The organism is Rhizobium sp. CF122 (assembly GCF_000282035.1).
Lineage (GTDB): Bacteria > Pseudomonadota > Alphaproteobacteria > Rhizobiales > Rhizobiaceae > Rhizobium.
Genome location: NZ_AKKA01000008.1, coordinates 1 through 225,884, shown reverse-complemented (window position 1 = coordinate 225,884; position 225,884 = coordinate 1). Strand labels below are relative to the sequence as shown.

Here is a 225,884-nt window from a genome sequence, read left to right as displayed (position 1 = left end):
GGGTGTCGCCCGCCGAAGTCGGTACCACGACATTCCGGCCCTTCTATACGCCGGTCTCCTTCGGCGCGCTTGCCGGTTCATCGCGCGGCAAGCACTTTCAGCCCGCGCGCAAATCACCTTTGCACGACTGGGCGAAGAAGAACGGCGCGGTCTTCGTCGAGACCGGGCTCTGGTATCGTTCCTCCTGGTTCCCGCGCGAGGGTGAAAAGAGCTGGCGCGAGAGCGTCGACCGCGAAGTGCTGAACATCCGCAAGAATGCCGGCATCTGCGATGTCTCGACGCTCGGCAAGATCGAGATTTTCGGCAAGGACGCGGCGACCTTCCTCGACCGCATCTATTGCAACGGCTTCGCCAAGCTTTCCGTCGGCAAGGCGCGCTACGGCATCATGCTGCGTGAAGACGGCATGATCTATGATGACGGAACCACCAGTCGTCTCGGCGAAGAACATTTCTTCATGACGACGACGACAGCCCTTGCGGCCGGCGTGCTGACCCACCTCGAATTCTGCGCTCAGACGCTCTGGCCTGAGCTTGAGGTCTACTTTGCCTCCTCCACCGACCAATGGGCGCAGATGGCGGTCGCGGGGCCGAAATCCCGGGCGATCCTCTCCGAGATCGTCGATGAGGACATATCCGATGCCACCTTCCCATTCATGGGCGCACGCGCGGTGACGCTGTTCGGCGGCAAGCTCGAGGGCCGGCTCTTTCGCATCTCGTTTTCCGGCGAACTCGCCTATGAGCTCGGCGTAGCCGCTGCCTATGGCGAGTCCGTCGCCGATGCCATCATGCAGGCGGGGCAGAAGTACGAGATCTGCCCCTATGGTGCCGAGGCGCTCGGCGTCATGCGTATCGAGAAGGGCCATGTCACCCATGCCGAAATCAATGGCACCGTGACGCCGGGTGATCTCGGCTTCGCCCGTATGGTCTCCGCGACGAAGGCAGATTTCATCGGCAAGGCGATGCTTGCCCGCGAGGGTCTTCAGGCCACCGACCGCCCACACCTCGTCGGCGTCAAGCCACTGGATCCGGCGACAAGCTTCCGCACAGGCGCCCATATCCTCGCGGACGGTGCGCCAGCAACGCTGGAAAACGATCAGGGCTATGTGACGTCGAGTGCCTTTTCGCCGAGCCTTGGGCATACGATCGGTCTAGCGCTGGTCAAGAACGGGCCGGAGCGGATCGGCGAGAAAGTCTTGATCTGGAACGGCCTTCGAAGCGAATTCACCGAAGGGCAGCTCTGCAGCCCGGTCTTCATCGACCCTGAAAATGAGAAGCTCCATGCCTGATCTTCCTGAAAAAAGGTCGGTCCTTGCCGACAAAGCCATTTCGCAAGGTCCGGGCATCCGGCTCGAGGCCCTGCCCGAGGGCCATCTGCTGCAGGTGATGGGAGCGACAACGACCGAAGGCCTCGAGGCACATCTTTCAGCGGCTGGCATCAAGGACAGCGCCGTGCGGCCGGCCGGATACCGGCAATGGTTCATCGCCGGCAACGATATGCTCTCCAAGGCCCTTATTCAGGATTTCTCCAACGCTCTTGCCGGTAGCGCCTTCGTCTCTGACCAGAGCCATGGCCGCGTCCGCATCGGCGTCTCTGGCCCGCTTGCCGCCCAATTGCTGAGCAAGGGCACGGCGGTCGACCTTCATCCGTCAGCCTTCCCTGAGGGACACGCCGCGGTGACGCTCTTCGGCCACATATCAGTGCAGGTCGCACGCACCGGTGCCTGCGACTTCGAGCTGATGGTGCTGCGCAGCTTTGCGGAATCTCTGTACGAGGAGCTCGAGGTGCTTGCTGCTATCGCTGGGTGGGGTACGGGTCAGTCCGACGTCACGCTTGTTGAAAAAGGAAGATGAAGTTGGAAATCAACTTTCATAAGTTCCGAAATAACGCTTACGCCATCTGCAATCCATGATTGTAGTTGTTGCGCAAATGCGTCTCATAAGGAAAGAAAAAGCAACCTAGCACGGCATTGATCGGCAATGCTATGCGCCGCCATTGGTAGCAACCACTCGTGTGTTTCCGTGCTGCAGCACCAGCAACACATTCCAGGCGTCGAGCGCAACAAGACAGCCCGCAGCACTGGCAGCAGACCTTCCCTTTCAGTCAGCCACCGTGCGCCATTCCTCCAGCAGCGGGTTCTTGTCCTGCCCGGCGCGCCGCCGGGGCTTTTTTCCTCCATGATTGCCTCTTGGGAGTGCGCAAGCACGGCGTCGAGGCGGCCCTTCTACCCGCCGCCTTCGATCAGGGTCAACCGCCGCTCACACGGCGAGCGACAGCAGCAGCACGAAGCCGAGACCGATCACGGAGATGATCGTCTCCATGACGCTCCAGGTCTTGAAGGTTTCGCCCACCGTCATGTTGAAGTACTGCTTTACCAGCCAGAAGCCCGCATCGTTGACATGCGAGAGTATGACCGACCCGGCGCCGGTTGCGAGCACGAGCAGCTCGCGGTTAACGCCCGGCACCAACGCGACGACCGGAGCGACGATCCCAGCACCGGTGATCGTGGCAACCGTCGCCGAGCCCGTCGCAATGCGGATCACGGCGGCGACGAGCCAGGCCAGAAGGATTGGCGATACGTCGGCCTGGACGGCCATTTTTCCGATGACATCGCCGACGCCGCTGGCAACGAGCATCTGTTTGAAGCCGCCACCGGCACCGACGATGAGCACAATGGAGGCCACCGGCGCAAGGCTCTCGTTCAGCAGTTTGGTGATCGTGTCGCGCGAGAAGCCGCAATAGGATCCGAAGGTATAAAAGCTGATGAGCAGCGCCACGAGCAGTGCGGTGATCGGGTGGCCGATCAGGTCCATCCAGACTCGCACGGCGTGGTGCTCGGGAAGAGAGATATCGGCGAGTGCCTTGAGAAGCATCAGGAACACAGGCATCAGGATGGTAATCAGCGTCACAGAGAAGCTTGGCAGCTTGGCTGTATCCACATCCTCGCGCACGAACTGCTCCATTAGCTCCGGCGACGCTTCACCCGGGATTCTCTTGGCGATGAAGGCGCCGAAGATCGGCCCTGCAATCGCAGCAGTCGGTAAGCCGACGATGAGACCGTAGAAGATCGTCTTGCCGATATCCGCGCCGAAGACGCTGATGGCGAGAAGCGGGCCCGGATGGGGTGGCACCAAGCCATGGACGACCGATAGACCAGCTAGAAGCGGTATACCGATCTTAACGATCGACACGCCCGACCGGCGCGCGACGATGTAGACCAGCGGTACGAGAAGCACGAAGCCGATTTCGAAGAAGAGCGGAAGCCCGACGAGGAAAGCAGCGAGCATCATCGCCCAATGTACCCGTTCCTTGCCGAAAGTGCGGATCAGGGTCTGGGCAATCTGGTCCGCGCCGCCGGATTCAGCCATCAGTTTGCCGAGCATGGTTCCAAGGCCAAGCACAATGCCTACAAATCCGAGAACCCCACCGAAGCCCTCCTGAAAGGACTTCATCACCAGCTCCGTCGGCATGCCGGAGGTGAGGCCAAGGAAACCCGCGGCGATGGTGAGCGCGATGAAGGGGTGTATCTTGAAGCGCGTGATGAGGAGCACGAGGCCAACAATGGTCACGCCAGCATCCAGCAGAAGATAGGTCTCCCGCGTCAGTCCAAACATTGAAATTTCTCCATGAAAGCTTCTTGTTGAGGCAGGCGCCTGTGCGGCCCGCCGTCCGATTTACGTTTTGAGCGAGCCGCTTAGGCGCTTGTCGGCTGCATTGGCTGGCCGTCAGCAAGGGACGTGTGTTCCCACCATGCAACCGCCCCGCGCGCGATCTCCGCGATCGGCAAGGTCGCGTCTACAGCATAAACGTTCGCCTCGCCGTGGGGTGGCTCGAGGGTCGCAAACTGGCTGTCGATAAGGCTTGCGGGCATGAAATGATCCGGCCGATGGCTAACGCGCTCGCCCGCCACCTCTCTCGTCAGCTCCAGAAACACAAACCCGAGGCCGGGCGTCTTGCTGCGCAGAATGTCGCGGTAGCTTTTCTTCAGCGCCGAGCATGCGAGCACCGGCCGCTCGCCGTTCTTGACCGCGTCCGACAAGATTGTCGCGAGGCGAGCCAGCCAGCCAGCCCGGTCCTCGTCGGTGAGCGGGTGGCCCGCGCTCATCTTCTTGATATTTTCTTCCGGATGAAAGGCATCGCCTTCGATCATCGTGCCGTTGACGGCATCCGAAATGGCCCGGCCGACGCTGCTTTTGCCGCAGCCGGAAACGCCCATGACCACAACGGCTGGCATTTTTCCCATTCTACCCTCCTCGAGATAGCGCTATCTCGCTTCTTTGAAAATAGATTGCCGGTAGAACCCTGGCCGATTCAAAACTCGCAAATCGACGCTGTTTTCTCCCGCAAAGACGCCAAAACGACTTTGAGATAGCGCTGTCTTACTAATCGTTGTAGTAGGATTTGGCAAGTTGGAGGAAACTATCATGAAACACACCCCGTCGCGAGCCACGGGCCGACCCACACTTGCGCAGGTTGCAGCACGGGCAGGCGTGTCGCAGATAACGGCCTCACGCGCACTGCGCTCAATTGCAACGGTCGACCCGCAGCTTGCAATCAGGGTGCACGACGCCGCCAAGGCGCTCGCCTATGTGCCCAACCCGGCGGCGCGCACACTTGCTTCGGCGCGCAGCCACTCGATCCTTGTGCTTGTTCCCGCCTTGTCGAACCATCTGTTTATCGAGACCCTGGAGGCGGTGCAGGATGTGCTGCGCCCACGCGGATTTGAGGTCCTGATCGGCAACTATCACTACCGACAGGATGAGGAAGAAGAGCTGATTCGGAACTATCTCTCGTTTCAGCCGTGCGGCATTCTGCTTACCGGCTTCAATCGTAGCGAAACCGCAGCACAGCTTTTGACAAATGCTGGGGTGCCTTGCGTATACATGATGGAACTGCGGCAGGAAGAGGGCATCGTCTGTGTCGGCTTTTCGCAAGAAGCGGCCGGGGCCAAGGTTGCGGACCACCTTCTATCGCGCGGACGGCGAAAGCTGGTCTTTGTCGGGGCCCAGCTTGATGCGCGCGTCCTTCAGCGTCGCGACGGCTACCAGCAAGCGATTGCCAGGGCTGGTCTTTCTCCGGCGATCGAGATCATGACGCCGGAACCGTCCTCGGTGGAACTTGGCGGCGATCTCTTCAATCAGCTTTTGGCCGCGCATCCCGACACAGACGGGATCTTCTTTTGCAACGACGATCTTGCCTTCGGAGCGTCATTCGAGGCTCTGCGGAAAGGGGTAGCAATCCCCGAGCGGATTTCGGTGGTCGGATTTAACGATCTACCGGGGGCGGGCCAAATGGTTCCGCGACTGACCTCTGTTCGTACGCCCCGTGCCACCATTGGCCAGCAAGCCGCAGCCAGCCTTCTCAAGCTTCTCGATGGCGAAACGCCCGAGATCCCGGCGCTGGATTTGGGTTTCGAACTGATGATCAGGGAAAGCAGTTAGCGCCGTCCAGACATTGAGGCTAAGGGCCGCGCAAGCCGTTCGAGCCGGCGAGTATCCCATTCGCCGGTCGCGTGGCTGAAAGAAGACGTGACGCGACGGCGGTGGAATCTCTCGGTGCAGCATAAGTTGCCCGCCGAGACGATGCAGGAAGAGCTTGCCGCACCAGGCAGGTGCCAAAGGGCTCACCTGCCTTCGCACTCTAAGTTCTGTCGGACTGCTCTTCGCCCAATTCCCTTGAGAACCGGGCCGCGAAGTAATACCTTCTAAAAATCATTCCTTACAATGGTTCGACAATGGCGACGACGGTTACAGCCAAGGGGCAGGTTACGATCCCCAAACCAGTACGCGACCTCTTGGGTATAGTGCCTGGGAGCAAGGTTGATTTCCGTCGCGCGCCGGATGGAAGCATAGTGCTCGTCCATGCCGCCAAAAAACAGCAACCCAGCCGCTTCGCAAATCTGCGAGGGCACGCCGGCAAAGGGCTGGATACTGACGCGATCATGGCCCTCACGCGTGGCGAACCGTGATATTCGTAGACACGAATGTTCTTCTCGACGTCGTAACCGATGATCCGACATGGGCCGATTGGTCCACAGCGTAACTCGAAGACGCAAGTCTTGGGGGGACACTGTGGATCAACGACATCGTCTATGTGGAACTGGCCGTTCGCTACGATCGGATCGAAGAAGTCGACGCGTTCCTTGATCAAGCCGAGTTAGAACTGGCGCCAGTGCCGCGGGAGGCTCTCTTTCTGGCGAGCAAGGTCTTCACACAATATCGCAAAGCAGGGGCAACGAGAACCGGCGTTCTCCCAGACTTCTTCATCGGTGCGCATGCGGCCGTCAGCGGGTTGCCGTTACTCCACGCGTGATGTTGGTCGCTATCGAACCTATTTCCCGACATTGACATTGATTGTCCCGGATTTGCCGACCTAATGGCGACTGGCGGACCGTGATCGAGGCAACGGTCTCACCGGGCAACCCGCTCCGCTTGCTCTTGTGTTCGACGAAGCTGGCACGCGTTGGCGTGCGCCCGGCGCGGGTTCCACCAGATACATTGCGATCCTAGAATGTAACCAAGAACTTCCCAGAATCAAAAAGGAACAGAGGCTACAGCTCCAAAATCGATTATTTGCGATCGCAACTATAGGGGTCATGGGCTATGTCGAGATTATCGGACAGGTTGATGCTTCCAATATTGGCCGCATGCCGCGTCCGATGTCGGCACACTAAAATTCATCCCGGACCTGACCACCGCGACCTATTTTTCAGACGGAGCGCCGGTGAAGGTTGGCGCGTTCTTCGAGCGCGACCGCACCTTCCAGCCGGATGACAACAACCCGGGCGAAGAGCGGTTCTGGTCGATCCTGCGCCGGAGCGGGGCTTGCTTTTGCGCGCGCCTGCAGGGTATCGATGCACCGGAGACCCACTATTTGCCGAACGACCGCGAAGGTATCTTCGACGGCTGCTACGGCAACTGGATTGCCAAGCACGTGACGCGGCAAACGTCGGCGACCGCGATATCGAAGCCTTCCTGTGCGAGACGGATGGCATAGGCCTGGCCGATGCCTGCTGCTCCGCCTGTAACGACGGCTGTTCTTTTGGACATGCTGAACTCCTCACTTGTGATCCGCTGGTCTTACAAGAGATGTCCGCTTGTGATCGTGGAATTAAGCGGTCGCATTTGGAAATGACTGCTCCATTTCTGGAGCAGTCAAAGTCAGCCGCTCATTGTCCCGGAGCGGGAGAACTTGTTCTTCCGGCAGACGAGAAAGACGACGACATCCAAGTCCTGAACGGCCGTGACCGAGGTTACGGCCTGATCTGGGATCATGAGCGCGTCATACTTCCGAAGCATCTGGCCGCCGACCGTTGCTTCCCCGGCGAACACGTAGAACCAACGGTCAAACCCGTTCTTGAGCGGGAGATCGATGCTCGACCCTGCTGAAAGGTGCGCGTCGTAAAGGAAGACCGCCTGGCGAACCGACGTGGGAGTGGCCGATCCAACCGGGCCCGTGAGAATCCGCCACTGGTTCTCGCGTCCTGAAGCGTCGAGGTCGACGAACTGGACGTCCGGGTCAAGTTCGGCGACATCGGGCCGAACGAAGATTTGTAGCATTTCGATCTGCTGGTTTCCCACGGTCTCCTCCTCGTGAGAGAATCCGTGGCCCGCGTTCATCACCATCAGACGGTCGGAGGAAATCACTTCGCTCCGCCCTGCCGAGTCGGTGTGCTTCATGTTGCCTGCGCGCATGTAGCTGATGATCTCGTCGTTGCAATGCTCATGCATCCGGACGACGACGCCGGGCTGCAGTGTCGCGTGGTCGATGGTCCCAAGTCCGCCGAAGCCGGGATCGTTTGGCTGACCCAGTGCTACGCCCGGGCGGATGCGGCGCACCTGGAAGGAGCCGTGTGATCGCAGCATGTGGGTGCTGGCAGGCACCGCGACGTTGCCTTCGATGGGTCTGACTTCGGCGGACATTTTCCGTTCCTTTCTTGCGTGTTTTCCTTAGGCCGAGATCGGCGGCAGGACTTCGGTGAACAGCAGCTGGATGAGCTTCTGGCCGTTCTCCGTGCCCCAATTCTGGGCGAGTTCGGCGATTACGGTATTGGTCGCCGTGAGCACGACACCTGCGTCCTGCATGCGGCGGCGCGACATGTCTTCGGACAGTTCGTAGGGAGAACCGGAAGCATCCATGACGGCCTGGACGTTGTAGCCTTCGCCGACGGCGTCGATGGCCGGGAACACGAGGCATACGTCGGTCGTGACGCCCGCCATTATCAGGTTCTTGCGGCCGGTTGCTTCGACGGCTTTCTTGAAGTTGGCGTCGGTCCACGCATTGACGATGCCTTCGCGCTTGACGCGCCTTTCGAATGCGTCCGGCAGGATTTCCTGCAGCTCGGGCAGAAGCGGACCCTGCAGGCGTTCTTCCTGGCTGGACGTGAGCACGGTGGGGATGCCGAGGATGCTTGCAGCCTTGGCGAGAGCCAGCGACATGCGCTTGGCCTGTGCGACGTCGATGTTCTTGATCAACTGCATGGTGCCGACCTGATGGTCGATCAGGAGCAGTGCGGAATTCTCGGGTGTGAACAGCTTGGACATGATGTGATCTCCTTCAGTAAAAGAGCGTCATCGCTCGACAGTGAAGATAATCTTGGAACGATAGGCAGGGGAGACTTGAAAAATGCCGAGGTTATGTTCCATTTATGAAACATGACCACATTCGGAGATTTCGACGGCCTTGCGCTGTTTATTCGCATCGCGGAAGCAGGCGGTTTGGCCGCCGCCGAACGCTCGACGGGCATTTCCAAGGCGACGCTGTCGCGTCGGCTGACGGCGCTGGAAGACGCATTGAACATCCGCCTCGTACGTCGGACGAAGAAGGGCATCGTGCTGACCGACCAAGGTCAGCAGCTCTTCGACAGCAGCCGGGACGCGCTCCTGATTGCCGAGCAAGCGGTATCGACCATCCAGGACGAGAAGGTCGCCCTGTCGGGAACGGTCAGGCTTTCGCTGCCGCCGGATCTGGCGACCGAAGTGCTGGCTCCGATCCTGATCGGATTCAAGCAACGGTATCCGGACGTCGTCATCGACATGACGCTCGGGGATCGCCGGGTATCGCTGATCGAGGAGGGCTATGACCTTGTTGTCCGGATGGGGGCCGTGGCGGATTCCGGTCTGATGTTCAAGAAGATCGCTTCATTGCCGCGAACGCTCGTCGCCAGTCCGGCGTTCGTGGCCGCGCATCCCGAGGTGAAGGCGCCGTCGGATATCAATGGTGTCTCAGCATTGGCGATCCGGCGCGATCTGGTTGAGTGGGATCTGAGAAGCGATGATGGGCAGATGGCGAAGGTGCATCCGAAGATCGGCTTTGCCGCCAATCGCCAGACCATTCTGATCGAGGCCGCGATCTCCGGACTGGGGGTCGCCAACCTTCCGGATTTCCTGATCGATCGCGCACTCGCCGCGGGCGATCTGGTCCGCGTCCTGCCGGAATGGCGGCCCTCGCCTGTCGAGATGACCGCGCTATGGCAGAAGGACAGGATTACGGGTCGTCTGATCAAGGCAATCGTCGCCGAATTCACCGAGGCCTTCACCGACAAAGGATGAGAAGCTAAAGCTTGAGGGTGTCCCTCACCCGCCCCGATCTGATCTTGCAACCGGATCAGCCGGTCAGATCGGGGCTGGTCGTCGTGCCGCGTGGCAGCCCAAAGTGACATTTCTACTTTGCACAAAAGCGGACATTCCAACTCCTCCGCCACAATGGATGGATTGTAGCCGCAAAGTTGAAGTGTCCTGTTGTGAAATGTAATTTGAATTGCTGAAAACGCCCATTCGGAAACCCTTCCCACGCCAAAAAGTAGCGCAAAAACACTAACTCACAACAGCTGGCCCAAGTAGCCGAGAAGGCGCCCGGTCCTCGCGTAAACCGAATTCAATCCGTGTAAGCGGTTTCCAGGCTGGCTGTCGGGACGGATTTCCGGCCGAAACCGTTCAGGGTTTCAGAGCACCCCTGCGACGGGTAAGCGGGCGCTCCAACTCCAACTGTTGCGTGAGTTCCGCACGATGGCTAATGGGCCATCGCTCCGATCTCGCCTCATCGTTACCACATTGCTCGTAAGGCTTGCGGTCGCCCGTCGTGATCAGTCAAGGCGCCTAAGCTGTCCAGTCCTCGACACGTAGGCCAGGCACGCGATCAAACTCACGCCGATTATTCGTGACCAATATCAGCCCCCGCGAGCGCGCGTGACCGGCAATTAACTGGTCGTAAGGTCCGATCGGGGTACCGCTGCGTGCAAGTTCGGCGCGCAATTGACCTGTATGGCTTGCTGCCATCTCGTCGTATGCAAGTACCTCGAGCCGTGCGGCAAAGCCTTCGACGACCGACAGATTCCGCTCTGGAATCGCTGACTTTTCCGCCCCATAGATTAGTTCCATCAAACTGACAGAGCTAATGCAGAGTTGACCATGGTGGCGGTTGAACGCCTCGCGCACCTGCTGCGGCCGGTTCTTCACCGTAAAAATACAGATGTTGGTATCCAGCATGTACTTCAGCATTAAAATGCATCACGCTCCTGCAAGGCCGGCTGATCACGTTCGGTCATAAAATCCGAGGTAGCCGCTTCGCCTTCGAACCAGCTGTCCCAAACTTCTCCGGCAGGGGCAATAATCCTCGTGCGTCCGACTGCAACGATGTCGACGCGTTTTACATCATCAGGCAGAGCGACGGCCTTCGGCAGCCGAACAGCCTGGCTACGATTGCTTTGAAACACCGCACCTTGCTCCATCTCTTATCCTCCGCTGTATACGAATGCCATATCCCATTTAGTTCCGCAAATGGGATATGTCAACGGGATATACTTCCGGTGCGCTAGGCGAGATTTGACGACTCGGCCTACCGAGTTTGTTAACTGCTCAGCCGAGAGGATCGTCCGATAAGGCGTTTGACAGTCGACAAAACTTCCTGGCTTCGCCGGTATTGTTGCCATCAGAATGCGCTTGAAGAAAGCGCTGTATGCCGTTGAGATTACAGTTATACAGCTCGACCGCGTGGCTGAACCGCGAACATTTGAATTCCTTTGATTGAAACGCGAGTGCCAACGTGAGCGGCGCCACCGTTCCCGACACCCGAGCCGTCATTTCCCATAAAGTGCACGAGACCGCTCAAGGTGCTTTAGAATCGCCGTCTCAGAACCGTCGACATCGTGTTCCTCGAGCCGGGTGAGGATCTCTTCGTGTTCGACCAAAGTGAATTTCTCTTTGCCAGTCCAGATCAGCATGTCGGTGTGGTATTCCTTCAGCCAAGCAAGCATGGCTTCGCTGACGGCGACAAAGATCGGATTTCCAGAGATCTGGGCGATCCGGGTATGGAACTCCATGTCGGCGTTGATGAACCGATCGGCATCGCCAAGCGAATTTCGCTGACGCTGAATTATGCTCTTCAGATCAACGATGTCCGCCTTCGATGCGCGCTGTGCGGCTTCGCGGGCCATGCCGCGCTCGAAGAAGATGCGGGCGTTCTTCAAGTGCTCCAGCGTATCATTTGACTGAGCCAGCATGATCTTTGCCGTCAGGTCGACCTGGCGGAGGATCGACTGTGCCGTCAACTTTAGGACTCTCGCGCGTTCGCCGTGTGAAATGCTGACGAGGCCCTTGCTCGCAAGCGACTGCATCGCCTCGCGGATGGCCGGTCGGCCGACGCCAAATCTCTCCATTAAGACGCGCTCGGAGGGCATCTCGTCGCCGGGCTGCAACTCGCCCGACGTGATCAACCGTTCTAGTCGATCAAATACCTCGTCTGACAGTTTCCGACGGACGATTTGTTCGATGGGCTGGGTCATGAGGTCTCGCTGGCTCAATTATCACCTCCTCCTACTACTTTCCGCGCTTTGCGCAAAGCGTCCCCCAATTTGCAGGTCCGCAAAATTTCGCTTCCAATCAATTGGAATACTCATTATACCACATCATGAGTTGACGCCACGACAATTTGATCTGGCGAGAGGAGCAACTGCTATTTCATGATGATTACGCTGACCTACCGCATCGAGACGCCGAGCAGTATCGAGGCTATGGCGGACAAGATCGCAAGCGACCAGTCGACTGGAACCTTTGTGCCTATTCCTGGTGAGACAGAGGAGCTGAAGTCACGTGTCGCAGCGCGTGTCCTGGCGATCCATCCGCTTGACGATGCGAACTATCCTACCTGGCCCGAGGTGGCTCCTGGTACGCGCCTTAGCCGCGCCGACGTCGAAATCGCCTTTCCTCTGGACGCGATCGGAACCGATCTCTCGGCGCTGATGACAATCGCGATCGGCGGTGTCTTTTCCATCAAGGGCATGACCGGCATCCGCGTCGTTGACATGAAGCTGCCTGGCGCCTTCAAGGACGCGCATCCCGGACCGCAGTTCGGCATTGCTGGCAGCCGCCGTCTGAGCGGCGTCGAAGGACGCCCGATCATCGGGACGATCGTGAAGCCGGCACTGGGGCTTCGTCCACACGAAACGGCGGAACTGGTTGGCGAGCTGATCGAATCCGGCGTGGATTTCATCAAGGATGACGAGAAGCTGATGAGCCCGGCCTATTCGCCGCTCAAGGAGCGCGTCGCAGCGATCATGCCGCGTATTCTGGACCACGAGCAGAAGACCGGCAAGAAGGTCATGTATGCGTTCGGCATCTCGCATGCCGACCCCGATGAGATGATGCGCAACCACGACATCGTCGCCAAGGCCGGCGGCAACTGCGCCGTCGTCAACATCAACTCGATTGGCTTCGGTGGCATGAGTTTTCTCCGCAAGCGCTCCAGCTTGGTGCTGCATGCGCATCGAAATGGCTGGGACCTACTGACGCGCGCGCCCGGCGCTGGGATGGATTTCCGGGTCTATCAGCAGTTCTGGCGCCTGTTGGGAGTCGACCAGTTTCAGATCAACGGCATCCGCGTGAAGTATTGGGAACCAGACGAAAGCTTCGTCTCGTCCTTCAAGGCCGTCAGTACGCCGCTCTTCAATGACTCAGACTGCCCGTTGCCCGTCGCCGGCTCCGGCCAGTGGGGAGGTCAAGCCCCCGAGACGTATCGGCGAACCGGCTGCACGACCGATCTTCTCTACCTTTGTGGAGGCGGCATTGTAAGCCATCCGGGTGGCCCGGCAGCCGGCGTTCGTGCCGTGCAGCAGGCATGGCAGGCCGCCATCGCCGACATCCCGCTCGACGTTTACGCAAGGAATCATCCGGAACTGGCCGCCTCAATCGCCAAGTTCAGCGATGGCAAAGGCGCATGAGCGCTATGGAAAGGCTTCTCGTTAGCTACTACGGCGATGACTTCACCGGTTCAACCGACGTCATGGAGGCCATGGCATCACACGGCGTTGCGACCGCCCTCTTTCTCGACATCCCCTCGCCCGAGACACTCGATCGCTTCAAGGATTGCCAGGCCATCGGGATTGCCGGCACAAGCCGGAGCGAAACACCTGCGTGGATGCAACAGCATCTGACGCCAGTCTTCGAATGGCTAAGGTCGCTTAACGCGGATGTTTGCCATTACAAGGTCTGCTCGACGTTCGACTCCAGTCCTAAGACTGGAAGTATCGGAAAGGCGATCGAGATCGGGCGCGCGATTTTCGACCAATCCGTGGTGCCAGTCGTCGTCGGCGCGCCGCAACTGAAGCGCTACACGGCGTTCGGCAATCTTTTTGCCGCTTATCAGGGCAGCGTTTATCGCATCGACCGTCATCCGGTGATGAGCCGCCATCCGGTCACTCCTATGGGCGAGGCCGATCTGGCTGTTCACTTGTCGAAGCAGACGCAATTGCCTGTTGCCGTGGCTGATCTTGCAATGATCACCATGGGCGACGCCGACCTGCGGGTCGACCAATTGGCGTCGTACTCGGGCGGGATTCTGCTCATAGATGTAGATTCGGAGGCAACACAGGCGGCCGCGGGCCGCCATCTCATACGCCTTGCACGTCAGTTCGGAGGTTTCGTCGCTGGCTCGTCTGGAATCGAGTACGCGCTCCTAAATGCCTGGCGCCAGAGCGGCGTGGTCACAGGGAATGCTGACTTCCCTGACGTAGGCCCGGTCGACCGACTTGCCGTCGTCTCGGGCAGCGTATCGCCAACGACTGAACGCCAAATTCGCAAAGCCGTAGACGACGGTTTCGAGAGCATACCACTCGATCCTCTTTCCTTGGTGTCGGGCGATAGCGACGGAGCCGTTGATGCAGCCGTTCGGGACGGTATCCAAAGGCTCAGGGACGGCAAGAGCGTTATCCTCCACACGGCGCTTGGACCGTCGGCGGACGTCGGCGCCGACATGGATGAGGTTCCAGGCGCCCGTCACGAGCTTGGACGAGCGCTCGGTACTGTGCTTCGCCGCCTGATTGAAAGCGAGGGACTTTCCCGTGCGGTTATTGCCGGCGGCGATACGTCCAGCCACGCCCTCAGGCAGTTGAAGATCGAGGCATTGACGACGCTTCTCCCGCTCCCACAGACGCCTGGCTCTCCGCTCTGCCTTGCCCATGGAATCCATCCTCCGACCAACGGCCTGCAGATCGCTTTGAAGGGCGGTCAGGTCGGAACGGACGGATACTTCGCTCAGATACGCGACGGAAGGAAGAACTGAGATGGTTCTGTGGGTCGGCACTAGCTTCAAGATGAACAAGACTCTCGAGGAGGCGGTCGCTTTCGCGAACCGCCTAGCGGAGACCGACCGAGACCGCGATACACGCATACAGCGGTTCGTCATCCCGTCCTTTACCGCTGTGCGCGAGGTGCAACGCGTGCTTGCGGCGACGTCGGTCAAAGTAGGCGCTCAAAACATGCACTGGGAAGATTCCGGCGCGTGGACTGGCGAGGTCTCCGCGCCGATGCTGAAGGATTGCCAGCTCGACATTGTGGAACTCGGCCACTCGGAACGCCGTGAACACTTCGGAGAAACCGACGAAACCGTCGGCCTGAAGGTCGCGGCCGCCGTTCGACACCGTCTGACGCCATTGATTTGCATCGGAGAAACCTTGCAGGAACGCCAAGCCGGCCAAGCCGACGACGTCCTAAGGCGGCAAGTCGAGAAAGCTTTGGAGCTTGTCGCAGGCGACGTTGAACCCGCTCCTATCCTTCTCGCCTACGAACCCGTCTGGGCGATTGGCGTCAATGGCATTCCGGCGACCGCCGACTACGCCTGCGAGCGGCACGGCAAAATCGCCGAAGTCGCGACAGGCGTTCTCGGTCGGTCTGTGCCGGTTCTCTACGGGGGGAGCGTGAGCCCTCAAAACTGCGAAGAACTCGTTTCCCAAGCACACATCGATGGCTTGTTTATCGGTCGGTCGGCTTGGTCCGTCGATGGTTACCTCGACATTCTCCGCCGCGCTTCCGCGGCGGTCGAACGCTGATTCATGTGCCCGAAGGCCAGTGAAAGGAAGCTGCCATGAAGATTGCAATAGGCGCGGACAGCGCCGGAAAACCGCTACTCGATGTGATTGCTGCCCACCTCGCCGGCAAAGCGGATTTGGAAATCCATGATCTCAGCCAATCCGGCTTCTACGCCGACCTGTCGCAGAAACTCGCGCAGACAATTGTCGACGGTGAACATCAGCGCGGCATCCTGATTTGTGGCACGGGAATAGGAGTTTGCATCTCGGCAAACAAGGTTCCGGGAATCCGCGCCGCGCTGACGCATGACACCTACTCGGCGGAACGCGCGGCTAAATCGAACAACGCTCAGATCATTACTATGGGCGCGCGCGTCATCGGACCCGAACTGGCCAAGTCCATTGTGGATGTCTGGCTTTCGTCCGAGTTCGACCCCCAAGGTCCTTCGGCGGGAAACGTCGAAGCGATCGATCGGCTCGACGCTGAAAAACAGCCCTCTTAACAATTAAGTGGTGATATGGTGATTGACTCATCATACCAGTATATGATCCTATCCAAAACTCAAAAGGTGAGGAAACATGACTAAGATTGCCCTCTTCGGCGCCGGCGGAAAAATGGGATACCGGCTTGCGAAAAATCTTAAGGGCTCGCGTTTCGACGTGCGCCACGTTGAGGTTAGTGACGCAGGTAAGACCCGTTTGAAGAATGATCTTGGCCTCGATTGCCTACCAGTCGATGCTGCCCTCGATGGCGCGGAAGTGGTTATCCTTGCTGTGCCAGACACCGTGATCGGGAAAGTCGCGGCAAGCGTCGTCGACAAGCTGAAACCCGGCGCCATGGTGGTCGCGCTTGATGCTGCGGCTCCCTTTGCCGGTCACCTGCCGAAGCGCGACGATCTCACCTATTTCGTCACCCATCCATGTCATCCGCCAATCTTCAACGACGAGACGGACATACAGGCAAAGAAGGACCACTTCGGCGGCCTGTTCGCCAAGCAGCACATTGTCTCGGCGCTGATGCAAGGACCAGAAAGCGCCTACGCGCTGGGCGAGGAAATCGCCAAAGTCATCTGGGCTCCGGTCATGCGCTCGCACCGGGTCACGGTCGACCAGCTTGCCATGCTCGAACCTGGCCTGTCGGAAACGGTGTGCGCATCGCTGCTCGTCGTCATGCGACAGGCCATGGACGAATGCGTTGCACGCGGCGTGCCGGAAGAAGCTGCCCGCGACTTCCTGCTCGGCCATATGAACGTGCTCGGCGCGGTCATCTTTAAGGAAGTCGACGGCGTCTTTTCGGATGCCTGCAACAAGGCGATCGAGTTCGGCATTCCAGCCCTGATGCGCGACGACTGGAAAAAGGTATTCGAACCACAGGAGATCGCCGAAAGCATCCGGCGCATCACCTGAACCGGCTTGGGGGAGGCAAGACCTTCCCCTCAACCGCCCCAAGGGAGACGGGGCTTTGTTCACACTCGGGAGGAAGAAATGAAATTAACACGTAGACTGACACTTGCAGCCTTTGCCGGCGCACTGGCGCTCGGAACGGCCATTCCGGCATATTCGGCAGATCTCATCGCCATCATCACGCCGGCACATGACAATCCCTTCTTTAAGGCCGAAGCGGTCGGCGCCGAAGCAAAGGCGAAGGAGCTTGGCTACGAAGCTCTTGTCATGACGCATGACGACGACGCCAACAAACAGTCCGAAATGATCGACACCGCGATCGGCCGCGGCGCCAAGGCGATCATTCTCGACAACGCTGGAGCGGACGCGTCCGTCGCAGCTGTCAAGAAGGCAAAGGATGCGGGCATTCCCTCCTTCCTGATCGATCGCGAAATCAACGCAACGGGCATTGCCGTGGCCCAGATCGTCTCGAACAATTACCAGGGCGCCCAGCTCGGCGCGCAGGAATTCGTCAAGCTGATGGGCGAGAAAGGCAATTACGTCGAGCTGGTCGGCAAGGAGTCCGATACCAATGCCGGCATCCGCTCGCAAGGCTATCACGACGTCATTGACGATTATCCGGACCTGAAGTCTGTCGCCAAGCAGTCGGCGAACTGGAGCCAGACGGAAGCCTATTCGAAGATGGAAACCATCCTGCAGGCAAATCCCGACATCAAGGGCGTCATTTCAGGCAACGACACGATGGCCATGGGCGCGATCGCAGCACTGCAGGCCGCCGGGCGCAAGGACGTGATCGTCGTCGGCTTCGACGGCTCCAACGACGTGCGCGACTCCATCAAGTCTGGCGGCATCAAGGCGACCGTTCTGCAGCCGGCCTATGCACAGGCTCAGTTGGCCGTCGAGCAGGCAGACGCCTACATCAAGAACAAGACCACGCCCAAGGAAGAGAAGCAGTTGATGGACTGCGTTTTGATCAACGCGGACAATTTTGAGAAGCTCGAGACCTTCGCTCTGACGAACTAACAGCAACCGGGTACTGCAAAGGGCGCAGCACTGCGCCCTTTGCAATTCACAGTGTATGACGTCGAGGTTCACGGCATGTTGAGAATGAAGGGCGCACTGCTCGCTGCTGTCGTGGCAGCGGCCTTGCCCGGTTGCAAGATCATCAGGACCCCGACCGCTGAGGAAAGGGCGGCGGCAGCGGCCAAGACCGCCTTCGACCCGAATGCGAAGGTCGAAGCGATTTGGCAGCCCCAGGTCGTACCCTATTTTGAGAAACGCGCGGGCGAGCTGAAGGAAGTGGCACAGCTTGCTGCCTCCAGCCCGGATCAAGCGGGGGAAAAATACGGCAACCCGCGCAAGCAAAGCAGTTCACCTTGGACCTATGCCGTCAAATTCACCGGCAAGGTGATCGCGGCCGATACGGCCTCGCGGGCGTCGACGCTCGACGTTGATACCGATGGCGACGGGAAGGTTGACGCGAGGGTACAAATCGGCCCGGCGCTCCGCGGCACGGCCCTGCGCGATACGCTGGACTTCGTCAACTTCAACGAATTCAAGAACCAGATTGAATGGGCCCAGTTCGGAAAGGCATTCAACGAGAAGGCCAACACGGCCTTCCTCGCCGCCGTACCGCGTGACGGGCTGGTCAGCAAGACCGTGACCGTGATCGGTGCCTTTCCATTGCCGAATGGGGGGCAGCTTCCGCTAGTCACACCTTCGGAACTCACGGTGGGATCATGAGCGTCAGCGAGACACCCAAGGAAGACATCATCTTGCGTCTCGAAGACGTGTCGAAGGTCTATTCGGGCATCGTCGCCGTCAAGCGCGCCAATCTCGAGCTTCGCCGTGGTGCGGTGAACGTTCTGGTCGGTGAGAACGGCGCCGGCAAGTCGACGCTGATGAAGATCATCGCCGGCGTCGAGCGCCCGACGCTCGGCCGCATAGTCTTGGATGGACAGTCCGTATCGTTCGACAGCCCTGCCGATGCCCAAGCAAATGGCATCGGGATGATCTTTCAGGAACTCAATCTCTTTGCCAACATGTCAATCGCCGAAAACATCTTCGCCACACGCGAGATCACCCGTGGCCTGCGCGGCATCGACCATAAGGCGCAGGTCAAGAAAGCAAACTCCTTTCTGAAACGCCTGGATGCAGGCATCGATGCGGAAACGATGGTCGAGGATCTGCCGATCGGCCAGCAGCAGCTCGTCGAAATTGCCAAGGCGATGTCACTGAATGCGCGCATCCTCATCATGGACGAGCCGACCTCGGCGCTTTCGGCGGCGGAGGTCGAGATCCTCTTCAAGGTGATCGCTGAGCTGAAGGCTCAAGGGGTCGCGATCGTCTACATCTCGCATCGACTGGATGAACTGATGCGCATTGGTGACTACATCACCGTGCTGCGCGACGGCCAGATCACCGGCCAGGCGATGATGCGCGATATCGATACGCGCTGGATCGTGCGCTCCATGATTGGTTCGGACGCCAAGGACTTTGCAAAATCGGTCGACCACCTGGCCGGCAGGGAAATGTTCCGCGCCGAGGATATCAGCCTTCCGCGGCCGACCGGAGGGCTTGCGGTCGACCACGTTTCTCTGTCCGTGAAGGCTGGCGAAATCCTCGGCATCTATGGCCTCATGGGCGCGGGACGTAGCGAATTCTTCGAGTGCGTGATCGGGCGTCACATGCATTCGACGGGCAAGATTTACATCGATGGCAAGGAGATACGCGCCCGCGATACCACGCGGCGAATACGCCGCGGCCTTGCGCTGATCCCGGAAGACCGGCAACGCGAGGGATTGGTCCAGGTGCTTTCCATCGCCTCCAACCTGACGCTGGCGAGCCTTGGCCGCTTCACCCGCCTCTTCCATATCGACAGCGGCGCCGAGAAGAATGCCATTCGCGATGCGATCAGGGACCTTTCGATCAAGGCGCCGAACCCGGACTTCGAGGTAACGTCTATGTCGGGCGGCAACCAGCAGAAGGTGGTGATCGGCAAGGCGCTGATGACCAACCCGAAAGTGCTTCTGATGGACGAGCCGAGCCGCGGGATCGATGTGGGTGCCAAAGCGGATGTGTTCCGCACCATGCGCCGGCTCGCAGCAAACGGGCTCGCCATTCTGTTTTCGACGTCTGACCTCGAGGAGGTCATGGCGCTTTCCGATCGCATCGCGGTCTTAAGCAACGGCCAACTGGTCGCCGTTTTCACGAGAAACGAGGCGACGCAAGACGCAATCATCGCGGCCTCGGCCAAGGGACATGGACATCAAGGGAAACTCGCGTCATGACGGCGGCCACCTCATCCACTTCTTCGCCGACGAGCGCGAACGGTTCTTTGCTCCTGACACTGATGAAGCTCAGGACATTCATCGCCCTTTTCGCCGTTATCATTTTCTTCGCGATCTTCGCTCCGAACTTCACCTCGACAGCGAACATGATCCTGATGTCGAAGCACGTTGCGCTCAATGCCTTCCTCGCCATGGGCATGACCTTCGTCATCATCACCGGCGGCATCGATTTGTCCGTGGGATCGATCGTCGGGCTTTGCGGCATGGTCGCCGGCGGGTTGATCCTTTACGGCATCGAGCTGCCAATCGGCTATACGATCTACTTCAACCTCTTCGAGATTGTGTTGATCACGCTATCGATCGGGTTGCTGATCGGCCTGATCAACGGCCTGCTGATCACCAAGCTCAATGTCGCCCCCTTCATCGCGACGCTCGGCACGCTGTATATCGCGCGCGGCTTGGCTCTGCTTTCCTCGGATGGCCAGACCTTTCCAAACCTTGTCGGGCGACCCGAGTATGCAACGACCGGCTTCGACTTCTTCGGTGCGGGGCGCATTCTCGGCCTGCCGGTGTCGATCTGGCTTCTGATCGTCGTCGCGCTCCTTGCCGCCTATGTCGCGCGCTCGACGCCAATTGGCAGGCATATCTTCGCCGTCGGCGGCAATGAACGCGCGGCACGCATGTCCGGTATCCGCGTCGATGTCGTGAAGATTTTCGTCTACATGTTCTCCGGCCTCTGCGCCGCGATCGTTGGTGTCATCATTTCCTCGGAGCTGATGGCTTCCCATCCGGCGACGGGCGAGAGCTTCGAGCTCAACGCGATCGCCGCTGCCGTCCTCGGCGGCACCTCAATGTCAGGCGGACGCGGGACAATCGGCGGCACGATCATCGGCGCCTTCGTCATCGGCATCCTGTCGGATGGATTGGTGATGATGGGCGTCTCCTCCTTCTGGCAGATGGTCATCAAGGGGTTGGTGATTATCATCGCTGTCGTTGTGGATCAGGCGCAACGCCGTCTGCAGCAGCGGGTTACTCTGATGCAAATGGCAAAGGCAGGTTGAAATGACGGGATTGAAAGGTGCATTGATCGGTTGCGGGTTCTTTGCGATCAATCAGATGCACGCCTGGAACGATGTCGACGGCGCCAAGATCGTTGCGATCTGTGACCGCGATCCGGATAGGCTGAAGACAGTCGGTGATCAGTTTGGCATTGAGCGGCGCTACCATGACGCGAATGCCCTGTTCGCGGACGGCGGGTTCGATTTCGTTGATATTGCCACGACGGTTCAAAGCCACCGGGTCCTTGTTGAAATGGCCGCGCACCACAAGGTGCCTACGATTTGCCAGAAGCCATTCGCCAAAACCCTGACCGATGCAAGGGCAATGGTCGCAGCGTGCCGTGCTGCAGGTATTCCGCTGATGGTACACGAGAACTTTCGCTGGCAGACACCAATCCAGGCTGTGCATAAGGTTCTGGACGCCGGATCGATCGGCACGCCGTTCTGGGGGCGCTTCTCTTTCCGTTCCGGTTACGATGTCTTCTCGGGCCAACCGTATCTAGCGGAGGGTGATCGATTCATTATCGAGGATCTTGGGATACACACGCTAGATATCGCTCGCTACATCCTTGGTGACGTCCTCACTGTCACTGCGCGTACCAAGCGCGTTAACCCAAGCATCAAGGGCGAGGACGTAGCGACAATTCTGCTCGACCATGAAAGCGGTGCGACGTCGATTGTCGACGTCAGCTATGCCACGAGACTTTCGAGAGAACCCTTCCCTGAGACATTGATCGAGCTCGATGGTTCCGAAGGAACGATCCGCCTGACACAAGGTTACCAACTTGAGGTAACCAACGCCAACGGAACCACGACCACCGACGTATCTCCGAAGCTCCTGTCGTGGGCGTCGCGCCCTTGGCACAACATCCAGGAGAGCGTCTACGCCATCCAGCAACACTGGGTCGATCAGTTGAAACTTGGCGTCGAGCACTCGACATCTGGGACCGACAATCTGAAGACGTTTGCACTCGTCGAAGGAGCCTATGAAAGCGCAGCCAGTGGGCAGGCGATCGACGTTAGAGCGATGCTGCGATGACGGTCGACCCTTTCCTGCTCTACGGCACCCGTGCCGTCGAAACGCCAGCGGTTCTGCTTCGCGCCGGAAAGCTTGAGGTCGACCTCGTCAATGGCAACCTGCGCACGATCCGCTACGATGGAACCGAGGTGCTGCGGGCGATTTCCTATCTTGTTCGCGACCGGGACTGGGGCACCTACAGCGCCGAGATCGCAGATCTAAAGATCGCGGAAAATGGCGATCTTTTCGAGGTGACCTATCGGGCCCGATGCAATGGACCGGCCGACACCAGTCTCGTTATCGACGTCCGCATCCTTGGACGCAGCGGCCACCTCGACTTCGAGGCCGAAGCTGTCTCGGAAACAGGATTCGAGACCAATCGCTGCGGCTTCTGCATTCTCCATCCGATCGTTGGAGTGGCCGGCGCCCAGGCTAGCGTCGAGCACGTCGACGGCGTGACAGAAGCAACACTGTTTCCTGATTTCATCGAGCCCTGGCAGCCGTTCAAGGACATGCGCGCCCTCACCCATGAGGTGATGCCTGATGTCACCGCAGAATGTCGCATGGAGGGAGACACATTCGAAATGGAGGATCAGCGAAACTGGTCGGACGCGTCTTATAAGACCTACACCAGGCCCCTCGCCTTGCCTTGGCCCTACCAGATAGGTCCAAACGCACCGGTCCGGCAAAAGGTATCGCTGATCATCAGGGATGATCGCACCGACATCTTTCACCCCACAGCAGAAACCTCCGGCGACCCCATCCGACTTGCGCTTGGAAAACGGTCCGGTACGATGCCGGCGATCGGCCTGGTAGTAACTCCAGAGGAAGCCAACACCACGCTTTCAGCGATCGCTGTCCTTTCGGAAGTCGCTCCGCAGGAGCTTCTCTTTCATTTCGATCCAGAGGCTGGCCACGGTGTCGACGATATGAAACGGCTTGCCGCAGTGGCCGCCAAACACACTGGCCGTGCGACCCTGGAGATTGCGCTTCCATGCAAGGCGTCTCCGGCGCAAGAAACGGCGGAGATCGCGCGATACCTGCGGGCCGCGGCATTCAAGCCGGATGCGATTATGATCTCACCTTCCGTGGATCGCCAGTCCACTCCGCCCGGCAGCGAATGGCCTGACTGCCCGCCCCTCGAAGAGATCTATCAGGCAGCCCATTGCGCCTTTGCGGGCATGCGCATCGGCGGCGGTATGCTGAGTTACTTTACCGAACTCAACCGCAAGCGTGTGCCGGACGGGCAACTCGGCTTCATCAGCCACTGTACCAACCCGATCGTCCATGCGGCCGACGATCTCAGCGTCATGCAGACATTGGAAGCCCTGCCCTTCATTACCCGCTCCGTGCGCGCCATTTACGGCGAAATGCCATATCGGATCGGTCCATCGACCATACCGATGCGACAAAACCCGTATGGGAGCCGGACGATGGAGAATCCGTCGGGCGGGCGCATCCCAATGGCCAACCGCGACCCTCGCCACAACGGTCGCTTCGCAGAGGCCTTCGCGCTCGGTTATGCGATACGCGTCCTCGATGCGAACCTCGAATGCTTGACGCTCTCGGCGCTGACCGGGCCGTTCGGGTTGATCGCGGGTCCTGGAGAACCAAGCAAGGAAGGCGATCGGCGCCCGTTGTTCGGCACCGTTCGCATACTCGCCGCATTGGCGGGAGCAGGTTGGCAAGAGTGCATCTCATCCTCGCCGTCGAAGATTCTCGCGTTCGCCACCACGGGTGCGGCGGGTTCGCAGCTCCACGTCGTCAACCTGACAAGCGAAAAGCAAGAAGTTGATTGCGGCGGGTTCAGGATTGCGGCAACCCACCCAGGGGTTAGCCTCGCCCTTCCCCCGTTCGGCACCGCTCTTCTCCCGCTCTTGGATTGACCTCAAGCACCTCAATTGCATCTATCGTATCGGAGTTCGATCTGGGGAGGTCGGTGTGAAAACCAAGAAGCTAATAAATTCCGGCGCGCATGCCGTCGATGAAATGCTGGAGGGCGTGCTGGCGGCACATCCGGACCACTTGTACGCTGTAGACGGTATGCCTCGCGCAATCGTCGCCAGGAACGGCCCTCGCAAGGGAAAGGTCGGATTTGTCATAGGCGGTGGTTCCGGCCACGAGCCGACCTTTCTCGGTTTCGTCGGCAAGGGACTTGCCGACGCTGCCGCCATAGGGAATGTCTTCGCGTCGCCGCCGCCCGATCCCATCGTCGCATGCGCAAGGGCCGCTGACGGTGGCGCAGGCGTCCTTTTCATGTATGGAAACTACGCTGGCGACGTCATGAATTTCGACATGGCGGCCGAGCTGCTCGCATTGGACGATATCGAGGCGCGGACTGTCTTGACGACGGATGACGTGGCTTCGGCTCCTCCCGACCAGAGCGACAAGCGGCGCGGCGTGGCCGGTAACGTCTTCATCTTCAAGGCGGCCGGGGCCGCATGTGATCTCATGTATTCCTTTGATGAGGTGGAGCGCGCCGCTCGCTATGCGAATTCACGAACATATTCGATGGGTGTTGCCCTCTCCCCTTGTTCGCTTCCGCAAACGCTTAAACCCAACTTCCTGATCGGCGAAGACGAGATGGAGATCGGCATGGGCATCCACGGGGAGCCCGGTGTAGCTCGCGGTTCGCTGAGATCGGCCGACGAGGTCACCGATCAGTTGATGGACGGCATTCTCCGGGAGATGAGCGCGCCTGCTGGCGATCGCGTCGCGGTACTGGTTAACTCGCTTGGTTCGACGCCCATGATGGAACTCTACATCATGATGCGGCGCGTGAAGTCGCGACTTGATGGCGCCGGGCTGGTGATCCACACGTCACTTGTCGGAAACTACTGTACGTCGCTTGAAATGGCCGGGGCATCGATCACCGTGATGCATCTCGATGATGAGCTGCAGAGATTGATCGATCATCCATGCGATTGCGCAATGTTCAAGAGGTGAGCCGATGGCGATCGCGACCAGGGACCTGCAACAGATGTTTTCGCTGATCGCAGAGGAAATCGGGAAGAACCGCGACCGCCTGTGCGAACTGGACGGGGTGATCGGCGACGGCGATCATGGTCTTGCCATGGACGCAGGTTGGCAAGCGGCGGCGAAGGCCATTGGCGAACTCGACCAGTCACAAGTTGTGCCGACACCTGCGTTTAACGCTGCTGCCAAGGCGTTCTTGAATGCGGTCGGCGCGTCATCTGGTCCGTTGTACGCGACTGCATTCATGCGTGCGGGAACTGCCGCCAAGGACAAGTCGGATCTATCGGACGATGACTTCCTTTGCGTGTTTAGCGCGATGGCACAGGGAATTCAGGACCGGGGCAAGGCCGAGCTTGGCGAGAAGACTATGATCGATGCCTGGAAGCCGGCGGCCGACGCTGCGTTGGAAGTAAGGCGGCTGGGAACCAATCTCTCCGGGTGCCTTGCGGCGGCGGTTGAGGCGGCGCGCAACGGCTGCGAGGCGACGCGTGGCATGATCGCGGCCAAAGGACGCTCCTCCCGGCTAGGGGATCGGGCAATAGGTCATGTTGACCCTGGCGCCGCTTCTGCAGTCATCGTCATCGAAGCGATATCGTCTTTTCTAGCGCGACACGATGATTAGCTCGTCATACCAGTTGACATGTCAATAACCATCTGTAAAAAGGGGGCGGCTTTACAAGAGGAGGACGGTAATGCTGACCCTATCTGCGAAATTGAAGTCCGCGAGCATTGCAATGGCCGTGGCGGCACTGTCTGCAACGCCGGTGCTGGCTGAGGATATCACGCTCTGGACCCTCAATTTCGACAACAACGCTGCGAATGTCGCTTTGAAAAAAGTCGCAACGGACTTCGAGGCTGCGAACCCCGGCACGCACGTTGAAATCGTCCAACGCGCCGTGGATGAGCATAAAACCGCGTTGCGCGTAGCTGCGGGATCCGACAAGGGCCCGGACATCTATTTCAGTTGGGCCGGACTTGGGCTCGGCGGTGAATACGTGAAGGCCGGCCTGTCGCTGCCGCTCGACAAGTACTATTCCGAGTACAAGTGGACCGACGAACTCCTCCCCTCTGCCGCTGCATTCGCTGATCTTTATCCTGGCGGCAAGCACGGCACGCCGTTCACCTTCAAGGGCGAGGCGGTGTACTACAACAAGAAGCTGTTTGAGCAGGCCGGCATCAAGGACGAGCCGAAGACCTACGAAGAGCTCCTGACCGCTGCAGAGAAACTGAAGGCCGCGGGCATCCCTGCCTTCACCTTCGGCGGAACCGTCAACTGGCACGTCATGCGCCTGATGGACGTCATCCTCGAAACGAAGTGCGGCGCCGAGAAGCATGACGCGCTAAAGGCGATGAAGGTCGACTGGACGAAGGAACCGTGCGCAACCGAGGCATTTGCTGAATTCGCGAAGTGGACGAAGGACTATACGCTGCAACCGTTCATGGGCATCGACAATAAGCAGTCCTACAGCCTGTTCACGGCCGGCCGTGCGGCCATGATGCTGGAAGGCGACTGGCTGGTCAGCCAGCTCGACGGCAGCGGCGCAAACCTCGACGACTATGGGATCTTCCCTTTCCCGACGAACACTGACCGTCTCTATGGGTTTGCCGAGTACAACTATGTCAGCACGAAGAGCAAGGCCCCTGACATTGCGGCCAAGTTCCTCGACTACTTCCTGTCCAACAAGGTTCAGCAGGATCTAGTCGGTCAGATCAGCTCGATCTCGGTCAACAAGAACGTTCAGTACACGAACCAGAAGCCTCTTGAAGCCGAGTGGCTCGACATCTTCAAGAAGTACGGCAAGGTGTACATGAACGGCGACCAGGCTTTCCCGCTTGATGTCACAACGGAGTATTTCCGCATCATCAACGAAGTCGCTTCCGGCAGCGTTGAGCCCGCGGACGCGGCAAAGCAGCTCCAGAGCTTCATCGCGAGCCGGACCTAATTCCTCCCAGAGCGCCAGCCGGTCGACGTCAATGTCGGTCGGCTGGTGCACCGTTCAAATGAGCTGGCAGGGTCCCGTCACTGCCAGGAGGAGAGCATGTCACTACGTCAAACGACACATGATCCGCGCATCCAGGCGCTCATTCTGCTCGTTCCAGCGTTGGCAATCTACGCTGTATTCGCCCTTTACCCGATGCTGAACGTCGTGGTTCTGAGCTTCCAGAAATGGAACGGATTGGACGCGAACCGCCAGTTCGTGGGACTTGCGAACTACACGGCAATCTTTACACGCGACCCCGTCTTTTGGGTGGCCTTCCGCAATACGGTCATCTGGACTCTGATGAGCGTGGTCTTTCCGCCGATGGTCGGCCTACTGTTGGCGCTTAGCCTCAATCAGAAGATCTTCGCACGCAACAGCCTGAGAGCCATCTTCTACTTGCCAGTTATCATCGCGCCGATCGCCGTCGCGACCATGTGGAAATGGATGTACGACCCCTTTTTCGGGCTCTTCAGCCAGATGCTGACTTCATGGGGCATGCAGGCGTGGATCAAGGACTGGCTTGGTAACAAGGACATCGCCCTCTATTCCGTCTTCGTCGCTTACATCTGGCAGACGGTCGGCTTTTCGATGGTCCTGTTCCTGGCTGGCCTGCAAAACGTTTCCCAGACGCTCGTCGAGGCCGCGCGCATCGATGGCGCCGGGCGCTGGGCGGTGTTCAAGCACGTGACGCTGCCGGCCTTGCGTCCGACGATCACAATCGTACTGGTGCTTTCCATCATCTCGTCCCTCAAGGCGTTTGATATCGTCTACGGCCTTACGGGTGGCGGCCCGGCTCAATCCACGCAGATGCTGGCCCTTTGGGCGTTCACGCAGGCGATGCAGATCTTCGATTTTGGTCGCGGCGCCGCGATCTCGGTCGTCCTGCTGCTGATCACGATGGCGGTTGTCATCCCCTACCTCAGATGGACGCAGAAGCACGAGGAGGTTGACGCGTGACAGCAATCCCGACCGATCCCACCGTTGTGCATCTCGAGGCGCAACCGTCCTCGATGAAGCGTGATCCCATCTTGATTGGCCTGTGGATCGCACTGGTTATCGTGGCGCTGATCTGGGTCGCCCCGTTCGTCTTCATCGTGTTCACGTCCCTGAAGACGCCGGCTGCGGTGACGAGTACCGGCGCCTTCATACCGCCGACCGAACTTGCCTTCGACAACTACAGCGGGGCTTGGAGCCGGGGCAACTTCGCGAATTCGTTTTTCAACAGCGTTATCATCACGGTCATCAAGGTGCCGCTCGGCCTGATGCTGTCTGCGATGGCGGCCTACGCGCTGGCCAAAATCAAGCTCAAGTTCACCAAGGTCCTTCTCCTGCTCGTCGTCTTCGGCACGATGATCCCCTTTCAGGTCATGCTCGCACCTCTGTTCACTTTGGTGAATTCGTTCGGGCTCATTGACACCTATCCGGGCGTCATCCTTCCCTACATCGCCTTCGGCGTTCCCTACCAGGTCTTCATCCTGCACGGCTTCTTCAAGGGGATTCCGAAGGAGCTGTCGGAAGCCGCGCTCATCGACGGTGCGACCCACTTCACGATCTTCAGGCGGATATTCCTTCCCGTATGCCTGCCCGTTCTCGCGGCGCTGCTCATTCTCGACTTTGTCTCGACCTGGAATGAATTCGCCATGGCGCTGGTGCTTCTGCAAGACCAGCACATGTGGACACTGCCGCTGGGCCTAATGTCGTTCCAGGGGCAGTTCTCAAGCAACTACGGACAGCTCAACGCCGCCATCGTCATGACAGTTCTGCCGGCGACGATCGTCTACCTGATGTTCCAACGCTATTTCGTGTCCGGCCTCACGTCCGGTGCGGTCAAGGGCTGAGGCAACAATATTATTCTACGAGGAGAGAATTCAATGTCCAATGCAACGGTCGAAAAATGGGGCGTGTTCGAGGCCTCCTTCCAAGGGCCCTCCAACGGCAATCCCTATATCGACGTGGCATTCGATGCCATCTTTACGCACAAGAGCCGCGAGGTACGGGTTCCGGGCTTTTACGATGGCAACGGAACCTACCGTGTGCGCTTCATGCCTGATGTCGAGGGCGAATGGTCTTTCCGCACCCGCTCCAAGACCGCAGCACTTGACGGAAAGACAGGAGCCTTGATCGCCACCACGCCGTCCTCTGCCAACCACGGCCCGGTGCGAGTGCGCAACAAGTTCCATTTCGCCTACGCCGACGGCACACCGTTCTTCTCATTCGGTACAACTTGCTATGCCTGGACGCATCAGCCGCTTGAAATGCAGCAGCAGACGCTTGAGACGTTGAAGAAGACGAAGTTCAACAAAATCCGCATGGGTGTCTTCCCGAAGGACTACCCCTACAACGTCAATGAGCCGCTCTATGCCTGCTTCGAAAAGGGCGCTGACGGCAAGGAAGACTTCGACCGTCCAAATCCGGTGCTCTTCCAGCACTTCGACAGCCGAGTTGCAGCATTGTGCGAGCTTGGCATCGAAGCCGACATCATCATCTTCCACCCCTACGACCGCTGGGGCTACGCAGATATGTCAGCGGAGCAGGACTACCGCTACGTCGCCTATCTCGCGGCACGTCTGTCGGCATATCGGAATGTCTGGTGGTCGCTTGCCAATGAGTATGACTTCTTGATCGACACCAAACCGATGGAGCAGTGGGATCGCTACTTCCACATTCTGGAAGAAAACGATCCGTACCAGCATTTGCGCTCAATCCACAACGGCGACGTGACCGCGAATTTCGACCATCGCAAGCCTTGGGTCACGCATACCTGCATCCAAAACCCCGACGTCAAGCGCACCCAGGAATGGCGCAACGCCTATGGCAAGCCTGTCGTCAACGACGAGCCGGAATATGAAGGCGACATCCTGCAGTCCTGGGGCAATCTCTCCGCCCAGGAACTGGTGCACCGCTACTGGATCACACTGACGCGCGGCGGCTATGTCGGCCATGGCGAGACCTATTCGCATGCTGAGGATCTAATCTGGTGGGCAAAGGGCGGCGAGCTTCGCGGCGAGGCCTGGAAGCGCATCGGCTTCCTGCGGGACCTGCTCGAGGCCGACGTGAAGCACGGACTGGAGCCGCTCGGCACCATCGGTGAGTGGCCCTGGTCGCGCGTCTCGGGCGCACTGGACGGCGACGGCGATTTCCGCCTGATCTATCTGGGTGAGCATCAGCCGGTCATCTGGTCCTCGGGCTTGCCGCTCGACGGCACCGACTACGATGTCGATATCATCGACACCTGGGAGATGACGATCACGCCGGCCGAGAAGGTTGCAGCACCGGTGCCGCACCCCACCCGTCATGGCGCAATCGTGCGGGGTGGAAAGCCGGATGCCGCCTTTGGCGTCGTGATTCCGCGCAAGCCGTATCAGGCGCTACGCGTTCGTAGAATGCGCTAGTTTAGGGGTTTCAAATGTCTGGATTGAACATCAAGAACGTCAAGAAGTCCTTCGGCGCCGTCGACATCATCCATGGCGTCGATGTCGATATTGCCGATGGCGAATTCGTCATTCTTGTCGGCCCCTCCGGCTGCGGCAAGTCCACGCTGTTGCGAATGATCGCCGGGCTCGAGGAGATCTCGGCTGGCCAGATCAGCATCGACGGCAGGGTCGTCAACAATCTGCAGCCGAAGGACCGCAATATCGCAATGGTCTTCCAGAACTACGCGCTTTATCCGCAGATGACGGTTGCCCAGAACATGGGCTTTGCGCTTGAACTTGCTGGCGTGAAGCGGCCGGAAATCGACAAGAAGGTCAGCGAGGCCGCGGCCATCCTTGGACTGCAGCCTCTGCTCGAGCGCAAACCCGCGCAGTTGTCCGGCGGACAGCGACAGCGCGTCGCCATGGGACGCGCCATTGTTCGAGATCCCAAGGTGTTTCTCTTCGACGAACCCCTCTCGAACCTCGACGCCAAGCTGCGTGTCAAGATGAGGGCCGAGATCAAGGCACTCCATCAGCGCCTGAAGACGACGATCGTATACGTCACTCACGACCAGATCGAAGCCATGACCATGGCAGACAAGATCGTCGTTCTACAGGGTGGTCGCGTCGAGCAGATCGGCAGCCCTCTCGAGCTGTACGATCGGCCGCGGAATGTGTTCGTCGCCGGCTTCTTGGGCTCGCCCGCGATGAACTTCCTGGAGGGAAGTCTACAAGATTCTGGCGGTCCCTTGTTCACCTTGGCGGGCGGTTCGCGCGCGAAACTGTCACGCGCGCCAAGCGCGTCGGCAGGCAGGCCGTTGGTGCTCGGGATCCGACCGGAAGATATTGCGCTGGGCGGCGAGGATGGTGTTGACGCAGTCGTCAAGGTCGTCGAGCCTACTGGCTCGGAAACCCACGTTGCCGTCGACGTGGAAGGCAAGGAACTCACATGGGTTGTCCGCGAACGTGTCGAGCTTGTTCCCGATCAGCGCGTGAAGCTTTCCTTTGAAACTGCCAAGGTTCATTTCTTCGACCATCAGACTCACCAACGTCTCGACGCTTAGTCCGGCATAGAGAACTTGCATTGAACAAACCGGAATTCTTGATGCTGTGTCTATATCGCGAGTGAGAGAAATCGCCATGGAGGTTTCGCAATATGCGCTCGGCAGCGCGGACAAGGTCTGGGGCGGCATGCTTTCGGGGCGAGATCCCCTGCCCGCTGGGACGCCCGGCCTTGGGACACGGTCGCGCTGACGCGTGCAAAGGAATCCTTGCAAGCTTGCGCGCACGATATTGGATATCTTTGAGCGGGGGACGGCGTGACAAGCGCGCTCTCATGTCTCTGGAGGGGTGGCCCACCGAGCGCTCCTGCCTATCTCTTTGCCATGACAACAAGCTAGCAGGCGACCACCATGAGCCGTGTCTTCATTACAGGATCCACCGACGGTCTCGGATTGGCTGCGGCGCGCACCTTGATGGACGACGGGCATGAGGTCGTGCTGCATGCTCGGTCCAACGACAGGGCGTTGGCCGTGGCCTGCCTGCGCCCCAGAGCTTTGGCGCTCGTCGTCGGCGATCTTAGCAGCGGCGCGGAGACGCGTTCCATCGCGGAACAAGTCAACGAGATCGGGCGGATGGACGCCGTCATCCACAATGCCGGCATCTACTCCGAGAGACGTCGTGGGGGCACGCCCGAAGGTCATGCGAAGATTCTGGCGGTCAACACGTTGGCACCATACCTGCTCACGGCCTTGATCAATCGACCCAATCGCCTGGTCTATTTAAGCAGCGGCATGCACCAGAGTGGTGGTGGGTCGATTGACGACATCGACTGGAAAAGGCGCGCTTGGAATACAAGCCAGGCCTATTGCGAAAGCAAGCTCCATGTCGCCACCATCGCGGCGGCCGTTGCGCGGTACTGGCCTGGGGTCCTCAGCAATGCTGTGGATCCCGGCTGGGTGCCCACGAAGATGGGCGGGCCTGGAGCGCCCGATGATCTAGAGATGGGCTATCAGACCCAGACCTGGCTGGCGACAAGCGACGACGAGGCCGCGAAGATAAGCGGTGCCTACTGGTATCACCGCCGGCAGCGTCAACCAGCCGCAGAAGTCTCGGACGCGGCCTATCAGGACAGGCTTATGGATAAGCTGGCAGATCTCACGGGCGTCCGGCTATTTGACTTAATATCAAGCCGATTGCCTTGATATTAAGTTCAGTTGACCTGAGTGGCGGAATCCTGGTTCACTCTCCGGCGGCACTTGTTGCAAAATAGCGCAAAATAGAAACTCAGATCACGGTCTCACGCCTTTGCGGAGATCGCGCTCAGTTCCTCGAGGTCGAGGTCCCGTTCAAGTTCCTGCAACGTTTCATCATCGATCTCACCAGCACGATGAAGGCGGATTAGTTCCCGGCGTCCGGATGCTACTGCTTCAAGAACGACGTCGAAATGGGCATGGAGGACCGGCACGTAGTGTTCGGTCCGTGCGGCGTAGTCGACGATCGCCGTTGCCCTGCGCTGATACTGCTCCAGCAATCGAGGATGGATGAGTTTTCCTTCGGCGTCGTACGCCAGACTTTGTATGGTCGTCAGTTGCGCCTGGGCCATTGCGGCTTCGGCCTCACTCATTGTGAGGCGTGCCTTTTCCGCGTCGTGTTCGGTCAGCTTCGCCCAGGCGATGACGCGCCCCAGCGTCGTGCCCTGCACGAGCACCGTTGCCAAGATCGCGGCGAATGATGTTACCAGGATAAAGTCGCGGCTAGGAAATCCCTCCGGCAAGCTGAGGGCAAGGGCGAGCGTGACGACGCCGCGCACGCCCGCCCAGCTCAGGACGGTCGCACCACCGACGCCGAGAGGCTGCGTTCGGGCCAGCCCCGAGGCAGTGCAGAACTTGATGACAAGATCGGATCCGAAAACCCAGGCAAAGCGCGCGACGACGAGCGTGACGAGAATCGCAATGGCCGGTAATCCCATTGTCGCAACGACCGTGCCAAAGCCACCACCACGCTCGACGACGTCCCGCAGGGACAGGCCGATCAATATGAAGACCGCAGCCTCCATCAGGAAGACCATGACGGTCCAGAACGACGTCCCTCGCATGCGTGTCGCTGCCGAAAGTACGGTGTGCTGGTGCCAGGTCGCGATCAGGCCGGTGGTGACGGTGGCGATGACGCCTGAAACGTGAAGCAGTTCTCCAAGCAGATAGGAAATCCAAGCGAGCAGCGTCGTGGCCGCAATGATGAGGTATTCGTCGCCGAGACGGCGGACGAACTTCACCCATGCGGCACCGACAACGACGCCGACGACCGCACCACCAACCGCCAGCAGGAGGAAGTTGCCAACCGCCCCCACCGAACTGAAGGTACCTGTCGCGACGGCGGCAACCGCAAAACGGAAAAGCACCAGGCCGCTCGCATCGTTCAGGAGGCTCTCGCCTTCCAGCAGAATCTGGAGCCGACGGGGCAGCCTTACGCGCTCCAGCACGGCGCGGGCGGAAACGGCGTCAGGCGGCGATACGATCGCGCCAAGTGCCGCGCAGGCAGCCCACGGAAGCGACGGGAAAAGGAGATGGGTCACCACGGCCACGACGGCGCAGGTGAAGAACACCGCCCCCACGGCGAGCGACGCGATACCGACCATGTGACGGCGCAGTCGTTCCACAGCGATGGACCAAGCGCCGTCGAGCAGAAGCGGTGGGAGGAAGATGACGAGCACCAGCTCTGGATTGACGGTGATTGCAGGCAGACCCGGCAAGAACGCGAGTGTCGCCCCTCCAGCAAGCAATGCGACTGAGGGCGGCAGTCCCAGTCTGTGGGCCGCGTAGTGGAGCGCGATGATCGCAAGAAACATTGCGATCACCAGTTCAAACAAGTGAGTTCCATCCATGCTTACCCCCGACATGGTCCTCGTCTCGAGGGGCTCATCAAAGGACTTGTCCAATCAAAGCGCAACACCGCACGTCGATCGGACGCAGATTGCTGAAGACTCCATTGCCTTCAGCGAGGATCGAAGACCGGAATCCTCAAGGAGGTCTTGGTCAGGTCTCCGCCGTATTCTCCCAGGATCGTCCTCGTCCGTTGCAGGTCTGATCCGTACGTTTGAGGTAGGGGATGTCATTTCGACCGGGTCATCCTTTCGTTTTTTTGTTGCCGAACGGCTTTCCATGCAATGCAATCATCGATCGTCACTGGCCTCGGTATAGCAAGGCTTCGACGAGAACAGAAAAGGCCGCCGAGGGCTGCCTCCTGTTTGGGTAATAAAGGTGATAGCCAGCGAATGTGGACACCAGTCCTCCGAGGTGTCCGCGGGGCTGGCCGGGGCGCAAGCCAGGCCAGAGTTTGCCTTCGCCACGTCCGCAGTTGCCGAGCGTGCCCATCCGTACACCCTCGCTTCGGCATGGCATCGCCTCCTCGTCCCACCGCACCAGCAACGTTTAACTCTCGCCGTTCACATCCATCGTCTAGGCGCGATGGCGCACTGGAATGCCGTGACCGACGCGGGCCGCCTGAAGACCCAGGTAACTTTGAACAAACAACCGCTAACGTGACATCATGCCGGTGCCCGTGTCTTGGGACGCACAACCTGCAAAGGGCGGTTTTGGACAATCGTATCTGCGATGCTATGACTTAGGAGCGATCAGAGGCGAAGCGCACACGGGGCGGAGCGCGCATGTCGACGGCAGTTGCTATTCTGGGGGGTATCGGGCTTTTCCTGCTCGGTATGACCGTCATGACTGACGGTCTAAAGGCGCTGGCGGGATCTGCACTGCGTACTGTTCTCGGCAAGGCCGCGGCAACGCCGCTCTCAGGGGCCTTCTGGGGCGCCATCGTCACACTGCTCGTACAGTCGTCGAGCGCGGTAACCATGACGACGATCGGCCTCGTCAGCGCCGGGCTCTTGACGTTTCCGCAGGGGCTTGGCCTCGTGTTCGGCGCAAATGTCGGCAGGACGGGAACGGCCTGGCTCGTGGCGCTGATTGGTGTGCGCGTCTCGCTTTCAACCTACGCCCTACCGATTATCTTCTTTGGCGCGCTGGCCAAGTTGCTGGGGGGTAGGCTAATCGCGGCGGCGGGCGGCGCGCTCGCAGGATTTGCGCTGGTACTCTACGGGCTGACCACCCTACAGCAGGGCATGGGAGGTCTTGCCGAAAGTCTGCACCCGTCCGACCTGCCCGCCGTCCTCGGCACGCCGGGTGTCGGCTGGATGGAGGGGTCGGTCGGTCTCATGAGCTTGATCGTCGTTGGCTTGGCGATGACCGCAGTCATGCAGTCATCGACAGCTTCGATCGCCGTGACCATTTCGGCTTTCTACGCCGGTGCGGTGGGCCTCGAGCAGGGCGCAGCCCTGATCATCGGTCAGAACATCGGAACGGCGACGAGCTCCGCATTGGCAGCCATAGGTGCCAGCACAACGGCCAAGCGCCTGGCTCTTGCCTATGTGCTATTCAAGCTCATCGCAGCGCTTATCGCGATCGTCGCCTTTCCGATCACGGCCTCAGTGATGAAGGCCTTCACCACATCGCTCGATGGGATGACGCTCCTTGCCGCCTACCACACGGCCTATAACGTGGTGGGTGTCGCAGTGCTCCTTCCGGCAACACAGTGGTTCACCCGTATCGTGGAGCGGCTCCTGCCCTCCAGGCAGACGGCGCTTCAGCGAGCTCTCGATCCAAGCGCGCTTGCCAGTCCCGTGATTGCGGTAGAAACCGCCCGGCGTGTCATTGCCGGCGTGCTCGGGAGGACTGCGGCTTGCGTTTCCGCAATGCTTTCTGGTGGAGCCGTCCCGTCGGCGCAGGCCGCTGAGGCGGAGGCCGCACTTCAGGAAGTACGGGCTTTCCTGTCCGAGTTAAGGGAAGGGCCTGAGACAGATGCCGAGCGCCTGCGTATGACGAGCACGCTGCACGCACTCGACCACGCCTCGCGTCTCGTGGAAATTTTAGCCGACGACAGTTCGCCTGGACACCCGGCTCAGGCCACCGGCGGCCTGCGGGCTGCGGAGCTATGCGCACGGGCCATGCGTGCGGCACAGGCGACAGGTGGCTCCATCACCTCGGAGTCTGCTCTTAGCACAAAAGCCGCCTCCATCGGTTGGAGCGTTTCGACCGAGGTCGCCGCAGCGCTCGATGAAGCAGGGGCAGCATCATGCGAGCTCGAGGCCCTGCAGCGCAACCATCACGCCGCGGCCCTCGCCTCCGTTGCGCAGGGGGAACTGACTGCTGCGGATGCCCTTATGCGGATCGAGGCTGCCCGACGGCTTGACCAAATCGCCCATCATGCCTGGCGTTCGGCTGCCCACCTGCTCGGCCGAGGCGTTAATGCCGATTGAGGCTTGCGGCGAGCCCCAAGAGCAGATGTGCTTATGACATTTGCCACCGTGCCGCTTTGCTAGCAGATTGTTAAAGTCGCGCGGCCAACGCTTCGCCTTTGTCTTCTCGACGGCTCGAAATCTCCTCGTCGTACAGCATCACAACCGCTCAGGCCTCGCCCGACATTCGCCCGCATCCGCGCCGGGGCGCGTGGAAGGCCGTGACGGGCGCGCTGGATGGCTGCCAGGTCGACCGCAGAGCCGCAAATTGGAAGTCAAAGGGATCGGCCTGCTCAGCTGCGCGCAAATTCCAGCAGTGGCCCGATGTCATGATTATCCGCAGTGCGTAACGCGGCAACGTAACGTGCTCGCAGTTCACCGACATCGGCCAAGCTGCCGCTGCCCCAACTGAAAGGCTTGCTGCCGAGCCGTTCAATCAGAAGATCAGCAGCCAAGCGCGCGTGACGGCCGTTCCCATTTGGAAACGGGTGAATAGCGACAAGGCGATGATGGAATCTGATCGCGATCTCGTCCGGTGGAAAGGTCTTCTGCGCAATCCAGTAGCGGATGTCGCTCGACAGGTTCGCTAGCTCTGTTCCGATGCGATAAGCCTGTATGCCGATGTTGCGCTCAGTTGTTCGGAATGTTCCTGCCCATTGCCAAACTTCCCCAAACATCCGCGTGTGCAATGCTCGCATGAAGTCTGCGCTAAGCAGCCGCTCAAGGGGCACACGTCGTCGGCCACGTGCCCACGCCGCACCCCCAACGATGTTTTCTTGTTCGGCCTCGTTAAGATCCCGGCGGTGCGTAATCCAGGTCTGAAGCAAACCCTCTCGCTCCAGGGGCTCAAGCGGTGTCGCGTCTTCGGGCTCTTGAAAGAGATCTGTCATATCTCGTTCCAGAGATCGCGGTCCGAGAGCCTGTCGCGGATATATGCCACCACGCGCGATTCGAAATCTGCATCATCGGTTCCCTGAGCTTCAAGCCGCATTGTATGGGCAACGCGCTGAAGGTCACGTTTGGCTATCTTGCGTGCGCGGGCTTCGACTGCAGCTTCAAGCGAACTGTTTGGAACAAGGGCGTAGACGAGCGTGCAATCCAACGCCTCGGCGGCTCGGCGCAACGTGTTAAGCTGGATGGTTCCCGCAGCCTCAGACTTCTCGATCGTTTCGATCGTTTGGGGCCTGACCCCAACTCGCCCGCCGAGCTGCGCACCGGTCATGCCAAGCGCATCACGTAGCGCGCGGACCCATCCCTTCGGAGGGGCTTTGAACCGGTCTATCGGTTGGAGTGCCCGAAGCCGTTCGTCGAGCCGCAGTCTCGCTCGCTTGCGATTGTCGTTCTTCATTCTCAGCCCATAGCCTGATTATATGAATTTATTATCATTCCATGGGCTGATTTTCAACACATAATATCAGCCTATAGCATGACGCCTTAAGCGTAGAATCAGTTCATAACATGACCAGCGTGCAAAAATCTCAGTCCACAGCCTGAGTCCGTCTGCCGACGATAGCGTCGCGCGCCTTAACTTCGTGGGGCCAGGGTTGGGTGGAACGCCGATCTCGCGCAGGACCATGCAGATCTCCTCCGAGGTCGAGGACAGTCTGCCACCGACCCTCGATCCGCGGAACATCGATCTGCCTTCAAGCCAGCTATGAGCTCGCATGCCAACAAGCCGAAATCGTCGCCAGGCGCCCCAGGGGGCAAAGTTCTCAGTTTGCGCTCACTTGACTATGAGCGGCGCCGAGTCGTCTGGACATGCCCGTCAGCGACGCCATGGCGCTGCTGCCGACGATCGCCTACCCTATCGACATCAGGCTGGCATTGCCTCCGGCTGCGGCGGTGTTGATGGAGGTGGATACCTCCTCCAGCAGCCAGTTGAGGCAGTAAGCATCTGGATCGCGTTCAAGCTGCTCGGTCGGGGCGGACTGGGTGAGCAGCAAAGGACCAGGCATGGCGGCGAGTTTTGCGAGCATGGCCGAGACCCGCTCGGCGTCACCTTCGATCAGAGCGCCGGCCATTGGGTTGGGATGGGCCGATGCCTCCTGCCAGGAAATCCGCTGCGCGACACTGACGGGAACGCCGTTCAACGTCGAACGGAGGCTGTCGTCGCCATCGATGACCGCGCTGTTGCCAGTGGCGAGAGCCGCCGAGATCTGGCGAATGAGGCCGGTCCGAGAGGCCGGAGCGCACAGGATTGCGCCGCGAGGATGAAGCGCATAGAGGTTGCGCTCACCGACGGGACCGGCAAGTTCGGTTTCGAGCCCGAGGGCCGACTGGCTGCCGAGATGGCGTGCCATTTCCGCGTCTTCCGAAAGGCCCTGTTGGTCCAGCCACTTGGCAAAGTCTGAAAGAGCGGGATCGCTATAGACGGAGCTATGTTGCGGGGGAATCGGCGGCGTCTTGACCAGCCGCCCCAGATAGAGTGGCCCCCCTGCCTTGGGGCCGGTGCCGGAAAGACCGCGGCCGCCAAAGGGTTGGACGCCGACGACGGCGCCGATGACGTTGCGGTTTACGTAGAGATTGCCGGCCTTGACCTGCGAGGTAACGATGGCGATCGTTTCATCGAGCCGCGTGTGGAGGCCGAAGGTCAGGCCGTAGCCGGTCGCGTTGATCTCGTCGATCAGGCGGCCGAGGTCCTGGCGCCGCCACCGGATGACGTGCAGGACGGGACCGAAGACCTCGCGCTTCAGCTCCGAAATCTTGTTGATCTCGATGATCGTTGGCGCCACGAAGGTTCCGTTCTTGGTCGCATCCGGCAGTTCAACGCGCTCGACAGCGCAGCCGGCAGCGCCCATGGCGGCGACGTGCGCCTCGATGATATTCTTGGCCTCGGCGGTGATCACCGGGCCGATATCGGAAGCAAGCCGGTTGGTATTGGCGATCGAAAGCTCGCGCAGCGCGCCCTTCAACATGGTCAGCGTGCGATCGGCGACATCTTCCTGCAGGCACAGGATACGGAGTGCCGAGCAGCGCTGTCCGGCGCTGTCGAATGCTGAGGCGATCACGTCGCCAACGACCTGTTCGGCAAGCGCCGAGGAGTCGACGATCATGGCGTTCTGACCGCCGGTTTCGGCGATCAACGGGATCGGCTTGCCGTCCTTTGAGAGGCGCTTGGCAAGTTCCGCCTGGATGATGCGGGCGACCTCGGTCGAGCCGGTGAACATGACAGCAGCGGTTTCCGGCGCTGCGACCAGGGCGGCCCCTACCCTTCCGTCCCCTGGAACGAGCTGGACGACATCGGAGGGAATACCAGCTTCGTGCAGGATCCGAACCGCCTCGGCGGCAATCAGCGGTGTTTCTTCCGCGGGCTTGGCAAGAACCGGGTCGCCTGCGACAAGAGCGGCAGCGACCTGCCCGGTAAAAATTGCCAGCGGGAAGTTCCAGGGGCTGATGCACACGACCGGTCCGAGCGGCGCATGCGAGGGCCCAAGCGTGCGGCGCGTCTGCTCGGCGTAGTAGCGCAGGAAGTCGATAGCCTCACGCACTTCGGCGACCGCGTTCAACAGCGATTTACCGGCTTCGCGGATGATGAGGCCCAAGAGGGTCTCCATTTTCGCCTGCATGATATCGGCAGCGCGATCAAGCAATGCTGCCCTTTCCACCGGCGAGACTGATGCCCAGGACGACGCGGCGCCCAGCGCGATCGCCACTGCTGCGGCAGCCTCGCCGGCGGTCGCTTCGCGCACGGTGCCGACAACGTCTCGGCTATCGGCCGGGTTGAGAACGTCGCGGGCCGTTGGCCCCACCTCGGTCTGGCCCGTCGGTGCAGCCGTCCACACGATCGTGGCGCTCGCCTTTAGGATTTCTGCCAGCGCCTGCAGGGAGGTTTCGTTGGAGATATCAAGGCCGGCAGAGTTGCGGCGTTGACCGTAAAGGTCGGAGGGCAGCGCGATCTTGTCGTGCTTCTGACCGGGCACCTGCATTTTGCCGACGATCTCGACAGGATCGGCAACAAGCTCATCGATCGAGACATTGGGGTCGGCGATCCGGTTTACGAACGATGAGTTGGCGCCGTTTTCAAGAAGACGGCGCACGAGGTAGGCAAGCAGGGTTTCATGGGTGCCCACGGGCGCGTAGATGCGGCACGGACGGTTGAGGTTCTGCCGGCCGACAACCTCGTCGTACAGCGGCTCACCCATGCCATGCAGGCACTGGAACTCATACTTGCCGACATAGTAGTCGGAGCCAGCCATGTGGTAGATGGTGGCAAGCGTCTGCGCATTGTGGGTCGCAAACTGCGGGAAGACCGCATCGGTTGCAGCAAGCAGCTTCTTGGCGCAGGCGATGTAGGAGACGTCGGTATAGATCTTGCGGGTAAAGACGGGGAAGTCTTCAAGGCCATCGAGCTGCGCGCGCTTGATTTCGGCGTCCCAATAGGCGCCCTTGACGAGGCGAACCATGATGCGGCGACCCGCGCGGCGGGCAAGATCGATGATATAGTCGAGCACGAAAGGACAGCGCTTGCCATAGGCCTGGACAACAAAGCCCATTCCGTTCCAGCCGGCAAGGTCTTCATCGAGGCACAGCGTCTCGAGGATATCCAGCGATAGTTCCAGCCGATCCGCCTCCTCGGCATCGATGTTAAGGCCGATGTCATAGGACTTGGCGATCATGGCAAGCGCCTTCACCTTCGGCAGCAGCTCGCTCATGACGCGCGCGCTTTGAGCTCTCGAATAACGTGGATGCAGGGCCGAAAGCTTGATCGAAATGCCGGGACCTTCATAGATGCCGCGTCGGTCGGAAGCCTTGCCGATGGCATGGATCGCAGCTTCGTAGTCCTTGTAGTAGCGTTCGGCATCCGCGCCCGTGGTGGCGGCCTCTCCGAGCATATCGTAGGAATAGCGAAAGCCGCGCTGCTCCAGAGGCTTGGCCCGCTGCAGCGCCTCGTCGATCGTCTCGCCGGTGACGAACTGCTCGCCCATCATGCGCATCGCCATGTCGACGCCGCGGCGGATGACAGGCTCCCCGCAGCGTGCGATCAGGCGGGTGAGCGCGGCTGAAAGGTTACGATCGTTGACCGTGGAGGTGAGTTTGCCGGTCACGACCAGCCCCCAGGTCGCGGCATTCACGAAGAGCGAACGACCGCCGCCCAGATGCGACTTCCAATCGCCTTCGGCGATCTTGTCGCGGATCAGGGCATCGCGCGTCGCCGTATCGGGAATGCGCAGCAGCGCTTCGGCGAGACACATCAGCGCAACGCCCTCCTGGCTCGAGAGTGAATATTCGTGAACCAGGCCCTCGACGCCGGTGCCCTTGTGCTTGGCGCGAAGCGCCTCGATGAGCTTGCGAGCGGTTGCGGCGGCGTCCTGCCTGACCTTTTCCGGAAGCGTTGCGGCGTCAACGAGGCGCGGGACACAAACGGTCTCCGGCGTACGATAAGCCGCTGTAATAGCGCGGCGCAGATCGCTTTGCGGTCGGATCTCCGGCGCAAAGCCCTCGAAGGGATTTGCAGTACCGCTAGACTGCGCGTTAACGGTTTCGTTCGCCACCGGATCGTTGGTGATCGTCATGTCTTTGCTCCAGAAAAGGATAGTGGTCGAACATAGCAGCTCCCATAAAGGTGATTTCACTTGAAATTGGCTTTAGGGGAATATATTTGCCTAATTTAGGCGAATAAATAGAGGCAATATCGTGAGCATTACCGCAAATGGAAGGGAAATCGACCAATTCGATCACAAGATCATCGAGGCCCTTGTCGCCGATGGCCGCATGTCCATTACCGACCTCGCCAAAAAGGTCGGCCTGTCAAACACGCCCTGCCAGGTCAGATTAAAGAGATTGATCGAAGATGGCTATATTCTTGGCTTTCGCGCGATCGTCGATGTGAACAAACTCGGGAAGAATCACGTCGCATTCACTGAAGTAAAGCTCTCCGACACGCGTGAGCATGCGCTGAAGGCCTTCAATATCGCCGCGCGGAAGCTGCAGGAGGTCGAGGAGTGCCACATGATCGCCGGCGCTTTCGACTATCTCTTGAAGATTCGCACGTCAGACATCGCCAATTACCGCCTCGTGCTCGGCGAGAAGATATCCAGCCTTCCTTTCGTCGCCAGCACGTCGACTTTCGTGGCCATGGAAGCCGTAAAGGAAAGCGGCGTCTGACGATGGACCTGTTCTCTTAAGGCCCTCCCCCTTCAAGCCGTCTGTCTGTTGGAGAGCAATAAGCGCGCACCTAAATATTACCCATTTACAACTAACATGTCAGTCTGCTACGTCTAACACATCGACTGGGAGAATTGACATTGACTGAGAAGTTCGGGCTTTCCGTTGCGCTTGCCACGCCGTTCGACGCCAAGGGCGAGATCGCTGTTAATGTGATGATTGCACAGGCAAAACAATGCCTTGCATCAGGATGTGAAAGCGTCACGCTATTTGGCACCACCGGCGAGGGATCCTCGATAGGGACGCAGGAACGTGAGCATATCCTCACCGCATTTCTCAATGCCGGTATCGCTCCTGAAAAGATCGTTATGGGCGTGCTGGTCGATGCTGCCGAGGATGCTGCGGCTCAGGCCGGAAACGCTCTTTCGCGCGGTGCGCGCAACATTCTGTTGGCCCCGCCCTCCTACTTCAAGAATGTCAGCGACGACGGCCTCTTCAAGTGGTTCTCTGCTGTCTTTGCGATCCTGGGCGACAAGGCGCGCGACGTCATCGTCTACAATATTCCGTCGGTAACCATGGTGCCCCTGACTGTGTCGCTGATCGGGCGTTTGCGTACAGCTTTTCCGACGGTCGTCGCCGGCGTCAAGGATTCGTCCGGCGACTGGCCGTTTACCGAAAGCCTGCTGCAAGCCCACGGCGACCTCATTATTCTGATCGGCGATGAGCGCCACCTTGCAAAAGGCGTGCGCCTCGGCGGCCAAGGCGCGATCTCCGGTATGGCGAACTTCCTGCCCGGCGAGGTGAAGCTGATGGCGGAAGAAGGCAGGGATGATGCCCGCGTAGAAGGTTTTGTCGCCGAGCTTCTGAAATATCCGGTTACCGCGGCCGTCAAAGCTATGGTGGCTCGCCTCAGCGACGACGAGATGTGGCTTGCGGTTCGTGCGCCACTCGTTTCAATTTCCACCGAGGGACAGGAACAGCTTGCTCTTGCCTTCGATGCGCTTTTCCGCTCCAAAGCAGCATAGGCGCCATGTACGAGGGGGAGGCAATGGACGGAATGGACGAGCAGCCGACGCTGCGGGAAAAGGCGTATGAGAGCTTCACACGCCACCTGCTGGCTCGCGACGTGCGTCCCGGTCAGTTCGTCTCCCAGCGTCGCCTTGTCGAACTGACCGGACTGACGCTTGCGGCGATCCGTGAACTTATCCCGCGGCTTGAGGCGGAAGGGCTGATCAAAACGGTCCCGCAGCGCGGCCTGCAGATCGCTCATATCGATCTCAACCTCATTCGCGAGGCTTTCCAGCTTCGGCTATTCCTGGAGAAGGAGGCGGTCGCACTCTTCACGCGCTCCGCGTCCGATGAGGCGATCGCTGAGCTCTTGAAGCAGCATCGCGATATCGCCGACGCCATTGCCAATGGCGACGCCTCCCATGAGCTGGAAGTGCGTGCTCAAGCTGTCGACTGGGGCATGCATGACGCGTTTATCGACGCGCTTGGCAATACGATCATTTCCAACGCCTACCGGGTTAATTCAATCAAGATGCGCCTGATCAGTCAGGAGCGCTTCCGCATCGATGGACGTGTTGGCCCGGTCATGGGAGAGCATTTGAAGGTTCTGGAGGCGATCGAAAGGCGGTCGGCCGAGGATGCGGTCAACAACCTCGCCGCCCACATCAACCACGCGAGGGATCGCGCGCTGAAGATCTAGTCGACAACAAGCCGGCGATGAGGAGATCGGCGGCAACAAGAGGAGGAGTTACATGCCATCATCATTCCTGAATCCCACCCGGCGCGGCTTTCTCGCCGGTACGGCCGCCCTCGGTGCCAGCAGCCTCATGGGCATTCGATCGGCATCGGCAGCGGTCGACTGGAAGCGCTTTGCCGGCACGACGCTGGAAGTCAACCTGGTTAAGAGCCCGCGCAGCGAGACGCTCATCAAGTACCTTCCCGAGTTCGAAGAGCTAACGGGCATCAAGGTCAATGCCGAGGCGACGCCGGAGCAGCAGCAGCGCCAGAAGACCACGATCGAATTGAGCTCGGGCAAGCCGAGTTTCGACGTCGTGCATATGAGCTATCACGTCCAGAAACGACAGTTCGAAAAGGGCGGCTGGCTTGCCGATATCAGCGGGTTCCTGAAGGATCCTTCCCTCACCGATCCGTCGCTGGTCGAAAGCGACTTTGCCGAGGCCGGCATGACCTTCGCCAAGGATTCCGATGGCGTCCTGCGCTCCCTGCCCTTCTCGGTCGACTACTGGATTGTTTACTGGAACAAGGCACTCTTCGAGAAGAAGGGCGTTTCTTACCCAACCACGTTCGAAGAACTGGCAAGTGCTGCCGAGGCACTGACAGATCCCTCAACCAACACCTATGGCTTCGTCGCCCGTGGTCTCAAGAATGCCAATACCCCGGTTTGGACGACGCTGCTGCTCGGCTACGGATCGAGCCCGCTTGGGCCGGACGGCAAGCTGCGCACCAATTCTGCGGAGGCCGTTGAAGCGGCCAAGCTCTATCAGCGCCTGATGACCAAGGCGGCTCCTCCCGGTGTGTCCGGCTTCAATTGGGCTGAAGCCCAATCGGCCTTCCTGCAGGGCAAGATCGGCATGTGGCTTGATGGCGTGGGTTTTGCGCCGCCGATCGAGAACCCGGAAAAGTCGCGTGTCGTTGGCCAGGTCGGATACGGCATCATGCCGAAGGGACCGAAGGCGCAGGCGGCCGCAACCACAGGAGATGGTCTCGGCGTCGTGGCAGCAAGCCAGAAGAAGGAAGCCGCATATCTCTTCTGCCAGTGGGCGATTTCCCATGACATGGGTGCGCGCCTGCTTCAGGCCGGCGCCGGTGTTCCGTTCCGCCAATCGGTCCTTGAGGATCAAAAGGTGCGCGAAGGCGTGAAGATGCCGCCTGCGTGGCTGGACGCTGTCGCGGGTTCGGCGAAAGTGTCGCAGCTGGCCCTGCCAATCATCATCCCGGTCACGGAGTTCCGCGACATCTATGGCGTCGGCCTCACCAACATGATCGGCGGCGCCGATCCAGCCACGGAGCTGAAGACTGCCACAGCTCAGTTCGAGCCGGTCCTGGCACGAAGCGAGGGATAATGGCTTCGGTGAGCATCGAACCCGCAACCGCGGTCAAGGCCAAGGCAAAGCAGAGGAGCAAACCGGGCCGGTTTGCTCCCAATTATTGGCCTTTCGTCATTCCCGCCCTGGTCGTCGTGGCGGCTGTCATCGTTTTTCCCTGGGTCTTTACCCTGTGGATGAGCGTCAACAGTTGGACACTTGGCCAGGCGCAGGTCTTTGCCGGGTTGGACAATTACCTCCGCCTGGCCGTTGACCTGCGCTTTTGGGACTCGTTGTGGCATACCGTGCTCTACACGACCTTGTCGGTCGTCGCCCCGTTGTTTCTGGGAACGCTGGCCGCCCTCATCTTCGATGCCCAGTTTCCACTGCGCGGGATTCTGCGCGGAATATTCGTGATGCCGATGATGGCGACTCCCGTCGCCATCGCGCTCGTCTGGACGATGATGTTTCATCCGCAGCTTGGTGTCTTGAACTACCTGCTTTCCTATATTGGTGTCGGTCCGCAGGAATGGATCTACAACCAGACAAGCGTCATTCCCTCGCTGGTGTTGGTCGAAACCTGGCAGTGGACACCGCTCGTCATGCTGATCGTACTTGGCGGCTTGGCGGCAGTACCGCGCGAGCCCTACGAGAGCGCCGAAATCGATGGCGCCAATGTCTGGCAGAAATTTCGATACCTGACGCTGCCGATGATCGCGCCGTTCCTGATGATCGCCGTCATCATTCGCAGCATCGACGCGGTCAAGAGTTTCGACATCATCTATGCGATGACGCAGGGCGGACCGGGCACTGCCTCGGAGACGATCAACATCTATCTCTACAACACGGCCTTTTCCTATTACGACATCGGATACGGCTCGGCCATGGCCGTTATATTCTTCGTGCTCATCGTGGTGCTATCCTTCGTCCTTTTGATGGTCAAGCAGCGCGCCAACTGGTCCGATGGGGAGGCACGCTGATGAAGCGCAAGGCACTCGATCGCATCGGACTTCTCTTCGTGGCGCTGGTGATGATCTCGCCGGTGGTCCTGTTCTTCCTGTGGATGATCTCATTGTCCCTGAAGTACGAGATCGATAACGGCGCCTATCCGCCGATCTTCATTCCTGAACGTTTCGCCTGGTCGAACTACGTCAAGGTGTTCGAGGAAAACAACTTCTTCCTTTACCTATGGAATTCGGTTCTGGTCACCGGGGCGGCGACGCTCCTGGCGCTCGTTATCGGCGTGCCGGCCGGTTACGGCATTGCCCGTCTGAAGGCTGAGAAATCCGCTGTCGTGATCATGATTGCCCGCATGACACCCGGCCTTTCCTTCCTGATCCCGCTCTTCCTGCTGTTCCAGTGGCTGAACCTGCTTGGCACGCTGTGGCCGCAGATCATCATCCATCTCGTCGTTACCGTCCCGATCGTCGTCTGGATCATGATCGGCTATTTCGAAACGACGCCGATGGAGCTGGAGGAAGCTGCAAGCATCGACGGGGCAACACCCTGGCAGGTCTTCCGATTGGTGGCGCTGCCGATCGCAAGGCCGGGGATCGTCGTTGCCTTCATCCTGTCGGTCATCTTCTCGTGGAACAATTTCGTCTTCGGCATCGTCCTTGCCAGCCGCGAAACGCGCACGCTCCCCGTTGCGGTCTACAACATGCTGTCGTTCGAGCAGGTGAGCTGGGGTCCGCTTGCCGCGGCAGCCTTGATCGTCACCTTGCCGGTGTTGATCCTGACAGTCTTCGCACAGCGGCAGATCGTTGCCGGCCTGACGGCAGGCGCCGTGAAGTGACGTCTGCGATTGCGATGGAGGAGCGACAAAAGCGGGCGAGGCACGTTCTGTGTGTCGGCGCTGCGCTCCTCGACACGCTCTTCAGAGTTCGTGTCATGCCGACCGGGCAAGGCAAGGTCCTGCCATACGATATGTTGCAGATTGCAGAAGGCATGGCCTCAAGCGCCGCCTTTGCGGTTGCAAGGCTTGGCGGGAAGGCCAGCCTCTGGGGTGCCGTCGGAGACGACGAGACCGGCGAGCGCATCATCGCTGATCTCGCTGAAGGCGGCATAGACACCCGTGGCATGCGTCGCGTGGCAGGCGCCCGCTCGGCCGTGTCGACGATCCTGATTGACGACGGCGGCGAGCGCCTGATCATCCCCTTCTACGATCCGCGGCTGCATCAGGTCGTCAATTCGGTTACGGCTGACGATGTCGCGGCATTCGATGCGGTTCTGGTCGACGTGCGCTGGCCAGAGCTTGCATTACAGACGCTGCTCGCTGCCGGGGAAGCAGGTATACCTGCCATCCTCGATGGTGACGTGGCGCCCGACGGAGTGATCGAGATACTGGCGCCTGCCGCAAGCCACATTGTTTTTTCGCAGCCGGCCGCAGAAAGCCTCACGGGGACGGCGGAGCCGGTATCGATGGTCCGTCTGCTGAAGGAGCGCTTCAGCCAGGCCTTCGTCAGTGTGACGTTCGGGGAAAAAGGCTCCTACTGGTTCGATGACGACAGCGCCTCTATCCGCCATCTCCAAGCACCGCGTATCACGGCCATCGATACGCTGGCGGCAGGCGATATCTTTCACGGAACCTTCGCGCTGACGCTTTCCGAGGGCCTGGCGATCGAGGACGTGATGCGCGCGTCATCGATGGCGGCGGCCATCAAATGCCAGCAATTCGGAGGGCGCCTCGGGGCGCCCGATCGAAGAGAGCTTACGGCTGCGCTAGTGAACTGGCCGGCTAGGGCTCTCGATGTCACCTCGCCGCCGGATTCGGCGTAAGCCTTTGGTATCAAGCGGCCTTCGAGACGGTCATGGTGCAACCGGAGGCCTTCAGCGCCCCTTCCACGACCTCGACGAACAGCTTGCGGAACCAGACCGAGCGGCCGTCCGCGTGATCAACGCGTCGGTAGAGCATCGTAACCGGGTCTGCGGGGAGCTCGATTGGCGGGGCCGAGACTTCAAGGCCGTGCAACTGTGCCATGCAGCGGGCGATCGACTCCGGAATGGTCGCGATCGCCGGCATTGCCCTCAGGGCTGGCGGCAACGCCGAAAAGCGAGGCACGGTGGCGACGACCTGACGGCTTAGACCGACCTTCGCAAGAATTGTGTCGATATTCGTTGCCGTATTGCCTTCAAAGGACACGGTGACATGCGCGGTATTGACGAAGTCTTCCAGCGTCAAGGGTGCCTTTCGCTTCATTTGCACGGGGTCGTAGACACAGACCGAACACTGACTGAAGAGCGGTTGCCTAATGTGCCAGGATGCCGGATCCTCGTGAACCGCAACGCTGAAATCATAAGCGCCGTCGTCTAGCATGCGGGCGGAATCATGCTTGTCCGCAGCGACACCGATCAGCCGTGCGCCCGGTGAGAGTTCACGCAGGCGCCCGACGAGCGGCCCGAAGAAAGCCGATTCCAGATTGTCGCACATGCCGATCTTGAACTCGCCCTGCCAGCTCTTGGGATCGAAGGCATCAGGCGGCCGGATCGCGCGCTCGATCCCCGACAAGGCATCCTCGATCGCAGGCGCAATGGCAAGCGCACGCGCCGTCGGTTGCAGACCCCGCCCTACCCGCACGAACAGTTCGTCATCAAGTGTCTCTCGCAGCCGCTTCAAAGCGGCCGACAGGCCCGGCTGACCGAGGAGAAGCCGCTCGGCCGCACGAGAGACATTGCGCTCCTGCATCAATACCGAGAAGGCCAGCAGGAGATTGAGGTCTATCTTTCGGAGGATCACATCATTCATCATTCTCAGTAATACCTGGCATGGTTACTATCAATTTGCAATAGGTTCAGTAGGTGTACATTTTCTCGTTCCCTGACGCTCAAGCTTCCTCCCATGGCGTCGGCAGAAAGGAACGATCATTCATGACCAACTCCCGATCTCCAGGTACAGCGCGCGTAGCATTGCTACTGCTCTGCGCTGCCAACTTTCTCGATGCAATGGACGTATCCACGATTGGCGTCGCGCTTCCGGCGATCCAGGCCGAGCTCGGCATGAAAGCGACATCCCTCCAATGGGCGGTCAGCGCCTACGTGCTTGGCTATGGCGGTTTCCTGCTGCTGGGCGGGCGCGTCGCGGACGTCTTCGGCCACCGTCGCGTCTTCCTCTGGTCGCTCGGCATATTCGCTGCCGCCAGTATTGCGGGTGGTTTTGTCGATAGCGGCCCGACTTTGATTGCCGCTCGCTTGATAAAGGGCATTGCCGCGGCGTTCACAGCACCGGCTGCCCTTGCCCTGCTCCTGTCGGTGTTCGGCGAAGGGGCAGCCCGTGCGAAAGCGCTTGGCGTCTTTGCCTCTACCGGCGCGACCGGCTTCGTCCTCGGCATGGTGCTGGGTGGGGCCGCGACCGTTTTCAGCTGGCGGGCAACGCTTGTTATGGGCGCGCCTGTCGCCGTCATCGCGCTGGCGATTGCTCCCTTCGTCCTGCCAGCGGATCAACGTCGCAGCGGGCCGCGTGCGACGTTCGACTGGGCAGGCGCAATGACGATCACGCCTGGACTTTTGCTTTTCGTCTTTGGCATTACCAATGCTGCGGCCGAGGGCTGGCAGGCAGTGCCAACCTGGGGAGCACTGGTGGCGGCCACCGCTTTGATCGGTCTCTTCCTCATCGTCGAATCTCGCCATTCTGATCCGATGGTACCGCTTGAGATATTCCGGCGGGCACAGCTTTCCCACGCCAATGCCATTGCCGCGCTGTTCCAGGGCGTCTATGTCGGCTTCCAGTTTATCGCGACCCTCTACTATCAGACCGTGGTCGGCTGGTCGGCCTTTGCGACCGGCTTCTCCTTTGCCTTCGGCGGCGTCTGCGTCATGTTCCTGGCGCCACGTTTTGCCACGATCGCGCAAAATCGCGGTACGACCGGGCTGATGACACTCGGCGTAGCGCTGCAGGCCATAAGCTATATCTTCTGGATCCTGAGTGTCGGCCACATCAACCCCATCTTGCTGGTTGCCCTGTCGCAGATCCCGCTCGGTGTGGGTTATGCCATGACCTACCCCTCCGTGCAGGTTGCCGCCCTCTCCGACGTTGGCGAAGACCAATCCGGGCTTGCATCCGGGCTGTTGTTCGCTTCCTTCCAGATTGGTGGCGGTATCGTCCTTGCGGCAGCTTCGGCGATCTTCGGTGCAGCCTCCGGTTTTGGCTGGGATCCGTATTTTGCCGGCATCACATTTGTCGCCGTCCTCTCGGTCCTCGTCACACTTGCTGCGGCACTCGGCCCGAGATCGTCTCTTATCGACCGGAGCATCTATCAGGCTGCGGAATAGTCCCTGACCGCGGCGCACGCGACGCCGCCGGGTTCTTGCCCGGCGGTGTCCATTTTATGGATGACAGGTGCGTGCTTCTCTGCCACAAGAACCAATGAGAGACAGGGGCGCCCTCCTGATGGTGGGCTGAGAAGCACCCTTTGAACCTGAACCGGATAATGCCGGCGGAGGGAGTCGCTCGGGACTTCCAGCTTCCCGCGTAAGTCCCCGCGCCTTTCCTCCCCGATCGAAAGGCGCACCATGCCAGACCAAACCTCACCGGGAACGTTGCTGAGCCAATTGCGCGCGCGACCGCCACTCGTCCATTGCATTACCAACTTCGTTGCCATGAACATCGCGGCCAATGTGCTCCTGGCGGCCGGTGCTTCTCCCGCCATGGTGCATGCGCAAGAAGAGGCTGGCGAATTTGCCGCGATCGCTGGCGCGCTGACAATCAATATCGGTACACTTTCGTCAGGCTGGCTGCGCGGCATGGAGACGGCCGCCATCGCGGCCGGTCAGTCTGGAAAGCCATGGGTTCTCGATCCGGTCGCCCATTATGCCACGGGGTTTCGTCGTGCTGCTGTGGATCGGCTGCTGGAGCTCGGCCCCGCCGTCATTCGCGGCAATGCCTCCGAAATCATCGCGCTTGCCGGCGGCGCAAGCCGTGGCCAGGGCGTGGATAGCCGCGACGGCGTCGAGCAGGCCGAGGAATCCGCACGCCTGCTCGCAAGGGTGCACGGAGCGACCGTCGCAGTGACCGGCGTTGTTGATTTCGTCACCAACGGCGAACGGGCGGCGCGCATCGAGGGGGGCTCGGCGTTGATGCCTCAGGTGACCGCGCTTGGGTGTTCCCTGACCTGCCTTGTGGGCGCCTTCGTGGCGGTTCGGCCCGACGCACCCTTCGAGGCAACGGTTGCGGCACTTGCGACCTTTGCTGTTGCCGGTGAAACGGCGGCCAGCAAGGCGGACGGCCCGGGCTCGTTTTCCTGGCGGTTCCTCGACGCGCTTGCAGCGCTCGACGCCTCACTTCTCGATCGCCACGCACGGCTGCGCTGTGCATGAAGAACATCGATCTTTCACTTTACCTCGTCCTCGATCCCGACCTTTGCGCCCGCCTAGGCATGGTGGAGACCGCGCGGGCAGCAGTCGCGGGCGGAGCGACGGTCGTGCAACTGCGGAACAAGCAAGCGGATACGGCCCGGATGATCGAGACCGGGCGGGCGCTCAAGGCGGCTTTGTTTGGCACCAGTGCGCGGCTCATCGTCAACGATGACGTCGAGGCCGCGGTCGCAATTGGTGCCGACGGTCTGCACATTGGGCAACAGGACATGGACGCACCGACTGCCCGCGCACGGATTGGGCACGACATGATCCTTGGGCTCTCGGTCGAGACCGAGGCGCTGGCTGCGGCGGTCGATCCGGCAATCGTGGATTATGCCGGCATCGGCCCGGTGTTTGCGACGCCGACAAAGGCGGACCACAAACAGCCGATTGGTTTTGCCGGGCTTGCGCGTCTGGTGCGGATCTGTCGCGTTCCCTCCGTGGCGATCGGCGGCTTGAAGGCGGATCATGTCGGAGCTGTCTTCGCGGCTGGCGCTGACGGTCTCGCCGTCGTCTCCGCGATCTGCGGCACCCCTGACCCAGAGGCTGCCACCCGCGACATCGCTGAAAACATCGGAAAGGTTCACGGATGATCCGCAACGTTCTTTCCATCGCCGGTTCCGATCCCTCGGGCGGCGCCGGAATCCAGGCCGATTTGAAGGTGTTCTCTGCCCGCGGCGTCTACGGCATGGCAGTTTTAACCGCGCTGACCGCGCAAAACAGCCAGGGTGTTTCCGGTGTCCATCTGGTTCCTGCCGCTTTCGTTGCCGACCAGATCAAGGCGGTCTTTGCCGATGTGCGCGTTGACGCGATCAAAATCGGTATGATTGCCAACGCGGAAATCGCCGTCGCCGTCGCCGATGCAATCCAACCGCACAAAGGTATACCGATCGTGCTTGATCCGGTGATGGTCGCCAAGGGTGGCGCCTCCCTCCTTGATCTGTCGGCGGTCGAAGTCCTTACTCGGCGCCTGCTGCCGCTTGCGACGCTGCTGACCCCCAACCTGCCCGAAGCTGCGGCACTCCTGCATGGACCTACGGCTGAGAGTCGTGCGGAAATGGCTGATCAGGCGCAAAGCCTGCGTGCGTTGGGCCCGCAGGCCGTGTTGATCAAGGGTGGCCATCTGCCTGGGCAGGAGAGCCCTGATGTCCTGGCCACAGCCTCGAGGTTGAGCTGGTTCGAAGCGGCGCGGATACCAACGGCGAACACGCATGGCACCGGCTGCACGCTGTCAAGCGCGCTTGCCGCCGAACTTGCAAAGGGCGCCGCGCTGCTCAAGGCAGTGGCGGATGCAAAGGCCTACCTCGCCCAGGCCGTCGCGCAGGCAGACACGCTGACAGTCGGTTCCGGTCACGGACCGGTTCAGCATTTTCACGAGCTTTGGCAGATGACAGGCAGCGAAACCGAAGAAAAGACGGAAGTAACAACCAAGGGCAAGTAAGAGCAACCGGTGGCACATTGTCCTCGGATCCGCTCGCTGTACGACAGGTTAGAAGGGTTGCGCCGAGCACTCACAAGTCTGTGTGGAGGTGCTCTGGCCGCTGACTGGCGTGCGATTGCGCCGACGCCACAGCTCGACCGACATTGAGGCACACATCGAAACGCGGTGGGTATACCGCAGACCAACGTTGCAGGCGTTGGCGGTGATGAGCAAGCTCCGCCGGCGGCGGGCCCGCCGTTCAGTTGAAGGGGATGAAAATGGCGACTGGAACCGTCGAGTTTCTGCCAAGCGGGCCCTCAGCGTCAGCCGATTTGGCACTCATGGTCAGGAGGAGAATTCTTCCGGCGCCCCATGGTGTCGAGACGTCCTGCAATCAAGCACCCACGCGGCGGGGGCGATTTCAGCGTGCGAAACATGAACGTACACGAACCGTTTTGCCATGGCCGTCGAGCATTGCTACGTTATAAGCTAGCCCTACATTCCGGAAGAGCCCTCTAGCGGTAACCGATGCCTAGTCGTCCCAAATCCTCGACCAAAAGTGGCAATGACCTAACCACGGCTGCCAATCGCCCGGCAAATTTGGAGTTCGCTGCCGACCACGTTGAGCCGCAGGCGCCCGCCTCGGACCCATCGGGAGGGCCCGGCTCATCCACCCAAGCCGCCTCCCCGGAACAGCCTCCCCGGTCCTTTGGTCAAAGCAGACAGGCGGCGCACAATCTACTGGGTGCGCTGGGCCATGATTTACAGGCAAGTTTCGCCTTCACAAGGGCAAGGGCCAAGACGGCCGTTTCCTACTTGAGAGCGAAGCTCACGGCATCAATGCCGCTGGACGCCCCATCAACTGTCCACAAACTTGGCAAGTGGTTCGCGACTGCTCTGGCTAAAACGCGGGGTAGTGTTCGTGGCCTGCGTACAAAGCCCTTCGAAAATCGCCGGCATGCATCGCTTAAGGCGGGCTGGTGGAAAATCTCTATAGCATTGACCTTTCTTTCCGGCCTCCTCCTTGCGGGAAGTGTACTGGTGTGGGCGCTAAAGGACGTACCCTGGGGCGAGATCCGGGACGGAACATTGAAGCCCGTCGTGATACTGGAAACTGCTGACGGGGAACCGTTGGTAAGACAGGGGCCTTATCAGGGACCGTATGCGCAATACAACCAGTTTCCGCCACGTTTGATCGATGCCGTCCTCTCAATTGAGGATCGGCGGTTCATGGATCATTTCGGCATCGATGTCAGAGGAATCGGAAGGGCGCTCCTGCGAAACTTCGAAGCTGGTTCGGTGGTAGAAGGCGGCAGCACGATCACCCAGCAGCTCATCAAGCTGCAATATCTCGACAGCGATCGAACAATAAAACGAAAGATACAGGAGGTCGTCATCGCCCTTTGGCTGGAGTGGAAGCTCGGCAAAAGGGAAATCCTGACGCGCTATCTCAACAGCGCCTATCTTGGGGCCGGCGCGACCGGCATGCCGGCTGCCGCGCGGATCTATTTCAATAAGGAAATCGGCGCCCTCAACCTGCCTGAATCGGCGATGTTGGCGGGATTGCTGCGGGCGCCGAGCCAGTGGAATCCCATCGACAATTTCGAAGGCGCCCGGCAACGCGCCTTCGTCGTTCTCGACACGATGGTGTCCAATGGCAAGCTCACCGCATCGCAAGCAGAGGAAGTCAAGGCGAGCTTCGCCGAGCTGCATCCGACGACGCCGATACCGCGCTCCGGAAGCTGGTTTGCCGACTGGATTTCGCCGCAGGCAAGCGAAATCGCCGGTTCCTCGCCGGGTTCGACCACGGTGCGCACAACGCTGGTACCGCACCTACAGCAGATTGCCGAAAGGGTCGTGAGAAGAGCCTTGGACGGGGAAGGAAAGGCTGCCAGAGCAAAGCAGGCCGCATTGGTTGCGATGACGCCGGACGGCGCGGTCGTTGCCATGGTCGGCGGGCGCGACTACAAGGCCAGCCAGTTCAACCGCGCCGTCACAGCGATGCGGCAGCCAGGCTCCACCTTCAAGCTGTTCGTCTACTACGCAGCCCTGAAGGCTGGGCTCACCTTGTCTGACCGGATTCTGGACGCGCCAATCGACATCAACGGCTGGTCGCCGGAAAATTCGGGCGGCAGCTATCGCGGCTGGGTAACGCTTGCCGAGGCCTTCGCCCGGTCGCTAAATGCCGCAACGGTGGCGCTTGCCGAAGAGGTCGGACTGGACAATGTGATTGCTGCCGCGCGAGAACTCGGCATCAACGCGCCTCTTGCCAACACGCCGTCTCTGCCGCTCGGCACTTCCGAAGTAAACCTGCTTGACCTCACCAGCGCCTATGCGTCCGTCCATCTCGGCAGGGCGCCCGTCGAGCCCTGGGGGATCATCGACTTTCGGGCGGCCGGAGAGACGAAAACCTTTCGGGTTGGCTCACAAGCAAGGCCGAATGTCGACCTTTCGACCTACCAATCAGATCTCCTCGACCTCCTGCGGTTGGTGGTCGAGCGTGGCACTGGACGTGGAGCCGACCCTGGCACGTTTGCGGCCGGGAAGACCGGCACCAGCCAGAACAATCGCGATGCCTGGTTCGTCGGCTTCACGGAACCGTTGGTTGCCGGCGTATGGGTGGGCAATGACGACGATACGCCGATGAACGGGGTCACTGGGGGCGCCTTGCCAGCGCATATCTGGCGGGACTTCATGCGGGAGGCGATGACCGAACCTAGGCTGAATGGAGCGCCATCGACTGCAGCAGTGATCGACGGCCAAGGCGCACCGCAGTCCTGTAACATCACTGCCTGCTCTCGCAGCTATCGCTCGTTTCGGCCGTCGGACTGCACCTACCAGCCCTATTATGGCGGACGGCGGCTCTGCGAAAAGTGATCCTCGCTTCGGCGCACAGGCTCTGCCGCGATCTGACGCGGCGTCTTGTTGCCAAGCATGCCGACCGGCTGGAGTGCTTCGCGGTACTGATGGTCCATGAGAGGTGTCGAAGGCGTGCACTGCGCTTTCAGGGCCCTATGGCTTGGCTTGTCCTCGAACCAGTTCCAGAAATTGATTCAGCCGGATGCCGTGACGCCTTGCAACGATGCTGACCGTCGCATCTGGCTCATACGTTTCCTGAATGACGGCAAGCTTCTCAGCAGTCGACCAGCGACGCCGCCGGGTCATTACACGTTCTGCAGTGCAGGCGCCGGTTCGTCGCAAGTGGTCATCATGCAGGCCGCTCGACGCCACTATTAACGACGTTGAAGAATTGTGACTCGACTCGTCCCTCACGCCAGTAGTTCAATTTGAAAACTGGGGTGTGAGGTTAGGTCGATGAGATACGAATGGGATGATGCCCGCGGGCGTCGGGCTTATGCGATCAAGGTAGTCTCGGTATTGTTGGCATCAGCCGTGACGGCCGGGGTTCCGACCTGGATTGTCGCCAGAGCCATGGGGTTTTGACAGACGGCAATAGCGCACTTGAAGCCGGTGCCTGCGGCCAAGAAAGCCGGCCACAGGCGAACCACGTGCGCGACAGCCTCGCTCTTAACGCGATATATGCAAGGCAAGACCACCTGCCGGCGCCGTGGCTAAGGTGACTGCCAACACGGTGAGCCGAGTTGAACAAGACGATCCCGGTCCCCGCGCGCCACAACCGGTCACAATCGAGGCAATCAAACGGGTATACGAAGCACGAGGTGTCATTTTCTTCGATGAAGGGCCCGCTCCCAACGGAGGAGCCGGTGTGCGCCTCGCAACGCAGTACTATTTGGGCGCCTTGATTGGATTCGAGCGGATTTGAACATTTGAACTCCCGACCTCATGATTCTTGATCGGAGTGACGAGCCCATTTCATCAGGCACCAAGGTCGGTCAACGAGGTTGCCCAATCGCCGAACTGCCGGCATGCGGGCTTGTCCGGCCGTCTTAGTGTCATCCAGTAGGATTTGTCTTCGTTCGCCGGCCTGCCTGAGAGCAATATCAGACTTCCGCTTTGAATCTCCCGTTCAAACAATGCTACCGGGCATTGAGCTATGCCCTGACCGGCAAAAATTGCCGCGGCCAGCAGGTTGAAATCTTGATATATCGGACCTCGATCCGGAGAGAACGTTATCCTGCCGGCCGCTCGCATCCATTGCGTCCAAACCTCCATTGTTTCGTCATGAAGCAACTCGCCGGAGTCGATCGTCGCAAAATCCACACTCTTCTTTGCCTTCTCGAAATAACCCCTCGAACATGCGGGATATGTGATCCCGTGCATCAATCTGACGGTCACCTGATTGGCCGGTATATCAACGACACCTTTGTGAGCCTGGATGACGATGTCGGCTCCTTCAAGAGAGACCCCCGGAACGGCATAGACAAGATGCAGCCTGACGTTCGGACAAAGCCGTTGAAAGCCTTGCAGTTTTGGCACCAGCCACCACGAGGCGATGGATGGAATGACGGCAATCGTGAGATCAGGCCCTTCGTCCTTTTGGCGGATCTCAGCGCAAGTCTGAGCCAACTGCGCAAGCGCGTCGTCGACAGCACGTCCAAGCATGACGGCATCCTCGCCGGGCGATATGCCGCGACCGTCCCGTTGAAACAGGGATCGTCCAAACCAGCCTTCAAGAGCCTTTATGTGGTGACTGACCGCGGAATGGGAGACGTTGAGTTCTTTCGCCGCCTTCGTGACACTTTGCAGCCTTGCGACAGATGCCAACGCGCGAAGGGCGACAAATGGCGGAATTCGGGACGCATTCACTTGTCTGATTTCCTAACAAATGTGTTCGATCTATCTGCTTTATTTCATGCATGCAGCTTGTCAAATGGGCGCGTCGAAAAGCAAGCAACCGCTGCTAAGGAATGAATTGGGGATCGTGAACAATGTTCGTGCGCACACTGACAGATCTTATCGGGACAGATCGAGATGTTGATTGGGGTAACGGGTTGAGCCGGCGTTTCGTTCTCGAGCGCGACGGACTTGGCTTCGCGCTGATGGAAACGACGGTTCGCGCCGGCAGCGAATCGCATCTGCAGTACCGCAACCATCTTGAAGTCTGCTATTGCATCGAAGGCCGAGGCGAGATCGAAGATGGCGACGGAAACGTCTGGACACTCGAGCCGGGGACACTTTACGCTTTGGACAAACACGACAAACACGTTCTTCGTGCCCACACAGACATGCGGCTCGTCAGCGTCTTCAATCCACCGATCAAGGGCCAGGAATCGCACAATTACGCAAACGGCGCGTACTCCTCGTATTGACCGCGGTTCAGCGAATGGAAATGCGCTGATGACGATTGCGCAATTCCCCAGAAGCTTTTTCAATCCAGGGTGCGATAGTGACAGGTTTCGTTCATAAGTTCGATCAGGATGCAACCGGTATTGCTCCCGAAGTGGCTGCAGGACGCCTGACAGCGAGGTCGGTGGCTGAAAGCTTCATCGCCCGGACTTTGATGAAAGAGCCTGACATCCAGGCGTTCGCTGCATTCAATCACGCGCTGGTGCTCGAACAAGCCGATCGTATAGACAGAAGTCCCGAAAAGGGACTGCTTGCGGACGTCCCAATCGGCGTCAAGGATATCTTCGATACGGTTGACTGGGCGACTGAGTTCAATTCGTCGATCTATCGCAACAATCGACCCTCTCGAGATGCCCATGCCGTCGCTCTTCCCGGCAGGCAGGAGCGGTCGTTATGGGCAAGACAGCGACGGCCGAATTCGCGTTCATGCATACCGGCCCTACCCGCAATCCCCATGATCTGTCACGAACACCAGGCAGTTCGAGTGCGGGATCGGCGGCGGGGCTCGCGGCGGGCCTTTTTGCCGCTGCGCTCGGCACGCAGACCGCGGGTTCCCTGATCAAGCCGGCATCCTATTGCGGGCTCCACGCTTACAAACCCTCGCACAACCTGGTTTCACTCGAAGGCGTCAAGCCGCTTGCACCCAGCTTTGACACGGCGGGCTGGTATGCTGCATCCGCACGAGATCTGAGCCTGATTGCTCGGGTCTTGATTCCTGGTTTGCCAAGGTACGCTGTGGCCAATGGGCGGTTGAAGATCGGCTTTTGCAGAACGCCGTATTGGGGCATGGCCGATCCGGATGTTCACCAAGCTGTCACGGCAGCGGCAACCGCGTTTGCCGAGCGGGGCCATGGCGTCGACGAGATTGTTCTGCCATCGGCTTTCGAAACAGTTGCTCGTGATCACCAGATCATAAACGATTGCGAAGGTGCCAGGGCGCTCCACAAGGAACAAAGGACCTCCATCGAATTGATGAGTCCGGAGCTCGCCGAAATGTTTGCGCGCGCCTCGGCGATTTCCTGGCAAGATGAAGTCGCAACGCGGAACCGGCTGGCGTTGCTCGTTTCTGCTATGAATGCCACCATCGAGCCCTATGATGCCGTGATCGCACCGAGCTGCGCCCACGTGGCACCGGTCGGACTGGCTGCTACCGGAACGTCGGACTTCATAAGGCTTTGGACGGCATTTGGCCTCCCCCAAGCCAATATTCCGCTCATGCGCAACGATGGGGAGTTGCCGATAGGTCTCCAGGTCATCGGTTCAGCATTTTCCGATGCAAAGCTTCTGCATTGCATCGAGGTCCTGTCCGGCACCCTGAACCATCGCGCCGGACATGCCCAACCGTAATGAGTTCGTCGCATTCCGCAACAAGGAGAATCCCTATGCGCTCTGCCTTTCATCTTGCCTATCACGTGACTGATCTGGACGCGTCGAGGCGCTTCTATGGTGATGTCCTTGGCTGCCGGGAAGGCCGCAGCACGGAGACTTGGGTGGATTTCGATTTTTTCGGGCATCAGATTTCCTTGCATCTCGGCACACCATTCGCCGTCACCCGGACCGGCAAGGTCGGCGACCATATGGTGATGATGCCACATCTCGGCGTCGTGCTGCCGCTCGATGACTGGTTTGCACTGGCGGACCGCCTTCAGGCCGCTCAGATCAATTTTGATATCCCGCCAGTCGTTCGCTTTGCCGGCGAACCAGGCGAGCAGCGCACCATGTTCTTCTTCGACCCCAGCGGCAATCCAATCGAAGTCAAAGGTTTCCGTGATTTCGACGGTATATTCGCACGCTAAGCATCGTCCCATTTGACGATTGCATTCCAAATCTCAAACCGAAAGGCCCACTATCGCCTCATGCCCTGCCGAGGGAAATCCATCAGAAATTGGCGGCGAATGGATACTATGAACAGAGCTTCGTGGCCCCGTATGGCGACGCCGCGCTCGAAGAGGCGAAAACAAAATTGAAGGACGCCTGCAGTAGATGGGTTTCCCCCGATGTCGATCTAAGGCACGCGCGTCATTGAGAACGCCCCGAACGCGAAGATAGAAGCCGTCACCCATGATTTGCCGATAACATCCGGGTGAGATGTCGGAACCTCCAAGTTCCAGCAACGTGCCGCCGATGCTGCTGCATAAACGGGCTACGCAAGCTGCTTGCGATGGATCACGGCGCACCTGAGCCCCTCACCGGTATTGCGTCACGGCAGCAGGGCACCCGCGGAACCTCCGGCACGCTTTGAAAATTGGCAAGGGCTCCTTGGCTCTTTCGTCCTCGGCAGACCAGTCGGTCCCTATAATGGCGACAGCCATTCCGGACGGTGGAGAGTGCAAGCAACTAGTGTCGCGGATTACCCTCGTGAACTTTCCGGTCTTGATCGGGCACCAGCTTCGTCCTCGTGCTCCTTGCCGGAGATTGATGAGCATGCGATTATGATGCCCTCATCATCACGCACGATCGGAGCATTCGGGCTTCAATAACGATGAACAACGCTTCATGAGCGTTTGATGATCGGCATGGGCGTGCTCGTTTCCAAGACGAACAAAAATAGGAAGTTGCTATTCATGCCTTCTGAAACGCACCGTAGCTTCCAGATCCCACGTCGTGATGGACTTTGTCTTGCGAGCCTATCCAATGGAACTGGCCTCTCCATCTCGCTCCTGCCGAACGGGACGTTGTTCGCGATCGAATACAGCGATGCGATGGGCGCAATCATGATCAATCAGGTCTTGGGATCTCCGGTCTATGGCGGCATTGGGAGACTTTATCTCAGGACCGGTGGTTCGCGAGCCGGTGTCTTTGAAATGGTCGGACCGCGAGCTAGGGTTACATTCAGCCAAGGTGAGAGTGACTTCTTCTGGGAAGGGGAATCGGGGGATATTCGACATTCGGTTCAACTTGAGTTGCACCCGACCGAGACGACGTGGTTCTGGCGGGTGACGTTGGAAAACCTCTCGCGTGATCCTCTGGAGGCGGACCTCATCCTCATGCAGGATGTCGGCATCGGAGATTTCGGTTTCCTGATGGGAAGCGAAGCCTATGCCTCCCAATACATCGACCACACGATTGCCAATCACCCTACGTTTGGGCCGGTGGTGATGAACCGCCAGAACCTTAAACAACCGGGCGATCGCAATCCATGGCTCGCCCATGGTTGTGTCACGGGAGCTGCCGCCTACGCGACAGACGCGGTGCAGTTGGCGTTTCCGAGGCGTGATTGCCACAGCGCGATAGTTCCCGATTTCGGAGACAATCTCCCCAGTTTCCGTCGACAGCATGAACTGGCATGCCCGAGTATCCAATCCACACCGTTTTCCATTTCACCGGGCGCAATCTCAACATCGACATTTTTCGGTCTGTTCGTACCCGATCACCCCGAGCCTTCGAGCGAAGGAGATCTCTCAAGGCTCGACAGAATGGAGCATATGATGGCCGTTCCCGTGCGAAGAGACAGGTCGGTATCGGGTATCTCGCGCAGTCTGCTTCAGGACGCAAGCGAAGCGACGCCTCTAGCGCTCGACGATGAGGCCGTGGCCGCGCTCTACCCTGTGCGGCACTTGGAGGAGCGCAAAGATGGAAAGCTTCTTTCCTTTTTCGTGCCGGACGGATTGCGCAACCGCCATATCGTCCTACGGGACAAGGAGCACGTGTCCGTTAGGCGCCACGGCGCGATCGTGCGGAGCGGCCAAAACATGCTGCTGGATGATAATACTCTTGCCGCAACCTGCTGGATGCAAGGTATCTTTGCCGCGCAACTGACGATCGGGAACACGTCGTTCCACAAACTCTTCTCGGTATCGCGCGACCCCTATAATTTGTCAGTCGCGAGTGGCTTGCGGATCCTCGTCGACCAAGGCCACGGCTGGCAGCTTCTTGGTGTTCCTTCGGTTTTCCAAATGGGACTTAGTGACTGCCGGTGGCTCTACAAACTTTCAGGGCGCACCGTCACCATCACTGCAGCCGCCTCCGGCATAGAACCGGCGATGCAGTGGGAAATGACGAGCGACGGTGCCCCCTGCCGTTTCCTCATCGTCGGACACCTCACGTTAGGCGAACGGGAATATGAAAGCGGCGCACACATCGATGTCAACGTCGCACGCAGGCGCGTAACCTTCCGCCCGGATGCCACTGGCCTCTGGGGACAGAAATATCCGGACGCTGCCTATCATCTGGTCACGTCAATGCCTGACGTCGTCGAAGCTATCGGAGGGGACGAACTCCTGTATACCGATCGCGTCGCGCGTGGCGGGCCGTTCGTGGTCCTCAAGGTCGGTGAGACACACAGATTCCGCTTCGCCGTCACCGGGTCGATGGTTGACGCGGGCCAAGGCGAAGAGCTCGCGGAGCGCTACGAAGCCGGTATCGACCTCGTGGACATGCTTGTTCCCGCCACGCGATTCTGGGATCATGTGACGCGCGATCTTTCGATTCAGGGAGAGGGCCCCGACCTTGTCGCACACGCAACATTCCTTCCCTGGCTCGCCCATGACGCAATCATCCATTTGAGCGTTCCGCATGGGCTTGAGCAATTTACCGGTGCCGCTTGGGGAACGCGCGACGTCTGCCAAGGCCCGGTGGAGCTTCTGCTCTCCTTCGAACATGACAACGAGGTTCGAGAGATTCTGAGGATTCTATTTGGCGAGCAGTTTCGGGACCGAGGCGACTGGCCACAGTGGTTCATGCTCGACCCCTATTCGAACATTCGCGCCGGGGAAAGTCACGGCGACATCGTCATCTGGCCCTTGAAGGCACTTTGCGACTACGTCGAGGCAACGGGCGACATTGCGGTCCTTGACATTGATGTCCCATGGCGCATCGACGACACCTTGGAGCAAACGCAGGAAACGGCGACAATCTCCGGTCATGTCCAAAAGCTGCTCCAAACGGTTCAAGAACGTTTCATCCCCGGCACAAGTTTGATCCGCTACGGCGACGGGGACTGGAACGATTCCCTTCAGCCCGCCGATCCGCATCTCCGAGACTGGATGGTGAGCAGTTGGACCGTCGCACTGTTGTACGAACAAATGACCCGATATGCCGTCATTCTTGACCGCGCCGGACGCACAGCGGAATCGGCTGAACTTCGTATAACAGCCGCTGCCACGCGCCGGGATTTCAATGCTTTGCTGATCCGTGATGACGTCGTCGCTGGCTACGGCATACTCGACCCTGGCGGAGACGTCGAGCTGCTGCTCCATCCAGATGATCGGCGTACCGGTCTCAAGTACTCGTTAATTGCAATGACGCAATCGATCCTCGGTGGGTTATTTACGCCCGAGCAGAGCGAACAGCATTTCGCAATCATTGAGGAGAACCTCCTGTTTCCGGATGGCGTGCGTCTTATGGAAAAGCCCGTGCTCTATTCGGGGGGCACCGAACGGCTATTTCGCCGCGCTGAATCATCTGCATTCTTCGGCCGCGAGATCGGCCTGATGTATATGCACTCGCATCTTCGTTATTGCGAAGCGCTGGCGTTGCATGGCGACGCCGAGGGCCTGTGGAATGGGCTTGCACTCGCCAATCCTATATCGCTTGCCGACCGGCTGGCGCAGGCCTCGCTGCGCCAGCGAAACACCTACTTCAGCAGCAGTGATCCCGGTTTCAGCGACCGCTACCAAGCTACTTCCGACTGGGAGGGATTGCGGTCCGGTCGGATACAAGTTGACGGAGGATGGCGGATATACTCCAGCGGTGCGGGCATTTTCACGAAAATCTTGGTCGAGAAGGCTCTGGGGGTCAGGCGAGAGTTTGGCCAGCGGATCCACAAGCCGTTGCTGCCGGGATCGGTAAGGCTCACTAGCGTACGCCAATAAGCGGTCAGAGAGCCCGAATTTAGCTTCAACTAACGAGTGACGGAGGTAGCTCCATCGCTGTCCGTCGAACGTGGTGAGCAACCAGGATGCGATCGTGCGGCAAAGCGGGCAAAAAAGACGGAACAAGAACCCCAATCCACGATTGCGGGCACAGCATTCCAGATACGCGTACACGGGGACGATGGAGCGTGCAGGCCGCTCGGATCCTGGCGGTTGAGCAGTTAATACGAACTACTCGAGTTGCGGCATCACACCAAATCGATGTCGCTCAAACCGACGGACATCAACTCGGCCTCCTCTGATGGCGGCCGCCCAAAATACCGGCGGAATTCGCGACTGAATTGCCACGGTCCACTGTAGCCGACTGCCATTCCGATTTCTCCCACCCCCTGCCGTCTAAGTTGGAGCATCTCGCGGGCAGCTATTTTTGGACTTAAACTTTATCGGGCATCTCCATACCGTCGCACAACCGTGATAGATTTCCGCCGGTCAACTGGGGAGGCGCGGATGGATACGAACTATCGGGTCACTGGCAAGAACGCGGCGGCACCATTTTCTCTCACCATCCATCGCGGCGACGGCATGCTGCTTCTGGGAATGGACTGGAAGGATGGCCGCCCCCCGACCAACTTCGTTGGTTTTGCGATCCAGTATCGAGAGCCTGGAACCGATTTCTTCAAGAACGTGCGCAATCGCATCGGCTTCCCTGGCCAGGACGTTCCCGGTGACGGTATTCGCACCACTGACGCGCCGATCCAAAAATTCCGCTGGGTGCATTTTCCCTTCAACGCAGATCTGCCAGGCGCCTTCGTCTATCGAGTGATGCCGATGTTCATGGGTGCCGACGGTGCGCTCACGTCTGGCGAGGCGCAGGAAGCGGAACTCGCGCTGATGCGCGAAACCATTCCCGGCAAGCTCAACGTCGCCTTCACCCGGGGTTTTGTCTCATCGCAGGCATTCGTACGCAACTTTTCAGCCGGCGGACCATTGATCACGCTAGTGCCGCCTGATGGGGATGAAGGCTTGGACTTCGTGCCTACCCATGCCGATGCCGACCGCGCACTCGCCTGGATGGGGTTCGAAGCGCGCGCCGAAACGCTTTCGCTACTCGAACGCGCACGCGATGCAGGCGCGGAGGTCCGCGTCATTGCTTATGACCTCAATCTGCCGGAAGTGGTCGAACGGCTGGAAGCGCTTGGGCCAAATCTCAAGGTCATTATCGATGACAGCGCCCGAACCAAGGGACACGGACGACCAGACTCCCCCGAGACCCATGCGGCCGAACGGCTGATCGCCTCGGCCGGCGCGGAAAACGTGAAGCGCCAGAACATGGCAAACCTGCAGCATCACAAGTCGATCGCTGTACGCGGAGGCGGTGTCGATACCGTCGTCTACGGTTCGACGAACCACAGTTGGCGGGGCTTTTATGTTCAGTCGAACAATAGCCTCGTTGTTCAAAGCGCAAGCGCGGTCGACGACTATTTTGCCGCCTTCGAGAATTACTTCACGGCGGACGGTGCGGCGGATTTCATCGCCTCGGCCAGTTCCCGCGGCTGGCATGACCTGGGGCTGGACGGCATCGACGCGAAGGTCGCCTTTTCTCCGCACAGCGAAGCCAACGGCCTGCTTAATGAGATCGGCGCCGATATCGACGCCGCGGGGTCGAGCGTGTTCTTCTCGCTCGCCTTCCTCGGCCAGACCACCAGGGGGCCGATTGGCCCGGCCTTGGGGCGGGCGTTGCGAAAGCCGGATGTGCATGTCATGGGCATCGCAGACGGGCGGGTTGCAGCCGATAACCTGGGACTGACCGTGTTCAGTCCCGACAATCGCCGCCGTGTCGTGCGCGCGGCAGCACTGACGGGCAACGTTCCGCCGCCGTTCCTGACGGAACCATCCGGACTTGCCGGCGTCCATGGAAATCAGCGCGGAACGAGGATGCACCACAAATTCGTCGTTCTCGACTTCGACAAGCCGACCGCCCGGGTCTACCTCGGCTCCTATAATTTCTCGGAGCCAGCCGACCTCGAGAACGGCGAAAATCTGGTGCTCGTCCGCGATCGCACGGTTGCGACCAGCTACATGATCGAAGCACTCAGGATGTACGACCACTACCGATTCCGCGTCGCATCCGAAGATGGGGAAGAAACGGGGCATCCGCTCGAGCTGCAATTGCCACCGCACACGGGCGAAGCCGCCTGGTTCGAACGCGACTGGACCGATCCCGTGCGCGCTCGCGACCGCCAGCTCTTTGCACGTGCCGACTGATGCCGGTGCGACGGCCGTCGGGTCTAACACTCGACTATCGTCGGTTACAAACGAGCAATTCTATCAAACGGAAGAGTTCGCGATCGCCACCTGATTTGCGCTAACCATTGGTCTGAGAATGTTCCTGCGCTTGTTCGGCGACAAGCAGCCGCCATTGTCTGACGAGATCGCGCCGCTTTCCTGGATAGCGGTCCGCCAGGAGCGTCGCATGCTGAATCCGATCGGCGCGGAACATCCGAAAATCCTGCCTTAACTCGCACCATCCAGCGATAATGCGGCGCGAGTCAAAGAAGGCAACGGCGATCGGCCAGATCACACGGTCGCTATCAGCCTCCCTGGCATCCCGATAAATGATCCGAAGCTTCATTTGCTGCTGCATAGCCTGACGAAGCACCTTAAGATCGATGGCAGGTGTTGGAAGTGCACCACGACCGACATGGAAATCATTGTCGTTCAGCTTGTGGCGTAGCTCTGACGGCAGCACTGCGTCGATTTTCGAGAGCGCGTCATGTGCCGCCAGTGAGAGCTCGTCGTCAGTTTGCCGGCTGACCCACTGAATTCCGAGTGTAATCGCCTTCAGTTCTGCTTCCGAAAACATCAACGGCGGCAGCATGAAACCCGGTCTCAGCACGTAGCCGAAACCTGGTTCACCCTCTATTTCCGCGCCCATCGACTGGAGGAGCGCGATGTCCCGGTAGATCGTCCGCAGCGATACGCCAGTTTCCTCCGCGAGGTAGCTACCCGAGACCGGTTGCCGGTGCCGGCGCAGGATCTGCAAGAGGTCGAACAGACGTTGGCTCTGGGACATGGCAATATCCTAGCACAGGCAAAGCCGGAACAAGGCAGTAACCCTGTCCCGGCATCTCGTGCCTAATCCATTCGGACCAGAACCTTTCCGCCGAGTTTATGACCTCTCTCCAGCTTGGTGAGCATGGTGATTGCGTCGGTCAGCGGAATGATCTCGGCGATCGGCAATCGTAGCTTCCCTTCGGCCGCCGCGCTCGCGAGACCGCCGAGAATGTCAGCCCGAGCGGTGCAGATGATCGGCTTGAACCTGCGATTGACGATGGCGCGAATGAACTTGCCCGGCGTTGGGTCGATGTCCAAAAAGACGCCGCCCTTGCGCAACAGCTGGAGACCTGTGGCCACTTTCATTGTGCCAGCAGTGTCATAGACCACATCGAAACGGTCACTGATCGTCGCCAGATCGGTGGTGCGATAGTCGAACGCTTTTTGCACCCCGATCGTGCGCGCCCTTTCCATAGCCTGCGCGCTGCAGCTTCCCGATACCGTCGCACCGAGCCGTCGCGCGAGCTGGACCGCCGCTTCACCCACGGCACCCGTGCAGCCGTTGATGAACACTGACTTCCCACCCTTCAGGCCTGCCTTGTCGAACAAGCCGTTCCATGCCGTAACGCCCGGTGTGGCGAGACAGGCCGCGTCCTCAAGAGAAACCGAATCCGGCCTTTTCGCGAGGAAGGTTTCTGGCGCGATCACTGCCTCGCCAAGTGCTCCGCCGTCCTTGATCTGTGCCATGCCGAAGACGGCATCCCCCGGCTTGAAGCGGGTTACGCCGGGTCCGACCGAAATCACAGTGCCTGAGAAATCGCTGCCCATGGCCCGGGGAAAGGTCTTGCCCGTGACCATTTTCAGGTAGCCGTTGCGAACCTTCCAGTCGATCGGATTGATGGCGGCAAAACTGACTTTCACCGCAACCTCACCCTTGCCGGGAGTTCGTAGCTGGAAATCCTCAAGCTTCATAAGCTCCGGACCGCCGTATTGATGATACTGAATCCGTTTCACAGCAGTCCGTTCCTCTTCAGCGTCGCTTCGACGACATCGGCGAGCGGGGTACTCGGACGCCCCAAGAGGCGAGACAGATCAATGCTCTCCGAATACCAATCGCCGCGCTGGGTGGCGAAGCTGGTATCGGCGACGATATCTGCGAGGAAGGCTGGCAAGCCCGCGCGTGCAAGCGCCTGACCGTATGCGTCGACTGGCATGTCATGATAGACGAGCGGCTTGCCTGTGAGGTCCGAGATCGTTTGCGCGATGTCCCCCATGGTGAAGGGCGTGCCACCGAGTTCATAGACGGCGTTGCCGGGAACATCGCTGGTGAGTACGACTGCAGCCGCTTCCGCGAGGTCGTCGCGGCTCGCGCCGGAGACAAGACCACCGTCGCCTGCCGCCCCTTTCAGCAGCCCCGTGGAGAGCGCATAACCAATGTTGCTGAGATCACCGGCATAGACCTCGATATAGGCACCGTTACGCAGGAAGACGTACGGCAAACCGGATGCCATGATAACCGCCTCGGTCTGTTTGTGTTCCTCGCCCAACCGCAGAGTGCTGGTGTCGCCATTGATAAAGCCGGCATAGGCAATCCGCCCCACCTTTGTCTCGACGGCCGCGTTGACCGCGCGTTCCATGTGGGGGAAACGCTCGCCGACCACGGTCGAGGGAACAAGTAGGAGCTTGTCGGCGCCGGCGAACGCAGGCGCCAGGGTGTCCGGCCGGTCGAAATCAGCCTCACGGATCTGAACTCCCTTGGCAGCCAGGTCGGCTGCCTTTTGGGGATTGCGAACAGCTGCCACGATGCTAGCAGCGGGCACACTACGGCGTAGCAAGGCATCAATAACGAGACGCCCATAACGCCCAGTTGCTGCGGTGATAGTGATCATCTGATGAACCTCCTCGCCGACAGCTCAGTGCGGTTGAACCGACTTCATGTGTTCGGCGAAAGGCGCGGAGTCGTAGATCACATCCGTGGAGGCGAGCTGACCATCCTTGATCTTGATGAGTTCCGCGACGATCGAGTGTGGAACCGGATAAGTTTCCGCGTCATAGACGACCACGGCCTGCTCCTCGTCGCCATGGACCGCGAGGACGGTAATGTTTGTGATCATTCGGGCGAAGCCATCCTGAAAGCCGCGAAATGCCTCTTTGCCGGTCAGCTTCGAGATCGGCGAATTGCAGACGACGTCATCGGCCGAGAGAGCCAGGATCTTATCGACATCTTTGTTGATGATCGCCTCGATATAGGCGCGGGCAATCTTTGCAGCAGTTCCGTTCAATTCAGCCATGGTCGTATCCCTTCATTGGCAATCTTCGGACAGCGACCAGATATCGCAACGCAGTGACACGAGATGTCAGCATGGTGCGTTTTTAGATTGTTAAATTGTGTTTTTACATTCTCTGAGTGCAATCACTGATGCCAGAGAGAGGTGCCATCAGTCGAGCGGGAGACACTACTCAAGACCCTGTTCTCCTTCGCTCCGCCGCCTGCATCATTTCAATGAAGCGCCGCACCTTCGCAGGTCGGAAGCGACAGAGCGTAGACCCACCGCTGCTCTGCCACGGCACGCGACGTCCGCTCAGCGAATAGCTTCTCAGGCCTTGAACCGCTCGAATGCAGTGAGCCGCTTGATCGGTGGGTCGGCTTCATCCCACCGATAGATTTCCGAGCGCAGATAGCGGAGTTCGTCGTCGAGGGCGTCTTCCGCAAGCTCGATCCACCATGACTTCGGGCGGCCGTCACTGCCATCCGACCAGCGATAGCCACGCGCCTTGAGGTGATCCTTCATGTCGAACGGACTGTTTTCCGCGAAGATGCGAATGCGGGATCGCTGGCTCGTCTCATAAAGTTCGGCAAACGGTGTCCGTCCCGGCTCTCCCCCATCCTGCGCGAGGACTTCGAGCAGGGCAAAGCAGTCGTCGACGGCCCGATGGCCTTCGTGGAAATAGCCCGTTTGTCCAATCAGGTAGCCGAGCTTGGTGCCCTCAAAGCCACGCGCCGACCAATCGACTTCGGCGACCGAGCAGGCCCAGGCTTTTCCGATGAAGATGGGCGAGAATGCCTCGCAGAACGGCCGGTCGAAGCCGGCGTTGTGCGCAATGACGAGATCGGCCGGCTCGACCACGGCGCGCAATTGTTGGAGATCGATCATCTGGCCGGCCACCATTTCGTCAGCGATGCCGGTGAGACGGGTGATTGCCGGTGGGATCGGAACGCTCGGCTGCTGCAATCCACCATAGACGCCAATAACATCGCCAATGTTTCCAGCCGCGTCGAATGTGAATGCGACCGCGCCGATCTCGATGATCTCGTCGTTGCGATGATTGAGGCCGGTAGTCTCGGTATCGAGGATCACACCTCTCAGCGGAAATCCCGGTCGCGCGGATGCCGGAACTGGGCGAGGCTCAAGCTTTTTCAGGATACGGTACCGGCCCGTCTCCTGGAGGTGCCGCACCATGTCGTCTTCGCTCAACGCTGCCGGAGAATGGCGTTTCATCGCCGGGGAACCGGTCGCCTTCACCGGTGCTGCCTCCGGCGAAACAAACAGATCGAACTGCTGCGTCATTCGCTATCTCGGGTTCATTCGTTAGACGACTCTTAGGACTGCAGTGTCCGCCAGATCCGCTATAAGACATCCGCTCGAACAAATCAGGAGAAATGATGGAAACCGTGGAAATCACCAACCGCAGCGGCTTTGCCTTGTGGACGATCCAACGCGCGCAAGAGATCGTGACGGTTGAAGGCGCCGCCTTTGCGATGGCCGCGCGACACGAATGAGGAAGCACTTGCGGAGACTGCGGCCGCGCTCGGCAAGGCCATCAGCGACTCTTCTCCAATCGGCGTATTGAGGTCAAGCGTTTTTCGAGCTTTTCCCCGGGCGGGACGAGATGACATCGTCGTCCGCTATTGGCAGCCCAATGCGGACTTCCCTACAGGGTCGTGAAGAGCGACTCGAATCTGTGCGCTCCAACTGCCGGCGACAACCGACCGACGGCACGCCTGCCGTAGCCGATCGAAACAGCAATCAATCATTTTGGCTTCCGCTGCAAATGAGTTCGATGCTTTCGCGCTGGCACGGCCGGGCAATCCGAGGCACGCTGTCATTACGTAGACGATGGCGGACCTCCAGTCCTGCCGTACCATACCAGATGTTGCAGGCGTGGCGGCACATAAAGGCGTATAGTCCCAACCACAACCCTGAATTTGAACCAAGCCGTTGGGGCAATTCGCCTCTTAGCGCAATCGTCACACGGCCGAAGAGAAGCAATTCTGGAGGGTACCAGTGGCTATCATCAAGCGGCAGGAGGGTTAGAGCGGGGCGGCGGTGGCACGATAGTGGATCGATCCCGGCCGGCATGGGGTGGAGGCCCGCAAGGGAGGGACAGGGAACGTGAGCGAAGAAACCGCAGTCGATTTGGACGTCAATTCAGCGATAGCGGCCATCGAGAAGGTTACCGACGGTTTTGCGACGGGGCTGCACGCACGGTTCTCTGCTGTGCTGGATCTGCCCGGTGAGTTGGCAAACTTGCGGAACTCCATGGCGACAACATCGACTTCGCCGCTCTTCCTTTGCTTTGCCGTCGTCCTGGTGGTGGCGTTGACGGCAGGCACTTTCCTGGTGCTGGCCCGGCAAATGACCATATGGAATCCCGCGAGTGCCGGTTGGCGAAGATTTGGCTTGCGTGCGGCGGCCATGGGCGTTGCCCTCGCGGCGGGTGTTGTCGCAGCACGGCTGCTTACCCCGCCTGGCCCGCCTCTGCGGACCCTTCGACTATGGGCGGTTGTGACGGTCGTTGTTTTTGTCGTTTTCTATCTGACGAGAGTTATATTGACGGCATCGCGACGGCCGGAATTCCGCCACCGGTCCCTTCATATGCTGGCGCTGTCCCATGACCTGTCGATCATCATAGGCTGGGCGACAATCGGGGTCGCCCTTGTCGCCACATTGCAGATTTGGGGTGCGGGGCCGGGCCTCAGGGATCTGACCCGGACAGTTTTGATGGCAATCCCGTCCTACCTTCTGCTTGCAGGTGTGGTGTGGCGACACAAGCGCACGATGGCCGCTGCGGTTGCTGGTCCGCGCCCGAGAAGCAACTGGCGCAGTCGTCTTTCCCGATTCTGGCCTGCGATCGTCATCGGATTTCTCGTCATCACGTTTATTAGCAGCCAGACCGCTCTCACGCTTGGCGCCCCGCTGCCCGGATCGGCTGTGATTGTGACCGTCCTCATGCTGCTCCTAACGCCGCATCTTGATGCGATGATCCGGAACTGGGCGCGGCGTAAGTTGCAGGCCCCCGATGTTTCGATCCCTACCGCGGCTGGGCGGCAGACAGTCCGCTTCGCCATCCTGATTGCCGCAGTTTCCATGTTGGGAGTATTGTGGGCGACGCCGTTGGCGCTTGCACTCGGCTTCGAATTGCGAAGCGTCACGCGCGACGCGTTCGGGATCGCTTTGATTGCGCTTCTGGCGGCGTTTCTTTGGAATGTGATCGGGACCGTGACAGAGCGCGCCACGATCGTAGCGAGTCCAACACCCGGTGGTGGAGAGCTGGGCGTACCACGATCAAGGCTGGGCACGATCGTCCCGCTAATCAGCGCCGTCGGAAAATCGAGCATCCTTGCAGTGGCGCTGCTTTCGATCCTGGTGTCGCAAGGCGTCAATGTCTGGCCACTGATCACTGGCCTGAGTGTCTTTGGGCTCGCGATCGGTTTCGGCTCGCAGACACTTGTTAAGGATGTCGTATCCGGCCTTTTCTTCCTGATCGACGATGCCTTCCGATTCGGCGAATATATCGAAACGTCGGGTGCCAAGGGGACCGTGGAGAAGATTTCGATACGGTCCGTATCGCTGCGCAACTCACGTGGCTCAATAGCGACGGTGCCCTACGGCCAGATCGGCAAGATTCAGAATTTCAGCCGTGATTGGGCGATCGAAAAGTTTAGCTTTCGCGTTGCATTCGAGACCGACGTCGAATTGGTCCGCAGGCTCTTCAAAAAGATCGGACAGGACATTGCCGCCGACCCGGAGCTTGCCCCAGACCTCATCGAGACCTTCAAGAGCAAAGGCATCGGCGACGTTGAGGACGGGACGCTGATCATCAAGGCATCGTTCACAGCAAAACCGGGCAAACAGTCGATGATCCGCCGCGCAGCCTTGATGGCGGTGCAAAACGCATTCAGGGAGAACGGTATCAAAGCCGTGCCGAAACCAATGACGGCCGATGCCGGTCCGGGGGAATCCGGTTAGCCAATCCAGTCTTAGACCAAATATCGCATTTCAATCGATCCCCGCATAGGCAGACATGACCGATCCGTTTGCTTTCGCCGGACTGGTTAAGTCCCACTACGGCTCCCACCGCCCGCGAATGGCGGAACCGGCCGGGAATATCGATCGTCGATACGTAGGCGAGCGAGACAACCAGCCCGACTCCAGGCACCGTCATCAGTCGCTTGCAGACTTCATCATGCTTCGCCCCCTGGAGAACCTTCTTGTCCAGTTTGGCGAACTCTTCGCGCAGCTTGCGCCGTGCAGCAAGCAAAGGCTCCATGATTTCCGCCAGATCGGGGTCCGCCTCAACGAGTTCGCGTATTCTCTCCTTGAATCTGCCCCCCGAGACCTCGCCGACCTTCAGCCCGAAATTGCGCAGGAGCCCACGCATATCGTTCTCGAAAGCGATCGCCTTTTCTTGCAACAGCGAGCGAGCCGTCAACAGGGCGCGGCGACGCCGAAGAACGAGCCCGCCTTCGTAGCGCAACTTCTCGTCAAGAAATTCCATGGCGTCGGACCGGCGACTGCCGAAAAGATGCGCCGGCTCGGGGTCGACGCTTTCGACGGTGGAAAAGCTCTTGCCAAATTCCAGCTGCGTATCGTGGACGGCGTTATTTGTGCTTCAGCAGCCACATCTTGCCGGCCATCGTAATGCCCCGCGCAGGCTGTTCCGATGCAACCTCGAGATTGAGGGCTTGCAGAAGGCCACGGTCTGTCAACTCTTCCAATGTTGCGGTGGTCAGCGATTTCACCTTGATCGGCCGCTCCTTGAAGCGATCTGTTTTCGCATAAGTTACCGTGGCATCGAAATGCGTCCACTTCCCGCCCTCCTGAAGATAGAGGTCTCCATCTTTCGCAAGCTTCAGGCCTCTGATCTGGGCCGGCGTCAGCGTCACCTCCAAAGCGGCTGTGTTGGTCCTTGTCTTTGCAGTCGTAATCAATGTTCGATCCTAGGGTTAATGATTTCTTGTGACGCCGTTTTGAAGTCGCCGGAAGGTTGTTGGACTATGTTCGCTGACGCTGCTTCCCGGAAGGAAACGAGCTTGCCAATGCGCTCATCCCAAAGCGCCAATCGCACACAGCCAAGGCTCTGCCACAGGGTGATGCGGCCGATCCTTGCCAACTCCGGATGTTCGCGCAACACTTCCGGCAGTCGATAGTAGGGAATTCTGCTCGAGAGGTGGTGAATATGGTGAACGCCGATATTGCCGCTCAGCCAGCGCAGCACGACAGGCAGGTCGTAGTGAGACGCACCGTGGAGGGCTGCCTGTGGAAATTGCCATTCTTCGGTCTTCGACCAATGAGTTTCCTCGAACTGGTGCTGGACATAAAATAGCCAGACGCCTGCGGCACCCGCGAGAAGGACGACAGGCAGATGGATCAGAATGAAGGGAACAAACCCTATGGCCCATATCATCGAGGCAGCCAGGGCTGCGACCGCCAGATTGGTGCTCATGGTTGAAACCCACGGCATGGCACCGGAGCGCATCATCCCGAAAGGCAGCCGCTGTTTGAATAGAAAGAGCCAGGCTGGTCCGATGCCGAACATCACCAGCGGATGCCGATAAAGCCGATAAGCAAGGCGCCCCGACCAGGAACGCGTCTGATACTCTTCGACGGTGAGGGTGGTGATGTCGCCGATGCCACGCTCATCCAGATTGCCGGCGGACGCGTGATGCAGGGAATGAGCCCGTCGCCAGTAATCATAAGGTGTGAGGGTCAAGACCCCGAGCGTGCGCCCGATCCATGTATCGAGTCGCCGCCGTGCGAAGAACGATCCGTGTCCGCAATCGTGCTGGATCATGAATAGCCTGAGCAGAAAGCCGGCTGCCGGGACGACGAGGATCAACCCCGGCCAGAACTCCTGCATCAGGGATACGTAGGTCAAGGCCCAAAGCGCGACAAATGGGCCAGCCGTCACAAGTAGTTCGAACGCGCTGCGGCTCAATCGTGGCTGTCGGTATTTTGCAAGGATCTTCAACCACGCACCGGCGGTGTCTTCGATGGCCGCTTCCGGTCGATGGGCGTGGGCGTTCATTGATTGGAATCTCTTTCCAGCAGCAAGGAAGCGGGTTGGATCCACGCTTCGAGGCGGTCGCATGCTTGTTAGCCCTGACGCGCCTTGCGAGCAGCATAGCGGCGATCGCGCTCGGCCTTGCGCGCGGCCTCATCCGCTACGACACACGCAGTGCGATTGTTGACTTCGGCCTGCCGGGCTTCGGCTTCGGCCCGTTCATGAACCTCTGCCGCAGCAGCCAAAGCGGCGGTGTCCGCCAGTACGCGCTCGTTTTCGGCTGCTTTCAGTGCGTCGCGCTCAGCGCGGCGGGCCGACCTTGCAACAGCGGCAGCCTCGCGCGCCGCCAGACGTTCCTGCATAGCAGGATCGGTAGGCTTCGGCGCGGATGCAAATTTCGTCAAAAGCTTAAGTCTGGCCTCTTGTGCAGTCTTGCGGCGCTCGGCGAAGCTGTCGTTCGGAGTTCTCAATAAATCGTCCTATCGAATTTCGGAGGTTGCGGTGGAGGCGATTTGAAACCGTACAGCCCGTCCGGCGCACCCGGATCGCTCAACCGCTTAACGGAAAAAGGCCAGACATTCGCCTGGCCTTTAAATGCTCTTGCCGCCATGCCAGTACATCCTTGGTCATGGGAGGCTCAAGCTTTAAGCGGCTTGGAGCTGGCCTGCGGACATCTTGCCCGACTTGCGATCCTGCTCCAGCTGGAAGCCGAGCTTCTGGCCTTCGACGATCGATGTCATCCCGGCGCGCTCGACGGCGGAGATGTGAACGAACACATCGGCGCTGCCATCATCGGGCTGAATGAAGCCGAAGCCCTTGGTGGCGTTGAACCATTTTACTGTGCCAGTGGTCATAACAAACCCTTTCATCGCACGACTGATCGACCACCGTGCGACGCACGGCGGTGGTTTCGACTTTTGAGAGGGAAAGTTGATCAAGAGGCGCAGAGCGCTGCAAAAACAATATCGGCAAACAAAGTATCGATGGTTCTTGATATAGTGTCATCGACGTCTCGTCAACTTCTTGTTATGAAATTTGCCGCTATTCTATTTTTGGTTGTGTATCTTGCGGATACATGCCGCCCTGTTTGTCTTCGGCGGGTGAGCACGGTAACTCGAAAGCCTCTGACCGATCCGCGCTGCATACTCCGCTTTCGTCAGGCTTTCGCCCTCGATGATCGAAAGAACTTAGTTGTAGCCTTACCAAAAACTCGCCTCGCCTCCATCCATGATCGTGTCCAACACAGCTAACTGCGTTTGCGAGAACGTTGTCATCGAATAGCCTCTGACGAAGCGCCCGGTCGCGGTGACGCAGCAGATGCTCCGAGCGGAGCACGGTCAGAATTCTCATTGATGCGCGGCCCGCCGCCGCGGCGATCTCAAAACACATCTCCGTGAACCCGCCTTCCATTCCCGGAATCGTCATGCCAATATCCGGCGCATGAATCTCCACAAGGCCCTCCATCGCCTGTTTCTGCTTGTCGCCATGTTCGTCGTTGCCGTCGGCCCTGCGAGCATTGGACTGGCCAGCAGCGCCATGGCGTCTTCGGGTGCGGCGGCGATGGAGGATATGTCCAGCGCCATGCCCGGCATGAAGATGGCGGAGGAGATGCCCTGCTGCCCGGAAAAGCAGCCCGTCAAGCCGGACTGCGCCAAGGGCTGCCCGCTGTCATTGGTGTGCACGACCTCGATCTTCGCCCACGCCCCGGGCGGCCACGGCTGGTCGTTCGCCGTCTCCTGGCAGTCCCACCGCTACAATCTGATTCCCGCGTCGCAACTGACGCCGGCCCTTGTCGAGCCGCCGGCCCGACCTCCGAAAGCCTGATCTCAATCCATTCTTGAAGCACGCCTGCGGTTCACACCGGACGCACGAATACGTTCGTTGGAATCCGACGGCCATCAATTTTGACCCGAGGACGAGATCAAAGAGATCCGTCCCGATGAGATCGGAATCATGAACAAGACTTCCTTTTCAGCAGGAGCGATGCTCCTCGCCGGCGCTCTGGTCGTCGGCTCCGCCACCGTGTCCTTCGCAGCCGCGCAGGACTACGAGTTCCAGCCGGTTTCGACCGACGTCAAGCAGGGCCAGGGATCGCTGGTCTCCGTCCGCCTGGTCGACAAGCGGACGGGCAAGCCGGTTCCCGACGCCGTCATCTTCACCACCCGCATGGACATGGCCCCCGAGGGCATGGAGACGATGACGACCCCAGTCGAAGCGGCCAGCTCGACGGAACCCGGCGTCTACGCCTTCAAGTCCGACTTCACCATGGCGGGCGGCTGGCGCTTCAAGCTCGCCGCCAAGATCCAGGGCGAGCCGGACACCGTCGAGGGCGAAGTCGTCCTCAAGGCAGCGCCTTGAACACGCCATCGCGTGTGGCAGCCACGCTCTGCCTCGCCGTATTGCTCGGCGCGGGAGGCTATTGGGCTGGCACGAACAACCTGGCATCCGTTCTCGGCTTCGACCTGGCCGAGACGGCGCTCGCAACGCCCGCCGCTCCCACTCCCTCCCCGACTGGAGCGGTCATCTACTACCGCCATCCGGACGGCTTGCCGCAGTTCTCGGCGACGCCGAAGAACATCGACGACGGACGACCGTTCGTCGCCGTGCACGCGAGCGAGGACGTCAGCTTCGACGACAAGGCGAAGGCGCCCGCCGCTGCCGCAGCCACGGACGCCCCGCCGTCGAAACGACCCATCCTCTACTATCGCAACCCGATGGGTCTGCCGGACACGTCGAAGGTGCCGAAGAAGGATTCGATGGGCATGGACTACATTCCTGTCTACGAGGGCGAGCAGTCCGACGCTTCCACGGTCAAGGTCTCGCTCGGCAAGCTGCAGCGCACGGGCGTGAAGACGGCGACCGCCGAGATGGCCAGCATCGGCCGCAAGGTTCGCGTGCCGGGCACCGTGGCGCTCGATGAGCGCCTCGTCAGCATCATCTCGATGCGCACGGACTCCTTTATCGACGACGTCGCCAACGTCACGACGGGCGACCACATCGGCAAGGGAGAGAGGCTCTTCCGCTTCTATTCGAGGGAGATCGCCACCGCCGCCTCGGAATACGCCGCCGGCAGGACCGGTGGACGCGGAGACGACGACGCCGGCTCGGCATTGCGGCTGAAGAACCTCGGCGTCCCGCAGGAAGTCGTCGATAGCATAGCCCGGACCCGACAGGTGCCGGCGAGCATGACCTACACCGCCCCGCGCGATGGCATCGTGCTCGAGCGCATGGCGACGACCGGCATGATGGCCAAGCCCGGCGACGTGCTGTTCCGCATCGCCGACATCTCCAACGTCTGGGTGATCGCCAACGTCCCGGAATACGACCTCGCCTCCGTCCGGATCGGCGCGCAGGCCGACGTCACCGTCCGGAGCCTTCCAGGCAGGACGTTCAAGGGTATCGTCAATCTTGTCTATCCGGAGGTCGAGACGCAGACGCGGACGACGAAGATCCGCATCGAGCTCCCCAATCCGGACGGCACACTGCTCGCCAACATGTATGCAGACGTCGCGATCGAGGCCGGTGCTCCCAACCCGGTCGTCGCCGTCCCCAATAGCGCCGTCGTCGACACGGGCGACCGCCAGATCGTCTTCATCGACAAGGGCGACGGAAAGTTCGAGCCGAAAGACGTCGTGCTCGGCGTCCGAGGCGAGGACAGCACGGAGATCACCAAGGGCGTCGCCGCCGGCGACAAGGTCGTCGTGTCCGCTAACTTCCTGCTCGACGCGGAAAGCAACCTGAACTCGGCGCTCAGCGCCATGACCGAGGAGGCCAAACCATGATCTCCCGTTTGATCTCCTGGTCCGCCCATAATCTCGTGCTGATTTTCGTTGGCGCGGCGCTCGCCGTCGCCGGCGGCGTCTATGCTCTGCGGTCCCTTCCCCTGGACGCCATTCCCGATCTCTCCGACGTGCAGGTCATTGTCTATACCGAATATCCCGGCCAGGCCCCGCAGGTGGTCGAGGACCAGGTGACCTATCCGCTGACGACGTCGATGCTGACGGTGCCGAAATCAAAGGTCGTGCGCGGTTTCTCCTTCTTCGGCGTCTCCTTCGTCTATGTGATCTTCGACGACGGCACCGATCCCTACTGGGCGCGCAGCCGCGTGCTGGAATATTTGAACGCCGCACAAAGCCGCCTTCCCCAGGGCGTCACGCCGACGCTCGGCCCTGACGCGACGGGCGTCGGCTGGGTCTACCAGTATGCAGTCATCGCCAAGGAGCTGTCGCTCGCCGAACTGCGATCGGTGCAGGACTGGGTGGTGCGCTTCGCCGTTTCCAAGTCCGAAGGCGTCTCGGAAGTCGCCAGCGTCGGCGGCTTCGTCAAACAATATTCCATCGTCGTCGATCCGGCCCGCCTCAAGGCGCAGGGCGTGTCGCTCAGTGACGTCGCCAACGCGGTCCGCGCCAGCAACACCGACGTCGGCGGCCGTACGGTCGAGCTGTCCGAGTTCGAGTTCATGGTGCGCGGGCGCGGCTACCTCAAGGGTATCCCCGACATCGAGAACATCGTTCTGAAGAGCCAGAACGGCGTTCCGCTCAAGCTCAGTGACGTTGCCAAGGTGGAACTCGTTCCGGACGAACGGCGCGGCATCACCGAACTGAACGGCGAAGGCGAAGTCGCGAGCGGCATCGTGCTGCAGCGGTTCGGGGCCAATGCGCTGACCGTCATCGACAATGCCAAGAAGAGCCTCGATTCCATCCAGAGCAGCCTTCCGGCAGGGACCGAGATCGTTCCCGTCTACGACCGCTCGACCTTGATCGAGGCTGCTATCGAGACGCTGAAGGGCACGCTGGTGGAAGAATCCATCGTCGTCGCGCTGGTAACCATCGCGTTCCTGCTACATGTCCGCAGCGCCCTCGTCGCCATCATCATGCTGCCGGTCGGCATCCTGATCGCCTTCATCGCGATGCGGCTGCTCGGTCTTGGCGCGAACATCATGAGCCTCGGCGGTATCGCCATCGCCATCGGCGCGATGATCGACGCGGCGATCGTCATGATCGAGAACGCCCACAAGCATCTGGAACGGGCGCCGCCGGACAAGCCGAGGATCGACATTCTTGTCGAGGCGGCGAGCGAGGTCGGTCCGGCGCTGTTCTTCAGCCTGCTGATCATCACCGTATCCTTCCTGCCGATCTTCACGCTGGAATCGCAGGAGGGACGCTTGTTCGGTCCGCTCGCCTTCACAAAGACCTTCTCGATGGCGGCGGCCGCGCTGCTATCGGTGACGCTGGTGCCGGCACTGATGGTGCTGTTCGTCCGTGGGCATATCGTCCCTGAACGGAAGAATCCGGTGAACCGCTTTCTGATCTGGGTCTACCGCCCGGTCATCTCCGGCGTGCTGAAGGTGAAGACTTTGACGATCCTGGCCGCCGTCACCATCCTGGCGGCGACCGTCTGGCCCGCACAGCACATCGGCAGCGAGTTCATGCCCAATCTCGACGAGGGCACGCTGATGTACATGCCGACGACCCTGCCCGGCATCTCCGTCACCAAGGCGGCGGAGCTGATGCAGACGCAGGACCGCATCATCAAGTCCTTCCCCGAGGTGCAAAGCGTCTTCGGCAAGGCTGGGCGTGCCCTGACCGCCACCGATCCGGCCCCGACGGAAATGTTCGAAACGATCATCACGCTCAAGCCGAAGTCGGAATGGCGGCCGGGCGTGACGATCGACAGCCTGAAGCAGGAGATGGACGCGGCCCTGCAGTTCCCCGGCGTCTCCAACGCCTGGACCATGCCGATCCGGGCACGCATCGACATGCTGTCGACCGGGATCAGGACGCCCGTGGGCGTCAAGGTCTATGGCACTGACCTCGGCGAGATGGAGACGATCGCCCGCCAGATCGAGGCGGTTCTGAAGACGATCCCCGGCACGTCGAGCGCCTATGCAGAGCGGGTGATCGGCGGCTACTACCTCGACATCGTTCCCGATCGCGTCGCGCTGGGCCGCTACGGACTGACCATTAACGATGTCCAGGATGTCGTCAGCATGGCACTCGGCTCCGAGGTCGTCACTTCGACTGTCGAAGGCCGGGAACGATACGGCGTCGCGATCCGCTATCCGAGAGCCTTCCGGAGCGATCCGCAGGCGATCGCCAGGGACGTGCAAGTATCTCTCCCTGGCGGCGGAACCGTTCCTCTCGGCGAGGTGGCCGACGTCAAGCTCACCCGAGGGGCGACGACCATCCGTACCGAGAACGGCCAGCTTGCGGTCTACATCTACGTCGACATCGCCAACCGCGATCTCGGCGGTTACGTCGCCGAAGCCCAGCAGGCTGTCGCCAAATCGGTGAGGATGCCGCCCGGCTATTCCGTCGCCTGGAGCGGCCAGTTCGAATATCTCGAACGGGCCGAGGCGCGGCTTGCGATCGTCGTCCCCCTGACGCTGGCGCTGATCTTCCTGCTGCTTTACCTGAACTTCAAGGCGCTGACCGAGACGATGATCGTCATGCTGTCCCTGCCCTTCGCGCTGGTCGGCGGCATATGGCTGATGTGGTGGATGGGTTTCAATGCGTCCGTGGCGGTCGCCGTCGGCTTCATCGCCCTTGCGGGTGTGGCGGCCGAGACGGGTGTGATCATGCTGATCTACCTCGACCACGCCTTGAAGGAACAGCGCGAAGCCTGTGAAAAGGAAGGTCGTTCCTTCTCGAGGCTGGACCTCAACAGAGCGATCATGGTCGGCGCGGTCGAGCGCGTCAGGCCGAAGATGATGACTGTCGTCGCCATCATGGCCGGCCTCGTTCCCATCCTCTGGAGGACCGGCACGGGATCGGAGATCATGCAGCGCATCGCCGCGCCGATGATCGGCGGGATGGTGTCGTCGACGCTGCTGACGCTGGTCGTCATTCCGGCAGTCTACGGCATGGTCAAGGGATGGCGACTTCCTGCGACGGCGTATGCGATCTTGCGGTCCGACACGGAAGACGACGAGCGTAGCCTCGAGGCAGCGGAATGAACGGAGGCCATGATGGCCGACATCATGTGAGCATGGGGCTTGCGGGCATCCTCGGACTTGTGGTGATCGCGACTCTCCTTGTCGCGGTGGTCCTGCTGCTGCGGATGAAGGGAATAGTCTACGTCGCCGTTGCGTCGCTCGAGTCGGCCATGTCGAACAGCGACCTTCTCGATCTTCGGCCCTCGTTCGTCGTCCATGCCGCAGGCCTCGTCGTATTTCGCGACGACGGCAGTGTCGGTGTACAAGCCGCAGGGAATGACCCGATACGGATGGCGCAGACACCACCCGCCGCGAGCGGGCCGCCATTTCGCGTCCTTGGTTTGAAGTCCTCCTCCCTAGAATCCCAGTGGCGGCGCATAGAAGCATCGCACCGTGTCTTCGTTGGGAAACAGGCAGAGGTGGTAGGCGCCGTCCGGCGACTCCCGTGTCTGCGCCTGTGGGATCAGGAAGACGTGTCTGCGCGTCGCCAACCGATGGTCGCCGGGCAGCAGCGTCACTTCGTATCCTTCCGGGCGAGGGCGGACGGTCTTCGACGAAATCCTCTGGCAATCCCCGCTGTCACCGTCTCCGTTGCAGCAGAACGGCTCGTAGGTGAAGCCCGACGGCGCATGATGGGCGTGGGCCACGGTGGCAAACGCCATCCCGATCGCAGCAAGTATCATTCGCATGGCGTCCTCGCTTTCACATGCGTCGCGGAACATGGCAGCGCCCACGATCCCGACAGGACACGTCACTCCCTTCCGTCGAAAGGATCGGCCAGCGCCGCCACCGGGCGGCTGATCGGATACTTGATGACGGAGACCTTCTCCGCGAGCTTGACGTCGCCGTTTTCCTTGAGAAGCGCACGGAAGCTCGGGTGCATGCCTCCATCCTGATAAGCGAGCGGCGTGAAGCTCTTGGCGGCAAGTTCCTGGTATCTCCGATCGTCGGCGGATGATTTGGCTACGACCGCCGGATCGGATTGATCGATGCGCTCCGGACATGCCGTAAGCGGATCGCCAGGATCGCCGTCCTTGAATTCGGCGTCGAAGACGTACTTCCTGCCGCATGCGGCGACCCTGGGTTCGCGTCGCCGAACTTCAAAGATGTCGTAGCCTTCCTTGAGGTTCCTCCAGAAGGCGAAATTCGAGTCGTCGCGATGTGCTGCGAGGTTCTGTGGCGTCATGCGAAACGGATAGGCCTGGACCTGGAACGCCTGCTGTCCACCCTTCAGGGCCTTCTCGATGACGGCGTAGATTTCGCCGACGCCCTGGTCGGTCAGCGCAAAGCAACCCGACGACGAGCAGGCGCCGTGCACCATCAGTGCTTCGCCGGAATAACCGAGGGCAGTCTCCAAACGGTTCGGGTAGCCGAGATTGAAGGAAAGATAGAACTGCGATTTCGGATTGAGGCCTCCCGTGGAGACGCTGTAGAACCCCTCTGGCGCCTGTCGGTCCCCGGTCTTCGTCTTAGGGCCGAGCTTGCCGGACCAGCGGCACATTGGATAGGTCTTGAGCAAGGCATAGCTGCCGCTGCCATCTGCTTTCCAGACCTCCAGTTCGCTTTCCATCTTGAAGATGCGGACAAGGACCGGACTTTCCGGCTTCATGCCTTTTGCCCGCATGCTGGCCAGCAGCTTCGGCGGTATATCGTGCGAAGCCACGCCGAGATCGTCGAGCGACTGTACGCAGCCGCTCAGGACCACGGCCACGGCCGCAAGCGCTACCCCGCGAAGACGTCGCCGCCCCCAGTCTATTTGATAGAAGACATTCAACAACGAAGATAAGCCACTGACGTGGATTGCAAACATCGACATGCGCAAGGTCATGCCCTTCCCTTTGGTCTGGAATTCGAGCGAACGGAGATCAGACGGAAGCGATGGGGGGACGCTGCTCGACAGGCTCGAGAGCGCCCGCAAAGGCAACGGAAGCGATGACGCCAAACACCACGGCGTCGGGCTGCGAATGAAGGTCTTCTGGAGCTTGTGCGACGATGCCGTCCTGCTGGCAGTGTGCCCCCGAAACAGATCGGCCGTCGCCGCGATGGTGTCCGTCGGAGGTCGCAGCGACACTGACGACAACCGGGTCTGCGTGGGCACGATCGACAGGTGCGGCTATGCAGGGTGCGGCAAGCGAACCCAGCAGCATCATGGTCGCGACAAGGACGTTGATCAGTAGGCGCATCGACTCGTTCTTGTGCAGGAGCATTCCTGCTTCAGCGGCGTCATAATGGTGAAGTTCGCGTTTCCGGTCAACGAGAAGGCCCATTTGTTCATCCTGCCCGTCGGCTATCCTATGGCTTGCGGCTTGCCAACACGCCAACCGTCTTCCAATGTCTGTCCGCTGGAGTGCTACACGTGAGGATCGGATTTTGGCTACCGGGACAGTAAAGTGGTTCAATCAGGACAAGGGTTTCGGCTTCATCCAACCGGACGACGGATCGACCGACGCATTCGTCCATATATCGGCTGTTCAGCGTTCGGGTCTGTCCGGATTGAAGGAAGGCCAGAAGGTCAGCTACGAGATCGTTCAGGACCGGCGGTCAGGAAAGTCTTCTGCTGAAAACCTCAAGGTCCTTTAGGCAAACGGCCGTCGACCAGCATGTTCGAACGGCCGACGTCTTTGGCGGGCCGCCACGGCCGGCAAAAAGAAGCGCGCCCGTGCCAATATCGCTCTTGTTCGAGAGCATCGTCTCCGCACGAAGCGAGGGGTGCGGTTCCGTGCCTTGGAAAGGGCCAACGTCGGGTCGCAATGATTGCGTCGGTCGTCGTCGCCTTTCTCGCAGCGATCGCGCTACACGCGCTCTTCGATGGCTAGAAACGACGAGATGGTCCAGATATTCGCGACACCGTACAATTTTACGAAAAATTTAGGTTAATTTTATCGATCCGAAGCTGCCTGTTTCGGTCTGGAAAAAGAAGGCTACAACTTTCACCAAACACGTCCCTCGACGTGTCCCAGCCCTTCAGACACAGCCACGGATCGTCGCAATGAATACTATTGCCAATTCGGATTCTGCATATTTTCCCTCGGCACGAAGTCTCTCATCTCAAACCGCGGAGAAGGTGCGGTCCAGGGCGGTCGGTCCCGATATCCTGCGATCTCTGGCAATCCTTCTCGTCATGCTCGTGCACCTCCCCGTCGAGGCAACGCCGTCCATGCTGGTCGGTGTCCGCAATTACGCATGGGTGGGCGTCGACATCTTCTTCGTTCTGAGCGGGTTCCTGATCGGAACCCAGCTCTTCAAAGAGGTCTCGCGGACGGGAAGCGTTGACCTGAAGTCCTTCTATCTCCGCCGCGCCATCCGTATTTTCCGGCGTTCTTTGTTGTTCTCGGCCTTTACGCAATCTTTCCCGTGCTTCGAGACGCCCCGACAATGCAATCGGTCTGGAGCTTCGCGACCTTCACTGTGAACTTCGACTTCGACCCGCGCATAGGCCGGGCCTTCACACAGGCGTGGTCGCTTTGCGTGGAGGAGCATTTCTATCTGGCTCTGCCGCTACTCGTGCTACTCTTGCATCATCGGATCGGCGTGGGTCGGGCGCTCTTCATCGCTGCGGCAATGGCGATTGCGGGAACGATCCTTCGATACACGATCTGGGAAAGCCAGGTCGGCGTCCTCGTCGACGCCGGCAAGCTTCGAGATGCGTTTGCCGTCTATCTCAGGGACGTATATTATCCGACATACACCCGCCTGGACGGCCTCATGTTCGGTGTGATCCTTGCAGCCGCGCGGTTTTTCAAGCCGGAACTCTGCAGGCATTGCGCGCCTCCACGTGTCGCTCTGCCGGCCGGTGTTGCTCTCGTCGCGAGCGCGCTAGTCCTGTTTTCGATCCGAGGGCCGTTGGAAGGAACGAATCTCTTCCTTGTGTTCCAGGCGCAGCTCGGTTCGGTGGCCGGATTCCCGCTCGTCTCGATCGGGATCGCGCTCATTCTGGGCGCCATGCTCGACCTCGAACATGTTCTGAAACGATGGCCGGTTCCGGGCGCCGCGGCCGTCGCCACCTTGTCGTACAGCCTGTATCTGACCCACAAGTCGGCCTTCCATGTCGACAGGCTCATCTTTGGGGAAGAGAACCTCCGGGGCGGAATCGGTTTCGTGGTCTACCTGGTCACCAGCTTCGCTGTGGCGGTCATGCTGTGGTTCTGCGTCGAGAGGACCTTCCTTCGCCTTCGCGACCGCATTCTCTCTTCCGGCCGATGACCTGAATTCTTCCGAATTCGGCCTGCCGCGGAGATTGCCGGCGCTGACGGACGATATGGGCGCTGGCGGGAAGCGCCCTGTCGGGAGCCGTCGAAGCTGCGCTTTTCTAGTGCAGGATCGGCCTTGACCTTCCCATGGTTGGAAGCGCCACATCGGGGCGGCCAAGCAATTTGGAGACCATGATGTACGAATTCGAAATTCGGAACATGACCTGCGGCCATTGCGCGAGCACGGTGGAGAAGGCGATCAAGGCTGCCGATCCGCAAGCATCCGCCGTCATCGACCTTGGTGCGAAGACTGCACAGACCAAGCTTGACCCGTCAGCAATAAACGCGGCCATCGAGACTGCCGGATATCCCTCCAGTTTCAGGCAGATCTGACTGTTGCCAGACGTCGCGATCAAGGCGCAGCCTCACGCGAATCCTCGTCCTCAGTCCATCCTGAACCTGGCGTGGCAGGTCGTGCAGGTCTGGAGCATGAGGTGGAACGCATGTTCCGCCGGCATCGCCGACAGCTCCTGCTCGTTGCGTACGTGGGTGCCGAGTGGGCCGCCGCCCATGGCCTCTCCAGGCTTCATGCGCATGCTGGCGGGCATCGGTCCGGGGTTTTTCTCCGCCGCGGCGTCGAGCGCGACAGCGTAGTCGCGCAGGTCGTTCGCAATGCGGTTGAACCGGTCGCGCTCTTCGAGGATGCTCGGCCTGGCCTTCGACTGCGGGCTTGCGGTCTCGGACGCGAAATGTCCCGAGAGAACGACCCCCGACCTGTCGCGGATGGTGTCGGCCGCCCACCTGAACTCGGCGGCCTTGTAGATCGCCGGATCCTTGAACATGCCCGAGATCGTCTTCGCGGCCGCGGCCATGGCCTTCATGTCCGCGCGCCGAAGGGCGACGACATCCTCGGCGGCAGGCGACGGGACAGCCGTCATCAGGGCCGCTCCCACGACGGAGAGCAGTCCGAACCTGTTCAGGTAAGTAGTCTGTCTCATAAAAGCTGCGTTCCGGATCGGCCCCATGCCACTTGCGACGGGTATCCGTTGCTTCACCGGATATCCGCTCTCATCTGGGCAGGAAGAGGGCGAGCGCCCTCCCCGATCAAGCCGCCATCTTGCGGCAGCTATCGGCGCAGCAGCGGCAGGCGTCGACGCAGCTCTGCATGTCGCCGTTCCGCTCGTAGTCGTCGGCGCGACTTGCCGATGAGGAAGCGTTAACCGCTGCCGGTTAGTCTGCGCCTCTCGCTCGGAGAGGATCGATGAAAGGCGGCTATTCGCTGGCCCAGATAGGACTTCACTGGCTGGTCGCCCTCCTGGTGCCGGTCCAGTACCTGACGGGCGGCAGCATCGAGAGAACCCACCACGCCGTCCACATGGGCATGACGCCGTCGTACTGGGACGTCGTCCAGCACCACCTCCACAACTACGCGGGAATGGCGATCGGCCTGCTGATGGGCATGCGGCTGGGTCTTCGCATACTTCAGCCGCCCGAGACCGACGCGCGCGGCTCATGGACCGGGCGGGCCGCCACAGCGCTTCATCACGCCTTCTACGCAGCAATCATCGGACAGGCCTGCATGGGGTTCGTCGCAAGCTACCTCTGGTTCGGGATCGCGCCGTACCACGTCGTGGGGTCGAGGATCATCCTGGCGATGGTCGCGCTGCATCTCACCGCGGCGGCCTGGCACACGCTAGTCGCCCGTGACGAGGCGGTCGATCGGATGGTGTTCCCGCGCCGGAAGCGGTCAGCCCAAGAACTGTAAAGTGGCCAGCGTCAGCACGACGTAGCGGCCCGTCTTGGCCACGAACACGAGGATCGTGAACGGAAGCAGCGGCTCCCTGAGCACGCCGGCGACAACCGTGAGAGCGTCTCCAAACACCGGCATCCAGGACAAGAGCAGCGTCCATTTCCCGTATTTCCTGTACCAGCGGGACGAACGTTCGAGCGCCTCCTCCCCGACCGGAAACCAGCGCCGGTCCCGAAACCTTTCGACGCCGCGGCCGAGGAACCAATTGACGATGCTTCCAAGCGTGTTTCCGACACTGGCGACGGCGAGCAGAACCGGGACGGAGAACTTGCCGGTGAGAAGAAGACCGACCAGTACGGGCTCCGACTGCATCGGCAATATCGTGGCCGCGCCCAAGGCTGCGATGAAAAGGCCGAAGTAGGATGCGAGATCGAACATTGTCAGAAAGGAACAGCCCCTATTGACCTTACTACCGTTGGAAGCCCTAGCTGTGCACAACGTGATGTTCGCGCCACATAAAGGACTCGAACATCGACGAGACATAGGTCCTAATTGAAATCGCGCTGCTTTGCATGTAGCTCGTTGGGAATGGGCAAGATGTACCGAATCACAGTGAGCAGGCTGCTCGTGATGATGCGGCTGGTGATCATCGTATCACTGGCGGGGTACTCGCTGTCGAACGCCAACGCCGCGATGCACGGCTCTTCGTTCCCCGATCTGAAAGCCGTCGTCGCGGACGTGTCACTCTCCCACGAGGCTCACGACATGACGGAAGCGGCCCATCACGACCACTCGCTTGGCGACGTATCCGATGATGGCGATAGCGCTTCGAAGCTTGTCAAGCAGGAATGCTGCAAGGATTTCTGCGGCGGGCTTGGCATCATTTGTGAAGGCCCCGACGTCGGCGGACCCGTCGTGACCTCGATCCGGCAGTTCGTCGACGACCGGACGACCGTGGGCGAACTGCCGCCCCTCCACCGTCCCCCGAATATCTGAATAGAGACGCACCCGCTTGATCGGGTTCAGTCGGTCGCCTGCCTTTACTTAGGCGAGCGCCCGTAGGCTATCTCTTATTCGGAAATTTCATAATGAAACCCTCGCTTTTCGTGGTGGGGCTGCCGCTTGTCATCGGCGGCTGCGCATCCACGCTTCCTCCCGACGTGGTGGCGTCCTCCGCTGCAGTCGAACAGCCGTTCGCGCGCCCGGCCGCATACCGCTCACCGATTGCGGGCTATGTTGCCAGGCAGCCCGTCGATCCCAAGCCATGGCGCAGACAGAACGACCTGCAGTCTCCAGCCAATGGAGACGCCCCATGATCGACCCTAGAAGAATGATGGTGGCACTGGCATTCCCGCTGGTGCTGAGTGGCTGCGTCACAGGCGCCGAGTATTCCAGCAAGGAGGCGGGCTTCACCTCCGTCTCAAACAAGACCGCCACTGTCACGGCAAAAGAGACCGTCTGGATCCAGAACCAGAACCAGGCCCGGTCGGCCGCCGCGCAGGTCAGAAGCCTGCTCGCTCGAAAGAAGACCCTCGACGTCGAGACGGCCGTCCAGATCGCCCTGCTCAACAACAGGGGCCTCCAGGCGGCCTACGCCGATCTCGGCGATAGCGCGGCAGACGCCTGGCAGTCGACGATGTTCATCAATCCGACCGTCTCCATCGGCACGACGGGCATGGGGACGCCGGAACTGGGGGCGTTCAAGACCATCGAGGGGATGATCACGACGAACATCTTGGCGCTCGCGACGAGGAACCGGGACATAGCGATCGCCGACACCCGTTTCCGGCAGGCGCAGTTGAGCGCGGCCGTGAGAACGCTCCAGGTCGCCGCCGACACGCGACGTGCTTGGATCGGAGCCGCAGCGGCCTGGGAGAACGTCGGGCAGCTCCAGCGCGCCCAGGCGGCGGCCGACGCCGCCTCCGAGCTCGCGGAGAAGCTGGGCGAGACCGGCGCGATGACCAAGGGCGCCCAGGCCCGCGAACATGTGTTCGTCGCCGAACTTGCCGGAGAAACCGCCAAGGCCCGCCTGGCGGCACGACTCACCAAGGAGGAACTGACGCGGCTCATGGGCCTTTGGGGCACCGACCTGGACTACCAGGTTCCAAACAGCCTGCCGCCGTTACCCAGGTCCGTCGTCAGACGCGACACCATCGAGGCCGAAGCACTCCGAAACCGGATAGACCTCCAGGTGGCGAAGCTCGAACTCGAAGCCACCGCCAGGTCGTACGGTCTGACTGAAGCGACCCGCTATGTCACCGACCTCGAGATCTTGACGGGCTTCGAAACGGAACGGGAAATCGAGGACGACGAGAAAAAGACGAAGACGACCGCCCAGGTCGAGCTGGAGTTCGCCATCCCGATCTTTGACACCGGCAAGGCCCGCATGCGCAAGGCCGAGGTGGCATACATGCGCGCAGCCAACCAGCTCGCGGAGAAGGCCGTCAACGTCCGCTCGGAAGCACGCTCCGCGTACGAGGCGTACCGCTCGAACTACGACATCGCGCGGCACTACCGCAATAGCGTCGTGCCGCTGCGCACCAAGGTCGAGGAGGAGTCACTGCTGACCTACAACGGCATGATCACCAACACCTTCGAGCTGCTGACCGACACCCGCGAAAAGATCAACTCCATCCTGCTCTCCGTCAACGCCAAGCGCGACTTCTGGCTGGCCGATGCCAACCTCGCGCCTGCGATCTACGGCGGCGGCGCGACGAACGCGTCGGCAGAGCCCGAGGTCGTCGCTGCTTCCGAAAGCAGCGGCGGCGGCGGCCATTGAGAAAGGAACCCACCATGTTCAACAGACGACAACTGTTCGGTGCGAGCGCGGCCCTGCTGGCGGCGGGAGCCTGGACGAAGACGTCGGCGATGGGCCTGCCCGACGCCCCGACAATGGAATCGGCCGACATGCAGCCGCCGCTCCACCCGACCTCGGGTCCGGACTACCAGCCGGTCGTCACCCTCAACGGCTGGACCCTGCCCCACAGGATGAACAACGGCGTCAAGGAGTTTCATCTGGTCGCTGAACCAGTCGAGCGCGAGATGGCCGACGGCATGACAGCCTACTTGTGGGGTTACAACGGACAGTCTCCGGGTCCAACGATCGAGGCAGTCGAAGGCGACCGCGTCCGCATCTTCGTCACCAACAAGCTCCCGGAGCACACGACGATCCACTGGCACGGCATGCTCGTGCCGTCGGGCATGGACGGCGTCGGCGGGCTGACGCAGCCGCACATTCCAGTCGGCAAGACCTATGTCTACGAGTTCGACCTCGTGAAGTCCGGCACCTTCATGTACCACCCGCACTCCGACGAGATGGTGCAGATGGCCATGGGCATGATGGGCTTCTTCGTCGTCCATCCCAAAGACCCGAAGTTCATGCCGGTCGACCGCGACTTCGTCTTCCTGCTCAACGCCTATGACATCGATCCCGGCTCCTACGTGCCTCGGATCATGGAGATGACCGACTTCAACATGTGGTGCTGGAACAGCCGCGTGTTTCCGGACATCAGCCCCCTCGTCGTTTCCAAGAACGACAGGGTGCGGGTCCGCGTCGGGAACCTGACGATGACGAACCATCCAATCCACATGCATGGCTACGACTTCGAAGTGACATGTACCGACGGCGGCTGGGTGCGGCCGCAAGCGCGGTGGCCCGAGGTGAGCATCGACATCCCGGTCGGCGCAATGCGCGCCTACGAGTTCGACGCCAAATACCTCGGCGACTGGGCGATCCACTGCCACAAGTCGCACCACACGATGAACGCGATGGGTCACGACATCCCGACCTTCATCGGCGCGGACAAGTCGAAGGTCGCCGAGAAGATCAAGAAGCTGCAGCCGGAATACATGCCCATGGGCACCAAGGGCATGGCCGACATGGGCGAAATGGAAATGCCCATCCCCGAGAACACCGTGCCCATGATGACCGGCTGGGGGCCGCACGGCCCGATCGAGATGGGCGGCATGTTCTCGGTCGTGAAGGTCCGCGAGGGCATCTCGGCGGACGATTACTCAGATCCCGGCTGGTACGAAAACCCGCCCGGAACGCAGGCCTGGGAGTGGACCGGCGAGCTGCCGGACGCGACCAAGGCCAAAGACGCGAAAACTCAAATCACGCCAAAGCCGACAAACGGCTGAGGCTCAATCTCCCATATCCAAAAAAGGATCTACGCATGAGGAACTATGTACTGGCACTGGCGCTCGTGGCTCTCGCAACCCCAGCGCTCGCTTCCGGCAATCACGCTGGCGGCCACGGTGAGAAAATGGCAGTCGGCGAGCCTGGCGACAAGGCGAAGGCGACACAGACGATCCGCGTCACGATGAAGGAAACCGACGACGGCAAGATGGTATTCACTCCGGCCGTCCTCAACGTCCGCAAGGGGCAGACGGTCAAGATCGCGATCAAGAATGCCGGCACCGTCGACCACGAGTTCGTGCTCGATCAGGAAGACAAGATTCTCGAGCACAAGGCGGTCATGGAGAAGTTTCCCGAGATGGAACATGACGATCCAAACTCGATTCGCCTACCTGCCGGCCAATCCGGCGAGATCGTCTGGAAGTTCACCACCGACGGCGCATTCAAGTTCGCCTGCCTGATCCCCGGCCACTACGAAGCCGGCATGCACGGCGATGTCACCGTCGCTGGGAAGTAATCCTCAATAAAAGGAGTCACGAAGATGAAATCCGCAATGATCAAAATCGGCGTAGCCGCCCTGCTTTGTGCCAGCGCGGCATTCGGTGCGTTCGCCCAGGAATTCACCAAGGGCGTCGTCAACAAGGTCGACGCCAAGGCAAAGAAGGTCACCATCAAGCATGAAGACCTGAAGAACCTCGACATGCCTGCGATGACGATGGTCTTTCGCGTCGAGGACCCGGCTCTGCTCCAAAAGCTGAAGGAAGGCTCAAGCATCGAGTTCGTTGCCGAACGCGTGAATGGCAAGCTGACCGTCACCGAAGTAAAATAGCGAGACTCCTGCCGCCCGGATCCAACCGGGCGGCAGGACATCGAGGAGTTGAGACGATGCACAGGAGAAGCTTCATCGCAATGGCGGCATCCGCCCTGGCGTTCCTTGGCGGAGGGGCCCTCGCCGCCGCGCCGGCGAAGATGACGGTCTACAAGGATCCGAACTGCGGCTGCTGTCATGAATGGTCGAAGGCAATGGCCGCGGCAGGATTTTCCGTCGACGCCCGCGACACCGACAACCTTGCCGCGGTCAAGGCGCGGCTGGGCGTGCCTGCCGACTTGGAGGGCTGCCACACCGCCGTTGTCGAGGAATACTACCTCGAGGGACATGTGCCGCTCGAGGCCGTCCAGCGGCTGCTGCGGGAGCGGCCGCCAGTCCGAGGGCTGGCCGTACCGGGGATGCCGCCTGGTTCGTTGGGAATGGGCGACGACCCGCAAACGTCCTATGACGTCTATGCTATTCCGTCAGGGACCGAAGCGCCATACGTGTTCATGGAGGTCCGCCCCCGAAAGGGCTGACGCCTCGATCGATCAAACCATGCCGTACGGCCGTTCAGGACACCTGAGCGGTGCAGAGCGCAGCCCAGAGATCATGCTTCCAGTCGGTTCCCGGCCGCGCCGAAACGTCGATCGCATAGTCGGCGGAATTGATCCGTACCATGGCGGGCGAAAGGCAGCGTACGCTCGCCTTGTGCCTTCCTCCGTCCCGATAGAGTACAGCCCCGCCACCGTCGAATTCCGACAGCGTGATGACGACGTCGAAATCGAAGGCCGGATCGCGGGAGGGACCGCCCTCCGCCAGACTGAGACTGACCGACCGGCTGCCGCTAAGAGAAGCGGTGTGGAAGACGGCAAGCCCGGACGCCGCCGACATCGATGCGGACTGCGCGCAAAGGATCAGGGACAGAAGGACGCGACGCATCTCCCCCTCCCGTGGATGATGCACTTCGATCTTATCATATCAGCGGAGGCTCCGCGACTATTCACAGAACCTCCGAAAACGGATCCGCCGGCTCCGCTAAGGCCGCATGAACACGTGAATTTCCTCGGTCGTGACCTTGCCGTCCTTGTTCGCGTCCACGCTGTCGAATATCCGCTTATGGATCGCCGTCACCTCCTCGAAGGACAGCGCGCCGTCCCCGTCGGCGTCGGCGACCGCGAACATAATCTTCATCATGTGTCCGTGCATCGCCATCATCGGCCTGCCGCCCATCATGCCGGACGGCATCATGCCAGTCCGGCCGGGCATGGCTCCCGGGCCCTGCCCCGTCGTTCCATCGTCCGCGTCGGACGGCGGGGTTGCCTGTGCCGGCGTCGCAGGATGATGCGGGCCGGCATCGTTGGTCTGCGCAAGCGTGAGACCAGTTCCGCCGGCCGCGATCAGCGCGGCCAGCACGGCTGCCTTTGGCAATCTTGTCATCGTCATGTCCGTTCTCCTCTTGCGTGGTCTTCTTCCACCTGCGTCCATCCTGCGCAGGACAGGCACCCACAGATCGTGCTCCCGCGGGTCCCGGCCTAGTCCAACGACGAGCGGCGCAGGCGCAGGGAGTTGGCAATGACGCTGACGCAGGACAGCGCCATGGCGGCGGCCGCGATGATCGGTGAGAGCAGCAGCCCGAGCGCCGGATCGAGCACGCCCGTCGCCACGGGCACCTCTGCCGCGTTGTAGATGAAGGCGAAGAACAGGTTCTGGCGGATGTTGCCCGTGGTCGCATGGCTGAGCTTGCGCGCCCTGGCGATGCCCTGAAGGTCGCCCTTCAGCAGCGTGACACCCGCGCTCTCGATCGCCACGTCGGTTCCCGTGCCCATGGCGGTACCGACGTCGGCGGCGGCGAGCGCCGGGGCGTCGTTGACCCCGTCGCCGGCCATCGCGACGACACGGCCTGCCGCGGGCGCAAGCAGAAGCGCGAGTGCGACCAGGAAGGCCAGCCCTGCGTTCATCCATGCGAACCTGCGGCGGTCGGCGGCCATGTGCGCGGGCTCCGCTCCCCTGCTCAGCCGAAACACCGGCTGATGAAATTGGAGATCGCGGCGATCGATGCTCCTGCATAGGCGCCGAACATGACGCTTTGAAGGAGGCCCAGCGCCAGGCTTTGAAGATCGAAGCCCGTCAGGCCGAGAAAGAACTGCAGCCATGGCCTATGAAGACCCCATTCGGGCGCGACGAAGCCGAGCAGCATGCACAGCAGGAACGAAATGGAGGCGAAGACGGCTAGCGTCGCGCCAAGCACTGGAACCGAAACATGAGCAGGCGTCGCCGGGGATGTCTCGGACTGGACATGCAAGATTGTGTTCGCCATTGAACGACCCTCCGCCGGGCTGCATATGCAGCCACCTTGACAAGCGAACAATGAGCCTGCCAGTCGCGTGCTTCTTTGATTTAAATCAAGAATGCGAAAACATCGCCGGGCTGCTGCATGAAGGTAGGCAGCCGGAGCCGCTTGCTGTCAGCCTGGCCTTCCTCGGATGGCCCGCGCAATCCTCAATTCGCCGAGCGGAGCTCCGACTATTAAGAGTTCGTTGACCATAACGTGGCTTTACTAAGCGCGATGGATGCGGACGTTCCCGCACGTCGTCGAGTGTTTTGTGTGGGACGGGATTGATCGTGTCAAAGTATCCAGTGAAAGGATTCTTGGGTGGAACCTTGGGCGGCGGGGTTGCGGCACTGCTGTCGCGTGTAGAACGGCTCGTCGCGCAGACCATCCTGCCGGCTCTGTTCGCGCTGCCTGCGCTAGCCGGCTCTGCATCATTAGCCTCCGCGGAAGATCGTGCGCTGAAGCTGTTCTTCACCCATACGGGCGAGAAGGCCACGATTATCTATAAGCGCGACGGAAGGTTCGACCCAAAGGGCCTGTCTCAGATAAATCGGTTCCTGCGCGACTGGCGAAGGAACGAACCAACCCGGATGGATCCGCGGCTGCTTGACCTGGTCTGGGAGGTGTACAAGCGCAGCGGCGCGAAGGACTATATCCACATCGTCTCCGCCTACCGTTCTCCGGCGACCAACAACATGCTCCGCAACCGCTCGCGCACGACCGGTGTCGCCAAGAAGAGCCAGCACATGCTTGGCAAGGCGATGGACTTTTACGTTCCCGGCGTGAAGCTTTCGACGCTGCGTGCCCTTGCAATGCAGATGCAGGTCGGCGGTGTCGGATACTACCCAACCTCGGGTTCGCCCTTCGTGCATCTCGACGTCGGCAACGTCCGGGCTTGGCCCCGCATGTCTCGGCAAGAACTCGTTCGAATATTCCCGAGCGGGCAGACGATGCATCTTCCAGCGGATGGCCGCCCACTGCCGGGATATAACCAGGCAGTTGCGAACTACAAGAAGCGCGTCGGCCACGCCTCCATCCAGATCGCCAGCACTACCGGAGAAGACGACGACGCAGGCGCGTCAGGCACGTCGAGCCGCGACTCCACGGACAGAAGCCTCGTGACAGCGCTCCTGCCCACGCCTCGAAGCCGCGCATTGAATGGGCTGGCCCTGCAGCCCGACGCGTTCGGGAGGGATGACGAACGGTCCTCCGTGGATCTTTCATCACGACCGATTCCGATACCGGCGATGCGGCCGGCCGCTCGGGGCGGCGACGCGGGTATCGATGCCAAGCTGGAGACTGCATCGATCGGCCCGATCGACGCGCCTCCGGGTAGACGGACATCTGCATTGCCTACCTATTCCGGCTTCGAACCTTTCGCTGCCGCGCGCGAGGCCTTGCAGAAGGGGGCGGACGTGATCGCTTCCCTGCCAATGACTGCTTCCTGGGAAGACACAGGTTCGTTCGGATCGACCTCAGGCGCGGCGCTGATGAAATGGGCGCTGCATACTCCTGGCGAGGTGATTGGAATGAGAGCGCCTCGCGTTTCCCGCCGCACGGTTCAGCATTACCCGGATGCCGCGGCATCAGGTGGGGCAATCATTCCTGTCGCCGCCACAGACCAGTTCGATGCCAACCGGTTTGCGTCGCCCCCGGAGGGCTGACCGCAACCTCTCGAATGGCAGCGTTATCTCAATTTTCCGCTATTCGGTAGCAAGGGCCATCACCGTGCCCCGAGTGAGCGGTAGGAATCCCGCGACCTGGCGCCTCGCTCCTTGGACGTTTTGGCCGGAAGTCGGTGCACCTGTCGGCCGCCAACGACTGCGTTGCCGCCATGTTCAAGATCTCTCGTCAAGCGGCACCGCATAAAGCTCTAGTCGCCTTCGAACGACTCGATATCCCATCTGTGCGGCTATTTTCTCTTCAAGAGCATTGAGGCGCGGTTCGCAAAACTCAATGATCTTGCCGGTCGAAATGTCGATGAGATGGTCGTGGGGCGTGGCGACTTCGTATCGCGCTTTTCCCGGTCCAAAATGTTGCTCGGCAACGACGCCCGCCGCGACCAGATGGCCCAAATTCCTGTAGACGGTCGCCAGGGACACGCGCCTCCCTCGTGCCCACAGGCGTTCATGCAGCGAATCGACATCCGGGTGATCCGGTCGGGTGATCAACGCTTCGAGGATTTCGCGCAAGTTCGCGGTCACTCGCAGTCCGCCCTGCTGGCATCGGTTCTCGAGTTCGGCTAACGACAGATCGTCCATTCTCACACCACGAAGTCCATGATGTACTTTGCGTTGGGGTCCGCAATGATCAACGCAGTCAATACTTTAGCGGCCACCAGCCGCGCCCGTGCACCCAAGGCTCCCGTTTTCTGCTTGCTTGCTGTGCGTATGCTGGGCGCAGAGACCTCGGAAATTAAACGGCGATCATTTGACGGATCGCTTTACAGGTGTCGCTTGGGCGTGAACCGCTTCATGGCCTCCAAAGTTTCAGGACTGACGTGATGCTCAATACCCTCCGCATCCATCCGCGCCGTCTCTATGCTGACGCCGATAGAGCAGAGAAACAATTCCACGATCTGATGCCTCTCGCGACTGACGCGCGCCAATTCCTTGCCGGTACCCGTCAGGAAAACACCCCGATACGGGCGCTGCTGGATATAACCTTCCGCAATCAGCCGCTTCAGCATCTTGGCGACCGTCGGCTGCGCAACGCCCAGGCGCTGGGCAATATCCACCTGCCGCGCCTCGCCGCGGTCGGCGAGAAGGTCGGCGATGAGCTCGACGTAATCTTCCACGAGTTCGCTGCGGCGGTTGTTCCGCGCCTGCCGGAAGCTTTCCATCTGGGTGTCGGCAGCGACAAGCGCACTCTCAATTTCGATCGACTGACGAAGCTTCTCGTTCAATTCAATTCCGCCTGCTCATAATTTTTCTCGAGCATTACGCTAACATAGCAACGGCTATATTTCCAATCTTCATTTACCTGCGGGCCAGAAATATAGCTCTTGCTATAATCATGCTATAATGCTCTATTTCATTTAAATTGCTAATTGGAGCCTCCTCTAAAATGTTGAAGTGGGCACAGACGGCCTTGAGCAGGAGAAGCCTCCTCGGAGGCGGGATCGCAACACTCGGTGCCACGAGCATCTGCACCGTCAACACGGCGGCTCAACAGGCCCATTCCGGCGATCATGGTGCCGCGGTCTCCGCCATGAAGAGCGGCGACATTGCTCCCGCCCACCATTCCGCCCACGGTGCGATGATCACCGTTGGAAATGTCGACAATGCCCGCAACGGGTTCGATCCGACGAGCATTCTCACCGACTGGTATACGGGCGAGTTGAGCGATCTGCCCGACGGGCGCAAGCTGCGCCGCTTCGAAATCGCCGTCGAAGAAAAGGAAATCGAAATCGCACCCGGCGTCATGTTTCCCGCCTGGACCTACAACGGCCGCGTCCCCGGTCCCGCCCTTCGGGCGACCGAGGGGGAGCGCCTGAGCATCAAGCTCATCAACAACGGCTCGCATCCTCATTCCTTGCATTTCCACGGCATCCACTCGTCACGCATGGACGGTGTCCCTGGAGCCGGCGTCATCGGCCCTGGCGAGGAGTTCGTCTACGAGTTCGACGCCAGACCCTTCGGCTGCCACCTGTATCACTGCCATGCCCTGCCGCTGGCCCGCCACATCCACAAGGGCATGTACGGCCTCTTCGTGATCGATCCCGATCCAGCGCGCCACCCCGACAACGCCGAGGTGGCGAAGTCCCGCCTGCATGGCTCGCCGGAAAATGCCGAATGGCAGGAACTGGCGATGGTCATGAACGCCTTCGACACCAATTTCGACGGCGAGAACGAGTTCTATGCCTGCAACACCATCGCCCATTGCTACGCCAAGGAGCCGATCAGGATCGAAAAAGGCCGCCCGGTCCGCATCTATCTGGTGAACATCACGGAGTTCGACCCGATCAACTCGTTCCATCTCCATGGGAACTTCTTCGACTACTACGACACGGGAACGACGCTGGCGCCGACGCTGCGGACAGTCGACCTCATCACGCAATGCCAGGCGCAGCGCGGCATCCTGGAGTTCACCTTCAAGGAACATGAAGCCGGGCTTTACATGTTCCACGCCCACCAATCCGAATTCACCGAGCTCGGCTGGATGGGCATGTTCGATGTTGTGGAGACGCTGTCATGAATGAGAACCCGCGCAACCTCCTACCCGTCTCCACGGTCGCGCCGAGCCGCCAGCATCTTCTGTGGCTCCTCTTACCCTTGGTCGTGTTGGCTGCCGCAGTGCTTTGGCTGTTGCAAAGCGACCCGCTGCGAGGCTTCAACAACGGTGCTCCGCCGGTCGAAAACCTGAGCGTCGAGCGCACCGTGCTCGATCAGGACGGCTTGCGGATGCTCGTCCGCGCCGGCGGATCGGAGCCGATGACGATCGCGCAGGTACAGGTCGACGCCGCCTACTGGCAGTTCAGGCAGGAACCTGCCGGAACGATCTCCCGCGGCGACACGGCCTGGGTGGCGCTCCCCTTCCCTTGGGTTCTCGGCGAAGCGCACAAGGTCACGTTCGTCACCAACACGGGCGCCACCTTCGATCATGAAATCCCGGTTGCCGTCCCGACGCCCAAGGCCAGCCTAGGCGCGTTGGTGTCTCAGGGCATCCTTGGCGCCTTCGTCGGAATCCTGCCCGTCGCGATCGGATTGCTTTGCTACCCGGCGCTTCGTGGCGCCGGCCGTGGCACGATGACCTTTCTGCTGGCCATGACGGTCGGGCTGCTCGCCTTCCTGCTCGTCGACACGATGATCGAGGCGCTGGAATTTGCGAACCAGTCGGCTGCGATCTTCCAGGGAAGCGTCATGGTCGTCCTGGTTGCGGCAGCGAGTTTCCTGGCGCTGGTCGCGGTCGGCCGTCGCCACGGCTCTCCGACGGGCCTCGCGCTCGCGACTTATATCGCCCTCGGTATCGGACTGCACAATTTCGGCGAAGGTCTCGCCATCGGCGCGGCTTTCGCGGCCGGCGCGGCGGGACTCGGAACGTTCCTGGTGCTCGGTTTTGCCCTCCACAATATCACCGAGGGCATCGGCATCGCCGCCCCCATCTTGAAGATCCGGCCGAAGCTCGTTCACTTTGTGGGCCTGACGCTGCTGGCCGGCGGTCCTGCGGTTCTGGGCATCTGGCTCGGCAGCTTGGCCGTTGCCCCGCACTGGACCGCGATCGCCCTGGCGATCGGCGCCGGCGCTATCGCGCAGGTTATCGTCGAAGTCACGGCGTTGCTCGCAAAGGACGGCAACCGTGGGGACTACGCGCAGGTCCTCAGCCCTACGGCGTTCGGCGGCATCGCGGCCGGACTGGCGTTCATGTATGTGACCGCCATGCTCGTCAAGATCTGACGCCAACCGCCAACAACTGGAGCACGCTTCTCAAAGGCGCGCGATGTCGCTGCTTGGCTGGGGCCGGTTCCGCGCCAATACTCGACCGGCGGCAAGCAGGACCTGCTGGGCATTAGCTAAGCGCTCAAACAATTGTCTCCGAACGCCTGATCATCCACAGCACGAGATCATGCTTGATGCACCTTGATCGCAGCAAGGACCGGCTTGGGACCTCGGTTGATGTGCTTGATCGCGTCTTCCTTTCCCAGCCAGGAAAAATAACCGGAAAACTCTAACCAAAAACGGTCCAGCTTGAAGGGTTCGGATCAGGACTTGACTGCGCCCGCGGTCAAGCCGGCGATGATATGCTTCTGCGCCAGGAAGAAGACGATGATGGTCGGCATGATCGTCAAGGTGATGAAGGCGAGCACCAACTGCCAGGCGGTGCCAAACTCGCCGCGATAAACCATAATGCCGAGCGGCCAGGGATACATCGTTTCCGAGTTCAGCATGATCAGCGGCAGGATGTAGCTGTTCCAGCTGCCGACGAAGGAGATGATGCTGACGGTTGCGATGATCGGCCGCGAGAGGGGCAGCGAGATGTGCCAGAAAAACCGGATGTAGCCACATCCGTCGACGATGGCGGCCTGGAACAATTCTTCCGGAAGGTTGCGAAAATAATTCCGGAACAGGAGAATGCTCATGCCGAGGCCGAAGGAGACCTGCGGCAGGACAACACCCCAGTATGAATTCAACAAGCCAAGGTCACGGATTCGGATGAAGAGGGGCAGGATGGCAGTCGCAGCCGGGAACATCAGGCCAATCAGGAAATAGTTGAGCAGGAAGCCGGCGCCGAAGAACTTTACGTGCGCGAAGGTGAAGGCAGCCATGGCTGAGACCGAAACGGTCAGACAGACAGTCAATGTCGCGATGATCAGCGAATTCATCATCTGCCGCCAGTAGCGATCCCCGAAGAGAATGTCGGTGTAGTTCTCCGGATGCCATGCAACAGGCAACCCGAAGGGGTTGGTGCGCAGGTCGCCGAGATCCTTGAAGCCGCCAAGCGCTGTCGTCAGCAGCGGCACCAACACGATCGCGGCGATGATCGTCAGCGAGACGTAGAGGTAGATCTTTGTGCCGGTCGCAATCCGGGCGGTTGAGGCCATGTCAGTCATTGCGCATGAATATCCGTTTGTAACCGAAGGCAAGCGTCACGCAGATCACGAACAGGACGACGCCGACGGCACTGCCGAGGCCGACCTGCATGCGCGTGACGCCGAAGTTGAACAGGAAGGTGACCATGGTCTGCGTTGCGTTGAACGGCCCGCCGCCCGTCAGCGGCATGATGAGGTCGAAGAGCTGCAGCGAGCCAACAACTGCGAAGAAGACGGACAGGCGGACCGTCGAGCCAAGAAGCGGCAGTGTGATATAGCGGAACCGCTGCCAGCCGCTCGCGCCGTCGATTTCGGCAGCCTCCAGCACGCTCTTGTCAAGCGACTGCAGCCCTGCGATGAAGAGCATCATGTGGAAGCCGAAGTACTTCCAGACGACGACCGCCAGCACCGCATAAATCGCCAGGTCCTTGTCGGCCAGAACATAGGGGGTCTCGACGCCGATGAGGTGGGCAGCGGAGGCAAACAAGCCATAGTCGCCGTCATAGACGAAGCGCCAGATGAGGCCCGCTGCCACCTCAGCCAGGACGTAGGGCAGGAAGAAGATCAAGCGGAAGAGAACCACGCCGGCGATCCGGTGGGCCAGCATCATCGCCAGCCAGATGGCGAGCGGTATCTGGATCAGGATCGAAATAACGATGATCAGGGCATTGTTCTTCAACGCCGTCAGGAAGGCGCTGTTCTTGAATAGCACCTCGAAATTTCGCATTCCGACGAACTGCGTCGGCAGACCGTAACCATCCCACTTGTAGAGGCTGTACCAGGCCGCCTCCCCCATCGGCAGGATGACGAAGATCGTAAACAGCAGCAGTGCTGGCGGCAGGAACAGAAGCAGGACCGGCAGGCGCCGCGCCAGGCTTGGATCCTTGCTGCGCACCGACGACCTGACAGTCGGGCGCGCACGGACGAGGCTTGTCGCGCTGATGGTGGTCATGGAGGCCGATCCCCTTGATTCAGATTGAGGGCGGCGCGGATACTTGCTCCGCGCCGAGATAGTCTTGGTCAGAGTTGATCCTGCTCGAAGGCTTCCTGGATCTGCTGAGCGCCATCGGCAGGGCTCATCTGGCCAGATACGATGGCAACGGAGACATCGTTGACGACACGGCCAACGGACGGGCCGAGATCCTGATCGAAGAAGTTCTGGTGCCACGTCGAATGTGCGAGCTGTTCGGCGGCTTGATGCATCAACGGATTGGTCACTCCGTCCTCAGCGCCGACCGCGACCGGGATGAGCATGCCGGCCTTGGCCATCTCGCGCTCGTTTTCAGCGTTTGTCAGATAGGCAAGAAAATCAAGCGTTTCGGGTGGAGCCTTCTTCGTCACCGCCCAGCCGTTCAAGCCGCCGAGCGTGTCGGTTATAGCACCAGCACCGCCGGAGACGGCAGGGAACGCGAAGCGGCCGATATTGTCGGGATCGAGGCCCTTTGCGTCGCCGGAATTGGTGCGTTGGTTGGCAGCGGTGTTTTCGAAACCGAGGATCATCGCGGCCTTGCCGTCACCGAAGACGCCAAGCGCCTGCGGCCAGGTCGCACCAAGGTAGCCCGGCTGGAACGGCTCGAGCTTGCCGAGTTCAGCAAGTTGTTCGCCCGCCTTGATGATGGCCGGATCGTTGAAGCCTTCGCCCTGCCCGTTCTTGGCCGCATCGAAGACCTTCTGGCCACCGTCGCGCATGACCAGGTAGCTCCAGTAGAAATGGATCGGCCATTTTTCGCCGCCGCCACCTGCAATCGGCACGATGCCGGCATCCTTGAGCTTTTTGACGGCAACGAGATAATCGTCCCACGACTTGATGGACGCTGCGTCGACGCCCGCCTTTGCAAACATCTGCTTGTTATAGAAGAAGGAAACCGTACCCATCTTGTAGGGAACTGCACCGATCTTGCCCTCGAAGCTCAGGCCGTTGATCGATGCCGGATTATAGCTCTTCAGCCAGGCGCCGTCCTTGGCCTTCATGGTTTCGGTCAAGTCCATCAGTGTACCGGTGGCAAGCTGCTGCTTCAGCACGCCGCCGCCCCAACTGAAAAACAGATCCGGGGCATCGCTCGATTGCAGCAGCGTCGGAAGCTTCGCCTTGAAGGCTTCGTTTTCCAGAAACTGCATCTCAATCTTTACGCCAGGATGCTCAGCCTCGTATTTTTCAGCGATCTTTTTCCAAACCGCCAGATAGTTCGGGTCGATTTCAAGATGCAGCCACTTGACGGTCGTGTCGGCTGCGGCACTTCCCGCAGCAATCAGGAGCGCCAGCCCAGTGGCCGCCGAGCGGGCAATGAAACGGCTGCGAAGCAAGGCCTTTGCCTTCATATGGTCAAACATGATTTCTCCTCCAGTAAGGGCAAAAATCGTCCTCTTCAATTTTTCCCTTATGCGGATTAAATCATCGGGAGGTTTTGGCGAATGTCAACTCCCCTGGCTGAAATTGGCAGATTTGCCTTGACAGGTAGGGTCGCCGACGCGCTATTTAATTCGCATACCGTTGAAAATATAAGCCCCGCGCCTTGCGGGATATTGAAGAGCCGGCAAGACCACATGAAGACCGCAGATCCCGAATTGATGCGCGCGATCAACCGCTTGAACGTGCTGGATACGATCCGCCGTCACGGCCCGATATCGCGTGTCGAGATCAGCGAGCGAACCCAGTTGTCAACGACGACGGTGTCAGCGATCACCGCCTCGCTGCTCGATGACGGTCTCATCCTGCCGCGCCACGAGGGGGATATTCGCAACGAGGCGGCCCGCGGCAGACCGCGCGTCATGCTCGAACTCAATCCGGATGCAGCAAGAGTGGTTGGCGCGAAGATTGCGGCCAACCGCCTCGTTTTCGTCGTGACTGATTTTCGCGGAGACGTGCTGTCGAAACTCACTCTTCCCATTCGCATCGATCGTCAGCCGATCGGGGTCATCGCCGACCTCGTCGAGGATGGTGTGCGCCGCTGCGTGGTCGATGCCGGGCTATCGCTCGAGGATGTCGATACTGTTTGCCTGGGTCTTCCCGGTGTGATCGAGCACCGCACCGGCCATGTCCGCAGTAGCCCGATCTTTCGTGACATGAATGTCGACTTTGCCAGCGAAATGACTGCCCGGCTCAATACCTCGACCATCGTGGAAAGCGATGCGCATGCGATCACGCTTGCCCACCACTGGTTTGGCAAGGCGCGCGATCTGGAGGACATGGTACTGATCTCCCTGGAGCAAACACTTGGACTGGGCGTGCTCCACGACAACCAGCTTTTTCGTGGCGCCGGCGGCCTCAGCCATAATCTTGGCGATTTGGTGCTCGGTATGGGGCCTCGCGGCATCGTGCGACTGTCGAGCCAGGCCGGCGAAAGCGAGATTCTAGGTGAGCAACCGGCCAGCGGCCGGTTCGCCGAGGCCATCCGGCTTGGACGGGGAATGACGCATGCCCAGGCGCTTATCAAGGCCGAAGACAACACCTTGATCAACGCCGCAATCCGCGCCGGCGAAGCCGTCGGTGTGGCAATCGCCAATATCGTTACCTTGTTTGCGCCGCCGCGGGTTATCCTTGTCGGCTCCAGCCTCGCACTCGGGGAGCCGTTTCTCGACAGCCTGCGAAACGCCTATGCGCTCGCCGTTCCGCCGTCTCTGAAGGGTGTTGCCGAACTCGTCTTCGACGATTCGACCGACGACTTCTGGGCGCAAGGGGCCGCCGCTGTGGCGCTTTACGAACTCTACGAGTCGCCGTGGAACACCACCGGTCCGGCGCTCTAAGCAGCAAATTCACGACATCCAACGGGAGGAAATCATGGAACGAGTCGGTATCGGCATCATTGGGTGCGGCAACATCTCCGGCGCCTATCTGAAGGCGATGGCGTCCTTTCCTATCCTTGACGTCCGCGCCGTGGCTGACCTCAACCACGATATGGCTGTGGCAAAGGCCGCCGAGTTCGACGTGCCCGCAAAAAAGATCGATGAACTGTTTGCCGACCCGAAGGTCGAGATCATCGTCAATCTGACGGTACCCAAGGCACATGTCGCGGTTGGTCTGCAGGCGCTTGAGGCGGGTAAGCACGCCTATTCGGAAAAGCCGCTTGGTATCAACTTCGCGGAAGGCAAACGACTTGCGGAGGCCGCAAAAGCCAAGGGTTTGCGCATCGGTGCTGCGCCCGACACCTTTCTGGGCGGCGGACACCAGACCGCACGCACACTCGTCGATCAAGGCGTCATTGGCCAACCGGTCGGCGGAACGGCGACCTTCATGTGCCCGGGCCACGAGCGCTGGCATCCAAATCCGGCCTTTTATTACGAGGTCGGCGGCGGACCGATGCTCGACATGGGGCCCTATTACATCACAGATCTCGTCAATCTTTTCGGACCGGTCGCACAAGTGGCCGGCTTTGCCGTCACGCCGCGCAAAGAGCGCGTCATCACCAGCGAACCGAGAAACGGCGAGCATATTCCGGTGCATGTTCCCACCCATGTCGCCGGTCTCATGGCCTTCGCCAATGGCGCGGTCGTACAGATTAGCATGAGCTTCGACGTCGCCGGCCACAAGCACGTGCCGCTCGAAATTTACGGGACCGAAGGCACGCTGATTGTCCCTGATCCCAACCACTTCGGCGGCGATGTGGAACTGCTGAAGAAGGGTGGGGCATTTGAGCAGCAGCCACTGACAGCACCATATGGCGACGGCAACTATCGCTCGATCGGTATCGCGGATCTGGCCCACGCCATCCGCTCGAACCGGCCGCATCGTGCCAACGGCGATCTGGCTCTGCATGTCCTTGAGGTGATGGAAGCCTTCCACACGGCCTCTAAGAGCGGACGCACGGTCGCCATCACCACTCAAACCGAGCGGCCCATGCCGCTGTCCCGGTCGCTCGTCGACGGGCGCTTGGCCAAGTAATCATCAGGAGGAAGAGTATGCGTGAAGCACTGATCGTCTGGGGCGGATGGAGTGGCCACGAGCCGCAGGAATGCGCCGCAATTATCAAGGACATGCTGGAGGAAGATGGGTTCAAGGTCTACGTCGAGCACACGACCGAGGCCTTTGCAGACCCCTCTGTCCATGATCTCAGCCTCGTTGTGCCGATCGTGACGATGTCTAAGATCGAAAAGGAAGAGATCAAGAACCTTGCGGCCGCGATCGAGGGTGGTGTCGGCATTGCCGGCTACCATGGCGGCGCTGGCGACAGCTTCCGTGAATGCGTCGAATACCAGTTCATCATCGGTGGTCAGTGGGTCGCACATCCCGGCAATATCATCGACTACACGGTCAACATCACCCGGCCCGACGATCCTGTCATGGAGGGCATCAGCGACTTCCCCTATACCTCCGAGCAGTACTACATGCATGTCGATCCTTCGAACGAGGTGCTGGCGACGACGAGGTTCACCGGCGACCACGCCTACTGGATCGACGGCGTGGTGATGCCCGTCGCCTGGAAGCGCAAATACGGCAAGGGACGTGTCTTTTATTCCTCGCTTGGCCATCAGGCCAAGGAATTCTCGGTGCCTGAGATGAAGACGATTTTCCGACGCGGTGCGAACTGGGCAGCACGCTGAGCGGCCAGTTCATAAAAATGCCGGCGCCATATTCTGTAGCGCCGGCATTTTATCAAGATCGCGTACGAATTCCGGGCATACGTCAGCCATAGCGGCTGAGACCCAGTCCCTCGGTCGATATTTGCGGTTTTGCCCTGTTGATAAGATCCGTCAGCACACGGCCGGAGCCGCAGGCCATCGTCCAGCCAAGCGTGCCATGCCCGGAATTCAGGTAGAGGTTGTCGTAGACCGTTTTGCCGATGATTGGCGTTCCATCGGGTGTCATCGGGCGCAGGCCGCACCAGAACTGCGCCTTGCTCTGATCCCCTGCTCCACCGAACAGATCCTCAACTGAATGTGCAAGTGTTTCCTTACGATTCGGCGGCAAGTCCTTGTTGAAACGGGCGATTTCGGCCATGCCTCCTACACGGATCCGATCACCGAGACGGGTGATGGCAATCTTGAAGGTTTCGTCCATGATCGTCGAAACAGGCGCCCGGCTCTCGTCGACGATCGGAACCGTGATTGAGTATCCCTTCACCGGGTATATTGGAACCTTCAGTCCGAGCGGCTTCAACAAGATTGGCGTGAAACTGCCAAAGGCGGCCACGAAGACGTCGCTGTCAAACGCGCCGTGCGAGGTTTCCACAGCCCTGATCCGGTTGTTCTCGATGCGCAGCTTGTGGACGTCTGCGCCGTAGATGAAGCGCACGCCCAATGCCTCTGCACGCTTTGCGAGTTCATTTGCAAATTTGAAACAGTCGCCCGTTTCGTCGTTGGGCAGACGCAAACCGCCGACGATCTTATGCTTCACCGGCGCCAGTCCCGGCTCGGCCGCGACGCATCCAGCCGGATCGAGTACCTGGAACGGCACGCCGTCTTTTGCGAGAACCTCGATGTCCTTGGTGATCGAATCGAGCTGCTTTTGCGTGCGAAAGAGCTGTAGTGTCCCTTGCATCCGCTCGTCGTAGGGGATGCCGGTCTCGCCACGGAGCTCGATCAGGCAATCGCGACTGTATTCGGCAAGCCGGACCATCCGGCTCTTGTTGATGGCGTAGCGCGCTGAAGTGCAGTTGCGCAGCATTGCCGTCACCCAGGCCCAGGTGGCTGGGTCGAATGTTGGACGTATGATCAACGGCGCATGCTTCATGAAAAGCCATTTGACGGCCTTCTGAGGAATTCCGGGCGCTGCCCAGGGCGATGCATAACCGGGCGAGATCTCACCGGCATTGGCGTAGCTGGTTTCCAGAGCCGGTCCGCCCTGGCGCTCCAACACTGTTACCTCGTGTCCCGATTTCGCCAGATAGTAGGCAGTGGTAATGCCGATGACGCCGGCACCAAGCACGGTGATCTTCATAGTGAACCCCAGAAAAGTCAGATCAGATGTAACGATGGCCCAAATGGGTGGGAGTTTTTGAAGGAGATGGTATCGGTGTCTTCAGCCATCATCGCCAAACTTTGATGTTTGCCAAGTACCACCGGTGTACTGAGAACAGTTTGCCTTTTCCGCCAGCACATTGATGCCGATTGCTATGCTGCCCATCGACACGCGTCCCATGCTCGGCAACAGCCCCTCTCGACGGCGCCAAGGTCGATTGAAAGAACGCCGCATCCGTCGTTGGTTGCGAGCGTAACATTGACGGTGCTGCTGTTCATGAACCGGCCCAAAATTGCACGCGGCAAGGATATCGGCCAGTGAACGAATTTTTCGCTCAATTCTTCATGGAAACAAACAATTACAGCTGCGTTCTTGCAATTTTCTTCAAGCCATTGAACGTTTCGTGCGGGGATCGATTACAGGAGATAGCTGATGAAGCGCTCTGCGGCTGGCGGCAGACTAGAGCGGCTGCGGGTCAACAGATAGAGCGAGCGGACGAGCCGAAAATCGGCAATCGCGCGAAAGACAATTTCATCGCTCTGGATGACCTTCGCTGCCTGCTGTGGCAACAGCGCCACGCCGGCGTTGCGGCTGATCAAGGTCAACTGCGCAATGGTGCTGAACGTTTGGATACGGCCGATCGTCAGGCTCGGCGGCAATTCGGGGCAATCGGCAAGCATCCTTGCAATGCCTGCCTGTCCGTCGAGCGCGATCACATCTTCCGGATTGATATCGGCCAAGATAACCGGACGCGACGACCGTGCAAGCTGATGATCTCTGTGGCAGACGAGACCAAACGGGTCCTCGCTGATCTTTCTTCCCTCCAATTCGGCCGATTCAAAGCCCGGTCCAGCCAGCGCGAAATCAAGCGTTCTGTTCACCACCATGCCGGCCAGCCGTTCGGCCACGTCATCATGAACGATAATGTCAATGCCCGGATGGTCGGTGCGAAACGTCCTAATCGCCTCCGATAGTGGGGTCAGGACGGCCGACGGTGCGGCGCCAATTGCCACACGGCCACGTTTGAGACCGCCGACCTGTCTGAGGTTGGTCAACGAAAGCTCGAAACGATCGAGAAGATCGCGCGCGCCCTCCAGGAACGCCTGGCCAGCTTCTGTTGCTCTCACAGGGCGCGTCTTTCGGTCGAAGATCGCCGTCCCGCACTCCAGCTCAAGCATCCGGATCGTCTCGGTCAGGGCCGAGGGCACGACGCCAAGCCGTTGCGCTGCCCGGCTGAAGGATCCTTCCTCCATCACCGTTAGCGCTGCGCGAAGATGGCGAAGGCCTATATTCGTATTTTCCGAAAAAACCTTCATATCTTTCTAATTATACGAATTGCTTGCTTGTGGTTCAATACAGGATCCCTCGATTTCTCCGGACCTACCGCGATGCTGAACCAGACTATAAGGAAACTGCACTATCATGTGGTTCTTCAACGACTTCCTGCATTACTTTCTGACGCAGGATTTCGGGGCGACACCGCCGCCGATGCAGCACTGCTCGCGGCCATGTCCACGGACAACAGCATTTACACCATGATGCCGGATATCGTCGTTGCTCCGCGCGATGCCGAGGATGTTCGACGGTTGATGCGCGTCCTTGAAGCCGAGGATCTGTGTGATGTTCCGGTAACAGCACGCGGAGGAGGCACCGGCACCAACGGCCAGAGCCTGAACGCCGGCATCATCGTCGATTTTCAAAAATACATGAACCGCCTCCTTAACGTGAACGTTGAGGAGCAGTGGGTGGAGGTTGAACCGGGCATCGTTCTCGACGAGTTGAACGCCCAATTGGTGGGAACTGGTCTGTTCTTCGCGCCCACGACCTCGACGGCAAGCCGCTGTACGATCGGCGGCATGGTGAGCACGGATGCATCCGGAAAAGGGTCGAGGCGCTACGGCAAGACCAGCGACAACGTGCTTGGAATGGAGATCGTCCTCGATGGCGGCCGAACACTGGATAGTGATGCGCCGACACCTGATTGGGCAAAGACAATGCTCTTGGAGATCGAAGCGGCATGTAAGTCGGGTCGCGATGCTCTGCTTGGCCGGGTCCCGGCACTTTCGCGCAGGTTTACGGGCTATGATCTCGAAAGGGCGAAGCCGCCTAAAGGCGACCTCGAATGGTGGCGCCTGCCGATCGGTGCGGAGGGTACGCTCGGCCTTGTCACACGGGTGCGCTTGCGCCTGTTGCGCAAGCCAAAATTCAAGCGCTTGGTTGTCATTGGCTTTAAGACATTCGCTGCGGCACTGGATGCTGGTAGCGCCCTCCTCGCACATGATCCGCTGGCAATTGAAGTCATGGACGAATGGGTACAGGGTCTGGCCGACAAGGCCGGAATTCTGCAAGCACTGCCTGCCAGCCTGCGGGCTCGCGACGGTCAGCCGATCGCCTACAATTTCGTCGAGTTCGTCGGGGACGACGAGGCAGATCTGGTACGGCGGGTCGAAGCCCTGCGGGAGCGCGCGCTGACGCTTGCCGGCGCAATCGCAAGCCACGTAGCGGTTGACGATATCGAAATGGCAGCACTCTGGCAGGTCAGGGCGGCAAGTGTTGGCTTGCTCGGTAAGGTCAGTGGCACGCGCCGACCGATTGCCTTTGTCGAGGACTGCGTGGTGCCTGTCGAAAACCTTGCAGCCTTTGTAAAGGACTTCACAGCGCTGCTGAACAGACACGGCTTGAACTATGGCATGTACGGCCACGTTGATGTCGGCTGCCTGCATATCCGTCCCGCGCTCGATATCGATCGCGAGGAAGACCGGGTCATCATGAAGGCGATCTCGGATGGCGTCTTCGACTTGACGCGCCGGCATGGCGGTATTTTCTGGGGAGAGCATGGCAAGGGCGTGCGTGGCGCCTACTTGGCAGAGTTCGTCGGTGCTACCGCATATGATGCGTTTGGCCGGGTCAAACGCGCGTTCGATCCGCGGCTTCGTTTCAATCCGGGAAAGCTCGTCGGTGATCCGGGGTCCCTTATGGGCATTGGGACAACCCCGTTTCGCAGCGTCAACACCGAGGAGAACGATCCTCTCAGCCTTGCCTTCAAGTGCAATGGCAATGCTCAGTGTTTGAGCTATCAGCGCAGCAATGTCATGTGCCCCTCGTTCAAGGCGACGCGGGACCTGCGCCACTCTCCGAAGGGCCGCGCCGACGCTCTAAGGCATTGGCACCAGGCGCACAGGCAAGGTCATGCGACCAAAGAGCTGGAGAGCGATGTCCTGTCCGCACTCGACGGATGCCTTGGCTGCAAGGCCTGCGCCACGAGCTGTCCGGTGCAGGTCGACATACCAGAGATGAAATCGCACTTCCTCGAGCGGTTTTATCGGAAACGCCGGCGATCGCTGGCCGATAGGCTAGCGCTGTTGCTGGAGGAATACTCGCCGGTTTTGGCCCGGCACAGGAAGCTGGCGGCGGTTTTTGCAAGGGTGTTCAACCCGCTGATGGAGAAGGTCACGGGTCTGCATGACCTTCCGCTCATTGCCTTTAATGATGTGGGCATAGGCGGGTATCAGACGTTTTGCGCCGAGGTGATCGCGCAGCGCCAATGGCATGAGGATACGGTCTTCGTCTGGCAGGATCCGTTTACGGCCCTCTTCGACAGCCAGGCCGCGATGGCACTTGCGGACGGCCTTCGTGGCTTTGGCTATCGCCCTGTCTTCGTCTCCATGCTGCCGGGCGGAAAGGCGGCCCACGTGCTCGGCGACAGAACCCGCTTTTTCAGGCAGGCACGCAAGCTGCGATCCGCGATCGACGTGGTTGCGGCTTGTGGTCGACCGATGGTAGGGGTCGATCCGGCCTTCATCATGATGGTCCGCCAGGAATACCTAAAGGCTGGCCTGACAGGCCAACCGCTGCAGTTGGTCCAGGAGTTCCTGAACGAGGAGATCGCCCGCGGGCGTGTCCTGCCAAAACTCGCCACGGCAAGGCTGCCGCCTAAATTGCTCCTTCATTGCAGTGAAAGCGTAGGCGCCGGAGCAACGGCCTGGAAGAAGCTTTTTGCCGCACTCGGCGCGTCGATTGAAGTTGCGGCAACCGGGTGCTGCGGTATGGCCGGTTTGTTCGGCCATCAGCAGCGGCACCAGGCTCTCAGCAGGCGCACATTTGACCTTTCCTGGTCGGGGCAATTGCAGGGCGAACGGGAGGCAATGGTCTCCGGTTTCTCGTGCCGTTGCCAGACGAAGCGATTCTCTTCTATTCGGGGCGAACATCCTATGCGATGGATGGCCGATGCAATCGGCGCTGAGTGACGCGACGGCGCGGCGCGGCGCGAATAGATGAGGTGGTAATGTATGAGATTGATGCCATCGACCGGAAAATCATCCGGCAGTTGCGCCTGAACTCGCGTATCTCCAATGTCGATCTTGGCAAGGAGGTCGGCCTGTCCGCCTCGGCTTGCCTGCGCCGTATTTCACTCATGGAAAAGGCAGGAATAATAATTGGTTATACGGCGCTTATTGATGTACTTGGTGAGGACGCCATTGCCGTGATCATCCAGATCACTCTGGAGCGCCAGACAGAGGAATATCTGAACCGCTTTGAAGCGGCTGTCCGCAAATATCCGGAAATTCGCGAATGTTTCCTGATGACGGGCGGCTCAGATTATCTCTTGCGTATCGACGTCGAGAGCGCCGGTGCCTTCGAAAGGATCCACAAGGAGATCCTCTCCGTCTTGCCCGGTGTGCTGCGTATCAATTCCAGTTTCTCCATCCGCAATGTGCTGTCGGCGCGTCAGAAATAGATGCTGACGGCCCGAAGCGGAGCGGCCTTCGTAAGGTCTCTGGAGCGACTTACGCCATAAGGATCGCAAGACGGCGAAGCGCGTGAATGCTAGCTATATGCCGGACCCGTCGGATTTGGATAGCAGCATGTATGACCATTGCATTATTGGAGGCGGCATCGTCGGCTTAGCGGTTGCCATGGCGCTGCAGGAAAGAACACCCGGCGCCAGCATCGTCGTCTTGGAGAAAGAGGCCGAACTAGCCAAGCACCAGACGGGTCACAACAGTGGTGTTATCCATGCCGGGATCTATTATGCTCCAGGCTCACTGAAGGCGAAGCTCTGCCGTGAAGGTGCGGAGGCGACAAAGCGCTTTTGCAATGAAAATCGGATCGCCTTCGAAACCTGCGGGAAGTTGCTGGTTGCGACCGATGATGCGGAGATGCAGCGGATGGAGGCGCTCGAGGACAGGGCGCGACACAACGGCATCGACTATACCAGATTGTCGACCGCAAAACTGAGAGCCGACGAGCCCCATATCGCCGGTCTCGGCGCCCTTCTCGTTCACTCCACGGGCATCGTCGATTACGCGATTGTGTGCCATGCCATGGCACGAAAGATCGAGGAACAAGGCGGTGAAATCAGGCGCGGCGTGGCGGTCAGGGCGATTCACGAACACGAAAACGGGGTACGCATCGAAAGCGCGTCCGGAGCTATCGAAGCCCGCAGACTGATTGCCTGCGCTGGCCTCCAGTCCGACCGCATTGCTTTGATGGCCGGCGTGAAGATCGATCATCGGATCGTGCCGTTCCGCGGCGAATACTACGCATTGCCCGCATCCAAGGCGAAGGTGACGCAGCGCCTGATCTATCCGATCCCCGATCCAGACTTGCCGTTCCTCGGAATCCACCTGACGCGAACGATTGACGGCGGTATGACGGTTGGACCGAACGCCGTACTTGGCTTCGCGCGCGAAGGCTATGTCAAGGGCAGCTTTGCGCTCAAGGACGTCGGCAGCATGGCTGCATTTGCCGGCTTCTGGAAAATGGCGCGGAAAAACTGGCGTTCGGCGATTTCCGAATTTGCCAATTCCGCATCGCGGGCACGCTACCTCAAAGAGTGCCGGAAATATTGCCCCTCGCTGACAATTGATGACCTGCAAAAGCCACAGGCTGGCATTCGCGCGCAGGCGGTCATGGCCGACGGAAGCCTGGTGCATGACTTCCTCTTCAAGCAGACGGAACGAATGCTGCATGTCTGCAACGCTCCCTCGCCCGCAGCGACCTCGGCCATCCCGATCGGCCGCATGATCGTGGATCGGCTGCTCGAAGGCGGTACCACAATGATTAGCGCATCGCCTGCCCGTGAGGAGGCCCGGGCTTAGGCTTTCAGAGGCTGGATCGGGCTCTTGGGCATCAAGAGATGGCGAGGCCGCCCTCGACCGGAAGCGATATCGTCCATCTCTGGAGATCCAAAAGGGAGATGTTGCTAATAGCGGCCGGATCCTTGGAAATTCCCCTTGTCCTGGAGACTTTCTTGACGACGCTCCCGCACAAGCACGCCTCCTCCTTTGTTGGCAAAGACGCCGGATTTATTTCTCACTCCGGGAGCGGCCCACCCGACGGGCCGGGCCTGGCTGATCGATCTAGAAGTCCATGCCGCCTGCCGACATCGGCGGGTACTGTACATCCTTCCTCGGCTTTTCGGCGACCATTGCCTCGGTGGTAATCAGTAGGCCGGCGATCGAGGCGGCATCCTGCAGCGCGGTGCGGACGACCTTGACCGGGTCGATCACGCCCTGATCGTAGAGATCACCGAACTCGTTGGTCTGGGCGTTCCAGCCGTAGCCAAAATCGGTCTTCTCACGCAGCTTGCCGACGATGATCGAGCCCTCGGCACCTGCATTCTCGGCGATCTGGCGCACCGGCGCCTCGATTGCACGGCGGACGATGTCGATGCCGTGTCTCTGGTCGGCATTCTCGGTCTGAACGCTGTCCAGTGCTTTGACGGCTCTCAACAACGCGACACCACCGCCGGGCAGCACGCCCTCCTCGACGGCCGCGCGCGTGGCATGCATGGCGTCGTCGACGCGGTCCTTGCGTTCCTTCACCTCGACCTCGGTCGAGCCGCCGACGCGGATGACGGCCACGCCGCCGGCAAGCTTGGCCAGCCGCTCCTGCAGCTTTTCGCGATCGTAGTCCGACGTGGTTTCCTCGATCTGCGCCCTGATCTGCGCGACGCGGCCCTGAATCTCCGTCTTCGAACCTGCGCCGTCGACGATCGTCGTGTTTTCCTTTTCGACGACGACCTTCTTGGCGCCGCCAAGCATGTTGAGGGTCACATTCTCGAGCTTGATACCGAGGTCCTCAGAGACTGCGGTCCCGCCTGTTAAGATCGCTATGTCCTCCAGCATCGCCTTGCGGCGGTCGCCGAACCCTGGAGCCTTGACGGCAGCAACCTTCAGGCCGCCGCGCAGCTTGTTGACGACGAGCGTCGCCAGCGCCTCGCCTTCGACGTCCTCCGCAATGATAAGCAAAGGCTTCCCGGACTGAACCACGGCCTCGAGGACCGGCAGCAACGCCTGCAGGTTCGAAAGCTTCTTTTCGTGGATCAGGAGGTAGGGTTCCTCGAGCTCAACCCGCATCTTCTCTGGGTTGGTGACAAAATACGGCGAGAGATAACCACGGTCGAACTGCATGCCTTCGACGACTTCCAACTCTGTCACGGCGGTCTTGGCTTCCTCGACGGTGATGACGCCTTCGTTGCCGACCTTTGCCATTGCTTCTGCAAGGAAGCGGCCAATCTCGGCGTCGCCATTGGCCGAGATGGTGCCCACCTGGGCGATCTCATCGTTCCTGGTAACTTTACGGGCGTTCTTCCGCAGCTCCTCGACCACAGCTTCGACTGCTTTGTCGATGCCGCGCTTCAGGTCCATCGGGTTCATGCCCGACGCCACCGCCTTCGCACCCTCCTTGACGATCGCCTGGGCGAGAATTGTCGCGGTGGTGGTGCCGTCACCAGCGATGTCGCTGGTCTTCGAGGCAACTTCCCGCACCATCTGTGCACCCATGTTCTCGAACTTGTCCTCCAGCTCGACTTCCTTGGCAACAGTGACGCCGTCCTTGGTGATCCGGGGCGCGCCGTACGGCTTGTCGATAACAACATTGCGCCCCTTGGGGCCGAGCGTAACCTTGACGGCATTGGCGAGGATATCGACACCGGCCAGCATCTTCTCGCGGGCGTCGGAATGGAACTTCACTTCCTTGGCAGCCATTTTTCTACTCCTTCCTCAGGCAGCATTCCTTGTAAGCAGGGGCGGCATCGACCCTACGCCGCATTTCTCGCAGCGGCGTCGACCTCGATCACGCCCATCACGTCAGATTCCTGCATGATCAGGAGATCCTCGCCATTGAGCTTGATCTCGGTGCCCGACCATTTGCCGAACAGGATGCGATCGCCCACCTTCACATCGAGGGGTCGCAATTGCCCATTGTCGTCGCGCGCACCGGGGCCGGCGGCAACGACCTCACCTTCCTGTGGCTTTTCCTTCGCCGTGTCTGGGATGATGATGCCGCCGGCCGTTTTCTCCTCGGCCTCGATGCGGCGAACCAGGATTCGGTCATGCAAGGGACGGAACGTCATGTCGCTCTCCTCAGGGACAAACAGATTTTCCCTCCGCGCCGCATTCGGAGCGAAGCCGACGCGGGGCTCCGATCCTTTCGCCATCGCGTTCAGATCGATCTGGTTTATGATTTTTGGAGTTTCAAGAGGGGAGCTGAAATTTTTTAGCACTCTCGCCTATCGAGTGCTAACCGGTCTGAATTGATACGGCTGTTTCACGTCGCCGGCGGTTTGGACGCGTACCGCGTCGCCATGGTGGTGGGTTTTGCCGAGACGAGCTGACGATCACCCATGAGGCGAACATGCTGGTAGTCAACGGCGCGAAACCGCAGACGTACTGTACCTCATCAAGGCCTCGCTCTAAGGCCGTTTGGGCGCAGATTTGAACTCGCCGATCAGGTCATCGTCGAGGCCGGAAAGCTCGAAAACGGGCCCCCGGATTTTTGCGCGTCGCAACAAAACATAATGTGAAAAGACACTCTGCAACATTGGACCGCCTCATAGTGCAGCCCATGAGCCGGGCCAGGCACCTAGCGATCACCCGCTCTTTCTGCAAACAAAGATGAGGCATCCTTCATGCGTTTTAGGCTATTCGCTTCCGCCGCCCTGGCGCTCTCCTCTGCCATACCGGCCCTTGCCGCCGATATGGTGGTTGAGCAGCCAGCGCTCACTCCTCAGCAGCAGACCCATTCGGCTTACGACTGGTCCGGATTTTATCTTGGTGTCCAGGGCGGCTATTCCTGGAACCAGGCGACCATCCTGGACTCGGACCAGGGTATCGACAGCGGCACTTTCGGCGCTCATGCCGGCTACAATTTCCAGCATGAAAACATCGTTTATGGTATCGAAAATGACTTCAACTACAACTTCGAAGACGGCGGCGAAGCCAATCTTGAATGGGACGCGTCTGGCCGCGGCCGAGTAGGCTACGCCTGGGATCGTACCTTATTCTTCGCAACGGCAGGTGTCGCTGCAGCGGGCGGCAAGGTCGATGTCCCTGGTGTCGGCAAGAAAGACGATATTCTGATCGGTTGGACGGCCGGCGGTGGCATCGAGCACGCCTTTACCGACAATATCCTGGTACGTGGCGAATATCGATATTCCGATTTCGGGAGCAAAGACTTCGGTTCGGAAGTGGGGGACTTTGGCGCCTCTCAGCACAAGGTTCTGTTCGGCGCCAGCTATAAGTTCTGAAAATTGAGGCGGCCTGAAGCCCTTGCGCTTCCGGCGCCAAAACGTCGATTATTACGACACGATGCGAAAATTTCCGTCCTCACCAAGCAGCGCATTGGTGAGGACGTCTGCTACGATGATAGGCGACGCGCCTCCGAGGAATTAGGAGATGACGGCGCTCCCGCAGCTTGGTCTTTTGAGATGGGAGTTGCGGATTCTTGTCAATGGGTATGCCGTCGCTCTGCTGATCGAAGCCTTTGCGCCGACGACCTCAGTCGTGTGCTCCTGCCGTAACTTCATGAAAAGTCTTCTCTGATGATCGGCTACGTGACGACCTGGAGGCGGTTCCCCGTTCTTCGAAGAACCCAAAGTACCGGCCAACCTCGAGCACGAGCTGCGAAATCAGCTCTACTGCGGCAGTGAAACTCCGTCTCACCTTGATGTATCCTCACGGTGAAGACCACGCTGGAGGGTTACACCTCAATTGCCGCGCCGCAGAAAACAGCTGGTCATTCTGCCCATGAGGATCGCAGCCTAATGCCAGCTTCCACAATGCATTACGGCGAGTTTTGCATTAATTGCTTGAGTATTTCAATTCGCCATTGCTGTGGCTTTGGTGCCGATTCTTACGCTTGAGGGCCTAACAAGCGCAGTTCGGCAGATCGTCGAGTTGACCGGCGAAGTGTGCAAACAGAAGTTCGCTGCGCTTGGCGATCTCGGCGACATAACATCTGGCGTGACAGTTCGCGCACTCGTTTCGCCATCCCGAATGTAATGAGCTCCGACGCATCCGGGCACGAGATCGAATTGGCGCTCGCGCCGGACCTTTTCCCAACGGGCGAACCAATCGGATATCGTGGTGTCGTCGGTCACCCGTGAGACCTGGAGGGGTGCACCAAACCTTGAAGGGATGAGGACAAAGCAGACCGAGCGCCGACGAATGCCCGCCACTGCCCGATTGAAAGCTACCCGAACCATACAACAGGCCTCCTGCCACCGTGGTGGCAGGAAAGTATGAGAGGTGAATTGTTCTTGGCCCCGTACTAACTCGCGACCGCGCCGATTTGTTGCAGCAAGCTCAGCAAGTCAGGTTGACCACGCTCTTCGATAAATTTTCCGTCAGCCAAACGGTAAAAGTTCATGGCCTGGACCAGGATCGACTTACCTGTTGGTTCAACGCCAAAGAACAGTCCCTGGTGCGTGCCGCGCATTGTAAAACGCGCGGCAACTTTATCGTCTTCGGCGATAATTTCTTCCAAAGTCCATTGGATGTCAGGAAAGCCGCCTCGCATCATTCCAATGATCTCGAGGTAACCACCCGGGCCACGCAAAGGCTCTTGCCGCCCAGGGACGTGGAAAATGGCCTCCGGAGCGATCAACTCCGCGCCGAGTTGTTCGTTAGCAGTATTGATAAACTCGACAAACCGGCGCATTGCCGTTTTGTTACGTTCTATTGCCATTCTTGTTCTCCTTCGAACACTGTTTCAAGCTGGACGGTTGAAATCGATCGATGATGAGGTTCGGCCTGTCGAAACGGTGGTGAGTTTCATACGGCACTCTGAGGAAATCAGCGGCGCATGAAAACGGAAACCCCCGAGATCAAACCTCACCAGGCCAACATTGATTGTCGTCGTTGTTTTTTCCGTCTGTTTTTCTCAGAAGGAACCATCGGTCGACTTGGACAGGTCCTCGTATGCGCGCAGCTCGTCGAGCCGTCCTTCGAGGGTCGGCTTGTGGGCCGCAAGAGCATCGCTCCCAGCCAGGAATTGCTTGGGCGGATTTTCCATGCCGACGAACTTTACAAAAACGTCGGCCAGTTTCGCGGGGTCGCCGCCCTGTTTGCCGTCATAGCCTGACCACATGTCCTCAGCACTGCCTTCGACGGCATAGTCCTCAATCGTGCTCGCGGCATACTTGGCGTTTTGGGCGTCGAGGAGATCCGTTCGGAAGAAGCCCGGTGCGACGGCGGTGATCTTGATGCCGAATTGCTCAACTTCCTGAGCCACTGCCTGCGAGAGACCTTCGACCGCGAACTTTGCGGCGCTGTAGGCTCCGCAGTGCTTGAAGCCGATGACCCCCGCAAGCGAACTGATGTTGATGATCCGACCTGACCTCTGCTTTCGCATGACCGGGAGGACCGCGCGCATGACGTACATCACACCGTAGAAATTGGTCGACATCAGCCCTTCGATTTCGGCGTTACTCAACTCTTCGAAGTTGCCGAGCAGGCTGTAGCCCGCATTGTTGAGCAGAACGTCGATGCGGCCGAATGCTTTCAGAGCCTCGTCCACCGCGACCCTAGCCTGTTCTGCATTGGCGACATCCAACTGGACGAACGTAAGGTTACTTCCCGCGACGTCGCTCAGGGCACTCCGCACCTTGTCGAGGTTGCGGCCGGTTGCGACAACGCGGTCGCCAGCCTTCAGGGCCGCTCTGGCAGTTGCGGCACCGATACCGCTGCCCGCACCCGTAATAAACCAAATCTTGCTCATATCTGACTCCTGTTCTTGATGGACCAGAAGATAGATCGCTTGGCGAGGCACGATTAGCCGGCATTATCTGCATGAACTTAGAAATGGCATTTATGAATGCGGCGGGAAGTCGTGCACGATACTCTAAGGGCGCGGCACCAAGCGTCACGGGTCATATCCCACTTGCCCCGTCGCTGGCATGAAATCGCGCCGTGTCCAATCCTCCTTCATCAGGAGGATTGGATCACCGAATCCCAAAACATGAGATCCTATTTATGAAGTGAGACTAAGCAACATTGATGTGTGTGGCGAACCAGTCGAGCACCAGCTGCGGGTTCCGTCCGAAGTAGTTGTATCCCTCGAAACGCTGGTCAGTGCCTTCGATCCAGAAGAGCTTCTTGTCCTTTGAGGAAAGGGTGTCGTAGATCTCCTGCACATTGGACGGCTTGGTCAGGAAATCGTTGCGGACCTGCGCCACCAGCGTCGGAACTGTCACGGCCTTGGCGTATTCCATCGGCCAGACGTCGGCGAGGTGATAGCCGGTCCGCTTCCAGTAGGCGGCGTCGAACAATTCGACGCCATTTGCGATTTTCTGATTTTCCATCGCTGTCTGGACAAAGACCGCCGGCGTCACGGGCTGCAATGCAATCATGGCCTTGATGTGGGCGAATTCCGCCGGGTGCTTGTACATGCCCACGATCGTGGCGTTAGCGCCCAGGCAACGGCTGTAAAGGGCGGTCTTCATGTCCTTGGTGTCGGGCCGCGATTTGGCGTAACGCAACGAACCGATGACGTCACGATATTCCAGCGTGCCATGCGCGTTTACGCCGCCGCTGCCGGTGCCGCTGCGGCCATGGTTGCGCATGTCGTACGTAATGATGTTGTAGCCTGCGTCATGCAGGATCTTGTATTCCGGCAGGAAGTTTGCTTCAAAGCCGCCGAAGTTCTTCCAGGGATCCAGATGCCCGGGATATCCGTAGCGGTTGCAGGGCATGGGGTGATTGAAGATGAGCAATCGGTCTGAATCGGCGGGAATGAACCAGCCCTCGATCGTCACGCCATCCATCGCCGGGAAGAAGATCTCTTCATAGTCCATGCCGTACTCATTCGGCCACCGCAGGACGGGCGTGCGGGTCGAGTGTGCCATCAGATCGGCCATGCCGTTGATGAATTCTTCAGTTTTCGCGTCGGTCACGATTGCACCTGTTGCTGTTTGGCCCGCGGCCTGTACGCTCGCGGCGGCGGCCATGATCGGGAGAGCGGAGAGTGCCGCGCCGGCCTTCAGAAGTTGGCGCCGGCTATTTGAGGCGGGACCTTCATGCGGAACGATAGTGTCATGCTGGTTGCCCATGTCAGGCTCCTTGGGAGATGTTGGGATGTTGATGTCAGTTGGAATTTGAGGGGCCAGACGCGCATATCATCGCGCCTCGCCACATCCGGTCGTCACTGCTTGGGCGGAACGAAGCCTTCGGTGATGATGACCGAACCTTCGGTCGAGGCGACGCGGAACTTCCGGGCGGCCGTGTATTCCGGAGAATTGTAGAAGCGCTGCGCATCTGCCAGGCTTGGGAACTCGGCTATGGCCATGACCTTTTTCGGCTCGCCTTCCACCGCTGTGGCGTTCAGGTTGAACACGATGATCTTGCCGCCGAATTTCGGCGCCAGCGGACCGGCTTCTTCCATGTATTTGTTGTAGCCGGCCTGGTCCTTGATCGTATAATTCGCAATCATGTAGCCGGAAGGCCGCGAATCCTGGGCATAGGCGTTCGTCGTGAGGGTCAAGGCGATGGCCGCAGCCGCACCGAAAGCGATTTTCTTCATTGTGTCAGGTCCTTTGGTTTTAAGTTGAGGATGATCAGAGAGATCCGTCCGTCGATCTGGACAACTGATCATGGGTTCGCATGTCGCTGAGACGGCCCTCTATGCCGGGCGCGATCATGGCGATCGCATCCGTTCCGGCGACGAATATCTTCGGCGGATTTTCCATGGCGGCGACCGTGACGACGGCCGCGCCGAGCTTGTCGGGATCGCCAGGCTGCACGCCGTGGTAGCTCGACCAGGTGGCCTCGGATGTTGCGTCGCCGGCATAGTCTTCGATGCCGCTGCTAGGAACGTAACGAACATTCTGGCTGTCCAGCAGATCCGTGCGGAAGGCTCCGGGTTCAACAGTCGTGAACTTGACGCCGAACGGCTCGACCTCGATCCCGACGGAAAATGCCAGACCCTCGATCGCGAACTTGGTGGCTGAATAGGCACCGCAGTGTTTCAGGCCAATAACGCCGGCTGCGGCGCCGATATTGATGATGTGACCCGACCGCTGCTTGCGCATGACCGGAAGCACGGCGCGCACGACATGCACAACGCCATAGAAATTGGTGGCAAACTGGGCTTCGATCTGGGGAAGGGTCTGCTCTTCGAAGTTGCCGAGCAGGCAATAGCCAGCATTGTTCACCACAACGTCGATGCGTCCGAACCGCGCGACGGCGTCTTCTACCGCAGTATTGACCTGTGCTTCGCTGGTCACGTCCAACTTAACGAACGCAAGATTCTCATCGGCAACGTCGCGCAAGGCATGACGGGCCTTGTCGAGATTTCTGGAGGTGGCAATGACCTTATCGCCAGCCTTCAATGCCGCTCTGGCGACCCCGGCGCCGATGCCGCTGCTCACGCCTGTGATGAACCAAACTTTGCTCACGCTTAACTCCCTGTTTCCATAGACAGGAAGATAGATGCGCTCAGTCCACTTGATTAGAATGCATAATTTGCATGAAGCTAGAAAGCGGATTTCTAAATAGAGCCGCGTTCAACTGCTTTATGGCCGAGAGCATGGGTGCGGCGCTTTCGGCCCCTGATCATCTTCAAGCTATAGTGGGTGAGAAACACGCAAAGCCCAATGATCGCTATGTGATGCAGGAAAAAGGCCAGCGTCGCAGTCTGGAAATCCCAGAAGTCGAAGCTCATTTGCATGATCAATTTTGATCCGACATCGATTGTGAGCAAGCTCTGAACGCCGAAGACGGCGATTGTGATGGCTAGCACACGCAAAACAAACGTCCTGAGTTTGCTCTCGGTCGTCATGCCGAACCTGCTGCTCACCACACTGATAATCATCGACCAGTGCAGACCCAGGTGGAGGGACGCTATGAGCAGCGCCAGATAAGCCGTCGACGCGTGGATCTGGCCCAAGGTGAAGGTGCCGGTCAAAGAAAGGAAGCCAAAGACAGTCTGTGAGATGATTATGCTGGTTACCAGCAAGACTAGCATGGTGGTCAGAAGCGAGAGATTGATCACCTTGGTGACGATACCGCGCGGTTCGCGCCAGCCCTTCGTGATCATGCCGTACCAACGGCGGTTGAAAATGTTGTGGCTGATCAGCAGCAGGAACATGCCCGTGCCGATTACCTCATGTGCCGCATTGCCGAGCCAGTTGTAAGCCAGAGCGGCCAGCAACAAGCCGGCCGCCAGGAAATCGAGGATCAACCGCAAGAGAAACAGCGGCTTCAAGGGACGTAAGCCCGCATTCTGTCGGTCGTGAACATGAAGTCATTGTCTGCCTGAGACCCGTGGCACGATTGGCATCGCTCGGCGAACGCGGTCCGACTGACCTGCATGTTGGTATCGAACTGCTGAAAATGCCAGTCTCCGGTGCGCTGTTCCGCCGGGACGCCAAGGCCCCAGTCCACACCTTTCTCCATGACGAAATAGCCGGTGAGTTTGTAGTCGGCCCAGATGCCAAGGACCAATTGCGTGCCGGGCGGCAACGGTCGGCCGGACTTCGCGATCTCCAGAGTTTCGCGCGTTGCAAACGCTTCCTCCCTGGAAGAGCCACGATCGTAGGTCGCATAGTGGACGTACTCATCGAAATTCTTAGGGAAGGTTGCCCGGTTTCCGGTTGCTTGCGCCATTAGCGAAGAGCTGAATGGGCCGAAGACGCTGAAGACGATAGCGGCCACGGTCACGACAAGACGCAGGGTCGCAGCGAATGGGTCATTGGGTTTTTTGGATCTGGCGTCAGCCATAGAGGATTCCCTTGGTTTGCCGCTGGGCGGGATTTGACACAGACAATCGACGTCACCGTAGTCCGGCGGACCCGATCAGATTAGGCGGCGGTATTTGCATGGGCTTAGAAAGCGGGCTTCTTAATCCGGCAATTGCTGCAGCAATTCAAAGTGCTGCAGCGCCGCGCGTCTGAAAAACGCGCAGCGCCTGTAGGTCGCGTCGCGGCTGCATGGCAAAGCGCCGATCGGCCGGTGCTAGGTTGTTTGGTCAACCAGGCCCATTTGCATTTCGTTCATGCGCCCGCCATGCACGGTCAGCACCGAGAGGGCAGTCCCGAACTCACGGAGGTCGTCAGGCGTCAGTTCGACCCGAAGCGCACCCAGGTTCTCATTCAGATGATCGATATTGCGCGTGCCCGGGATAGGAACGATGAACGGCTTCTGCGCCAGCAACCACGCCAGGGCAATCTGAGAGGGCGTTGAACCTTTCTTTTCGGCGAACTGTTTCAACAACGCGACGAACGGCATATTGGCTGCCAGGTTTTCAGGGCTGAAGCGATCGAATGTCGAACGGAGATCGGTCTTCGGGTCGAACCTAGTGCTCGCGTCCATTTTCCCTGTGAGATAACCCATTCCCATGGGACCCCACGGGACGAAGCCGATGCCAAGCTCCTCACATGCAGCGAGAACGCCATTGTGTTCCGGGCTCCGTTCCATAGCGGAGTATTCCGTCTGGACCGCCGTCACAGGCTGGATGGCATGTGCCCGGCGAATTGTCCCAGCGCTCGGCTCCGAGAGACCGAAGTGCAGAACCTTGCCTTCCTGGATCAGTTCCTTGATCGCACCAGCCACATCTTCGATCGGTACGTTGGGATCGACGCGATGCTGATAGAAGAGATCGATGCGATCGGTCTTCAGACGTTTGAGCGAGGCCTCTGCCACCTGCTTGATCCGTTCCGGACGACTGTTCAGCCCGGCCGTGCCGTCGATTGCAAAGCCGAACTTGGTGGCGATTTTTACCTGATCGCGTATCGGTGCCAACGCTTCTCCAAGAAGCTCTTCGCTCGTATACGGCCCATAGACCTCGGCTGTATCAAAAAATGTAACGCCTTTTTCGTGGGCGGCGCGGATGGTCTCGATGCCTTGGGCCGTGGAGGCCGCCGGCCCATAATTGGCGCTGATGCTCATGCATCCAGCTCCCATTTCCGAGACTTCCAGCGTTCCGAGTTTCCGGGTTTTCATCTGGCCTTGTCCTGCCTGGGGAGTGCTTTTGGTTGCCTGAGGCTGATCCGGCGAAGCGGCCCAAGCCGACGATGCGACGGTCAACATTGCCCCGCCGAGCGCCGAGTTGATCAAGAAATCACGGCGCGCGACGCCCGGATGCTCGTTGGTATTGGAACCCGCGTTTTGCTTGTTTTTGTCCATAAGTCGTCTCCTGAATTTAGCGGCAGAGCCGTCTTTTCATCGAAGGAGGGACGAGCCGTGCCAGGCCAGCTTGCACTCAGGCGATCTGGATCACCTCGCCGGCATAGTGATTTTGCGCCCGTCCTCGTGACGTGAGATAAGCAGCGCAGCACCAGCGATTAGGCCCCATTTTCTGCATGGGGTTAGAAATGGGATTGATAAAATGCCAACGAGCGCTGAGTGGCGCTTTGGAGCTCCTGACATGCCTGAGGCTGTCGTCACATTAGCAAGTGTAGCGCAAATCAGTTGCTACGGTCCCCTGTAGCGGAGTGCCTCCACCAGGAGGGAGAAGGCCGGGGTGTGTTGTCGCCGGCTTGGATAATAGAGGTGATAGCCTGGGAATGGCGGGCACCAGTCTTCCAAAACTCGGATCAGGCGCCCCTTGGCCACATGATGGGAAACCTGACTTTCAAAGACATAAACCAGCCCCAGTCCGTCAAGAGCCGCGTTTTCCAGCATCTCGTTGTCATTGAGAATGAGCGATCCGCTGACGCGCGCCTCCAGCTCCACGCCATCACGCTCGAACTCCCAGGCATAGAGCCCACCTCCCCTGCTCTGCCGATAGCTAACGCAAGCGTGGCTGTTCAGGTCACGTGGCGTTTCAGGGCGCTTTCGGTTGGCAAAATAAGAGGGTGATCCGACGACCGCCATTCGAACATCCGGGCTCACCCGCACTGCTACCATGTCCTTCTCGACCTGTTCGCCGAGGCGTATGCCAGCATCAAATCGGCCAGCGACGATATCGGTGAGCCCTTCGTCGACATTGATCTCAATGACGATGTCCGGATACTCGGGCGCGAGCTTCAGCAGCGCGGGCCAGAGTACCATTCGAGCGGCATGCCGAAAGGTGGTGATGCGAATCGTGCCTGCGGGTTTATCGCGAAGGGCAGCGAGCGCGGCGATTTCACTGTCGATATGATCAAACGCAGGGCGTAGATTGTGAAATAGCCGCTCTCCCGCCTCTGTCGTCGACAGACTACGCGTCGTCCGTGAAATCAAACGCACATCCAGACGTCGCTCGAGCATCCGAACAGCATAGCTTAATGCGGACTGAGAAAGGCCAAGCTTCGCGGCCGCGCGAGTGAAACTTCCCTCCTCCACAACGGTGATGAATGCCGCCAGCTCACTGAAATCACCTTTTCTCATTTATAAATCCCATTTCTAAGTTTATGCGGATTATAGGGTCTAATTAGCATGCCTGTCCTCCATTATTTATTTGCTCGACATCACCCACCGTTAGGGCGGCAAGAGGACAACAAGAAAATGAGCAAGACACAGCCGCAACTCTTCGAAGAGTTCACCTTCTCCAAGGGGATCGGCCTTCGCAACCGTATTGTCATGGCACCCATGACGACGTGGTCCGGCAACGAGGACGGTACGGTCTCGGATGAAGAAGTCGCCTATTATCACCGCAGAGCAAAAGGCGTCGGCCTGGTGATTACCGGCTGTACCCACGTCCTGCCAAACGGCATCGGTTTTGCGGGGCGAGTTCGCATCCTACGACGATAGGTTCACGCCGAGCTTGCGCCGCCTGGCCGAGGCGGCCAAGAGCGGCGGTGCGCCTGCTATCCTCCAGATCTTCCATGCAGGCAACAAAGCCCTGCCCGAACTGGTCCCAGGGGGCGAGATCGTCAGCGCGAGCGCACTGAAGGCTGCGCCGGGTGCATTCAATAACGGTGACATCACAGCGCGAGCTCTAAGCCACGATGAGATCCTCGACATCATCGTGGCTTTCGGCAAGGCCACGCGGCGTGCAATCGAGGCAGGCTTCGACGGCGTCGAATTGCACGGAGCGCACGGGTTTCTCATTCAGAACTTCTTCTCGCCGCTATTCAACAAGCGGGACGACGAATGGGACGGCTCATTGGGGAATCGCATGCGCTTCCCCCTCGCGGTCGTCCAAGAGGTGAAGCGGATCATCGACCTGCATGCAAGGCGGCCGTTCTTGCTGGGTTATCGGATTTCACCTGAAGAATCAGATGAAGGCGGTATTCGGATCAGTGACACTTACGAACTTATCGATCGTCTCGCCTTGGCCGGGGTGGACTACACGCACGTGTCGCTATCGAGCGTGCGTCATGCCAAACCCATTGGCGATGCCGACGGCAGTTCCATCGCTGAACTCATCGTCGCGCACGTTGCCGGCCGTATACCCGTCATCGCCGCCGTTCTTAAGGCCAAAGGCTTCCCAGGCCAGAGACAGTGGCGCGATTGACGCGTGACCGAAGATGCCGCCGCCAACGATGAAGTTGTTTGGCGCATGCAGCTTGAAGAGGAATAGTTCGCCGGGCTGAAGCGCGCGAAACTGCGTCGTCCCGCTGGGTTGCCAGAAATTGACTTCGTCATGCGGAACAGAGGCGCTCAACTGATCGAACCAGGCCTTGTCCGTAACACCGACGAAGAGACGGACCATGGTCTATCCTCTCATCTCGTCTGTGTTTTGAAGCGCCGACGTTTTGGCAATCCACATGGTTAGTGCCGCAGCCCGAGAGCCAGCACGGCGACAACCATCGCGCGATCAAGCAACTCATGCGCCAGACTGACGCGACCGAGAGAACCGTCAAGCACCGGCTCTCGGCCCAACATGGCCCAGATACAGTGTATTTCTTACGTCTCGTGGTTTCATCGCAAGTCATCAGGGCCTTCGTTCTCGGCCTGATCGAAAGCCCGGCAGCAAATCCGCTGAACGCTCCGGTGGATCGCCTTTCGCTCGCGACAGCCAGAGAAGCCTACGCCGCCGGCGAGGCCACTGGCTTTGGGCCGGCAAAGGCTGCGCGAAAAAATGACCCTGAACGTGTCCTTGAACGCGACCCTATAAATGTCCCTGATCCTATAGAACTCAGTGACCGGCAACGTTGGTTTCTGGCCCGAGTCGCGGAAGGAAGTCGGTGCGGGGCTAAGGAGATCGTAGCGGTATGGCAGGTGAGCCTGAAAACCGCGCGACGCGACATAGGCGCTCTCCAGAAACCCAGTTGCTTGAGTATGTCGGATCACGCCGGAAGGGACGATACCGGCGAACACCGAGATAAGCGAAATACAACGATATGCACGGCTCAGCATCGATCTGCCTCGATCAAGGTTCGCCTCCCAAAATTGTGCAACAGGCTGTTGCACAATTTCATGACCTTAGACGAACAATACGGCCGAGCGCGCGCTGAGAGGAATTGCACTTGGGCGTCGAAACTGGACGTTCGCCGGTTCCCAGCGTGGGGCCGATCGTGCCGCCATCATGCTCTCCGTCATCACGACCTGTCGTCTCAACGACGTCGACCCCAAGGCGTGGCTCTCCGATGTGTTCGCCCGCATCGCCGATCTTCCCGTCTCCCGCCTGCACGAACTGCTGCCCTGGCAATGGAAGGCACAGAAAGGGACGGCTATAGCGGCGGCCGCGTAAACAGCTCCCGGAACAATGCTTCCGAACGCTCCAAGCCTTCGTCGGTCAGGATCAATGACTTCGACTTGTTGACTGGGTCGCCGATCAAGCCCTTCTTGTGAAGCCGATCCGTCGCTGCCCAGTCGAAACCCTTCCAGGCACAACGCTCGTTATGCAGCGTCAGCCATAACAGCGCCAAAACGGCATCGTCGATCTTGTCCTCATCGATCTCCATCAACCAATATTACCACACGCGGCGCCCAAAATCCTGCGGCCCTGCCCGGATGGATACGTTGCAGTGTGTCGTTTGATGTTGAGATATGTTGTGGCACCACTCCTCGCATCGGTCGGATGAACCAATTTCGCAGACACTACCGCAGTTGGGCCAGAAGCGCGTCGGCGCCCTTTTCTATCGCAACCTTCGAGGCTTGCAGAGCGCCGAAGCTGGCGCCAACATTCATTGCGTTCGGATATTGCTTGGTGACATATGCGGACAGCAGGCGGTTGTTCAATGCATCATAGATCTCTACGGCATAGGCTACAGAACCGGTCATGGAGCCTTCCTTGTCCCGCGCGGCCTGGACTGCGTTGTAGACACCCCCTCCAACGTCAAGATGAGAGAACGGGCCAAGGACCGGGGTTGTCGTCTTTGCTCCAGTCAAGGTCAGGTGCACCCGCAGAGTGCCCGCAGCGGGCGTGCTGACCGTGGAAAAACGGGTTCTGAGCTTCTGGGTAAACTGAGACTGCATGTAGCTGGCCAGAACGCTCTTGTCCTGCTCGCTTATCTTGACGAACTGGTTGTCCTGGCCCCGATAGACAGTAACGGGATCGATGATGACCTTATCGTACTGCTTCCAATCGACATTGCTGTGATAGCGATAAGGAACGCGGCCGCTTCGATCGACGGGGTCGGGCTTAAGGTGCGGCGCCGAGGCCAGATCGGCATAGGCAGTCGGATCGGCCGTGCTGCAACTGGCGAGTGCCGATCCGGCAAGTACGAGGGCAATGCTGAGATTGGAAATGATCTTCAATGTTCTGGCTCCAGCCGGTAGGAACGCCGAGCGGCAAATGTGGCTGGAGTGAGCGATATCTGACTGTGGTGTTGCTGTGTTTTCAATAATATTGGGAAATGTTCGTGTCGGCTGTGCCCGCTTCTATAGTTTGATGACATCACTCTGAGTTGCAGCAGATGATGTCGGCTTCACCGGTGGCAACTGGATTTCCACGACAAGCCCGTTCGGCTGGCGATCGCGCAGTCTGAACTCCCCTCTATGTCCTATCGTCACGATGCCTTGGGCGATCGAAAGTCCAAGCCCGAAACCGCCGCTCTTGCCTCCGGTTTGTCGCGCCTCATCGGCTTTGAAGAACGGTTCGAGGACCCTCTGCTTGAGATCATCAGACAGGCCGGGGCCGTCGTCGGACACCCTGATTGTAACACCATCATCATGGTCCTGTAGAAGTTGGATTTCGATTTCCTGTGCATACCGTGACGCGTTGTCGATCAAATTGGAAATCGCACGCGTCAGCCCTTGCGGCATGCAAATATAGGTGAGCCTCCGCGGACCGGCAAAGCGGACGTTGATCCCCGTGTCGGCGAAGTCGTTCGAAATCGTCTGAAGCAAGCTCGACAGATCCACTTTGCGTGAGGGTTCAAATCTGTTGTCTAGAAAGCCGAGGCTGGCGTCGATCAGTGAAGACAGTGTGCTAACGTCGGCCAGCATGAGCTCCTTCAGTTCTGGCTCGCTTGATCGATCAATGCGCATCCGCAGTCTCGTTAGTGGGGTTCTCAGGTCGTGGCTGATGGCGCGAAGCACTCTTGTCCGATCGCGCAGCATGGTCTGTATTCGGCTTTGCATGACGTTGAGCGACGCCGCCAGGCTTTTAATCTCCGACGCTCCTTCGGCTTTGAAGGGCTCCTCGGAATGGTCGTCCATGCTGACCCGCTGCGCGGCCGCTGCAAACCGGACCAGAGGTTCGGTGATCAGCCAACTGCCAACATAGGCAAACAATATCAGGGGAATGACAATTTTCAGAAGGCCGCTTGCAACCGCTGGCGCTAGCCAGACGCTACTTGGAAACTGCGGCATCTCAAAGGAAAGTGCACGGTTGTCATCGACCGCGACGATCAAGGCGGATGGCCTGGCCTCACCATCCACTGCGTTCTTCAGCGACGTCAATATTCCATCATTGATGAGCTCTTTTACCCGCGAAACGACGTTGTTCGTCCCTTCTCCCGTCTGGTACGACATTGACGCCCGCGACGGCGAGCTCCGTCTCGCGGATACGCCCAGACGCTCGGCAAAGCGAAGTGCGTCATCCTCCTCCTGGATTGTCCGGCTGCGGCCGAACTGTTCAAGGACCATTTCCACGTGACCGGAGAACAGGCCGATTTCGATCCCCTTATCATGTCGACCGTAAATGAACGGTTCGGACACGGCGGCCACCGCGGACACGAAGACGACCAGCAGGATTGCAAGAAAGAAGAGTTGCTTTCGGATCGAGGCGGTGCGAAGCCCCCTCATGGCAGGCGCTCTACCTTAGACGCAAACAGATATCCGCCGAGCCTGACTGTCTTGATGAAGGTCGGATCCTTGAGATTCGGCTCGATTTTCTGCCTGACGCGGCTGATATGCGCATCGATGCTACGCTCGATAGGTCCGGCCGACCCTGCATGAGTCATCGCAAGCAGCTGCTCGCGTGTGAGAACTTTGTTCGGATGGCAGCAAAACGCCCACAGCAGATCGAACTCTGCCGTTGTCATCGAGACCTGAGCACCGTCAGCATCGAAGAGCTGACGACTTCGCGGGTCGATCCGCCAGCCTGAGAACCTCAGAGCTTCGAGTCCGGCCTCTGGTTCGCTGTGGTCAGCGACCCGTCGGAGGATGTTTTTTATACGGGCCATCAACTCGCGCGAATTGAACGGTTTGGTGACGTAGTCATCAGCACCTAGCTCAAGCCCGAGGATACGGTCGATATCCTCCCGCAGTGCTGTGAGCATCAGGATCGGCGTTTTCCCGGAAGATCGCAACCGCCTGCAAATGCTGAAGCCGTCCTCACCGGGCAGCATTCCGTCAAGAAGGATCAGATCGAAACCATGGCGAGCGAGAATCCTGTCCATCTCTATCCCGTTTGCCACCGAGACTGCCTGAAAACTATGGGCTTTTACGAGGTCGACCAGCATGCCTGCGATATCGCCATCGTCCTCGACAATCAGGATGCGGGCTTGCGGGGGCACGGACACGTCGTGGGCCATCGTGTTTCTTGGCTGAAGGGGAAGCATCGCCATGTCGATCAACTATCTCATTGGGCTAAAAACCCGGCCAGCAGGTGGAATGGCGAGCAGCCATGGGCTCGAACTATTCTAGCTCTATCTGATCTCACGCAAAACTTTATTCGAAAATGTTGCAAAATGTTGCGCCGCCTCTGCTAGCTCCGCTTGCCCTTCGTTCGTCCAGTTAGCGTTGCATCTGGGTATTGGCCGCTGCTACGGACTTCAAAAGGATCGGAGCGGAGCTCGATATCGAGGCAGCAAGGTAACAGCCGCGAACGACGAGCAGGGAAAAGAAAGCCACTGACGTTCCCATCACGATATAGTGCCTGAGCCGCGATCGTTTCGCCAAGTTTGTCGCAAACGCCGTAGCGGCATGCTGCACAAGCCGCCCGATTGCCACCAGCAGAAATAGAGCCAGCATGATGTATCCGCTTAACGAAGCGGCACCTATTAGCCAGAACACCAAAAAACATCCCCCGAAGAAGAACCGTTCCTGTTTGGGAGCTGCAATTCGCCAAAGCTCGCCCTTTCGAAGCCTTCCGGCGATTTCGGTTCCTCCGTAATCATGGTCTATAGAGCTTTGTTCGATAGCGGTGCGGGATGAACAGAGGTAGTCAGCTGTAGAGGAAGGAGGAGAGATAGCCGCGTCTCGAAGACTGTTAGGATCGAACATCGCTCAATCCTTCACGATGGTGAGGCAAACCCAACATCTTCTTTGCCATGGCCCACCATCGAGAGGCTTTGTGACCTCGCATCGCTATGGTTTTGACCGGCTCGGTGCCAGCATGTTCACCTCTTGCAGTTACCGGTCGAACAAGGAATTCGACCCGTTCCATGAACGCCCTGCCGTCGAATTTTTTAGACGTCGACAGGGGGCCGCCGCCGGAAGGCTCTGCATGAAAGAAAATCTCGAGATTGACCACGGGTATAGAGTGGATGTTGCGCAAAAGGTCGATCTCCGGTCGGGTCGTGATGGCAAACGAGTAGCAATCCGAACGAAGGGCGTCGAAAACCTCCGGAACCGTCGAGACAGCGATGGACGAGTGCCCACGCTCCGCGAGTTTCGTGACGATCATATACGCGGCCGGCTGAGGCAGAAAGACGAGGATTTTCTTCGGGCCAGTGGTCCCTGTGGACATTTGATTTTCCTCACAGTGGTGGTGAAGAAATCTAGTCCATGCCTCTGCAGCGGAATGTTTGGTTTTATTCAGTTTTGTTTCGGCTGCCCCGTTGGATGACGCTGTTAGCAAGTCGTCCGGTCGTATCCGCCTTCAAACTGGATCGAGGGCTCCAACAATCTGCATATCGTTCTTAAGCCCGAAAGAACCAGATACACGCCGGCTACGATCGCGTCGCTTCTTTCGACGGCGCGCATTTGATCTGAACCGCCGTGGCTCTAGTCGCCGCTGGATGAACGTCCCGTGGCAGGTCAGTAGCGGACTTTTTTGGTAGCGCAGCGTAGGCGTTGGCATCCTCGTGCATCCGATATCCATCCTAAGATAACGTCCTTTATCATCGACAGACGTTCGCGCTGGTTTTGCTGACACTCGCAGGCAGCGTGTAGATGGGGATCGCTATAGAATTATGCTGCAACTGGTTGCGGGTCGACGTCCTGGACATCGCGCGCCAATAGGCCGATGCTGTCGTTAGTCTGGAGGCGCCCACAGACTGCGTGGGCACGGGGTATATCGTGAGTGCGGCAACGAAACGGTTTCTTGAACTCGCCGAGGCTCCATATGGCGTTTACTATCGCATCGCCCGCCTTTAACAATGGCGGAACCATTCCCAGGCTTTACACCTGCGAAGGGCAAGGTATTTCCCCGCCTCTCGAATGGACAGACATTCCGACCGGAACCAGAAGCCTTGTGTTGATCGTCGACGACCCGGACGCACCGGATCCGGCGCATCCGAAAATGACCTGGATACACTGGATTGTTTTCAATCTGCCCCCCGATCTGAAGGGGCTTGTGGAAGGGATTTCGCAACTGCCATCAGGCGCCCAGACAGCGAGGAATGGGTGGAACAGCAATGCGTATGGCGGCCCTTGTCCTCCGATCGGTGTGCACCGCTACTTCTTCAAGCTCTATGCACTCAATGACCGCCTCACCCTATCGGCGGCGGCTAGCAAGGACCAAATCGAAGCGCAAATGCGCGATCACGTCATTGCCGGAACCGAGCTCGTCGGCACCTATGGCAAAACAGGGAAGTGACAGATATGCGTCGACCGATGTACTCGTTCAAACCTTGCCGCCGATTGATCAAGATGGAGAACGCCGCGTCTATCGTCCAAGATTTGATCCGTTATTGAAAACAACGCTCCAAACTTGAAAGACATACATCGCTAACCGCAGCAGCCCGTGTCGTCGTCGTTCCGAGGGTGGGCTTGGGCCGACAACAACTGTGACAATGATGTGGCGGTACCGCCATATTCAATCCCCGGCGACACACACGTTCCTCGGCACCACCACAGAACACCTCCGAGGTCAGACCAGGCGCTGATCGCCATCTACGTGAAGCACCGTTCCTGAGATCAAACCGTTGCGCATGCCGCAACCCGGCGCAGGCCCGGTGGGCCGGCGAGTGCTACGACGCTTTCGTCGCTGCCCTCGGCCACCGTCTCTTCATGGGGCCCAAGCTGAGGCAGGAGATTTCAGAGGACGTTTCAAAGCAGCGACGTGCCGGCATAGTTTAGACACCAACGCAGCGGCGAAGGCGGCCGGATATCATCCTCCAATGGAGGGCCTGGACGAACAACACCTTCCCGGAATGCGCGACATGCAAGCGCACAAGCGCTGGCGGCCTCCATCATAAAGCAGGTGCGATAGAAACTGCCCCCATTACCTTCCCGCTACCCCTTGGTTTGGGCTAGTACCCGGTCATCTCCAGGTAACCCCTGCCACTGACACTGCCCTCGAAGGAGATCGGGCCTTCCCAGTACGGGACGGACGTTGACATCCACGCATGGTCGTTCAGAGGCTGGGTGGTGACGTCAAAGCCGCGACTGGGAACCTGGACGTTCCAAGAAACAGGAATTTGACGCCCTGCGACTTTGGCGGTTCGCACGGGAACGATCTTGAGAGCTGCCGCTGGTAAAGGGTCCGGTCGCCCGTCGGCGGTGATCCAGGTAGCCGAGGTAAATCCCTCTCCATCATTTCGGAGACGGAAGCCCATGAGCTTCTCGCCTGTATCGAGATGTAGCGAGAACCAGTCCCAACCGGTCTGGTCTTCCGCAAGCGGCTGTGACGACCATTCGCGGTCAAGCCAAGCCTTCCCCGTCACCTCTACATTCCCGGCCGGTAGCGAAAGCGAGCCGGTCACCACATAGAACGGTTGCGAATAGTAGTAGCTGGCCTGTCCCTTCGCTGATTTCAGCGAATAGCCGTTATCGCCCTGTGGCACCAGCGGGCCTGTGGCCATTAGGCGGAGTTTGTAGCCGAATTCCTCTGTGGTCGCAGTCAGGCTGAGGTCGGCCAGTTGATCCGCTCCCGGGGCGGCATGTCCCTTCATCTGCCAGTCATCGATCCAGGCCGAGAACGGCGCCGCGACAACCCCAGCCTGCCCCACTCCCCCGCGTGAAATACGTTCTGCGACGAAGTGGTCGTGTGAAGTGGTGACGGCTGCGTGACCCATCCAGAGCTGTGGGCTCGACCACTCGTTGGCCTCACCCGGAGCAAGCGCTGACCGGAAAAGGGTCCACTGCGCTCCGTATTTGGTTCCGTCGGGGGCTTCAAGATTGGCCGTTAGATACCACCACTCTATCCGGAAGTCCGGATGTGGGCCGTGGTCGGCGGGGAAACGGAACGGTAGGCCTGGCTTCGGCACCGAAAACCCTTCGGCCGGCGAGCCAAGGTCACCAAAACCCTCGGAGGCCGCTTGGCTCCCGGACAAGCTGGCCATGGTCGTCAGCGCAAAAGCGATCACAGTCGATCTAACGCTCATTGGCAAATACCTTCAAAAGTTCCGACGGTGCGAGTCCCGCCAGCCGGCGAAGCGGAATCAATACGGAAACGACCGCAGCGGCGAGCGCGACTAGACCGAGGCGAACCCACTCATAGGGAAAGATGGACATAGGCAGACGCCAGCCGAAGGCTTCGACGTTCACCACCGCCAGAAGCACCCACGCCAGCGCCAGGCCGAGTGGCAAAGCGGCAACAAATGTCGCCAGCCAGAGGACCAGCGTCCTTAGAATTTCAAGAAGAGCGAGATCACGTCTCGTAATCCCCAAGGCCCAAACGGGCGCAAGCTGCGGGAGCCGCATTTCTGAAAGCGTGAGGAGGCTCGAGAACATAGCCAACGCTGCAACCCCAAGCGTGAATATGCTCAACGCGCCAGTAACCGAGAATGTGCGATCGAAGATCCGCCGTGACTGTTCCTTCAGTGCCGCTTGATCGACGACGTTATCCGGTGGTAGTCCGAATTCGTCCGAGAGCCTCGATCGTAGGTCCGCAGCCTGATCAGGCTGGATCCGCAGACCGTAGCGCAGGCGCGAGACCTGCGGGTAGCGAGAGATCAGGGCGTCTATTCCGGTGATGACCTGGCCCTTTGGGTTTCCGTAGTCCGAATAGACACCGACAACCGCCGCCCTCCAGCCGCTCGCCAAATCCAGCTGATCGCCGATGCGGAGCCGCTCCCGCCTCCAGAACTGTTCGTTGACCAGCACCCCTTGACCAGACGCCACCCGATCCCACACGTCCGGCATGCCAACGATCAGGGGCCAGTGCTTCCTGTAGGTCGGATCGTCAACGACACCGAAGATCTGGATCGGCTGCCCCCGGATCTCGGCATCTACGCTGGAGATCGGCAACACCGATTCCACCTTCGTTGCGAGCCATGTCCTGAGCCTGTCTGCCTCGCCCTCGTTCCGGGCAGAAACGTAAAGCTCGGCGGCGAGACGTTGGTCGAGCCAGCCAACGAAGGTGAGCCGGAAGCTCGACACCATGGTTCCAACGCCAACGTTTGCCGCCAGCGCAAGAAGCAATGCCATGAGCGCAAGGGAAAGTCCGGGGAGCTGCTGCCGCGCGTCGGCCCAGAACCACGTGACCAGCGCACGCGACGACGCCCGCTGCATTAAGGTGAGGAATCCGGAGAGCACGGTGGGGAGAAGTAGCGACGCCCCGAGCAGAAGACAGCCAAGAACGCCAAAGCCCGCCTCGAGTCCTTCAGCCCACAGAAGAAGAGCTCCCGAGAGGGCTAGCAAAGCCGCTGCGGCCAGCACCTGAAACCGCCGCCCCGCTTGCCACGATCGCCCCCAGGTCTGGGGCTGGGCGGCCGCGAGCAAAGGCACCCTCGTCAAGCGCAACAGGCTCTGTGCCGACGAAACCAATGTTCCGGCCACCGCGATGGCAAAACCAGAAACCCACCACTCCGGACGCAGGGAAAGCGTGCCAGGCACGCTGGCTCCGTAGAGTCCTTCGAGGGTCGCGGCCACTCCGGGGAGCAGCAGCGACGCGACCAGATATCCGATCGCGACGCCGACCGCCCCGGCAAAAAGCGCGAAAAGGACAAGCTCGCCGAGCAGCAGAGCCGCAAGCGCACGCAACGAAACGCCAAGGCAGCGAAGCGTCCTGAAGGTCGGCCGCCGTTGTTCGAAGGCGAGACCGATCGTCGAGTACACGATGAACAGCCCCACCGCGAAGGCGAGAAAACCGAAGGCCGTCAAGTTGAGATGGAAGCTCTCGGTAAGATGCTCGACGTCGGTTTGTGCATTCGGCTCGCGAACTGAGAGCGTTGGAACAAGCTTTTCAAGCGGCTCCAGACCGGAACGTTGGTTTTCGGCGATCACAATCCGACTGAGTTCGCCCTCTCTTCTCAATAGCTTTTGGGCCAAGCCGATGTCGATGAAGGCGGCGCCGTCCAGCATGCGATCCGAAACACGCAGTGCGAGGTCCGTTTGTCCTCGCATTTTTTCCGCTGTACCGGGAGAGACGAACAGCATGCCCGGAGGCGTGATGAAGGAAAGCAAGTCTCCGGCATTTCCCAGGTCGACGATGTTAGTCTCGGCGGGCATCGTCAGTGGCTCGATGCCGATCACCCTTAACCGGGTGACTCCGAACCGATAGTCTCCCTCCAAAACTGGTGACACGTTCCAGCCCGCCCGTCTGAGCCGCACGAAGGCGGACTGAGGAATCGAGCTGCCGTTTGGAGAAACCAGGTTCGCCAACCCGTTCTGGTCAAGCACAACCGCGGCGCGGGTGTAGCTCGCGCGGGCTTCTGCGTTGATCGCCTGCACTCCGGACCACAGGGCCGTCGCCAGCGCCAGGCCGGACAAGAGAGCGCCGAGCTGCAGCGGTCGTCGTCGCCAGTGGGACAGAAGTGCCGTGGCTGCGGTCCACATCTTCATTCGATCGTCCCGGACCGCAGATGCACCTGCCGGTCGAGCCTATCCGCCAGCCTTTGCGAGTGTGTCACCAGGAGCAGTGTCGATCCGGTTTCCGTCGACAGCGAGAGCATCAGTTCCAGGACAGCGTCTCCGTTGGCCTCGTCCAGGTTTCCTGTGGGTTCGTCCGCCAAGACCAAGCCGGGACGCGCGGCAAGGGTTCGTCCAATCGCCACCCGCTGCTGCTGTCCGATGGAAAGCTGCTCGGGATATCTGGTGAGCAATGTCCCGATTCCGAGGCGCGCCACGAGTTCATCTTCCCACGGCGGATCGTGGCGTCCCGCGAGCTTGGCGTGGAAAGCGATGTTCGCGGCCACGTCTAGTGACGGGACAAGGTTGAACTGCTGAAATACGAGGCCGACTTCTGTCCGCCTGTAGGCAGCGCGTTCCCCGTCGTTCAGCTTGGAAATGTCTCGCCCCCCGATCGCGATCTCGCCTGAGTCCGGTCGCTCGAGGCCGGCTACGAGATGCAGGAGCGTGCTCTTTCCGCTACCGGACTCCCCCGTCAGGGCGACTCTGTCTCCCGCGCCGAGATCGAGATCGATCCCTCTCAAGACTTCAAGCCGCCCTTCGGCAGTCTCATAGGATTTCCTAAGATTGCGGAGAGCGATCACAGTAGCGGCCAAGATTAGGACGATTGCACATATTTAACTCTCCACAGCCGCTTGGAAAGGCCTACGGTGAGGAGATGCGAATACGGACGTCGAACGTCAGGCTCTTCGCAAAACGGCTCGTCTCCCGAAGGATATAAAGCTGTTTTTGGGGCCGTCTTAGCACCTTTCTGGGATGAGCTTGGAGCCCGAGCCCTGGAGAAGCGGGGGCCGATGCCCCATTTGAAAAAAGTCGGCGTCACATGGCGTCGCGCGAGTCCGGTGATTGCGAGCGTTGATACATCGTCAGCGCCCACTGCGTTCGGAGTACGTCCAGATACAAGATGTAAACGTCACCCTCGCTGCCCCTGACCTTGAAGTATCGGTAGTCGGCGCCATGCCACTGATCGAGGTTTTCGCCCACTTCGACCTGCCGGCCGTTGAGGTAGAATCGTCGGAGCTTTTCGACACCACCTTCGTCCACGAAGGTTTCGACCTGAACTTGCATGGCGCGCTCGCTGTTGTCTCGGCGGAAAGGCGGCGGACCGCGCCTCCTGCCACTCGGAGCGGGATCGTTCCTGGATAAATAGCTGAGGGTGGACAAGAAGAAAGGGTGCACGGCGCCCCTCGCCGCATGTCTTGGACGCTCTACGACTGCTGGGACGCCCTCCACCTGTTTTGCGCCGGGTTACGTGGGATGCCGCGATCGACATCAAACGGTGTGCCAACATCAATTGCAAGAGAGGCCATTCCGCCTATCTCACGAACGGTTCCGATCTGGAAAAAAGCCTTGCGACGTCTGCTGATCGTATCGATCCCGCGACCCGGCGAGTAAGGCCGGGGACAAGATAGAGGATCGCGGCCATCGTCACGACGCCAGTGAACCCATTGCGGCGAGGATCGCGCTCAGCACCGCCGCACAGCCATTGATCCCCCACGCCTCATCAACAGGCAATTCGGGGTCTACTCTGTCTGAAGCAGCAACCACGATCCCGTTCCGCACCCACTCCCGCCGTTGCGGGAAGACGATCGAGCCGATCAGCGAGAGGCGTTCTCCAGTCAGACATGCCCCATCGAGACCACAGTGGGCACGCCTTGCACTGAGCGAGAATGGCATCCAGGCGGGCTGCTATCCGGCCAGCGATAGCCTCGCACCTTCAGGTGATCCTTCATGTCGAATGGGCTGTTTTCCGCGAAGATGCAGGACCGCTGGCGGTGCCCACTTCCGGTCGCTGCGCGACTCCATCGATACGAGCCTTATGTGGGGGCAGTCATGCTCTCACGCTGAATAAATCGGCTGCGGATGACATTTCGCATCTTTGGCTTTTGCTCCGACCGGCCAATGGCTGCCAGCAAGAGTGCGACCGCCGCCTGCCCCATTTCCTCTACCGGCTGCTCGATTGTTGAAAGCGGCGGCGAGCAGAATGCGCAAACGGGCGAACCGTCGAAGGAGACGATAGAGAGGTCGCCCGGGATCGTCAGGCCAAGACGTTGCATCCGGCTCATGAAGGAAATTGCCATATCGTCGCTGGTCGCGATTACCGCGCTCGGTTTATCCGCAAGATCAGCAAAATCACCAGCCGCTTGCACCCCGATGTCGAAACCTTGCTGATAATCCAGATTGCCGCCCGATCGGACCACGGCAGATTCTGACAATCCTGCTTCCTTCAACGCCTCAATGACGCCACTATAACGCTCGACGTCGTGATAGTTGCCCTTAGGGCCGGCAAGGTAGAGAAAACGGCGATGGCCAAGACGGATAAGGTGGGCGGTCACTTCCCGCACAGCCTCGCGGTCGTTCGTCACCACGCTCGGCAATCCCACATCGCTCATATCGAGCAGCAAGGAGACAATCGGCAGGCTGGCATTCGCAAGAGATCGTCCGTCGACCTCGGGCAGTTTCGACGATAGGATGATGGCGCCGCGAACGGTGCCGCCAAAGGCCAGATCGAGAATGTGCCGTTCCGACTCTACGTCACGGTCCAGGTTGGCAATCATCAGATTGTAGTCGTTCTGGATCAGAGCCTTGTTGATGCTTTGCAGCACCTGCGGGATGATCTGGGACACGCCGTAGTAGAGCGACCCCGGCAGAATGATCATGATGATGTTTGACTTGCCAACCCTCAAGCTGCGGGCCATGGCATTCGGTGTATAGCCCAGTTGCTTGGCGGCCGCATCGATCTTGCGGCGCGTCTTTTCATTGACTCGTCCAGGATTGGCGAGCGCGCGGCTGACTGTCGATATTGCCACGCCCGCCAGGCGAGCGACATCCGCCATCAAAGGTCCTGATTGCTCTTCCACCGGCATAGCTTTGTTTCTTTTCACTTTTTCACTCTCATCCCGATGCCTGTCGCGCCGAATGCTAAGGCACTCGCGATCATTTAGCAAACGATTGCCAAAAACCACTTGCATAAAAAAGCGACTTGTCTAGTATCTGAGCACGGCAAACGATTGCCAACCGCAGAGCATTGAAATCATTGTGAATTACTTGCTGCGGATACCAGTTCGGCAGCCGACCCCCTGTGCCTGGAGAGCGGATAGCGTCATGACCTCAACCGAACGGCTTCGCTTTGGTGTCGATCTCGTCACCTTTTTCCACACCGATTTCTGGGGCGTGGAGGATTATGACGGCATCGTCGCCTTAGCCCGTAGCGAGCCGCGCGCCTTCTGGGACAAGATTCTCGATGCCGTACAAGGCTCCGGCGTCACCGGCGTCGAACTCACCTTCTCGCCCTTCAACTGGCAGGATGCGACGAAGACCTACGGTTCGGTCGAAGCATTCGCCGCCGAACTGTCCAGGCGGGGGTTGACGCTGGCGAGCGGTTTCTTCGCAGAACTCGAGGCGGCCGGCGATTTCACCGAAGCCGGAGCCCAAGCCGCCATCATCGAAAAGGCCGAGAAATACGCCGAATTCCTCAAGGCCTGCGGCAGTGACATCATGGTCATCGGCGCGCCGCTGCGCCAGACGCTTGGCGCCCAGCCTGTACGGTTTTTCGATTTCGAGCAGGCGCGCAAGATCGCCGATTTTCTCAATCGGCTCGGCGCGGTTCTCCACGCCAAGGGTGTTCGGCTGGCGCTCCATACCGAAGCGCATTCGATCTTTGCCGCCGCGCGCGATGTCGACCTGCTGATGCTGCTGACGGACCCGGCCTATGTGCATATGTGCCCGGACACGGCGCATATCATCGTCGCCGGCTCCGATCCGCTGCAACTCGTCGATCGCCATCATGAGCGCGTCATCATTGCCCATTGGAAGGATGCGCTCGGCCCGATGCCGGCCGACACGCCGATCGACGAACATATCCATGATCGCCACCGTCCCTATTTCTGCGGCTTCGGTCTCGGCCGTGTCGATTGGCCGGGCTGGATCAGGCTCTTGCGCGACCGCGGCTACGAAGGTTGGGCCATTCTCGAGCTGGACGCCGCACCCGGCCCCGTCGACGACATCGCCAACGGGCTGACCCTCGTGCGGCAAGCACTTCTGCCGATCTATCGCTGATATCCATGAACCCAAGACCATAGCCCCGCCAAGAGGGCTTTCTCAAAGAGGTGGAACGATGAAAGACACGATGAAACTCTTCCTGCTGGGCACTGCGCTCTCGATAACCGTCGCCCCCGCTTATGCCGAAGACAAGCCAAAAGCCGAAGTGATGACCTCATGGACATCCGGCGGAGAAGCGGCGGCTCTTGATGTCATCAAGCGGGAGTTCGAAAAGCGTGGCGGGGTCTGGAAGGATTCCTCCATTGCGGGCTTCGGCGCAGCCGATGCCGCCTTCCAGAACCGCCTGGTTGCGGGTGATCCGCCCACCGCCAAACAGGCGGTCATCGGCCTTGCCAATGCCGATTTCGTCAATCAGGGCCTCCTGAACCCGATCGACGACGTCGCCGAAGCCGGCAAATGGACAAATGCCCTGCCGAAGTCGATCGCCGATCTCGTTTCCTACAACGGTAAGGTCTATCTTGCACCGACCGGTGCCCACGGCGAAAGCTGGGTATTCTATTCCAAGGAGGCCTTCGCCAAGGCGGGCGTAAGCGAGGAACCGAAGACCTGGGACGAATTCTTCACTGCCCTCGACAAGCTCAAGGCCGCCGGCGTGCAGCCGGTCGCCTGGGGTGGCCAATCCTGGCAGGAATCCAAGGTCTTCAATATGATCCTGCTCACCCAGGTCGGCATAGACGGCTTCCTGAAGATCTATGTCGACACGGACAAGGACGAGGTGTCGACCGAAGGCGTGAAAAAGACGCTCGATATTCTCGGAAAGCTGCGGGCCTATGTCGATGAAGGTGCACCTGGCCGCAACTGGAACGACGCCACCGCCATGGTCATCACCGGCAAGGCCGGCGTGCAGTTCATGGGCGACTGGGCCAAGGGCGAATTCATCGCCGCCGGCAAGGAGCTGGGCAAGGACTATGGCTGCATGCTCGCGCCGCAGTCGCCGGGCATGGTCTATGTCGCTGACGCCTTCTCCTTCCCGAAGATCGCTGACGCAGCCTCCCAGAAGGGCCAGACCCTGCTTGCCGAAATTGCCATGGACCCCACCGTGCAGGTCGAATTCTCGCTCAAGAAGGGTTCCGTGCCGATGCGCACCGACGTCGACCAGTCGAGCCTCGACGTCTGCGCCAAGAAGGGGCTGGAGCTGATGAGCGCAGGCAAGATCGTGCCGGACCAGGCGCTGATCCTTTCGCCGCAGCAGGCCGGCGCGCTCAACGACTACGTCGATGAGTTCTGGACCAACCCTTCCGAGGACAGCACCTCCGGCGCCGAGAAATTCTTCGCGATCTTCGAATAGGGCCACGTGGCAGGCCGATTGGAAAGAAGAACGCCGATCGGCCCTGCACATTCCGTTTGAGAAAGTTTGCTCATGCAAGCCAGGCGCAGACGTTCCCCTGCCGCGACCATCGCGCTCCTGCCGACATGGATCGCAGCGATCTTCATCTACATCGGCACCATGGTTTGGTCCGTGAGGCTGTCGTTCACGGATTCGACCATCTTTCCATCATCCAACTATGTGGGCTTTGCCCAATATGCCAAGCTGTTCCGGACGTCGAGATGGCTCGCATCCCTGGAAAATGTCTTAATTTTCGGCGTGCTCTATGTTGCTGGCTGTCTCGCCCTCGGCTTCGTGCTGGCGGCCTCGCTTGACCGCAAGGTGCGCTTCGAAGCGGTGTTCCGCACCATTTTCCTTTATCCCTATGCCATGTCCTTCGTGGTCACTGGCCTCGTCTGGCAATGGATGCTGAACCCGACCTTCGGCATTCAGGCAAGCGTCAGGGCGTTGGGCTGGCAGAGTTTCGTATTCGACTGGATCGTTAGTCGCGACATGGCGATCTATACCGTCGTCTTCGCCGGCGTCTGGCAAGGGGCCGGTCTCGTCATGGTGATTGCGCTCTCCGGCATGCGCGCCATCGGCGAAGAACAGTGGAAGGCCGCGCAAATCGACGGTATCCCAGTCTGGCGCATCTATCTGTCGATCGTGCTGCCGCAGCTCGGTCCCGCGCTTGCGGCATCGGGGATGCTACTCTCCATGGGCGTGATCAAGACCTATGACCTCGTCGTGGCGTTGACTGGCGGTGGGCCGGGCAATGCGACAGAGGTGCCGGCGAAATTCATCATGGACAATCTGTTCGAGCGTCAGAATCTCGGCCTGGCAAGCGCCGGCGCCACGGTGCTAGTGCTCTCCGTCATCATGGCCGTCGTCCCGTTTCGTTATGCGCTCTCCATGCGCGCCAGAAGAAGGGGGGCGCACTGATGGCCACTCTTCACGCCCGCGGGCCGAAACCCTCGCGGCTCACCATCGGCCGCATCGGACTATACGCCTTCCTGATCCTTGCGGCGCTGTTCTTCCTGCTGCCGCTCTACACGATGCTCGTCACCTCCTTGAAGACGATGGAGGAGATCCGTCAGGGGCGCATCTTCGCCGTGCCTGAAATCATCGGTTTCAACGCCTGGAAAACTGCCTGGTCGGGGGCCTGCATGGGCACGCAGTGCCTGGGCGTGCGCATCGGCTTCTGGAACTCGGTGAAAATCACCGTGCCGGCGGTCGTCATTTCCGTCTTCATCGGCGCGATCAACGGCTATGCGCTCTCCTTCTGGCGACCGAGAGGTTCCGGCCTGCTGTTCGGGCTTCTGATGGCCGGCGGCCTGATCCCCTATCAGATCTTCCTCTATCCGCTGGTGCGCCTGCTTGCCAATCTGAGCCTCTACAACTCCGTGGCGGGCGTCGTCCTCGTCCATGTCATTTTCGGCCTGCCCTTGGTCACGCTGCTGTTCCGCAACTATTTCATGGCGATCCCCGAAGAGCTCTGCAAAGCCGCTCGCGTCGACGGTGCCGGCTTCTGGCGCATCTTCCTCGAGATCATGCTGCCCATGTCGGTCCCGATGGTCGTCGTCGCCTCCATCTTCCAGTTCACCGGCATCTGGAACGACTTCCTGATCGGACTGGTCTTTGCCGGGCGGGACAATCTGCCGATGACGGTGCAGCTCAACAACATCGTCAACACGACCATGGGCGAGCGCGCCTACAATGTGAACATGGCCGCCACCATCCTGACCGCCGTCGTTCCGCTCGCCATCTATTTCTTCTCCGGCCGCTGGTTCGTGCGCGGCGTCGCCGCCGGCGCAGTCAAGGGATAATGTCATGCAGCCTGCCGTCTCCGTAAAGGACCTCAAGATCGCCTATGGCGATCACACCGTCATCGAAAAACTATCCATCGATATCGCGCCACGCGAATTCCTCGTGCTGCTTGGGCCGTCGGGTTGCGGAAAATCGACGCTACTGAACGCCATCGCGGGGCTACAGGACATTACCGACGGCGAGATGTGGATTTCCGGCAAAAATGTCACCTGGGACGAGCCGAAGGACCGCGGCATCGGCATGGTCTTCCAATCCTATGCACTTTATCCCCGCATGACGGTCCGCAAGAACCTGTCCTTCGGCCTGCGTGTCGCGGGCTTGCCAAAAGCCGAAATCGACGCGCGCATCGCCCGCACGGCTTCGCTTCTGCATCTCGACACGCTGCTCGACCGCCGGCCATCGGAGCTGTCCGGGGGCCAGCGCCAGCGCGTCGCGATCGGTCGCGCCCTGGTGCGGGAGGTGGACGTCTTCCTGTTCGACGAGCCACTCTCCAACCTTGACGCCAAGCTGCGCAACGAATTGCGCGTGGAGATCAAGAAGCTGCATCAGAGCCTCGGCAACACGATGATCTACGTGACGCACGACCAGGTCGAGGCGCTCACGCTTGCCGATCGCATCGCCGTCATGAAGGACGGCGTGATCCAGCAGTTCGCCACTCCGTCCGAAATCTACCATCGCCCGGCCAATCTTTTCGTCGCAGGCTTCATCGGCGCGCCAGCGATGAATTTCATCGAGGGCAGGATCGTCGTCGACACCGGCACGCCCATCTTCGAAAGCAACGGGCTGAAGATCAATCTTTCCGGCTATCCCTTGCTGACCTCGTTCAAGGCAGGCCCCGCCACGCTCGGCATCCGGCCGGAACATCTCGCGCCCGACGGCGCGGAAAGGGGGTGGCCGACCATTCCGGGCACCGTCTCCGTTGTCGAGCCGATGGGCGCGGACACGGTGATCTGGTTCGACTGGGCCGGCGACAGCCTGTCCAGCCGGGTGATGGGCGATGTGACTTTTGTACCGAACACGCGGATCGCGCCTGGTCTCGATATTGCCAAGGCCTCTCTTTTCGACGCCGACGGCGTCCGCCTCTAGCACCGCTTTCAGATCATACGGAAATTGCTCATGTCTCAGACTGTCTACGATGCGTTGGTGATCGGCTCCGGCGCAGCAGGCTCCTTCGCCGCCAAGGAATTGACGGCACAAGGCCTGTCGGTGCTGCTGCTCGAGGCAGGCCGTGCCGTGACGCACGATGACTTCGATCCTGCTCGCAAGAAAGCACCGGCCAGCAGCATCAATATCTGGGAGCGGGCGCGCGCGACGATTAAGGGGCAACCCATCCAGGCACGCGCGGCCTTCTTTACCGAACGCTTCAGCCATTTCTTCGTCAACGACCGGAAGAACCCCTATACGACGCCGAGGGATGCGCCGTTCCTGTGGATTCGGGGCCGTCAGGCTGGCGGGCGCCTGCACAGCTTCGGCCGTGTCTTGCTGCGCTGGACCGATGATGATTTCAAGATCAAGTCGCGAACCGGCAAGGGAGTCGACTGGCCCATTTCCTACGACGAGCTCGAACCCTACTACAGCGAAGTCGAATCCTGCCTTGGGCTCTATGGCAATGAGGACGGCGCGGAGACCTTGCCCGACGGCGTCTATGCGCACCCCGCGGGGCTGACGCCAGCCGAAGAGATCTTCAAGGCCGACGTGGAGGCCCGTTGGCCAGAGCGGCGCGTTGTCTCCTGGCGCTATGTCGCTCCCGACGCCGAGCGCACGCCGAAGCCCTTGCGGGAGGCGCAGGCGACCGGCCGCCTCACCATCCGCCATGACGCCATCGTACGCCGGATCACGACGGATGACGGAGGCGGCCAGGCGGCCGGTGCGGAATTCATCGACGCCGTGACGGGCAAAGTAGAGATTGCCCGCGCGGCACTGGTGGTGCTTTCGGCATCACCCATAGAAAGCGTCCGGCTGCTTCTCAATTCGGTATCCGCCAGACATCCCGAGGGACTGGGCAATCGCTCAGGCACGCTCGGGCGCTATTTTATGGACCAGCTTCCCTGTCTCGCCTTCGGCTCCTTCCAAAAGGCCAAAGGCTGGGCCCATGATGCTTCCGCACCGACCGATCCATTCTATAACCCCTCAGGGGGCATTTTCATTCCGCGTTTCGGCAAGAATGACGCCAGCCGCGGCGATTTCGATTTCCAAGGCAGCGTGGGGCGGGCACCGACACCGGACAATCAGCCGTCCCGGCTCGCTTTCTTCGGTTTCGGCCGCATGCTGCCCTATGCCGACAATCGCATCACGCTCGATATCAGGCGCAAGGACGCCTGGAACATTCCCGTTCCGCACATACGCTGCGCCATGCACGACGAGGAACATGCCCTGCTGGCGCAACAGGAAAAGACCATGATCGACCTGGTACATACCGTCGGGGGTGAACTGGAGTTCATCGGCTCCCCCGCAGGCCTCAGAGAAATGGGCCGCGGCGCCTTTCCCGATGCCGATCCGTTCAGCCGCTTCATGTTCCGCAGATGGTTCGGCAAGACCATGTGCATGGGAGCGGCGATCCACGAAACCGGCGGCGCGCGAATGGGGGACAGCCCAGAGAATTCGGTCCTCAATCCCTACAATCAGCTCTGGGATGCGCCAAATGTCATCGTCGCAGACGCCAGCGCCTTTCCCGGCAGCGGCATCGCCGGGACAACACTCACGGTCATGGCATTGACGATCCGCGCCTGCCGGAATCTCATTGACCAGCACCGAACAGGTCGCGTGTAGAAACTATTCCGCGACCAAAGTGCATCCGCCTTGAAGGATCTGAACCGCTGCCCCACCTTAATCGAACCGGCCGTCGCCCCTCGCGACATGGTGTTCAACGACTCGGTTGTTTTCACATCGACCAGAGAATCGAAAGGGGAGCTGCGTGCAACTTCTCTGCGAACGGGGTCACGCGATCATGATCGTGAAGCACCAGGCCACGGATAAAGCGCTCCCCAACGGCTTCCTGTAGTTGCCTCAATCCTTTGAAATCGTCCGATTTGACCGTGGCTGACGCTTTCACTTCAATTCCGACGATACGCCCGCGACGGTCCTCGATCACCACGTCCACCTCGTCCTGATCCTTGGTGCGGTAGTGCGAGAAGGTTAGTCGTCGCTCCGACCAGGACGCGAGTTTCAGAAGCTCGGAAACCACGAAGCTTTCCAGAAGTGCGCCAAACCTGGTTCTGTCGCGTCGCAGAGTTTCCAGATGGTCTTCCCGTAGGCTTGCGAGAAGGCCGGTATCGACAAAGTGGAGCTTTGGGGTTTTCACGAGCCGGCTGAGGCGGTTGTTCGACCACGGCGCGATAGTCCGCACCAGAAAGAGCCGCTCAAGGATGGCCACATATTTCTGGGCCGTCACGCTCGACAATCCGAGCGCCGATCCGAAGCTGCTGTGGTTCACCAGTTGCCCAGAATGTTCAGCAAGAACGTCAAGCAATCGCGGTAGCCTCTCAAGCTGGTCGATGTTGGCGATATCCCGGACGTCACGATCGAGAATGAGAGACACGTAGTCCTCAAGCCATGCCGTCCGGCGCGCCGGTGTCGATCGGCGTAGAACTTCCGGATAGCCGCCCTTGAGGACGACATTCGTCAAATCATCCCCAAACACGGCCCCTTCACTGATCGTTGGCTCATCGCCAGCAAACAAGCGATCAAGCAACCGCCCAGGCGTCGAGAGGATTTCGGATTGTGCAAATGGAAGCAGCGAAACGACTGCCATTCGTCCCGCCAGGGAATCGGCAATAGCTGGCACCGTTGCAAGGTTGGCAGATCCAGTCAGCAAGAACCGGCCGGGCTTTTCGTCACGATCCACACTCTCCTTGATGGCAAGCATCAGATCAGGAGCACGTTGGACTTCGTCTATGACAGCGCGGTCGATACCGCGAATGAAGCCGGTTGGATCGGACTTCGCGGCGTTCAGCGTACCAGCGTCGTCCAGCGTGATGTAAGGCCGATTGCCATCGGCAAACTGACGTGCGAGCGTCGTCTTCCCCGCTTGACGCGGGCCTGATATGAGAACGACGCGTGTATCGGCCAGCGCGGTTTCCACAATGGGCCGGGCTTTTCTTTCGATGTAAGGTTTTGCCGCTGGATTGGTCTTCATCCGACCATTTTTAATTCATATTCCGTCTATTTTAAAGTAGAAAAGCGACCAGTTTGAATTTACCGGCGCTCAGCCCGATGCACAACACCACGACATCGACGGCAATCCGGTTGGCCCCGTTAGTGATGACGACAGGTTGGCAGCACAAACGACGGTTCTCAGCTTGAGGGCCAATTCGAACCCGGCGCCGACCCCAGCCGCGGCCGACCATCGATACGCCAAAGTCGAGCCTCATCCGAGCCGGCATCTTCGGCCGGAACCGTGTTATGTCGCGCCAATCAGGCGGGCTTGAAGAAGATCGAGCTTTACGCGTCCGTAGATCCGGCGCTTTGCCGGCTTGAGCTTGGTAGTCTGCCCCTCGGTTTGTCCATTGGACCATGGTGAGACGATCGCTGCCCAGACTGCCTGTACATCTTTCGCCACGCCATTGCCAAAGGAGGAAACAGACTGTCGCGGGCACGATCGATCCACGACACGAGCTGGCTTTCTGCCTTGCGCCGGATCATCAGATGGAAGTCGGGCGGTCCTTGACGCGACCTGGGATATCCGCAATTTACCTCAGTCATCTCTGGAGCCTGAGGTACATTCGGTCGGGATGGTGAAATGCTTCCCTCGGCGAATATTTTCGAGAAATGCACTGGCTTTGCGGGATTGTAGCCAATTGCAAAAGCCATAGCCTTTGGCATACGCAGGATTTTCGACAGCTCGCCAATTCCGTGCATATTGAACTGCAAAACCATGTACCCCCCAGTCTCGGAACTGGTCGACATGTGTGAGTTCATGCGCCCAAGCGGAGACGTTAGCGGCCGCCTTAGCTTCGCGAAACACAACTACGTCGATCAGCGTGACCGCGTCTGCAAAGCCTCCCTCTAGCAGGAGAGCAAGGTTTAGAGAGCCGCCGTTGCCGATCTTGTACCGGACACGGTTCATCGAGTCTTCGGTCGCGTAGCCGGTCAGTTGCTGCCGAATATAGGGAGGGATCGGCATTGATCCGCTGATCGCGTTGTTGCGACTCCTCACAATAGCTTTTTCCAGCATTGGCCCAGTCAGAACATCGGCTTGCAGCTCATTGAGAGCGGCGGCGATGCTATTAATGGTGTTCGTGACAGCATTCGATGAGTCTGGAATGCCTAAATCCATCAGCACAGGACCACCGCTGTCCACATGGTTATGCTTTGAGGTGAAACTTGGGCTAGCAGTCCCCTCGCGGGCAAACGTGTTCGACGACGGCACGAGCGTCCAGAACAAGATCGCGATAGAGAAGATGATGGAAAGGCCGAGTTGGGAAATTGTCGCGGTTGTGAATCGGTCAAATGGCATAACCAGGTCCCTCGGCCGATATCCTATCATACCGACTGAATAGCTAAAATAAGCAAGATCGACGCCAAAGCGCTCGAGGAGGCGCAGTTGAAGCCGCATTAGGACTTCGCGACGCACAATCCTTCGTCCAACTGATTACCGCGCAATTGCTTGGCATATCGCGTGCGATATCCAACATTCTCGGCAGCGACGCGGCGCGGGATTTGCGGCGGCTGCTCATCATTGGAGCCACGACCGTCGTCCGCTGGGCGAGGCGACGCGGCGCGCCGGCGGTACCTGGCTGGCAAGAATGCTTCTGACGAAACCGCCAAAGCTGATTGCTGTCGCTCTGACCAGCAAATTGGCGCGTATCGCCTGGGCTCTCATGGCCCGCGGGGGCGTCTACGAAGCTCCGGCCCCTGGCCCTGCCTGACGCAGCAGCCAGAAGTCGCGAGACGTCGGGAATGTGGTGAGGTCTAACGGAGGATTATGGGCAATCGGTCAGAGAACGGGATCGGATAAACCAGCAGTGGGATGAATGCTCAGAAGCACGCATAGCCGATTGGGATCCGACCCACGAACTCCATAAAGGCCCGCGGCGTCGCGATCGAGGCTGATTGAGCGCAAGGCGCGGCTCGATACGTGCTGGCATCGGGTCGAGCGGAAGTTTCGGTTGCGCTGGATCACAACGTCTACGCGGGCGCGAACGAATGGGCGCATCTGCGCGCGGCAATGGGTTGGAGCGCGGAGGTGTGGCGATGTATTATCGTCACGAAATGTAAACGAGAGTTGTTTTGCTTGAGAGCCTCGATGGTGAGGCGTATTGTCCGCGCGTTGCCCGCTCTAGGGCACTGCTCATCAATCTGGGCCCCGCCCTTGTGGGGCTCTTTTTTTTCAGCTCGCTCCTCGCGACTCGGCAATATCATCCGGCAAGATGCGAAGCCGAAGCTCAGGCGCAGCTATGACAAGGGCTGCCCGGGCGTCGGCTGCCTCCACGTGAAATTCAAGAGATTCCATCGAGGTCATAAGTGCACGATGGAACGACGGCGCATTCGACCAACTCCATTGGTGGCTCAGGAGCATGGCGGCGAGATCTCCGACTGTATCAGCGTGTCGATAGCGGCCGGTGTTGCCTTCAAATTCGACATCTATCGGGCTGATATAAACGGGGACCTCGCCAGCCACGCCCCTAATCTCCCTTGGCAATCTTATAAATTAGTAAATTGCCGAGCGATCCGTTTTGTCCAGTGCAATTAGCTGACTGAGCGCTTGACTGCCCCACAGAAAAGAACAAAATAGGAACATTCTGATTGATGGCTCGCGGACTGGTGTCCGATGGAGGCCGTCGTCACGCAAGAATGGAGGTCCTTACTTATGCTGATGCGTCTTCCAAAGCGGACCACGGATGCAGAAACAGCTTTTAACGATTGGTGGACTGCGCAGTCCAAGGAATTCAAGGGAAGCCATGACAAGGGCGATCTGCAGCGAGGCTTCAAGGCGGGGTTTGCGGCCGGTCGTAGGAAGAAGGTTCGCCGCTTTACCTTCACGGCGGGGAAAATGAGGGTTACGGTGTGGGCCGCGAACCAAGGAACGGCAAAGGCGCTGGCATCTCAGGAAGCAGACAGGAGAGCAGCCGCGGTTGGGATTTCCCCACCACGAGCCGGTTGGACACTGCGTTTGGTCGCGAGCGCCGGACCATGAGCAGCGGCAGGCAGGAAGCAGCGGATATCGCTGAAGCGCTTGGGAACCATTTCAAGGAGCAGGTCGCCGACACTGAACGAGCAGCAGCCTAAAGCGAAGATTGTCTGTTGGTAGCTTGCGCTCCTCTGTCCTCGGCGGGGCTGTGCGTCGTGGTCAGTAGCGTCGTTTTGCCGATGCTCAAGAAACCCACCCGATCTCTTGATCGGACAATCAATCGACAGAGGATGGGTCGTGCAAAGTTTGAGTTGACCGTTTTCGATGGCAAGGCGACACTTGCAACCTCCAGCAAGGCAGGAGGACAAAATGATGGACGAGCCAGACCGCTGGCGCCACATGGCAAGCGCGCCGAAAGACGGAAGTCGGATCCTCGTCACGATCTACCCGTCCGAACAGGGGCCGGCAGCCGTTGACCTCGCGTATTGGTCGAATGGCGATCAGTTCGGTGCAGAAGGCTGGCGCGCCTCTGATTCCTCACCGGGCCGCATCATTGGATACGCCGAGCCGGAATTGAAGTGCTGGATGCCGATGCCCTCGGCCAATCTCAATCGCACTTCGATGCCCTCACCCTGGGAAGGCGACGACGCCCTGCAGCTCGACGGGTCAGGAATTTAAGAACTCGCGCCGCTTGCTTGCCTCTCTGTTCCCGAGGCACTGACGCCAAGCGCGATCAAGGCGCTGCGCGAGAAAAATCATATGAGTCAGCCAGTTTTGCGGCATTAGGTAGCAAAGACCACCAAAATCGGCTTATTCAATTGAATCAAAGGAGTATTCCGGCAGTATTTTCGAAACATGCCACAGCCGTTGCCGCCCGGCGGAAACAAAGCCCTATTTCGCAAACAGGAAGGTTAGGACAACACGGAAGCCCAGCCATCCGGGCCGCCTTCAGGAGCTCGACCCAGTAGCGTGCAGCCGCGGCAAGACTGACTGGTTGTTCGCCGAACTTCAGGACTTCGAAACTTGGAAGTTTACTGGGACGGACCATTCGTTGTGCTCCCAGTCGTACGTACTCTCGGTGTTCAGCGTGAAGGTCCAGGCTTCCGGAGTCGTGTAGGCGACGAAGGGTTGCAGGAATGTGGAACGGATGTCGTCCCTGTTGTTCTGGCCCGCAAACGACCAGATATGGTTTGCCAGCATTCCGTAGGTCCAGGGGCCCTCCTGCTTGAGGGCAACGGCCGTCGGACCGGCACCCCACTTGCCGCTGCCCAAAAACTCATCGGTGGCCGTTGGCAGCAGGAAGACCGGGCCCTGACCTCAGATCAGACCGTCGGGACCGGGTTGCTTGGGCGAGAAGAACAGGCTCTGCGTAATGTCGCCAAGCCCGAACTGATGCCCTGAATCGCCCGCAACATCGTTTTGCCAGATGACCGGCGCGATCGTGCGGGACATCAGGTTCCAATCCTACTGGCCCCTTGCCTGCGGTACGCTAATAGCATACCGTGGATGTGACGAGAAGGAGGCTTCTGCGATGGCGACGGTCGAGAAGATTACCATTGCACTGACATCTGAGATGGCGGGATTTGTGCGAAGCGCGGTCGATGCTGGCGAATATGCATCGACTAGCGAAGCCATCCGCGACGCCGTGCGTGAGTGGAAGGAACGACGGGATTTGCTTGGTTATACAGTCGAGGATCTGCGAGCGCTTGTTCAGGAGGGCATCGACAGCGGTCCAAGTTCGCGCTCGACGATGGCAGAGGTGAAAGCTGCCGCGCGCCATCGCTTTGAATCTCCACGACACGAACGCTAACTGTGCTTTCGATTGTCCGCACGGATCGTGCCGATGAAGACCTAATCGAAATCTGGTCCTACATTGCTGTTGAAAACATAGTCGCAGCTGATCGAGTTCTCGATGCGATTGAGGCTCGCTGGCAGCATCTTGCACGACACCCTTACTCGGGAGTGGCGCGCGACGATATCGCACCGGGTATTCGGTATCTGGTCTCAGGCGAGTATCTAACTCTTTATCGGCTCACCGGCGGCGCGGTCGAAATCATCCGAGTGCTGCACGGGCGCCGAAAGATCTCCCCCCAAGTCGTTGTTTAAGGGCTGGCCTCGTAGCGGCAAGCTTACCGGGGCACTTCAGCTCAAACACTGAGCCGCGCGGATCAACTCGCATCTCCGTCCTGAATGACGTCGCCTGGAGTGGCAAGTCGATATCGTGGCCGACGAGCACGATTGGCCGTTAAACACCGCGATGTCCGAGAAGGAGGAGCTTGATGTCGCAGGCCATGCTCCATTGTCGTAAGCTCCAGCCGGTTTCGATCAGCAACCTGCATCCCGATAATCCGGGGCGATCACGCCGAAGCCTCTCTTTACCAGAAGCGGCGTGACCTTGCGCCACAAATGGCTTGTCTGCGGGAAACCATGAACCATGGAAGGCCGCTTTTGGGCCGCCTCCTCCGTCCGGAGACGCAACGTCACGTCATCTTTGATGGTTGCGATGGCAGGCAAGAGATCATGCGAGAGTTACCCCTTGCCTCTCGCCTATCAAGAGCACCTGCAGCTTCAGCTGGCTACCCGCCTCCGATCTCTATCGGACCGAAAACCGAACCCGCCTGGCGATGCGTTCTTGCGACATGAGTTGCACGACAGGCTCCACCACGGGAAAGGACTGTCAATTCGGCAAACCGATCATCGGTCTATCGAACGCGTTGTCATCCAATCATTCCTGAGCGAAGGGAATGATTGACCACTGCCACTTCCCCCAGCCGCAGAAATGGACGCCGCTGCAAGTTTTGGGATCGGAAGCTAACGACACGCAGCGCGTAAGGCATTAGAAAAGAAGCATAATAGCGCATGGCAAGAGGCTGAGTGCATGGCGAATGCACTTGTGGTGCAACAAGGCAAACCGTGAGGGGCGCATCAATGAAAGCTATCCGTCTGATAATGCAAGCCGCGAATGATCCCTGCCGAGCTCTTGATCGCGAGGAGGTACTCGCGGCGGCGTTTCGCGATTTCGTGCAAAGGACCCTCGCGGCGGGGTGGAATGAACCGGAGGTCGCCCTGACTTTGGCTGATATCGCCGATGACTACGTCATGGCACTCGCTCGGCGGGTTGCGGTAAATTAGTATCAAGTACCGACGCGCGTCGCGGGAAGCAAGCGCGAAGACTGCCGCAGCCCTTCGGCTCTCCCGATTGCCGCTTAGCAGATCTGCAGAGCGGCAGTCGGATCTGCCAGCGTATGAAAAGGTTCACGCACTGGTCAGTACCATTTTACTTGCATGTGAGAGCCGCCTACCTCCCAGGCGACGGCTGCCGGGCCTGATCCATGAGCAGTCATTCTATGCAACGGAGGCCACGACCCGAAGCTGCGCGTGAAAGCAGCTCTGGAGACTACTTTCCGTCAAGCCACTCCTGCAGCTCTGCCTCAGCCCGCTCCAGAGCGCTGTAGTTCAGGAGTTTGCGCAGGAAAGCGACGGTGACGGCGCGGGCGCGAAGATTGAAGCGGCCGTCCTCATGGTCGTCGCCGGCGCTCTGGTAGACGTCGAGCTTGTCGTAGAGTTGCTGCAAGCGGTTCTGCACGCTGCGCAGCGAGAGGCCCCGACGTTTGGCGATGGCCCGGTCCGTGAGACCCAGCGCGATATCGACGAGGATCTCGTATTCGGAATCGGTGAAGCCGTTCGTCTGGCCGAGGCTCTTTTGCTGCAGGCCCCGCACCTCGCGATCGATGACGCACTGGCTCTCGATGAAGATCGAGCGTAGCGCAAGCTTCAGCCGCTCGTCGGAGGCGGATTTGAGCACATAGCCATAGGCGGCGCCGTCCGGCACGATGCGGGAGACGCCGCGCACATAGGCCTCGTCCGAGTAATTCGACCAGAACAGGATACGGGTCTCCGGCCGCTCCTTCCAGATCGTGCGCGCCGCCTCGATGCCGTTGCGGCTGGCCATCTGCAGGTCCATGACGATATGCGCCGACTTGTGGTCGCGGGCAAGCTTCTCGCCGACGGTTCCGTTCTCCGCCTCGATCACCGTGTCGCATTCTGGCAGGGCAGCGTTGACCGCCTCGTGCAGATAGGACCGGTGCAGCGGGTCGTCCTCGACGATCAGAACCTTCATCATGCCCTTCTCCTCAGGTTGGCCCGCTCGCCGGGTCGTGCGGCACGAGCGGCAGCACGACCCGCACAACAGTCCCGCGATTGTTGTGACCTGGCCCGGTCGTGAAGCGCGCCGAGATCAGCCGCGCACGGGTCTTCATGTTGTCGATGCCTCCGCCAATCCGTCCCCGCGCCTTGGCGAGCCCGGTCCCGTCATCGGAGACTTCGATCGACAGCCGTTCGTCGTCGGCCCCGAGCCGCACCATGATCGCCAGCGGGGCGGCATGACGCACCGCATTGTTGATCGCCTCCTGCGCGATCCGGAATAAGGCAATGCTGACGGTCGGCTCCAGTCGCTCCAGCGCGCCATTCGTCTCGTCGACGAGGCCCCATTCGATGCCCGATCCCGTGTCGCGGGTCGATCGGTCCAGATGATGCTCGATCGCTTGGGAAAGGCCGAAGAGCTGCAGCACGGAGGGTTTTGCCTGCTCGATGATCTGCCGCAGATCCTGCATGCAATGCTGGAGAGAACGGGACACGGGCTCCAGCGCCTCGGGCGCCACCTCGCCGTTGCGCGACAGCCGATCGATCCGGCGGGCGAGCCGTGTCAGGTCGGCGAGCGTCTGGTCGTGCAGGTCCATGCCGATCCGCTGGCGCTCCTGCTCCAGTGCTTCGGTAAGCTTCAGCGCGCCTTGCCGCAACCCCTCCTCGCGGGCGCGCGCCTCCGCCTCCACGATGGCTGAGCGTTGGGCCTGCTCAGCCGCCTGCAGCGCGAAGAAATAGGGCGTCAGCAGGTCGGCGATGATGCGGGCGCGTTCGATATCCTCCATTGTATAGACGCTCGCCCTTTGCGATGAACAGGAGAGCGCCGCGATGATCGTGCCCTGCACCTTCATCGGTACATGCAAGCGGCTCCTCAGCGACTGTTCGACGATCGGCCGCTTGAATGCGCCCTCGAAGTGGAAACGCGGGTCCGTCATGGCGTCTTCCGCCAGGAGAAAGTCCACCTCGCCCCAGAGCAGCGAGCGGATGGGGCTGTTGACCACAGGCGCACCAGCAAGGTCGCCCCAGGCGGTCTCGATGCCCGTCTCGTAGGCCGTGTGGTAGTTACCGTCCTCAAGCAGCACACAGACATCGAGATGGTCGTGCGGGATGATATGGGCGACCTCGGCCGCGACGGAACGGATGGCCGAGCGGAAGTCTAGCTGGCCCGCGAGCAGCCGGGAAATGCCTAGATAGTGGTCGAACATGGCTGCGGGTGCGAGATGCAGCATCGTCAGTTCCTCCCCGAGATGGCAGGCTCCTCAACCCGCCGCGATCGCTTCGCAGTAAGCGCCAGCGGAAGCGCCGCCGTCTTGCGTAAACCCGCAGCTTGTTAGGCAAAACCCGCAAACGACTTGCCGCCTTGCCCCTGTACAGGCCGGTCGATCTCCCGCATCCTGCCCTTACTGAGAAGAGGATGCTCAGTGCAAGAACAATTTTCACTCGAACCCGATTGGGCGGGACAGGAGTGAAGCGATCCGCCGACCAGCGCGATCATGAGGGAGGAAGACATGACAATCCGTAAGATGCTTCTGGCATCGGCCGCTATCGCTTGCGCCGCGATGCCCGTTTCCGCCTTTGCCGACACATCGGCCAAGAAGATCGCCCTTTCCAACAACTATGCCGGCAACTCCTGGCGCCAGGCCATGCTGACGAGTTGGGGCAAGGTGACGGGTGAAGCCGTCAAGACCGGCGTCGTTGCCAGCGCCGATCCTTTCACCACCGCCGAGAACCAGGCGACGGAACAGGCCGCGCAGATCCAGAACATGATCCTGCAGGGCTATGACGCGATCGTGCTGAACGCCGCCTCGCCGACGGCGCTAAACGGCGCGGTCAAGGAAGCCTGCGACGCCGGCATCATCGTCGTTTCCTTCGACGGCATCGTGACGGAACCATGCGCCTGGCGCATCGCCGTCGACTTCAAGGAAATGGGCCGCAGCCAGGTGGAATACTTATCGAAAAAACTCCCCGACGGCGGCAACCTGCTCGAGATCCGCGGCCTTGCTGGTGTCTTCGTCGACGACGAGATCTCGGCGGGCATCCATGAGGGCGCCAAGCAGTTCCCGCAGTTCAAGGTTGTCGGTTCCGTTCACGGAGACTGGGCGCAGGACGTGGCGCAGAAGGCGGTTGCCGGCATCCTACCGAGCCTGCCCGATATCGTCGGCGTGGTGACGCAGGGCGGCGACGGTTATGGTGCCGCACAGGCGATTGCCGCGACCGACCGGAAGATGCCGATCATTGTCATGGGCAACCGCGAAGATGAACTGAAGTGGTGGAAGGAGCAGAAGGACGCGAAGGGCTATGAGACCATGTCCGTGTCCATTGCACCCGGTGTCTCCACGCTCGCCTTCTGGGTCGCCCAGCAGATCCTTGACGGCAAGCAGGTCAAGAAGGACCTCGTCGTGCCCTTCCTGCGCATCGACCAGGACAATCTCGAAACGAACCTCGCCAATACCCAGGCCGGCGGCGTCGCCAACGTGGAATACACGCAGGCGGACGCAATCAAGGTCATCGAATCGGCAAAGTAAATCTCCCGGCGACTGCCGCGTGGCCGCAAATGGCTGCGCGGCATTTTTGCAAGCAGATGTGGCGGGCAGCATGAATGACGTTTTGAAGGCGGTGATCGCGGTCGATGGCGCCAAGGTGAGCTTCGGCGCGGTCAGGGCACTCGACGGCGTTACGCTTCGCGTCATGCCGGGCGAATGCGTCGGGCTCGTCGGACACAATGGAGCTGGCAAGTCCACGATCGTCAGCGTGATCAACGGCGGCCTCACACCGCACGAAGGAAGCATCGCGAGCGACGGTGAGCAGTTGGAGCGCTACGGCATCAACGCGGCGCGAGCCCGCGGCGTGCGCTGCGTCTTCCAGGAACTTTCGCTCTGCGCCAACCTCTCCATCGTCGAGAACACGCGCATCATGCATCGCCATCTCGGTGGCTTTGGCTGGCGGAGGCGCGCGGCAAAAATCATCGAGAAGAGCCTCGATACCGTGTTTCCCAACCACGGCATCGACAGCAGTCGGGCCGTGGGAGATCTCTCGATCGCCGAGCGGCAGATGGTCGAGATCGCCATGGCCTTTTCCGATGCCGGCATTGCGCCGCGGCTGGTGATCCTCGACGAACCGACCTCGTCGCTCGACGCAAGCCTTGCTCGCCAGATGCTCGACCATGTCCGCCGCTTCATCGCCGCGGGCGGGTCCGTCATCTTCATATCGCATATCCTGCACGAGATCCTCGAAACCTCCGACCGCATCGTCGTCATGAAGGATGGCCGCGTCGCAGCCGAACGTCCGGCGCACGGCTTCGACCATCACGGCCTCGTGGAAGCCATGGGCACCGTTGCGAAAGAGGAGACCGGGCAGGCTTCGGCGCGCGAACAGTCCACCGCTCCGCTTATCCTGTCCCATCAGGCTGCAGGCCTTTCGTTCACGGCGCGCAAGGGTGAGATCATCGGACTGACGGGTCTTGCGGGCCACGGGCAGACCGAGCTCCTGCTCGCCCTGCATGCCGCCCAGTCCGGCAACTGGCTGCCTGAGCGCGATCCGCAGGTCACCTTCGTCGCCGGCGATCGCCGCCTCAACGGCGTCTTCGAACTGTGGAGCATCCTGCGCAACTTCTCCATCGCCTCGCTCAGCGACCTGTCCCGGCGCGGCGTCATTCTCGTGAGCGAAGAGGAGACAAAAGCCGCCGACTGGAAGCGGCGGATCGAGATCCGCACGCCCGATATGGACAACCGCATCCTGTCACTTTCCGGCGGTAACCAGCAGAAGGTGCTCTTCGCACGCGCTCTTTCGACGCGCGCACCGATCGTCCTGATGGACGATCCGATGCGCGGCGTCGACGTCGGGACTAAGCAGGAGGTCTACGCGATCATCCGCCAGGAAGCGGCGCGCGGCCGCACCTTCATCTGGTACTCGACGGAAATGGACGAGGTCCGCCTCTGCGACCGCGTCTACGTGTTCCGAGAAGGCAGGATCACGGCCGAACTCGTCGGCGACGCCGTCAATGAGAAGAACATCATCGCCGCCTCCTTCGAGGGGGTTGCCGCATGACGTTCCGGCTCTCGTCCGACGCCATGCGTCTTGCCATTCCCGCCCTGTCGCTGACGCTGCTGCTCGCCGCCGTCTTCTGGTTGCAGCCGCGCGCCATGAGCTATGTCGGGCTTAACCTGCTGTTTAACCTGGCTGTGCCCATCGCGCTTGCGACGATCGCCCAGATGCTCGTGATGGCGGTGAACGATCTCGATCTTTCGATGGGAACCTTCGTCAGCTTCGTCGCCTGCGTAACCGCGACCTTTCTGCGGGATGCCCCCGTGACCGGCATCGTGATCCTTGCCGGCGCGATCGCGACCTATGCGGCGCTCGGCGTTGTCATCCATCTGCGCAACCTGCCGTCCATTGTCGTGACCCTCGGCATGAGTTTCGTATGGGGCGGCCTTGCCGTACTGCTGCTGCCGGCACCCGGCGGGCAGGCGCCGGACTGGGTGCGCTGGCTGATGACCGTCAAGCCGCCGCTAGCGCCGATGGCGATCGTCGCCAGCATCGTCATCGCCGCCGTCGCCCACCTCGTTGTCATGCGGTCCTCGCTCGGCGTGCTGATCCGGGGCATCGGCGGCAACCAGCGCTCGGTCGAGCGCGCCGGCTGGTCGATTGTCGGGGCGCGCGCCGCCGCCTATAGCCTTGCCGGCTTCTTCGCGGTGCTGGCTGGCATCGCCCTCGTCGGCCTGACCACCTCAGCCGACGCCAATATCGCGCTGCGCTACACGCTGCTGTCGATTGCCGGCGTGATCCTCGGCGGCGGCGAGTTCATCGGCGGCCGCGTCTCACCCATCGGTGCCGTCATCGGCGCGCTGACGCTGACGCTCGCCGGCTCTTTCCTGTCCTTCCTACGCATCTCGCCGGACTGGCAGATCGGGGCTCAGGGCGCGATCTTAATCATCGTGCTCGCGCTCCGCCTGATCCTGAACCGTCTCGAGAAGCGGGAGAAACGCCGATGACCCCCATGCTGCGCCTTTTCGGCAAACCCTGGATCTGGTCATGGCTTGCCGCCTTTGTCGTCTGGTTCCTGACGATCATCGTGACGCTCGGCGCCAGCACGCTCGGCCTGTCGCAGGCCGCTCTCACCTTCGCGGCCTTCTCGGTCGTCGTCGGCATCGGCCAGATGTTCGTCATCACGCTCGGTCCCGGCAACATCGATCTCTCGGTTCCCGCCACCATGACGCTTGCCGGCACGGTGGCGCTGAAGCTGATGAATGTCGAAAACGGCATGATCCTGCCCGGGCTTCTTGTCGTCATCGTCATCGGCCTCGTCGTCGGCCTCTGCAACTATGCGCTCATCAAGGCGCTACGCATTCCGCCGATCATCGCGACGCTTTCGATGAGCTTCATCGTACAGTCCGCCGCGATCTGGACGAACCGGGGATTGCGCATCAAGCCTCCGAGCATGCTTGCGGAGTTCACGACGTCGAACACGCTTGGCGTGCCGAACGTGGCGATCGTCGCGCTCCTCATCTCGATCCTTGCCTGGTTCCTGCTCGAAAAGACGATCTACGGGCGCTGGATCTCGGCGATCGGCCAGAGCATGCCGGCCGCGCGTATGGCGGGCATACCGGTCGACGGCACGCGCTTCGTCACCTACCTCTTCTGCGCCGTGCTCGCGTCGGTCGCAGGCTATCTGCTTGCCTGCTTTTCCGGCGGTGCGGCGCTCAACATGGGCTCGGAATATCTCCTGATGTCGATCGCCGTCGTCGTGATCGGCGGCACGGCGGTCGCCGGCGGCGATTCCAACGTGCCGGGCATTTGGGGCGCATCGCTCTTCATGTTCCTGGTCGTCTCCATGCTCAACACCTACGGGCTCGGCGCGGGCATCCGCCTCATCATGACCGGCCTCATCATCATCAGCGTCATCATGCTCGCCGGCGGTCGCCGAGCCGGCATGCGATAAACGGAAAGACCGCCATGGCCGAGGCCAGCATCTACGAAATTCACGACCCACGTTTCCGGCAGATGATCGTGACGAGCGCCGGTCTCGACGAACTCTATTCCGGCTGCCGCTGGGCGGAGGGTCCCGTCTGGTTCAACGACGCGAACCAACTTCTGTGGAGCGACATTCCCAACCAGCGGATGCTGCGATGGACGCCCGAGAGCGGCGTCTCAGTCTATCGGCAACCGTCCAACTTCACCAACGGCCATACGCGCGACAGGCAGGGACGGCTCATCTCCTGTGAGCATGGTACGCGCCGCCTCACGCGCACCGAAGTCGACGGCTCGATCACCGTGCTCGCCGACCGTTTCGAGGACGCGCGGCTCAATTCGCCGAACGACGTGGTGGTGAAGTCCGATGGCACGATCTGGTTTACCGATCCCACCTACGGCATCATGTCGGACTACGAAGGCTATCGCGCGGAGCCGGAGCAACCGACCCGCAACGTCTACCGGCTCGATCCGACGACCGACGAGCTTACGGCGGTCGCCACGGATTTCATCCAGCCGAACGGCCTCGCCTTCTCGCCCGACGAGACCATTCTCTACGTGGCGGATTCGGCAGCAAGCCACGACGAAAGCCTGCCACGCCACATCCGCGCTTTCGACGTGGTCGACGGTCGCAGGCTCACGAACGGCCGCGTCTTCTGCCTGATCGACAATGGCATTCCAGACGGCATCCGCACAGACGTGAACGGCAACCTCTGGTCGAGCGCCGGCGATGGCGTGCATTGCTTCGACCCGACGGGTAAACTGATCGGCAAGATCCGCGTACCGCAAACGGTCGCAAACCTCACCTTCGGCGGCCCCAAACGCAACCGGCTGTTTATTGCAGCAACCCGCTCGCTCTATTCACTTTACGTCGCCGTGACCGGCTCTCAGATGCCGTAAGGTGCCCACCTTAATGGGACAGGAACCCAAGACCTGTGCGTTGAATTGAAGAACGTGCCACGCCTCACGAATTTGTATTTTACGCGCCATAGTGTCTCGATCGAGATCAAGATTTGCCACTGCGGGTCTTGGAGACAAACAAGCCAACAATTTTCATCCCCTGATCCTACCTGCCTCTCCGGGGGACGTTCGGCAGCGCGCTGAACTGACCTGAGCGCCTACCTGGCCGAGCTTGCGGTTCCACCGAACTTCAAAAGCCCACAACCTATTGAAGCTAGTAGACTGAACAGGGTTCTAGGGCGACTTCGCAAGTCGTTGGTGCAGTGGATACTTTGATCCGGAATGGTTCGACCTTTCGATGGTGGACAAAGATCTCCGCAATGCTCTAAGCGCGAACGTCAAACGGCGTCTGTATCAACCGAAACCGAAAGCCATCCCGAAGAAATGATTTGGGCGAGGATTCCAGGTGGAACGCCCTCGAAGGGAATCGAACCGCTGAATCGCTGCGACAGACTGATACTTATGCGTTCGAACGCCCCGTGCAGTTGCCCCCATCAATCTTCTTGGGAGACCAGTACCGCAACTGAAGCCAAACCTGAGGAACGTTTGGCGAATTCGCCAACACCGGAACTTCCTAATTTCCGGCCTCTCTGCTTCTAAGCGGCCCGCGATAACACATCGCATCGACGAACGCGGCAAAAGCCGGGGAGTGCTGTTTGCGGCTGGGATAATAGAGATGATAGCCCTCATAGGAGGGGCACCAGTCACTGAGAACCTCGATGAGGCGGCCGTCCGCAAGATATGGGGCGGCAAATTCCTGCGGGATCCAGCCGAGGCCGAGCCCGTCGACCGCGCCGATGAGCGCGCCGCCGGACGTGTTGAACGTCGCCTGCCCCTCCACGCGTAGGCTGATGTCGCGCCCTTCGGGCGAGCGGAACTCCCATTTCAGCGTGCCGCCAGAGGCCGACAACCGGATATTGATGCAATTGTGCTCGCGCAGATCCTGTGGCGTGACCGGCGGCGCATGACGCGCGAAATAACCAGGCGAGCCGACGACGCTGAAGCGCCAGTCCGGCCCGATCCGTGTCGCCACCATGTCCTTCTCCAGCGCTTCGCCGATCCGCACGCCGGCATCGAAACGCTCCGCGACGATATCGACCAGTGCGTAGTTCATGTCGAGCTCCACGCGGACGTCGGGATATTTCTGCAGGAAGGCGCCGAGCCTCGGCCGGAAGATCGTCTCGATCATCGCGTCGGTGCAGGTGATCCGGATCGTGCCGGCCGGCCGGTCGCGCAGCGAGCCGATCTCGTCGATCTCGGTGGCGATCTGCTCGAAGAGCGGGCCGACCTGCCGCTGCAGACGCTCCCCGGCCTCGGTCGGCGCCACATTGCGGGTCGTCCGCGACAGGAGCCGCAACCCAAGCCGCTCCTCCAGCCCTTTGATTGTGTGGCTGAGCGCCGAGGGCGTAACGCCGAGTTCGGCCGCCGCCCGGGTAAAGCTGCGCTCCCGGGCAACGGCAAGGAAGGCGGTGAGTTCGTTGATCTGGTCGCGTGGCATTGCTGAGCTTATTTCACAGGTGCATCGAGTTTACGGCTGCTAATCGCGATAGGCAATGCGTGTTAGCTTCAGCTTCACCGGGATTTATAGAGCTTTGAGGAGATGAGCCATGTCACGTATCGTCATTATTGGAGGCAGCGGCCATGTCGGCAGTTATCTGGTGCCGGCGCTGGTCGAGCGCGGGCACCAGGTGGTCAACGTCAGCCGCGGCGTCGCCAAGCCCTATCGCCCGTGTGAGGCCTGGAGCCGCATCGAACATGTCGCGCTCGACCGCGCAGCCGAGGAAAAATTCGGCCAGTTCGGCGCCAAGATCGCAGCCCTTGAGCCTGATATCGTCATCGACATGATCGCCTTCGATCTCGCCAGCACCCAGCAGGTGGTCGAGGCGCTGCGCGGCAGGATCGAGCACTACCTCTTCTGCAGCACGATCTGGGTCTACGGCCGCTTATTCACGATGCCCTCCACCGAGGCCGATCCGACCAATCCGATCGATGCCTATGGCAGGGGCAAGGCGGAGAGCGAAGCTTGGCTGATGCGCCAGGCCCGGGTTGCCGGCTTTCCTGCCACCTGCTTCCGGCCCGGTCATATCGTCGGCGAAGGCTGGAACCCTATCAACCCAATCGGCAATGCCAATCCGGAGATCTTTTCGCAGATCGCTCGTGGCGACGAACTGGTGTTGCCAAACCTCGGACTGGAGACGGTCCATCACGTCCACGCCGACGACGTCGCCCGCTGGATCATCGCGGCGATCGACAATCGCGCAGCCTCCATCGGCGAAGTCTTCAACATCGTCTCCGAACAGGCCGTGACGCTGCGTGGCTATGCCGAAACGGTCTTCAGCTGGTTCGGCAAGGAGCCGCGCCTTGCCTACAAGCCATTCGAAGAATGGATCCTCGGCCTCGGAGATTATGCCGAAAACAGCCGCGGCCACATCATCCGAAGCTCCTGTCACTCGATCGAGAAAAGTCGCCAGCGTCTCGACTATCAACCCCGCTACACGAGCTTCGAGGCCGTCAAAGAATCCCTTAGGGCAATGATAGCGTCCGGAATAGTGATTGCTCCAGACGCTCGGCTATGAGCATCGCTCGACACCCTGCGAGTCATCCCGATCCGGTCAGGCCGCACCTGCCTCTCAACCGCTCGCGACGACCTCGCTTATCGCCAGTGCGATCTCGTCTTCGCTGCGGCCGCCATTGATCGCAACGCGTCCGCCGAAGACGAAGTGGGGAACCGAGCGGATACCGGCAGCAGCGGATTGCGCCGCTGCCTGCTCGACGCGCGCATGCCAGGCGGGATCCACCGCAATCGCGCGGCCCTCCAGATGATCAAAGCCATGGTCCGCCGCGATATCGGCGAGTAGATCGGCATCGGAGATATTCTTAGCGCCGAGGAAATGTGCCGCGCAGATCGCCACCGCCAGCGCGTGTTGTGTGCCGCGATCGCGCGCAGCGAGGATCAGCGCATGGGCCGCGTGTGTCGGATAGGTCCAGAGCTGCCGGCTGAGATTGAGCTCCAGTCCGGAGGCGCGGGCCTCGGCCTCGGGCCGCGCGAACGCGGCCTTCGGATCGGAGACGCCGTAGCGGGCGAGAAGCAGGTCCGGAATGTAAAGCCCGTCCGCCGGTACGTCCGGCATCATCAAAACGGGGTGATGCCTGATATCGGCGGCAAGACCCGTGAAGCGCTCGGATAGCACCTTGTCGAGCCGGTGTAGTCCGATGATGCACCAGGGGCAGGTAATCTCGGTGTAAAGGTCGATCTGCAACATAACCCCCACCCGCTCAGGCCGAAGGCAGCGGCGGGAGGATGACCTCGACTCGGTCGCGCTTGGTGACGAGGTCCCAAATCTCGTCAGCGATACCGTCGGGGTTGATCACCGGATATTCTGGACCGAGGGTCATGCCGTTCGCCGTCGCGGCACGAAGGCCGGTCGAGCGGTCGATGAACGCACCGATATTGACCGTGCCGGCATAGATGCCCCTCTCCGCAACCTCGGCATTCAGCGTGAAGGCATAGTTGCGGGCCGCCGCCATCAGCGGGCCGACACCGCTCATTCCCGGCATCGTCACGACAGCCGTCAGTCCGCCGACGATGACGATCGCGCCGTTACCGCGCGCCAACATGCCTGATAGCACCGCATGCGACACCTCGACCGGCGCGAAGGTGAAGATATTGGCCACTGCCCGCAGCTTTCCCGCGTCGAGCTCTACCGCCGGCACGAAGCCGGCGTCCGACGGCACCGGGGCGTAGATCGCGACGTCGATCGAGCCGAAGCGTTCTTCGATGGAGCCCACGAGCGGCGCGATCCCGTCGAGATTGGTGAGATCGGCCGGGAACGCCGCGGCTTCGATACCGGCCTTGGCGAGTTCGGCCACGCGCTCCTCGAGCGGCCCGGCACGCCGCGCAACGAGCGCGACGCGATAGCCTTCGCGGCCGAACCGCAGGGCCAGCGAGCTGCCGAGCCCGGTACCGGCGCCGAATAGGGCAATGGTTTTTCTGTCAGTCATAACGTACTCCTGAGATGGTATGTTTTACTGACTAGATATGATATGCTGACCACCAACGTCGCAAGAACGCATATTTTCGAGGCCTGGTCACATGCATATGCCTACCCCGCCCAATGAACCGGGCACCGACCCGAGCTGCCGGAAGGTCAACGAGATCCTCGGCCGCATGGGCGACAAGTGGACCGTCATGGCAATCACGATGCTGGCCGAGCGGCCGCGACGCTTCAACGAACTGAAACGGCTGATCGGCGGCATTTCCCAGCAGATGCTTACCCGTACCTTGAAAGCCTTGGAGCGCGACGGGATGGTGAGGCGCAAGGTCTACCCGACCATACCGCCGCAAGTCGAGTACAGCCTGACCGATCTCGGCCGCTCGCTCTCCGACCCTCTGTTACAGCTCTCCATGTGGGTGCTGAACCATCTGCAGGAAATCGAAGCAAATCGTGCCTTGCATGATGGCGAAGCAAGTTAGCGAGAATGGATAACCGGCCCTGCCTGTTGCATTGCCGATCAATGAGTGTTCCGCCTTCCCTTGTTCAGATGCTCAGCCGTGCGACCTACGGTGAGCCAAGCTGAACCTGTCGCCTTGATGGGATACGAACCGCCGTTCGGCGGGCAAGAATCTTCTTAACATCAACGACTTCGGACATCATAGGTAAGGCCTTCAGCCGGCGTTCGCAGTCTGCCGGACGTGACCCAACCACGAATCGCGAAGGCGTCCAGACCCTTGAGGCCCTTCGCACCGGGCAACGATCCCCATGGCAACCATGATTTCGGCGCGCCGTGAGCATCGACGGCCACAAAGTCTTCTGGAAAATCGACTACTACGACCTGTCTGGTTTTTGGAAAGGTCATGTCGCTCACGTCCCACGAGCTGCCCGCCACTGCGGCGTTGCCATGGGTCGCCAGTGCTGAACCAGTCGCCCTTGCAGACGTTCTGCGGGTGGTTCGTTGGCGACGTGCGTGCCTGTCGCTCGGCCCGCAGGGCACGTTCCATCGACCGCTCACCCGTCGTGAATGCGGTGAGCATCTCCGCGATCTGGCCAACGTCCGCGACCATTGCATGGCTCGCCGCAGTCGCGGAAGTCCGACTGCTTATCCCCTGTCATCCATGTGTCATGGGAGCTCGCTAATCACGACCCATAACGTACTTCATAAACGCGCGAGGATCCCATGCGTAAATTTCTGACCGCTCTTGCTGCCGCCACCATGCTGGCTGGTGCTGCCGACGCAGCCACCGTCTACCCGCTTGATCGTGCCACGATCCTCGCCGGCTCGCCTTTCGACTTCAAGGTCGAGTTCGACGGTGTCGTCAAGAAGGAAGATGTGAAGGTCACCATCAATGGACAGGACGCCAAGTCTGTTCTCGGCGCCGATTTCGATTTCGTGGCCGATGAGCAGGATAAGGACGGCAAGAGCCTCGGTTCTGCCGTGATCCTCCGCGCCGCCAAGGTTGCCAAGGCTGGCGCCTACAAGGTGGAAGTCAGCGCCGGCAACCAGACGAAGACCGCGACCTGGGACGTGTTCGATACCTCCGCCACGCCGAAAGCCAAGAACATCATCTTCCTGCTTGGCGACGGCCTGTCCGTCGGCCATCGCACCGCCGCCCGCCTGATGTCCAAGGGCATGGCCGAGGGCAAGGCCAACGGCCGCCTCAACATGGACGATCTCGACCACATGGCCTTCATCGGCACGTCGTCGACCAATGCGATCGCCACAGACAGCGCCAACACGATGTCGGCTTACATGACCGGCCACAAGACCGCGATCAACGCGCTCGGTGTCTACGCCGACCGTACGCCAGCCTCGCTGGATGACCCACGTGTGGAAAATATCGCCGAGGCGGTGCGTCGCCTGACCAAGAAGTCGATCGGCGTCGTTTCTACCGCCGAGATCGAGGACGCCACGCCGGCTGCCGTCGTTTCCCATACGCGCAAGCGCGGCGACAAAGCCGATATCGCTGCTATGTTTCTAGACACCAAGCCGGATGTGATCCTCGGTGGCGGCTCGGCATACTTCCTTTCGAAGGACGTGCCCGGTTCCAAGCGCAAGGACGACAAGGATCTGATCAAGACCTTCAAAGATGATGGCTATGCGCTGGCGACCGACAAGACGGAACTCGCCTCCGCTGCGGGCACGAATACCGGCAAGATCCTTGGCCTGTTCCACACCGGTAACATGGACGTGACACTCGACCGTGAATTCCTCAAGAAAGGCACAGTCGGTAAGTTCCCGAACCAGCCCGGCCTCAAGGACATGGCCAAGGTTGCGCTCGATCAGCTTTCCAAGAATCCGGAAGGCTTCTTTCTGATGATCGAAGGCGCCTCGATCGACAAGCAGGCGCACACGATGGACTGGGAACGCTCGGTCTTCGAAACCATCGAGTTCGACCAGGTTGTCGGTCTGGCCCGCGAGTTCGCCAAGACCCATCCCGACACGCTGATCGTCGTCACCGGCGACCATACGCATGGCGTATCCGTCATCGGCACGATCGACGATGAGAAGCCGGGTACCGACATGCGCGAGAAGGTCGGCGTCTACGCCGATGCTGGCTTCCCGAACTACGAAGACAAGAACGGCGACGGCTTCCCGGACAAGGTCGACGTGAGCCGCCGCCTGGCGATCTTCGCCAACAACTATCCGGACTATTACGAGACTTTCCGCCCGAAGATGGACGGCCCGTTCGAACCGGCAATCGAAAACGAGAAGAAGGAATACATCGCCAATCCTGCCTATAAGGATGCTCCCGGCGCGGTGCTGCGCGAAGGCAATCTGCCGCGCAACGCCGAGACGGCTGTTCACGCTGTCGATGACGTCGTGCTGCAGGCGACCGGCCCGGGTGCTGAGGAGTTCAAGGGCTATATGGAAGAGAGCGATGTCTATCGCGTTCTCGCAGACACCTTTGCGCTCGGCAACGACCAGAATATGTAATCTATTCCAATGATGCAGTTCCGGGCCGCGCACACCGCCCGGAACTGCTATTTCCGAACCATGAGGATATCGGCCATGGGCACTATTTGCTCTCGTTCCGGGATCAGCCGGCGTGATGCTCTGGCAATAGTCGGCCTGTCGCCGTTGGTCACAATTGCCAAGCCCGCAGTCGCCGCGCCTACCCGACTGAGCTTCGATGACCTTTATGGCAAGATCAGCGTGCTCGGGCTCGAATTCTCAGATAAGGCCAAGTCGCTCGACGGCCAGGATGTCGAGATGAGCGGCTTCATGGCACCGCCATTGAAGGCCGAGGCGAAATTTTTCGTGCTGACCGAAATCCCGATGTCGATCTGCCCGTTCTGCTCAACCGACGCGGACTGGCCGGACAATATCGTCGTTATCTACCTCGATGCAGCGCAGACCTTCGTGCAGCCGGGCGTGCGCATCGAAGTATCCGGCAAGCTCGAAGTTGGCTCCTGGACCGATCCGGAAACCGGTTTTCTCAGCCGTCTGAGATTGCGCGGCGCAACCTACTCGATCGCCTGAACGCATGCTGTCACTCACGCTTGCCGACATCTCCGTATCCTATCCTGGGCTCGCTACGCCGGCGCTCGATATCGGCAGGCTGGCTATTCCCGCTGGAACCCACGTGGCGATTACCGGCGCTTCGGGCTCCGGCAAGAGCACTTTCGTCAATATCGTCACCGGGCTCGAACGGGCACGCCAGGGCCGCATCGACTGGAGCGGCATGGACATTGTCAAATTCTCTGAAAGCCGCCGCGACCGCTGGCGGGCAGAGAATGTCGGCCTGGTCATGCAGGACTTCCACCTCTTCCCCGGTCTTTCGGCTCTGGAAAACGCCCTGCTGCCGGCACGGCTGGCCGGCGCGGCCTCGGCCAAGATCATCGGCCGCGCGCATGATCTCTTGAAGCGGACGGGGCTTGACCGACCTGAACAGAGGATCGAGACAATGTCGCGCGGCGAGATGCAGCGCGTGGCCGTGGCGCGTGCGCTGCTGCGCACGCCCGGTGTCATCATCGCGGACGAGCCCACCGCCAGCCTCGATGTCGAGAGCGGTGAGGCCGTGGGGACGCTGCTGCTCGAACTCGCCAACCAGGAAAAAAGCACGCTGATCGTCGTCTCCCACGATGTGCGGCTGACGGACCGGCTTCAGCGCAAGATCACCTTCAATCTCGGGCAAATCATGAGCGATACCGGCGTAGTGGAGCGGGCGGCATGATCCGGTTCGTCCTCGCCGATCTCCGCAAATATTGGCTCGGCTCGGCAGTCATCGTGCTGATCGTGGCGCTTGCGGTGGCGCTCGGGGTTGCCGTTACGCTACAGGAGCGGGCGTTGCGGCTGGGCAGCGCGCGCGCCGCCGACAGGTTCGACCTGGTTATCGGGGCTGCCGGCAGCGAGAACCAGCTGGTGCTCTCCTCCGTCTTCCTCCAGGCTTCGCCGCTGCCCTTGATGGACGGCCAGGTGCTGACCGCTCTCTCTGCCGATCCGCGTGTCGCCTGGGCCGCCCCGATCGGCTTCGGCGATTCCTTCAGGGGCTACCCGATCGTCGGCACGACGACGGCGTTGGTGCACAGTCTCACTGGCGGCCTGAGCGACGGCAAGGTGTTTGCCAGAGAGGGCGAGGCCGTGATCGGCGCAAGCGTCACCCTCAAGCTGGACGACCAGATCAAGCCAATGCACGGCTCGGCGGAGGAAGGGGGACATACCCATACCCAACTTGCCTATCATGTCGTTGGCCGTCTGAAGCCAACGGGCACTGCTTGGGATCGCGCCGTGCTGGTACCGATCCAGGCCGTCTGGCATATCCATGGCATGGGCGGCCACCACGATGAGGTCGATGAGGGCGATCACCACGACGAGCATGACCAGGTGGTCGAGATCCATGCAGAAGACGAGCATAATGCCGTTGATCCGGATGCGCCGGTCGATGAAACCTGGGACGCAGCTGTTCCCGGCCTGCCAGCGATCCTGGTGAAACCTAAGACCATCGCCGACGCCTATAAGCTCAGGCAGCAATACCGCGCCGGCGCGACACTCGCTGTTTTCCCGGCCGAGGTGCTGACCCGGCTCTATGCGACACTTGGTGACGCCAAGCGCGTGCTGTTTGCCGTTGCCGCCGGATCGCAGACACTGGTCGCCGCGTCCCTGCTGCTGGTCACTGTCATGCATGTTGGCCAGCGGCGGCGGCAGATCGGTGCGCTCCGAGCCTTCGGTGCACCGCGACGGGCACTGTTTTCGATCGTCTGGCTGGAGCTGTTCGTGCTGGTGGCCTTGGGCTTGGTTCTCGGCTTTGCACTCGGCTACGCGGCAGCACTAGCGATCTCCGGCATCGTGGCAGGCGGCAGCGGCGTCAGCATGCCCGTGGGCTTCGCGCGCGAAGACGCCGGGTTCGCAGCAGCGCTGTTTGCCTTTGCGGCACTGATTTCATCCGTGCCCGCCATCCTCGCCTACCGCCAGCCGCCAGCATCGGCACTCCGTGGGTGATCGGAGACATTCTGCACTTTGCTTAACTCCCACACGAGCGGTTCCAACCATCGGTTTGGACGATATTGGGAAGTCAATTCTTATGTCTCGCCTTCATATCCACCCGCTCCTGCCCTATCTGCTCCTGCTGTTCGTCGGAACGAACTCTTTTCATTGCGCCCCCATAGGATCGAGCTGTCCCGCTTCATCAGACGGCTTCCTTGTCCGTCGCCGCGTCGATCAATGTGGGATAGTCCGTGAAGCCTTTCTCTGTCCCACCGAAGTACGTCGCGCGGTCAGCCTCATTCATTGGCGCCCCAACCTTCAGACGATCGATGAAGTCCGGGTTAGCCAACGCCATCTGGCCATAAGATTCGAGATCGGCCAGTCCTGTGGCTATGTCTGCGCCGATCTCATCACGAGGACGTCCGGGTCTGTTGATGATCAGGGCTCGATGCCAACGCTTGCGGATGTCCACCAATCGTTCTTCGACGCCGCTGTGCATGATATGAAGGTACGCCAGTCCTAGCTTGTCGAGTTCGCCAACGAGGTGACGGTAAAGGGCGGATCCCTCGGTACCCTCGTCGATACCCCACATCGTGATGCCGGGTGACAAACGGATGGCGGTACGGTCGGCGCCGATCTCTTCCGCAATCGCTCTGGCGACTTCGAGCGCGAAACGGGAACGATTCTCGATCGAGCCACCGTATTCATCGCTCCGGATGTTGGCGCTGGGGGCGAGAAACTGTTGGACCAGATAGCCGTTCGCGCCATGAACTTCGACGCCGTCCGCTCCGGCCTCGACCGCGCGACGTGCAGCGTATCGGAAGTCAGCCACGGTCTGACGAACCTCGTCCGTCGTCATGGCGCGTGGTGTGGGAATGTCCTGCATGCCCGTGGACGTGAACATGGGAACGCCCGGCGCAATGGCCGAAGGCGCTACGCCCTGACGATGATGCGGCGTATTGTCGGGATGCGACATGCGGCCCGCATGCATCAGCTGCACGAAGATGCGGCCGCCGTTGTTGTGGACGGCGTCGGTCACCGTCCTCCATCCTTCGACATGGGCGTCCGTGTAGATGCCCGGAGTTGTGAGGTATCCTTGCCCATCGTCGGAGGGTTGCGTGCCCTCGGTGACGATCAGGCCGACGGCTGCCCGCTGCGCATAGTATTCGGCGGCCAGTTTGCTTGGTGTGCCATCGGCATTCGCACGGGACCGGGTCATGGGCGCCATGACGAGACGGTTCTGAAGTTCAATGCCGCCCAGGGTGACAGGTGTAAAGATATCGCTCATTGCTGTTTTTCCTTCGTTGGTCACCCTCATATGGACTTGCTCATCCAACGGGATAACCCTAGGAAAATGGGAAACATTATCCATCCAGTGGAGCAATGCTTTGGATTACCTGAACGACATGGCACTCTTCGTCGAGGTGGTGAAGACGCGGAACTTCCGCCGTGCTGCCGCCGTTCTTAGAATGCCGAACTCGACCCTTTCGCGTCGGATTGCTCTCCTTGAGGAAGGCATCGGGTTAAGGTTGCTCAACCGGACAACGCGCAAGATTGAACTCACCGAAGCCGGGCAGCTCTACTACGAGCGGTGCAGCCGCATCGTCGACGAAGCTAGAATTGCCTACGAGGAGCTTGGCGACATGGTCGCGCAGCCCACAGGCGTTCTGAAAGTTTCGTTGCCCGTAGATTTCGCGACGACATACGTCGCTCCGTTGCTACCGGAGTTCGCAGCACTCTATCCCGGTATCAGCTTCGATTTCGATCTGACGCCGCGCAACGTGGACCTCGTTGGAGAGCCTTTCGATCTGGCGATCCGAATGAGAGCGCCCGAAAACGCAACGCTCATCAGCCGCGTTATCACCCGGATTTCCGCACAGTTCTACGCTGCACCGGAATATCTTCAGGTCAACGGCGAGCCCTCGAAACCGGCAGATCTCGAGCAGCACCAGTGTCTGACGATGCCCACCATGCCGAGCTGGCCCGTACATTCCGCTGCAGGTACCGCCGATCCCAAGGTCGAAAGCCGCTTTCGTGTGAACAGCGTCTCGATGATCCGCCAGCTAGCAGTGCTGGGGATGGGCATTACATTCCTACCTGAACGGATCGTCGCCGATGACGTCGCGGCTGGGAGGCTACAGCGCATCCTGCCGGATTGGCAGGGCGCGGCGCAGCCGATCTACGCGGTCACGGAGACGCGGCTGCTGCCTGCGAAGACACAACGTTTCATAGACTTCGTGAAGGAGCGGCTTCGGGAGGCCTAACTGATGCGGCGTCGGCCAACACGACGTCGTCGCCGGTCTAAACAACGTCCTTGCTCCTTTCAATCTGCACGAACGTCCGGTCCGTTCGTCCTCGCCGAAGCGGAAACGTGCCAAACGGCATCAAGATTGCGACAGCTACCCGCCCCGGCACCGTCGCCGATCTGTTTGAAGGCTAGTCGCCTCGCGGTACTCGGATAGAGCGGCTCAAAAAAATCCCACCGCGTAGCGCAGTCTTTGGCGGTCTTTCGCAGCTCATCCATTGCCCCATCACCGGCATTGACGAGGCCCTCGCCACGCTTTGCGACCTTCTTGCGGAACCGGCTGAATGTCTCAGCGGCATCCAGTAAGTGCATCATGAGCGGTCGGAGGCGCGAGGCGTCTGACGTCGCTATTCCAACCTATCGCTGACAACGTGACAAACCCGTCACGATCGTGGGAAAATAGGCAGGACGGAAGATTGTCATTCCAAGGAGTTCTGATCAGCATTGACCAATGATAGGTTGGTGGTTGCCTGTTGACGTGAGCACAGAAAATGCGCCTGCTTATTGTGGAAGACAACGCCGACCTTGCTGCCTGGCTCGCAAAGGCCCTCAGACAAACGCAGTACACTGTAGATATCGCCACGGACGGCTCTGACGCTGAGCATATGCTACGTCTTGCGACCTATTCGGCCGTTATCCTCGATCTCTCCCTTCCCAAGTTGGACGGCATGACGGTCTTGAAGCAGTTGCGGCGCGCCGGCAACAAGGTGCCCGTCATCATTCTCACTGCAAACGCCAGTCTCGAGGGTCGTGTTGCGGGTCTTGATAGCGGTGCGGACGACTATCTCGCCAAGCCGTTTGAAATTGCGGAGCTTGAAGCGAGAATCCGCGCGGTCATCAGACGTGGTCATGACGTCGCCGCGCCACAAATTGCGGTTGGAGAGCTAATCCTTGACGGCAAAACACGACAATTTTCGCTGAGTGGCCAACCACTTCAGCTCACGCCCCGCGAACACGCCGTGCTCGAGCACCTGATCATGAAAGCGGGGGCGACCGTGACGAAAACATCTCTTTCCGAAGGTGTCTTTGGCTTCGACGACGTCGCCGATCCGAGTGCAATCGAAATCTACGTCCATCGACTCCGAAAAAAGCTTGAAGGCAGCTCCATCCAGATCGTAACGCTGCGCGGCCTTGGCTATCTGTTGCGCCATGTTTAGCAGCTCAGGATCGCTCGCCCGAAGGTTGAGAGGCGGAATTGCTCGGCTAAGGCGCAGCCTGCGCGTCCAGCTGGTCTCATGGGTCGTCTTGACGCTAGCCGGGGCAATCTGCGTCAACCTTTATTTGAGCTTCCGTTCTGCCACAGCCGCAGCCCAGCTCGTCGCCGATCGCACTTTGCTGGCATCGGCTCGTGTCATTGCCGAGGCCGTGCACGTCGACCACAGTGGCTCCGTTGAGGTCGAAATTCCACCCGCCGCATTGGAGATGTTTGACACGGGTTTCGGCGATCAGGTGTTCTATCGAGTGACCACCCCCTGGGGCAACCTGCTCTCAGGATATCCCGATCTGCCGACGCCGCTCGTTGCGCTGAAGGGCGAGGATCTGACATTTCGTGATCACGGCATTCGTGCCCTCATGCTTGACCATCCAGTCGTGGGACTTGGGGGCGACGGAACGATTGCTGTGACGGTCGGTGTCACTCATGGCAGCCAATATGCAATTCGACGCCAGCTGTGGCTTTCCGGTTTCGCAAACCAGCTTGCGCTTGTCCTACTGGCAGGCCTTGTCACCATCATCGGTCTCCAGCGAGGACTTTCGCCCATATTGCGTCTGCGAGACGCTGTGCGCCAACGTGGTCGTGACCGCCTCGATCCGTTTCCGACATCCATGGTGCAGACAGAACTGCAGCCGCTCGTTCACGCCTTGAACGACCATATGGAGAGCGTGCAAAATCAGATGGCGGCTCAGCGGCGGTTTGTTGCCAATGCCGCTCACCAATTGCGAACCCCGCTGGCGCTGATCGCGACCCAGGCCGCCGTGGCGGCCAGGGAAGTTGACATTCGTCAACGCGATGAAGCACTTCAGGCTCTGCAGAAAAGCACGCGTCAAGTTACCCGGCTGGCCGGGCAGCTGCTTGCTCTTTCGCGGGCCGAGCCCGGAAACCTCCGTCCACGCTTGGACCATACCGACTTGGCGTCCATCACACGTTCCGTGCTCGAAAATATCGCCGAAGAAGCCTTGAAACGCAGCATCGATCTCGGTTTCGACAACGGCGGTCCAGTGAATGTGACCGGCGATACCACCATGCTCGGCGAGTTGGTGGTGAACCTGGTCGACAATGCTCTGCGCTATACGCCGCCTGGCGGCTCGGTGACCGTTGCTGTCAAATCGCTCCAAAATACAGCAATCCTGATGGTCGAAGATACCGGCCCGGGAATTCCCGAAGGCGAGCGCGCGCAGGTATTCGAACGCTTCTATCGAGTGATGGGCACACAGACCGAAGGTAGCGGCCTCGGATTGGCAATCGTGCGGGAAGTGGTCGATAGCACCGGCGGCACGATCGAACTCAGCGATGGAAAAGCCGGAGGACTTCTTGTCCGTGTAGCATTGCCGCTTGGACAGTAAAAACCAAAAGGGCCGAGCGTGCACCCGGCCCTTTCTGCGTTCCAGCAATGCTTGGGAGGATTACTGAACGTCGACCTGCTGTGGCCGCCATTTGGCCAGGCGGTTCTCGATCACGGTCATGATTGCCTCTGCAACCAGCGTAAAGATCATGACGAGGATGATCGCCGCGAACATGCCAGCGGCATCGAACGTGCCCTTGGCAATCGATATCAGCTGACCAATGCCAAAGCGGGCGCCGACAAATTCGCCAACGATCGCGCCGATAATCGCAAAGCCGAACGAAACATGCAGGCTGGCGAAGATCCAACTCATCGCCGATGGAACGATAACATTGCGGGTTACCTGCCAATTGGAGGCGCCAAGAATACGCGCATTGGCGATCATGTTGCGGTCTGCCTCCCGCACCCCCTGGAAAGCGTTTGCAAAAACCACGAAGAACACCATGATGAAAGCGAGCGCGACTTTGGATGGCAAGCCAAGGCCCATGATCATGATGAAGATCGGTGCAAGCACAACGCGCGGGATCGAGTTGATCGCCTTGATGTAAACGGAAAAGATGTCCGATAGGAAGCGGTTGCGGCCAAGACCGACGCCAACGAATACGCCCGTGATCGAGCCAGCGAAAAAGCCGATCAATGCTTCTTGCATAGTCACCCACAGGTTATACCAAAGTGAACCTTCCGTCGTGCCGTTGAGCGCCCAGTCGTAAAGCCGTTCTGCGATCGCGCTTGGGCTTGCATAGAAAAACGGGTCGATCCAGAGCATTGTGGAGGACAGCTCCCAAAGCCCGAGTGTCGCGACGAGAATAGCGATCTGCCAGAACAAAACCGTCTGCTTGCGGCGCTTGATGGACTTCAACGCCGTCGCTTCAATTTCGGCGTCAGACGTGCCGGGGCGAAAAACGGTGCCGGTTGTCTCCATGGTAACGTTTGCCATTACTAGATCCTCCTATGCGGCTTCGCTCGCGCGGCGATAACTGGTTTCGACCTCCTGTCGCAGATCATCCCAGATGGTCTTGCAGTAGTCGATGAATTGCTGTTCGTACCGGATTTCCGACACGACGCGCGGCCGTGGCAGGTCGATTTTGTAGACCGATTTGACGGTTGCGGGTCCAGCGGTCAGGACATAGACCTTGTCGGCAAGAGCGACAGCTTCCTCAAGGTCGTGCGTGACGAAGACCACTGACGCCTTGCGCTCAGCCCATAGTTTCAGCAATTCCTCGTGCATGACGGTGCGTGTCTGCACGTCCAGTGCGGAAAAGGGTTCATCCATCAGCAGGATTTCCGGCTCGTTGATGAAAGTCTGAGCGAGCGAGACGCGCTTGCGCATGCCGCCGGACAATTGATGAGGATAGTGGTTCATGAACTTCGAAAGGCCGACGCGCGCCAGCCAGCGCTTGGCCGATGCTTCCGCAACGTCGCGCCGCTTGCCACGGAACAAGGGGCCGGCCATTACATTGTCGATCACGTTCTTCCAGGGAAAGAGAGCGTCAGTCTGAAAGGCAAAGCCGACGCGCGGATCGATGCCAGATACAGGCCCGCCCATCAGGCGGACTTCGCCGGCGCTCGGTCGCGCAAGGCCGGTGACAAGATTGAGCGTCGTCGACTTGCCGCAACCCGTCGGTCCGACCACGGCGACGAACTCGCCGCGTTCGACAGTCATGTTGAAATCGCGAAGCGCTGTGAGAGACTTGCCGGTCGGGGAAACGAAGCGGCGACTCACATTGATCAATTCGATCGCTGGATCATGGGTTAAATGCTCTGTCATGAGATATCCTCGCGCATGCCTATAGGCGCATACAGGTGCTTATGTTCAAGGGAACCGGTTCCGGCTTGACCGGACGCGCAGCGAAGGGGCGCTTAGTCGACGTTCTTCACGAATTCCGTCGTATAGGTCTTCGAAAGGTCGATTTGCTTGCCCTTGACGTTTTTGGAGAATTCCGAGAGTACGGCAAGAACGGTCTTCGGGCCGTCTTCCGGCATGACGCCGTCTGGCGTGAACATGCCCTTGCCCGCGCCGAGCGCGGCGATATAGCCGTCCTTGTCACCGACGTAGAAATCCTTCGGCATTTTTTCGGCGATCTCGGCGGCAGAATGCGTATTGATGAATTTCAGGGTCTTTACGAACGCATTGGCAAGCTTCTGAGCGTCCTCCTTATGTGCGTCGACCCAGGCCGTTTCCATGTAAAGAGAGGCAGCTGGATAGGTGCCGCCGAGCGCCTTGCGTGTGGACTCGACGGTGCGCATATCGACGAGAACCGATGCCTCGCCGGTCTTGACCATGCGCGAAATTGTCGGTTCCGTCGTCATACCCGCCTGGATCTGATCCTGCTGCATGGCGGCGATGAAGGTGCCTCCTGCGCCCACGGGAACGGTGACGACATCTCCGGATTGCAACCCAGCCTTCGAGGCCATGTAAAGGGTCAGGAAATTGGTCGAGGAACCAAGCCCCGTCACGCCGAGCGTCTTGCCCTTAAATTCGCTAGGGGCATTGATTTCAGGGTGCTTGCTCGAAACAAGGACAACCTCGCCCGGCGCCTGGCTGAACTGGACGATGGATTCGACGAACTTGCCTTTCGCCTGCAGATCAACGCAGTGATCATAAAAGCCGACAACCCCCTGCACGGCGCCGGCAAGCAGCTGATTTTCTGCATCAACGCCTGCAGCCTCATTCAGAAGTTCGACGTCGAGGCCTTCCTCCTTGAAATAACCAAGCGCCTCGGCGAGCTTTGCCGGCAAATAGATCTGCTTTTCGTAGCCGCCGACCATGATCGTGATCTTGTCAGCAGCATTGGCCGAATTTGCGGTTGCCATGGCGGCGCCGGCAAAGAAGGCGGAAACGACAGCGGAATGAAGAAGTGCGCGTGTACAACGCATAGACTGTATCCTCCTGATAATTTCAGCATCGCCAATAACACACGGGCTCGTGTCTCCTCCACGATGCGACGACCAAGGTATCAGGCCAAGCTTTCAGCCCGCTTTCAGCCAGTGCAGCTAAAACTCAAAATCACGAGCGACTATTAGCACTGGTACGCAGGACGACGGGAGGCTCTTCAAACCAACTCAACCATCATTGCGCGCGGCCTCGACGAGAGGCACCCACGCGGTTCTCGGGCTGGCGCAGACAGTGGAAATCGCTACACCTCAGCCGACGCCAATATCGCGCTGCGCTACACGCTGCTGTCGATTTGCCGGCGTGATCCTCGGCGGCAGCGCGTTCATCGGCGGTCGCATCTCACCAGCAGCGGGCGATGAGGACGTTATGATAGCAAAGATCCTCGCAGACGTTCGAGCAGCGGATCGGGTCCAGGGCGAGAAGGAGCTTCGAGCCCACATGGCGACGCTGATGACCAATGAAGCAGACGCCGACACGCGCCGCCCTTGAATGCCGCTTCGATAGAATGCGAGCAAATTCCTCACGGTCGACTTTCGAGCCGGGTTGTGCCTTTCACCTGCCAGCACATTGGTCAAAGTATCGGGAACGCCAGTTTCCGTATGCGGCCTTCATCGCGCATTGCGACTTGCCGCTGGTCGTTGGATGGATCGCCGGCACACTGCCCAGTCGAACGCTTCGTCGCCGTGACGAATCCGGTGACTACTCATCTGAAGTGTGATGTGCGTCTCCTGCGTTTGTGCCGGTCAGCAGTTCAGCTTTGCTGCATTTCCTCGGTTATCACTTCGAAACGGGAAAGCGTTGCGGGCCCGAACGCTGTCGACAGGGCAACATCTGTCGCGTCGCGACCGGTTGCCATCAGAATTCGCCCGATGCGCGGCGTATTGTGCCGGGCATCCACGGTCTGCCAGTGACCGCCGAGATAGACCTGGAACCAGGCGCTGAAGTCCATAGGATTGGGATCGGCCGGCACGCCGATATCTCCGAGATAGCCTGTACAATATCGCGCCGGGATATTCATGCAACGGCACAGCGCAATGGCAAGATGCGCAAAATCCCGGCAAACGCCGGTCTTGTGGATAAAGCCGCCATATGCCGTTCGAAGTGGATCGGCCTCCAGGTAATTGAAGGTGATGTGATTGTGGACGAAGTCGCAAATGGCCTGCACGCGCGGCCATCCGAGCGGCGTTGACGAGAACCGTGCCCAGGCGAAATCGGCGAGCCTGTCGGTATCGCAGTAGCGGCTGCCGAGCAGGAAGATCAGCACCTCGTTCGGCAAGTCGTTGATCGCATGCTGAACGGCGCTTTCCGGGATGATATCCGGCTGCCCGCTGTCATAAATCTCGAATTCGGTGGAAATCGTCATCAGCCCCGGCGGCGCGACAATGCGGCTGCAGGCATTGCCGAACACATCGGTATAGTTCCAGGCCTCGATTTGCCTGTCGAAGGTCAGTATCTGATCGCTGAGAAGATCGACACGGCGGGAGGGATGAATGTTTAAGACCATAAGCATCGGGGTCGGCTGTATACACTCGTAGCCTATATGAAATCCGGCACGTATTTTCATCCTACATTCCTTATTGGAGAGATCGGCCATGCACGGAACGCAATTGCGAAACGTCGACGGCACTGCGGAGTTCCCGCGAGTTTGCGCTTTCAGTTCATTGGGTCGTAACGTTGACCTGCACCGTCATGCCGTCGAAGTCGGCAAGGCTGCCATCATAGCTGCCGCTCAACGGAACCGCCTGGCGGGGGTCACGTGCGACTGCCACGCGAATAAGGTCGCGATTGCCCACGATGCCGTTCGTCGGATCGAACTCGGTCCAGCCTGCGCCGGGAAGATAAACCTGGCACCACGCATGTGTGGAGCCTCCTCCAAGCGTTGGGCTGCCATCGCGGTCGGCGACGTAGATGTAGCCGGTAACGAAGCGCGCGGCCAGTCCCAGCGAGCGGACCGCCTCCATCATCAGTAATGAAAAATCGCGACAGGATCCTGAACGCAGCGAGAGGGTCTGAACCGGCGTCTGTGTTCCGTGTTCAAGGCGCCGGCGATAGGAAAAGCTCTCGCTGATGGCATAACAGAGTGTCATCAGCAGATGGCCGGTTTCCGTCGGCTGGCCGCAACGGACAAACTGGCGGGCCCAACGTCCGATCTCGTCGCTAGAATCGCGGTAGTGTCGCTGGATTGCCGGCGCGAGATCGCGAACCTCGTCCGCATCGTACGAAAACGGGTAGGTCAAAGCGGCACGATCGATCTGGAAATCGAGTGCGAGTTGAGGCGTGTGATCGAGCGTGATCCGGGTTTCGAAACGCAGCTCGCGGGCCGAAGATGCAATATCGACCAGCGCGACACAGTTGCCGAAAGCGTCATGAATCCATCGCACACGATGCGGCTCGGGGTCGGTCGCCAGGAATGTATCGATAAGCCGTTGATCAAAGCTGTCGCGGGGCCGAAACATCACCCGGTGCTCGCCGAAAGCAACTTCGCGGAAATAGCGATAGGAGGTGACGTGACGAACGGAGAAGATGGTCATGGTCGCGCCTACCCGCAAACCGGGCGTTCTCCCCAGATGTCGCGAGCCGCCTCCGTGCTCTCGGCCAGAAGGGACGGATTGATGACCGCTGCGTATCTGCCTACGTGTTTTACAAGCGCCTCCTCATAAGCTTCGAGAAAGCGCTCTATGTCGAACCGAGTTTCGCTGGCGATATAGACGGGCCAGTAAAGAATATCGCGGTCATCAACAGACGTCAGTTCGGCAAGTCTGTGCGCTTCAATTTCGAACGTTCCGTCCCGCATTTCGGAATGCATTCCGAAATCGTCGACGATCCAGTGATCGTTTTCCATGGGGTCCATCGACCTCCAGCATACTTGGCAACACGGCGGCCTGCACCAGGTTGGTGACCGGCCCGGAAAGCGACAGCGACCAGGTCGTCATGGCGCGCTGGTTCGTCTTGCAGCCATAACCGTGTGTGCGTGTGAATTCTCACCCGAGCGCCGCCGTCGTCCAGCCACCGCGCCAGCCAACCGTCGCCCTCCGATAGAGGTCGCACAATCGGATTTGTTGTTGCGAGATACATTCTAGGCGCTGATTTCCTTGTCGTCGACAGCATAGATTTGCTCACCTCGAAAGCCAGTTTTCGTCAAGATACGATCCAGCATCCTCAGATTTGCGACGTCGAAGAATTGATTAGTTTCGGAAGACATTGAGTCCTCCTTGTTCGATCCAGGAGTTTATTCCTAGGTGACTTTGCCGGTATGACGCCAGCCAATCACTAACCATGCGCTCTTTGCAAGCCCATCGCAACCTCATTCGGGCATCACGGGTTGATAAGACGGCCCAGAGCCTATTTGAAGGTGTAGCAGGAGGCTGGGCCATGGCGTTCAACACTGAACCAGCACTGAGGAAGCCTTCCGCGCTGGCAGTTTCAGAGCGACGGGTACTTATGCTTTCCCTTCGGGATTCACTCGCATACCAGCATACACCCGCTGACGGCAGATGGACATGTGGAGCTTGTGCGGCCGATCCTCGACGTGAACGCCGTCCTGAGAGATTTGACGGACGACATCTGCCAGACGAACGAAATTTACTGAAATCACAGCGGGCGCGGTTCGACTTATCAGAACATCGCAAGCTTTGCTGAAAGACCGGATCATTACGCAAACGATCCATCAAGTCGTAAACGAAGCGACGGTCGTTTCTATTTGGATCGCGACGAATGTCGGAGCGCCTTTCTCAGTTACAAGCCGATACCTTCCTGAAACAGCTTCCTGAAATTGGGACTGTGCGCCCTTGCTCTAGGGCAATCAAAAGTGCGCTGCGGCGAGTCGAACGTTCAAGGGCATGTGAGACAACTCGCATAAATAAACTTGCTTCACTTCATTCGAAGGCGCATCTTTTCGGCCTCGGCAGCAATTATCAGGGCTCTGCTGTTTAGGGTCCCCCACCCTTGCCCCGACCGAAAGGAGGACACCATGTCTTCCGACTTCTATCCTCAAACATAGCCGCAAAATATTGGTCAAGGTCTATCTGGCGGTCATGATAGGCCCGGTCGCTTTTCGCGGCGTGGCGCTGGAATACCGCTCCTGACGCACGGAGACAAATATGCAAAAAATTACATCACCTCATTTCAATGTTGATGATCTGCGCCGCGAGGCAGAGTGTTGTCGTGTATTTGATGAGATCGCCCGGACCATTGTGATTTCAGCAATAAATGCAGGATGGCGGGAGGGGGAGGCAGCGCTGGCGCTGGCGGATGCTGCCGAGCGCTATGTCCTTTATCTGGCCTCGCCCGTTCGGCTGCAGTTCTTACCGGCAAATTCAAACTCGCCCTCGGGCCCAGGCTGAGTATTTCCTTATCGCCGAAGCCTCTGCTGGGAAAAGTAACCCTTTTGCGCCATACGCAGAGGCGGCGATACTGGATCTTTGCAAGTAGAGTCGCCCGCGCCCGAACGTAAGGCGTCCTCCGTAGTGAATTTTGCAAAAGGTAAGTTGGCCCGGCCCGGCGGCGTATTTCTGGCACCCTCCATTGTATTGCTACTGGATCAACGCCACTTATGAATATGGGTCTGTACCCGACGGATAATTCAAAGCATTTCATCTGGATCGCCCATCGGACATCTCCCTGCCGAAGCTGGAGACAATACGATGGATGATCTACCCAAAATTACTGAGATGAATGTAGACGAGCGCATTGCAGTCCTTCAACAACTGTCGTCGTACCTGAGATTTGGGTCGAAAAAATCCGCTGCGGCTGGCGACAGCATCATGGCCCTGAGATTGGACGAAATCGAGCGTATCGTACAGGCGCATTGCAGCCATGTTGCTGGCAATAACGCGATCGACTCGGCCCAGATCGTTCATCGAGCCATATCTGCCCTCGCCGCCTTTCAGTTCAGCAGGCAGCTAGGTTCGAGAAAATAAGCCAACTCAACGCAGCGGCATATCGGACCGTGGAATAGGAGGCAGCATGCCTTACGATCAAAAGAAGTCCGGCCAAACGAACGAAGAGGAAACGCTTGTTCAAAGCGTGCTAGAGGAGGCCGGATACACCGGACAGGTCACACCCACGGACGGTGACCAGCTCAACCCGGCCGCGCAGTTGTTGGTGAAGTTGGTCAGGCAAGGCATCACGGACCGTGGTGTTCTGTCCGGCGAACTTAGAAAGCACTTCGGCTATGTTCCGGTGGAAACGGTGCTGTACAAACCCATCAACAAAAATCGCCAAGCTATTCAGGGTATTCCAATGACCAGAATTCCTGCTGCAAACGAGACTTACGCAGGCTCCGCCTTGCAAGCTGCGGCGGCCCAAGAGACTGTCTCTTCAGAGAATGATCAATTACAAGCCGACTTGGCACTAGCGCGAAAATACCTGAAACATGATGACATCGAAATCGCGGCCCAAGAAGCGCGGATTTCAGGTGCATCGCTTCGAGGCGAACCTACGTCGCTGGCTCTGCAGGAGTTGAACGGATATTTTGCGCGGCAACGCTATCACCGCTTCGAATTGAGATTAATCGAGGCGCGGATCAAAGCTCAATAGAACTCGCTGGTCTCCCGTAGCTTTCCCAGATCGCCAGAATGAGCGACGGCGAAACCGCCCTCGCGGAGTGTCGCCTTACGACATTCCACTGCCATGCTACCAAAGCGATCGAATTGTGCCATTTTACGTCGTAGTCGTTCGAGTGCTTGCCGCCTCTTGACGAGCGCGCTTTGTTTGAGGATCCTACGCCGCAGCTCTTCGCTGCGACCATGCGGTCAGGTCGTCCTCTTCGGCAACTGCATGAACTGCGCCCATCGCCCTCGGTTGGCCGCGACCGCTGGAGCCTAGAGGGCAGTAATTGAGCACCTATTCGATGATAGGCTGTGCACTGCCTTCAAAAGAGGAATCGTGCTATCGTTGATCTGGACAGAGAGGCACTTATCATGATCGCCCGGAGAGACTTCACTTACGCCGAATGGAGCAGCCTCTTGCAGCTTTACAGGCGCGAGCACACTGCCCTTGCGACCGATCAGGGCCGGAGATTCAAGGAGCTCGGCATAACCGAGGAAATGGTTGGCGAAACAGGCCTCAGTGCCGCAGGTAAGCGGCTGGTCGAGCACGAGCTCCTGTTGGAGCGAAGGAACCGGCTTCAGCGATGACGTCATGACTGAGCCCATGCCGTTGGATACCAATTGGGCGGGCCGGCGTCAGCAGAGGGCGTACCGCCAGGAAGCGGGAGCGTGAAGCCGGCGGGCCGCGGTGGCTATTCGCCAACGGGCCAGAGCTTACTTGAAAACGGATTATTTCAACCGGGCAAGATCAATGGTTCTCATGCCCGGCTCGGCAATACGGAACTTTGACACGACAATCGTTCGCGGCGAAGCCGGACGTCTTTTCGTTCCGATCAGATTTCTCCTCCTCTGTGATGGCCTTGGAGCGAATGGTGGTCTGGTCCGGACTGGATCCGCTTCTGTAGGATTGATCCGTGCGGGCAAGGTCGCTACGCCAAATCATTCTGGCTCTCCGTCGTTTTTGGAACTTTCCCAGCCGAACCTGTTGCTCCCCCCTCATTCTCCCAGGATGCAAGTGCGTCCCGATCGGCCCGTTTCTGGCGCGATCGCGATTCGGGGTAGTCATTCAACGACATAGTGCCTGCCTTGATGCGGCGAATGACCATCATTTCCTCGTCGTGATCTGGCCCCTCTGCAGCTTGCATCTCGGATGTGGCATAATCGGCGCGCTTGAGAACGCGCCGAAGTGTCGAGCGATTGCTGCTTATGGTGCGCGCCACACCAAGCGGGGGGATCGTCACCATAACCAGCCCTCCAGGATCGCATATAGAACGACGGCGAAGCTTAGCACGACCAAGGTTCTGATCGCGGTGTCGTAGCCGTAGTCACGAAGATGAGTGAAAATGGAAGACATCACGTCCTCCTTTGATTGGGGCGAAGGGCAAAACCCTTTTTGCGGCAGCGCCCGCTTCAAATGCTGCCGATACGACACCATGCGCCCGCAATGGGCTTTAAACAAGGCCCTCGCGCGCCACACGGATCTTAAAGTCGCCCACTGCGGCAGGTACGCGCACCATTGCTCAAGCCGCGCAGCTAGAACGCGCACATCAGCGGCTTAGGAACCAGGCATCTCAAGGGCGAACGGCGCTTGCTTCTATTGCACGCGCCATCAGCTTGTCGATATGGCCTCGAAGCTCCTTCTCGTCCAAAACCTTACCTCCAGATCTGAGATCCGCGAGGATTTTTGCTACCACGCCCTCGTCTCCCGCTGCTGGCGACTATTGGAAACTGGGGCTGCCGCTCTCGTTCATTGTGGTCTTGCTGGGCGTGCCTCTGATCCTATTGTTTTGGCCGCCCGTTTAGCGCGCAAGCGTCGTTTCAATTCCGATTTCAGGTTCGACCGTGGCGTCGTCCTAAAGTCTGCCGGTAAGGACCAGAAGGAACAGAACGATCGCCACGACCTGAGACGCCAGCCGCCGTGTCCGTAGCCATAACCATAGCCGAGGACGGTGGAATGATCACGCCGCGCTTTGAACAGGGTGTAGTTTGAGGAGTTGGCGAACGCCTTCCTCTTCCGGCGTGAAGTCCTCCGTCGAGATCGCTCCGAACGCCGCGGCCAATTTCGCCGCTTTTTCTGCGGCATGCGGCAGCGCGTCCGGCCCCTGCAGCCGGAAGGAGATTGGCGAGAGCGGCCCAAACAGCAGCGCCCGCTCGAGGTCCGGCCAGATCGTCAGGTCCGGTTCCACCCCGGCGTTGCGAGCAAAGGTGAGTGCCGCGACATGCATGGGAAGGCTGAGCGGCCCCGACCGTATCGCTTGGCTGCGTTCGACACCGGCGATCATCGCCGCCCGGCTTGGAAGCGGCTGCACACCGCCGAAGCAGTGAGAAATCCAGCGCGCCTGCAGCTCCAATACGGGCAAGACCGGACCGACCAGATCGAACAGGCCGAGGAAGGCCAGTCCCGGCAGGTCCGGATGGAAGGTGTGGTCGTGGAGATCGGCGCCGTAGCCATCGAGCCGGATCGTGCGAGCGATGTCTTGCGAAAGCCACGGTAACGATAACCCATAGCCGGTGCCGAGGAGGATTGCGTCGACATTCGCGCTGGTCCCGTCGCGGAACCAGACAGTGGAACCATCCACGCGTTCGATCCATGGCCTTACGTCGATACGGCCTTCGGCAACTGCCGGCAGGAAACCCTGCGATTGGGAAATACCCGCTGCAAAAGCGTTGCCGATGGGTTTGCGGGCACCGAATTGGTCGGGCGAACCGGCAACCTTCAGCACTTTAGCCGTCAGTCCTTCGGCCACAATATCCGGCGGCAACACACCCTCGACAAGCGCCGCCGCGCGATTGAACATCACATGGTCCGTCGGCACACCGGCGATCAGCTTCGGCAGGATGTAGCGCTGGCGGCGGTGGGTTGAAATCACCTGCGCCGCGCCGCGCGCGATGTCGGAGGCAATTTCCAGCGCACTGATCGAGCAGCCGGCGACGAGAACTTTACGGCCCCGATAGCGCTCCGGCCCGTTGTACTGCGCCGTATGGGCAGCCCCGAGCGAGCCCGCAAAGCCTGCCAGGCCGGGAATCTCCGGCACGTCGGGCCGATTCTGCCGGCCGGTCGCAACGATGACACGCGAGAAGGTTTCCGCCCGGTGCCCACTGTCCGATGTCGAAAGAATCAGCCAGCCGTCCGGGGCGCGCTCCAACCGCTCGACCTGGGTCTTCAACCTCAGATGCGGCAGGAGGCCGAATGCGAAGGCATACCGCTCGAGATAGTCGAGCATCTCCTCCTGCGTCGGATACGTGGCGACACCCGCAGTGTGATCAAGGTCGGAAAAGGCGGTCATGACGCGGCTGGTGTTGGTGCGCATGCCTGGCCACGTGGCGCTGGTGGCGGATGCCGAATTCCATTGGCCACCGAGACGAAATGAGCCTTCGAAGATCACTGGCTCCAGCCCACGGCCGATAAGCCAGCGGGCGGCGACAAGTCCCGCGGGGCCGGCGCCTATCACGGCAACCTTGTTTTCAGGCAGTTTTGTATGAGTTTGAGGCGACATCGGCGTGCTCCTTGTTTGATGAAGAGCGCTCTAGCGATATTTGCCGAACTCGTTTCCTAAAAGCTCGCTAAGTTGAGCCAGCGGAATCCTAAAACCTCCCTAAGTGCGCTATGGAATGCGCAAGATGCCGAAACGAGGTGGCGATTGGACAAAAATCTTGCGGCTTTCATCGAAAGCCCGGTGATGCAGATCATCGGCACGAGCGGCCTTTCCCTGAAACCGGAGATCGGTCGGGGCGCCGGTGCCTGGTGCGACGACCTGAAGATCGTCCATGTCGTCGTGTCCGCCTGGCAATGGCCGCAGACCATCGCCAATCTTCGCGACAATGCCCAAGTCGCCGTCACCTTCGCGCGGCCGACCGACTACGTCTCCTACCAAATCAAGGGCATGGCGACCGTGCGCGAGGCGGTGGCTGCCGAGATCGAGCGTTCGTCGCGGTACATGGTCGCGATCGTCTCGACCTTGATGCGGCTCGGCCTGATGCCCGAGATGATTACGCCCTGGCTGACGAAGCGGGAGGCAATGTTGGTGAGCATCGAGCCCTCGTCGATTTTCGTGCAGACGCCAGGCCCCACCGCGGGCACGCGCATCTGGAACTCCGCACAATGACGCTGGAGCTCACCGACCTGGAAGCCTGTTTCGAAGGCGTCGTCCCCTCGATCATTTCGACGGCGGATGCGGACGGCATTCCGAACATCTCCTATCTTTCGCATGTGGTGATGGTCGACGACCGCCATGTGGCGCTCTCCAACCAGTTCTTTGCTAAGACGGCGGCGAATATCCGGCTCAACCCGCAAGCGACCCTGCTTCTGGTAGACGGAAGGAACGGCTTGCAGTTCCGCCTGGCGCTGGTCTTCGCCTACGCGCTGGAAGAGGGGCCGCTCTTCGAGCATACCTCGTTGCAGCTTGACGCGAGCAGCGCCCAGGTCGGCATGACTGGGATCATGAAACTGCGCAATCTCGATGTTTTCCGCGTAACGAAGATCGAACCGATCCGCTCCCCGGTGGAGACGACGGAATCATTGGCACCGAAACGCAACCGGCTCGCCGGCGTCGCCAGGATCGTCGAGGCGATCGCCGCGGAGACCGAGGCGGACCGCATTGTCGATGTCATGCTTGAGAGCATACGGACGGAATTCTGTTTCGAACACGCGCTGCTCCTGCAGTTTTATGAAGAGCGCAACCAGCTCGTCACCATTGGCAGCCTTGGCTTTCAACCGTCAGGCATCGGCTCGGATGTGCCGCTCGGCGAGGGCGTGATCGGCGCGGCTGCCGCAAGCGGGCGGCTGGTGAAGGTGAGCGACATGAGCCGCGTCCGCCGCTTCGGGGCGGCCATACGCGATTCCGCTCTCAGCGAGAACCGCACCCGCTCGATCCCGCTCCCAGGCATGCCGGATGCGATGAGCCAGATCGCCGTGCCGCTTGTCGCCGGAGGCACGGTTCGCGGCGTTCTCTTTCTCGAAAGCCGGGAACGGCGGGCTTTCACCGCCGAGGACGAGGTCGCGCTTTCCATCGTCGCCAGACAAGCGGCGGTGGCTCTGGCGCTGGGCGAAAAGCTCTCACTGGAGACCGGCTCTCACCGGGTCGCTCCGGCCGAACACTCGGCTTCGGAACAGATGATTCGGGTCGTTCATCACAGCTTTGACGACAGCGTTTTCGTCGACGGCGACTATGTTATCAAGGGAATCGCGGGCCGGCTTCTTGTCTCCATGCTCGAACAGCATCTGGCAAACGGCACGCTCGAATTCACCAACCGCGAGATCCGGCTCGATGCGGCACTGAAGCTGCCGGAGTTCAAGGACAACCTGGAAACGCGGCTGCTTCTTCTGCGTCGCCGGTTGGACGAAAAGCAGCTTCCGATACGGCTGGTTCGCCTCGGCCGCGGCCGGATAGGCATCCGCATAGAGGGCCGGTTGCGGCTCCGCAAGGATATGGCATAAAAGGACGTGAAAACCGGACGATCCTACGCTCAACGGGCGAAGACTCCATAAGCAACTGCAAGAGTTTGCAGATAGAATGTTAATGTGCTGCCCTACCGAAATCGCTGGTCTTGGCCTCGGGCCGTTCGCGACATCCTTCACGTTTGCGTTGCGCTGTAACCCTTGCCAGACCGGAAACACGCTTACTCGACGGCGAACGTTGTATTGGTGGCGCGAGAAGAACGACTTCGCCGTCCGGCGCGCCACCATGCTGAGGCCACGAGTACCAGCTGGCACTCCGCAGGGTCGATCAGGCTGCCTTGACGGGTAGGCTCTCGGCCCTGTATGCGATGAGGTCTTCGATCGTAATCAGATGAAGACCGTGCCGTTCGGCAAACGCTTCAAGCTCTGGCAATCGAGCCATTGTTCCGTCGTCGTTGGCAACCTCGCAAATCACACCTGATGGAAACAGCCCCGCAAGCCTTGCAAGGTCAACGGCCGCTTCCGTGTGCCCAGGGCGGGAAAGTACGCCATGCGGATGGGCTCTAAGCGGGAAGATATGCCCCGGCCGTGCAAAATCCTCTGGACGTGAGCCGTCCGTGACAAGAGCTCGCACGGTTGCAGCGCGATCGGCAGCGGATATGCCTGTCGTCGTTTCAGGGATGTAGTCCACCGAGACGGTGAATGCAGTCTTGAGAACTTCGGTATTGCGCGGCACCATCAATGGAATGTCGAGTTCATCGAGCCTCTCGCCTTCCATCGCGACGCAGATAAGGCCGCGGGCGTAGTTCATCATGAACGCGATCGATTCCGGCGTAACTGCTTGCGAAGCGATCACCAAATCGCCTTCATTTTCCCGGTCGCGATCATCGACGACGACCACGATCTCGCCACGCGCAATTGCGGCCACCGCCTCGTCGATCTTGGAAATTGCCATCTTTTTGCCTTTCAAGGGTTAGCCGCTTTTAGCGGCGTGCATGGCCTGTTAGAGCCACCGTTTTTCCCTTGGGCGAACAAGCATAGGAAACGCCGCTCATCACGCGGTTCCGCTGCGTTGCTCTCTTCCATCCGGACTATGACCGTCGGCTCCGGCATCTCACCGGATCTGCTGACCCTTCGTTTTAGCGAAGGCGCTCGCGGGCTCCGAGTTGCCTCGATACCGCCGGTGGGGATTTTCACCCCGCCCTGAGAACGTCTTTAACATAAGCAATCGGTGCCTGGTTCTGCAAGAGGCTTCCAGCAGTTCAACCATCGGGAACCCGGTTCTCCTGGTGAACGCACCGCTCCCCATTGTCGAATGAAGTTACGACATGATCAAACCGCCATCGACATTGATGGTTTGGCCGGTGATGTAGGCGGCATCGTCGCTGGCAAGGAAGGTGACCAGACCGGCGACGTCCTCGCCAGATCCGGCCCGCTTCATCGGAATACCTTCGACCCACTCCTTCATCAGCTCCCCAGGGCCATAGTTGCCCAGGAGCTTGCCCCACGCCTGGTCGTTATAGGCCCACATGTCAGTCTCGATGATGCCAGGGCAGAACGCGTTGACGGTGATACTTTCGGTCGCGACTTCCTTTGCGAGGCTCTGGGTAATGCCGACGACGCCCATCTTCGATGCGGCGTAGTGTGGCGTATAAATGAAGCCGTCGCGCGCTTGGCCGGAGGCGGTGTTGATGATGCGGCCGCCGCGTCCATGCTTACGCATGCGCAGAATTGCTTCTTGCGCGCACAAGAATACGCCCTTGGTGTTGACCGCCATGACTTTGTCCCACTCGCCTTCCGTCATGTCCTCGATGCGGGCGATGGTGATGACCCCGGCGTTCTGGATCGACACGTCGACGGTACCGAAAGCCTTCTCCGCCGCGTCATAGAGTGCCTTGACGCTCGTCTTGTCAGTGACGTCTCCAACGAAGGAAATGGCATTGCCGCCATCCACCTTGATCTGCTCGGAGACTGCATGGACCGTCTCTTCATTGGCGGAGACCACTAGATTGGCCCCTTCCCTTGCGAAGCGCTTGGCGATCCCAGCGCCGATGCCGCGACTGCCTCCGGTGATGACGACGGTCTTGTTTTCGAAGCGTTTCATAGTTTCTTCCTTTCGCGGTGCCTGACGATATCGGGCGGCCGCAAAGCAACCCAAGTGCGTCATGCCCCTTTTCAAGCGGCTGCAGAAATGATCCCGGCAAACTCTAGAGCCTTCAGCGATGCGCCTCCGACCAAGGCTCCATCCACATTTGTCGCCCCGAAGATGTCGGCGGCATTCGAGGCCTTCACGGAGCCACCGTAGAGAATCCTGACCCTGCGCCCCTCTTCGCCAAGCCGCTCTTCGAGCATTTGTCTTATCGAAGAATGGATCTCCTCGATCTGATCTATGGTCGGGACCAGGCCAGTTCCGATAGCCCAGACCGGTTCGTATGCGATGGCCACGTTCGAACTGGTGGCACCCGCTGGAATTGAACCGCGTAGCTGTCCACCGACGACTTCGATCGCCTTGCCGTCATCGCGTTCACTGCGGGTCTCGCCCACACAAATGATTGCGGTCAGTCCGGCCTCATGAGCGGCGGCGACCTTGGTCGAAACGACGGCATCACTCTCGTAATGGAATACGCGACGTTCGGAATGACCGAGAATGACGAAGCGCGCACCCGCATCGACGAGCATTTCCGCTGAAACGTCTCCGGTGTAGGCGCCTGATATCTGCGGATGGCAGTCCTGGGCGCCAATAATGACGACAGAACCCTTTGCGCGTTCGGCGGCCTTTTCTATCAGCGTGAAGGGCGGGCAGACGACGATATCGCACGTCGCCTCGCCCGTTAGCCCCTTCAGCGCCTCGATCTCAGCCAGGGAGGAAGCGAGACCGTTCATTTTCCAGTTGCCGGCAATCAGCTTTCTCATCGCATCACCAGCAGCAGAAACCGCCGTCGACAAGCAGATCAACGCCCGTCACAAAGCTTGCCGCATTCGACAGCAGGAACACGGCCGGACCGACCATTTCGTCGACCGTTGCCATGCGCTGCATTGGCGTCTGCTCTTCGAAGAGCTTGGTCTGATGGATCATCTCCGGACGCGTGTTCATCGGCGTCGCGGTGTATCCGGGCGAGATAGTGTTGACGCGGATGCCGCGGTCGACCCATTCCATCGCCAAGGATTTCGACATGTGGATCACGCCGGCCTTGGAGGCGTTGTAATGGGCCTGGCTCAGTCCCCGATTGACGATCACGCCGGACATGGAAGCGATGTTGACGATGGCGCCGCGCCCGTTTTTCAACATAGCGCGAGCCTCGGCCTGGCAGGAAAGGAAGACCCCTTTCAGGTTGATGTCCATCAACGCCTGATACTGGTCCTCCTCCATCTCCTCTGCGGGGTTGGCGTTGGCAACGCCCGCGGCGTTAACGGCAAGTGTCAGTGCGCCTAGCTCAGCCTCTGTGCGAGCCACCGCGTCTCCCAGGGAAGACTTGCTGGTGACGTCGGCTGCGATCTTAAGAAAACGACGGCCGGCGGCCTGGATGTGCTTGGCGGTTGTGGCCAATCCGTCGTCGGTGCGACGGTCGAGCAGTGCGACGTCGGCGCCGCACTGTGCTAGGCCGATGGCAATGCGCTGCCCAATCCCGCTCCCAGCACCGGTCACGATGGCAACCTGGCCGCTGAGATCGAAAAGCTTCGGGGCGTTGAGAGTGATGTCGGACACCGCTCTTCCTTTCTCTGTCTGTTTAGATCGTAGCTAGCTCCATGACAGAGACGTCGTTTGCCTCGTCACGATTGAGAATTCCTGCCTGCTTGCCCTGGGCAAGAACGAGAATGCGATTTGAGACGCCGAGAACTTCCTCGAGGTCGGAGCTTACGACGATGACCGCAACGCCCTGCTTGGCGAGGTTGACGATGATGTCGTAGATGCCGGCGCGGGCGCCAACGTCGATGCCGCGGGTGGGTTCGTCGAGCACAACCACCTTGGGATCGCGCATCAGCCACTTGGCGATCACGACCTTCTGCTGGTTGCCGCCGGACAAATCGGAGGCATACTGCTCCGCACGACCCTTGACGCCGAACTTGGCCACCGCCTTTTGCGCGAACGAGCGCTTGACGCGCGGTGTGATCCAACGCCCGCCCAGCTTGTCGAGGTTGGCATAGATGATGTTTTCCCCGATACGGTGCCCGACGACCAAGCCCTGCTCCTTGCGGTCTTCGGGAACCATGACGATGCCCTTGGCGATCGCGTCGGCAGGATCGCGCAGTCGAAGCTCCTCGCCTTCCAGCTTGATCGAACCCGCGCCGATCGGATCGGCACCCGAAATCGCGCGGACAAGCTCTGTGCGACCGGCACCGACCAGTCCGGCAATTCCGAGGATCTCGCCTGCCTTGACGTCGAAGGTGACGTCACGGAACGAGTTGTCCAAAGAGCTGAGACCGGACACCTGAAGTACCGGGCGATCCGTTGGATCGGGCAGTGTCGGAAACATGCGGTCGAGCGAGCGCCCGACCATGCTCTCGACGATCGTGCGCACGGGCGTCGAGCTGTCAGCGAATTCCTGCACACGCTCGCCGTCGCGAAGCACGACGATCCGATCGGTGATCTGCTTGATCTCTTCCATGCGGTGAGAGATGTAGATGATGCCGACCCCTTCGGAACGAAGCTTCCGGACCTGTTCGAAAAGTGCTTCGGTCTCCGCGCCACCGAGGGCCGCGGTCGGCTCATCGAGGATGAGGAGCTTGGCGTTCAAAGCCAGCGCCTTCGCGATCTCGATGAGCTGCTGATTTGCGGTCGAAAGGCCGGCCACCTTCCGCATCGCTGGTATGTGCAGGTTCAGTCGGGCGAGCTGCTCCTGGGCGCGACGAACCATCTGCTGACGGTCGACCACGCCGTTCTTCATAGGCCAGCGAGCGATGAAGACGTTCTCCGCGATGGAGAGCTGCGGCAGGAGCTGCAGCTCCTGATGGATCAGGACGACGCCCTTGTCGATCGCCTCTCTTGGGGTGGCTGGGGCATAAGGCTGCCCCAGCCATGTCATGGAACCTTCGGATGGCGTACGTGACCCGGCGATAATGCCGGAAAGCGTCGACTTGCCCGCTCCGTTTTCACCGAGAAGTGCGACCACTTCGCCCGGATGGACGTCCAAGCTGATATTCTTCAGAACCTGGAGCGGTCCATACCGCTTCGATATGCCCCTCAGCGAAAGAACCGGATCAGTCACGGCACACCTCCTCAAGACCTCGACTTCATTACGGATGGTTGGCGATGAAGCCTGCGACGTTTTCCTTGGTCGTCAGCGTGGCGTCCAGGAGCTGGACCGGCGGCACCTTCTTGCCGGCGACAAGCTTGGCGGCGTTTTCGACCGCGTCGCGACCCATCTTCTGCGTCTGCTGCGTTGCAGTCACGTCGAAGACACCCTTGCTGAGGGCTTCGAGGGCAGCGGTATCACCGTCAAAGCCGCCAACCACGATCTTCTGAGCAGGATTGGCAACCTTGATCGCCTGTGCAGCACCAAGTGCGAGTGCGTCTGCCTGGGCAAAGACGATCGACACGTCCGGATTTGCCTGGAGCATGTTCTGCATGATCTGGAATCCTTCATCCTGGCTCCAGATGTTCGAGTACTGCTCGGCCACGACCTTGACGTCCGGGTTTGCCTTGAGAGATTGAGCGCAGCCCTTGGAACGGTCAACTTCGGGCGTCGTACCCTTCTGGCCATGGATGATGACCATTTTGCCCTTGCCGCCGGCCTGCTTCAGAATGAAGTCGCACACGGACTTTGCGGATGCGACGGAGTCCGTCGCAAGGAAGGTGTCGCCTGGTGCGCCGTCGGCATTGCGGTCGACGTTCACCACCGGAATGCCGGCGCTCTTGGCAAGTTTGACCGGAACGGTCGCAGCCGCCGCACCTGCCGGAATGTAGATCAGCGCGTCGATGTTCTGGGTCAGAAGGTCCTGGATCTGGTTGACCTGTGTCGGTCCGTCACCTTTTGCGTCGACGGTGACAACTTCGATGCCATGCTTTTTAGCTTCAGCCTCGACCGACTGCTTGATCTGGTTGAAGAAGTTTGCCTGGAGATTGGCAACGGCCAGGCCGAGCTTCTTCAGCTCCGCTGCGTGTACGGGTCCGAGCGTGAGACCGAGCAGTGCGGCAGACGCGAGCATGGTGCGCGCAATTTTCATTGTATTTCCTCCGTTGTTTGATGGAACCCTCGGGTATTTCCTCCCCCTCGGGGTATTGATCCGCTCCAGGACTTGGGGCGGAATTCCACGAGCCCGCCGACGCGGCGGACCCACTCGTCAGGCGCGATGTCGACGAATAGTCTCCGCGCCAACCGCAAGTACGATGACGATCCCGATAATCACTTGCTGAAGGAACGGCGAAACATTGAGTAGGTTGAGGCCGTTGCGAAGGACGCCGATGATAAGGACGCCGATCAGCGTTCCTCCGATCCCTCCGGCGCCGCCGGAAAGCGACGTCCCACCGATGACGACCGCAGCAATGGTGTCCAGCTCATAGCCCAGGCCACTGGAAGGCTGGACAGAGTCCAGGCGGGCGGCGAGTACGATGCCGGCCAGTCCGGCAAGGACCGCACTCACGACATAGACACCGATCGTCACGAGCTGGACGTTGATACCGGCCAAGCGAGCGACTTCCGGGTTTCCGCCGACAGCGTAAAGCATGCGGCCTTCGGACCGGAAGCGCAGGAAGAGCCCGGCTGCAAGCACGACGGCAAGCATGAGAAATACGGTGGCAGTCAGCACCCCGAAATGGCGATCGATCGCGAGCATCATGAACCAGTCGGGGAATCCAACAATCTGCTGGCCATCCGTGATCATGTTTGCGACGCCGCGAGCTGCGGACATCATGGCCAAAGTGGCGATGAACGCCGGCACTCGGAATTGCGTCACCAGGAGTCCAACAATCAAACCGGAGACGGCGGATGCGACCAGCCCGAAGGCGATCCCGACAGGCAGCGGAAGTCCGGCAACGTTAGCGGTCCAGCCCATGACCATCATAGCAAGGGCAAGCACCGAACCAACCGAGAGGTCGATGCCGCCGATCAGGATGACGAAGGTCATTCCGACCGCCATGATGCCAAGGACGGTGATCTGATCGAGGATGTTGAGGCCGTTTCGAACGGACAGAAACGCGTCGGTGCTGAAGCTCAGAAAGACGCAAAGCGCGAGCAGCCCCACGAGTGGGCCGGTAGCGCCCCTGAGCTTGGTAAGCCAGGTGCCGGACGAGAGCCTCTGTTCATTGATGTCGAGCGCCACCATCGTTCCTCCCTAGATCTCGTCGGTCGTCAATATTTGTTCAATGCAGAATATTTATTCACACCTGCCGGAAAATTCATTAACAAGTTGCTTTATGGCTGTCAACAGGATTTGTCCGTGCCCTTCCTGGCACGATGTTTGTCTGAGGGGGTTGACTAAACGTGTTCGTATGCAAAAATATTGCATAGTGAATATTTATGCACACGAGGAATCCATGGATACGACAGAACTCGAGCGCCTCGCTCGCGAGATCCGATTGCGCGATCTTCAGGCAGTCTTCGAAGCAGGTGCCGGCCATATCGGCGGGGAAATGTCGGTCATCGATATCCTGACGGCCCTTTATTTCCGCGTGCTGAAGGTTTGGCCGGACCAACCAAAGCACCCCGCTCGGGACAGGTTCGTTCTTTCGAAGGGCCATACGGCGTGTGCCCTGTACGTGACCCTGGCAAAGCGCGGCTTCATTCCGGAAGAGGAGATTTCCACCTTCCTGCGGCCGCACTCGAGACTGAACGGGCATCCTAACTGTAATAAGGTTCCCGGTGTCGAAACGAACACCGGGCCGCTTGGCCATGGTCTGCCCGTTTCGGTGGGTATGGCGAAGGCCGCCAAGCTCTCCGGCGCAAAGTATCATACATACGTCGTCACCGGCGACGGAGAGATGCAGGAGGGTTCCAACTGGGAGGCGATCATGGCCGCGGCCCAATTCAAGCTGGATAACCTGACCCTGGTCATCGACCACAACAGGTTCCAACAGGGTGCCGCTCTGGCCGACACCAACGATCTCGCGCCGCTGCGCCCGAAGCTCGAAGCCTTCGACTGGGAAGTCACCGAGATCAACGGAAACAATATGAGCGAGGTCGTCCCGGCCCTCGAACACCGGGGATCGCGGCCGCACTGCATCGTGGCCCACACCAACAAGGGTCATGGAATCTCGTTCATGCAGGACCGCGTCGACTGGCACCACAAGGTCCCGAGCAAGGAACAGTACGAAATCGCATTGGCAGAACTGTCGGAGGCACTGTGATGAACGCGCCAGTAAACGCACCCAAGCTCCACGATTGCCGCGACGCGTTCGCAGCGACGCTCGAGCGCCTGGCAGCCGAGAACGAAACGATCGTCGCGGTCTGCAATGACTCCGTAGGCTCCTCCAAGCTCGGCGGCTTCAAGTCGAAGTTTCCGGAGCGCCTCGTCAATGTCGGCATCGCGGAACAGAACATGGTCGGCGTTGGAGCAGGCCTCGCCAACGGCGGGCGCCTTCCATACGTCTGCGGCGCCTCTCCCTTTCTGACGGGGCGATCGCTGGAGCAGATCAAGGCCGACATTTCCTATTCGAATGCAAACGTCAAGCTCGTGGGCATTTCCTCTGGAATGGCCTATGGCGAGCTGGGGCCGACCCACCATTCGATCGAAGACTTCGCCTGGACGCGCGTCCTACCCAATCTTCCTGTGATCGCGCCATGCGACCGCATCGAGACTGCCGCGGCCGTCGAGTGGGCGGCGACCTACCATGGGCCATGCTTCCTGCGCCTTTCGCGCGTGGGTGTGCCCGACCTTCTTGCGCAAGGTCACAGGTTCGAGCTTGGCAAGGCAAATCTCCTGCGCGACGGTTCGGACGTCACGCTCATTGCCAACGGCACTCTGACCCATCGCATGGTGAAAGCAGCCGAAATCCTTGCAAAACACGGCATCAGCGCCAGGGTGCTCAACCTTGCAACGGTTCGCCCGATCGACGAGGAGGCCATTATCGCGGCGGCGAAAGAAACCGGCGCTATCGTCACGGCCGAAGAGCATTCGATCTTTGGGGGGCTTGGCTCTGCGGTCGCTGAAGTGGTGGTCGACAATGCTCCAGTCCCGATGAAGCGTCTGGGTGTTCCCGGCATCTACGCTCCGACCGGATCGGCGGAGTTCTTGCTCGACGAGTTCGGCATGGCACCGTTTGCAATCGCCGACGCCGCGCAGTCGCTGATCAAGCGCAAGTAAACTGGTAGCACCTAATCAAGCCGGGGCGCACTGCGCCGCCCCGGCCGTATGATCTGGGAGGATACGATGCGGGTTATTCTGGCGATCGACCAGGGCACGACCAATTCCAAGGCAGTTCTCGTTTGCGAACAGGGAGAAATCGTCGCCAGAGGCTCGGCTCCTGTCGGCATCTCCTATCCAAGGCCCGGCTGGGTCGAACAAGATCCACGCCGGCTCTACGCCTCTGTCTGCGAAGCAATCGACGCCTGCTTGAAGGCCGTACCCGATGTGACCATCGAAGCCGTGGCGATTTCCAATCAACGCGAGTCGGTCACCGCCTGGGACGCCGACACGGGAGAAGCATTAGGCCCGGTGCTGAGCTGGCAGTGCCGACGCACGGCGCAAGATTGCGAGCGTCTAGTCGCCGAAGGTCGTCTTGACCGTGTACAGGCTCTCACGGGCCTTCCCTTGGACCCGATGTTTCCCGGTTCGAAATTCCGATGGCTGCTCGACCGTGTGCCGACAGGCCGATCGGTCCGACTTGGAACGATCGACAGTTGGCTTGTGCACTGCCTGACCGGCGGGGGCCGGCACGTCTGCGATGCCTCGAACGCCGCCAGAAGCCAATTGTTCGACCTCCAGCAGCAGAGATGGAGTGAGGAACTCGGAGAGATTTTCCGCGTCGATACCGCACTCCTCCCGGAGGTGCTCGACAGCTCTGCAAATTTCGGCGCGACGCAGGGGCTTCCGGGCGTACCGGACGGCACACCTATCAGGGCCGCAATCGGCGATAGCCATGCCGCCCTGTTCGGTCATGGAGCATTCAAACCGGGCGATGGCAAGATAACCTTCGGAACGGGCTCCTCGGTGATGACGACACTTCCTCGGTTCATCGCCCCGTCCAACGGCGTCACGACCACTGTCGCATGGCGCATCAGCGGAAAGCCGACTTTCGCCTTCGAAGGCAACATTCTCGTTTCCGCCGCAAGCCTCCCCTGGATGGCGGGCATTCTCGGCCTCCCTGATGTGGCCGCCTTGGTCGACCTGGCGGCGACCGCTGAACCAGGAGGACCAGGCTTCGTGCCCGCCTTCGTAGGACTGGGCGCACCCTACTGGAACTCCGACGCACGGGCCCTCTTCTCGCAGATCAACTTCAGCACGACGCGTGCTCAAATGGCACGCTCAGTGACGGATTCGATCGCCTTCCAGGTCCACGACGTGATCGCTGCCATGCGCGCACAGAGCGGCGGCGAACTCGGCGCCCTTTATGTCGACGGTGGACCAAGCCAGAACCGCTTCCTGATGCAGTGCGTCTCGAACCTTGTCGAACACGCCGTCATCCAATGCGAGGCGCCCGAGGCGTCGGCGCTCGGTGCCGCATATCTGGCAGGACTATCACTCGGCCTGTGGAACGATCTCGGGGTCATCGCGGGACTGCCTCGAAGCAAGCAGGTCATTGCCCCGGAACGCGTGGATCGGGAAGCGCTCCTGAATACCTGGAATGATGCTCTCGCCCGCTCGACGTCGCGCCAAACACCGGCTAAAGGTGAATAAAAATTCACACCGGGATCAGCGATGTCTCGCCTAAACGAACTCCGCCTCATTTCAAGAGTCGCCCAGATGTATCACATCGAGGGACGGCGACAGGCGGAGATCGCACAGCATCTTCGGCTGTCGCAGGCAACAGTCTCCCGGATGCTGAAGCGCGCTGAGGCGGAGGATATCGTCCGGACGAGCGTCATCCCGCCTGTTGGCACCTACAGCGAACTCGAGGCGGGCCTGCGTGAAAGGTACGACCTGCCCGAGGCAGTTGTTGTGGAGTGTACGGAAGACCGCGACGGAGCCATCATGGCCCGGATCGGAGAAGCGGCAGCTCATCTCCTGGAGGTCACACTTGCCCCCGGAGAGATCATCGGGGTTTCGAGTTGGAGTCAAACCATCTTCAAGATGGTGGAAAACATCCACCCTCAGAAGAGCGCGCAGGCGAAATACGTCGTTCAGACGCTAGGCGGCATGGGCGATCCATCGGTACAGACCCACGCGACCCAACTTACGACACGGCTTGCGCGGCTGACCGGTGCGGAGCCGAAACTTCTTCCTGTGCAGGGAGTGACCACCTCGCGAGAGGCCAAGCTCCTCATGCAGTCCGATCCATTTGTCAGAGAGACGATGGACTTGTTTGGCAGCATCACGCTTGCGATCGTCGGCGTCGGAGCCGTCGAACCCTCAGAACTTCTCGCACGGTCGGGCAACATCTTTTCGTCGCGGGAGCTTGCTGATCTCGCAGATGCAGGTGCCGTCGGCGACATCTCGCTGCGTTTCTTCGACAAAAACGGCAAAGCGGTGAAGACGCCCTTGGACGAGCGCGTTATCGGCATCCCGCTTGAGGATCTTGCGCGGGTCGATCGTGTCATCGCTTTGGCTGGCGGCTTGAAAAAGACGGCCGCTATTGCCGGCGCGCTGCGACTTGGGGTCATCGGTATGTTGGTGACCGACAAGTTCACCGCTCAGCGATTGATCGATCTGTAGAATCGCTCTCCGGAAAACACCGAGCCACCTAAAGCCGATCCAAGCGGCATAATTTCGGCTGAACACGTAATGGACCAGTTGTAACATTCGTGGAACGGGTCATGACGCTGCGCGAGCGCAATGCGCATGTAGACGCCATCCCGGTACGTGCAGGCCATGCTTTGGACCTCGCCGATGTGGATGCGGGTTGGCGAGCGCTGTCGCTGTTGGCTTCCAAGTGACGAAGTACCGAGAGCACCATTCAGAAATTGCCAGGCCGAATATACGTCAACCCGTGGCAAGCATTATTGGGGCGGCGGCGTTCAAAAGGCAGGACTGGGTTTGGTTAGCGCCCTGAGGCTTTGCGCCTATCAGCGCTTTACCAGATGGATACCTGCCAAGGTGCAACGGACCGATCCGCCCGCTTTTTCGATCGTCGGAATATCAAGGGCGACGGGATTGACGCTTTCCTCGATCACGGCAAGTTGATACCGGTCGAGGCATGCGAGTGCGGTGGTCGAAAGCGCCAGGATACGGCCGTCCCTTCCCTGAAGCTCCAGGGCGTTGCCGGCAAAGTGCGAAATCTGCTCGTTCGTCAGCGCAACGATGTTCCGGCCGGAACGCTCCAGTCTGGTGACGATCTCCTGCCGCCTGGCAGGATCGGTCATCATCTCCAGCCCGATCATGGCGAAATCGGTGGCGATGCACATCAGGACGTTGGTGTGATAGACTGAGACGCCGTTTTCGTCGCGGGCGTCGAACACCATCGGCTCGTAGTTGAAATGGGTCGAGAAGCGTTCGAGCGCGATCGGATCGGTGCGGTCGGAGCGCACCGCATAGGCGACCCGGTCGATGTGGTCGAGGACCATGGCACCGGTGCCCTCGAGAAAGAGCCCGTCGGGTTCAAGGCCCGAATAGTCGATGACCTCCTGCACCCGATAGCGGGTCTTCAGCATTTCGATGACGTCGCTGCGCCGTTCGCGGCGGCGGCTGACGGCCTTCATCGGATAGATTGCGAGGTGACCGCCGGCATGGGTGGAGAACCAGTTGTTGGGAAAGACCGAATCCGGTGTCTGCCGACCGGTATCCTCGAAGAGATGCACCTCGACGCCGTGACGTCCGAGCGTGTCGGCGGCCTCAGTTATTTCACCATACGCGACGGACGACAGATCCTCCCTCATGTCCTGACTGGTCTGGAAATGATTGTCGGCCGCCGTTTCCGTGTTCACGCTAAAATGGTGCGGGCGCACCATGACCACCGCGGAGGGCGCTTGAATGGAGTAGGCTGAATGTCTAGGCATCGTTCCGTTCCTACGCCTGCCTTGCCCGCTGCAGCATGCCGAAGAGATCACGCGGATCGTCGGGGTCGGCGATGATGTCGAGGTCCTGGTAGAGCCCTGTGCCCCTGAGCCTGTCGCGGACATAGCGCAGCGCGGAAAAATCCTCGACCGCGAAACCCACGCTGTCGAAGAGGGTAATCTGGCTGATATCGCGCCGCCCCTGCGCCTGGCCGGTGATGACCTTCCACAATTCCGTAACAGGGTAGTCCGGTTCCATCTGCTGGATCTCGCCCTCGATGCGCGTCTGCGGCGGATATTCGACGAAGGTGTCGGCGCGCAGCAGGATATCGCGATGCAGCTCGGTCTTGCCGGGGCAGTCGCCGCCGATGGCGTTGATGTGGACGCCGGCGCCGATCATGTTGTCGGTGAGGATCGTCGCATATTGCTTGTCGGCGGTGCAGGTGGTGATGATGTCGGCGCCCTCGATAGCGGATTGCGCCGAGGTGCAGGCGGTGACCGTCAATCCGGCGCCCGACAGGTTGCGCACCATCTTTGCCGTCGCCAGCGGATCGATATCGTAGAGCCTGATGTGATCGATGCCGCAGATGGCCTTCATGGCAAGCGCCTGGAACTCCGCCTGCGCGCCATTGCCGATCATCGCCATGGTGCGGGCACCCTTCGGTGCCAGATGGCGTGCCGCCATGGCCGAGGTGGCGGCGGTGCGAAGCGCTGTCAGCAGTGTCATTTGAGTCAGCAGCACCGGATAGCCGGTCGAGACTTCCGCCAGGAGGCCAAAGGCGGTGACGGTCTGCAGGCCCTGCGCCATGTTCTTCGGATGGCCGTTCACATATTTGAAACTATAGATCTCGCCATCCGAGGTCGGCATCAGCTCGATCACGCCCTCGCGGGAATGGGAGGCGACCCGCGGTGTCTTGTCAAAGAGCTCCCAGCGGCGGAAATCCGCCTCGATGACGTCGGTGAGCTCAGCCAGTAAGGTTTCCAGCCCGATATGGTGGACGAGCCGCATCATGTTCTCGACGCTGACGAAGGGAACGAAGGCTTTTTCCGATGGAAGGGGTGACGGCATCACGAATTCCTCTGGCGCTGGGCTGATGAACAGAGGTTAGCCTTCCCAAGTGTTGGCCGAAAGCGCAAAACTGTGCTAGTTCCGGCAGCTGATTGTACAATTTGTTCAGTAAGCTTGCATAAATTTATCAACCTGGAGCGGGAAACATGGATGTCGCGAAATATTCGCCTGATGATCTGGATCGGCGTATCATCGCTCACCTTCGTGGCGACGGACGTGCCTCGTTGACCAAGCTTGCGGATGCGCTCGGCGTTGCACGCGGGACCGTGCAGAACAGGCTGGACCGCTTGATCGAGACAGGGACGCTGCTCGGATTTACCGTGCGGGTGAGAGAAGACTACGATCTGAGCGCGGTGCATGCGGTGATGATGATCGAGGTCGTCGGCAAGTCGACGACGCAGGTCATTCGCAAGCTGCGCGGTCTGACGGAGATTTCCGCGTTGCACACGACCAACGGCAATTGGGATCTCGTCGCCAATATCCGGGCGGCAAGCCTTGCGGATTTCGACCGCGTTCTGCGCGAAGTGCGCATGATCGATGGCGTTGCCAACAGCGAAACGAGCCTTCTGCTGAGCAGCGTTTGACAAAAAGAGATGTCATCGATACCTCCGCCATTGTCGCGATCGCCCTGGACGAACCGGAAGCAATCGACCAAACTGCAAGCGATGGTGTGCGGCGTATAGCGCCTGTTGCCTTGATCGCTGGAGTGCGATGCCCGCATAGGCGCGCGCGGAGCGCGGTCGACGTTTTTTGAGCGCGGCATATCCGTTCGGCAACTGGGGCTCAACGCGATCCGGTGAGCCCCGATCCAAATTCACACGATAGCAGGCAATCGGCTCAGTGATGTTCTTGACCCGCTGATCGCCCATTGGCTCGAAGGCAAAGGCAAGCTTGCCTCCGACCTCCTTCGATACCTTGCCTGAAACACAGGATCAGCGACCGTAAGTCACCTCAACCGTCGCCTTGCCGAGCGTATTTGCCCGTACATAGAACCCAACCATGGCGGCAGGCGCCGTTTCGGGAAGCGCAAGCTTGTCCACAGAGAGTGCATAGACGGTAAACTGATAGTGGTGCGGAGCATCTCCGGTCGGCGGGCATGCGCCACCATAGCCGGATGTGCCGAAGTCGGTGCGGCCTTCCACGGCGCCCTCCGGAAGCTTCTTGTCGCCACTTGCGCCGGTCGCAATCTTGGAAACAGTTGCGGGAATGTTGAACACAGTCCAGTGCCACCAGCCGGAGCCGCTCGGAGCATCCGGATCGTAAGCCATGATGGCGAAGCTCTTGGTGCCTTCAGGTTCCCCTGACCAGGCCAGTTCCGGCGAGATATTCTTGCCCGTGCAACCGAAGTTGTTAAACACCTGCTCGCTGGCCATGGGTTTTCCAGGGCTCAGGTCATTGGAGCTCAGTTTCATTTCGGCGTGAGCGACAGTTACGTTGACAAGTGACGAGGCAAGCAGTGCTGCTATGAGACGCATGATGTTTTCCTGGTTGATACTGCCGGGAAACTATCCTCCCCCAGAAAGAGCGTCTGCCCCGAGATGCTCAACTTCTGTCCTGGTCCGCTCAAAGACGTCAGGGTTGCTGCGCACATGGCGCGGGTTGATACCAAACCGTTCCTTGAACCGTGCCGCGAATTGAGATGGCGAGTCGTAGCCCACCTCCAGCGCGATGTGTGCAATCGGCACGCTGGTCGTGTGCAGGAGGCCCAGTGCCCTCGTCATTCGGGTGTCGCTTAAGGTCTCGCTGAAACTTGTGTCTTCAGCAGCCAGCTTACGTCTGAGCGTCGCCTCGCTCATGTGGAATGAACGGGCCGCATGCCCCAGCGTCCAGTCGAAGGCAGGGTTCTTTTCAATCATGTGGCGCAGCCGGTCTCGCAGCAACAAACTTTGGGCTTCGCCCAAGACGGCACCGGCGAGCGCGAACCATGTGATGAGTTCCATCAAGCGGGCCGCGGCAATCGGCACCGGAAGCTTGATCAGGTTTTCCGAGTCGCTGCAAAACTCGAATAGTGCCGCTGCCTGCTCGGGCATGTCAGACACTTTCGCGGGAACTGCCGTTGACGGACGGGTTATGGCACCCATGCGACCGTATGCGTCTTCGAATAGTTGGCGCGGAACGGGAAGTGCAAGCGTTTCATAACTCTGTGGCGCCTTCGGTATGTTTTCCATGGTCAGCGGACGATTATCTGGCAAGAGGCCAAACTCTCCGGCGGTGAGGCGCAACGGCATGTCGTGCGCCGTAACGATCTTCGTTCCCGATCGAACCTGGATCAGCAAAGGACACGTGTTCACGAGGCGGTAGAAACACGCCCGTCCACCCTGTCGGATTACGGCGCCGGCGGGGATAGGCAAAACGTCGTGCAATGCAACCTCTTGATGTCTGTCGGATCTGGCATGGCTAGATCTTTGTGTCCACAGCCGATCATAGGTCGAACGTGCGGAAGGCGGAAGCTTTCACTTTCACATCCACGTCGGTTGTCTGCAGATGCAGCAGCTTAGCCCATATCGAGGATATTGCGCGTCGCGGAAAAGATGGCCGCGTTCGCATTTTCGGCAGGACCGGCGCGAGGAGCTGCCGCGCAAATAGCGCCGATGGGCCATCGGCGCGATCATTGGTTGACCCCGAATTGCTCAGAAGCGAATGACCACACATCCGTGCGGCCCAAGTGAAAGGCAATCATTGACCTCCTTGCCGCTAAGGAGATCTGTGCCACCACCTGGCAAGCATTTCACTTCGACATCGGCTCCGTCCGTATTGAGCACGAACAGGAGCTTGCGGTCGGCCGCTTCGCGGACGGTCACCTCCACGTTGGCGGGAAGGTCGGCCACCAGGGGTGCGATGCCTGCGCGCGCAAACACCTGTTCTGCAAGGCTCTCGGCCAGTGCAGCGGTGAGATATGTGCCCATGTAGATGGCACTGCCCTCGCCTACTTTGCGGCTGGTAATGGCCGCCCGCCCGCTCGCAAAGCGGTTGCTCCACCGACCGAGCACCTCGACGTCTGGATCCACGTCGAGCAGTTCGTAGAGATGGGCGGCCTCGTGCTCCTGATTGCCGAGCACGAACTTGTACCGTCGGGCGGCCGAGCCGGCCGAAAGTCGCTTTGCGGGATTGTGCAGTCCGAACTCGGTGCCATTGAGACCGAACAGGCCATCGGCGCCTGGTTCAGCAACGCGACCGAATTCCTCGACCCGCACGCCACAGAGTTCGGAAAGACCGCGGCCGGGCGCGAGAACCGTCGGAATGTGGTTATGCTCGTCCCGCGTTCCTGTCATCGCGCCGATCACCAGCGTGCCGCCATTCTTGACAAAGGCCTCGACATTGGCGTTCCACTCCGGCTTCCACATCGCCCAATGGGGAACATAGAGCAGCTTGATCCGCGAAAGATCATCTTCTGGATGAATGAAACCGCAAGCAATGCCCTTGGAATGGCAATAGCGGTGCAGATGAACACCATCCTCCAACGGGCTCGGCAGACCCATGGGATAGGTCTTGTAGGCCTCCTGGTTGTCGAAATCGGCACCCGCGATGGCGACATCCATGCGGACGGTCGTGCCCAGAAGGTCCTTCTTGATCTTGGCGACGTCGCCGGCGAATTCGATCGCTTCCTGATAGCGCCGGCGCGGCACGTCGTCATGGTCAATGAGGCCCATCCAGTAGATTTCGGCGCCGTAATGCGCCGGACGCCAACGGAAGAACATCAAGCCGTCGGCGCCGCGCGCCACAGAGCTCAGCGCCATACGGCGCATCTCGCCCGGTTCGGGGGTCATGGTGGAAAAGCCCGGCTGACTGCCGAAGCCCGAAGCTTGCTCCGGAACGATGAAATTGCCGCTGTAGGCGCGACAGACATCGAGATGCAGCGCCTGCGTTGCCGCATGCCCGCCAGTGCGACGCATCTCGTCGTAGAGCATCGGATAGATATCGAAGCCGATAAAGTCCAGGTCGCTACCGAACTGGCCGCGGAAGTCGATGTCTTCCAGGCGGCCAAGATTGTGGAAGATGAACCAGTCCGGGTTGGTCCGACGCAGGATTTCCACCTGATCGTGCTGGAATGCGGCGGTCGCATGCGCCAGGAAGCGGTGATAGTCCTGGAAATGGCCAGGGCTCGGAAAGCCGGGATTGTGGGCACGCGGCGCGGCGATCTGGTCGAAATTGTCATATGCTGTTGCCCAGAAATTTCCGCCCCACACAAAATTGAGCGCATCGATCGTCTCGTAACGATCCCTGAGATAACGGCGGAATTCGCGTTCTGTCGCTTCTGAATAAGAGGTGGAAGACGTGGTGTTGAGCTCGTTGTCGGTCTGCCAGCCTATAACGTGCGGGTTGTCGCGATAGTGGTTGGCTAGCGCCTCCGTGATGCGGCGGCTGTGCGCACGGTAAACAGGACTGTTGGTGTCGCCATGCTGGCGAGAGCCATGGGTTGCGACGCGATCGTTCACGTCAACGCGTAGCACTTCCGGATAGGTCGCGGTCAGCCACCGGGGCGGCGTGGCGGTCGGCGTACAGAAGATCGTCTCGATGCCACAGGCGCCCAGGACGTTGATCGCCTTGTCGAACAGCGAGAAGTCGAACACGCCCTCGCGCGGCTCCATGATGTGCCAGGCGAACTCGCCCAAACGCACGACGTTGAAGCCGGCAACGGCCATGCGCTCGGCGTCACGCTCCCAGTAGCTCTCGTCGACATGTTCCGGATAATGCGGGACGCCGATGAGAAAATCGTCAAGATTAAGGGTGCGCCACACCGAAAGGGGCGCAGGAGCTGTGCGCTTCATGTCATTCTTATCCTTGTTCAGAGACTTGCGACGGGTTTGGGAGAGCTGATGGTTCGGCCGTCGGCCGCAAAGAGGTAGGCATCGCGCACGTCAAAGCCGACGGAAACCGAGGCAGTTGTCTGGAATGGCCGGATGTCGCCGATCTGGGCGGTGAAGACACCGGTTCCGCTGTCGGAGCCGGTTGTCACCAAATCACCGGCATCGACATAGACGATGGTTTCTCGGCCGAGATATTCGGTGAGCCGCACTTGTCCGCCGAAGGTGAAGGCGCACCCAGCCTGATCAATCGTGAGCTTTTCGGGGCGGATACCAACCGTGACCGTGTCGCTCTTGGCGGCTGGCACTGTAAGATCGTCGAAGGAAACCGTCAGCCCGTCGGCACAGGCGACCCTGGCACTGCGTCCGGAGACCTCCGCGACCGTGCCGGTCACGAAGTTCATGCGCGGCGCGCCGAGGAAGCCCGCGACGAACAGGTTGGCGGGATTGGCGTAGAGGTCGAGCGGCGCACCCACCTGCTCGATACGACCGCGATTGAGCACGACGATGCGACTTGCCATGGTCATCGCCTCGACCTGGTCATGCGTCACATAGATCATCGTCGAACCAAGCGCAGCATGCAGGGTCGACAGTTCGACGCGCATCTGCGTGCGCAGTGCCGCATCGAGATTGGACAGCGGCTCGTCGAACAGGAAGACGTCGGGCGAACGGGTAATGGCCCGGCCGATGGCGACACGCTGCCGCTGACCGCCGGACATTTGCTTGGGCCGCTTGTCGAGCTGCTCCTCGAGCCGGAGGATTTTTGCCGCCCTCGCCACCGCCGTATCGATTTCCGCCTTGGGCCGTCCGGCCATGCGAAGGCCGAAACCCATGTTCTGCGCCACCGTCATATGCGGATAGAGCGCATAGGACTGGAAAACCATGGCGATGCCCCGGTCGCCTGGCTCGAGCCGGGTGACATCCCGCCCCTTGATCAGCAACTGGCCCGACGTTACCGTCTCGAGACCCGCGATTGTCTTCAGAAGCGTGGACTTGCCGCAGCCGGATGGTCCGACCATGACAACGAACTCGCCCTCCTCGATGGAGAGGTTGATGTCGTTGAGCGCATGGAACTTGCCATAGTGCTTCTGAACGTTCTGGATTTCTACGCTGGCCATTGAGCCATCCTTTGATCTTTGCGCATCAGCCCTTCACGGCTCCAACCGTGAGGCCGGCGATGAAATGGCGTTGCATGAGGAAGAACATCACGACGGGCGGGATCGCGACCATGATCGTGGCGGCTGCCACGAGGTTCCATGCCGAAACCCATTCGCCGCGCAGGTTGCTGAGGCCCGCCGTCACCGGCTTGACGGCATCGCTCTGGGTCAACACGATTGCCCAGAAATAATCATTCCAGACGAAGGTGAAGGTCAGGATCGCAAGTGCTGCCAGCGCCGGACGGATCAGCGGCAAGACGACATGGATCAGCGTTTGGCCGGGCGAAGCCCCTTCAGCTCGCGCAGCCTGGAAAAGTTCGTCCGGCAAAGCCGCGATGAAATTCCGCATGAACAGCGTCGCAAAGCCGGTCTGGAAGGCGATGTGGAAGAGGATAAGCGCAGTGTAGGTGTCATAAAGGCCGAGCGACACCATCAGGTCGCGCACCGGGATCATCATGATCTGCGCCGGCAGGAAGTTGCCACCAACGAAGAGCGCAAACATCAGGTTGGCGCCACGGAAACGGTAGCGCGACAGCACGTAGCCTGTGAGGGTCGAAAGGATCAGCACTCCCAGAACCGACGGCAACGTGATGATCAGGCTGTTGAGAAAGTAGCGTGCCATGGCCGTCTGGGTGAAGACGGCCATATAGTTTTCGACGAAATTGAACCTCTTCGGCCAGCCCCAGTAATTGCCGGCCATCACTTCCTCGAACGACCGGAGCGACGTTGCCATTACTGCCATCAGCGGCACGAGCCAGAGGATCAGGACAAGCGCGACCATGCCGGCATAGGCTGCCCGGCGAAGTGGGGATTCTTCGGAAATCGGACGCGGATACATCAAAGAGCCTCCCGTTCAGGCTTGAGCAGGGTGCGCAGGTACCAGGCGATAAAGACGGCCATGATGACGAAGAGCACGGTGGCTATGGCGGCTCCATATCCAAAGCGATAGGAGAAGATGGATTGCTCGTACATCTGATAGGCGAGCACGCTAGACGAGCCGAACGGTCCGCCGGACGTCATGACCGCGACCATGTCGAATGAACGCAGCGCTCCGATCACGGTAACGGCAAGCGCGATGAAGCTGACTTCCCGCAATTGCGGCAGCACCACGTGCCACAGCATCGGCCAGCCACGCGCTCCGTCGACCTGGCCGGCACCGATCAGATCCTCGCTGAGGTTATTGAGACCCGCAAGAAACAGCACCAGGCAGAAGGCAGTCTGAGGCCATAGTGCTGCGACTACGACCGCAAACGTAACGAAATGCTCGTCAGAAAGCAGCGCCGGTGCGGTGGCTCCGAAATAGCCGAAGATCAGCGATAGCAGGCCGAAGCTCGGATCGTAGACCCAAGTGAAGACCACGCCGACCGTCACCGATGCCAACACCAGCGGCACGAAGAAGAGGGACTTCATGACGCGCATGCCCCTGATCGGCTGGTTGAGCAGCAGTGCCAATGCGAGACCGAGTGGTGGCGCCAGCATGAACATGGCGAGCCAGATCAGGTTGTTCTTGAGCGAAACATAGAATTGCGGGTCATCGATGAGCTGTGCGTAGTTCGACAGGCCCACCCACCGCATCTCGCTGACGCCATCCCAGTCGAAGAATGAGACCCAGACCGTTTGGATCGAGGCCATGATGATGACGATGCCGAACAGAAGGGCTCCGGGGAGAATGAACAAGGTTGGAGCCATCCAAGAGCGATGGCGTCGCCAGAAACTGGACATCTCTTTCTGCTTTCCAGGGTCGGAATTGGTTACGTGCGGTCGATGCTCGCCGGCGCTGCCGGATTTCGGACAGGAGTGCGTGAAGTAGGCATCTCCTGTCCGAAGCGCGGCCAGCGCAGGGAGGGTGCATGACCGCAGGCGATCGCGTTCACGCCTTGAAGACGCGCTTGCGGGTTGCTTCAAGCCGCTCGAGAATCTGCTCGCGCCGTTCTGGCTTGACCATGAATTCCTGGAAGCCCTTCAGCCCTTCCTGTGCCATGTCGGGATCGGTGTCGCGGTCGTAGTACTGGGCAGTGGCCGCAACGGTCTTCAGCGATTCCACGGCAGCATTGACCAGCGGATCCTTGCTCGGCGGGCAATCACTGCGTGGTGGCACTGCACTTTCCGCTTCGAGGAAGGCCGACAGGTTCTCGGGCTTGTAGAAATAGGCAAGGAAGTCGCGTGCGCCTTGCTTGTTCTTGGCATTCTTCGGAACGTGGATCGAATTCAGTGCGAAATCCTCATAGCGTGCCATGCCGGAGGTGATTTCCGGGAACGGCGCAAACGCGATCTGGTCGACCTGATCCTCGGGGAAGCCATATTTTATGAAGCCGGCCAGATCCATCATCGCGGCTTTCTTCTGCGCCAGTGCGGCGGCAGCCTGCTCCCAGCCGAAGGAGGTGTGGTTTGGGCTGAACATCTCAGCCTTGATCAGTTCCTCCCATGTGTCGAACACCGGCTTCAGCGCATCGTCGGTATAGGACATCTGACCATCCATCAGCGCCATGTGCTTGTCGAGGCCGTTGATGCGCAGGTTCATGTGATCGAACCACCCGGCGGCAGGCCACATTTCCTTCGTGCCCATGCTGACCGGGATCATGCCTGCCGATTTCGCCTGCTCGCCGAGTGTCAGCAGATCCTTAATGGTCTTAGGCGCCGTCCAGCCCTTTTCGGCAAAGACGTCCTTGCGGTAGAACAGGCCCCAGAGAAGGCCGCCGAGAGGCAAGCCATACTGCTTACCATCCACCGTGACCGCTGCGGTCGATGGGCCGAGCACGCTCTTGTAGTTCTCGCGTTCGAAAAGATCGGAAATGTCGTCGAACAGATCACGCTTGACGAAGGCCTTCATGCGGTTACCGGAGAACCAGAAGCAGAGGTCCGGCGCACCCACGACAAGATAGCTGCGAATAGCCGTTTTGTGGGCCTCATGGTCCATATTGTTGATGGTGAGTTTGACACGGCCCGCCTTCTCATACTCGCTTGCGATGCGCTGAAGCACCTCCCGCTGCGCGGCGTTGCCGATATTGGAGATGATCGTCAGCTCCTTGCTCTGCGCCAGCGCGGGGCAGCTAAGTGCCACGCCAGCCAGCGCCGTACCGGCGCCGATCATGAACTGGCGTCGCGAAGAGGACGCGCTTTCCATCAACGACGTTAGATCTTTCATTGCCATTCTCTCCTCCCAAGACAAAGCTTCGGCATTGCCGAGCAACCGTCTGCTCGGACAGGCCAAGTTCGATGAATGTGCTGAGCGTCGCCTTGCTGTGCGATGTGGCGGCAGGCGAACTCCTCCTCGATTGCCAACGGCGCGAAGTTAGCCTAGCTTTAGGGTCGACGCAATAGTTAATTTACGAAATAAATTAATGAGGAGATGAAGTGAGAGGCAACGCCAGCACGTCGCGAGCCCTGAACCGGCGCCTTATCCTGAACCTGCTGCGGAACCGCGGCCCGATCTCCCGCGCCGAGATGGCGCAAATTACCGGGTTGAGCCCTGCGGCCGTCACGTTCGTGGTCGCCGAATTGATGGAGGAGGCACTGGTCGTGGAGCGCGAGGCGGTTGCTGGAACCACTGGCCGGCGCCCCGTACCAGTCGACATCAACTACGAAGCGCATCTTGCGCTTGGCTTCAAGCTCAACCGATACAGCATCGACTGCGTGCTGACCGATCTGGCCACGACCCCCCTTGCATCGCTCGAAGCGGACGTCGCCAATACGAGCCCGCAGGGCATGATCGAAACCATTGCCGCGACGATCCCGAAGCTCCTCGCGCAGGCTAACCGGCAGGGAACGGAAATCATGGGTATTGGTGTTTCGATCCCCGGAGAAATCGATCCATCGACCGGCATGTGCATCCAGAGCCCCCGCTTCGGTTGGAAGAACCTGCCGTTCGCGGAGCTGCTCGCCAAACGCGTCCATGTTCCGGTCTGGACCGATGACGACGTGAACGCTTTCGCCGTCGCGCAGAAACTGTTCGGCGTCGGCCGGGATCACCAAAACTTCGCAGCGCTTGCGATTGGCGCCGGTATCGGCTGTTCGCTTGTGATCAAGGGCGAGATCTATCATGGAAGCCACAGTGCCGCCGGTAAGCTGGGACATACGACCTCCGTTGTGAATGGTCGCTTGTGTGAATGCGGTCGGCGTGGATGCCTGATGGCGCATGCAGCAGAGCCCTATATGCTGGACGAATGGCAGAGCCGGACGGGCTCCGCGATAAGCCGCGATCAGTTCGCTAAGTCCGTTGAGCATCAAGAAGATCTGGCGCTTTCCATCTTATCGGACTGCGGTTCTCGGATCGGGCGACACCTGGCCGACATGGTCAATCTGTTTGACCCGGAGATCATCGTCGTGGGCGGAGAAGCCGTGCAATTCGGTGATGCCCTTCTCGCCCCGATCCGGAAAACAATGGAAGAATTCGCATTCTTCACCAAGCCGGAACTCGTCACCGATTGGGTCCCAAGTTCATGGGCACGGGGCGCTGCCGCGCTTGCGACGCAGAGAATTTTCGACTTCGAGCGCTCGCCGAGCGGTTGATGAAGGTTCTGCTGCGCACCCCATTTATGAAACTACAGAAGAGTTGCGGACCGTTGACAGCGAGGCATGCGAACAATGAGGAGGATGGGCTTTGCTACACTTCAACTACCGCCACTCATCGCTGCCAATAATGCCATGAGGAAAATGCGAAGAGGAAGTTTCGCGCTGTCGCGTCTACCCGCTTCGCAAATCAACCATCCGACATGCACTTGCGTCATCTGTCTCTGGTGGCAAAGCCGGTGCCGACGCCCCGGACCTCGGTGGGGAACACCTCGCCGGGATAGATGCTCGTCAACACCCCATTCACTGCATTCAGAAACGAGCACATAGCCGGCCTAACTCCGATATTTGACCCATCTTGATGGGTTGAATAATTAGAGTATATGCATTAAACAACCCATTGAAAGGGTCAATTAATGCGACTTACGCTTCAAACCCATTTTAACTGCGAGTGGCATCCCGCCGCTACGTTGGAGATAAAGGACGACGCGGCCGGCTTCCAGGGCGCGTCAATCGTCGACTATGATCTCAACTATTTCGTCACTGTGGCGTCAGCAGAATTCGCGGCGGGAAAAACGGTCCACGACAATCGCGCCTTGTCCGTCGGTTATCCCGTTGACCTTGAAAACCGATATAGCCGCAGTTGGCCACCGTTCCTATTGGATCTGATGCCCCAAGGACACGCAAGGCGGAAGCTTGCCGAACATCTCGGGCTTGCTGAAGGACAGCGCACCTCCGATCTCCCGCTGCTACTGCGATCAGCCACCGGCGGTATAGGTAATATCCGTATCAAGGAAGCCGCTGACGCCGAAATTGAACGGCTGCACGGTGTGCAGCGCAAAGGCGTGACCGAAGCGGAGATCCTTGAGCGGTCGGATCGCTTCATGGAAGTTGCCGATCGCTTCGGAATGCTCGCCTCTGGCTCAAGTGCCCTGCAAGGTGAATGGCCGAAGGTGTCCATGACCCAAGCGGGCGACGGGCAATATTATCCCGACAGCTTCGTCACCGATGATGAGGCGCTACGCCATGTCATCGTCAAGCTGGTTCGCAGCACCGAGCCCGTGGATCGCCTCATTCTCGAAGGTGAAGCCCTCTACTCTCGCATAGCTCATGATATCGGGCTGAACGTCAGCGAACCATCAATCTATGCTGAAGGCGTGCTCATCATCCCCCGCTTCGACAGAAAGAAGGGAGAACGCGGCGAAGCAATACGTCTTGGGCAAGAAAGCCTGGTCTCTGCGATCGGCGTTGCTGATTTCGGGCATGTCGGCACGCATGAAGCTTATATCGATATCTTGCGGCAATTTTCGGCTGATCCCTTCGCGGACATCGTCGAATACCTGAAACGCGACATCGCAAACCTGGCACTTGGCAATCCCGACAATCACGGCCGAAACTCGGCTCTAAGCAAACATCAAGATGGCACAATTCGCCTATCTCCACTCTTCGACTTCGCCCCGATGCGGCTCGCCAAGGAAGGAATTGTCCGTTCCACGCGGTGGAGTATGATGCGGGATGCCGGCCGCGATCATTTCCCCGATTGGAAGCAGATTTGCGGCGAGCTCTTTCCTGAACCCGATATGCAAAAAAGTCTTGCAGGTAAGCTTTCCGCATTTGCGGAACGCCTGCGTCAGGCTCCCCAGATTGCGGAGGATATGAGCGCCCCACGCGAGATCATAGAGCGAGGCATGGGGCGCTGCGCGGAAATTGCCGAGGGCGTTTTGGCGTCACTAACCTGACGCAGAATGGAGACCGCTGATGCCCCGCTGGAAAAAGCCGACCAGAGAAGAAATCCTGCAAAACCGACGCGACCTGGCGCAGCGTGCTCGAAACGGCGATCTAAGGCTGCCTGGCGCTGTAGCAGAGATCCGCAAAGGCTTTGGTATGACGCAGGAGGAATTTGCCAAGACATTAGCGCTCACCAGGCGCCAGATTGCGGAAATAGAAGCAGGTACGGCAAACCCCACGCTTGAGACTTTGGAAAAGATTGGCAGGTTATTTGGATTCGCGGTCGGGTTTGTGCCTAGAACGATGAACGTTAGTCAAACATAGAGTTTTAAGCGCGCTACATCATTCGTTGCGTTCGCTGATACGTGATCTTGCGTTCTTTAGCGTTCACCAGTTCATCACATCGGCGCTCAATCCCTCACGGCCGGTAATCAGATGCGTAACAGCCGCAGAAACTCAAGCTTCGATCCGTTCCAAGCAGTTCGCAATCCAAGCTATGAGCGGCACCGGCATGTCGCGCCCCGACAGCAGCCGGACATGGACATGAAACGATCGCACTGAGTGACCCGTGTATCACGTGACGTTTGGCAGGGTACTCGTCTTACTTGCTGGCGCGATGTCGCCTGCTATAGCGGTTACTCCGCCACCCTATGTTGTGGGAGATGTCACTTGCCTGGAGAATACACTTGCCGTCCTGTAACCCGTGCCTGTGAGTTGCGATGGCCCGGCGGAGGCGCAGGGCCGCCGAACACCTCCGATGTCAGCTCAATACCGTGTGACGCCTCGTTGCTTCGATCTTTCGTGTAGACAACCCTGGATACGACTCCTATTGTTTAGTCGGGAGGTTCAAACGCTTCGAGGTCCGCCATGGATACCGTAAGTGCGCTTGATGCAACCACACCCGAAATCTCCGACGACCGGCTGCAATCGCTTTTCTCCGCCATGGAACGGGATGGGTATTGCTGCATACCGGATTTCCTAACACCTGCCAGTTTGATGACGATGCAGGCGTTTGTCGCATCGTCCGTGCGCAGTTCCCAGAACGAATATGTGGTCTTTAGAGGCAGCGAAGCCGTAAAGGGATCCGGACTTGATGAACTGGCACAATCCACGCGGTTCCAGTCGATCTTTTCGCGGCTTTATGTAGCGAGCCGCAACAAACCGGCTCCTGCTGTCGAATTCTATCAGTTGCTGAGATGCCTGACCGGCAAGGGAATGATGCAGCATTCTCTCAACTTTCACTATGATTCCTACCTCGTCACGGCATTGATTCCCATTGTTATCCCCACGACCGGTCGGGCCGGCGATCTCCTCCTCGTGCCGAATACCAGACCCGTCCGGGGAACCTATGCGGGAAATCTTGTCGACAAAATAATGGTGGACAAGATCCGGCAAAAGTCATTGAGAACCCGAGCCCTGAACGATCCCGCGTCATTCACGAGGATCAAAATGGTTCCAGGAAATCTCTATCTGTTCTGGGGCTACCGAAGCATCCACGCAAACGAACCATGCGATCCCGACACCGTGCGCGCAACGGCTCTCTACCACTATTTCGATCCCCACGCCGATAGCAGGTTAAAGGCACGCCTCAGGCGTTGACGCGAAGAGGCAATGGGATTGTAGCTTAGCGCCGGCGGTTTGAGGCCGGCGTTCCTGCGCCTTCATCACGGGATCTCAAAGTGTGCAATGTCGTTCCACCGGCTGTAAAGCTAACCGCGGGCTTAAGGTCCGACACTCTTCAAGGCCGGTGACGTAAGCGACGATAAAAAATGGCCCGCTCGAAAGGCGGGCCAGGGAGGAGGTGGCTAACAGGAGGACAACTCCGATACAATGAGTATTCGAAACCACTAAAACAAAAAAAATATGAAACGATGCATGTTTCAGCTGGTTATCGATGATTTAGTCAGTTTCTAGAAGTGGTGCTCCAATCAAAAGCTGATCGAGATTGTCAGTGCTCGTATCATCGGTGTTGGATCGTGATCAGGCGTAACCTCGCACCATCCCGCGAATGGTTGCCACCACTTGTCGGCTTTCGTACGGTTTGGCGATATAGCGCGTGCCTGAAGGCAAATCCCTATCAGAAACCGCACGCTCTCCCGACGTTAGCAGAATTCTCACAAACGGCCATCGACGTTCCACCAGTCTTGCAAGAGCGACCCCATCAAATCCCCCGGGCATTCGAATATCGCTCAATACGGCTTCGATGTTCATATTTGCTTCGAGCTCCCGCAGCGCCTCGGTGGCATTACGCGCTTCGATCACAGTCATCGCGGCATCCTCAAGTTCCGCGCGCAGTGCCATCCGCACCGACAATTCGTCGTCCACGATGAGGATCGTAATGGCGTTCCTATCTAACTTTCCCATCTGCCACCTAATGAATTTGAGTTTTCACGAGCACGATCTGATGTCCGGGCGAAGAGCACTTCGCTGTTTTCAGCGCCCTGACGTCTGGCCACGAGCAGCACATGCCAGCGCAAGTCGCTGATATTGGGCTTTGACGTCCTCGTCGGTGGCAAGGCGGTACGATGCGCGCTTAACTTCGACCAGAACACTCCTTGCACTGGAGATTTCAACCGATGAAGACGTGGCCGAGCTCAGGATCGAAGCAGCAAACAGCGCCATTTCATCAACACTCTTGTGGCAGTCTAGGTCATTGATATTCATCAATTTTCTCCTTCATCGTCGCAGGGATTGAACTTGCAGGTCTTCAGGCTCTCCAACCGACGCTTTTTTCGTCCCGGCTGGACGTTCCTCGTCATGCCCGCTTTGGCCGCCTGGCCTCGAGGTCGTGCTTTGTCGCCCGACTATTCTCGAAAGAGCTATCGACGGACGTTCGACGATCACGAACAAGATCGTTGCGGCAATGAGACTGAGCGTCGGGGCAATGATAAGGAAGTAGCCGTCGCCTATTTCGCCCCCCGCCAGTCGCAATACCGCCAGCGAAACAGGCATGTGAACGAGATACAGTGAATAGGATATTTTTCCCAGAAACTGGATCGGTGCCAACTCTAGCCCTTGCTTCAACGGCTCGATGCGCAAAATGCAGTAGATCGCGCAACCCGCCGCCAGACTTAGGAGGAGGTCGCTATGGGTAAGAATGCCTCCAAGCCAGAACGCAAGGAGAGCTAACACAATGAACAGTGTGAAGCGCCGAGCTCCGTTTACCGACCAACTCCCTTCGCTTTGATGCAGGCAATGGCAGATCACGCACCCGAAAAGAAACGACCCCAGATAGTGGAGTGTCGCCAGTAGCGAACCAAGCGGCGTCTCCCCATAGAAAACTGGGTTTGGTAGCCCGAACAGGGACAGTGAGATCGACGAAAAAGCGTAGAGGAGAAAAATCAGGATGATATTGCTGTGAAGCGAATATCGCTTGAGCGAATACATGAACAAGGGGATGAAGAGCCCGGCCCGCATTTCGTATACGAGGCTCCACAATGGAGGATCCAGGTCCGTGTCCGTTCGACTGACGCCGATTAGCAAGATGTGTCGCGCCAACAGTTCGACGTTGATCGGAAGCTTCCATAAGTCGACAAACGCGCCAGAGAGCATCTCGACGGGCAGGTCCGGCGTCACCACGCGAAGCACGGTTGCGGTCGCGACGACGGCTGCCACGCACGGCACGAGACGCACCAGCCGCCCCAGCTGAAACCGCCAGTATGAATTGTTCTTCCCCAGGGTGTAGCGAATGGCGAGAGCAAACCCACTGAGAACAAAAAAGAAGATGACGCTTAGGTGACCGAGCGTAAGGAAAGCCTTCAACGCGTTCAATTGCAGAGGCGACAGGTCATAGTGGCGATATGCCCTCGATAGGCCGTGGCACAGCACTACCACAAAGGCGGCAACGCCGCGTGCACCGTCGAGGGCATGATATCGCGGTGTATTCGTTGTCATAACAAATCCCCCTGATGGATCACACGGCCGATTGCTTGCCCTTGATCAAGGAGCCTTGCCCGGCAGCAGCCCCTTCACATCGTCATGTTCAGTGCCCCCAGGACCTTCGGCCCAAACCTCTGTTCGCCTGCGACGCTCCAGTGGTCGGCATCGATGAAGTAGACATTCTGGCAGTCGACAAGATCCAGTCGCGCGTTGAAATTCAGCGCGTTGATCGTCGACACGTAGGATATTTGCCTTTCGCGGGCCAACTCGCGGACTGTTTGGTCAAGGCGCGTATAGGACGGGACCACAAAGGAATTGGGCAGACCAGTCGAGCCGTCGCAGCCGTTTGCAACAAGCTGGTTATGTGTGACGTGCGGATCTATCCACGGACCTGACCAAACGACATTCACGTGACTCGCAAGCTTGCCGAGATAAGTCAGCGTCAGGTCGATACGAGATTGGCTGACGGGGAACGGTCGGTCGGTGTAGCGTTGGAACATGTCCCGACTGCCGATGGCTCCGTCCGGGGCATCGAGAAGATAAAAACCTGCCTGCATGTAAATGACTCTATCTATCGAGTCAGCGTTCGTTGTGACGAAGTCCAACAATTCACCATAGAAGCATTGGGGATTGGATTCGACCGCTCGGCAAAAGCCCTTGTTTATCCCTATGACAAACGGCCGACCTGAAAGCGGCGCGATCGCGTCGAACAGGTTACCGGCATGCGAATCACCGACAATTATGATTGCGGTGCCATGCTCTTCGGCACAATCGGCAAATTGGCGACGGAAGATCTCGTTAAGCTTACCCGTGCGAAACACGCATTCAGTGAACTTGTTGCTGTCGGCGACCTTATCGATGCGACCGCGTTCCTCCAGCAGATTTCGATAGACGACCGCCTGCTGAGGCGAAAGCCGTGCAAGCGTCCACGAGGGGAAGCCTGCGTTCAGGTGCGCCACTGCGCCAAGTGATATCAGAATAAGACTGCCACATGCGGCTGAAGCAAAGACCGTGCGTGACCGATAGCGGGCCCTTCGGAATGGTTGCTCGACAAGCTTCCAGGAAATCGCTGCCAACACAAAGCTCAGCGCGATCAGTCCCACCATCTCGAGGCGAGATGGCTCAACGACGCGGGCATATCTGTACAGGGCAAATATGGGCTGGTGGACCAGATAGAGACTGTAGCTGATCAGGCCGACCGCGACCGCAACCGGCGAGCCGAGGACCCTGCCGATCAAATTTGAGGGCTGTGCGAAACGAATGACCAGAACGGCCCCGCAAACTGGAAGCAATGCCCATCGCCCCGGAAATGGAGTCTCGAGATCGAGACGGACGATGGCATAAGCAATCAGCAGAAGACCAACGGCCGCGCCTGTCGACGCGACACGTCCGGCCGGGCGCGCGCGTCCTGTCTCATAAAGCGCAAGGAGCGCACCTGCTGACAGTTCCCATGCTCGAAAGGGCAGAAGGAAGAAAGCGCTTGCTGGAAATCGCAAGGAAGCAATCTCGGCTGCCGCAAAGCTTGCGGCGGTCAAAAAGGCGATGACTGCAAACTGGTTTCGTCGGCCCCGCTTGGCAAGGACAGCCAGAAGCAGAGGAAAGAGGACGTAGAACTGCTCTTCCACTGCGAGCGACCAGGTGTGCAGCAGCGGCTTGAATTCTGCATTTGGCGCAAAGTAATTGGTCTCATGCCAGAACAAGACGTTCGACATGAAGGTGAGCGTTGCAATGACACTTTGTCCGAAGTCCTTAAGGTCGTCAGCGTAAAGGACAAACGCAGCGGCGATCGCCGAGACGATGATAGTGGCAAAAACTGCGGGATAAATGCGTCGAATACGACGATTATAGAAGCCGACGACCGAAAGGCTGCCTTGCTCGATCTCCTTCAGCAAAATACCGGTGATGAGGTATCCGCTGATCACGAAGAAGATGTCAACACCGACATACCCCCCGCTAAAGGGATAGATCGCGGCATGAAAGAAGAGAACCGGAACAACGGCGATTGCTCTTAACCCGTCAATCTCTGCGCGATAGTTCATCGGACGACCTCCACTTCGCGATCGAGTTCGCCGCGTGCTTCCA

General features: G+C 59.7%; 211 protein-coding genes, 17 pseudogenes and 2 riboswitches (1 of these 230 running past the window's edge). Of the genes and pseudogenes, 121 read left to right on the top strand and 107 right to left on the bottom strand.

The window, feature by feature from the left end:
* Together PMI09_RS01485 and PMI09_RS01480 are read left to right on the top strand one after the other, a co-directional pair.
* Nucleotides 1-1,286 carry the 3' end of a sarcosine oxidase subunit alpha family protein gene (locus tag PMI09_RS01485; protein WP_007788165.1) on the top strand. It extends 1,648 nt beyond the left edge of the window, so the window shows 1,286 of its 2,934 coding nt (coding positions 1,649-2,934); the start codon falls outside the window, past its left edge; its stop codon occupies nt 1,284-1,286.
* Nucleotides 1,279-1,851, top strand: coding sequence for a sarcosine oxidase subunit gamma (locus PMI09_RS01480; protein ID WP_007788164.1), 573 nt, complete (start codon nt 1,279-1,281; stop codon nt 1,849-1,851). The genes PMI09_RS01485 and PMI09_RS01480 overlap by 8 nt, the downstream gene beginning before the upstream one ends.
* A 405-nt stretch (nt 1,852-2,256) precedes the next feature.
* On the opposite strand, the gene PMI09_RS01475 is transcribed toward PMI09_RS01480, so the two are convergent.
* A complete protein-coding gene (locus PMI09_RS01475) occupies nt 2,257-3,612 on the bottom strand; it encodes a GntP family permease (RefSeq protein ID WP_007788162.1) in 1,356 nt (451 codons plus the stop codon).
* Nucleotides 3,613-3,692: 80 nt separating this feature from the next.
* A complete protein-coding gene (locus PMI09_RS01470) occupies nt 3,693-4,241 on the bottom strand; it encodes a gluconokinase (protein WP_007788160.1) in 549 nt (182 codons plus the stop codon).
* Nucleotides 4,242-4,422: 181 nt separating this feature from the next.
* Here PMI09_RS01470 and PMI09_RS01465 point away from each other — a divergent pair, with 181 nt between their 5' ends.
* The 3 genes and pseudogenes from PMI09_RS01465 (at nt 4,423) to PMI09_RS01455 (ending at nt 6,374) form a co-directional block, all read left to right on the top strand.
* Nucleotides 4,423-5,439, top strand: a complete 1,017-nt coding sequence (locus PMI09_RS01465) for a LacI family DNA-binding transcriptional regulator (RefSeq protein ID WP_007788158.1) — start codon at nt 4,423-4,425, stop codon at nt 5,437-5,439.
* A gap of 293 nt (nt 5,440-5,732) precedes the next feature.
* On the top strand, nt 5,733-5,966 hold the full coding sequence (locus tag PMI09_RS01460) for an AbrB/MazE/SpoVT family DNA-binding domain-containing protein (protein WP_007788156.1): 234 nt from the start codon (nt 5,733-5,735) through the stop codon (nt 5,964-5,966).
* A pseudogene (locus PMI09_RS01455) lies at nt 5,963-6,374 on the top strand (type II toxin-antitoxin system VapC family toxin). The gene PMI09_RS01460 and the pseudogene PMI09_RS01455 overlap by 4 nt, the downstream one beginning before the upstream one ends.
* A gap of 532 nt (nt 6,375-6,906) precedes the next feature.
* Here PMI09_RS01455 and PMI09_RS31130 read toward each other — a convergent pair.
* The 3 genes from PMI09_RS31130 to PMI09_RS01440 all read right to left on the bottom strand — a co-directional run bounded on the left by PMI09_RS31130 (nt 6,907) and on the right by PMI09_RS01440 (nt 8,541).
* Nucleotides 6,907-7,047 (bottom strand): SDR family NAD(P)-dependent oxidoreductase, encoded by a 141-nt coding sequence (locus tag PMI09_RS31130; protein ID WP_244423702.1) that lies wholly within the window; start codon nt 7,045-7,047, stop codon nt 6,907-6,909.
* Nucleotides 7,048-7,158: 111 nt separating this feature from the next.
* Nucleotides 7,159-7,920 (bottom strand): pirin family protein, encoded by a 762-nt coding sequence (locus tag PMI09_RS01445; RefSeq protein WP_007788152.1) that lies wholly within the window; start codon nt 7,918-7,920, stop codon nt 7,159-7,161.
* 27 nt (nt 7,921-7,947) lie between these two features.
* A complete protein-coding gene (locus PMI09_RS01440) occupies nt 7,948-8,541 on the bottom strand; it encodes an isochorismatase family protein (protein ID WP_007788150.1) in 594 nt (197 codons plus the stop codon).
* 111 nt (nt 8,542-8,652) lie between these two features.
* Between PMI09_RS01440 and PMI09_RS01435 the strand changes: the two genes are divergently transcribed.
* Nucleotides 8,653-9,549 carry a LysR family transcriptional regulator gene (locus PMI09_RS01435; RefSeq protein WP_007788148.1) on the top strand — a complete coding sequence of 299 codons (897 nt, stop codon included), beginning with the start codon at nt 8,653-8,655 and terminating at the stop codon, nt 9,547-9,549.
* A gap of 546 nt (nt 9,550-10,095) precedes the next feature.
* On the opposite strand, the gene vapC is transcribed toward PMI09_RS01435, so the two are convergent.
* From vapC to PMI09_RS01420, 3 genes are all read right to left on the bottom strand, one after another.
* Nucleotides 10,096-10,497: a type II toxin-antitoxin system tRNA(fMet)-specific endonuclease VapC gene (gene vapC / locus PMI09_RS01430; RefSeq protein ID WP_007788145.1), complete on the bottom strand. Its 402-nt coding sequence runs from the start codon at nt 10,495-10,497 to the stop codon at nt 10,096-10,098.
* Nucleotides 10,497-10,727 (bottom strand): type II toxin-antitoxin system VapB family antitoxin, encoded by a 231-nt coding sequence (gene vapB, locus PMI09_RS01425; RefSeq protein ID WP_007788143.1) that lies wholly within the window; start codon nt 10,725-10,727, stop codon nt 10,497-10,499. Before vapB ends, vapC begins: the two co-directional genes overlap by 1 nt.
* 348 nt (nt 10,728-11,075) lie before the next feature.
* Nucleotides 11,076-11,780, bottom strand: a complete 705-nt coding sequence (locus PMI09_RS01420; protein ID WP_037081491.1) for a transcriptional regulator NanR — start codon at nt 11,778-11,780, stop codon at nt 11,076-11,078.
* A gap of 177 nt (nt 11,781-11,957) precedes the next feature.
* Between PMI09_RS01420 and oiaX the strand changes: the two genes are divergently transcribed.
* From oiaX to PMI09_RS01325, 19 genes are all read left to right on the top strand, one after another.
* Entirely contained in the window at nt 11,958-13,214 is a 1,257-nt protein-coding gene (gene oiaX, locus PMI09_RS01415; protein WP_007788139.1) for a 3-oxo-isoapionate-4-phosphate decarboxylase OiaX, read from the top strand.
* A 5-nt stretch (nt 13,215-13,219) separates the two neighbouring features.
* Nucleotides 13,220-14,554, top strand: a complete 1,335-nt coding sequence (locus PMI09_RS01410; protein WP_037081580.1) for a four-carbon acid sugar kinase family protein — start codon at nt 13,220-13,222, stop codon at nt 14,552-14,554.
* 1 nt (nt 14,555) lies between these two features.
* On the top strand, nt 14,556-15,320 hold the full coding sequence (locus PMI09_RS01405; protein WP_007788135.1) for a triose-phosphate isomerase: 765 nt from the start codon (nt 14,556-14,558) through the stop codon (nt 15,318-15,320).
* Between the two features lie 35 nt (nt 15,321-15,355).
* Entirely contained in the window at nt 15,356-15,802 is a 447-nt protein-coding gene (gene derI, locus PMI09_RS01400) for a D-erythrulose-4-phosphate isomerase (protein ID WP_007788134.1), read from the top strand.
* A gap of 76 nt (nt 15,803-15,878) precedes the next feature.
* Nucleotides 15,879-16,706 (top strand): phosphogluconate dehydrogenase C-terminal domain-containing protein, encoded by an 828-nt coding sequence (locus PMI09_RS01395; RefSeq protein WP_007788132.1) that lies wholly within the window; start codon nt 15,879-15,881, stop codon nt 16,704-16,706.
* Between the two features lie 78 nt (nt 16,707-16,784).
* Nucleotides 16,785-17,726: a D-ribose ABC transporter substrate-binding protein gene (locus PMI09_RS01390; RefSeq protein WP_007788128.1), complete on the top strand. Its 942-nt coding sequence runs from the start codon at nt 16,785-16,787 to the stop codon at nt 17,724-17,726.
* Between the two features lie 75 nt (nt 17,727-17,801).
* Nucleotides 17,802-18,446, top strand: coding sequence for a DUF2291 family protein (locus PMI09_RS01385; protein WP_007788125.1), 645 nt, complete (start codon nt 17,802-17,804; stop codon nt 18,444-18,446).
* Nucleotides 18,443-19,993: a sugar ABC transporter ATP-binding protein gene (locus PMI09_RS01380; RefSeq protein WP_007788123.1), complete on the top strand. Its 1,551-nt coding sequence runs from the start codon at nt 18,443-18,445 to the stop codon at nt 19,991-19,993. The genes PMI09_RS01385 and PMI09_RS01380 overlap by 4 nt, the downstream gene beginning before the upstream one ends.
* Nucleotides 19,990-21,054, top strand: coding sequence for an ABC transporter permease (locus PMI09_RS01375; RefSeq protein ID WP_007788121.1), 1,065 nt, complete (start codon nt 19,990-19,992; stop codon nt 21,052-21,054). The genes PMI09_RS01380 and PMI09_RS01375 overlap by 4 nt, the downstream gene beginning before the upstream one ends.
* Nucleotide 21,055: 1 nt before the next feature.
* Complete coding sequence (locus PMI09_RS01370) at nt 21,056-22,090, top strand: Gfo/Idh/MocA family protein (RefSeq protein ID WP_007788119.1); 1,035 nt, start codon at nt 21,056-21,058, stop codon at nt 22,088-22,090.
* Nucleotides 22,087-23,955: a D-apionate lactonase gene (apnL, locus tag PMI09_RS01365; protein WP_007788117.1), complete on the top strand. Its 1,869-nt coding sequence runs from the start codon at nt 22,087-22,089 to the stop codon at nt 23,953-23,955. The genes PMI09_RS01370 and apnL overlap by 4 nt, the downstream gene beginning before the upstream one ends.
* Before the next feature lie 55 nt (nt 23,956-24,010).
* The gene (locus PMI09_RS01360) at nt 24,011-25,015 is read left to right on the top strand and encodes a dihydroxyacetone kinase subunit DhaK (protein WP_007788115.1); all 1,005 of its coding nucleotides are present in this window, start codon (nt 24,011-24,013) and stop codon (nt 25,013-25,015) included.
* 4 nt (nt 25,016-25,019) lie between these two features.
* Entirely contained in the window at nt 25,020-25,667 is a 648-nt protein-coding gene (dhaL, locus tag PMI09_RS01355; RefSeq protein WP_007788113.1) for a dihydroxyacetone kinase subunit DhaL, read from the top strand.
* Nucleotides 25,668-25,737: 70 nt separating this feature from the next.
* Complete coding sequence (locus PMI09_RS01350) at nt 25,738-26,988, top strand: extracellular solute-binding protein (RefSeq protein ID WP_007788111.1); 1,251 nt, start codon at nt 25,738-25,740, stop codon at nt 26,986-26,988.
* Between the two features lie 96 nt (nt 26,989-27,084).
* Nucleotides 27,085-27,984, top strand: coding sequence for a carbohydrate ABC transporter permease (locus tag PMI09_RS01345; protein WP_007788109.1), 900 nt, complete (start codon nt 27,085-27,087; stop codon nt 27,982-27,984).
* Nucleotides 27,981-28,865: a carbohydrate ABC transporter permease gene (locus PMI09_RS01340; protein WP_007788107.1), complete on the top strand. Its 885-nt coding sequence runs from the start codon at nt 27,981-27,983 to the stop codon at nt 28,863-28,865. The genes PMI09_RS01345 and PMI09_RS01340 overlap by 4 nt, the downstream gene beginning before the upstream one ends.
* A 33-nt stretch (nt 28,866-28,898) precedes the next feature.
* The gene (locus tag PMI09_RS01335; protein ID WP_007788106.1) at nt 28,899-30,419 is read left to right on the top strand and encodes a DUF5060 domain-containing protein; all 1,521 of its coding nucleotides are present in this window, start codon (nt 28,899-28,901) and stop codon (nt 30,417-30,419) included.
* Between the two features lie 14 nt (nt 30,420-30,433).
* Complete coding sequence (locus PMI09_RS01330; protein WP_007788104.1) at nt 30,434-31,504, top strand: ABC transporter ATP-binding protein; 1,071 nt, start codon at nt 30,434-30,436, stop codon at nt 31,502-31,504.
* A 348-nt stretch (nt 31,505-31,852) separates the two neighbouring features.
* Entirely contained in the window at nt 31,853-32,644 is a 792-nt protein-coding gene (locus tag PMI09_RS01325; RefSeq protein WP_007788099.1) for an SDR family NAD(P)-dependent oxidoreductase, read from the top strand.
* A gap of 95 nt (nt 32,645-32,739) precedes the next feature.
* Here PMI09_RS01325 and PMI09_RS01320 read toward each other — a convergent pair whose 3' ends face one another.
* Nucleotides 32,740-34,323, bottom strand: a complete 1,584-nt coding sequence (locus PMI09_RS01320; protein WP_037081485.1) for a Na+/H+ antiporter — start codon at nt 34,321-34,323, stop codon at nt 32,740-32,742.
* A 298-nt stretch (nt 34,324-34,621) separates the two neighbouring features.
* A pseudogene (locus PMI09_RS31945) lies at nt 34,622-34,731 on the bottom strand (LysR family transcriptional regulator); the annotation flags it as partial.
* Nucleotides 34,732-35,106: 375 nt separating this feature from the next.
* Here PMI09_RS31945 and PMI09_RS01315 point away from each other — a divergent pair.
* The gene (locus PMI09_RS01315; RefSeq protein WP_007788094.1) at nt 35,107-36,762 is read left to right on the top strand and encodes a Na/Pi cotransporter family protein; all 1,656 of its coding nucleotides are present in this window, start codon (nt 35,107-35,109) and stop codon (nt 36,760-36,762) included.
* Nucleotides 36,763-37,034: 272 nt separating this feature from the next.
* Here PMI09_RS01315 and PMI09_RS01310 read toward each other — a convergent pair whose 3' ends face one another.
* The 3 genes from PMI09_RS01310 to putA form a co-directional block, all read right to left on the bottom strand.
* Nucleotides 37,035-37,631 (bottom strand): mobile mystery protein B, encoded by a 597-nt coding sequence (locus PMI09_RS01310; RefSeq protein ID WP_007788093.1) that lies wholly within the window; start codon nt 37,629-37,631, stop codon nt 37,035-37,037.
* A complete protein-coding gene (locus PMI09_RS01305; RefSeq protein ID WP_007788090.1) occupies nt 37,628-38,089 on the bottom strand; it encodes a mobile mystery protein A in 462 nt (153 codons plus the stop codon). Before PMI09_RS01305 ends, PMI09_RS01310 begins: the two co-directional genes overlap by 4 nt.
* Before the next feature lie 451 nt (nt 38,090-38,540).
* Nucleotides 38,541-42,254 (bottom strand): trifunctional transcriptional regulator/proline dehydrogenase/L-glutamate gamma-semialdehyde dehydrogenase, encoded by a 3,714-nt coding sequence (gene putA / locus PMI09_RS01300; protein ID WP_007788088.1) that lies wholly within the window; start codon nt 42,252-42,254, stop codon nt 38,541-38,543.
* Between the two features lie 121 nt (nt 42,255-42,375).
* On the opposite strand from putA, the gene PMI09_RS01295 reads away from it, so the two are divergent.
* The 7 genes from PMI09_RS01295 (at nt 42,376) to PMI09_RS01265 (ending at nt 48,677) form a co-directional block, all read left to right on the top strand.
* Entirely contained in the window at nt 42,376-42,846 is a 471-nt protein-coding gene (locus PMI09_RS01295) for an Lrp/AsnC family transcriptional regulator (RefSeq protein WP_007788086.1), read from the top strand.
* Nucleotides 42,847-42,986: 140 nt separating this feature from the next.
* Nucleotides 42,987-43,871 carry a dihydrodipicolinate synthase family protein gene (locus tag PMI09_RS01290; RefSeq protein WP_007788085.1) on the top strand — a complete coding sequence of 295 codons (885 nt, stop codon included), beginning with the start codon at nt 42,987-42,989 and terminating at the stop codon, nt 43,869-43,871.
* Between the two features lie 5 nt (nt 43,872-43,876).
* A complete protein-coding gene (locus tag PMI09_RS01285) occupies nt 43,877-44,554 on the top strand; it encodes a GntR family transcriptional regulator (protein WP_183719583.1) in 678 nt (225 codons plus the stop codon).
* A gap of 52 nt (nt 44,555-44,606) precedes the next feature.
* Nucleotides 44,607-45,938, top strand: a complete 1,332-nt coding sequence (locus PMI09_RS01280; RefSeq protein WP_007788077.1) for an ABC transporter substrate-binding protein — start codon at nt 44,607-44,609, stop codon at nt 45,936-45,938.
* Nucleotides 45,938-46,879, top strand: a complete 942-nt coding sequence (locus PMI09_RS01275) for a carbohydrate ABC transporter permease (RefSeq protein WP_007788076.1) — start codon at nt 45,938-45,940, stop codon at nt 46,877-46,879. Before PMI09_RS01280 ends, PMI09_RS01275 begins: the two co-directional genes overlap by 1 nt.
* Nucleotides 46,879-47,694 carry a carbohydrate ABC transporter permease gene (locus PMI09_RS01270; RefSeq protein ID WP_007788074.1) on the top strand — a complete coding sequence of 272 codons (816 nt, stop codon included), beginning with the start codon at nt 46,879-46,881 and terminating at the stop codon, nt 47,692-47,694. The genes PMI09_RS01275 and PMI09_RS01270 overlap by 1 nt, the downstream gene beginning before the upstream one ends.
* Nucleotides 47,691-48,677 carry a sugar kinase gene (locus PMI09_RS01265; protein ID WP_007788071.1) on the top strand — a complete coding sequence of 329 codons (987 nt, stop codon included), beginning with the start codon at nt 47,691-47,693 and terminating at the stop codon, nt 48,675-48,677. The genes PMI09_RS01270 and PMI09_RS01265 overlap by 4 nt, the downstream gene beginning before the upstream one ends.
* A 10-nt stretch (nt 48,678-48,687) precedes the next feature.
* On the opposite strand, the gene PMI09_RS01260 is transcribed toward PMI09_RS01265, so the two are convergent.
* Complete coding sequence (locus PMI09_RS01260; RefSeq protein ID WP_007788069.1) at nt 48,688-49,647, bottom strand: LysR family transcriptional regulator; 960 nt, start codon at nt 49,645-49,647, stop codon at nt 48,688-48,690.
* 119 nt (nt 49,648-49,766) lie between these two features.
* On the opposite strand from PMI09_RS01260, the gene PMI09_RS01255 reads away from it, so the two are divergent.
* From PMI09_RS01255 to PMI09_RS01230, 5 genes are all read left to right on the top strand, one after another.
* Nucleotides 49,767-51,167, top strand: coding sequence for an MFS transporter (locus PMI09_RS01255; RefSeq protein WP_007788066.1), 1,401 nt, complete (start codon nt 49,767-49,769; stop codon nt 51,165-51,167).
* A 93-nt stretch (nt 51,168-51,260) separates the two neighbouring features.
* Nucleotides 51,261-51,357, top strand: a riboswitch (TPP riboswitch).
* 50 nt (nt 51,358-51,407) lie between these two features.
* On the top strand, nt 51,408-52,211 hold the full coding sequence (gene thiM, locus PMI09_RS01245) for a hydroxyethylthiazole kinase (protein WP_007788064.1): 804 nt from the start codon (nt 51,408-51,410) through the stop codon (nt 52,209-52,211).
* Nucleotides 52,208-52,843 carry a thiamine phosphate synthase gene (gene thiE, locus PMI09_RS01240; protein ID WP_007788062.1) on the top strand — a complete coding sequence of 212 codons (636 nt, stop codon included), beginning with the start codon at nt 52,208-52,210 and terminating at the stop codon, nt 52,841-52,843. The genes thiM and thiE overlap by 4 nt, the downstream gene beginning before the upstream one ends.
* Nucleotides 52,840-53,691 (top strand): bifunctional hydroxymethylpyrimidine kinase/phosphomethylpyrimidine kinase, encoded by an 852-nt coding sequence (gene thiD / locus PMI09_RS01235; protein ID WP_007788060.1) that lies wholly within the window; start codon nt 52,840-52,842, stop codon nt 53,689-53,691. Before thiE ends, thiD begins: the two co-directional genes overlap by 4 nt.
* A 507-nt stretch (nt 53,692-54,198) precedes the next feature.
* Nucleotides 54,199-56,547: a PBP1A family penicillin-binding protein gene (locus tag PMI09_RS01230; protein WP_007788059.1), complete on the top strand. Its 2,349-nt coding sequence runs from the start codon at nt 54,199-54,201 to the stop codon at nt 56,545-56,547.
* A 135-nt stretch (nt 56,548-56,682) separates the two neighbouring features.
* Here the strand turns inward: PMI09_RS01230 and PMI09_RS29910 are convergent, their stop codons facing one another.
* From PMI09_RS29910 to PMI09_RS32740, 3 genes and pseudogenes are all read right to left on the bottom strand, one after another.
* Nucleotides 56,683-56,835, bottom strand: coding sequence for a transposase (locus PMI09_RS29910; RefSeq protein ID WP_338009951.1), 153 nt, complete (start codon nt 56,833-56,835; stop codon nt 56,683-56,685).
* 672 nt (nt 56,836-57,507) lie between these two features.
* Nucleotides 57,508-58,068 (bottom strand): LysR substrate-binding domain-containing protein, encoded by a 561-nt coding sequence (locus tag PMI09_RS31940; protein ID WP_244423701.1) that lies wholly within the window; start codon nt 58,066-58,068, stop codon nt 57,508-57,510.
* A gap of 198 nt (nt 58,069-58,266) precedes the next feature.
* A pseudogene (locus PMI09_RS32740) lies at nt 58,267-58,398 on the bottom strand (LysR family transcriptional regulator); the annotation flags it as partial.
* 122 nt (nt 58,399-58,520) lie between these two features.
* Between PMI09_RS32740 and PMI09_RS01210 the strand changes: the two are divergent.
* The 6 genes and pseudogenes from PMI09_RS01210 (at nt 58,521) to PMI09_RS01190 (ending at nt 67,016) form a co-directional block, all read left to right on the top strand.
* Complete coding sequence (locus PMI09_RS01210) at nt 58,521-58,901, top strand: ectoine synthase (protein ID WP_007788053.1); 381 nt, start codon at nt 58,521-58,523, stop codon at nt 58,899-58,901.
* A gap of 191 nt (nt 58,902-59,092) precedes the next feature.
* Nucleotides 59,093-59,245, top strand: a pseudogene (locus PMI09_RS32735) (amidase); the annotation flags it as partial.
* Between the two features lie 77 nt (nt 59,246-59,322).
* Nucleotides 59,323-60,285: pseudogene (locus PMI09_RS01205) on the top strand (amidase family protein); the annotation flags it as partial.
* Nucleotides 60,286-60,320: 35 nt separating this feature from the next.
* Nucleotides 60,321-60,734 carry a VOC family protein gene (locus PMI09_RS01200; protein ID WP_007788045.1) on the top strand — a complete coding sequence of 138 codons (414 nt, stop codon included), beginning with the start codon at nt 60,321-60,323 and terminating at the stop codon, nt 60,732-60,734.
* A 768-nt stretch (nt 60,735-61,502) separates the two neighbouring features.
* A complete protein-coding gene (locus PMI09_RS01195; protein ID WP_037081566.1) occupies nt 61,503-64,751 on the top strand; it encodes a cellobiose phosphorylase in 3,249 nt (1,082 codons plus the stop codon).
* 507 nt (nt 64,752-65,258) lie between these two features.
* The gene (locus tag PMI09_RS01190) at nt 65,259-67,016 is read left to right on the top strand and encodes a phospholipase D-like domain-containing protein (RefSeq protein ID WP_007788042.1); all 1,758 of its coding nucleotides are present in this window, start codon (nt 65,259-65,261) and stop codon (nt 67,014-67,016) included.
* A 100-nt stretch (nt 67,017-67,116) separates the two neighbouring features.
* On the opposite strand, the gene PMI09_RS01185 is transcribed toward PMI09_RS01190, so the two are convergent.
* From PMI09_RS01185 to PMI09_RS01165, 5 genes are all read right to left on the bottom strand, one after another.
* A complete protein-coding gene (locus PMI09_RS01185) occupies nt 67,117-67,824 on the bottom strand; it encodes a helix-turn-helix transcriptional regulator (RefSeq protein ID WP_007788038.1) in 708 nt (235 codons plus the stop codon).
* A gap of 62 nt (nt 67,825-67,886) precedes the next feature.
* Nucleotides 67,887-68,819 carry an NAD(P)-dependent alcohol dehydrogenase gene (locus PMI09_RS01180; protein WP_007788036.1) on the bottom strand — a complete coding sequence of 311 codons (933 nt, stop codon included), beginning with the start codon at nt 68,817-68,819 and terminating at the stop codon, nt 67,887-67,889.
* Entirely contained in the window at nt 68,816-69,694 is an 879-nt protein-coding gene (locus PMI09_RS01175; protein ID WP_007788035.1) for an NAD(P)H-binding protein, read from the bottom strand. The genes PMI09_RS01180 and PMI09_RS01175 overlap by 4 nt, the downstream gene beginning before the upstream one ends.
* A gap of 24 nt (nt 69,695-69,718) precedes the next feature.
* The gene (locus tag PMI09_RS01170; protein ID WP_007788033.1) at nt 69,719-70,096 is read right to left on the bottom strand and encodes a nuclear transport factor 2 family protein; all 378 of its coding nucleotides are present in this window, start codon (nt 70,094-70,096) and stop codon (nt 69,719-69,721) included.
* 306 nt (nt 70,097-70,402) lie between these two features.
* Entirely contained in the window at nt 70,403-71,374 is a 972-nt protein-coding gene (locus PMI09_RS01165; RefSeq protein WP_007788031.1) for a 3'-5' exonuclease, read from the bottom strand.
* 825 nt (nt 71,375-72,199) lie between these two features.
* On the opposite strand from PMI09_RS01165, the gene PMI09_RS01155 reads away from it, so the two are divergent.
* Complete coding sequence (locus PMI09_RS01155) at nt 72,200-74,056, top strand: mechanosensitive ion channel family protein (RefSeq protein ID WP_007788026.1); 1,857 nt, start codon at nt 72,200-72,202, stop codon at nt 74,054-74,056.
* A gap of 31 nt (nt 74,057-74,087) precedes the next feature.
* On the opposite strand, the pseudogene PMI09_RS01150 reads toward PMI09_RS01155, so the two are convergent.
* Nucleotides 74,088-74,546, bottom strand: a pseudogene (locus PMI09_RS01150) (transposase); the annotation flags it as partial.
* On the opposite strand from PMI09_RS01150, the pseudogene PMI09_RS32730 reads away from it, so the two are divergent.
* Nucleotides 74,520-74,633: pseudogene (locus PMI09_RS32730) on the top strand (DNA polymerase IV); the annotation flags it as partial. The pseudogenes PMI09_RS01150 and PMI09_RS32730 overlap by 27 nt on opposite strands.
* Nucleotides 74,634-74,688: 55 nt before the next feature.
* Here PMI09_RS32730 and PMI09_RS01145 read toward each other — a convergent pair.
* The 4 genes from PMI09_RS01145 to PMI09_RS01130 form a co-directional block, all read right to left on the bottom strand.
* Nucleotides 74,689-75,018 (bottom strand): hypothetical protein, encoded by a 330-nt coding sequence (locus PMI09_RS01145; protein WP_007788024.1) that lies wholly within the window; start codon nt 75,016-75,018, stop codon nt 74,689-74,691.
* Nucleotides 75,015-76,115 carry a fatty acid desaturase gene (locus PMI09_RS01140; RefSeq protein WP_007788023.1) on the bottom strand — a complete coding sequence of 367 codons (1,101 nt, stop codon included), beginning with the start codon at nt 76,113-76,115 and terminating at the stop codon, nt 75,015-75,017. Before PMI09_RS01140 ends, PMI09_RS01145 begins: the two co-directional genes overlap by 4 nt.
* Nucleotides 76,116-76,183: 68 nt before the next feature.
* On the bottom strand, nt 76,184-76,561 hold the full coding sequence (locus tag PMI09_RS01135; RefSeq protein ID WP_007788022.1) for a DUF6481 family protein: 378 nt from the start codon (nt 76,559-76,561) through the stop codon (nt 76,184-76,186).
* A 174-nt stretch (nt 76,562-76,735) separates the two neighbouring features.
* On the bottom strand, nt 76,736-76,945 hold the full coding sequence (locus PMI09_RS01130) for a cold-shock protein (protein ID WP_007788021.1): 210 nt from the start codon (nt 76,943-76,945) through the stop codon (nt 76,736-76,738).
* Nucleotides 76,946-77,531: 586 nt separating this feature from the next.
* Here PMI09_RS01130 and PMI09_RS01120 point away from each other — a divergent pair.
* From PMI09_RS01120 to PMI09_RS01105, 4 genes are all read left to right on the top strand, one after another.
* Complete coding sequence (locus PMI09_RS01120; protein WP_007788020.1) at nt 77,532-77,915, top strand: hypothetical protein; 384 nt, start codon at nt 77,532-77,534, stop codon at nt 77,913-77,915.
* Between the two features lie 129 nt (nt 77,916-78,044).
* A complete protein-coding gene (locus PMI09_RS01115) occupies nt 78,045-78,449 on the top strand; it encodes a FixH family protein (RefSeq protein ID WP_244423699.1) in 405 nt (134 codons plus the stop codon).
* Nucleotides 78,446-79,873, top strand: a complete 1,428-nt coding sequence (locus tag PMI09_RS01110) for an efflux RND transporter periplasmic adaptor subunit (RefSeq protein WP_007788017.1) — start codon at nt 78,446-78,448, stop codon at nt 79,871-79,873. Before PMI09_RS01115 ends, PMI09_RS01110 begins: the two co-directional genes overlap by 4 nt.
* The gene (locus PMI09_RS01105) at nt 79,870-83,046 is read left to right on the top strand and encodes an efflux RND transporter permease subunit (protein ID WP_007788016.1); all 3,177 of its coding nucleotides are present in this window, start codon (nt 79,870-79,872) and stop codon (nt 83,044-83,046) included. Before PMI09_RS01110 ends, PMI09_RS01105 begins: the two co-directional genes overlap by 4 nt.
* Nucleotides 83,047-83,381: 335 nt before the next feature.
* Here the strand turns inward: PMI09_RS01105 and PMI09_RS01100 are convergent, their stop codons facing one another.
* From PMI09_RS01100 to PMI09_RS01090, 3 genes are all read right to left on the bottom strand, one after another.
* Nucleotides 83,382-83,714, bottom strand: coding sequence for a hypothetical protein (locus tag PMI09_RS01100; protein ID WP_007788014.1), 333 nt, complete (start codon nt 83,712-83,714; stop codon nt 83,382-83,384).
* Between the two features lie 62 nt (nt 83,715-83,776).
* Complete coding sequence (locus PMI09_RS01095) at nt 83,777-84,853, bottom strand: L,D-transpeptidase family protein (RefSeq protein WP_007788013.1); 1,077 nt, start codon at nt 84,851-84,853, stop codon at nt 83,777-83,779.
* A gap of 37 nt (nt 84,854-84,890) precedes the next feature.
* Nucleotides 84,891-85,292: a hypothetical protein gene (locus PMI09_RS01090; protein WP_007788012.1), complete on the bottom strand. Its 402-nt coding sequence runs from the start codon at nt 85,290-85,292 to the stop codon at nt 84,891-84,893.
* A gap of 103 nt (nt 85,293-85,395) precedes the next feature.
* On the opposite strand from PMI09_RS01090, the gene PMI09_RS01085 reads away from it, so the two are divergent.
* From PMI09_RS01085 to PMI09_RS01075, 4 genes are all read left to right on the top strand, one after another.
* Complete coding sequence (locus PMI09_RS01085; protein WP_007788011.1) at nt 85,396-85,605, top strand: cold-shock protein; 210 nt, start codon at nt 85,396-85,398, stop codon at nt 85,603-85,605.
* 409 nt (nt 85,606-86,014) lie between these two features.
* Complete coding sequence (locus PMI09_RS31930; protein ID WP_007788010.1) at nt 86,015-86,437, top strand: acyltransferase family protein; 423 nt, start codon at nt 86,015-86,017, stop codon at nt 86,435-86,437.
* Nucleotides 86,401-87,228, top strand: coding sequence for an acyltransferase family protein (locus PMI09_RS01080; protein WP_007788008.1), 828 nt, complete (start codon nt 86,401-86,403; stop codon nt 87,226-87,228). The genes PMI09_RS31930 and PMI09_RS01080 overlap by 37 nt, the downstream gene beginning before the upstream one ends.
* Nucleotides 87,229-87,410: 182 nt before the next feature.
* Nucleotides 87,411-87,608: a heavy-metal-associated domain-containing protein gene (locus PMI09_RS01075; protein WP_007788007.1), complete on the top strand. Its 198-nt coding sequence runs from the start codon at nt 87,411-87,413 to the stop codon at nt 87,606-87,608.
* A gap of 50 nt (nt 87,609-87,658) precedes the next feature.
* On the opposite strand, the gene PMI09_RS01070 is transcribed toward PMI09_RS01075, so the two are convergent.
* Complete coding sequence (locus PMI09_RS01070) at nt 87,659-88,213, bottom strand: cytochrome c (RefSeq protein ID WP_037081464.1); 555 nt, start codon at nt 88,211-88,213, stop codon at nt 87,659-87,661.
* A 25-nt stretch (nt 88,214-88,238) separates the two neighbouring features.
* On the opposite strand from PMI09_RS01070, the gene PMI09_RS32725 reads away from it, so the two are divergent.
* Together PMI09_RS32725 and PMI09_RS01065 are read left to right on the top strand one after the other, a co-directional pair.
* Entirely contained in the window at nt 88,239-88,424 is a 186-nt protein-coding gene (locus PMI09_RS32725) for a hypothetical protein (RefSeq protein ID WP_193385374.1), read from the top strand.
* A 52-nt stretch (nt 88,425-88,476) separates the two neighbouring features.
* Nucleotides 88,477-88,980, top strand: a complete 504-nt coding sequence (locus PMI09_RS01065; RefSeq protein ID WP_007788003.1) for a cytochrome b — start codon at nt 88,477-88,479, stop codon at nt 88,978-88,980.
* Here the strand turns inward: PMI09_RS01065 and PMI09_RS01060 are convergent.
* Entirely contained in the window at nt 88,963-89,403 is a 441-nt protein-coding gene (locus PMI09_RS01060; RefSeq protein ID WP_007787999.1) for a YqaA family protein, read from the bottom strand. The genes PMI09_RS01065 and PMI09_RS01060 overlap by 18 nt on opposite strands.
* A gap of 159 nt (nt 89,404-89,562) precedes the next feature.
* Here PMI09_RS01060 and PMI09_RS01055 point away from each other — a divergent pair, with 159 nt between their 5' ends.
* From PMI09_RS01055 to PMI09_RS01025, 7 genes are all read left to right on the top strand, one after another.
* Nucleotides 89,563-89,961, top strand: coding sequence for a hypothetical protein (locus PMI09_RS01055; RefSeq protein ID WP_007787997.1), 399 nt, complete (start codon nt 89,563-89,565; stop codon nt 89,959-89,961).
* A 92-nt stretch (nt 89,962-90,053) separates the two neighbouring features.
* Complete coding sequence (locus PMI09_RS01050) at nt 90,054-90,281, top strand: hypothetical protein (protein ID WP_007787990.1); 228 nt, start codon at nt 90,054-90,056, stop codon at nt 90,279-90,281.
* On the top strand, nt 90,278-91,744 hold the full coding sequence (locus tag PMI09_RS01045) for a TolC family protein (RefSeq protein ID WP_007787986.1): 1,467 nt from the start codon (nt 90,278-90,280) through the stop codon (nt 91,742-91,744). Before PMI09_RS01050 ends, PMI09_RS01045 begins: the two co-directional genes overlap by 4 nt.
* A 14-nt stretch (nt 91,745-91,758) precedes the next feature.
* Nucleotides 91,759-93,105 (top strand): multicopper oxidase family protein, encoded by a 1,347-nt coding sequence (locus tag PMI09_RS01040; protein ID WP_007787984.1) that lies wholly within the window; start codon nt 91,759-91,761, stop codon nt 93,103-93,105.
* Between the two features lie 35 nt (nt 93,106-93,140).
* Nucleotides 93,141-93,620, top strand: a complete 480-nt coding sequence (locus PMI09_RS01035) for a cupredoxin domain-containing protein (RefSeq protein WP_007787983.1) — start codon at nt 93,141-93,143, stop codon at nt 93,618-93,620.
* Between the two features lie 24 nt (nt 93,621-93,644).
* Nucleotides 93,645-93,932: a copper-binding protein gene (locus tag PMI09_RS01030; RefSeq protein WP_007787981.1), complete on the top strand. Its 288-nt coding sequence runs from the start codon at nt 93,645-93,647 to the stop codon at nt 93,930-93,932.
* 56 nt (nt 93,933-93,988) lie between these two features.
* Nucleotides 93,989-94,450, top strand: a complete 462-nt coding sequence (locus tag PMI09_RS01025) for a DUF411 domain-containing protein (protein ID WP_007787979.1) — start codon at nt 93,989-93,991, stop codon at nt 94,448-94,450.
* 34 nt (nt 94,451-94,484) lie between these two features.
* Here the strand turns inward: PMI09_RS01025 and PMI09_RS01020 are convergent, their stop codons facing one another.
* The 4 genes and pseudogenes from PMI09_RS01020 to PMI09_RS01005 form a co-directional block, all read right to left on the bottom strand.
* Nucleotides 94,485-94,853 (bottom strand): hypothetical protein, encoded by a 369-nt coding sequence (locus PMI09_RS01020; RefSeq protein ID WP_007787977.1) that lies wholly within the window; start codon nt 94,851-94,853, stop codon nt 94,485-94,487.
* Nucleotides 94,854-94,949: 96 nt separating this feature from the next.
* Nucleotides 94,950-95,357, bottom strand: a complete 408-nt coding sequence (locus PMI09_RS01015) for an EF-hand domain-containing protein (protein WP_007787974.1) — start codon at nt 95,355-95,357, stop codon at nt 94,950-94,952.
* An 89-nt stretch (nt 95,358-95,446) separates the two neighbouring features.
* A pseudogene (locus tag PMI09_RS01010) lies at nt 95,447-95,815 on the bottom strand (cation transporter); the annotation flags it as partial.
* Nucleotides 95,816-95,925: 110 nt separating this feature from the next.
* Nucleotides 95,926-96,231, bottom strand: coding sequence for a hypothetical protein (locus tag PMI09_RS01005; RefSeq protein WP_007787969.1), 306 nt, complete (start codon nt 96,229-96,231; stop codon nt 95,926-95,928).
* A gap of 299 nt (nt 96,232-96,530) precedes the next feature.
* On the opposite strand from PMI09_RS01005, the gene PMI09_RS01000 reads away from it, so the two are divergent.
* Nucleotides 96,531-97,910 (top strand): DUF882 domain-containing protein, encoded by a 1,380-nt coding sequence (locus tag PMI09_RS01000; protein ID WP_037081461.1) that lies wholly within the window; start codon nt 96,531-96,533, stop codon nt 97,908-97,910.
* Nucleotides 97,911-98,084: 174 nt separating this feature from the next.
* Here the strand turns inward: PMI09_RS01000 and PMI09_RS00995 are convergent, their stop codons facing one another.
* Both PMI09_RS00995 and mntR read right to left on the bottom strand, forming a co-directional pair.
* On the bottom strand, nt 98,085-98,507 hold the full coding sequence (locus PMI09_RS00995; RefSeq protein WP_037081458.1) for a Fur family transcriptional regulator: 423 nt from the start codon (nt 98,505-98,507) through the stop codon (nt 98,085-98,087).
* Between the two features lie 182 nt (nt 98,508-98,689).
* A complete protein-coding gene (gene mntR, locus PMI09_RS00990) occupies nt 98,690-99,151 on the bottom strand; it encodes a manganese-binding transcriptional regulator MntR (protein WP_007787965.1) in 462 nt (153 codons plus the stop codon).
* Nucleotides 99,152-99,312: 161 nt separating this feature from the next.
* Between mntR and PMI09_RS00985 the strand changes: the two genes are divergently transcribed.
* From PMI09_RS00985 to PMI09_RS31920, 3 genes and pseudogenes are all read left to right on the top strand, one after another.
* The gene (locus PMI09_RS00985) at nt 99,313-100,443 is read left to right on the top strand and encodes a multicopper oxidase domain-containing protein (RefSeq protein WP_007787964.1); all 1,131 of its coding nucleotides are present in this window, start codon (nt 99,313-99,315) and stop codon (nt 100,441-100,443) included.
* A complete protein-coding gene (locus tag PMI09_RS00980; protein ID WP_007787963.1) occupies nt 100,440-101,642 on the top strand; it encodes a ZIP family metal transporter in 1,203 nt (400 codons plus the stop codon). Before PMI09_RS00985 ends, PMI09_RS00980 begins: the two co-directional genes overlap by 4 nt.
* A 39-nt stretch (nt 101,643-101,681) precedes the next feature.
* Nucleotides 101,682-101,818: pseudogene (locus PMI09_RS31920) on the top strand (transposase); the annotation flags it as partial.
* A 129-nt stretch (nt 101,819-101,947) separates the two neighbouring features.
* Here the strand turns inward: PMI09_RS31920 and PMI09_RS00975 are convergent.
* The 3 genes from PMI09_RS00975 to PMI09_RS00965 form a co-directional block, all read right to left on the bottom strand.
* The gene (locus PMI09_RS00975; protein WP_007787961.1) at nt 101,948-102,796 is read right to left on the bottom strand and encodes a carbohydrate ABC transporter permease; all 849 of its coding nucleotides are present in this window, start codon (nt 102,794-102,796) and stop codon (nt 101,948-101,950) included.
* Nucleotides 102,789-103,727 carry a carbohydrate ABC transporter permease gene (locus tag PMI09_RS00970; protein ID WP_007787959.1) on the bottom strand — a complete coding sequence of 313 codons (939 nt, stop codon included), beginning with the start codon at nt 103,725-103,727 and terminating at the stop codon, nt 102,789-102,791. Before PMI09_RS00970 ends, PMI09_RS00975 begins: the two co-directional genes overlap by 8 nt.
* Nucleotides 103,728-103,795: 68 nt before the next feature.
* Nucleotides 103,796-105,106, bottom strand: a complete 1,311-nt coding sequence (locus PMI09_RS00965; RefSeq protein ID WP_007787958.1) for an ABC transporter substrate-binding protein — start codon at nt 105,104-105,106, stop codon at nt 103,796-103,798.
* 213 nt (nt 105,107-105,319) lie between these two features.
* Between PMI09_RS00965 and PMI09_RS00960 the strand changes: the two genes are divergently transcribed.
* Genes PMI09_RS00960 through PMI09_RS00950 form a run of 3 tightly spaced genes read left to right on the top strand, consistent with a single transcriptional unit; the run spans nt 105,320 to nt 108,313 of the window.
* Nucleotides 105,320-106,519, top strand: coding sequence for an ROK family transcriptional regulator (locus tag PMI09_RS00960; RefSeq protein ID WP_037081455.1), 1,200 nt, complete (start codon nt 105,320-105,322; stop codon nt 106,517-106,519).
* 34 nt (nt 106,520-106,553) lie between these two features.
* A complete protein-coding gene (locus tag PMI09_RS00955; protein WP_007787954.1) occupies nt 106,554-107,654 on the top strand; it encodes a Gfo/Idh/MocA family protein in 1,101 nt (366 codons plus the stop codon).
* Nucleotides 107,655-107,671: 17 nt separating this feature from the next.
* Nucleotides 107,672-108,313: a ThuA domain-containing protein gene (locus PMI09_RS00950; protein WP_007787952.1), complete on the top strand. Its 642-nt coding sequence runs from the start codon at nt 107,672-107,674 to the stop codon at nt 108,311-108,313.
* 82 nt (nt 108,314-108,395) lie between these two features.
* On the opposite strand, the gene PMI09_RS00945 is transcribed toward PMI09_RS00950, so the two are convergent.
* Together PMI09_RS00945 and PMI09_RS00940 are read right to left on the bottom strand one after the other, a co-directional pair.
* The gene (locus tag PMI09_RS00945) at nt 108,396-109,649 is read right to left on the bottom strand and encodes a D-amino acid dehydrogenase (protein ID WP_007787950.1); all 1,254 of its coding nucleotides are present in this window, start codon (nt 109,647-109,649) and stop codon (nt 108,396-108,398) included.
* A 437-nt stretch (nt 109,650-110,086) separates the two neighbouring features.
* On the bottom strand, nt 110,087-110,986 hold the full coding sequence (locus PMI09_RS00940; RefSeq protein WP_007787948.1) for a LysR family transcriptional regulator: 900 nt from the start codon (nt 110,984-110,986) through the stop codon (nt 110,087-110,089).
* Nucleotides 110,987-111,058: 72 nt separating this feature from the next.
* On the opposite strand from PMI09_RS00940, the gene PMI09_RS00935 reads away from it, so the two are divergent.
* The 3 genes from PMI09_RS00935 to lhgO all read left to right on the top strand — a co-directional run bounded on the left by PMI09_RS00935 (nt 111,059) and on the right by lhgO (nt 115,771).
* Entirely contained in the window at nt 111,059-113,917 is a 2,859-nt protein-coding gene (locus PMI09_RS00935; RefSeq protein WP_007787946.1) for an FAD-binding and (Fe-S)-binding domain-containing protein, read from the top strand.
* Nucleotides 113,918-113,955: 38 nt separating this feature from the next.
* Nucleotides 113,956-114,408: an Lrp/AsnC family transcriptional regulator gene (locus PMI09_RS00930; protein ID WP_007787944.1), complete on the top strand. Its 453-nt coding sequence runs from the start codon at nt 113,956-113,958 to the stop codon at nt 114,406-114,408.
* Nucleotides 114,409-114,535: 127 nt separating this feature from the next.
* The gene (gene lhgO, locus PMI09_RS00925; protein WP_007787942.1) at nt 114,536-115,771 is read left to right on the top strand and encodes an L-2-hydroxyglutarate oxidase; all 1,236 of its coding nucleotides are present in this window, start codon (nt 114,536-114,538) and stop codon (nt 115,769-115,771) included.
* 261 nt (nt 115,772-116,032) lie between these two features.
* Here the strand turns inward: lhgO and groL are convergent, their stop codons facing one another.
* Both groL and groES read right to left on the bottom strand, forming a co-directional pair.
* Nucleotides 116,033-117,661, bottom strand: coding sequence for a chaperonin GroEL (gene groL / locus PMI09_RS00920; RefSeq protein ID WP_007787939.1), 1,629 nt, complete (start codon nt 117,659-117,661; stop codon nt 116,033-116,035).
* 53 nt (nt 117,662-117,714) lie between these two features.
* Nucleotides 117,715-118,029 (bottom strand): co-chaperone GroES, encoded by a 315-nt coding sequence (groES, locus tag PMI09_RS00915; RefSeq protein WP_037081550.1) that lies wholly within the window; start codon nt 118,027-118,029, stop codon nt 117,715-117,717.
* A gap of 555 nt (nt 118,030-118,584) precedes the next feature.
* On the opposite strand from groES, the gene PMI09_RS00910 reads away from it, so the two are divergent.
* Complete coding sequence (locus PMI09_RS00910) at nt 118,585-119,202, top strand: outer membrane protein (protein ID WP_007787935.1); 618 nt, start codon at nt 118,585-118,587, stop codon at nt 119,200-119,202.
* A gap of 1,022 nt (nt 119,203-120,224) precedes the next feature.
* On the opposite strand, the gene PMI09_RS00905 is transcribed toward PMI09_RS00910, so the two are convergent.
* The 9 genes from PMI09_RS00905 to PMI09_RS00865 all read right to left on the bottom strand — a co-directional run bounded on the left by PMI09_RS00905 (nt 120,225) and on the right by PMI09_RS00865 (nt 128,260).
* Nucleotides 120,225-120,641, bottom strand: a complete 417-nt coding sequence (locus tag PMI09_RS00905; protein ID WP_007787933.1) for an ester cyclase — start codon at nt 120,639-120,641, stop codon at nt 120,225-120,227.
* A gap of 195 nt (nt 120,642-120,836) precedes the next feature.
* The gene (locus tag PMI09_RS00900; RefSeq protein ID WP_007787932.1) at nt 120,837-121,673 is read right to left on the bottom strand and encodes an SDR family oxidoreductase; all 837 of its coding nucleotides are present in this window, start codon (nt 121,671-121,673) and stop codon (nt 120,837-120,839) included.
* Nucleotides 121,674-121,938: 265 nt separating this feature from the next.
* A complete protein-coding gene (locus PMI09_RS00895; RefSeq protein WP_007787931.1) occupies nt 121,939-123,003 on the bottom strand; it encodes an alpha/beta hydrolase family protein in 1,065 nt (354 codons plus the stop codon).
* A 92-nt stretch (nt 123,004-123,095) separates the two neighbouring features.
* Nucleotides 123,096-123,473: a DUF1330 domain-containing protein gene (locus tag PMI09_RS00890; RefSeq protein WP_007787929.1), complete on the bottom strand. Its 378-nt coding sequence runs from the start codon at nt 123,471-123,473 to the stop codon at nt 123,096-123,098.
* Between the two features lie 34 nt (nt 123,474-123,507).
* Nucleotides 123,508-124,347, bottom strand: coding sequence for an SDR family oxidoreductase (locus PMI09_RS00885; RefSeq protein WP_007787926.1), 840 nt, complete (start codon nt 124,345-124,347; stop codon nt 123,508-123,510).
* 92 nt (nt 124,348-124,439) lie between these two features.
* Nucleotides 124,440-125,156 carry a DUF4405 domain-containing protein gene (locus tag PMI09_RS00880; RefSeq protein ID WP_007787924.1) on the bottom strand — a complete coding sequence of 239 codons (717 nt, stop codon included), beginning with the start codon at nt 125,154-125,156 and terminating at the stop codon, nt 124,440-124,442.
* A complete protein-coding gene (locus tag PMI09_RS00875; RefSeq protein WP_007787923.1) occupies nt 125,153-125,671 on the bottom strand; it encodes a cytochrome P460 family protein in 519 nt (172 codons plus the stop codon). The genes PMI09_RS00880 and PMI09_RS00875 overlap by 4 nt, the downstream gene beginning before the upstream one ends.
* A gap of 234 nt (nt 125,672-125,905) precedes the next feature.
* Nucleotides 125,906-127,075 (bottom strand): aldo/keto reductase, encoded by a 1,170-nt coding sequence (locus PMI09_RS00870; protein WP_007787922.1) that lies wholly within the window; start codon nt 127,073-127,075, stop codon nt 125,906-125,908.
* A gap of 288 nt (nt 127,076-127,363) precedes the next feature.
* Complete coding sequence (locus PMI09_RS00865) at nt 127,364-128,260, bottom strand: LysR family transcriptional regulator (RefSeq protein WP_007787920.1); 897 nt, start codon at nt 128,258-128,260, stop codon at nt 127,364-127,366.
* 117 nt (nt 128,261-128,377) lie between these two features.
* Here PMI09_RS00865 and PMI09_RS00860 point away from each other — a divergent pair.
* Nucleotides 128,378-129,281 (top strand): annotated as a pseudogene (locus PMI09_RS00860) (NADH-dependent flavin oxidoreductase); the annotation flags it as partial.
* A gap of 455 nt (nt 129,282-129,736) precedes the next feature.
* Here PMI09_RS00860 and PMI09_RS31105 read toward each other — a convergent pair.
* Nucleotides 129,737-130,174: a hypothetical protein gene (locus tag PMI09_RS31105; RefSeq protein WP_007787913.1), complete on the bottom strand. Its 438-nt coding sequence runs from the start codon at nt 130,172-130,174 to the stop codon at nt 129,737-129,739.
* Nucleotides 130,175-130,244: 70 nt separating this feature from the next.
* Here PMI09_RS31105 and PMI09_RS29870 point away from each other — a divergent pair.
* Nucleotides 130,245-130,508: pseudogene (locus PMI09_RS29870) on the top strand (transposase domain-containing protein); the annotation flags it as partial.
* Here PMI09_RS29870 and PMI09_RS00850 read toward each other — a convergent pair.
* The 6 genes from PMI09_RS00850 to PMI09_RS00825 form a co-directional block, all read right to left on the bottom strand.
* A complete protein-coding gene (locus tag PMI09_RS00850; protein ID WP_007787912.1) occupies nt 130,489-130,722 on the bottom strand; it encodes a DUF6429 family protein in 234 nt (77 codons plus the stop codon). The pseudogene PMI09_RS29870 and the gene PMI09_RS00850 overlap by 20 nt on opposite strands.
* A 136-nt stretch (nt 130,723-130,858) precedes the next feature.
* Nucleotides 130,859-131,518 carry a DUF3313 domain-containing protein gene (locus PMI09_RS00845; protein WP_007787910.1) on the bottom strand — a complete coding sequence of 220 codons (660 nt, stop codon included), beginning with the start codon at nt 131,516-131,518 and terminating at the stop codon, nt 130,859-130,861.
* 123 nt (nt 131,519-131,641) lie between these two features.
* The gene (locus tag PMI09_RS00840) at nt 131,642-133,009 is read right to left on the bottom strand and encodes an ATP-binding protein (RefSeq protein ID WP_007787908.1); all 1,368 of its coding nucleotides are present in this window, start codon (nt 133,007-133,009) and stop codon (nt 131,642-131,644) included.
* Complete coding sequence (locus tag PMI09_RS00835) at nt 133,006-133,740, bottom strand: response regulator (RefSeq protein WP_202801590.1); 735 nt, start codon at nt 133,738-133,740, stop codon at nt 133,006-133,008. The genes PMI09_RS00840 and PMI09_RS00835 overlap by 4 nt, the downstream gene beginning before the upstream one ends.
* 202 nt (nt 133,741-133,942) lie before the next feature.
* The gene (locus PMI09_RS00830; RefSeq protein WP_007787904.1) at nt 133,943-134,431 is read right to left on the bottom strand and encodes a hypothetical protein; all 489 of its coding nucleotides are present in this window, start codon (nt 134,429-134,431) and stop codon (nt 133,943-133,945) included.
* Entirely contained in the window at nt 134,418-134,834 is a 417-nt protein-coding gene (locus PMI09_RS00825) for a hypothetical protein (RefSeq protein WP_244423698.1), read from the bottom strand. The genes PMI09_RS00830 and PMI09_RS00825 overlap by 14 nt, the downstream gene beginning before the upstream one ends.
* A 660-nt stretch (nt 134,835-135,494) precedes the next feature.
* On the opposite strand from PMI09_RS00825, the gene PMI09_RS00820 reads away from it, so the two are divergent.
* Together PMI09_RS00820 and PMI09_RS31915 are read left to right on the top strand one after the other, a co-directional pair.
* Nucleotides 135,495-135,968 (top strand): YbhB/YbcL family Raf kinase inhibitor-like protein, encoded by a 474-nt coding sequence (locus PMI09_RS00820; RefSeq protein WP_007787899.1) that lies wholly within the window; start codon nt 135,495-135,497, stop codon nt 135,966-135,968.
* Nucleotides 135,969-136,312: 344 nt separating this feature from the next.
* Nucleotides 136,313-136,450, top strand: a pseudogene (locus PMI09_RS31915) (CopG family transcriptional regulator); the annotation flags it as partial.
* A 173-nt stretch (nt 136,451-136,623) separates the two neighbouring features.
* On the opposite strand, the gene PMI09_RS00815 reads toward PMI09_RS31915, so the two are convergent.
* The 5 genes from PMI09_RS00815 to PMI09_RS00795 form a co-directional block, all read right to left on the bottom strand.
* Nucleotides 136,624-137,697, bottom strand: a complete 1,074-nt coding sequence (locus PMI09_RS00815; RefSeq protein ID WP_007787898.1) for a lipocalin-like domain-containing protein — start codon at nt 137,695-137,697, stop codon at nt 136,624-136,626.
* Complete coding sequence (locus tag PMI09_RS00810; protein WP_007787897.1) at nt 137,687-140,098, bottom strand: ABC transporter permease; 2,412 nt, start codon at nt 140,096-140,098, stop codon at nt 137,687-137,689. The genes PMI09_RS00815 and PMI09_RS00810 overlap by 11 nt, the downstream gene beginning before the upstream one ends.
* Nucleotides 140,095-140,748 (bottom strand): ABC transporter ATP-binding protein, encoded by a 654-nt coding sequence (locus tag PMI09_RS00805; protein WP_007787896.1) that lies wholly within the window; start codon nt 140,746-140,748, stop codon nt 140,095-140,097. The genes PMI09_RS00810 and PMI09_RS00805 overlap by 4 nt, the downstream gene beginning before the upstream one ends.
* A 235-nt stretch (nt 140,749-140,983) precedes the next feature.
* Nucleotides 140,984-141,232, bottom strand: a complete 249-nt coding sequence (locus tag PMI09_RS00800) for a hypothetical protein (RefSeq protein ID WP_007787895.1) — start codon at nt 141,230-141,232, stop codon at nt 140,984-140,986.
* 749 nt (nt 141,233-141,981) lie between these two features.
* Complete coding sequence (locus tag PMI09_RS00795; protein WP_443216154.1) at nt 141,982-143,031, bottom strand: LacI family DNA-binding transcriptional regulator; 1,050 nt, start codon at nt 143,029-143,031, stop codon at nt 141,982-141,984.
* Nucleotides 143,032-143,269: 238 nt separating this feature from the next.
* Between PMI09_RS00795 and PMI09_RS00790 the strand changes: the two genes are divergently transcribed.
* From PMI09_RS00790 to PMI09_RS00765, 6 genes are all read left to right on the top strand, one after another.
* A complete protein-coding gene (locus tag PMI09_RS00790) occupies nt 143,270-144,223 on the top strand; it encodes a sugar phosphate isomerase/epimerase family protein (RefSeq protein WP_007787889.1) in 954 nt (317 codons plus the stop codon).
* Between the two features lie 58 nt (nt 144,224-144,281).
* Nucleotides 144,282-145,514, top strand: a complete 1,233-nt coding sequence (locus PMI09_RS00785) for an ABC transporter substrate-binding protein (protein ID WP_007787886.1) — start codon at nt 144,282-144,284, stop codon at nt 145,512-145,514.
* Between the two features lie 72 nt (nt 145,515-145,586).
* On the top strand, nt 145,587-146,474 hold the full coding sequence (locus tag PMI09_RS00780; protein WP_007787883.1) for a carbohydrate ABC transporter permease: 888 nt from the start codon (nt 145,587-145,589) through the stop codon (nt 146,472-146,474).
* A complete protein-coding gene (locus PMI09_RS00775) occupies nt 146,474-147,358 on the top strand; it encodes a carbohydrate ABC transporter permease (RefSeq protein ID WP_007787881.1) in 885 nt (294 codons plus the stop codon). The genes PMI09_RS00780 and PMI09_RS00775 overlap by 1 nt, the downstream gene beginning before the upstream one ends.
* Nucleotides 147,359-147,362: 4 nt before the next feature.
* Complete coding sequence (locus PMI09_RS00770) at nt 147,363-148,445, top strand: ABC transporter ATP-binding protein (protein WP_007787879.1); 1,083 nt, start codon at nt 147,363-147,365, stop codon at nt 148,443-148,445.
* A gap of 30 nt (nt 148,446-148,475) precedes the next feature.
* Nucleotides 148,476-150,128: a GMC oxidoreductase gene (locus PMI09_RS00765; protein WP_007787877.1), complete on the top strand. Its 1,653-nt coding sequence runs from the start codon at nt 148,476-148,478 to the stop codon at nt 150,126-150,128.
* A gap of 112 nt (nt 150,129-150,240) precedes the next feature.
* Here the strand turns inward: PMI09_RS00765 and PMI09_RS00760 are convergent, their stop codons facing one another.
* From PMI09_RS00760 to PMI09_RS29645, 3 genes and pseudogenes are all read right to left on the bottom strand, one after another.
* On the bottom strand, nt 150,241-151,494 hold the full coding sequence (locus tag PMI09_RS00760; RefSeq protein WP_007787875.1) for an ATP-binding protein: 1,254 nt from the start codon (nt 151,492-151,494) through the stop codon (nt 150,241-150,243).
* A 264-nt stretch (nt 151,495-151,758) separates the two neighbouring features.
* Nucleotides 151,759-152,009 (bottom strand): annotated as a pseudogene (locus PMI09_RS30835) (transposase); the annotation flags it as partial.
* Nucleotides 152,010-152,052: 43 nt separating this feature from the next.
* Nucleotides 152,053-152,913 carry an eCIS core domain-containing protein gene (locus tag PMI09_RS29645; RefSeq protein ID WP_052026487.1) on the bottom strand — a complete coding sequence of 287 codons (861 nt, stop codon included), beginning with the start codon at nt 152,911-152,913 and terminating at the stop codon, nt 152,053-152,055.
* 98 nt (nt 152,914-153,011) lie between these two features.
* On the opposite strand from PMI09_RS29645, the pseudogene PMI09_RS31910 reads away from it, so the two are divergent.
* A pseudogene (locus PMI09_RS31910) lies at nt 153,012-153,226 on the top strand (IS110 family transposase); the annotation flags it as partial.
* Nucleotides 153,227-153,687: 461 nt separating this feature from the next.
* On the opposite strand, the gene PMI09_RS32720 reads toward PMI09_RS31910, so the two are convergent.
* Nucleotides 153,688-153,876, bottom strand: a complete 189-nt coding sequence (locus PMI09_RS32720; RefSeq protein WP_244423703.1) for a DUF982 domain-containing protein — start codon at nt 153,874-153,876, stop codon at nt 153,688-153,690.
* Between the two features lie 924 nt (nt 153,877-154,800).
* On the opposite strand from PMI09_RS32720, the gene PMI09_RS00725 reads away from it, so the two are divergent.
* Complete coding sequence (locus PMI09_RS00725) at nt 154,801-155,106, top strand: hypothetical protein (RefSeq protein WP_037081534.1); 306 nt, start codon at nt 154,801-154,803, stop codon at nt 155,104-155,106.
* 213 nt (nt 155,107-155,319) lie between these two features.
* Here PMI09_RS00725 and PMI09_RS00720 read toward each other — a convergent pair.
* A pseudogene (locus PMI09_RS00720) lies at nt 155,320-155,892 on the bottom strand (transporter); the annotation flags it as partial.
* A gap of 67 nt (nt 155,893-155,959) precedes the next feature.
* Between PMI09_RS00720 and PMI09_RS00715 the strand changes: the two are divergent.
* Both PMI09_RS00715 and PMI09_RS00710 read left to right on the top strand, forming a co-directional pair.
* Nucleotides 155,960-156,238, top strand: a complete 279-nt coding sequence (locus PMI09_RS00715; RefSeq protein WP_007787860.1) for a type II toxin-antitoxin system ParD family antitoxin — start codon at nt 155,960-155,962, stop codon at nt 156,236-156,238.
* A gap of 2 nt (nt 156,239-156,240) precedes the next feature.
* Entirely contained in the window at nt 156,241-156,534 is a 294-nt protein-coding gene (locus PMI09_RS00710) for a type II toxin-antitoxin system RelE/ParE family toxin (RefSeq protein ID WP_037081449.1), read from the top strand.
* A gap of 219 nt (nt 156,535-156,753) precedes the next feature.
* Here PMI09_RS00710 and PMI09_RS32715 read toward each other — a convergent pair whose 3' ends face one another.
* Nucleotides 156,754-156,864, bottom strand: a complete 111-nt coding sequence (locus tag PMI09_RS32715; protein ID WP_443216153.1) for an alpha/beta fold hydrolase — start codon at nt 156,862-156,864, stop codon at nt 156,754-156,756.
* Nucleotides 156,865-157,356: 492 nt separating this feature from the next.
* Between PMI09_RS32715 and PMI09_RS31895 the strand changes: the two genes are divergently transcribed.
* Nucleotides 157,357-157,560: a hypothetical protein gene (locus PMI09_RS31895; protein ID WP_007787859.1), complete on the top strand. Its 204-nt coding sequence runs from the start codon at nt 157,357-157,359 to the stop codon at nt 157,558-157,560.
* A 265-nt stretch (nt 157,561-157,825) separates the two neighbouring features.
* Here PMI09_RS31895 and PMI09_RS00695 read toward each other — a convergent pair whose 3' ends face one another.
* Both PMI09_RS00695 and PMI09_RS00690 read right to left on the bottom strand, forming a co-directional pair.
* Nucleotides 157,826-158,548, bottom strand: a complete 723-nt coding sequence (locus PMI09_RS00695) for a response regulator transcription factor (RefSeq protein ID WP_003594707.1) — start codon at nt 158,546-158,548, stop codon at nt 157,826-157,828.
* A gap of 13 nt (nt 158,549-158,561) precedes the next feature.
* The gene (locus PMI09_RS00690) at nt 158,562-159,800 is read right to left on the bottom strand and encodes a GAF domain-containing sensor histidine kinase (RefSeq protein WP_007787852.1); all 1,239 of its coding nucleotides are present in this window, start codon (nt 159,798-159,800) and stop codon (nt 158,562-158,564) included.
* 279 nt (nt 159,801-160,079) lie between these two features.
* Here PMI09_RS00690 and PMI09_RS00685 point away from each other — a divergent pair, with 279 nt between their 5' ends.
* From PMI09_RS00685 to PMI09_RS31890, 6 genes and pseudogenes are all read left to right on the top strand, one after another.
* Nucleotides 160,080-161,096 (top strand): ABC transporter substrate-binding protein, encoded by a 1,017-nt coding sequence (locus PMI09_RS00685; RefSeq protein ID WP_007787850.1) that lies wholly within the window; start codon nt 160,080-160,082, stop codon nt 161,094-161,096.
* A 70-nt stretch (nt 161,097-161,166) separates the two neighbouring features.
* Nucleotides 161,167-162,618, top strand: a complete 1,452-nt coding sequence (locus PMI09_RS00680; protein WP_007787848.1) for a sugar ABC transporter ATP-binding protein — start codon at nt 161,167-161,169, stop codon at nt 162,616-162,618.
* Nucleotides 162,615-163,562: an ABC transporter permease gene (locus PMI09_RS00675; RefSeq protein WP_007787847.1), complete on the top strand. Its 948-nt coding sequence runs from the start codon at nt 162,615-162,617 to the stop codon at nt 163,560-163,562. The genes PMI09_RS00680 and PMI09_RS00675 overlap by 4 nt, the downstream gene beginning before the upstream one ends.
* Nucleotides 163,559-164,509, top strand: coding sequence for an ABC transporter permease (locus tag PMI09_RS00670; protein WP_007787845.1), 951 nt, complete (start codon nt 163,559-163,561; stop codon nt 164,507-164,509). The genes PMI09_RS00675 and PMI09_RS00670 overlap by 4 nt, the downstream gene beginning before the upstream one ends.
* 14 nt (nt 164,510-164,523) lie before the next feature.
* On the top strand, nt 164,524-165,438 hold the full coding sequence (locus PMI09_RS00665) for an SMP-30/gluconolactonase/LRE family protein (RefSeq protein WP_007787844.1): 915 nt from the start codon (nt 164,524-164,526) through the stop codon (nt 165,436-165,438).
* 313 nt (nt 165,439-165,751) lie between these two features.
* Nucleotides 165,752-165,886, top strand: a pseudogene (locus PMI09_RS31890) (plasmid pRiA4b ORF-3 family protein); the annotation flags it as partial.
* Between the two features lie 186 nt (nt 165,887-166,072).
* Here the strand turns inward: PMI09_RS31890 and PMI09_RS00660 are convergent.
* Nucleotides 166,073-166,996 carry a LysR family transcriptional regulator gene (locus tag PMI09_RS00660; RefSeq protein WP_007787836.1) on the bottom strand — a complete coding sequence of 308 codons (924 nt, stop codon included), beginning with the start codon at nt 166,994-166,996 and terminating at the stop codon, nt 166,073-166,075.
* A gap of 109 nt (nt 166,997-167,105) precedes the next feature.
* Here PMI09_RS00660 and PMI09_RS00655 point away from each other — a divergent pair, with 109 nt between their 5' ends.
* On the top strand, nt 167,106-168,074 hold the full coding sequence (locus PMI09_RS00655; RefSeq protein WP_007787834.1) for an NAD-dependent epimerase/dehydratase family protein: 969 nt from the start codon (nt 167,106-167,108) through the stop codon (nt 168,072-168,074).
* Nucleotides 168,075-168,128: 54 nt separating this feature from the next.
* Here PMI09_RS00655 and PMI09_RS00650 read toward each other — a convergent pair whose 3' ends face one another.
* Together PMI09_RS00650 and PMI09_RS00645 are read right to left on the bottom strand one after the other, a co-directional pair.
* Nucleotides 168,129-168,761, bottom strand: coding sequence for a DsbA family oxidoreductase (locus PMI09_RS00650; RefSeq protein WP_007787832.1), 633 nt, complete (start codon nt 168,759-168,761; stop codon nt 168,129-168,131).
* Nucleotides 168,762-168,774: 13 nt separating this feature from the next.
* Nucleotides 168,775-169,500 carry an SDR family NAD(P)-dependent oxidoreductase gene (locus PMI09_RS00645; protein WP_007787830.1) on the bottom strand — a complete coding sequence of 242 codons (726 nt, stop codon included), beginning with the start codon at nt 169,498-169,500 and terminating at the stop codon, nt 168,775-168,777.
* Between the two features lie 91 nt (nt 169,501-169,591).
* Between PMI09_RS00645 and PMI09_RS00640 the strand changes: the two genes are divergently transcribed.
* From PMI09_RS00640 to PMI09_RS00620, 6 genes and pseudogenes are all read left to right on the top strand, one after another.
* On the top strand, nt 169,592-169,972 hold the full coding sequence (locus PMI09_RS00640) for a winged helix-turn-helix transcriptional regulator (protein WP_007787828.1): 381 nt from the start codon (nt 169,592-169,594) through the stop codon (nt 169,970-169,972).
* A 207-nt stretch (nt 169,973-170,179) separates the two neighbouring features.
* Nucleotides 170,180-170,287: pseudogene (locus PMI09_RS32710) on the top strand (DUF3768 domain-containing protein); the annotation flags it as partial.
* A 386-nt stretch (nt 170,288-170,673) separates the two neighbouring features.
* Nucleotides 170,674-172,431, top strand: coding sequence for an alkaline phosphatase (locus PMI09_RS00635; RefSeq protein WP_007787827.1), 1,758 nt, complete (start codon nt 170,674-170,676; stop codon nt 172,429-172,431).
* A gap of 75 nt (nt 172,432-172,506) precedes the next feature.
* Nucleotides 172,507-172,977 (top strand): hypothetical protein, encoded by a 471-nt coding sequence (locus tag PMI09_RS00630; protein ID WP_007787825.1) that lies wholly within the window; start codon nt 172,507-172,509, stop codon nt 172,975-172,977.
* 4 nt (nt 172,978-172,981) lie between these two features.
* Complete coding sequence (locus PMI09_RS00625) at nt 172,982-173,671, top strand: ABC transporter ATP-binding protein (RefSeq protein WP_007787823.1); 690 nt, start codon at nt 172,982-172,984, stop codon at nt 173,669-173,671.
* The gene (locus PMI09_RS00620; protein WP_007787820.1) at nt 173,668-174,936 is read left to right on the top strand and encodes an ABC transporter permease; all 1,269 of its coding nucleotides are present in this window, start codon (nt 173,668-173,670) and stop codon (nt 174,934-174,936) included. The genes PMI09_RS00625 and PMI09_RS00620 overlap by 4 nt, the downstream gene beginning before the upstream one ends.
* A 187-nt stretch (nt 174,937-175,123) precedes the next feature.
* Here PMI09_RS00620 and PMI09_RS00615 read toward each other — a convergent pair whose 3' ends face one another.
* Nucleotides 175,124-176,209, bottom strand: a complete 1,086-nt coding sequence (locus tag PMI09_RS00615; RefSeq protein ID WP_007787819.1) for an alkene reductase — start codon at nt 176,207-176,209, stop codon at nt 175,124-175,126.
* A 100-nt stretch (nt 176,210-176,309) separates the two neighbouring features.
* On the opposite strand from PMI09_RS00615, the gene PMI09_RS00610 reads away from it, so the two are divergent.
* From PMI09_RS00610 to PMI09_RS00595, 3 genes are all read left to right on the top strand, one after another.
* Complete coding sequence (locus PMI09_RS00610) at nt 176,310-177,185, top strand: LysR family transcriptional regulator (RefSeq protein WP_007787818.1); 876 nt, start codon at nt 176,310-176,312, stop codon at nt 177,183-177,185.
* A gap of 532 nt (nt 177,186-177,717) precedes the next feature.
* The gene (locus PMI09_RS00600) at nt 177,718-178,383 is read left to right on the top strand and encodes a response regulator (protein ID WP_007787816.1); all 666 of its coding nucleotides are present in this window, start codon (nt 177,718-177,720) and stop codon (nt 178,381-178,383) included.
* The gene (locus PMI09_RS00595) at nt 178,376-179,788 is read left to right on the top strand and encodes a sensor histidine kinase (protein ID WP_037081443.1); all 1,413 of its coding nucleotides are present in this window, start codon (nt 178,376-178,378) and stop codon (nt 179,786-179,788) included. Before PMI09_RS00600 ends, PMI09_RS00595 begins: the two co-directional genes overlap by 8 nt.
* A 60-nt stretch (nt 179,789-179,848) precedes the next feature.
* Here PMI09_RS00595 and PMI09_RS00590 read toward each other — a convergent pair whose 3' ends face one another.
* From PMI09_RS00590 to PMI09_RS00580, 3 genes are all read right to left on the bottom strand, one after another.
* On the bottom strand, nt 179,849-180,724 hold the full coding sequence (locus PMI09_RS00590; protein ID WP_007787814.1) for an ABC transporter permease: 876 nt from the start codon (nt 180,722-180,724) through the stop codon (nt 179,849-179,851).
* A gap of 12 nt (nt 180,725-180,736) precedes the next feature.
* On the bottom strand, nt 180,737-181,555 hold the full coding sequence (locus tag PMI09_RS00585) for an ABC transporter ATP-binding protein (RefSeq protein WP_007787813.1): 819 nt from the start codon (nt 181,553-181,555) through the stop codon (nt 180,737-180,739).
* A 92-nt stretch (nt 181,556-181,647) separates the two neighbouring features.
* Nucleotides 181,648-182,664, bottom strand: a complete 1,017-nt coding sequence (locus tag PMI09_RS00580) for an ABC transporter substrate-binding protein (protein WP_007787812.1) — start codon at nt 182,662-182,664, stop codon at nt 181,648-181,650.
* A 385-nt stretch (nt 182,665-183,049) separates the two neighbouring features.
* Here PMI09_RS00580 and PMI09_RS32475 point away from each other — a divergent pair, with 385 nt between their 5' ends.
* On the top strand, nt 183,050-183,172 hold the full coding sequence (locus tag PMI09_RS32475) for a hypothetical protein (RefSeq protein WP_274533068.1): 123 nt from the start codon (nt 183,050-183,052) through the stop codon (nt 183,170-183,172).
* Between the two features lie 262 nt (nt 183,173-183,434).
* Here the strand turns inward: PMI09_RS32475 and PMI09_RS00570 are convergent, their stop codons facing one another.
* The 4 genes from PMI09_RS00570 to PMI09_RS32470 form a co-directional block, all read right to left on the bottom strand.
* Nucleotides 183,435-184,247: a transglutaminase-like domain-containing protein gene (locus PMI09_RS00570; protein ID WP_007787811.1), complete on the bottom strand. Its 813-nt coding sequence runs from the start codon at nt 184,245-184,247 to the stop codon at nt 183,435-183,437.
* 94 nt (nt 184,248-184,341) lie between these two features.
* The gene (locus tag PMI09_RS00565) at nt 184,342-185,214 is read right to left on the bottom strand and encodes a transglutaminase family protein (RefSeq protein WP_007787810.1); all 873 of its coding nucleotides are present in this window, start codon (nt 185,212-185,214) and stop codon (nt 184,342-184,344) included.
* 8 nt (nt 185,215-185,222) lie between these two features.
* A complete protein-coding gene (locus PMI09_RS00560) occupies nt 185,223-185,525 on the bottom strand; it encodes a hypothetical protein (protein WP_007787809.1) in 303 nt (100 codons plus the stop codon).
* A gap of 234 nt (nt 185,526-185,759) precedes the next feature.
* Entirely contained in the window at nt 185,760-185,885 is a 126-nt protein-coding gene (locus PMI09_RS32470) for a hypothetical protein (RefSeq protein WP_007787808.1), read from the bottom strand.
* A gap of 898 nt (nt 185,886-186,783) precedes the next feature.
* Between PMI09_RS32470 and PMI09_RS29845 the strand changes: the two genes are divergently transcribed.
* The 4 genes from PMI09_RS29845 (at nt 186,784) to PMI09_RS00540 (ending at nt 188,820) form a co-directional block, all read left to right on the top strand.
* On the top strand, nt 186,784-187,026 hold the full coding sequence (locus PMI09_RS29845; RefSeq protein ID WP_007787806.1) for a hypothetical protein: 243 nt from the start codon (nt 186,784-186,786) through the stop codon (nt 187,024-187,026).
* A gap of 300 nt (nt 187,027-187,326) precedes the next feature.
* On the top strand, nt 187,327-187,602 hold the full coding sequence (locus PMI09_RS00550) for a hypothetical protein (protein WP_007787804.1): 276 nt from the start codon (nt 187,327-187,329) through the stop codon (nt 187,600-187,602).
* Nucleotides 187,603-187,648: 46 nt separating this feature from the next.
* Nucleotides 187,649-188,221, top strand: coding sequence for a hypothetical protein (locus PMI09_RS00545; RefSeq protein WP_007787803.1), 573 nt, complete (start codon nt 187,649-187,651; stop codon nt 188,219-188,221).
* 383 nt (nt 188,222-188,604) lie between these two features.
* Nucleotides 188,605-188,820, top strand: coding sequence for a hypothetical protein (locus PMI09_RS00540; protein WP_007787802.1), 216 nt, complete (start codon nt 188,605-188,607; stop codon nt 188,818-188,820).
* A 341-nt stretch (nt 188,821-189,161) separates the two neighbouring features.
* Here PMI09_RS00540 and PMI09_RS00530 read toward each other — a convergent pair whose 3' ends face one another.
* Together PMI09_RS00530 and PMI09_RS00525 are read right to left on the bottom strand one after the other, a co-directional pair.
* The gene (locus PMI09_RS00530) at nt 189,162-189,476 is read right to left on the bottom strand and encodes a hypothetical protein (RefSeq protein ID WP_007787800.1); all 315 of its coding nucleotides are present in this window, start codon (nt 189,474-189,476) and stop codon (nt 189,162-189,164) included.
* 714 nt (nt 189,477-190,190) lie between these two features.
* On the bottom strand, nt 190,191-191,729 hold the full coding sequence (locus tag PMI09_RS00525; protein ID WP_007787798.1) for a flavin-containing monooxygenase: 1,539 nt from the start codon (nt 191,727-191,729) through the stop codon (nt 190,191-190,193).
* Between the two features lie 144 nt (nt 191,730-191,873).
* Here PMI09_RS00525 and PMI09_RS00520 point away from each other — a divergent pair, with 144 nt between their 5' ends.
* On the top strand, nt 191,874-192,338 hold the full coding sequence (locus PMI09_RS00520; RefSeq protein WP_007787797.1) for a hypothetical protein: 465 nt from the start codon (nt 191,874-191,876) through the stop codon (nt 192,336-192,338).
* Nucleotides 192,335-193,669 (top strand): GAF domain-containing protein, encoded by a 1,335-nt coding sequence (locus PMI09_RS00515; RefSeq protein ID WP_007787796.1) that lies wholly within the window; start codon nt 192,335-192,337, stop codon nt 193,667-193,669. Before PMI09_RS00520 ends, PMI09_RS00515 begins: the two co-directional genes overlap by 4 nt.
* Nucleotides 193,670-193,958: 289 nt before the next feature.
* Here PMI09_RS00515 and ribB read toward each other — a convergent pair whose 3' ends face one another.
* From ribB to PMI09_RS00480, 7 genes are all read right to left on the bottom strand, one after another.
* Nucleotides 193,959-194,585: a 3,4-dihydroxy-2-butanone-4-phosphate synthase gene (gene ribB / locus PMI09_RS00510; protein WP_007787795.1), complete on the bottom strand. Its 627-nt coding sequence runs from the start codon at nt 194,583-194,585 to the stop codon at nt 193,959-193,961.
* Nucleotides 194,586-194,700: 115 nt separating this feature from the next.
* A riboswitch (FMN riboswitch) is annotated at nt 194,701-194,845 on the bottom strand.
* 106 nt (nt 194,846-194,951) lie between these two features.
* On the bottom strand, nt 194,952-195,734 hold the full coding sequence (locus tag PMI09_RS00505; RefSeq protein ID WP_007787794.1) for a glucose 1-dehydrogenase: 783 nt from the start codon (nt 195,732-195,734) through the stop codon (nt 194,952-194,954).
* Between the two features lie 71 nt (nt 195,735-195,805).
* Nucleotides 195,806-196,543 (bottom strand): triose-phosphate isomerase, encoded by a 738-nt coding sequence (tpiA, locus tag PMI09_RS00500; RefSeq protein WP_007787793.1) that lies wholly within the window; start codon nt 196,541-196,543, stop codon nt 195,806-195,808.
* Nucleotides 196,544-196,547: 4 nt separating this feature from the next.
* Complete coding sequence (locus PMI09_RS00495; RefSeq protein WP_007787792.1) at nt 196,548-197,336, bottom strand: SDR family oxidoreductase; 789 nt, start codon at nt 197,334-197,336, stop codon at nt 196,548-196,550.
* A 22-nt stretch (nt 197,337-197,358) separates the two neighbouring features.
* The gene (locus PMI09_RS00490) at nt 197,359-198,837 is read right to left on the bottom strand and encodes a sugar ABC transporter ATP-binding protein (RefSeq protein ID WP_007787791.1); all 1,479 of its coding nucleotides are present in this window, start codon (nt 198,835-198,837) and stop codon (nt 197,359-197,361) included.
* A 28-nt stretch (nt 198,838-198,865) separates the two neighbouring features.
* Nucleotides 198,866-199,795, bottom strand: coding sequence for a sugar ABC transporter substrate-binding protein (locus PMI09_RS00485; protein ID WP_007787790.1), 930 nt, complete (start codon nt 199,793-199,795; stop codon nt 198,866-198,868).
* 117 nt (nt 199,796-199,912) lie between these two features.
* Nucleotides 199,913-200,893: an ABC transporter permease gene (locus tag PMI09_RS00480; protein ID WP_007787789.1), complete on the bottom strand. Its 981-nt coding sequence runs from the start codon at nt 200,891-200,893 to the stop codon at nt 199,913-199,915.
* Nucleotides 200,894-201,104: 211 nt separating this feature from the next.
* Between PMI09_RS00480 and PMI09_RS00475 the strand changes: the two genes are divergently transcribed.
* From PMI09_RS00475 to PMI09_RS00460, 4 genes are all read left to right on the top strand, one after another.
* A complete protein-coding gene (locus PMI09_RS00475) occupies nt 201,105-201,914 on the top strand; it encodes a transketolase (RefSeq protein WP_007787788.1) in 810 nt (269 codons plus the stop codon).
* Entirely contained in the window at nt 201,914-202,870 is a 957-nt protein-coding gene (locus PMI09_RS00470; protein WP_007787787.1) for a transketolase family protein, read from the top strand. Before PMI09_RS00475 ends, PMI09_RS00470 begins: the two co-directional genes overlap by 1 nt.
* 66 nt (nt 202,871-202,936) lie before the next feature.
* A complete protein-coding gene (locus tag PMI09_RS00465; RefSeq protein ID WP_007787786.1) occupies nt 202,937-204,403 on the top strand; it encodes an FGGY family carbohydrate kinase in 1,467 nt (488 codons plus the stop codon).
* A gap of 21 nt (nt 204,404-204,424) precedes the next feature.
* A complete protein-coding gene (locus PMI09_RS00460) occupies nt 204,425-205,378 on the top strand; it encodes a sugar-binding transcriptional regulator (protein WP_007787785.1) in 954 nt (317 codons plus the stop codon).
* Between the two features lie 350 nt (nt 205,379-205,728).
* Here PMI09_RS00460 and ctlX read toward each other — a convergent pair whose 3' ends face one another.
* Nucleotides 205,729-206,658 (bottom strand): citrulline utilization hydrolase CtlX, encoded by a 930-nt coding sequence (gene ctlX / locus PMI09_RS00455; RefSeq protein WP_007787783.1) that lies wholly within the window; start codon nt 206,656-206,658, stop codon nt 205,729-205,731.
* Between the two features lie 10 nt (nt 206,659-206,668).
* Nucleotides 206,669-207,724: an ornithine cyclodeaminase gene (locus PMI09_RS00450; protein ID WP_007787782.1), complete on the bottom strand. Its 1,056-nt coding sequence runs from the start codon at nt 207,722-207,724 to the stop codon at nt 206,669-206,671.
* 146 nt (nt 207,725-207,870) lie between these two features.
* Here PMI09_RS00450 and PMI09_RS00445 point away from each other — a divergent pair, with 146 nt between their 5' ends.
* A complete protein-coding gene (locus PMI09_RS00445) occupies nt 207,871-208,308 on the top strand; it encodes an Lrp/AsnC family transcriptional regulator (protein WP_007787781.1) in 438 nt (145 codons plus the stop codon).
* A 348-nt stretch (nt 208,309-208,656) separates the two neighbouring features.
* Here PMI09_RS00445 and PMI09_RS00440 read toward each other — a convergent pair whose 3' ends face one another.
* The 7 genes from PMI09_RS00440 to PMI09_RS00410 all read right to left on the bottom strand — a co-directional run bounded on the left by PMI09_RS00440 (nt 208,657) and on the right by PMI09_RS00410 (nt 216,831).
* Nucleotides 208,657-209,199 carry a YbhB/YbcL family Raf kinase inhibitor-like protein gene (locus PMI09_RS00440; protein ID WP_007787780.1) on the bottom strand — a complete coding sequence of 181 codons (543 nt, stop codon included), beginning with the start codon at nt 209,197-209,199 and terminating at the stop codon, nt 208,657-208,659.
* Between the two features lie 30 nt (nt 209,200-209,229).
* Nucleotides 209,230-210,087, bottom strand: coding sequence for a helix-turn-helix domain-containing protein (locus PMI09_RS00435; protein WP_007787779.1), 858 nt, complete (start codon nt 210,085-210,087; stop codon nt 209,230-209,232).
* 267 nt (nt 210,088-210,354) lie between these two features.
* Entirely contained in the window at nt 210,355-212,493 is a 2,139-nt protein-coding gene (locus PMI09_RS00430) for a beta-galactosidase (RefSeq protein WP_007787778.1), read from the bottom strand.
* Nucleotides 212,494-212,510: 17 nt separating this feature from the next.
* The gene (locus PMI09_RS00425) at nt 212,511-213,647 is read right to left on the bottom strand and encodes an ABC transporter ATP-binding protein (RefSeq protein WP_007787777.1); all 1,137 of its coding nucleotides are present in this window, start codon (nt 213,645-213,647) and stop codon (nt 212,511-212,513) included.
* A gap of 25 nt (nt 213,648-213,672) precedes the next feature.
* Nucleotides 213,673-214,524: a carbohydrate ABC transporter permease gene (locus PMI09_RS00420; protein ID WP_007787776.1), complete on the bottom strand. Its 852-nt coding sequence runs from the start codon at nt 214,522-214,524 to the stop codon at nt 213,673-213,675.
* Complete coding sequence (locus PMI09_RS00415) at nt 214,524-215,408, bottom strand: carbohydrate ABC transporter permease (protein WP_007787775.1); 885 nt, start codon at nt 215,406-215,408, stop codon at nt 214,524-214,526. Before PMI09_RS00415 ends, PMI09_RS00420 begins: the two co-directional genes overlap by 1 nt.
* A gap of 148 nt (nt 215,409-215,556) precedes the next feature.
* On the bottom strand, nt 215,557-216,831 hold the full coding sequence (locus PMI09_RS00410; RefSeq protein ID WP_007787774.1) for an ABC transporter substrate-binding protein: 1,275 nt from the start codon (nt 216,829-216,831) through the stop codon (nt 215,557-215,559).
* Nucleotides 216,832-217,040: 209 nt separating this feature from the next.
* Between PMI09_RS00410 and PMI09_RS00405 the strand changes: the two genes are divergently transcribed.
* From PMI09_RS00405 to PMI09_RS00390, 4 genes are all read left to right on the top strand, one after another.
* Complete coding sequence (locus PMI09_RS00405) at nt 217,041-218,195, top strand: ROK family transcriptional regulator (RefSeq protein ID WP_007787773.1); 1,155 nt, start codon at nt 217,041-217,043, stop codon at nt 218,193-218,195.
* Nucleotides 218,196-218,611: 416 nt separating this feature from the next.
* Nucleotides 218,612-219,934 (top strand): type II toxin-antitoxin system HipA family toxin, encoded by a 1,323-nt coding sequence (locus PMI09_RS00400; RefSeq protein WP_007787771.1) that lies wholly within the window; start codon nt 218,612-218,614, stop codon nt 219,932-219,934.
* A gap of 19 nt (nt 219,935-219,953) precedes the next feature.
* Nucleotides 219,954-220,247: a helix-turn-helix transcriptional regulator gene (locus PMI09_RS00395; RefSeq protein WP_007787770.1), complete on the top strand. Its 294-nt coding sequence runs from the start codon at nt 219,954-219,956 to the stop codon at nt 220,245-220,247.
* A 543-nt stretch (nt 220,248-220,790) separates the two neighbouring features.
* Nucleotides 220,791-221,522: a hypothetical protein gene (locus PMI09_RS00390; protein WP_007787769.1), complete on the top strand. Its 732-nt coding sequence runs from the start codon at nt 220,791-220,793 to the stop codon at nt 221,520-221,522.
* Nucleotides 221,523-221,903: 381 nt separating this feature from the next.
* Here PMI09_RS00390 and PMI09_RS00385 read toward each other — a convergent pair whose 3' ends face one another.
* The 4 genes from PMI09_RS00385 to PMI09_RS00370 form a co-directional block, all read right to left on the bottom strand.
* Nucleotides 221,904-222,248, bottom strand: a complete 345-nt coding sequence (locus tag PMI09_RS00385) for a response regulator (RefSeq protein ID WP_162130386.1) — start codon at nt 222,246-222,248, stop codon at nt 221,904-221,906.
* A 108-nt stretch (nt 222,249-222,356) separates the two neighbouring features.
* Nucleotides 222,357-222,587 (bottom strand): hypothetical protein, encoded by a 231-nt coding sequence (locus PMI09_RS00380; protein WP_007787767.1) that lies wholly within the window; start codon nt 222,585-222,587, stop codon nt 222,357-222,359.
* A 12-nt stretch (nt 222,588-222,599) separates the two neighbouring features.
* Nucleotides 222,600-223,817, bottom strand: coding sequence for an acyltransferase family protein (locus PMI09_RS00375; RefSeq protein WP_007787766.1), 1,218 nt, complete (start codon nt 223,815-223,817; stop codon nt 222,600-222,602).
* A 74-nt stretch (nt 223,818-223,891) separates the two neighbouring features.
* Nucleotides 223,892-225,841 carry an acyltransferase family protein gene (locus PMI09_RS00370; protein ID WP_007787765.1) on the bottom strand — a complete coding sequence of 650 codons (1,950 nt, stop codon included), beginning with the start codon at nt 225,839-225,841 and terminating at the stop codon, nt 223,892-223,894.
* Nucleotides 225,842-225,884: the final 43 nt, after the last annotated feature.

Bases quoted from the DNA above. Each gene is read 5' to 3' on its own strand.
- PMI09_RS01115 (WP_244423699.1), top strand. From the start codon at position 78,045: ATGAACAAGACTTCCTTTTCAGCAGGAGCGATGCTCCTCGCCGGCGCT.
- PMI09_RS00835 (WP_202801590.1), bottom strand. From the start codon at position 133,740: ATGGCCCACGACGTGTCCGTGCCCCCGCAAGCCCGCATCCTGATTGTC.
- PMI09_RS00640 (WP_007787828.1), top strand. From the start codon at position 169,592: ATGCATATGCCTACCCCGCCCAATGAACCGGGCACCGACCCGAGCTGC.
- PMI09_RS00620 (WP_007787820.1), top strand. From the start codon at position 173,668: ATGATCCGGTTCGTCCTCGCCGATCTCCGCAAATATTGGCTCGGCTCG.
- PMI09_RS00590 (WP_007787814.1), bottom strand. From the start codon at position 180,724: ATGGCAAACGTTACCATGGAGACAACCGGCACCGTTTTTCGCCCCGGC.
- PMI09_RS00980 (WP_007787963.1), top strand. From the start codon at position 100,440: ATGAATGAGAACCCGCGCAACCTCCTACCCGTCTCCACGGTCGCGCCG.
- PMI09_RS00660 (WP_007787836.1), bottom strand. From the start codon at position 166,996: ATGCCACGCGACCAGATCAACGAACTCACCGCCTTCCTTGCCGTTGCC.
- PMI09_RS01440 (WP_007788150.1), bottom strand. From the start codon at position 8,541: ATGTCCAAGCTGTTCACACCCGAGAATTCCGCACTGCTCCTGATCGAC.
- PMI09_RS00650 (WP_007787832.1), bottom strand. From the start codon at position 168,761: ATGTTGCAGATCGACCTTTACACCGAGATTACCTGCCCCTGGTGCATC.
- PMI09_RS00485 (WP_007787790.1), bottom strand. From the start codon at position 199,795: ATGAAAATTGCGCGCACCATGCTCGCGTCTGCCGCACTGCTCGGTCTC.
- PMI09_RS01270 (WP_007788074.1), top strand. From the start codon at position 46,879: ATGAAGCGCAAGGCACTCGATCGCATCGGACTTCTCTTCGTGGCGCTG.
- PMI09_RS01105 (WP_007788016.1), top strand. From the start codon at position 79,870: ATGATCTCCCGTTTGATCTCCTGGTCCGCCCATAATCTCGTGCTGATT.
- PMI09_RS01470 (WP_007788160.1), bottom strand. From the start codon at position 4,241: ATGGGAAAAATGCCAGCCGTTGTGGTCATGGGCGTTTCCGGCTGCGGC.
- PMI09_RS00475 (WP_007787788.1), top strand. From the start codon at position 201,105: ATGGATACGACAGAACTCGAGCGCCTCGCTCGCGAGATCCGATTGCGC.
- PMI09_RS32725 (WP_193385374.1), top strand. From the start codon at position 88,239: ATGCCACTTGCGACGGGTATCCGTTGCTTCACCGGATATCCGCTCTCA.
- PMI09_RS00460 (WP_007787785.1), top strand. From the start codon at position 204,425: ATGTCTCGCCTAAACGAACTCCGCCTCATTTCAAGAGTCGCCCAGATG.
- PMI09_RS01435 (WP_007788148.1), top strand. From the start codon at position 8,653: ATGACCACATTCGGAGATTTCGACGGCCTTGCGCTGTTTATTCGCATC.
- PMI09_RS01080 (WP_007788008.1), top strand. From the start codon at position 86,401: ATGCAATCGGTCTGGAGCTTCGCGACCTTCACTGTGAACTTCGACTTC.
- PMI09_RS00515 (WP_007787796.1), top strand. From the start codon at position 192,335: ATGACGCTGGAGCTCACCGACCTGGAAGCCTGTTTCGAAGGCGTCGTC.
- PMI09_RS00985 (WP_007787964.1), top strand. From the start codon at position 99,313: ATGTTGAAGTGGGCACAGACGGCCTTGAGCAGGAGAAGCCTCCTCGGA.
- PMI09_RS01130 (WP_007788021.1), bottom strand. From the start codon at position 76,945: ATGACCACTGGCACAGTAAAATGGTTCAACGCCACCAAGGGCTTCGGC.
- PMI09_RS00595 (WP_037081443.1), top strand. From the start codon at position 178,376: ATGTTTAGCAGCTCAGGATCGCTCGCCCGAAGGTTGAGAGGCGGAATT.
- PMI09_RS00970 (WP_007787959.1), bottom strand. From the start codon at position 103,727: ATGACCACCATCAGCGCGACAAGCCTCGTCCGTGCGCGCCCGACTGTC.
- PMI09_RS00665 (WP_007787844.1), top strand. From the start codon at position 164,524: ATGGCCGAGGCCAGCATCTACGAAATTCACGACCCACGTTTCCGGCAG.
- PMI09_RS01070 (WP_037081464.1), bottom strand. From the start codon at position 88,213: ATGAGACAGACTACTTACCTGAACAGGTTCGGACTGCTCTCCGTCGTG.
- PMI09_RS01195 (WP_037081566.1), top strand. From the start codon at position 61,503: ATGCCTTCTGAAACGCACCGTAGCTTCCAGATCCCACGTCGTGATGGA.
- PMI09_RS00615 (WP_007787819.1), bottom strand. From the start codon at position 176,209: ATGAGCGATATCTTTACACCTGTCACCCTGGGCGGCATTGAACTTCAG.
- PMI09_RS00965 (WP_007787958.1), bottom strand. From the start codon at position 105,106: ATGTTTGACCATATGAAGGCAAAGGCCTTGCTTCGCAGCCGTTTCATT.
- PMI09_RS00450 (WP_007787782.1), bottom strand. From the start codon at position 207,724: ATGCCGTCACCCCTTCCATCGGAAAAAGCCTTCGTTCCCTTCGTCAGC.
- PMI09_RS00875 (WP_007787923.1), bottom strand. From the start codon at position 125,671: ATGGCTGACGCCAGATCCAAAAAACCCAATGACCCATTCGCTGCGACC.
- PMI09_RS00580 (WP_007787812.1), bottom strand. From the start codon at position 182,664: ATGCGTTGTACACGCGCACTTCTTCATTCCGCTGTCGTTTCCGCCTTC.
- PMI09_RS00850 (WP_007787912.1), bottom strand. From the start codon at position 130,722: ATGGAGATCGATGAGGACAAGATCGACGATGCCGTTTTGGCGCTGTTA.
- PMI09_RS01255 (WP_007788066.1), top strand. From the start codon at position 49,767: ATGACCAACTCCCGATCTCCAGGTACAGCGCGCGTAGCATTGCTACTG.
- PMI09_RS00870 (WP_007787922.1), bottom strand. From the start codon at position 127,075: ATGGACAAAAACAAGCAAAACGCGGGTTCCAATACCAACGAGCATCCG.
- ribB (WP_007787795.1), bottom strand. From the start codon at position 194,585: ATGGCAATTTCCAAGATCGACGAGGCGGTGGCCGCAATTGCGCGTGGC.
- PMI09_RS00600 (WP_007787816.1), top strand. From the start codon at position 177,718: ATGCGCCTGCTTATTGTGGAAGACAACGCCGACCTTGCTGCCTGGCTC.
- PMI09_RS01025 (WP_007787979.1), top strand. From the start codon at position 93,989: ATGCACAGGAGAAGCTTCATCGCAATGGCGGCATCCGCCCTGGCGTTC.
- tpiA (WP_007787793.1), bottom strand. From the start codon at position 196,543: ATGAGAAAGCTGATTGCCGGCAACTGGAAAATGAACGGTCTCGCTTCC.
- PMI09_RS00675 (WP_007787847.1), top strand. From the start codon at position 162,615: ATGACGTTCCGGCTCTCGTCCGACGCCATGCGTCTTGCCATTCCCGCC.
- PMI09_RS00445 (WP_007787781.1), top strand. From the start codon at position 207,871: ATGGATGTCGCGAAATATTCGCCTGATGATCTGGATCGGCGTATCATC.
- PMI09_RS01285 (WP_183719583.1), top strand. From the start codon at position 43,877: ATGTACGAGGGGGAGGCAATGGACGGAATGGACGAGCAGCCGACGCTG.
- PMI09_RS01385 (WP_007788125.1), top strand. From the start codon at position 17,802: ATGTTGAGAATGAAGGGCGCACTGCTCGCTGCTGTCGTGGCAGCGGCC.
- PMI09_RS00815 (WP_007787898.1), bottom strand. From the start codon at position 137,697: ATGAGCGTTAGATCGACTGTGATCGCTTTTGCGCTGACGACCATGGCC.
- dhaL (WP_007788113.1), top strand. From the start codon at position 25,020: ATGGCGATCGCGACCAGGGACCTGCAACAGATGTTTTCGCTGATCGCA.
- PMI09_RS01120 (WP_007788020.1), top strand. From the start codon at position 77,532: ATGAATCTCCACAAGGCCCTCCATCGCCTGTTTCTGCTTGTCGCCATG.
- PMI09_RS29845 (WP_007787806.1), top strand. From the start codon at position 186,784: ATGCAAAAAATTACATCACCTCATTTCAATGTTGATGATCTGCGCCGC.
- PMI09_RS00825 (WP_244423698.1), bottom strand. From the start codon at position 134,834: ATGATCGTCACGAAACTCGCGGAGCGTGGGCACTCGTCCATCGCTGTC.
- PMI09_RS00625 (WP_007787823.1), top strand. From the start codon at position 172,982: ATGCTGTCACTCACGCTTGCCGACATCTCCGTATCCTATCCTGGGCTC.
- PMI09_RS00790 (WP_007787889.1), top strand. From the start codon at position 143,270: ATGACCTCAACCGAACGGCTTCGCTTTGGTGTCGATCTCGTCACCTTT.
- putA (WP_007788088.1), bottom strand. From the start codon at position 42,254: ATGACGATCACCAACGATCCGGTGGCGAACGAAACCGTTAACGCGCAG.
- PMI09_RS01185 (WP_007788038.1), bottom strand. From the start codon at position 67,824: ATGTCCCAGAGCCAACGTCTGTTCGACCTCTTGCAGATCCTGCGCCGG.
- PMI09_RS00940 (WP_007787948.1), bottom strand. From the start codon at position 110,986: ATGAAGGTTTTTTCGGAAAATACGAATATAGGCCTTCGCCATCTTCGC.
- PMI09_RS00375 (WP_007787766.1), bottom strand. From the start codon at position 223,817: ATGACAACGAATACACCGCGATATCATGCCCTCGACGGTGCACGCGGC.
- PMI09_RS00810 (WP_007787897.1), bottom strand. From the start codon at position 140,098: ATGAAGATGTGGACCGCAGCCACGGCACTTCTGTCCCACTGGCGACGA.
- PMI09_RS00525 (WP_007787798.1), bottom strand. From the start codon at position 191,729: ATGTCGCCTCAAACTCATACAAAACTGCCTGAAAACAAGGTTGCCGTG.
- lhgO (WP_007787942.1), top strand. From the start codon at position 114,536: ATGTATGACCATTGCATTATTGGAGGCGGCATCGTCGGCTTAGCGGTT.
- PMI09_RS01065 (WP_007788003.1), top strand. From the start codon at position 88,477: ATGAAAGGCGGCTATTCGCTGGCCCAGATAGGACTTCACTGGCTGGTC.
- PMI09_RS31105 (WP_007787913.1), bottom strand. From the start codon at position 130,174: ATGCTGAGCCGTGCATATCGTTGTATTTCGCTTATCTCGGTGTTCGCC.
- PMI09_RS01100 (WP_007788014.1), bottom strand. From the start codon at position 83,714: ATGCGAATGATACTTGCTGCGATCGGGATGGCGTTTGCCACCGTGGCC.
- PMI09_RS00765 (WP_007787877.1), top strand. From the start codon at position 148,476: ATGTCTCAGACTGTCTACGATGCGTTGGTGATCGGCTCCGGCGCAGCA.
- PMI09_RS01325 (WP_007788099.1), top strand. From the start codon at position 31,853: ATGAGCCGTGTCTTCATTACAGGATCCACCGACGGTCTCGGATTGGCT.
- PMI09_RS01030 (WP_007787981.1), top strand. From the start codon at position 93,645: ATGAAATCCGCAATGATCAAAATCGGCGTAGCCGCCCTGCTTTGTGCC.
- PMI09_RS31895 (WP_007787859.1), top strand. From the start codon at position 157,357: ATGAAAGCTATCCGTCTGATAATGCAAGCCGCGAATGATCCCTGCCGA.
- PMI09_RS01380 (WP_007788123.1), top strand. From the start codon at position 18,443: ATGAGCGTCAGCGAGACACCCAAGGAAGACATCATCTTGCGTCTCGAA.
- PMI09_RS29910 (WP_338009951.1), bottom strand. From the start codon at position 56,835: ATGACCCGGCGGCGTCGCTGGTCGACTGCTGAGAAGCTTGCCGTCATT.
- PMI09_RS00930 (WP_007787944.1), top strand. From the start codon at position 113,956: ATGTATGAGATTGATGCCATCGACCGGAAAATCATCCGGCAGTTGCGC.
- PMI09_RS00995 (WP_037081458.1), bottom strand. From the start codon at position 98,507: ATGGACGATCTGTCGTTAGCCGAACTCGAGAACCGATGCCAGCAGGGC.
- PMI09_RS01055 (WP_007787997.1), top strand. From the start codon at position 89,563: ATGTACCGAATCACAGTGAGCAGGCTGCTCGTGATGATGCGGCTGGTG.
- PMI09_RS01395 (WP_007788132.1), top strand. From the start codon at position 15,879: ATGACTAAGATTGCCCTCTTCGGCGCCGGCGGAAAAATGGGATACCGG.
- PMI09_RS01405 (WP_007788135.1), top strand. From the start codon at position 14,556: ATGGTTCTGTGGGTCGGCACTAGCTTCAAGATGAACAAGACTCTCGAG.
- PMI09_RS00395 (WP_007787770.1), top strand. From the start codon at position 219,954: ATGCCCCGCTGGAAAAAGCCGACCAGAGAAGAAATCCTGCAAAACCGA.
- PMI09_RS01370 (WP_007788119.1), top strand. From the start codon at position 21,056: ATGACGGGATTGAAAGGTGCATTGATCGGTTGCGGGTTCTTTGCGATC.
- PMI09_RS01020 (WP_007787977.1), bottom strand. From the start codon at position 94,853: ATGCGTCGCGTCCTTCTGTCCCTGATCCTTTGCGCGCAGTCCGCATCG.
- thiM (WP_007788064.1), top strand. From the start codon at position 51,408: ATGCCAGACCAAACCTCACCGGGAACGTTGCTGAGCCAATTGCGCGCG.
- PMI09_RS00760 (WP_007787875.1), bottom strand. From the start codon at position 151,494: ATGAAGACCAATCCAGCGGCAAAACCTTACATCGAAAGAAAAGCCCGG.
- PMI09_RS01200 (WP_007788045.1), top strand. From the start codon at position 60,321: ATGCGCTCTGCCTTTCATCTTGCCTATCACGTGACTGATCTGGACGCG.
- PMI09_RS00800 (WP_007787895.1), bottom strand. From the start codon at position 141,232: ATGCAAGTTCAGGTCGAAACCTTCGTGGACGAAGGTGGTGTCGAAAAG.
- PMI09_RS01165 (WP_007788031.1), bottom strand. From the start codon at position 71,374: ATGACGCAGCAGTTCGATCTGTTTGTTTCGCCGGAGGCAGCACCGGTG.
- PMI09_RS29645 (WP_052026487.1), bottom strand. From the start codon at position 152,913: ATGCGGCTTCAACTGCGCCTCCTCGAGCGCTTTGGCGTCGATCTTGCT.
- PMI09_RS01210 (WP_007788053.1), top strand. From the start codon at position 58,521: ATGTTCGTGCGCACACTGACAGATCTTATCGGGACAGATCGAGATGTT.
- PMI09_RS00975 (WP_007787961.1), bottom strand. From the start codon at position 102,796: ATGACTGACATGGCCTCAACCGCCCGGATTGCGACCGGCACAAAGATC.
- PMI09_RS00645 (WP_007787830.1), bottom strand. From the start codon at position 169,500: ATGACTGACAGAAAAACCATTGCCCTATTCGGCGCCGGTACCGGGCTC.
- PMI09_RS00470 (WP_007787787.1), top strand. From the start codon at position 201,914: ATGAACGCGCCAGTAAACGCACCCAAGCTCCACGATTGCCGCGACGCG.
- PMI09_RS01090 (WP_007788012.1), bottom strand. From the start codon at position 85,292: ATGGGCCTTCTCGTTGACCGGAAACGCGAACTTCACCATTATGACGCC.
- PMI09_RS32715 (WP_443216153.1), bottom strand. From the start codon at position 156,864: ATGGTTCATGGTTTCCCGCAGACAAGCCATTTGTGGCGCAAGGTCACG.
- PMI09_RS00690 (WP_007787852.1), bottom strand. From the start codon at position 159,800: ATGCTGCATCTCGCACCCGCAGCCATGTTCGACCACTATCTAGGCATT.
- PMI09_RS01460 (WP_007788156.1), top strand. From the start codon at position 5,733: ATGGCGACGACGGTTACAGCCAAGGGGCAGGTTACGATCCCCAAACCA.
- PMI09_RS00895 (WP_007787931.1), bottom strand. From the start codon at position 123,003: ATGGGCAACCAGCATGACACTATCGTTCCGCATGAAGGTCCCGCCTCA.
- PMI09_RS00960 (WP_037081455.1), top strand. From the start codon at position 105,320: ATGAAGACCGCAGATCCCGAATTGATGCGCGCGATCAACCGCTTGAAC.
- PMI09_RS00670 (WP_007787845.1), top strand. From the start codon at position 163,559: ATGACCCCCATGCTGCGCCTTTTCGGCAAACCCTGGATCTGGTCATGG.
- PMI09_RS00380 (WP_007787767.1), bottom strand. From the start codon at position 222,587: ATGAATATCAATGACCTAGACTGCCACAAGAGTGTTGATGAAATGGCG.
- thiE (WP_007788062.1), top strand. From the start codon at position 52,208: ATGAAGAACATCGATCTTTCACTTTACCTCGTCCTCGATCCCGACCTT.
- oiaX (WP_007788139.1), top strand. From the start codon at position 11,958: ATGATGATTACGCTGACCTACCGCATCGAGACGCCGAGCAGTATCGAG.
- PMI09_RS01260 (WP_007788069.1), bottom strand. From the start codon at position 49,647: ATGATGAATGATGTGATCCTCCGAAAGATAGACCTCAATCTCCTGCTG.
- PMI09_RS01060 (WP_007787999.1), bottom strand. From the start codon at position 89,403: ATGTTCGATCTCGCATCCTACTTCGGCCTTTTCATCGCAGCCTTGGGC.
- PMI09_RS01420 (WP_037081491.1), bottom strand. From the start codon at position 11,780: ATGACCCAGCCCATCGAACAAATCGTCCGTCGGAAACTGTCAGACGAG.
- PMI09_RS00715 (WP_007787860.1), top strand. From the start codon at position 155,960: ATGGCGACGGTCGAGAAGATTACCATTGCACTGACATCTGAGATGGCG.
- PMI09_RS00505 (WP_007787794.1), bottom strand. From the start codon at position 195,734: ATGAAACGCTTCGAAAACAAGACCGTCGTCATCACCGGAGGCAGTCGC.
- PMI09_RS00725 (WP_037081534.1), top strand. From the start codon at position 154,801: ATGGACGAGCCAGACCGCTGGCGCCACATGGCAAGCGCGCCGAAAGAC.
- PMI09_RS01035 (WP_007787983.1), top strand. From the start codon at position 93,141: ATGAGGAACTATGTACTGGCACTGGCGCTCGTGGCTCTCGCAACCCCA.
- PMI09_RS00685 (WP_007787850.1), top strand. From the start codon at position 160,080: ATGACAATCCGTAAGATGCTTCTGGCATCGGCCGCTATCGCTTGCGCC.
- PMI09_RS00585 (WP_007787813.1), bottom strand. From the start codon at position 181,555: ATGACAGAGCATTTAACCCATGATCCAGCGATCGAATTGATCAATGTG.
- PMI09_RS00770 (WP_007787879.1), top strand. From the start codon at position 147,363: ATGCAGCCTGCCGTCTCCGTAAAGGACCTCAAGATCGCCTATGGCGAT.
- PMI09_RS00785 (WP_007787886.1), top strand. From the start codon at position 144,282: ATGAAAGACACGATGAAACTCTTCCTGCTGGGCACTGCGCTCTCGATA.
- PMI09_RS01345 (WP_007788109.1), top strand. From the start codon at position 27,085: ATGTCACTACGTCAAACGACACATGATCCGCGCATCCAGGCGCTCATT.
- PMI09_RS00775 (WP_007787881.1), top strand. From the start codon at position 146,474: ATGGCCACTCTTCACGCCCGCGGGCCGAAACCCTCGCGGCTCACCATC.
- PMI09_RS01315 (WP_007788094.1), top strand. From the start codon at position 35,107: ATGTCGACGGCAGTTGCTATTCTGGGGGGTATCGGGCTTTTCCTGCTC.
- PMI09_RS00890 (WP_007787929.1), bottom strand. From the start codon at position 123,473: ATGAAGAAAATCGCTTTCGGTGCGGCTGCGGCCATCGCCTTGACCCTC.
- vapC (WP_007788145.1), bottom strand. From the start codon at position 10,497: ATGCTGAAGTACATGCTGGATACCAACATCTGTATTTTTACGGTGAAG.
- PMI09_RS01330 (WP_007788104.1), top strand. From the start codon at position 30,434: ATGTCTGGATTGAACATCAAGAACGTCAAGAAGTCCTTCGGCGCCGTC.
- ctlX (WP_007787783.1), bottom strand. From the start codon at position 206,658: ATGCCTAGACATTCAGCCTACTCCATTCAAGCGCCCTCCGCGGTGGTC.
- PMI09_RS00370 (WP_007787765.1), bottom strand. From the start codon at position 225,841: ATGAACTATCGCGCAGAGATTGACGGGTTAAGAGCAATCGCCGTTGTT.
- groES (WP_037081550.1), bottom strand. From the start codon at position 118,029: ATGACGTTCCGTCCCTTGCATGACCGAATCCTGGTTCGCCGCATCGAG.
- PMI09_RS01335 (WP_007788106.1), top strand. From the start codon at position 28,899: ATGTCCAATGCAACGGTCGAAAAATGGGGCGTGTTCGAGGCCTCCTTC.
- PMI09_RS00955 (WP_007787954.1), top strand. From the start codon at position 106,554: ATGGAACGAGTCGGTATCGGCATCATTGGGTGCGGCAACATCTCCGGC.
- PMI09_RS01390 (WP_007788128.1), top strand. From the start codon at position 16,785: ATGAAATTAACACGTAGACTGACACTTGCAGCCTTTGCCGGCGCACTG.
- PMI09_RS00630 (WP_007787825.1), top strand. From the start codon at position 172,507: ATGGGCACTATTTGCTCTCGTTCCGGGATCAGCCGGCGTGATGCTCTG.
- PMI09_RS00390 (WP_007787769.1), top strand. From the start codon at position 220,791: ATGGATACCGTAAGTGCGCTTGATGCAACCACACCCGAAATCTCCGAC.
- PMI09_RS00680 (WP_007787848.1), top strand. From the start codon at position 161,167: ATGAATGACGTTTTGAAGGCGGTGATCGCGGTCGATGGCGCCAAGGTG.
- PMI09_RS00550 (WP_007787804.1), top strand. From the start codon at position 187,327: ATGGATGATCTACCCAAAATTACTGAGATGAATGTAGACGAGCGCATT.
- PMI09_RS01320 (WP_037081485.1), bottom strand. From the start codon at position 34,323: ATGGATGGAACTCACTTGTTTGAACTGGTGATCGCAATGTTTCTTGCG.
- PMI09_RS00545 (WP_007787803.1), top strand. From the start codon at position 187,649: ATGCCTTACGATCAAAAGAAGTCCGGCCAAACGAACGAAGAGGAAACG.
- PMI09_RS00565 (WP_007787810.1), bottom strand. From the start codon at position 185,214: ATGACCATCTTCTCCGTTCGTCACGTCACCTCCTATCGCTATTTCCGC.
- PMI09_RS01040 (WP_007787984.1), top strand. From the start codon at position 91,759: ATGTTCAACAGACGACAACTGTTCGGTGCGAGCGCGGCCCTGCTGGCG.
- PMI09_RS00900 (WP_007787932.1), bottom strand. From the start codon at position 121,673: ATGAGCAAGATTTGGTTTATTACGGGTGCGGGCAGCGGTATCGGTGCC.
- PMI09_RS01275 (WP_007788076.1), top strand. From the start codon at position 45,938: ATGGCTTCGGTGAGCATCGAACCCGCAACCGCGGTCAAGGCCAAGGCA.
- PMI09_RS00865 (WP_007787920.1), bottom strand. From the start codon at position 128,260: ATGAGAAAAGGTGATTTCAGTGAGCTGGCGGCATTCATCACCGTTGTG.
- PMI09_RS01475 (WP_007788162.1), bottom strand. From the start codon at position 3,612: ATGTTTGGACTGACGCGGGAGACCTATCTTCTGCTGGATGCTGGCGTG.
- PMI09_RS01375 (WP_007788121.1), top strand. From the start codon at position 19,990: ATGACGGCGGCCACCTCATCCACTTCTTCGCCGACGAGCGCGAACGGT.
- PMI09_RS01310 (WP_007788093.1), bottom strand. From the start codon at position 37,631: ATGACAGATCTCTTTCAAGAGCCCGAAGACGCGACACCGCTTGAGCCC.
- PMI09_RS00410 (WP_007787774.1), bottom strand. From the start codon at position 216,831: ATGAAAGATCTAACGTCGTTGATGGAAAGCGCGTCCTCTTCGCGACGC.
- PMI09_RS00420 (WP_007787776.1), bottom strand. From the start codon at position 214,524: ATGTATCCGCGTCCGATTTCCGAAGAATCCCCACTTCGCCGGGCAGCC.
- PMI09_RS00830 (WP_007787904.1), bottom strand. From the start codon at position 134,431: ATGTTCGATCCTAACAGTCTTCGAGACGCGGCTATCTCTCCTCCTTCC.
- PMI09_RS01175 (WP_007788035.1), bottom strand. From the start codon at position 69,694: ATGATCACTATCACCGCAGCAACTGGGCGTTATGGGCGTCTCGTTATT.
- PMI09_RS01075 (WP_007788007.1), top strand. From the start codon at position 87,411: ATGTACGAATTCGAAATTCGGAACATGACCTGCGGCCATTGCGCGAGC.
- PMI09_RS00935 (WP_007787946.1), top strand. From the start codon at position 111,059: ATGCTGAACCAGACTATAAGGAAACTGCACTATCATGTGGTTCTTCAA.
- PMI09_RS01190 (WP_007788042.1), top strand. From the start codon at position 65,259: ATGGATACGAACTATCGGGTCACTGGCAAGAACGCGGCGGCACCATTT.
- PMI09_RS01230 (WP_007788059.1), top strand. From the start codon at position 54,199: ATGCCTAGTCGTCCCAAATCCTCGACCAAAAGTGGCAATGACCTAACC.
- PMI09_RS00635 (WP_007787827.1), top strand. From the start codon at position 170,674: ATGCGTAAATTTCTGACCGCTCTTGCTGCCGCCACCATGCTGGCTGGT.
- groL (WP_007787939.1), bottom strand. From the start codon at position 117,661: ATGGCTGCCAAGGAAGTGAAGTTCCATTCCGACGCCCGCGAGAAGATG.
- PMI09_RS00540 (WP_007787802.1), top strand. From the start codon at position 188,605: ATGATCGCCCGGAGAGACTTCACTTACGCCGAATGGAGCAGCCTCTTG.
- PMI09_RS32720 (WP_244423703.1), bottom strand. From the start codon at position 153,876: ATGCTCCTGAGCCACCAATGGAGTTGGTCGAATGCGCCGTCGTTCCAT.
- PMI09_RS00910 (WP_007787935.1), top strand. From the start codon at position 118,585: ATGCGTTTTAGGCTATTCGCTTCCGCCGCCCTGGCGCTCTCCTCTGCC.
- PMI09_RS00695 (WP_003594707.1), bottom strand. From the start codon at position 158,548: ATGAAGGTTCTGATCGTCGAGGACGACCCGCTGCACCGGTCCTATCTG.
- PMI09_RS00440 (WP_007787780.1), bottom strand. From the start codon at position 209,199: ATGCGTCTCATAGCAGCACTGCTTGCCTCGTCACTTGTCAACGTAACT.
- PMI09_RS01045 (WP_007787986.1), top strand. From the start codon at position 90,278: ATGATCGACCCTAGAAGAATGATGGTGGCACTGGCATTCCCGCTGGTG.
- PMI09_RS00415 (WP_007787775.1), bottom strand. From the start codon at position 215,408: ATGTCCAGTTTCTGGCGACGCCATCGCTCTTGGATGGCTCCAACCTTG.
- PMI09_RS01095 (WP_007788013.1), bottom strand. From the start codon at position 84,853: ATGACCTTGCGCATGTCGATGTTTGCAATCCACGTCAGTGGCTTATCT.
- PMI09_RS01350 (WP_007788111.1), top strand. From the start codon at position 25,738: ATGCTGACCCTATCTGCGAAATTGAAGTCCGCGAGCATTGCAATGGCC.
- PMI09_RS32470 (WP_007787808.1), bottom strand. From the start codon at position 185,885: ATGTCTTCCGAAACTAATCAATTCTTCGACGTCGCAAATCTGAGGATG.
- PMI09_RS00795 (WP_443216154.1), bottom strand. From the start codon at position 143,031: ATGCCGGTGGAAGAGCAATCAGGACCTTTGATGGCGGATGTCGCTCGC.
- apnL (WP_007788117.1), top strand. From the start codon at position 22,087: ATGACGGTCGACCCTTTCCTGCTCTACGGCACCCGTGCCGTCGAAACG.
- PMI09_RS01050 (WP_007787990.1), top strand. From the start codon at position 90,054: ATGAAACCCTCGCTTTTCGTGGTGGGGCTGCCGCTTGTCATCGGCGGC.
- PMI09_RS01140 (WP_007788023.1), bottom strand. From the start codon at position 76,115: ATGAACGCCCACGCCCATCGACCGGAAGCGGCCATCGAAGACACCGCC.
- PMI09_RS00905 (WP_007787933.1), bottom strand. From the start codon at position 120,641: ATGGCAATAGAACGTAACAAAACGGCAATGCGCCGGTTTGTCGAGTTT.
- PMI09_RS00570 (WP_007787811.1), bottom strand. From the start codon at position 184,247: ATGAAAATACGTGCCGGATTTCATATAGGCTACGAGTGTATACAGCCG.
- PMI09_RS01170 (WP_007788033.1), bottom strand. From the start codon at position 70,096: ATGGCTGAATTGAACGGAACTGCTGCAAAGATTGCCCGCGCCTATATC.
- PMI09_RS00465 (WP_007787786.1), top strand. From the start codon at position 202,937: ATGCGGGTTATTCTGGCGATCGACCAGGGCACGACCAATTCCAAGGCA.
- PMI09_RS00820 (WP_007787899.1), top strand. From the start codon at position 135,495: ATGGCGTTTACTATCGCATCGCCCGCCTTTAACAATGGCGGAACCATT.
- PMI09_RS01465 (WP_007788158.1), top strand. From the start codon at position 4,423: ATGAAACACACCCCGTCGCGAGCCACGGGCCGACCCACACTTGCGCAG.
- PMI09_RS00950 (WP_007787952.1), top strand. From the start codon at position 107,672: ATGCGTGAAGCACTGATCGTCTGGGGCGGATGGAGTGGCCACGAGCCG.
- PMI09_RS00425 (WP_007787777.1), bottom strand. From the start codon at position 213,647: ATGGCCAGCGTAGAAATCCAGAACGTTCAGAAGCACTATGGCAAGTTC.
- thiD (WP_007788060.1), top strand. From the start codon at position 52,840: ATGATCCGCAACGTTCTTTCCATCGCCGGTTCCGATCCCTCGGGCGGC.
- PMI09_RS00945 (WP_007787950.1), bottom strand. From the start codon at position 109,649: ATGAAGATCACCGTGCTTGGTGCCGGCGTCATCGGCATTACCACTGCC.
- PMI09_RS31930 (WP_007788010.1), top strand. From the start codon at position 86,015: ATGAATACTATTGCCAATTCGGATTCTGCATATTTTCCCTCGGCACGA.
- PMI09_RS32475 (WP_274533068.1), top strand. From the start codon at position 183,050: ATGATAGCAAAGATCCTCGCAGACGTTCGAGCAGCGGATCGGGTCCAG.
- vapB (WP_007788143.1), bottom strand. From the start codon at position 10,727: ATGGAGCAAGGTGCGGTGTTTCAAAGCAATCGTAGCCAGGCTGTTCGG.
- PMI09_RS01410 (WP_037081580.1), top strand. From the start codon at position 13,220: ATGGAAAGGCTTCTCGTTAGCTACTACGGCGATGACTTCACCGGTTCA.
- PMI09_RS31130 (WP_244423702.1), bottom strand. From the start codon at position 7,047: ATGTCCAAAAGAACAGCCGTCGTTACAGGCGGAGCAGCAGGCATCGGC.
- PMI09_RS01005 (WP_007787969.1), bottom strand. From the start codon at position 96,231: ATGGCGAACACAATCTTGCATGTCCAGTCCGAGACATCCCCGGCGACG.
- derI (WP_007788134.1), top strand. From the start codon at position 15,356: ATGAAGATTGCAATAGGCGCGGACAGCGCCGGAAAACCGCTACTCGAT.
- PMI09_RS00780 (WP_007787883.1), top strand. From the start codon at position 145,587: ATGCAAGCCAGGCGCAGACGTTCCCCTGCCGCGACCATCGCGCTCCTG.
- PMI09_RS00655 (WP_007787834.1), top strand. From the start codon at position 167,106: ATGTCACGTATCGTCATTATTGGAGGCAGCGGCCATGTCGGCAGTTAT.
- PMI09_RS00530 (WP_007787800.1), bottom strand. From the start codon at position 189,476: ATGGTGACGATCCCCCCGCTTGGTGTGGCGCGCACCATAAGCAGCAAT.
- PMI09_RS01280 (WP_007788077.1), top strand. From the start codon at position 44,607: ATGCCATCATCATTCCTGAATCCCACCCGGCGCGGCTTTCTCGCCGGT.
- PMI09_RS00400 (WP_007787771.1), top strand. From the start codon at position 218,612: ATGCGACTTACGCTTCAAACCCATTTTAACTGCGAGTGGCATCCCGCC.
- PMI09_RS00840 (WP_007787908.1), bottom strand. From the start codon at position 133,009: ATGAGGGGGCTTCGCACCGCCTCGATCCGAAAGCAACTCTTCTTTCTT.
- PMI09_RS00430 (WP_007787778.1), bottom strand. From the start codon at position 212,493: ATGAAGCGCACAGCTCCTGCGCCCCTTTCGGTGTGGCGCACCCTTAAT.
- PMI09_RS01015 (WP_007787974.1), bottom strand. From the start codon at position 95,357: ATGACGATGACAAGATTGCCAAAGGCAGCCGTGCTGGCCGCGCTGATC.
- PMI09_RS00480 (WP_007787789.1), bottom strand. From the start codon at position 200,893: ATGGTGGCGCTCGACATCAATGAACAGAGGCTCTCGTCCGGCACCTGG.
- PMI09_RS01445 (WP_007788152.1), bottom strand. From the start codon at position 7,920: ATGTCCGCCGAAGTCAGACCCATCGAAGGCAACGTCGCGGTGCCTGCC.
- PMI09_RS01480 (WP_007788164.1), top strand. From the start codon at position 1,279: ATGCCTGATCTTCCTGAAAAAAGGTCGGTCCTTGCCGACAAAGCCATT.
- PMI09_RS01305 (WP_007788090.1), bottom strand. From the start codon at position 38,089: ATGAAGAACGACAATCGCAAGCGAGCGAGACTGCGGCTCGACGAACGG.
- PMI09_RS00560 (WP_007787809.1), bottom strand. From the start codon at position 185,525: ATGGAAAACGATCACTGGATCGTCGACGATTTCGGAATGCATTCCGAA.